At 55.5% G+C, this 230,686-nt stretch carries 208 protein-coding genes, 4 tRNA genes and 3 pseudogenes (1 of these 215 running past the window's edge); 163 read left to right on the plus strand and 52 right to left on the minus strand.

The features are described from left to right. Positions 1 to 136: 136 nt before the first annotated feature. The 11 genes from QQF73_RS06145 to QQF73_RS06195 all read left to right on the plus strand — a co-directional run bounded on the left by QQF73_RS06145 (position 137) and on the right by QQF73_RS06195 (position 8,835). Positions 137 to 949 carry an ABC transporter ATP-binding protein gene (locus QQF73_RS06145; protein WP_219866348.1) on the plus strand — a complete coding sequence of 271 codons (813 nt, stop codon included), beginning with the start codon at positions 137 to 139 and terminating at the stop codon, positions 947 to 949. After that, entirely contained in the window at positions 946 to 1,728 is a 783-nt protein-coding gene (mlaE, locus tag QQF73_RS06150) for a lipid asymmetry maintenance ABC transporter permease subunit MlaE (RefSeq protein ID WP_219866347.1), read from the plus strand. The genes QQF73_RS06145 and mlaE overlap by 4 nt, the downstream gene beginning before the upstream one ends. Positions 1,729 to 1,763: 35 nt before the next feature. After that, entirely contained in the window at positions 1,764 to 2,213 is a 450-nt protein-coding gene (gene mlaD / locus QQF73_RS06155) for an outer membrane lipid asymmetry maintenance protein MlaD (protein ID WP_285367623.1), read from the plus strand. Between the two features lie 37 nt (positions 2,214 to 2,250). Beyond that, a complete protein-coding gene (locus QQF73_RS06160; protein ID WP_285367624.1) occupies positions 2,251 to 2,904 on the plus strand; it encodes an MlaC/ttg2D family ABC transporter substrate-binding protein in 654 nt (217 codons plus the stop codon). Next, positions 2,901 to 3,221: an STAS domain-containing protein gene (locus QQF73_RS06165; protein ID WP_219866344.1), complete on the plus strand. Its 321-nt coding sequence runs from the start codon at positions 2,901 to 2,903 to the stop codon at positions 3,219 to 3,221. The genes QQF73_RS06160 and QQF73_RS06165 overlap by 4 nt, the downstream gene beginning before the upstream one ends. 113 nt (positions 3,222 to 3,334) lie before the next feature. Further along, positions 3,335 to 3,577 carry a BolA family protein gene (locus tag QQF73_RS06170; RefSeq protein ID WP_218634992.1) on the plus strand — a complete coding sequence of 81 codons (243 nt, stop codon included), beginning with the start codon at positions 3,335 to 3,337 and terminating at the stop codon, positions 3,575 to 3,577. A 28-nt stretch (positions 3,578 to 3,605) separates the two neighbouring features. Beyond that, the gene (gene murA / locus QQF73_RS06175; protein ID WP_219866343.1) at positions 3,606 to 4,868 is read left to right on the plus strand and encodes a UDP-N-acetylglucosamine 1-carboxyvinyltransferase; all 1,263 of its coding nucleotides are present in this window, start codon (positions 3,606 to 3,608) and stop codon (positions 4,866 to 4,868) included. Between the two features lie 29 nt (positions 4,869 to 4,897). After that, positions 4,898 to 5,539, plus strand: coding sequence for an ATP phosphoribosyltransferase (hisG, locus tag QQF73_RS06180; protein ID WP_219866342.1), 642 nt, complete (start codon positions 4,898 to 4,900; stop codon positions 5,537 to 5,539). An 89-nt stretch (positions 5,540 to 5,628) separates the two neighbouring features. Then, a complete protein-coding gene (hisD, locus tag QQF73_RS06185; protein WP_219866341.1) occupies positions 5,629 to 6,936 on the plus strand; it encodes a histidinol dehydrogenase in 1,308 nt (435 codons plus the stop codon). A 35-nt stretch (positions 6,937 to 6,971) separates the two neighbouring features. After that, positions 6,972 to 8,024, plus strand: a complete 1,053-nt coding sequence (hisC, locus tag QQF73_RS06190; protein ID WP_219866340.1) for a histidinol-phosphate transaminase — start codon at positions 6,972 to 6,974, stop codon at positions 8,022 to 8,024. A gap of 67 nt (positions 8,025 to 8,091) precedes the next feature. Beyond that, positions 8,092 to 8,835, plus strand: coding sequence for a Nif3-like dinuclear metal center hexameric protein (locus QQF73_RS06195; RefSeq protein ID WP_219866339.1), 744 nt, complete (start codon positions 8,092 to 8,094; stop codon positions 8,833 to 8,835). Between the two features lie 4 nt (positions 8,836 to 8,839). Here the strand turns inward: QQF73_RS06195 and QQF73_RS06200 are convergent, their stop codons facing one another. Further along, positions 8,840 to 9,271 (minus strand): Z-ring associated ZapG family protein, encoded by a 432-nt coding sequence (locus tag QQF73_RS06200; RefSeq protein WP_219866338.1) that lies wholly within the window; start codon positions 9,269 to 9,271, stop codon positions 8,840 to 8,842. A gap of 231 nt (positions 9,272 to 9,502) precedes the next feature. Between QQF73_RS06200 and zapE the strand changes: the two genes are divergently transcribed. The 6 genes and pseudogenes from zapE (at position 9,503) to QQF73_RS19275 (ending at position 18,498) form a co-directional block, all read left to right on the plus strand. Beyond that, the gene (zapE, locus tag QQF73_RS06205) at positions 9,503 to 10,600 is read left to right on the plus strand and encodes a cell division protein ZapE (RefSeq protein WP_228743413.1); all 1,098 of its coding nucleotides are present in this window, start codon (positions 9,503 to 9,505) and stop codon (positions 10,598 to 10,600) included. Positions 10,601 to 10,687: 87 nt separating this feature from the next. After that, a complete protein-coding gene (locus QQF73_RS06210) occupies positions 10,688 to 11,872 on the plus strand; it encodes a thiolase family protein (protein WP_219866336.1) in 1,185 nt (394 codons plus the stop codon). Between the two features lie 368 nt (positions 11,873 to 12,240). Beyond that, the gene (locus tag QQF73_RS06215; protein WP_219866335.1) at positions 12,241 to 14,139 is read left to right on the plus strand and encodes a DUF1302 domain-containing protein; all 1,899 of its coding nucleotides are present in this window, start codon (positions 12,241 to 12,243) and stop codon (positions 14,137 to 14,139) included. Between the two features lie 34 nt (positions 14,140 to 14,173). Then, positions 14,174 to 15,535, plus strand: coding sequence for a DUF1329 domain-containing protein (locus tag QQF73_RS06220; protein WP_219866334.1), 1,362 nt, complete (start codon positions 14,174 to 14,176; stop codon positions 15,533 to 15,535). Positions 15,536 to 17,181: 1,646 nt separating this feature from the next. Continuing rightward, positions 17,182 to 18,168 (plus strand): annotated as a pseudogene (locus QQF73_RS19270) (tetratricopeptide repeat protein); the annotation flags it as partial. Positions 18,169 to 18,270: 102 nt separating this feature from the next. Next, on the plus strand, positions 18,271 to 18,498 hold the full coding sequence (locus QQF73_RS19275; protein WP_416383204.1) for a response regulator transcription factor: 228 nt from the start codon (positions 18,271 to 18,273) through the stop codon (positions 18,496 to 18,498). On the opposite strand, the gene QQF73_RS06230 is transcribed toward QQF73_RS19275, so the two are convergent. From QQF73_RS06230 to pilB, 12 genes are all read right to left on the minus strand, one after another. Continuing rightward, the gene (locus QQF73_RS06230; protein ID WP_219866332.1) at positions 18,495 to 19,388 is read right to left on the minus strand and encodes a 1-acylglycerol-3-phosphate O-acyltransferase, YihG family; all 894 of its coding nucleotides are present in this window, start codon (positions 19,386 to 19,388) and stop codon (positions 18,495 to 18,497) included. The genes QQF73_RS19275 and QQF73_RS06230 overlap by 4 nt on opposite strands. 42 nt (positions 19,389 to 19,430) lie before the next feature. After that, positions 19,431 to 20,357, minus strand: a complete 927-nt coding sequence (locus QQF73_RS06235; protein ID WP_219866331.1) for a glucosaminidase domain-containing protein — start codon at positions 20,355 to 20,357, stop codon at positions 19,431 to 19,433. A 92-nt stretch (positions 20,358 to 20,449) separates the two neighbouring features. Continuing rightward, complete coding sequence (locus tag QQF73_RS06240) at positions 20,450 to 22,624, minus strand: hypothetical protein (RefSeq protein ID WP_285367629.1); 2,175 nt, start codon at positions 22,622 to 22,624, stop codon at positions 20,450 to 20,452. A gap of 132 nt (positions 22,625 to 22,756) precedes the next feature. Next, positions 22,757 to 23,317 carry a YfaZ family outer membrane protein gene (locus tag QQF73_RS06245; protein WP_219866329.1) on the minus strand — a complete coding sequence of 187 codons (561 nt, stop codon included), beginning with the start codon at positions 23,315 to 23,317 and terminating at the stop codon, positions 22,757 to 22,759. A gap of 110 nt (positions 23,318 to 23,427) precedes the next feature. Then, positions 23,428 to 23,616: a DNA gyrase inhibitor YacG gene (yacG, locus tag QQF73_RS06250; protein WP_219866328.1), complete on the minus strand. Its 189-nt coding sequence runs from the start codon at positions 23,614 to 23,616 to the stop codon at positions 23,428 to 23,430. 47 nt (positions 23,617 to 23,663) lie between these two features. Then, positions 23,664 to 25,988: a response regulator gene (locus QQF73_RS06255; RefSeq protein WP_228743315.1), complete on the minus strand. Its 2,325-nt coding sequence runs from the start codon at positions 25,986 to 25,988 to the stop codon at positions 23,664 to 23,666. Between the two features lie 70 nt (positions 25,989 to 26,058). Then, on the minus strand, positions 26,059 to 26,802 hold the full coding sequence (gene tsaA / locus QQF73_RS06260) for a tRNA (N6-threonylcarbamoyladenosine(37)-N6)-methyltransferase TrmO (RefSeq protein WP_219866326.1): 744 nt from the start codon (positions 26,800 to 26,802) through the stop codon (positions 26,059 to 26,061). Positions 26,803 to 26,804: 2 nt separating this feature from the next. Next, entirely contained in the window at positions 26,805 to 27,902 is a 1,098-nt protein-coding gene (locus tag QQF73_RS06265) for a hypothetical protein (protein WP_285367631.1), read from the minus strand. Then, positions 27,895 to 28,494, minus strand: a complete 600-nt coding sequence (gene coaE / locus QQF73_RS06270; RefSeq protein WP_219866324.1) for a dephospho-CoA kinase — start codon at positions 28,492 to 28,494, stop codon at positions 27,895 to 27,897. The genes QQF73_RS06265 and coaE overlap by 8 nt, the downstream gene beginning before the upstream one ends. A 3-nt stretch (positions 28,495 to 28,497) precedes the next feature. Next, positions 28,498 to 29,373, minus strand: coding sequence for a prepilin peptidase (locus QQF73_RS06275; RefSeq protein WP_285367632.1), 876 nt, complete (start codon positions 29,371 to 29,373; stop codon positions 28,498 to 28,500). A 123-nt stretch (positions 29,374 to 29,496) separates the two neighbouring features. Then, the gene (locus QQF73_RS06280) at positions 29,497 to 30,717 is read right to left on the minus strand and encodes a type II secretion system F family protein (RefSeq protein ID WP_219866322.1); all 1,221 of its coding nucleotides are present in this window, start codon (positions 30,715 to 30,717) and stop codon (positions 29,497 to 29,499) included. A 2-nt stretch (positions 30,718 to 30,719) separates the two neighbouring features. Then, entirely contained in the window at positions 30,720 to 32,438 is a 1,719-nt protein-coding gene (gene pilB / locus QQF73_RS06285) for a type IV-A pilus assembly ATPase PilB (RefSeq protein WP_219866321.1), read from the minus strand. A gap of 425 nt (positions 32,439 to 32,863) precedes the next feature. On the opposite strand from pilB, the gene QQF73_RS06290 reads away from it, so the two are divergent. The 5 genes from QQF73_RS06290 to QQF73_RS06310 all read left to right on the plus strand — a co-directional run bounded on the left by QQF73_RS06290 (position 32,864) and on the right by QQF73_RS06310 (position 38,173). Then, positions 32,864 to 33,322: a pilin gene (locus QQF73_RS06290; protein WP_285367633.1), complete on the plus strand. Its 459-nt coding sequence runs from the start codon at positions 32,864 to 32,866 to the stop codon at positions 33,320 to 33,322. Between the two features lie 67 nt (positions 33,323 to 33,389). Continuing rightward, the gene (locus tag QQF73_RS06295; RefSeq protein ID WP_285367634.1) at positions 33,390 to 35,294 is read left to right on the plus strand and encodes a hypothetical protein; all 1,905 of its coding nucleotides are present in this window, start codon (positions 33,390 to 33,392) and stop codon (positions 35,292 to 35,294) included. Next, positions 35,291 to 36,196 carry a glycosyltransferase family 2 protein gene (locus QQF73_RS06300; RefSeq protein ID WP_219866319.1) on the plus strand — a complete coding sequence of 302 codons (906 nt, stop codon included), beginning with the start codon at positions 35,291 to 35,293 and terminating at the stop codon, positions 36,194 to 36,196. The genes QQF73_RS06295 and QQF73_RS06300 overlap by 4 nt, the downstream gene beginning before the upstream one ends. Beyond that, positions 36,193 to 37,227 carry a DUF354 domain-containing protein gene (locus tag QQF73_RS06305; protein ID WP_219866318.1) on the plus strand — a complete coding sequence of 345 codons (1,035 nt, stop codon included), beginning with the start codon at positions 36,193 to 36,195 and terminating at the stop codon, positions 37,225 to 37,227. The genes QQF73_RS06300 and QQF73_RS06305 overlap by 4 nt, the downstream gene beginning before the upstream one ends. Before the next feature lie 40 nt (positions 37,228 to 37,267). Next, positions 37,268 to 38,173 carry a glycosyltransferase family 2 protein gene (locus QQF73_RS06310; RefSeq protein WP_219866317.1) on the plus strand — a complete coding sequence of 302 codons (906 nt, stop codon included), beginning with the start codon at positions 37,268 to 37,270 and terminating at the stop codon, positions 38,171 to 38,173. Between the two features lie 85 nt (positions 38,174 to 38,258). Here the strand turns inward: QQF73_RS06310 and QQF73_RS19280 are convergent, their stop codons facing one another. Then, a complete protein-coding gene (locus QQF73_RS19280; protein WP_219866316.1) occupies positions 38,259 to 39,065 on the minus strand; it encodes a sulfotransferase domain-containing protein in 807 nt (268 codons plus the stop codon). A 15-nt stretch (positions 39,066 to 39,080) separates the two neighbouring features. Then, positions 39,081 to 40,201, minus strand: a pseudogene (locus QQF73_RS06320) (MBL fold metallo-hydrolase). A gap of 237 nt (positions 40,202 to 40,438) precedes the next feature. Here QQF73_RS06320 and cysQ (QQF73_RS06325) point away from each other — a divergent pair. The 23 genes and pseudogenes from cysQ (QQF73_RS06325) (at position 40,439) to QQF73_RS06435 (ending at position 65,912) form a co-directional block, all read left to right on the plus strand. Then, positions 40,439 to 41,206: pseudogene (gene cysQ, locus QQF73_RS06325) on the plus strand (3'(2'),5'-bisphosphate nucleotidase CysQ). Positions 41,207 to 41,424: 218 nt separating this feature from the next. Further along, positions 41,425 to 41,535: a hypothetical protein gene (locus QQF73_RS19235; protein ID WP_345782947.1), complete on the plus strand. Its 111-nt coding sequence runs from the start codon at positions 41,425 to 41,427 to the stop codon at positions 41,533 to 41,535. A 225-nt stretch (positions 41,536 to 41,760) separates the two neighbouring features. After that, positions 41,761 to 42,861: a DegT/DnrJ/EryC1/StrS family aminotransferase gene (locus QQF73_RS06335; protein ID WP_219866314.1), complete on the plus strand. Its 1,101-nt coding sequence runs from the start codon at positions 41,761 to 41,763 to the stop codon at positions 42,859 to 42,861. Beyond that, positions 42,858 to 43,547 carry a WbqC family protein gene (locus QQF73_RS06340; RefSeq protein WP_219866313.1) on the plus strand — a complete coding sequence of 230 codons (690 nt, stop codon included), beginning with the start codon at positions 42,858 to 42,860 and terminating at the stop codon, positions 43,545 to 43,547. Before QQF73_RS06335 ends, QQF73_RS06340 begins: the two co-directional genes overlap by 4 nt. Before the next feature lie 2 nt (positions 43,548 to 43,549). Next, positions 43,550 to 44,566: a sulfotransferase gene (locus QQF73_RS06345; protein ID WP_219866312.1), complete on the plus strand. Its 1,017-nt coding sequence runs from the start codon at positions 43,550 to 43,552 to the stop codon at positions 44,564 to 44,566. Between the two features lie 35 nt (positions 44,567 to 44,601). Further along, positions 44,602 to 45,261, plus strand: coding sequence for a sulfotransferase (locus QQF73_RS06350; RefSeq protein ID WP_285367637.1), 660 nt, complete (start codon positions 44,602 to 44,604; stop codon positions 45,259 to 45,261). Between the two features lie 25 nt (positions 45,262 to 45,286). Further along, a complete protein-coding gene (locus QQF73_RS06355) occupies positions 45,287 to 46,738 on the plus strand; it encodes a lipopolysaccharide biosynthesis protein (RefSeq protein WP_285367639.1) in 1,452 nt (483 codons plus the stop codon). 15 nt (positions 46,739 to 46,753) lie between these two features. Further along, positions 46,754 to 47,674, plus strand: coding sequence for a hypothetical protein (locus tag QQF73_RS06360; RefSeq protein ID WP_219866309.1), 921 nt, complete (start codon positions 46,754 to 46,756; stop codon positions 47,672 to 47,674). Positions 47,675 to 47,706: 32 nt separating this feature from the next. After that, positions 47,707 to 48,678 (plus strand): glycosyltransferase family 2 protein, encoded by a 972-nt coding sequence (locus tag QQF73_RS06365; RefSeq protein ID WP_219866308.1) that lies wholly within the window; start codon positions 47,707 to 47,709, stop codon positions 48,676 to 48,678. Positions 48,679 to 49,505: 827 nt separating this feature from the next. Continuing rightward, positions 49,506 to 50,060, plus strand: a complete 555-nt coding sequence (locus QQF73_RS06370; protein ID WP_285367643.1) for a sugar transferase — start codon at positions 49,506 to 49,508, stop codon at positions 50,058 to 50,060. Then, the gene (locus QQF73_RS06375; RefSeq protein ID WP_219866306.1) at positions 50,057 to 52,027 is read left to right on the plus strand and encodes a polysaccharide biosynthesis protein; all 1,971 of its coding nucleotides are present in this window, start codon (positions 50,057 to 50,059) and stop codon (positions 52,025 to 52,027) included. Before QQF73_RS06370 ends, QQF73_RS06375 begins: the two co-directional genes overlap by 4 nt. A gap of 96 nt (positions 52,028 to 52,123) precedes the next feature. Continuing rightward, positions 52,124 to 53,086 (plus strand): DHH family phosphoesterase, encoded by a 963-nt coding sequence (locus tag QQF73_RS06380; RefSeq protein WP_219866305.1) that lies wholly within the window; start codon positions 52,124 to 52,126, stop codon positions 53,084 to 53,086. Positions 53,087 to 53,134: 48 nt separating this feature from the next. Further along, the gene (cysD, locus tag QQF73_RS06385; protein ID WP_219866304.1) at positions 53,135 to 54,049 is read left to right on the plus strand and encodes a sulfate adenylyltransferase subunit CysD; all 915 of its coding nucleotides are present in this window, start codon (positions 53,135 to 53,137) and stop codon (positions 54,047 to 54,049) included. Between the two features lie 9 nt (positions 54,050 to 54,058). Further along, positions 54,059 to 55,471, plus strand: a complete 1,413-nt coding sequence (cysN, locus tag QQF73_RS06390; RefSeq protein ID WP_219866303.1) for a sulfate adenylyltransferase subunit CysN — start codon at positions 54,059 to 54,061, stop codon at positions 55,469 to 55,471. Next, positions 55,468 to 56,517, plus strand: coding sequence for a dTDP-glucose 4,6-dehydratase (gene rfbB / locus QQF73_RS06395; RefSeq protein ID WP_285368283.1), 1,050 nt, complete (start codon positions 55,468 to 55,470; stop codon positions 56,515 to 56,517). The genes cysN and rfbB overlap by 4 nt, the downstream gene beginning before the upstream one ends. Then, positions 56,518 to 57,390 carry a glucose-1-phosphate thymidylyltransferase RfbA gene (gene rfbA / locus QQF73_RS06400; RefSeq protein ID WP_219866302.1) on the plus strand — a complete coding sequence of 291 codons (873 nt, stop codon included), beginning with the start codon at positions 56,518 to 56,520 and terminating at the stop codon, positions 57,388 to 57,390. 23 nt (positions 57,391 to 57,413) lie between these two features. Further along, positions 57,414 to 58,376 carry a UDP-glucose 4-epimerase family protein gene (locus QQF73_RS06405; protein WP_285367649.1) on the plus strand — a complete coding sequence of 321 codons (963 nt, stop codon included), beginning with the start codon at positions 57,414 to 57,416 and terminating at the stop codon, positions 58,374 to 58,376. After that, positions 58,373 to 59,227 carry a glycosyltransferase gene (locus tag QQF73_RS06410; protein ID WP_219866300.1) on the plus strand — a complete coding sequence of 285 codons (855 nt, stop codon included), beginning with the start codon at positions 58,373 to 58,375 and terminating at the stop codon, positions 59,225 to 59,227. The genes QQF73_RS06405 and QQF73_RS06410 overlap by 4 nt, the downstream gene beginning before the upstream one ends. A 117-nt stretch (positions 59,228 to 59,344) precedes the next feature. Next, complete coding sequence (rfbD, locus tag QQF73_RS06415; RefSeq protein WP_219868038.1) at positions 59,345 to 60,244, plus strand: dTDP-4-dehydrorhamnose reductase; 900 nt, start codon at positions 59,345 to 59,347, stop codon at positions 60,242 to 60,244. 45 nt (positions 60,245 to 60,289) lie between these two features. Further along, entirely contained in the window at positions 60,290 to 60,850 is a 561-nt protein-coding gene (gene rfbC / locus QQF73_RS06420; protein ID WP_219866299.1) for a dTDP-4-dehydrorhamnose 3,5-epimerase, read from the plus strand. Then, entirely contained in the window at positions 60,843 to 64,217 is a 3,375-nt protein-coding gene (locus QQF73_RS06425) for a glycosyltransferase (RefSeq protein ID WP_219866298.1), read from the plus strand. The genes rfbC and QQF73_RS06425 overlap by 8 nt, the downstream gene beginning before the upstream one ends. Before the next feature lie 23 nt (positions 64,218 to 64,240). Next, positions 64,241 to 64,993 carry a sulfotransferase family 2 domain-containing protein gene (locus tag QQF73_RS06430; RefSeq protein WP_219866297.1) on the plus strand — a complete coding sequence of 251 codons (753 nt, stop codon included), beginning with the start codon at positions 64,241 to 64,243 and terminating at the stop codon, positions 64,991 to 64,993. Positions 64,994 to 65,030: 37 nt separating this feature from the next. Then, the gene (locus tag QQF73_RS06435) at positions 65,031 to 65,912 is read left to right on the plus strand and encodes a WcbI family polysaccharide biosynthesis putative acetyltransferase (RefSeq protein WP_285367653.1); all 882 of its coding nucleotides are present in this window, start codon (positions 65,031 to 65,033) and stop codon (positions 65,910 to 65,912) included. A gap of 16 nt (positions 65,913 to 65,928) precedes the next feature. Here the strand turns inward: QQF73_RS06435 and QQF73_RS06440 are convergent, their stop codons facing one another. The 5 genes from QQF73_RS06440 to QQF73_RS06460 all read right to left on the minus strand — a co-directional run bounded on the left by QQF73_RS06440 (position 65,929) and on the right by QQF73_RS06460 (position 71,906). Next, entirely contained in the window at positions 65,929 to 66,837 is a 909-nt protein-coding gene (locus QQF73_RS06440; protein ID WP_285367655.1) for a hypothetical protein, read from the minus strand. A gap of 2 nt (positions 66,838 to 66,839) precedes the next feature. Beyond that, positions 66,840 to 67,295 carry an FAD synthase family protein gene (locus QQF73_RS06445; RefSeq protein WP_219866294.1) on the minus strand — a complete coding sequence of 152 codons (456 nt, stop codon included), beginning with the start codon at positions 67,293 to 67,295 and terminating at the stop codon, positions 66,840 to 66,842. A 14-nt stretch (positions 67,296 to 67,309) separates the two neighbouring features. Then, the gene (locus tag QQF73_RS06450; RefSeq protein ID WP_285367657.1) at positions 67,310 to 68,713 is read right to left on the minus strand and encodes a LicD family protein; all 1,404 of its coding nucleotides are present in this window, start codon (positions 68,711 to 68,713) and stop codon (positions 67,310 to 67,312) included. Positions 68,714 to 68,825: 112 nt separating this feature from the next. Further along, a complete protein-coding gene (locus QQF73_RS06455; protein ID WP_285367658.1) occupies positions 68,826 to 70,385 on the minus strand; it encodes a hypothetical protein in 1,560 nt (519 codons plus the stop codon). Between the two features lie 780 nt (positions 70,386 to 71,165). Then, the gene (locus QQF73_RS06460; RefSeq protein WP_219866291.1) at positions 71,166 to 71,906 is read right to left on the minus strand and encodes a sulfotransferase family protein; all 741 of its coding nucleotides are present in this window, start codon (positions 71,904 to 71,906) and stop codon (positions 71,166 to 71,168) included. Positions 71,907 to 71,999: 93 nt separating this feature from the next. Between QQF73_RS06460 and cysC the strand changes: the two genes are divergently transcribed. The 9 genes from cysC to tviB (QQF73_RS06505) all read left to right on the plus strand — a co-directional run bounded on the left by cysC (position 72,000) and on the right by tviB (QQF73_RS06505) (position 81,388). Beyond that, entirely contained in the window at positions 72,000 to 72,608 is a 609-nt protein-coding gene (gene cysC, locus QQF73_RS06465; protein WP_219866290.1) for an adenylyl-sulfate kinase, read from the plus strand. A gap of 10 nt (positions 72,609 to 72,618) precedes the next feature. Beyond that, positions 72,619 to 74,388 carry an SLC13 family permease gene (locus QQF73_RS06470; RefSeq protein WP_285367659.1) on the plus strand — a complete coding sequence of 590 codons (1,770 nt, stop codon included), beginning with the start codon at positions 72,619 to 72,621 and terminating at the stop codon, positions 74,386 to 74,388. 133 nt (positions 74,389 to 74,521) lie between these two features. Then, positions 74,522 to 75,520, plus strand: coding sequence for a UDP-N-acetylglucosamine 4,6-dehydratase (inverting) (gene pseB, locus QQF73_RS06475; protein ID WP_219866288.1), 999 nt, complete (start codon positions 74,522 to 74,524; stop codon positions 75,518 to 75,520). Between the two features lie 3 nt (positions 75,521 to 75,523). Beyond that, positions 75,524 to 76,684, plus strand: a complete 1,161-nt coding sequence (gene pseC / locus QQF73_RS06480; RefSeq protein WP_285367660.1) for a UDP-4-amino-4,6-dideoxy-N-acetyl-beta-L-altrosamine transaminase — start codon at positions 75,524 to 75,526, stop codon at positions 76,682 to 76,684. Further along, the gene (pseF, locus tag QQF73_RS06485) at positions 76,681 to 77,382 is read left to right on the plus strand and encodes a pseudaminic acid cytidylyltransferase (RefSeq protein WP_285367661.1); all 702 of its coding nucleotides are present in this window, start codon (positions 76,681 to 76,683) and stop codon (positions 77,380 to 77,382) included. The genes pseC and pseF overlap by 4 nt, the downstream gene beginning before the upstream one ends. Continuing rightward, a complete protein-coding gene (gene pseG, locus QQF73_RS06490) occupies positions 77,375 to 78,472 on the plus strand; it encodes a UDP-2,4-diacetamido-2,4,6-trideoxy-beta-L-altropyranose hydrolase (RefSeq protein WP_285367662.1) in 1,098 nt (365 codons plus the stop codon). The genes pseF and pseG overlap by 8 nt, the downstream gene beginning before the upstream one ends. Next, positions 78,472 to 78,981, plus strand: a complete 510-nt coding sequence (gene pseH, locus QQF73_RS06495) for a UDP-4-amino-4,6-dideoxy-N-acetyl-beta-L-altrosamine N-acetyltransferase (RefSeq protein ID WP_345782948.1) — start codon at positions 78,472 to 78,474, stop codon at positions 78,979 to 78,981. Before pseG ends, pseH begins: the two co-directional genes overlap by 1 nt. A gap of 15 nt (positions 78,982 to 78,996) precedes the next feature. Continuing rightward, entirely contained in the window at positions 78,997 to 80,049 is a 1,053-nt protein-coding gene (gene pseI, locus QQF73_RS06500) for a pseudaminic acid synthase (protein WP_285367663.1), read from the plus strand. Positions 80,050 to 80,125: 76 nt separating this feature from the next. Then, entirely contained in the window at positions 80,126 to 81,388 is a 1,263-nt protein-coding gene (tviB, locus tag QQF73_RS06505) for a Vi polysaccharide biosynthesis UDP-N-acetylglucosamine C-6 dehydrogenase TviB (protein WP_219868036.1), read from the plus strand. A gap of 67 nt (positions 81,389 to 81,455) precedes the next feature. Here tviB (QQF73_RS06505) and QQF73_RS06510 read toward each other — a convergent pair whose 3' ends face one another. Further along, positions 81,456 to 82,817 carry an MBL fold metallo-hydrolase gene (locus tag QQF73_RS06510; RefSeq protein ID WP_285367664.1) on the minus strand — a complete coding sequence of 454 codons (1,362 nt, stop codon included), beginning with the start codon at positions 82,815 to 82,817 and terminating at the stop codon, positions 81,456 to 81,458. Positions 82,818 to 82,907: 90 nt separating this feature from the next. On the opposite strand from QQF73_RS06510, the gene cysQ (QQF73_RS06515) reads away from it, so the two are divergent. The 22 genes from cysQ (QQF73_RS06515) (at position 82,908) to QQF73_RS06620 (ending at position 108,186) form a co-directional block, all read left to right on the plus strand. Further along, complete coding sequence (gene cysQ / locus QQF73_RS06515; RefSeq protein ID WP_285367665.1) at positions 82,908 to 83,666, plus strand: 3'(2'),5'-bisphosphate nucleotidase CysQ; 759 nt, start codon at positions 82,908 to 82,910, stop codon at positions 83,664 to 83,666. A 5-nt stretch (positions 83,667 to 83,671) separates the two neighbouring features. Continuing rightward, positions 83,672 to 84,151 carry a transcription/translation regulatory transformer protein RfaH gene (gene rfaH / locus QQF73_RS06520; RefSeq protein ID WP_285368285.1) on the plus strand — a complete coding sequence of 160 codons (480 nt, stop codon included), beginning with the start codon at positions 83,672 to 83,674 and terminating at the stop codon, positions 84,149 to 84,151. Positions 84,152 to 84,389: 238 nt separating this feature from the next. Beyond that, positions 84,390 to 86,447, plus strand: a complete 2,058-nt coding sequence (locus QQF73_RS06525; protein ID WP_285367666.1) for a YjbH domain-containing protein — start codon at positions 84,390 to 84,392, stop codon at positions 86,445 to 86,447. A gap of 176 nt (positions 86,448 to 86,623) precedes the next feature. Continuing rightward, complete coding sequence (locus QQF73_RS06530) at positions 86,624 to 87,574, plus strand: hypothetical protein (protein ID WP_285367667.1); 951 nt, start codon at positions 86,624 to 86,626, stop codon at positions 87,572 to 87,574. A 92-nt stretch (positions 87,575 to 87,666) separates the two neighbouring features. After that, complete coding sequence (locus QQF73_RS06535) at positions 87,667 to 88,773, plus strand: polysaccharide export protein (protein WP_285367668.1); 1,107 nt, start codon at positions 87,667 to 87,669, stop codon at positions 88,771 to 88,773. Between the two features lie 4 nt (positions 88,774 to 88,777). Next, complete coding sequence (locus tag QQF73_RS06540; RefSeq protein WP_285367670.1) at positions 88,778 to 89,221, plus strand: low molecular weight protein-tyrosine-phosphatase; 444 nt, start codon at positions 88,778 to 88,780, stop codon at positions 89,219 to 89,221. A gap of 5 nt (positions 89,222 to 89,226) precedes the next feature. After that, positions 89,227 to 91,440 carry a polysaccharide biosynthesis tyrosine autokinase gene (locus QQF73_RS06545; RefSeq protein ID WP_285367672.1) on the plus strand — a complete coding sequence of 738 codons (2,214 nt, stop codon included), beginning with the start codon at positions 89,227 to 89,229 and terminating at the stop codon, positions 91,438 to 91,440. Between the two features lie 296 nt (positions 91,441 to 91,736). Further along, positions 91,737 to 92,321 (plus strand): acyltransferase, encoded by a 585-nt coding sequence (locus tag QQF73_RS06550; RefSeq protein ID WP_285367673.1) that lies wholly within the window; start codon positions 91,737 to 91,739, stop codon positions 92,319 to 92,321. Further along, positions 92,321 to 93,745 carry a lipopolysaccharide biosynthesis protein gene (locus QQF73_RS06555; protein WP_285367674.1) on the plus strand — a complete coding sequence of 475 codons (1,425 nt, stop codon included), beginning with the start codon at positions 92,321 to 92,323 and terminating at the stop codon, positions 93,743 to 93,745. The genes QQF73_RS06550 and QQF73_RS06555 overlap by 1 nt, the downstream gene beginning before the upstream one ends. Then, positions 93,735 to 94,838, plus strand: a complete 1,104-nt coding sequence (locus QQF73_RS06560) for a glycosyltransferase family 4 protein (RefSeq protein ID WP_285367675.1) — start codon at positions 93,735 to 93,737, stop codon at positions 94,836 to 94,838. Before QQF73_RS06555 ends, QQF73_RS06560 begins: the two co-directional genes overlap by 11 nt. Before the next feature lie 120 nt (positions 94,839 to 94,958). Next, the gene (locus QQF73_RS06565) at positions 94,959 to 95,789 is read left to right on the plus strand and encodes a hypothetical protein (RefSeq protein WP_285367676.1); all 831 of its coding nucleotides are present in this window, start codon (positions 94,959 to 94,961) and stop codon (positions 95,787 to 95,789) included. Between the two features lie 59 nt (positions 95,790 to 95,848). Further along, positions 95,849 to 96,520, plus strand: coding sequence for a sulfotransferase family protein (locus tag QQF73_RS06570; RefSeq protein ID WP_285367677.1), 672 nt, complete (start codon positions 95,849 to 95,851; stop codon positions 96,518 to 96,520). A 143-nt stretch (positions 96,521 to 96,663) separates the two neighbouring features. Beyond that, on the plus strand, positions 96,664 to 97,611 hold the full coding sequence (locus QQF73_RS06575; RefSeq protein WP_285367678.1) for a glycosyltransferase: 948 nt from the start codon (positions 96,664 to 96,666) through the stop codon (positions 97,609 to 97,611). Next, on the plus strand, positions 97,601 to 99,019 hold the full coding sequence (locus QQF73_RS06580) for a hypothetical protein (protein WP_285367679.1): 1,419 nt from the start codon (positions 97,601 to 97,603) through the stop codon (positions 99,017 to 99,019). Before QQF73_RS06575 ends, QQF73_RS06580 begins: the two co-directional genes overlap by 11 nt. Positions 99,020 to 99,531: 512 nt before the next feature. Then, positions 99,532 to 100,488, plus strand: coding sequence for a sulfotransferase (locus tag QQF73_RS06585; RefSeq protein ID WP_285367681.1), 957 nt, complete (start codon positions 99,532 to 99,534; stop codon positions 100,486 to 100,488). Between the two features lie 35 nt (positions 100,489 to 100,523). Continuing rightward, on the plus strand, positions 100,524 to 101,603 hold the full coding sequence (locus QQF73_RS06590) for a glycosyltransferase family 4 protein (RefSeq protein WP_285367682.1): 1,080 nt from the start codon (positions 100,524 to 100,526) through the stop codon (positions 101,601 to 101,603). Positions 101,604 to 101,606: 3 nt separating this feature from the next. Beyond that, on the plus strand, positions 101,607 to 102,794 hold the full coding sequence (locus QQF73_RS06595; RefSeq protein WP_285367683.1) for a hypothetical protein: 1,188 nt from the start codon (positions 101,607 to 101,609) through the stop codon (positions 102,792 to 102,794). After that, entirely contained in the window at positions 102,784 to 103,482 is a 699-nt protein-coding gene (locus tag QQF73_RS06600; RefSeq protein ID WP_285367684.1) for a WecB/TagA/CpsF family glycosyltransferase, read from the plus strand. The genes QQF73_RS06595 and QQF73_RS06600 overlap by 11 nt, the downstream gene beginning before the upstream one ends. A gap of 126 nt (positions 103,483 to 103,608) precedes the next feature. Beyond that, complete coding sequence (gene wecB, locus QQF73_RS06605; RefSeq protein ID WP_285367685.1) at positions 103,609 to 104,697, plus strand: non-hydrolyzing UDP-N-acetylglucosamine 2-epimerase; 1,089 nt, start codon at positions 103,609 to 103,611, stop codon at positions 104,695 to 104,697. A gap of 255 nt (positions 104,698 to 104,952) precedes the next feature. Next, the gene (gene tviB / locus QQF73_RS06610; RefSeq protein WP_285367686.1) at positions 104,953 to 106,215 is read left to right on the plus strand and encodes a Vi polysaccharide biosynthesis UDP-N-acetylglucosamine C-6 dehydrogenase TviB; all 1,263 of its coding nucleotides are present in this window, start codon (positions 104,953 to 104,955) and stop codon (positions 106,213 to 106,215) included. Positions 106,216 to 106,436: 221 nt separating this feature from the next. Further along, a complete protein-coding gene (gene wecA, locus QQF73_RS06615) occupies positions 106,437 to 107,504 on the plus strand; it encodes a UDP-N-acetylglucosamine--undecaprenyl-phosphate N-acetylglucosaminephosphotransferase (protein WP_285367688.1) in 1,068 nt (355 codons plus the stop codon). 307 nt (positions 107,505 to 107,811) lie between these two features. After that, positions 107,812 to 108,186, plus strand: coding sequence for a histone-like nucleoid-structuring protein, MvaT/MvaU family (locus QQF73_RS06620; RefSeq protein ID WP_285367689.1), 375 nt, complete (start codon positions 107,812 to 107,814; stop codon positions 108,184 to 108,186). Positions 108,187 to 108,245: 59 nt separating this feature from the next. On the opposite strand, the gene QQF73_RS06625 is transcribed toward QQF73_RS06620, so the two are convergent. Continuing rightward, positions 108,246 to 109,205 (minus strand): sensor domain-containing diguanylate cyclase, encoded by a 960-nt coding sequence (locus tag QQF73_RS06625; RefSeq protein WP_285367690.1) that lies wholly within the window; start codon positions 109,203 to 109,205, stop codon positions 108,246 to 108,248. A gap of 3 nt (positions 109,206 to 109,208) precedes the next feature. Next, positions 109,209 to 110,246 (minus strand): response regulator, encoded by a 1,038-nt coding sequence (locus QQF73_RS06630; protein WP_285367691.1) that lies wholly within the window; start codon positions 110,244 to 110,246, stop codon positions 109,209 to 109,211. A 317-nt stretch (positions 110,247 to 110,563) separates the two neighbouring features. Here QQF73_RS06630 and QQF73_RS06635 point away from each other — a divergent pair, with 317 nt between their 5' ends. After that, positions 110,564 to 111,442, plus strand: a complete 879-nt coding sequence (locus tag QQF73_RS06635; RefSeq protein ID WP_285367692.1) for a hypothetical protein — start codon at positions 110,564 to 110,566, stop codon at positions 111,440 to 111,442. Between the two features lie 47 nt (positions 111,443 to 111,489). Continuing rightward, positions 111,490 to 112,935 carry an exodeoxyribonuclease I gene (gene sbcB / locus QQF73_RS06640; RefSeq protein WP_285367693.1) on the plus strand — a complete coding sequence of 482 codons (1,446 nt, stop codon included), beginning with the start codon at positions 111,490 to 111,492 and terminating at the stop codon, positions 112,933 to 112,935. 3 nt (positions 112,936 to 112,938) lie between these two features. Here the strand turns inward: sbcB and QQF73_RS06645 are convergent, their stop codons facing one another. Beyond that, the gene (locus QQF73_RS06645; protein ID WP_285367694.1) at positions 112,939 to 114,939 is read right to left on the minus strand and encodes a tetratricopeptide repeat protein; all 2,001 of its coding nucleotides are present in this window, start codon (positions 114,937 to 114,939) and stop codon (positions 112,939 to 112,941) included. 30 nt (positions 114,940 to 114,969) lie between these two features. After that, positions 114,970 to 116,136, minus strand: coding sequence for a flagellin (locus tag QQF73_RS06650; protein ID WP_285367695.1), 1,167 nt, complete (start codon positions 116,134 to 116,136; stop codon positions 114,970 to 114,972). Between the two features lie 140 nt (positions 116,137 to 116,276). Here QQF73_RS06650 and QQF73_RS06655 point away from each other — a divergent pair, with 140 nt between their 5' ends. The 6 genes from QQF73_RS06655 (at position 116,277) to QQF73_RS06680 (ending at position 121,273) form a co-directional block, all read left to right on the plus strand. Continuing rightward, complete coding sequence (locus QQF73_RS06655; protein WP_285367696.1) at positions 116,277 to 116,498, plus strand: hypothetical protein; 222 nt, start codon at positions 116,277 to 116,279, stop codon at positions 116,496 to 116,498. A 30-nt stretch (positions 116,499 to 116,528) separates the two neighbouring features. After that, on the plus strand, positions 116,529 to 117,350 hold the full coding sequence (locus QQF73_RS06660) for a flagellin domain-containing protein (protein WP_285367698.1): 822 nt from the start codon (positions 116,529 to 116,531) through the stop codon (positions 117,348 to 117,350). A 76-nt stretch (positions 117,351 to 117,426) separates the two neighbouring features. Continuing rightward, positions 117,427 to 117,864, plus strand: a complete 438-nt coding sequence (locus tag QQF73_RS06665) for a flagellar protein FlaG (protein ID WP_285367699.1) — start codon at positions 117,427 to 117,429, stop codon at positions 117,862 to 117,864. Between the two features lie 195 nt (positions 117,865 to 118,059). Continuing rightward, on the plus strand, positions 118,060 to 119,469 hold the full coding sequence (gene fliD / locus QQF73_RS06670) for a flagellar filament capping protein FliD (protein WP_285367700.1): 1,410 nt from the start codon (positions 118,060 to 118,062) through the stop codon (positions 119,467 to 119,469). 30 nt (positions 119,470 to 119,499) lie between these two features. Then, positions 119,500 to 119,898 carry a flagellar export chaperone FliS gene (gene fliS / locus QQF73_RS06675; RefSeq protein ID WP_219866255.1) on the plus strand — a complete coding sequence of 133 codons (399 nt, stop codon included), beginning with the start codon at positions 119,500 to 119,502 and terminating at the stop codon, positions 119,896 to 119,898. A gap of 163 nt (positions 119,899 to 120,061) precedes the next feature. Continuing rightward, positions 120,062 to 121,273 (plus strand): argininosuccinate synthase, encoded by a 1,212-nt coding sequence (locus tag QQF73_RS06680; protein WP_219866254.1) that lies wholly within the window; start codon positions 120,062 to 120,064, stop codon positions 121,271 to 121,273. A 2-nt stretch (positions 121,274 to 121,275) separates the two neighbouring features. On the opposite strand, the gene QQF73_RS06685 is transcribed toward QQF73_RS06680, so the two are convergent. Together QQF73_RS06685 and QQF73_RS06690 are read right to left on the minus strand one after the other, a co-directional pair. Next, positions 121,276 to 122,295 carry an AraC family transcriptional regulator gene (locus tag QQF73_RS06685; RefSeq protein ID WP_285367701.1) on the minus strand — a complete coding sequence of 340 codons (1,020 nt, stop codon included), beginning with the start codon at positions 122,293 to 122,295 and terminating at the stop codon, positions 121,276 to 121,278. A gap of 298 nt (positions 122,296 to 122,593) precedes the next feature. Continuing rightward, a complete protein-coding gene (locus tag QQF73_RS06690; protein ID WP_285367702.1) occupies positions 122,594 to 123,565 on the minus strand; it encodes a response regulator in 972 nt (323 codons plus the stop codon). A gap of 151 nt (positions 123,566 to 123,716) precedes the next feature. Between QQF73_RS06690 and QQF73_RS06695 the strand changes: the two genes are divergently transcribed. Genes QQF73_RS06695 through QQF73_RS06705 form a run of 3 tightly spaced genes read left to right on the plus strand, consistent with a single transcriptional unit; the run spans position 123,717 to position 125,939 of the window. Further along, positions 123,717 to 124,199 carry a YajQ family cyclic di-GMP-binding protein gene (locus QQF73_RS06695; RefSeq protein WP_219866251.1) on the plus strand — a complete coding sequence of 161 codons (483 nt, stop codon included), beginning with the start codon at positions 123,717 to 123,719 and terminating at the stop codon, positions 124,197 to 124,199. A 9-nt stretch (positions 124,200 to 124,208) separates the two neighbouring features. Then, positions 124,209 to 125,627 (plus strand): AmpG family muropeptide MFS transporter, encoded by a 1,419-nt coding sequence (locus tag QQF73_RS06700; protein WP_416383194.1) that lies wholly within the window; start codon positions 124,209 to 124,211, stop codon positions 125,625 to 125,627. Between the two features lie 3 nt (positions 125,628 to 125,630). Further along, a complete protein-coding gene (locus QQF73_RS06705) occupies positions 125,631 to 125,939 on the plus strand; it encodes an MGMT family protein (RefSeq protein ID WP_285367703.1) in 309 nt (102 codons plus the stop codon). Between the two features lie 151 nt (positions 125,940 to 126,090). On the opposite strand, the gene QQF73_RS06710 is transcribed toward QQF73_RS06705, so the two are convergent. Continuing rightward, a complete protein-coding gene (locus QQF73_RS06710; RefSeq protein WP_219866249.1) occupies positions 126,091 to 126,852 on the minus strand; it encodes an SDR family oxidoreductase in 762 nt (253 codons plus the stop codon). A gap of 165 nt (positions 126,853 to 127,017) precedes the next feature. Between QQF73_RS06710 and QQF73_RS06715 the strand changes: the two genes are divergently transcribed. From QQF73_RS06715 to gspD, 6 genes are all read left to right on the plus strand, one after another. Beyond that, positions 127,018 to 127,560, plus strand: coding sequence for an FxsA family protein (locus QQF73_RS06715; RefSeq protein ID WP_219866248.1), 543 nt, complete (start codon positions 127,018 to 127,020; stop codon positions 127,558 to 127,560). 199 nt (positions 127,561 to 127,759) lie between these two features. After that, complete coding sequence (gene groES / locus QQF73_RS06720) at positions 127,760 to 128,047, plus strand: co-chaperone GroES (RefSeq protein WP_041341247.1); 288 nt, start codon at positions 127,760 to 127,762, stop codon at positions 128,045 to 128,047. 78 nt (positions 128,048 to 128,125) lie between these two features. Next, on the plus strand, positions 128,126 to 129,778 hold the full coding sequence (gene groL / locus QQF73_RS06725) for a chaperonin GroEL (protein ID WP_219866247.1): 1,653 nt from the start codon (positions 128,126 to 128,128) through the stop codon (positions 129,776 to 129,778). 166 nt (positions 129,779 to 129,944) lie between these two features. Next, complete coding sequence (gene gspN / locus QQF73_RS06730) at positions 129,945 to 130,736, plus strand: type II secretion system protein N (protein ID WP_285367705.1); 792 nt, start codon at positions 129,945 to 129,947, stop codon at positions 130,734 to 130,736. 1 nt (position 130,737) lies between these two features. Then, the gene (locus tag QQF73_RS06735) at positions 130,738 to 131,592 is read left to right on the plus strand and encodes a type II secretion system protein N (protein WP_285367706.1); all 855 of its coding nucleotides are present in this window, start codon (positions 130,738 to 130,740) and stop codon (positions 131,590 to 131,592) included. A gap of 32 nt (positions 131,593 to 131,624) precedes the next feature. Continuing rightward, the gene (gspD, locus tag QQF73_RS06740) at positions 131,625 to 133,589 is read left to right on the plus strand and encodes a type II secretion system secretin GspD (protein WP_219866244.1); all 1,965 of its coding nucleotides are present in this window, start codon (positions 131,625 to 131,627) and stop codon (positions 133,587 to 133,589) included. Here gspD and QQF73_RS06745 read toward each other — a convergent pair. The 6 genes from QQF73_RS06745 to purE form a co-directional block, all read right to left on the minus strand. Continuing rightward, the gene (locus tag QQF73_RS06745) at positions 133,579 to 135,573 is read right to left on the minus strand and encodes a M48 family metallopeptidase (RefSeq protein WP_285367707.1); all 1,995 of its coding nucleotides are present in this window, start codon (positions 135,571 to 135,573) and stop codon (positions 133,579 to 133,581) included. The two genes, gspD and QQF73_RS06745, sit on opposite strands and share 11 nt — an antisense overlap. 11 nt (positions 135,574 to 135,584) lie before the next feature. Then, entirely contained in the window at positions 135,585 to 136,172 is a 588-nt protein-coding gene (locus QQF73_RS06750) for a LemA family protein (RefSeq protein ID WP_218634918.1), read from the minus strand. A gap of 24 nt (positions 136,173 to 136,196) precedes the next feature. Beyond that, positions 136,197 to 138,257 (minus strand): putative bifunctional diguanylate cyclase/phosphodiesterase, encoded by a 2,061-nt coding sequence (locus tag QQF73_RS06755; protein ID WP_219866242.1) that lies wholly within the window; start codon positions 138,255 to 138,257, stop codon positions 136,197 to 136,199. Between the two features lie 269 nt (positions 138,258 to 138,526). After that, positions 138,527 to 139,105: a superoxide dismutase [Fe] gene (gene sodB, locus QQF73_RS06760; protein WP_219866241.1), complete on the minus strand. Its 579-nt coding sequence runs from the start codon at positions 139,103 to 139,105 to the stop codon at positions 138,527 to 138,529. 72 nt (positions 139,106 to 139,177) lie between these two features. Continuing rightward, positions 139,178 to 140,296, minus strand: a complete 1,119-nt coding sequence (locus QQF73_RS06765) for a 5-(carboxyamino)imidazole ribonucleotide synthase (protein WP_219866240.1) — start codon at positions 140,294 to 140,296, stop codon at positions 139,178 to 139,180. Between the two features lie 61 nt (positions 140,297 to 140,357). After that, on the minus strand, positions 140,358 to 140,849 hold the full coding sequence (gene purE, locus QQF73_RS06770) for a 5-(carboxyamino)imidazole ribonucleotide mutase (protein ID WP_285367708.1): 492 nt from the start codon (positions 140,847 to 140,849) through the stop codon (positions 140,358 to 140,360). A gap of 184 nt (positions 140,850 to 141,033) precedes the next feature. Between purE and QQF73_RS06775 the strand changes: the two genes are divergently transcribed. The 6 genes from QQF73_RS06775 (at position 141,034) to QQF73_RS06800 (ending at position 143,895) form a co-directional block, all read left to right on the plus strand. Next, the gene (locus tag QQF73_RS06775) at positions 141,034 to 141,999 is read left to right on the plus strand and encodes a hypothetical protein (protein ID WP_285367709.1); all 966 of its coding nucleotides are present in this window, start codon (positions 141,034 to 141,036) and stop codon (positions 141,997 to 141,999) included. 136 nt (positions 142,000 to 142,135) lie between these two features. Then, positions 142,136 to 143,029, plus strand: coding sequence for a DUF2846 domain-containing protein (locus QQF73_RS06780; RefSeq protein ID WP_219866237.1), 894 nt, complete (start codon positions 142,136 to 142,138; stop codon positions 143,027 to 143,029). Positions 143,030 to 143,132: 103 nt separating this feature from the next. Continuing rightward, a complete protein-coding gene (locus QQF73_RS06785; protein ID WP_219866236.1) occupies positions 143,133 to 143,387 on the plus strand; it encodes a hypothetical protein in 255 nt (84 codons plus the stop codon). A 200-nt stretch (positions 143,388 to 143,587) separates the two neighbouring features. Beyond that, positions 143,588 to 143,663, plus strand: a tRNA-Val gene (locus tag QQF73_RS06790). A 69-nt stretch (positions 143,664 to 143,732) separates the two neighbouring features. Continuing rightward, positions 143,733 to 143,809 (plus strand) — tRNA-Asp (locus QQF73_RS06795). Positions 143,810 to 143,819: 10 nt separating this feature from the next. After that, positions 143,820 to 143,895: transfer RNA gene (locus QQF73_RS06800), tRNA-Val, on the plus strand. 44 nt (positions 143,896 to 143,939) lie between these two features. On the opposite strand, the gene QQF73_RS06805 is transcribed toward QQF73_RS06800, so the two are convergent. Continuing rightward, positions 143,940 to 145,346, minus strand: coding sequence for a 3-oxoacyl-ACP reductase (locus QQF73_RS06805; RefSeq protein ID WP_219866235.1), 1,407 nt, complete (start codon positions 145,344 to 145,346; stop codon positions 143,940 to 143,942). 179 nt (positions 145,347 to 145,525) lie between these two features. Here QQF73_RS06805 and QQF73_RS06810 point away from each other — a divergent pair, with 179 nt between their 5' ends. From QQF73_RS06810 to QQF73_RS06875, 14 genes are all read left to right on the plus strand, one after another. After that, a complete protein-coding gene (locus QQF73_RS06810) occupies positions 145,526 to 146,866 on the plus strand; it encodes an acetyl-CoA C-acetyltransferase (RefSeq protein WP_285367713.1) in 1,341 nt (446 codons plus the stop codon). A 101-nt stretch (positions 146,867 to 146,967) separates the two neighbouring features. Beyond that, positions 146,968 to 147,044, plus strand: a tRNA-Met gene (locus QQF73_RS06815). A 524-nt stretch (positions 147,045 to 147,568) separates the two neighbouring features. Further along, positions 147,569 to 148,879: a nucleotide sugar dehydrogenase gene (locus QQF73_RS06820; protein WP_219866233.1), complete on the plus strand. Its 1,311-nt coding sequence runs from the start codon at positions 147,569 to 147,571 to the stop codon at positions 148,877 to 148,879. 70 nt (positions 148,880 to 148,949) lie between these two features. After that, positions 148,950 to 150,434 carry a glycosyltransferase family 2 protein gene (locus QQF73_RS06825; RefSeq protein ID WP_219866232.1) on the plus strand — a complete coding sequence of 495 codons (1,485 nt, stop codon included), beginning with the start codon at positions 148,950 to 148,952 and terminating at the stop codon, positions 150,432 to 150,434. A 58-nt stretch (positions 150,435 to 150,492) separates the two neighbouring features. After that, on the plus strand, positions 150,493 to 151,665 hold the full coding sequence (locus QQF73_RS06830; protein WP_219866231.1) for a PilZ domain-containing protein: 1,173 nt from the start codon (positions 150,493 to 150,495) through the stop codon (positions 151,663 to 151,665). Positions 151,666 to 151,675: 10 nt separating this feature from the next. Then, entirely contained in the window at positions 151,676 to 153,055 is a 1,380-nt protein-coding gene (locus QQF73_RS06835) for a tetratricopeptide repeat protein (RefSeq protein WP_219866230.1), read from the plus strand. A 105-nt stretch (positions 153,056 to 153,160) separates the two neighbouring features. Next, entirely contained in the window at positions 153,161 to 154,549 is a 1,389-nt protein-coding gene (locus QQF73_RS06840) for an alginate export family protein (protein WP_285367718.1), read from the plus strand. A gap of 9 nt (positions 154,550 to 154,558) precedes the next feature. Further along, positions 154,559 to 156,115, plus strand: a complete 1,557-nt coding sequence (locus QQF73_RS06845) for a NosD domain-containing protein (RefSeq protein WP_285367720.1) — start codon at positions 154,559 to 154,561, stop codon at positions 156,113 to 156,115. Between the two features lie 8 nt (positions 156,116 to 156,123). Then, positions 156,124 to 157,542 (plus strand): MBOAT family O-acyltransferase, encoded by a 1,419-nt coding sequence (locus QQF73_RS06850; RefSeq protein WP_285367722.1) that lies wholly within the window; start codon positions 156,124 to 156,126, stop codon positions 157,540 to 157,542. 12 nt (positions 157,543 to 157,554) lie between these two features. Then, entirely contained in the window at positions 157,555 to 158,694 is a 1,140-nt protein-coding gene (locus QQF73_RS06855; RefSeq protein WP_285367724.1) for an alginate O-acetyltransferase, read from the plus strand. Beyond that, positions 158,694 to 159,356 (plus strand): alginate O-acetyltransferase AlgF, encoded by a 663-nt coding sequence (locus tag QQF73_RS06860; protein ID WP_219866225.1) that lies wholly within the window; start codon positions 158,694 to 158,696, stop codon positions 159,354 to 159,356. Before QQF73_RS06855 ends, QQF73_RS06860 begins: the two co-directional genes overlap by 1 nt. 52 nt (positions 159,357 to 159,408) lie before the next feature. After that, complete coding sequence (locus QQF73_RS06865) at positions 159,409 to 160,857, plus strand: alginate O-acetyltransferase AlgX-related protein (protein WP_219866224.1); 1,449 nt, start codon at positions 159,409 to 159,411, stop codon at positions 160,855 to 160,857. A 4-nt stretch (positions 160,858 to 160,861) separates the two neighbouring features. Next, positions 160,862 to 162,052: an alginate lyase family protein gene (locus tag QQF73_RS06870; RefSeq protein WP_219866223.1), complete on the plus strand. Its 1,191-nt coding sequence runs from the start codon at positions 160,862 to 160,864 to the stop codon at positions 162,050 to 162,052. A 41-nt stretch (positions 162,053 to 162,093) separates the two neighbouring features. Next, complete coding sequence (locus tag QQF73_RS06875) at positions 162,094 to 163,536, plus strand: mannose-1-phosphate guanylyltransferase/mannose-6-phosphate isomerase (protein ID WP_219866222.1); 1,443 nt, start codon at positions 162,094 to 162,096, stop codon at positions 163,534 to 163,536. Between the two features lie 77 nt (positions 163,537 to 163,613). Here the strand turns inward: QQF73_RS06875 and QQF73_RS06880 are convergent, their stop codons facing one another. Further along, entirely contained in the window at positions 163,614 to 165,089 is a 1,476-nt protein-coding gene (locus tag QQF73_RS06880; RefSeq protein ID WP_219866221.1) for an amidase, read from the minus strand. A 47-nt stretch (positions 165,090 to 165,136) separates the two neighbouring features. After that, positions 165,137 to 166,144: a hypothetical protein gene (locus QQF73_RS06885; protein ID WP_219866220.1), complete on the minus strand. Its 1,008-nt coding sequence runs from the start codon at positions 166,142 to 166,144 to the stop codon at positions 165,137 to 165,139. A 160-nt stretch (positions 166,145 to 166,304) separates the two neighbouring features. Here QQF73_RS06885 and QQF73_RS06890 point away from each other — a divergent pair, with 160 nt between their 5' ends. Both QQF73_RS06890 and QQF73_RS06895 read left to right on the plus strand, forming a co-directional pair. Next, the gene (locus QQF73_RS06890) at positions 166,305 to 168,059 is read left to right on the plus strand and encodes an autotransporter assembly complex protein TamA (protein ID WP_219866219.1); all 1,755 of its coding nucleotides are present in this window, start codon (positions 166,305 to 166,307) and stop codon (positions 168,057 to 168,059) included. Further along, positions 168,056 to 171,814 (plus strand): translocation/assembly module TamB domain-containing protein, encoded by a 3,759-nt coding sequence (locus tag QQF73_RS06895; RefSeq protein ID WP_285367729.1) that lies wholly within the window; start codon positions 168,056 to 168,058, stop codon positions 171,812 to 171,814. The genes QQF73_RS06890 and QQF73_RS06895 overlap by 4 nt, the downstream gene beginning before the upstream one ends. 2 nt (positions 171,815 to 171,816) lie before the next feature. Here the strand turns inward: QQF73_RS06895 and QQF73_RS06900 are convergent, their stop codons facing one another. From QQF73_RS06900 to QQF73_RS06910, 3 genes are read right to left on the minus strand one after another with little or no spacing between them, the layout of a single operon-like run. After that, positions 171,817 to 172,500 (minus strand): SIMPL domain-containing protein, encoded by a 684-nt coding sequence (locus tag QQF73_RS06900; protein ID WP_219866218.1) that lies wholly within the window; start codon positions 172,498 to 172,500, stop codon positions 171,817 to 171,819. A gap of 3 nt (positions 172,501 to 172,503) precedes the next feature. Continuing rightward, positions 172,504 to 173,262, minus strand: coding sequence for a gamma-glutamyl-gamma-aminobutyrate hydrolase family protein (locus QQF73_RS06905; RefSeq protein ID WP_219866217.1), 759 nt, complete (start codon positions 173,260 to 173,262; stop codon positions 172,504 to 172,506). Then, a complete protein-coding gene (locus tag QQF73_RS06910; RefSeq protein ID WP_285367732.1) occupies positions 173,255 to 174,256 on the minus strand; it encodes an amidoligase family protein in 1,002 nt (333 codons plus the stop codon). The genes QQF73_RS06905 and QQF73_RS06910 overlap by 8 nt, the downstream gene beginning before the upstream one ends. Positions 174,257 to 174,453: 197 nt before the next feature. Between QQF73_RS06910 and lexA the strand changes: the two genes are divergently transcribed. Together lexA and QQF73_RS06920 are read left to right on the plus strand one after the other, a co-directional pair. Further along, entirely contained in the window at positions 174,454 to 175,065 is a 612-nt protein-coding gene (lexA, locus tag QQF73_RS06915) for a transcriptional repressor LexA (RefSeq protein ID WP_219866215.1), read from the plus strand. 40 nt (positions 175,066 to 175,105) lie between these two features. Continuing rightward, positions 175,106 to 175,597, plus strand: coding sequence for a cell division inhibitor SulA (locus QQF73_RS06920; protein WP_219866214.1), 492 nt, complete (start codon positions 175,106 to 175,108; stop codon positions 175,595 to 175,597). A gap of 71 nt (positions 175,598 to 175,668) precedes the next feature. Here the strand turns inward: QQF73_RS06920 and QQF73_RS06925 are convergent, their stop codons facing one another. Further along, positions 175,669 to 175,929, minus strand: coding sequence for a hypothetical protein (locus QQF73_RS06925; protein ID WP_219866213.1), 261 nt, complete (start codon positions 175,927 to 175,929; stop codon positions 175,669 to 175,671). A 48-nt stretch (positions 175,930 to 175,977) separates the two neighbouring features. Next, entirely contained in the window at positions 175,978 to 176,490 is a 513-nt protein-coding gene (locus tag QQF73_RS06930) for a DUF6586 family protein (protein WP_219866212.1), read from the minus strand. 258 nt (positions 176,491 to 176,748) lie between these two features. Here QQF73_RS06930 and QQF73_RS06935 point away from each other — a divergent pair, with 258 nt between their 5' ends. The 23 genes from QQF73_RS06935 (at position 176,749) to flhB (ending at position 198,681) form a co-directional block, all read left to right on the plus strand. Continuing rightward, a complete protein-coding gene (locus QQF73_RS06935) occupies positions 176,749 to 178,107 on the plus strand; it encodes a DUF1329 domain-containing protein (RefSeq protein ID WP_219866211.1) in 1,359 nt (452 codons plus the stop codon). Between the two features lie 79 nt (positions 178,108 to 178,186). Beyond that, positions 178,187 to 178,516, plus strand: a complete 330-nt coding sequence (locus QQF73_RS06940) for an SOS cell division inhibitor (RefSeq protein WP_219866210.1) — start codon at positions 178,187 to 178,189, stop codon at positions 178,514 to 178,516. Positions 178,517 to 178,585: 69 nt separating this feature from the next. Next, on the plus strand, positions 178,586 to 180,037 hold the full coding sequence (locus tag QQF73_RS06945) for a sigma-54 dependent transcriptional regulator (RefSeq protein WP_219866209.1): 1,452 nt from the start codon (positions 178,586 to 178,588) through the stop codon (positions 180,035 to 180,037). 224 nt (positions 180,038 to 180,261) lie between these two features. Next, a complete protein-coding gene (locus QQF73_RS06950) occupies positions 180,262 to 181,500 on the plus strand; it encodes a sensor histidine kinase (RefSeq protein ID WP_219866208.1) in 1,239 nt (412 codons plus the stop codon). Between the two features lie 12 nt (positions 181,501 to 181,512). Further along, complete coding sequence (locus QQF73_RS06955; RefSeq protein ID WP_219866207.1) at positions 181,513 to 182,970, plus strand: sigma-54-dependent transcriptional regulator; 1,458 nt, start codon at positions 181,513 to 181,515, stop codon at positions 182,968 to 182,970. A 240-nt stretch (positions 182,971 to 183,210) separates the two neighbouring features. Then, entirely contained in the window at positions 183,211 to 183,588 is a 378-nt protein-coding gene (fliE, locus tag QQF73_RS06960) for a flagellar hook-basal body complex protein FliE (protein ID WP_219866206.1), read from the plus strand. A 15-nt stretch (positions 183,589 to 183,603) separates the two neighbouring features. Beyond that, positions 183,604 to 185,310, plus strand: coding sequence for a flagellar basal-body MS-ring/collar protein FliF (fliF, locus tag QQF73_RS06965; RefSeq protein WP_219866205.1), 1,707 nt, complete (start codon positions 183,604 to 183,606; stop codon positions 185,308 to 185,310). Further along, a complete protein-coding gene (fliG, locus tag QQF73_RS06970; protein ID WP_219866204.1) occupies positions 185,303 to 186,346 on the plus strand; it encodes a flagellar motor switch protein FliG in 1,044 nt (347 codons plus the stop codon). The genes fliF and fliG overlap by 8 nt, the downstream gene beginning before the upstream one ends. Next, positions 186,346 to 187,248 carry a flagellar assembly protein FliH gene (locus QQF73_RS06975; RefSeq protein WP_219866203.1) on the plus strand — a complete coding sequence of 301 codons (903 nt, stop codon included), beginning with the start codon at positions 186,346 to 186,348 and terminating at the stop codon, positions 187,246 to 187,248. The genes fliG and QQF73_RS06975 overlap by 1 nt, the downstream gene beginning before the upstream one ends. Then, a complete protein-coding gene (gene fliI, locus QQF73_RS06980) occupies positions 187,229 to 188,626 on the plus strand; it encodes a flagellar protein export ATPase FliI (protein ID WP_219866202.1) in 1,398 nt (465 codons plus the stop codon). The genes QQF73_RS06975 and fliI overlap by 20 nt, the downstream gene beginning before the upstream one ends. Further along, complete coding sequence (gene fliJ, locus QQF73_RS06985; RefSeq protein WP_285367738.1) at positions 188,626 to 189,069, plus strand: flagellar export protein FliJ; 444 nt, start codon at positions 188,626 to 188,628, stop codon at positions 189,067 to 189,069. The genes fliI and fliJ overlap by 1 nt, the downstream gene beginning before the upstream one ends. Positions 189,070 to 189,191: 122 nt before the next feature. Further along, positions 189,192 to 189,497 (plus strand): STAS domain-containing protein, encoded by a 306-nt coding sequence (locus tag QQF73_RS06990; protein WP_219866200.1) that lies wholly within the window; start codon positions 189,192 to 189,194, stop codon positions 189,495 to 189,497. Positions 189,498 to 189,524: 27 nt separating this feature from the next. After that, a complete protein-coding gene (locus tag QQF73_RS06995) occupies positions 189,525 to 191,288 on the plus strand; it encodes a PP2C family protein-serine/threonine phosphatase (protein WP_219866199.1) in 1,764 nt (587 codons plus the stop codon). Between the two features lie 27 nt (positions 191,289 to 191,315). After that, positions 191,316 to 191,663, plus strand: coding sequence for an Hpt domain-containing protein (locus QQF73_RS07000; RefSeq protein WP_219866198.1), 348 nt, complete (start codon positions 191,316 to 191,318; stop codon positions 191,661 to 191,663). Between the two features lie 114 nt (positions 191,664 to 191,777). Further along, positions 191,778 to 192,974, plus strand: a complete 1,197-nt coding sequence (locus QQF73_RS07005; RefSeq protein ID WP_285367739.1) for a flagellar hook-length control protein FliK — start codon at positions 191,778 to 191,780, stop codon at positions 192,972 to 192,974. A gap of 203 nt (positions 192,975 to 193,177) precedes the next feature. Then, on the plus strand, positions 193,178 to 193,690 hold the full coding sequence (locus tag QQF73_RS07010; RefSeq protein WP_219866196.1) for a flagellar basal body-associated FliL family protein: 513 nt from the start codon (positions 193,178 to 193,180) through the stop codon (positions 193,688 to 193,690). Positions 193,691 to 193,728: 38 nt separating this feature from the next. Then, positions 193,729 to 194,727 carry a flagellar motor switch protein FliM gene (gene fliM, locus QQF73_RS07015; RefSeq protein ID WP_219866195.1) on the plus strand — a complete coding sequence of 333 codons (999 nt, stop codon included), beginning with the start codon at positions 193,729 to 193,731 and terminating at the stop codon, positions 194,725 to 194,727. Further along, positions 194,720 to 195,214 carry a flagellar motor switch protein FliN gene (gene fliN, locus QQF73_RS07020; RefSeq protein ID WP_219866194.1) on the plus strand — a complete coding sequence of 165 codons (495 nt, stop codon included), beginning with the start codon at positions 194,720 to 194,722 and terminating at the stop codon, positions 195,212 to 195,214. The genes fliM and fliN overlap by 8 nt, the downstream gene beginning before the upstream one ends. Position 195,215: 1 nt before the next feature. Then, positions 195,216 to 195,662, plus strand: a complete 447-nt coding sequence (fliO, locus tag QQF73_RS07025) for a flagellar biosynthetic protein FliO (RefSeq protein WP_219866193.1) — start codon at positions 195,216 to 195,218, stop codon at positions 195,660 to 195,662. 4 nt (positions 195,663 to 195,666) lie between these two features. Further along, the gene (fliP, locus tag QQF73_RS07030; RefSeq protein ID WP_219866192.1) at positions 195,667 to 196,452 is read left to right on the plus strand and encodes a flagellar type III secretion system pore protein FliP; all 786 of its coding nucleotides are present in this window, start codon (positions 195,667 to 195,669) and stop codon (positions 196,450 to 196,452) included. Positions 196,453 to 196,460: 8 nt separating this feature from the next. After that, positions 196,461 to 196,730 carry a flagellar biosynthesis protein FliQ gene (fliQ, locus tag QQF73_RS07035; protein WP_219866191.1) on the plus strand — a complete coding sequence of 90 codons (270 nt, stop codon included), beginning with the start codon at positions 196,461 to 196,463 and terminating at the stop codon, positions 196,728 to 196,730. A gap of 3 nt (positions 196,731 to 196,733) precedes the next feature. Continuing rightward, positions 196,734 to 197,519 (plus strand): flagellar biosynthetic protein FliR, encoded by a 786-nt coding sequence (fliR, locus tag QQF73_RS07040; RefSeq protein ID WP_219866190.1) that lies wholly within the window; start codon positions 196,734 to 196,736, stop codon positions 197,517 to 197,519. A 25-nt stretch (positions 197,520 to 197,544) separates the two neighbouring features. After that, on the plus strand, positions 197,545 to 198,681 hold the full coding sequence (gene flhB, locus QQF73_RS07045; RefSeq protein WP_219866189.1) for a flagellar biosynthesis protein FlhB: 1,137 nt from the start codon (positions 197,545 to 197,547) through the stop codon (positions 198,679 to 198,681). Positions 198,682 to 198,738: 57 nt separating this feature from the next. Here the strand turns inward: flhB and QQF73_RS07050 are convergent, their stop codons facing one another. Genes QQF73_RS07050 through upp form a run of 3 tightly spaced genes read right to left on the minus strand, consistent with a single transcriptional unit; the run spans position 198,739 to position 201,471 of the window. After that, a complete protein-coding gene (locus QQF73_RS07050) occupies positions 198,739 to 199,593 on the minus strand; it encodes a class I SAM-dependent methyltransferase (protein ID WP_219866188.1) in 855 nt (284 codons plus the stop codon). After that, a complete protein-coding gene (locus tag QQF73_RS07055; RefSeq protein WP_219866187.1) occupies positions 199,574 to 200,830 on the minus strand; it encodes a uracil-xanthine permease family protein in 1,257 nt (418 codons plus the stop codon). The genes QQF73_RS07050 and QQF73_RS07055 overlap by 20 nt, the downstream gene beginning before the upstream one ends. Positions 200,831 to 200,832: 2 nt before the next feature. Then, positions 200,833 to 201,471 carry a uracil phosphoribosyltransferase gene (gene upp, locus QQF73_RS07060; RefSeq protein WP_219866186.1) on the minus strand — a complete coding sequence of 213 codons (639 nt, stop codon included), beginning with the start codon at positions 201,469 to 201,471 and terminating at the stop codon, positions 200,833 to 200,835. Between the two features lie 226 nt (positions 201,472 to 201,697). Between upp and flhA the strand changes: the two genes are divergently transcribed. From flhA to QQF73_RS07130, 14 genes are all read left to right on the plus strand, one after another. Continuing rightward, the gene (gene flhA, locus QQF73_RS07065; RefSeq protein WP_219866185.1) at positions 201,698 to 203,878 is read left to right on the plus strand and encodes a flagellar biosynthesis protein FlhA; all 2,181 of its coding nucleotides are present in this window, start codon (positions 201,698 to 201,700) and stop codon (positions 203,876 to 203,878) included. 61 nt (positions 203,879 to 203,939) lie between these two features. Next, entirely contained in the window at positions 203,940 to 205,232 is a 1,293-nt protein-coding gene (gene flhF / locus QQF73_RS07070) for a flagellar biosynthesis GTPase FlhF (RefSeq protein ID WP_219866184.1), read from the plus strand. A gap of 106 nt (positions 205,233 to 205,338) precedes the next feature. Next, on the plus strand, positions 205,339 to 206,151 hold the full coding sequence (locus QQF73_RS07075; protein ID WP_219866183.1) for a MinD/ParA family protein: 813 nt from the start codon (positions 205,339 to 205,341) through the stop codon (positions 206,149 to 206,151). A 30-nt stretch (positions 206,152 to 206,181) separates the two neighbouring features. Continuing rightward, positions 206,182 to 206,925 (plus strand): RNA polymerase sigma factor FliA, encoded by a 744-nt coding sequence (locus QQF73_RS07080; protein ID WP_219866182.1) that lies wholly within the window; start codon positions 206,182 to 206,184, stop codon positions 206,923 to 206,925. A 162-nt stretch (positions 206,926 to 207,087) separates the two neighbouring features. After that, positions 207,088 to 207,471, plus strand: coding sequence for a chemotaxis response regulator CheY (gene cheY / locus QQF73_RS07085; protein WP_219866181.1), 384 nt, complete (start codon positions 207,088 to 207,090; stop codon positions 207,469 to 207,471). 20 nt (positions 207,472 to 207,491) lie between these two features. Beyond that, positions 207,492 to 208,277, plus strand: a complete 786-nt coding sequence (locus QQF73_RS07090; RefSeq protein WP_219866180.1) for a protein phosphatase CheZ — start codon at positions 207,492 to 207,494, stop codon at positions 208,275 to 208,277. A gap of 17 nt (positions 208,278 to 208,294) precedes the next feature. Continuing rightward, on the plus strand, positions 208,295 to 210,337 hold the full coding sequence (locus tag QQF73_RS07095; RefSeq protein ID WP_285367740.1) for a chemotaxis protein CheA: 2,043 nt from the start codon (positions 208,295 to 208,297) through the stop codon (positions 210,335 to 210,337). Positions 210,338 to 210,383: 46 nt separating this feature from the next. Next, positions 210,384 to 211,538: a protein-glutamate methylesterase/protein-glutamine glutaminase gene (locus QQF73_RS07100; RefSeq protein WP_285367741.1), complete on the plus strand. Its 1,155-nt coding sequence runs from the start codon at positions 210,384 to 210,386 to the stop codon at positions 211,536 to 211,538. Continuing rightward, positions 211,538 to 212,278, plus strand: a complete 741-nt coding sequence (locus QQF73_RS07105; protein WP_219866177.1) for a flagellar motor protein — start codon at positions 211,538 to 211,540, stop codon at positions 212,276 to 212,278. Before QQF73_RS07100 ends, QQF73_RS07105 begins: the two co-directional genes overlap by 1 nt. 18 nt (positions 212,279 to 212,296) lie before the next feature. Continuing rightward, positions 212,297 to 213,079: a flagellar motor protein MotD gene (gene motD / locus QQF73_RS07110; protein ID WP_285367742.1), complete on the plus strand. Its 783-nt coding sequence runs from the start codon at positions 212,297 to 212,299 to the stop codon at positions 213,077 to 213,079. A gap of 206 nt (positions 213,080 to 213,285) precedes the next feature. Continuing rightward, positions 213,286 to 214,083 (plus strand): ParA family protein, encoded by a 798-nt coding sequence (locus tag QQF73_RS07115; protein ID WP_219866175.1) that lies wholly within the window; start codon positions 213,286 to 213,288, stop codon positions 214,081 to 214,083. Beyond that, positions 214,076 to 214,867, plus strand: a complete 792-nt coding sequence (locus QQF73_RS07120; protein ID WP_285367743.1) for a chemotaxis protein CheW — start codon at positions 214,076 to 214,078, stop codon at positions 214,865 to 214,867. The genes QQF73_RS07115 and QQF73_RS07120 overlap by 8 nt, the downstream gene beginning before the upstream one ends. A gap of 133 nt (positions 214,868 to 215,000) precedes the next feature. After that, a complete protein-coding gene (locus QQF73_RS07125) occupies positions 215,001 to 215,489 on the plus strand; it encodes a chemotaxis protein CheW (protein ID WP_219866173.1) in 489 nt (162 codons plus the stop codon). A gap of 69 nt (positions 215,490 to 215,558) precedes the next feature. After that, entirely contained in the window at positions 215,559 to 215,951 is a 393-nt protein-coding gene (locus QQF73_RS07130) for a DUF2802 domain-containing protein (protein ID WP_219866172.1), read from the plus strand. 27 nt (positions 215,952 to 215,978) lie between these two features. Here QQF73_RS07130 and QQF73_RS07135 read toward each other — a convergent pair whose 3' ends face one another. Together QQF73_RS07135 and fliK are read right to left on the minus strand one after the other, a co-directional pair. After that, positions 215,979 to 216,287: an EscU/YscU/HrcU family type III secretion system export apparatus switch protein gene (locus QQF73_RS07135; RefSeq protein ID WP_219866171.1), complete on the minus strand. Its 309-nt coding sequence runs from the start codon at positions 216,285 to 216,287 to the stop codon at positions 215,979 to 215,981. Then, positions 216,284 to 217,639, minus strand: a complete 1,356-nt coding sequence (gene fliK / locus QQF73_RS07140; protein ID WP_219866170.1) for a flagellar hook-length control protein FliK — start codon at positions 217,637 to 217,639, stop codon at positions 216,284 to 216,286. The genes QQF73_RS07135 and fliK overlap by 4 nt, the downstream gene beginning before the upstream one ends. Before the next feature lie 160 nt (positions 217,640 to 217,799). On the opposite strand from fliK, the gene ccmA reads away from it, so the two are divergent. The 9 genes from ccmA to ccmI are packed head-to-tail and all read left to right on the plus strand — an operon-like array spanning position 217,800 to position 225,016. After that, the gene (gene ccmA, locus QQF73_RS07145; protein ID WP_219866169.1) at positions 217,800 to 218,438 is read left to right on the plus strand and encodes a cytochrome c biogenesis heme-transporting ATPase CcmA; all 639 of its coding nucleotides are present in this window, start codon (positions 217,800 to 217,802) and stop codon (positions 218,436 to 218,438) included. Continuing rightward, a complete protein-coding gene (gene ccmB / locus QQF73_RS07150) occupies positions 218,428 to 219,153 on the plus strand; it encodes a heme exporter protein CcmB (protein ID WP_219866168.1) in 726 nt (241 codons plus the stop codon). Before ccmA ends, ccmB begins: the two co-directional genes overlap by 11 nt. A gap of 33 nt (positions 219,154 to 219,186) precedes the next feature. Next, on the plus strand, positions 219,187 to 219,930 hold the full coding sequence (ccmC, locus tag QQF73_RS07155) for a heme ABC transporter permease CcmC (RefSeq protein ID WP_219866167.1): 744 nt from the start codon (positions 219,187 to 219,189) through the stop codon (positions 219,928 to 219,930). Between the two features lie 3 nt (positions 219,931 to 219,933). Beyond that, positions 219,934 to 220,170: a heme exporter protein CcmD gene (gene ccmD / locus QQF73_RS07160; protein ID WP_219866166.1), complete on the plus strand. Its 237-nt coding sequence runs from the start codon at positions 219,934 to 219,936 to the stop codon at positions 220,168 to 220,170. Between the two features lie 14 nt (positions 220,171 to 220,184). Then, a complete protein-coding gene (ccmE, locus tag QQF73_RS07165; protein ID WP_219866165.1) occupies positions 220,185 to 220,655 on the plus strand; it encodes a cytochrome c maturation protein CcmE in 471 nt (156 codons plus the stop codon). Between the two features lie 39 nt (positions 220,656 to 220,694). Next, entirely contained in the window at positions 220,695 to 222,698 is a 2,004-nt protein-coding gene (locus QQF73_RS07170) for a heme lyase CcmF/NrfE family subunit (RefSeq protein WP_285367744.1), read from the plus strand. Next, positions 222,695 to 223,231 (plus strand): DsbE family thiol:disulfide interchange protein, encoded by a 537-nt coding sequence (locus tag QQF73_RS07175; RefSeq protein WP_285367746.1) that lies wholly within the window; start codon positions 222,695 to 222,697, stop codon positions 223,229 to 223,231. The genes QQF73_RS07170 and QQF73_RS07175 overlap by 4 nt, the downstream gene beginning before the upstream one ends. Continuing rightward, positions 223,231 to 223,710: a cytochrome c-type biogenesis protein gene (locus QQF73_RS07180; protein ID WP_285367747.1), complete on the plus strand. Its 480-nt coding sequence runs from the start codon at positions 223,231 to 223,233 to the stop codon at positions 223,708 to 223,710. Before QQF73_RS07175 ends, QQF73_RS07180 begins: the two co-directional genes overlap by 1 nt. 49 nt (positions 223,711 to 223,759) lie before the next feature. Then, on the plus strand, positions 223,760 to 225,016 hold the full coding sequence (gene ccmI, locus QQF73_RS07185) for a c-type cytochrome biogenesis protein CcmI (protein WP_219866161.1): 1,257 nt from the start codon (positions 223,760 to 223,762) through the stop codon (positions 225,014 to 225,016). Between the two features lie 31 nt (positions 225,017 to 225,047). Here the strand turns inward: ccmI and QQF73_RS07190 are convergent, their stop codons facing one another. The 5 genes in view from QQF73_RS07190 to QQF73_RS07210 are tightly spaced (each overlapping or abutting the next) and all read right to left on the minus strand, a layout consistent with a single transcriptional unit that may run on beyond the window. Next, the gene (locus QQF73_RS07190; protein ID WP_285367748.1) at positions 225,048 to 226,778 is read right to left on the minus strand and encodes a BatD family protein; all 1,731 of its coding nucleotides are present in this window, start codon (positions 226,776 to 226,778) and stop codon (positions 225,048 to 225,050) included. Continuing rightward, positions 226,772 to 228,559: a VWA domain-containing protein gene (locus QQF73_RS07195; RefSeq protein WP_219866159.1), complete on the minus strand. Its 1,788-nt coding sequence runs from the start codon at positions 228,557 to 228,559 to the stop codon at positions 226,772 to 226,774. The genes QQF73_RS07190 and QQF73_RS07195 overlap by 7 nt, the downstream gene beginning before the upstream one ends. Continuing rightward, on the minus strand, positions 228,552 to 229,577 hold the full coding sequence (locus tag QQF73_RS07200; protein ID WP_285367749.1) for a VWA domain-containing protein: 1,026 nt from the start codon (positions 229,575 to 229,577) through the stop codon (positions 228,552 to 228,554). Before QQF73_RS07200 ends, QQF73_RS07195 begins: the two co-directional genes overlap by 8 nt. Next, positions 229,571 to 230,041, minus strand: a complete 471-nt coding sequence (locus tag QQF73_RS07205; RefSeq protein ID WP_285367750.1) for a DUF4381 domain-containing protein — start codon at positions 230,039 to 230,041, stop codon at positions 229,571 to 229,573. The genes QQF73_RS07200 and QQF73_RS07205 overlap by 7 nt, the downstream gene beginning before the upstream one ends. Beyond that, positions 230,038 to 230,686 carry the 3' portion of a DUF58 domain-containing protein gene (locus QQF73_RS07210; protein WP_285367751.1) on the minus strand. 296 nt of this gene lie beyond the right edge of the window, so 649 of the gene's 945 nt are visible here — the last part of the coding sequence; the start codon falls outside the window, past its right edge; it ends in the stop codon at positions 230,038 to 230,040. The genes QQF73_RS07205 and QQF73_RS07210 overlap by 4 nt, the downstream gene beginning before the upstream one ends.

Here is a 230,686-nt window from a genome sequence, read left to right on the forward strand (position 1 = left end):
ATTTTCGATTGCAGGCGCCGTGCGGTTACAGAAAGTTCAGGCAAACTGACCAATCCTTTCAATAGATTTTGCGTTTCATGGATTGAGCTTGGGGGCTCCTTGGAATAATGTACCCGCTCCTCGAAAGGGAAGGATTATGGGTTCACCCGCATACATTTCACTAAAGGACGTTGTTTTCTCCCGTTCCGGCCGCCGAATTTTTGATGGCGTCAGTCTGGATGTCCCCCGTGGCAAGATAACCGCGATCATGGGGCCCAGTGGAACCGGCAAGACCACGCTCCTGCGTCTGATCGGAGGCCAGCTTCGGCCGGACTCCGGCAGCGTTGTGCTGGATGGTCATGAAGTCCCGAGGCTGAAGCGCGCAGACCTCTATGCGATGCGTGAGAAGATCGGCATGCTTTTCCAGAGTGGTGCGCTTTTTACCGATCTGAGCGTGTTCGAAAACGTGGCGTTTCCGCTCCGGGTTCACAGTTCGCTGCCGGAGGACATGATTCACGACATTGTCCTGATGAAGCTGGAGGCGGTTGGCTTGCGGGGTGCGCGTCACCTGATGCCCTCCGAACTGTCCGGTGGTATGACCCGGCGAGTGGCGCTGGCGCGCAGCATCGCGCTGGACCCTGAGCTGATTATGTACGATGAGCCCTTTGCCGGACAGGACCCTATCGCCATGGGCGTGCTGGTGAAACTGATTCGCGATCTGAACAGCTCTATGGGGCTGACCAGCGTACTGGTCTCCCACGACGTGCCGGAGTCCCTCAGTATCTGCCATTTTGCCTGCATCATCGCGGACGGCAAAGTGATTGGGCAGGGCACACCGGAGGAGCTTCGGGCACACCCGTCTGAACAGGTTCAGCAATTCCTGAAAGGGCAGCCGGATGGCCCGGTACCGTTTCACTACCCGGCAGCTGAGGCCTCGCGGGACTATGGTCTGAGCGGAGGTGCGTCTTGATCGATCGGGTTGTGGCACTGGGTCACCTGGGGCTGACGGTCGTCTCATCTTTTGGTCGTTCCGGACGCTTTCTGGCGGGGGTGTTGCTGGGCGTTCCGCGGCCGGCGACCGGGTTTCCGCTGCTGATCAAGCAACTGTACGGGGTCGGCGTGTTGTCGCTGGCCATCGTCATCGTGTCGGGCCTGTTTATCGGGATGGTGCTGGGGCTGCAAGGCTATACCATTCTGAGTGACTATGGGTCCGAGGCCGCCATTGGCCAGATGATCGCGCTGACTCTTGTTCGCGAGTTGGGTCCGGTGGTTACGGCACTGCTTTTCGCCGGTCGGGCCGGCTCTGCCCTGACCGCTGAAATTGGTCTGATGAAGGCTACGGAACAACTCTCCAGCATGGAAATGATGGGTGTTGACCCCCTGCGCCGGGTTATCGCCCCGCGCCTGTGGGCGGGTTTTATCGCGATGCCCGTGCTGGCAATTATATTTTCAGCAGTCGGCATCTGGGGCGGCATGCTGGTGGGCGTTGACTGGCTCGGCGTTTTCGAGGGCTCCTTCTGGGGTAACATGCAGTCGTCGGTGGATTTTGCCGAAGATGTGATGAACGGCGTGATCAAAAGCGTGGTATTCGGGTTTGTGTGCTCGTGGATTGCCGTCTATCAGGGGTATGACTGCGTGCCGACCTCGGCGGGTATCAGTGCCGCCACCACCAAAACTGTCGTGTATTCTTCCCTGGCGGTGCTCGGTCTGGATTTTGTGCTGACCGCCATCATGTTTGGCGACTTCTGACATAACGATTAATGGATAGGTACCGGGAGCCGGTAATGACACAGCGAACAACAGAAATCATCGTCGGATTGTTCATGATCGCCGGCCTGGCAGCACTCCTGTTTCTGGCCTTGCAGGTCAGTGGCCTGTCACCCAAATCGGCGGAAGATACCTATCGCGTCTACGCCAACTTCAACGATACCGGGGGGCTCACGCCGCGTGGCCGTGTCTCCATGGCTGGGGTGACGGTCGGCACCATCGAGTCGATCAGTCTGGACAAGGAAACGTTCCAGGCCAGGGTGACCATGGCCATTCATTCAGACATCGACAACATTCCTGCGGACAGTTCCGCAGTAATACGTACATCCGGGCTGCTTGGCGAACAGTACATTGATATATCCGTTGGTGGCGACATGGAGTCGCTGGCCGAGGGGGACACATTTTATTCCACGCAGTCAGCCATGAACCTCGAACGGTTGATTGGGAATTTTGCATCCGGCCGTTAATCTGGCTGGGAGGGACTGATTTTTTAAGGAGATTCTGATGCTTGCAGTAAAACAACGCCTTTTCCTGATCCTTGCGCTGTCTGCCTTTCTGGTGGGTGCGGCCAAGGCGGGGGCTTCTGAAGACTTGCGGCAGTATGTGGACGAGAATACCCAGCGCCTGGTCGAAAAGCTCAACAAGGAACGTGGTCTGTACGAGGCTGACCCCGAGGCTTTCTACGCCAGCATGGATGAATCTCTGGACGGTTTTGTCGACTTCCGCCGAATTGCGGCGCGCGTGATGGGTCGGTACGCCCGACAGACCACGCCCGAGCAGCGCGACGAGTTTGTCGTTAAGTTCAAGCGCAGCCTGTTCGACAGCTATGCCCAGGCCCTGGTGGATGCCGAAGACTTCAGCATCCAGGTGAAGGAAGCCGTCATCAATCCGCAGGACGATGGCCGGGCGTCGGTGCAGATGGAAGTCATCAGCGCCTCTGGTAACCGGTATCCCGTGACCTACTCCATGTACAAGGCCAAAGATGGCAACTGGATGATGGAGAACGTCATCGTCGAAGGCGTGAACATCGGTCTGGCCTTCCGCGACCGCTTTGCGCAGGAGATGGAAGCGAACCGCGGTCAGGTTCAGGCGGTGATTGACGGTTGGGGCGATGCGGTGGAATCCCTGAAGCTTGAGAAAGAAGTCGATAATTCATGACCGCTCCGGCGCCCCGGGTCGAGATGATCGACAGTGTGCTCACCGTCAGTGGAGAGGTGGATGGAGATTCCGTTGTTGCTCTGCGCAAGCAGGGCGAGACGCTGCTCAATACGGTGAACGTGGACCTGGTCGTTGACCTCGGGACTCTCAAGACCGCCAGCAGTGTGGTGTTGTCCCTGTTGCTTTGCTGGCAACGCCTGGCGAACCGGCGAGGCGTTTCCCTGTCTTATCGAGGGGTGAGTGAACGCCTGGCGTCACTTGCTGCCCTCAGCAATCTCGATGACCAGCTGTCCGGCTTCAGTTCCGGTTCGGCCTGACTTTCCCCGAAATGAAACGTTCCGGGTCTTAGGTTACCGGACGGTAAAGCTGACCCGAAGTCCGGAATTGGTTACAATCTCGCCCCTGATTTCAAAACACCCGAGGATTTTTTATGGACGCCACCGAAGTCACGGCGCTGGTCGAAGAAGCACTGCCCGGCTGCGAAGTTCAGGTACAGGTTGATGGGACCCATTACCTGGTTGTCGTGGTGGGTGACGTTTTCGAGGGACTGTCGACCATCAAGCGGCAGCAGCTGATCAACAAGGCGCTGTTCCAGCAAGTCATGGATGGAACGATCCACGCACTGCATCCGAAAGCTTTCACGCCGGCTGAATGGGCTGAGCGCCAGGGCTGATTTGCCCAAACAAGACAGGATATTTATTGTGGACAAACTTTTGATCGGGGGGCGAAGGCCTCTGGATGGCGAAATCCGGATTTCCGGTGCCAAGAACGCAGCACTGCCGATTCTGGCTGCCACGCTGCTGGCCGATGAACCGGTAACCGTTGGTAACCTGCCGCATCTTCACGACGTCACCACCATGATCGAGCTGCTCGGTCGCATGGGGGTGGAACTGATGATTGATGAAAAAATGAGCGTGGAGATCCACGCCAATACCATCAAGCACTTCCACGCTCCCTATGAGCTGGTGAAGACCATGCGTGCATCCATCCTGGTGCTCGGTCCCTTGGTGGCACATTTTGGTGAGGCTGAGGTCTCCCTGCCCGGTGGCTGTGCCATCGGCAGTCGCCCGGTAAACCTTCATATTCATGGCCTGGAAATGATGGGCGCGGATATCAAGGTGGAAAATGGTTACATCAAGGCCAAGACCAATGGGCGTCTCAAAGGTGCCCATATTTTCCTGGATACGGTCACCGTAACCGGCACCGAAAACCTGATGATGGCAGCCGCCCTCGCCGAGGGTAAAACCATTCTGGAAAACGCTGCGCGTGAGCCGGAAGTTGTGGACCTGGCGGAATGTCTGATCGCCATGGGCGCTGACATCAAAGGGCATGGCACAGCAACCATTGAAATCAACGGTGTCGAGCGCCTGCACGGGTGTCATTACAATGTCCTGCCGGACCGCGTGGAGACCGGAACCTACCTGGTTGCCGCTGCCGCAACGGGTGGCCGGGTCAAGCTCAAGGATACCCGCGAGGACCTGCTTGAGGCGGTTCTGCTCAAGCTGACGGAGGCGGGCGCCCACATCACCACCGGACCGGACTGGATTGAGCTGGATATGAAGGGCAAGCGGCCGAAGGCGGTCAGCCTTCGCACGGCGCCTTATCCTGCGTTCCCGACGGACATGCAGGCGCAGTTTGCGGCTATGAACGCCGTTGCCGAGGGCACCGGTACGATCGTCGAAACGGTGTTTGAAAACCGCTTCATGCACTTGCAGGAACTGATCCGCATGGGCGCGGATATTACTCTCGAAGGCAATGCTGCGATCATCAAGGGTGTTGACCATCTGGCGGGAGCGCCGGTTATGGCGACCGATCTCCGGGCATCGGCGAGTCTGGTGATCGCCGGTCTGGTTGCTGATGGTGACACCATTGTTGACCGGATCTATCACATTGATCGCGGTTACGAGTGTATTGAAGAAAAATTGCAGCTGCTCGGCGCCAGCATCCGCCGCTTGCCGGCGTGACAGAGACAAAAGGGAAACCGGAAGTACGCATGACAGATTCCATCACCATCGCATTGTCGAAGGGGCGAATCCTCGAGGAGACCCTGCCGTTGCTGGCGGAGGCCGGTATCGAGTTGGTCGACGACATCAAGAAATCCCGCAAGCTGGTGTTCCCCACCACGGATCCCAACGTGCGGGTGCTGATCATCCGCGCCACCGACGTGCCGACCTACGTTCAGTACGGCGGTGCGGATCTTGGTGTCACCGGCAAGGATGTGCTGATGGAACATGGGGGGGAAGGTCTTTATGAGCCGCTTGATCTGAACATCTCCCGCTGCCGTCTGATGACAGCCGGGCCCAAGGACCAGGCGCCCCCTGCCGGTCGCATCAAGGTGGCGACCAAGTTCGTTAACCTCGCGCGTCGTTATTACTCGGCGCAGGGGCGTCAGGCAGACATCATCAAGTTGTATGGAGCCATGGAGTTGGCGCCAATTCTTGGCCTGGCGGATGAAATTGTCGATATTGTGGATACCGGGAATACCCTCAAGGCCAATGGCCTGGAGGCGCGGGAACTGATCGAACACATCAGCAGCCGCCTAGTGGTGAACCGTGCGTCCATGAAGATGAAACACGAGAAGATAAACCCCATAATCGAAAAGATGTCTGCTGCGGTGGATAGGCGGCGTACTTAGGGGTAAGAAGCGCCTTGTCCGACCACTTCTCCTGACCCATTCCGGAAATCAACCTGAGCAAGTCATAAATTCCTTGAAGGATTTGATACATGACCGATATCAACATCACACGATTGAATGCCTCCCAAAGTGACTTCGACAGTGCACTGGCCAAGCTGTTGGCCTGGGATGACAGCGTTGATCATCAGGTGAATGAATCGGTTCGTCACATCCTGCATGAAGTGAAAACCCGCGGAGACGCTGCGGTTCTGGAATTTACCGAGAAGTTCGATCGTCTCAAGGTTCGTGGTGTTGCCGAACTGGAAATGGATCAGGGGCGCCTGCAAAAGGCGCTTGACGCGATCCCTCAGGATCAACGTATCGCACTGGAGAAGGCCGCCGACCGTATACGCGACTATCACGAGCGCCAGAATCAGCAGTCGTGGCAGTACGAGGATGAAGATGGCACCGTGCTTGGCCAGAAGGTGACGCCGCTGGACCGGGCGGGACTGTATGTGCCAGGTGGCAAGGCAGCCTATCCTTCATCGGTGCTGATGAATGCGATTCCCGCCAAGGTTGCCGGTGTCAGCGAGGTGGTCATGGTGGTTCCTACGCCTGATGGGGTGGTGAACGACATGGTCCTGGCCGCTGCTGCGATTGCGGGTGTAGACCGGGTGTTTACTGTGGGTGGCGCCCAGGCTGTAGGCGCACTGGCCTACGGCACGGAAACCATCCCTGCGGTCGACAAGATCGTGGGTCCGGGCAACATTTTTGTTGCCACGGCGAAACGTGAAGTCTTCGGTACCGTCGGTATCGATATGATTGCCGGCCCGTCTGAAATCCTGGTGATCTGCGATGGCCAGACTGACCCGGACTGGATCGCCATGGATCTGTTCTCCCAGGCGGAGCACGACGAGCAGGCCCAGTCGATCCTGATCAGTCCGGATGCGGCATTTCTCGATGCAGTCGAGGCCAGCGTCAACAAGTTGCTGCCTACCATGGAGCGTTCCGAAATTATCGCGGAGTCCATGGGCAGTCGGGCGGCTCTGATTGAAGTCGCTGATCTGAGTGAAGCGGCGGCGGTCTCGAATCGCATTGCGCCGGAGCACCTGGAGCTCTCGGTTGAGAACCCGGAAGCGCTGGTGGAAGAAATCCGCCACGCTGGAGCCATCTTCATGGGTCGATTCACGGCGGAAGCGCTGGGCGACTATTGTGCGGGGCCGAACCACGTTCTCCCGACCAGTGGTACGGCGCGGTTTTCCTCGCCCCTGGGGGTCTACGATTTCCAGAAGCGATCGTCGATCATCGGTTTCAGTGCGGCCGGTGCCGACCGCATGGGTCGGGTGGCCTCTGTTCTGGCCAGGGGTGAGGGACTCACCGCCCATGCCCGATCGGCCGAGTACCGTATCGAAGACTGAGCGCTCGCCATTTTTCTCCCCGGAGCCTGAATCCCATGAGCAAGTTTTGGAGCCCTAAGGTCAATGACCTGGTCCCGTATGTGCCAGGTGAACAGCCTAAAATGGCTAACCTGGTCAAACTGAATACCAATGAAAATCCGTTTGGCCCGTCACCCCGGGTGATTGAGGCCATTCAGGCGGAACTGAACGACAACCTCCGTCTCTACCCGGACCCGGAAGGCGATAGCCTTCGCCAAACCATCGCCGGCTACCATAAGGTCAAGCCGGAGCAGGTTTTCCTGGGCAACGGTTCAGACGAAGTCCTGGCGCACATTTTCTATGGTCTTTTCCAGCACGGCGAACCCGTCCTGTTTCCAGATGTGACGTACAGCTTCTATCCGGTTTACTGCGGCCTGTACAACATTGAAGGCAAGAAAATTCCGCTGACGGATACGTTCGAAATCAATCCCGATGATTTCAGGCAACCCAACGGCGGCGTGATTTTTCCGAATCCCAACGCCCCCACCGGGCGTTACCTGGAGCTCGCCAAGGTAGAGGAAATCCTGAAAGCAAATCCCGACCGGGTGGTGGTGGTTGACGAAGCCTACATCGATTTTGGCGGCGAGAGTGCCATTACCCTGGTGGATGCCTATCCCAACCTTCTGGTTTCACAGACGCTGTCCAAGGCCCGGTCTTTGGCTGGGCTGCGCGTTGGCTTCGCGGTCGGTCATCCGGACCTGATTGAAGCCCTCAACCGGGTCAAGAACAGCTTCAACAGTTACCCACTGGATCGGCTGGCTCTGGCCGGCGCGAAGGCGGCCTACGAGGATGAAGCCTGGTTCCGGAAATGCTGCGACGGAGTCATTGCCGAGCGTGAACGCTTGAGCGCTGCCCTGGAAAAGCTGGATTTCGAAGTGCTACCGTCCAGGGCGAATTTTGTGTTCGCCCGCCACAAGTCGCAAGCGGGTGAGTTGCTTGCCCAGGGTTTGAGAGAGCAGGGCATCATCGTTCGTCACTTCAGTAAGCCAAGAATCAGCGATTTCCTGCGAATCACAATTGGTACGCCGGAGCAGAATGATGCTCTGATCAAGGGGCTTCAGTCTCTGTAGCCTCCGGTCCGGGCGAGCCTGCAGAGCCAGGACGATCTTCCAGGAATAGTCAGACAGGAGACGAGCTATGGCCAACCGTAATGAAATCCTTCGCAAAATTGACGAGTGGCTCCAGCCGGACAACTTCCAGGATTATTGCCCCAACGGTCTCCAAGTTGAAGGCAAAGAGGAGGTTCGAGCCCTTGTCAGTGGCGTAACCGCGTCTCGGGCACTGATCGATGCGGCCATCGAAGCGGGCGCCGACATGATTCTTGTCCATCACGGTTACTTCTGGAAGGGCGAGGATCAGCGTATTCGGGGGATGAAGCGTGACCGCCTGAAGCAATTACTGGATCACGACATCAATCTGGTCGCTCACCACCTCCCGCTGGACGATCACCCGGTTTACGGCAACAATCGCCAGTTGGCGGATGTCCTGGGTATAGAAAATCCAAGGCCACTTGGTGGGCTGGTCTGGGAGGGCGAACTCACAGAAGCCATGAGTCCGGACCGCTTTGGTCAGTACATTGAACAGAAGCTGGGTCGGTCGCCGCTGCGGGTAGGTGAAGGCAGGTCTGAGATTAAACGGATTGGCTGGTGCACGGGCGCTGCCCAAGGGTTCATTGGAACGGCACTGGAGGCTGGATTGGACGCCTACATCAGTGGCGAAATTTCAGAGCCTACCACTCACACGGCACGCGAGTGCGGCATCCATTACTATGCGGCGGGTCATCACGCCACTGAGCGTTACGGCGTACAGGCGCTTGGCCAGGCTTTGGCGCAGGAATTCGGGCTGACGCACCAATTTATCGATTGCGACAACCCGGTCTGACTGATCAGGCCTTCTCTTTTTTCGGGAGGCCGAAACCTTCCGCCAATGTGCCTGAGGCACCCGGGTCGGTTTTTGGCGCGTAGTCGCGTGGCGGTTCGACGCCGTCATCGCTGACTTCCTCCAGACGTTTCCTGGAGGTTTCCTGGGCCAGCTCTTCCATCCATTCCTCGTCGTTGCACAGCCGGTTTGCGCCGCGGGCCATGTGCTGGTTGACGTCGCGGTAGGCGTCATTGAAACGACGCAGCAGGTGGGCCGACTCCATAAAGTGTTCGTTCACCTGGGCCTGGTAGCGGGTATATTCGCTTCTCAGTTCTTCAATCTGCTGTTCCGCCCGACGCTGTCTAAGCGTGGTTCCTTGCCCGGAGCGGCCAACAACTACCCCGATGACGATGCCCACAATCAACGCGGCAATCGCTGCCAGAATCAGGTTTGTCATATGCTGTGTCGTCCTTTTACCTGGAAATTAGCCTCGCACCACTTCCGAGTATAACGCCGGAAGAGCAATCAGCCCATGATTGTATCCTGCGCCAATCGTCGTATTGCTTCAGAAATGCCCGGCGTGGCGAAAAATCGCGAAATGCGCGACAATACGGCGCCCAAAATTTTACGACCAACCTCCGGGAATTCCTCAATGACAGAAGTTATGTCCTCAGACGTCAGTGCAAACTTGACCCCTTGGGAGCGTTACCAGAAGGATCTTGAGCGTCCGGAATTTCAGAAAGACCCGGCACAGGAAGACGCTGTCAGGCGACTCCAGTCACTGTACGACAAACTCGTTGAGGCGGAAAGTGACCGTAACGGTGCGATGGCCAAGTTGCGCCGAAAACTGAAGAAAGGCAAGGAAGATCCTGTTAAGGGGCTGTACTTCTGGGGCGGGGTTGGCCGTGGCAAAACCTATTTGATGGATACGTTCTACGAGTCACTGCCGTTCGATCGCAAGATGCGGGTGCATTTCCATCGGTTCATGCAGCGGGTTCACAATGAACTCAAGTCCCTTAAGGGTGAGAAGAATCCACTGGACCTGGTGTCCAGGAAGTTTGCGGATGAAGCCCGGGTTATCTGTTTCGACGAGTTCTTTGTGTCGGATATTGGCGATGCCATGATTCTCGCGACGCTGATGGACGGTTTGTTCAGCCGGGGGGTGACGCTTGTATGTACCTCCAACATCGTCCCGGATGGCCTTTATAAGGATGGGCTGCAAAGGGCGCGGTTTTTGCCCGCGATCGCACTGGTCAAGAAGCATACCGACGTTGTGAACGTCGATGGCGGTGTTGATTACCGCCTGAGAACGCTGGAGCAGGCAGAGCTGTTCCACTCCCCGCTTGACGAGGATGCGGATGTCAGTTTGCGGACCAGTTTTGATGCTCTTGCCGTGGAAGCAGGCAAGCACAGCAAGAGCATGGAAATAAACGGCCGCAAGATACCCGCTCGAGCGCACGCCGACGACGTGGTCTGGTTTGATTTCAAGGATGTCTGCGATGGCCCCCGCAGTCAGAATGATTACATCGAGCTGGCCCGACAGTTCCACGCAATCATCATCAGCAATGTGCCGATACTTGGCCGCGAGAAGGATGATCAGGCGCGAAGGTTTATTAACATGGTGGACGAATTCTACGATCGCAACGTCAAGGTGATCATCTCCGCCGCTGCCCCGATTACCGAGCTGTATTCCGGGGGGCGTCTGGAGTTCGAGTTCGAACGCACTGAATCCCGGTTGTTGGAGATGCAGTCGCGGGAGTACCTTGAGGCGCCTCACAAACCCTGACAAACATCATAAGAATTCAGCACCACTGAATCGTAAGCGAGGACGCAGTTTTAATCGTCCCAATGAAAACGACAGAGAGATCCATGTATGAGCAACGATAATGTAGTGATTGTCAGCGGCGTCCGCACCCCGATGGGCGGCTTCCAGGGCAGCCTCTCGGCGGTCAGTGCGCCCGAGCTTGGTGCGATTACCATCGCAGAGGCGGTCAAGCGCGCCGGACTTCAGCCTGCCGACGTGCAGGAAGTGATCATGGGCAACGTTCTGCCTGCGGGTCTGAAGCAGGGGCCAGCCCGTCAGGCCATGCGTAAGGCCGGGCTTCCGGACAATACCGGTGCCACAACCATCAACAAGCTGTGCGGTTCCGGCATGAAAGCGGCCATGTTTGCCCATGACCTGATCAAGGCGGGCAGCAATGACATCATGGTCGCCGGCGGCATGGAGAGCATGTCCAATGCCCCCTACATCTTGCCCAATGCCCGCAAGGGATATCGTATGGGCCCTGGCGATACGGCTCAGGATCACATGTTTCTGGACGGTCTGGAAGACGCCGAAACCGGCCGTCTGATGGGTGCCTTCGCCCAGGAGATGGCAGATAAGAAGGGCTATACCCGTGAAGAGATGGACGACTATGCCATCAATTCCCTCAAGCGGGCCCAGCGGGCGATCGAAGAAGGTCTTCTGAAGGCTGAAATCACCCCGGTTACGGTCAAGTCACGCAAGGGCGACACCGTGGTTGAGGATGATGAACAGCCCTTCAATGCCAATATTGAAAAGATTCCCACGCTGCGTCCGGCGTTCAGCAAGGATGGCACCGTAACGGCGGCCAACGCGTCCTCAATTTCCGACGGCGCATCTGCGCTCGTGCTCATGCGGGAATCTGAGGCGGAGAAGCGTGGCCTCAAGCCGTTGGCACGAATCGTGGGCCACAGTACGCAGTCCCAGCATCCGTCCGAGTTTACCTGCGCTCCGGTCGGTGCCATCGAGACGTTGCTGGGGAAAACCGGCTGGTCAAAAGAAGATGTTGACCTGTTCGAGATCAACGAAGCCTTTGCGATGGTCGCAATGATGCCGATTCGCGAGCTCGGGCTCGATCCGGAGAAGGTCAACGTCCACGGTGGCGCCTGTGCCCAGGGGCACCCGGTAGGCTCCACGGGATCCCGGTTGCTGGTCACACTGATGTACGCGTTGCAGCATTATGGCAAGAAGAAGGGCGTCGCGGCGCTGTGTATCGGCGGTGGTGAGGCAACCGCCATGGCGATTGAGTTGCTGTAACTCACTGACTGAACGGCCCGGGCCAAGGATGGACTGGGCTGTCTCTACCCCTTCCGACGTTCCACCCTCCTTCAATATCCTCCCGTTGAATCGCGGTGCATTGGCCACTGCAATGATCCGGCCTTGAACAGGAAAATCCCATCAAACCAAAGTGGTTGCATCCAGAATAGTTGTCTATAGTGAAGCGGTGCGAGGAAACCCGCTGGTTAATGGGGTGTTAGGGCAAAATCATACTTTTGACTGATCAAAGCGCTCGACAGCGTTAGCTATAGTGCCAACATCACGAGCACTGTGCATGAAGCCTCCAATACATCGTGAACACCAATAATCAGAGCAGCGACTCAGAACAACAATGGAGTAGCCTTCCAATGACAAGAAAAACTCAGCAATGGCAGCGTTGGACCAAATTACCGCTGGCCGTGGCAGTAGCCGCCGGAATGTCTGGCCAGGCCGCCGCTTACTCATTCTACATGGGGGATGTCGAAGCCCAGTTCAACACCACGCTGTCTGCGGGTGCTGGTTGGCGACTGGAGGACCAGGACAAGCGCCTGATCGCCCAGGGTAACCTCGGGCCAGAGTACGCTCCAGGCGGAGCACTGGAGAACATTGGCGCCTCTACCAACAACTACGACGACGGTAACCTGAACTTCGAGAAAGGGAAAACCTACTCGAAGATCGCCAAGGGCAACAGTGAACTGTTCCTGAACTACAACGTCGACAGTGATGTGCTTACTCGCGTTGGTGGTCTGCTTCGTGGCCGCTACTGGTACGACTTTGAGCTGAAAGATGAGAACCGTGCCGTTGACTTCGTGGGTCAGCAGCGTGAACTGAACCGGAAAGCCAAAGACAACGCCTCCGGTGGCGAGCTGCTGGACGCCTACGTCTTCACAGACTGGTATTTCGGAAACGTGCCAGTCAGCCTTCGTTATGGCCGCCAGGTGCTGAGCTGGGGCGAGAGCACATTCATCCAGGGTGGCATCAACGTCATCAACCCGGTTGACGTGCCGGCCTTCCGGGCTCCCGGTGCCGAGCTGAAAGACGCACTGCTGCCGGTGGAGATGTTCTATGCGTCCGCGGGTGTAACCGAGAACATCACGCTGGAAACCTTCGTGCAGGCAGACTGGGAGCCGGTAAAGGCGGATGACTGCGGTACGTTCTTCTCAACCAACGACTTCGCCTCGGATGGCTGTGGCCCGGTTCTTCTGGCCGGTCAGTTGCCGGACTCCCAGGCGTTAGCCCAGGGCTTCATTGCTCCACGTCTTGGGGACCAGGAAGCGGATTCCAAAGACCAGTTCGGTGTGGCCATGCGCTGGTACGTTCCGGCCCTGAACGATTCCGAGCTTGGTTTCTATTACATCAAGTACAACAGCCGTCTGCCGTACGTCAGTGGTCTGGTCAACAACCCGTCCAGCCCGAGTGCGACCCAGGCGAGCGATCCCTCGCTGCCGTCCTCAACCTTCCCGAGCTACTTCATTGAGTACCCGGAGAATATCAACCTGTACGGCGTCAGCATCAACACAACCGTGAGTGGCTGGTCATTGGGTGCGGAATACAGCTTCCGTGACAACGTGCCGCTGCAGTGGAACGCGTTCGAGCTGATCTACGGCGGTCTCCAGCAGCGCGGCCCCAACGGCGAAGTTCTGAGCAAGCTGGAAGCCCAGCGTCTTGAAGAGAGCGGTGGCGCCAACCTCGCGGGCAAGGCGGTTGCGGGTTATGACCGCTTTAACGTGTCTCAGGCACAGTTTACCCTGATCAAGTTTTTCGACCAGGTTATGGGGGCCAGCCGACTGTCCTTCATCACCGAGTTCGGCGCAACCTACATCCATGACCTGCCGGAATACGACGAAGCTCGTTACGGCCGCTCGGGCACCTACGGCATCGGAACCCTGCCGGTTGTTGGCGAAAACTTCACTGGCGATTTCTGTCAGGCGGGTGCCAATATCAACACCAACTACTGCAACAACGAAGGGTTCACTACAGACTTCTCCTGGGGTTACCGTGCACGCTTCGTTTGGGATTACCCCAACGTGTTCGCGGGTGTAAACCTGCGCCCACAGCTGGCCTGGTCTCATGACGTGCAGGGTTACAGCCCGCAGCCAGGCGGTGCGTTCAACGAGGGCAGCAAGGCAGTTGGCCTCTCTGTGGAAGCGATTTATCAGAATAAAATCACCGGTAATATCGGTTACACGAACTTTTTCGGCGGAAAGCCGTATAACGAGTTAACTGACCGTGATTTCGCAACCGTGAGTGTTTCCTACTCATTCTGATACCGGAACGAATTCGTTTGACGAGGGACTATAAATGAAACTAAACAAGAAACTACTGGCCACGGGTGTATTGGCTGCAAGCGTGTTTGCAGGCCAGGCCTATGGTGCGGTTTCTGCTGAGGAAGCGGCCAAGCTGGGCAATTCTCTGACTCCGATCGGAGCCGAGAAAGCCGGGAACGGCGGCGCGATCCCAGCCTGGGACGGTGGTCTGAGTACGCCGCCTGCGGCCTACAAGGGCGATGGTCGCTACGTGGATCCGTTTGCGGACGAGGAGCCGAAGTTCGTAATCGACCAGAGCAACGTCGATGAGTACGCGGACAACCTGTCGGCGGGCCAGATTGCAATGATCAAGCGTTACGATGATTACTTCATGCCGGTCTACGAGACCCATCGTACTGCGGGTTATCCGAAGGAAGTCAACGACAAGACCATCGAGAATGCGACTCAAGTCGAGTTGATCAAGAACGGCAACGGCCTCGGCAACTACACCGAAGCCACTCCGTTTCCGATTCCACAAAATGGTCTCGAAGTGATCTGGAACCATATCACGCGCTACCGCGGCGGTTCCGTTGCGCGGAATGTGGGTCAGGTGACTCCCACGGAGGGCGGCGACTTCTCTGTGGTCAAATTCCAGGACGAGTTTACCTGGCGTACCGCGCTCGAAGATTTCGAGCCGGGACAGGACCCGAACGTGCTGTTCTACTTCAAACAGGCAATCACGGGGCCGGCACGTCTGGCCGGTAACGTCCTGCTGGTTCACGAAACCATTGACCAGGTGGCCGAGCCACGTCGCGCCTGGGTCTACAACGCTGGTCAGCGTCGTGTCCGCCGGGCACCGCAGGTTGCTTACGACGGACCGGGTACCGCTGCCGATGGTATGCGTACATCCGATAACTTCGACATGTACAACGGTGCACCCGATCGATACAACTGGGAACTGGTTGGAAAGAAGGAGATGTACATCCCCTACAACTCCTATCAGCTGGTTGATCCGAGCCTCAGCTATGACCAGATCATCAATGCCGGTCATATCAATCAGGACCTGACCCGTTACGAGCTGCACCGTGTGTGGCACGTGCGCGCGACCTTGAAAGAAGGCGAGCGCCACATCTATGCCCGGCGTGATTTCTTCATTGACGAAGACTCCTGGCAGGCCTCTGTGATTGATCATTACGACGGACGTGGTGAGCTCTGGCGTGTGGCCGAAGCACATGCGATGCAGTTCTACGATCAGGACGTGCCGTGGTACGCCATCGAGGTACTGTACGATCTTCTGTCCGGCCGTTATCTGGCGCTGGGCTTGACCAACGAGGAAGAGAATCCGTACGAGTTTGGTGCTGAGCGCCGGTCTCGGGATTACACTCCGGCGGCCCTTCGTCGCGCTGGTACTCGATAAGCGTCAAAAGTGTGTTTAAACGGCGGGCCTTTGGCCCGCCGTTTTCGTTTGTGATCGGGAAAAGCAGACGAACGCCGGTTAATGTTAAAAAATCGCCACCTCCTAAAATCCTTTTACGTCAAAATTTTGCAGCCCGCCCCTTAATTGGTTTAACCTTCGTCTCATACTAAAGGCGTACCCGGAGCCGGACGCCACTCAAAAGTCAGTGCAGGAAACCATTTGTCGGTTTCTGGAGTTTGAAACTTCCGGCCGATGTCAAAACGGGGCAATGCGTGAAACCATTCAGTGATGGCTGTGCAGCCAACGATGAGTTCCAGTTAGCCAACAGTGGTCTGCAGCGGGGAGAGCTGGTCAGGGACCTGCTCAGGCAACGGTTGCAGGTGCCGGTGCTTCCTGAGGGGGCACTGAGTCGGCCGGCACTGAATCAGAGTATTGCCGATGCCTTGATTCCCCGGGGTGCGCTGTTCGTTGAGGCGCCTTGCGGTTTTGGAAAGTCCCACGCTGTGACCGCCGGTCTTTTTGCTGCCGGACTCGAGCCTGACAGCCTTCGCTGGGTCGCATTGAACGGACAGGACAATTCGCCGGCCCGGTTTCTTACCCTTATTTCCATTGCACTTGATCTGCCGGAGGCCTCCAAGAGCGGTCTTCAGGGTGGCGCTACCTATTCAGATGCCCTGGCGATGATGCTGGTTGCCCTTGACCGCCAGCAAGCTTGGCCGTGCCGGGCTCTTATCCTGGACAACGTCCAGAATATCGGCAATCCGGCCGTGGTGGCCCTGCTTCAGCAATTGGTTACCGACCTCCCTTCATACCTGTCGATCATCCTTATTTCCCGGCGGGCGCTGCCATTTGAAACACACGGCCTTGAGCTTGAGAATCGGCTGGTTCGCCTTGGTAGTGACGCACTGGAATTCAGTCGATCGGAAACCTTCGAATTCTTTGGTTCGCTGCTTGGCTCCAATCAGCTCTCCAGCATCGCCATTGATAATCTCTACGACATGACCGAAGGCTGGCCGACCCCGCTTGCGCTTTATCGGCGTGAAATTGCCCGCAACCCGGACTTGAAGCCGGTTCAGGAAACCAACAGCATCGAGCGGTTCCTGAAGGAGTCAGTGCTGGGCAACCTGACGTCGGCCCAGCGTCGGTCCCTGAGAGCCATGGCGGAACTCGAATTGTGTTCCGATGAGCTCTTCCTGGCACTCGCTCCCGATATGCCCGAGGTGGGTTTTGTGCCCTCGCAGGCAATGGACAGTGGCCTGCCGCTGAGGGGCATGCCCGGTCGGGGTCGCTGGTTCCGCTTCAATCCATTGTTGCAGGAATGGCTCAAAACTCCGGTTATGGCGGGTTACGCGGACCGCATGGGCCACGCGAGCCGGTGGTTCGGTGAGCGTGGCCAGTTTCCGGAAGCGCTGAAATATGCGTTGCTGAGCGGCGATGCCGAGGCCGTGATTCGCATCGCGTCTGAGGGGTCGGAGGCGTTGTTGCTGGGGCAGGATACTGCCTCTTTGCTCAGGTTGCGCAAGAGCCTGCCTGGGCAGCTTCTGGAACGGAGTCCACGGCTCCGGATCGTGTACAGCTGGGTTCATGCCATCGGCGGACAGTTTCATCAGGCGAGAGCGCTCATTGAAGGACTGGGAGAAGCCGGGATGGAAGAGCACGCTGCCCGTATCTGTGCGCTGAAAGCGTTCATCCTGAGAGGTGAGGGTAGTGTGGGGCCAGCCCTCAAAATGGCCAATCAGGCGTTGGCCGAGGGTGATCTGTCGACCCAGGGGCAACTGGTAACCCAGATGGTTCGATCCAGCGCCCTGTGTGCATCCGGACAGTTTCAGGAAGCGCGAGATGCCAATCGAGCCGCAGCTCGCCTTGCGCGAGAAGCGGGTGATTCGGGCTCAGAAGCGCTGGCGGTATACGCGCACGCGCGGATAGAGCTTGGGAAAGGCTCCTTGAAATATGCTGAACAATTGCTGCGTACCGGTCTGGATACGGCTATGCACGAGTTGGCCAGGCCCGCCCGCATCGGTGAAACCCGGCTACAGTTGAACCTTGTGCTGGTGCTCTGGCATCAGGGACGGTACAAGGAAGCAGACCGCTTGCTGGTCACCTGTGGCCGCCATGCCGAGCAGACGCGGGACCTGGGGCTGCTTATGGCCATGGCCATTCGCGTACTGATGTGTCGTGCCGAGGGGCGGCTTGAAGACGCTTTTGTCTGGATCGGTCGGGCTGAACGCACCATGCATGCCTGGCAGGTTGATGAGTCTTTGTTCGTTCCCGTTCTGGAGGCGCTCAAGGCCAGTTGCTGGTTGGCCCTGAATCAGGTTGACAGTGCCGCCCAGGCAGTCGCCAAGCTGGAACCCTACCGTAAGGCGGGGTGCGTGCCGGAACTGTTCCCCATGATGCCAGGCCTGTTGGATTGCATGCTGGTCAGGTTAGATCTGGCCCGAGGAGATTCTATGCGGGCCCGTGAAACCATTCAGGGTATTCGCGAGCGCTATAAAGATGCGATTCCCTGGGGTGTCGAGCTGCACATCCGTCTGCTGGAAGCTGTGCTTGTGCAAGATGAAAAAGGCACAACCGTGGCCCAGAAGATCCTTGCCTCAGTGGTCGCTGAGGCATCAAGGGAGCACTTTATCAGTCCGTTTGCGGAACTTCGGAATGAACTTCAGGATCTCGTTCAGAAAGGCTTTGCGCAACTACCCAATGGGCCTTTCAAAGAGGCTTTGGGCCGCCTTTACCAGGTGAAAACAGAAGCGGAGACGGTTGATGCATTGGCGGAACCGATCAGTGATCGCGAACAGAGTGTTCTGGAGTTGATCGCCAAGGGACTTTCAAACCAGGAAATTGCCGACAAGCTGCACATTTCGCTCCACACGGTTAAAACCCACGCAAGGCGAATCAATGCCAAACTGGAAGTGAGATCCCGCACCCAGGCCATCGTCCGTGCCCGGGAACTGGGCTTGCTCTAGGCGCTTTGCAGTGCCTGGATTCGCCTATCCTTTTCGGCCCAGACCTCACTGACCCAGCGCTGGAATTCCACGCGCGTATCCCGGTCGTTCTCGTAGTCCATCCCCAGAAAGCGGTCGGGTATGTCCCGTGTGCGCACGTCAATGATGATGCGTTGGATCCGGCCGCACAGATAGTCCCAGAACCCTGCCTTGCCGTCCGGATAGACAATGGTGACGTCGAGCATGGTATGGATCATTTCACCCATGGCCTGGAGGACGAACGCGGTTCCACCGGCCCTTGGCTTAAGGAGATGTTGGTAGGGTGAATTCTGGCTTTTGTGTTTGGCGCGGGTAAACCGGGTACCTTCCATAAAATTGAAGACGGTGACCGGAGTGAAGCGGAACTTCTCGCACGCGGCCTGGGTTGCCGCCACATCTTTGCCCTTCAGTTCCGGGCGTCGGGCTATCTGTTCTTTTGTGTGTCGATGCATGAACGGAAAGTCCAGTGCCCACCAGGCAACGCCCAGAAACGGCACCCAGATCAGTTCCTTCTTGAGAAAGAATTTCAGCAGCGGGATCCGGCTGTTCAGGACGTACTGAATGGCAGGGATGTCGGCCCAGGTCTGGTGGTTGCAGGTAACGAAATACCAGTGAGACTGGTCGAGCCTGTCGATACCGCGGATATCCCACTCCACCTTATGGAGCAGGTCCATCAGGACATTGTTAAAGCCAATCCAGACCCAGGCAATTCTGTTCAATACAACAGTACAGGCTTTCCGTGAGGCGGTAATTGGCACAACCAGCTTGCCCATGGCAAACACCAACAAAACGGGAAACAGGATGAGAGTGTTGGACAGTATGAGCAGGACCGCCAGGATTCCCTTTAGCGGTGCAGGCAAGAAGTTGAGCATGCTGGAATGTCGTCTCTGGAAGTTTAACAGTCTGTCTTGAAATCAGCCTTCAGCAGGGCCGGGGTTTGGGGCTTTCTGGCCGGGGAGCAGAACGGTCTCGGGGCTGGCCGAGGCGAGCTCCTGGAGGCGGTCGGGAGTAAGATCGCTGATCACATCCCTGAAATCGTTGTCGTAGAAGGACAGATTATTGTAGTGAATCATGGAGCGGATTTCTTTGACATAGTCCTCGCCGCGTTCCGAATAGCCCAGAAGGCCTTGAGCCATCTCAACACCGGAGAGTGGATCGTCGTCACGGCGGTCTTTGAGGCGAATGTCCCGTAGCGCCTGATAGGTGGGGTGACGATTCAGGTTCTGGATATACGCGCGAACGGAACGGTAAGGTGATGAAAATTTCGCGACTTCGTGGCTGGCGCCCTCGACTCGACCGCGAGGAACAAGGCCGCAGCCCTTGGAAAAGCACCATTGACCAAACAGATTGTAGCCCTTGGTCGCAAATCGTGAGGTTCCCCACGCGGATTCATTGGCCGCCTGGGCCAGAATCAGTGAGGGTGGAATCACATCGAGACGTTTCCGGAGTAGCGAAAACTGTTCATCGCTTCCCGGTTCGGCTTCTACTCGCAAGCGATCGGCCTGCGCAGCCAACCATTGTTGTTCGTCTTCTGACAGCGTGGACTTTCCGGCCAGACTGTCCAGGTAGTCTCTTTCAATAAGAATCCGGGAATTGGCCAACACGATACGCGGATAGAGAAATGAGAAGAACGCTGCTTTCTTTTCGGTCGTATCCCGAAAGCTGGCAAAATCCGGCAATCCGTCGTGGGCCCAGCTGGGCAGGGACGGCAGGGATGCGAGCGGTAGTTCTGAGCCGGACCGGTAGCCTTCCATGCCCGACTGGGGCACATAAAAACCGCCTCCAATCGCAAAGGCGATCAGTGGAACAAACAGCATCAGGGCCCGTTTACCTGCAGACATAAAACCTCACGTCAGAATCGATATGGTAACGATTATAACAGTTTATACGGACGAGTCTGCGTGCTGGCTCATTGCTGCTTTCGGCGCGCTCCTCAGGGAATCCGGGTCGCCATCAACAGTCCGATTTGCTCTTCTCCGGAGACCGTGTCTCTGAGGCGCAGATAGAACTGGTCCTGATCAGAGGTGAAAAAGCCTTCGAGGACCATGCTGGCGCCGGTAAATGTCACGCGCCCATTGCCCGCTGAAGAATCGTAGGCAAGGGAAATCGTATCACCTTCGTTCAGCTGCGGAGACGTTACAGTTTCGTCGCCTACCGTGTGAACGACGTCCAGGGTGCGTGGGTCCAGAGTTGCCAGAACTGTCGAGCCGATGGTCAGTACGGCATTGTCAAAATGCGCCAGCTGATTGGAATCGGAGGTCATGCCGAGACGAATGCCCTGAAGGCGATACCTGCCACTGGTGGGGGCTGATGCTGAGGTCTGGGCTGCGGCGATGAGGATGCCATCTCCGAAGGAACTGTCGTCCAGATTAAATGCGAGGAGACTGCCATCGGGGGTGCTGGCGCCCACGCCCAGATCCGGCTGCTCGAAATCACCGGAAGCGGTTGAAACATCCAGGTTCAGGCGCCCGATGTTGGCATCGGCGTCGCTGAGTCGTGATGTCCTGTTGCTCAGCGTCCAGGATTCAATCCGGATGCCGGTATTGTCCGTGCTGACCGCTCCGCTCGCGTCACGGGCCACTGTGGTAAGTAACTGGTTCTGGGTGATGGTGTTGCCGCTGATCCGCCAGTCGCCGAGGCCGGTTTCGAAGGTGACCGGTGTGGCGCCATCGCTGAACTGTGTGGCCAGGTACAGCACGTTGTAGTCGCGGCCGTCGAGAATGTTGAGGCTGAAGCCGCGCTGACGGAGAAGGTCGAGCTCCAATACAGACAGATAGTGATTCTCCAAGGTTTCCTTGCGCTTGAGCTCCTCGCCGGAGGTCTCCAGCTCTATGGCCTTGCCCGCGCTGAAGTAGCCGCTAACTACCCGGTCCGGCCCGGTAGTGTCAGACACAGGCTCACTCGTGTAGGCGTCAAGGTAATAAGGGTTTCGGGTCCAGCCAATGATGCGTGAGCTGCCGCGACCGGTGATGCTCTGATACAGGGCGCGGCCTGCCAGTAAACGGGTATCGGCGACCAGCGTAGCGGCGCCCGGTGACGAAGCGTGGGTGTTCAGGTCCCATTGCTCGGAGCCCCGGAGAAAGAAATCGTTGCCCGCTTGATGGATCAGTGCTTCCCGGGCATAGGGGATGTCGCTGGCAAGTGACGTCACGCGGATGTTGAAGGCATCGAAGCTGGTCAGGGTCAGTGCCGGATAGACGTACCCCACGCCGTACTGGTCTTCCAGCCGCTCCTCCTGAGCGGTCCGGGCACCCCATTGTCCGGAGTTGACCAGGGAGCTCTCAAGGAAGGTTTGGCCCAGCTCCACTCCGAAAAACACCGAATTGTAGTCCGCAGAGCTGGCAGTGATTCGACCGGAGGAGGTTTCGTCCAGCAGGGCGTAGTCCGCCATGGCAGAAACGTATCGGGCGAAGTCGCCGCGACCGGAAAGCAGGTCCAGCGCCGACGTCAGGTTCGCGGTTGACGGAATGTCGATTTCGAAATCGTGGACCTGATCCGCAAGTGTGGACCAGACATATTTGTTGAGACAGAGCTCGCCGCCGACATCATCCACGCAATCGAGAATGCTCTGGAACTGACCCGGGGTGTAAGTGGTCAGGGTGTTGCGTACGAGATATTCGGAGAACGGGTTGATCTTCACGTCGCGGTCGGCGTCGGCCGCCAGGGCGCGCAGCCGGACATTGCCGTAACTGGCATCAATGAGCACATCCGGACCCAGGGGCAAGCCTTCGTCAAACGCGATTATGGTGAAGCCATTGTCGTCGGTCCGCGTGGATACCGGTACCGAGCCCAGGTTTTGCAACGCCGTATTGGTGGTGTAGACACTGATCCGGTCCGGCTGCACGATTCTCAGGTTCCGGCGGGTCAGTTCGGCATCCGGAGCCACGCCACCGGGCACCTCCATGGTAATCCGGACTTCATTCGCTTCGAGCCCCGCAGTTTTGCTGGAGTCGCCGGTACTGCCAGGACTGAAGTCGTCCACCGGGTTCTTGCCGTTGGCGAAGTCGTTGGGATCATTCTGCGCGCCGGTAATGGCGTCGTCGCCTCCGCCGCACCCGCTGAGAAGCAAAAAAACGGTCGGAAGAATCAATCCAGAGGTCAATCGCATGCCAGGCTATCCGTGCAGGGAATTCAGACGAACAGTCTAACAGCGCGGAACTGGGGAAAGCGTGAGGAAAGGCACGAAAAAAGGTGCCCGAGGGGGCACCTTTGATTGTCTGTTCTGGCTATGGCTGAAAGATCAGAAGTAGATCTTCATGCCTGCCATGACGCCATCATCGAGATCCACGTCGCCGCGGAACGGACGATCCAGTTCGGTATTCAGATAACGGTAACCGGCAAAGACTTCGGCGTTGCGGATCACGCGGTAGCTGCCCCGCAGTTCCAGGCTGGTCAGGTCGTCGGAATCACCGAATGACAGGATGCTGGGTGCATAATGGAGGCCACCGGTGAAAGAGAGTCCCGGAACCCGCGGGATGTTCAGGGTGGCGTAGCCGCCCAGTGCGATGGCACCGCCGTCAACCGCGCCCGCGTCCCAGGCGAAACCACGCATGCCCAGGCCGGCTGTAGTAGGCAGGTTTCCGATTGCAGTGCGGCCCTGAGCGTGGAAATCAAGGTTCAGGATGTCGAGACCGCCTTCACGATAGGTGTAGCCGGCGCCCATCTGGAGATCGTCGTTGTTGCCCAGAAAGTTCACCTGGCCCTTTACGGAATCATCGGTGAGGCTGAGGTCCACATCGCCAGCGAAGGCTGGAGCGGCAGCCAGTGACAGAACCATCACGGAAATACGGGACACTTTCATGCATGCACCTTTCGTAAGTAATTAAAATATTTGGCGTATGTTAACGGGCATGCTCTGGGGGCTCAACTTAAAAGGCGGTAAGCCCGCATTAATCTGCGCTGAGATCCGGTTCAGTGGTGGGTATCGTCACCGCCCTGATCCAGGTCGTCAGGCGACACATTTTCGGCGGGCACCCGGTATTCCTCGTTGGCCCAGGCACCGAGATCAATGAGTTTGCAGCGCTCAGAACAGAACGGGCGGTATGGGTTGGCATCCGTCCATTCCACGGATTTTTTGCAGGTGGGGCATTCGACGTTCATGGTTGCCTTTCAGAATAATAAAACGGATCCAGGTATCCGCGGGCCCTTCAGGAAGTCGCGGACGCTTTACAGTATTGTTCCAGTACTGCCCGGAGCATTTCAATATTGACAGGCTTGGCAACGAATGAATCCATGCCGGCACGCCGGCATTTTTCCTCATCTTCCTCCATGGCGCTGGCCGTCAGGGCGACCACAGGCACCCTTGGCCGACTGTTCGTGTTCTCCCAATCCCGCAGGCGACGGGTGGCTTCAAAACCATCCACCCTTGGCATGATGCAATCCATGAAGATCAGGTCAAACGGATGCCACTGCCAGAGGCTGGCTGCGGCTTCTCCGTCATTGGCGGTCATCACATCACAACCGAGCTTTTCGAGCAGGCGGCGGGTGAGCGTGCGATTGACGGGGTTGTCTTCGACCAGCAGCACTTTCATCCGACCGCAGGGCAGTTCCCGTCGACGGGACGAATCGCTGACGGCCTGGAGTGAGAAGCGAGTCAGGAAACGTCTTTTATGGTTGGCCGCGTCCGCGAACAGCTGATTCAGAATCGGAGTCAGGCAAGACTCCCGCAATGACTTGCTGAGGAAGGCGTCAGCCCCCGCCTGGCGGAAATGCTCGGCGTCTCCCCGCTGGGGGTTGGAGGACAGGATCAACAACCGCATGTCACTCCACAAAGGGTTTCCGCGAATCTGGCGGCAGAGCAGATCGCTGTCCATGTCGGGGACAAAACCATCCAGCACAATGCTGTCAAATGGCTGCTGGCTGTCAAACGCCTGGCGAAGTGAGGTCAGCGCTTCACCGGCGGACTTCACCGCTTCAATGTGGACCTCATGGCGCGAAAGCATTTCGAGGGTAATTTTGCGGGACAATTCGTAGGAGTCTACCACGAGAATTCGCCGGTTCTTGACCATGCGGGTATCGGGGCGCACCCGGGTCGAGCTTTCCGGGGCAACGGGGAGTGTGATTTCGATCCAGAACGTTGAGCCTTCTCCCGGTCGACTCTCGAGGTCCAGCGAGCCATCCATCAGGTTGACCAACTGCCGGCAAATGGTGAGTCCCAGGCCTGCTCCCGGGAGCTGACGCTGGAAGCGTTGACCGAGTTGCACGTAGGGCTCATAGACCAGCGGGATGTCTTCCGGATTGATGCCCACGCCGGTGTCCTCGACCGCCAGTCGCAGGCGAGCCTGGTCATCGCGTCGGCCCAGTACTTCGATGCTGATCAGGACATGGCCGGAATCGGTGAACTTGATGGCGTTGGACGTCAGGTTCAGCAGGATCTGGCGTATACGTACCGGATCGCCTTTCAGTGCCCACGGCAGGTTTTCATCAATGCGAAGCTCCAGCGCCAGACCCTTTTCTCGTGCCCGGGAACCGAGCATATGAACCAGGTCGTTCAGGGTTTCACGGAGATCGAACGGGATCTCATCCAGCACCAGTTTTCCGGCCTCCATGCTGGAGATGTCGAGCAGATCGTTGATGATGGCAGACAGTCCTTCGGAGGCGCTCAGCAGGGTGTGGACGTATTCCCGCTGGTCCTGATCCAGCGGTGTATCGGTCAGCAGATTGGCATAGCCCAGTACTGACTGGAGGGGAATCCGGAGTTCGTGGCTGACATTGGCAAGGAACTGGTTCTTGGCGTGGTTCGCCCTGACTGCCTCATCCCGTTCGCCCTGGGACTGAATCGTGGTTTGGCGCAGTGACCGCGTGTCCTCGAGTATCTGGAGGCGCATCTTGTTGAGTGCCTGCTCCAGTTCGGTCAATTCATCGGGCGTTTTAGGGGCAGCGCGTTTCAGTTTTAGCGGATCGACCAGCGCATCAAGGTTAAGCCTTGCAGCATAGTCGGCCATGGCCTCCAGGTGCCGCGACAAGGTCATGCGTACGATGACAAGCAGACCAAGTGTTCCCAGCATCACCACGATGGATTGGAACAACAGGTTGAGTAGTGCCCGGTCTCTCAGATCATCGTATATGCGTTCAACGGAGGAGGTAAGGGTGAGGCTACCGACTTCCTCCGGGCTGCGAAAGCTCGACCGGTCGAAGACGAGCGGAAACGTCTGGGTGATAACGCGACCCTCCGGGAGGGTACCCGTGGTGAACTCATCGCCGGTTGAGGTAACGACGCGCGCGTGCTGGATTGCCGTCACGGCTTTCATGTCGTCCAGGCTGTTGGCCACCTCGCTGTAGTTCATCAGCCAGATGTTATTGCTCATACTGCCGGAAATGAGTTCAGCGGCCTTGGCCTGCGTGGCTTGCAGGTCTTCCTTGCGGCGCTCGAACTCGCCGATCATCTGTACGCCGGTGGCCACCAGAGAAAAGATCAGGCTGAACAGCAGTACATACGCCAACAGTCGGGCTGCCAGCGGCCGAATTCCCATGCGCTTTAAAAACCGGTTTGGAGGCAATGCACGAGTTCCCTGTGTCGACTACTAAATCACCAATCGGAGTTTAACAGACAGTTAGTACTTCGACACGTTCCTCTGAATCAAGGTTTACGAAACGGAACCGTACGTTCAGATCGTACAGGTGCGCGCCATAGATCCGGTCTTCCTCTCGCCCCCGACGAAAGGACGGCCGCGGGTCGTAGCTGACGACATCCTCAATCAGCAGTCGCAGGTCGGGATAATCCTCCGGGCTGAGTGCTTCAAGCTGCCTCTCGGCTTCCGGCAGGAAGGTCACCGCTAACCGCTCGGTCGGTGGCGCATCGGCCCAACCCAGGGATGCATCCGGTATCGAGTCCGCAAACGGCAAATAGGGTTTAATGTCGAGAATGGGCGTGCCTTCGATCAGGTCGTGGTCGCTGATGCGCAGCACCAGTCTGCCTTCCTTGCGAACTAATCCCTGATTCCTGACCACCGAAAGCCCAAGGCTGTTGGGTCGGAACGGGGAACGGCTGGCGAAAACGCCAATTTTCTTGTTGCCACCAAGGCGGGGTGGGCGCACGACCGGTCGCCATTCGGCACGAACCGCCTCATGAAACTGAAAGGTCAGCCACAGGTGGCTGGCGGATTCCAAGCCCCGGAACGCATCCTCCCGGTCGTAGGGTGCCTCGATAACGAGTTCGGCGTGGGCGTAACGCGTCAGGCCCGGCTGGCGGGGCACACCGAATTTGTCCTGAAAACAGGATCGAGTGAACGCAATCGGGGATAGCGTCAGTGCTTCCTGGGCTGGTCGGGAAGGGTGTCGGGGCATAGTCAATCTAGATAAGGTCGCTGAAGGCTACCGGAAAAGAACAATTCTACCCGGAAAACAACGGAAGGCCGATCCTTGAAGCTCTCTTCCCTTGGGAATTCGAGTGCGGGAATAACCTCTGCGTAAACCCAGTCGCTGTGCAGACGGTACCGCCAGGTCACGTCCGCGAAATAGGTGGTAGTTCGCCACGACGGCTTGCTCTCGCCCAATATCCCAAGGCGTGGGGTAAGTGTCGAGCGGTTGTTCAGTCGCTTGTCGACGCTGAAAATCTGGGCTGCGACAAACTCTTTTTCATCGTGGATCCATTCCAGTTCCGAGGACGATATGAAATACCAGCCCTGGCCGACCTGTCTACCGGCTGTCAGCCAGGTTCGCTCACCCCAGCCATCGTTGTGGTAGAAGTAAAATCGTTGTTGCGCTCTTAGAAGCCAGTCTTCATCCAGACGCCAGTCCTTCTGTGCCGTGGCTCGCCAGAAAGCATCTGGAGGGAGCCGAAGCCGCACACCTACGTCGTTCGACAGGTTGATGGCATCGCCAATTTCGGTCAGGTAGCGCAGTGCACCGGTCGCTTCGGTGTCGGAGCGTTCGTCCTGGGTCAGCTGCCGGTCACGCTGCCGCTCCTCCAGGGGGATGAGCTCTTCACTTTCACTCTCGATCACGAGGCGGAGCTTGCGCCGAGTGGTGGGAATGTCCAGTCGAAACCGGGCCTCAGGTTCGAACTGAAAGGGGGCGCCGGATTCGGATTCGGTCGCGAAGCCGATTCGAAGGTAACTGGCGTTGTTCGGTAATCCGTACTCGCTGCCCGAGAGCGTGCGGTCCGCCCACTGTCCGAGCCTTTCCACCTTGGGATTCTGGGTTCGTCCCTGAAGCAATACCCAGTTGCTGAAATTCACCCAGTAGGAATCGCGTGGCTCGGCCCAATACTCCTCTGGAGAAAAGTCGAAGAAGGACGAGGGCAGGGCCTCGGGTGATAAAATATCGGGCACGGATCGTTCCTGCACCTCGAACACCGGTTCGGCTGCCTGGGCGTGGGTCAGTGTGAGGCAAAGGGATGCGGCCGCAAGGCCAACCAGCCGCGCGAGAAAAGATCGGTCAGACAAGATCCACCAAAATCCTTTTGTGCAAGTCACGGACCTGACGCTCCACGTCATCGATCGGGCGGTTGTTATCAATTATAGCGTCGGCCTTCGCGAGGCGCTGTTCCCTCGGCATCTGTGCAGCAATAATTCGTTCAACCTGCTCCCGGGAATTCGTGTCGCGGGACATGGTGCGTTCGATTTGCACGTCGACAGGCACATCGATCACGACGGCACGATCAACCAGCTGGTGCTGATCGGTTTCGAACAGCAGCGGAGAGACCAGGAGAGCGTAGGGCTGCGTGTAATTATCCGGCTTCAACTGCCGAATCAGTTCCTCGCGGATGATCGGATGCAGCAGGGCCTCAAGCCATGCTCGTTCCTCGGGGGCGTCAAAGACAATCGTCCGAAGACGTGCTCGGTCCAATGCGCCGTCCCTGGTCAGAATCTCAGGACCAAAATGCTCGGCAATCGCCTTGAGCGCGGGCGTGCCTGGTTCCACGACTTCGCGGGCAACATCGTCCGCATCGACCCAGTGTATGCCAAGGTCGCCAAACATCCTGACCACGGTTGATTTGCCGGAACCAATACCGCCGGTGAGACCCACAATTGCCATCAATCAGACTCCCAGAAAGCCAAACCAGAAACGCTGGATATCAGCGCCAAACCACAGGCAAAGCAGGCCAGCTGTGGCCAGGTAAGGTCCAAACGGAATGGGGACTTCCCGCCCGTGCTTCTTGAAGACCATCAGACTGATACCAACTACGGCACCAACGACGGACGAGAGAAGAATGACCGCCGGCAGCAGTTGCCAGCCAAGCCAGGCCCCGAGCGCCGCCAACAGTTTGAAGTCTCCATGGCCCATACCTTCTTTGCCCGTAACCAGCTTGAATAGCCAGTAAACCGACCAAAGAGACAGGTAGCCCGCCACCGCGCCCCAGAACGCGCTGGTAAAGTCCGTCAGCACGCCAAAGTAGTTGAGCACAAGCCCCAGCCACATCAGCGGAAGGGTAATGTTGTCCGGTAGGAGTTGCGTGTCAAAATCGATAACCGTAAGCGCGACAAGCGACCAAGTGAGCAACAACGCCCAGAGCCCGGCTTCCGATGAGCCCACAAACGCGATGGTTCCCACTGAGAGGAGGGCGGTTACCGCTTCAATGATCGGATAGCGTGGAGAAATGCCCGTTTTGCAGGACGAGCATTTGCCGCCCAGAAACAGATAGCTGACAACGGGGATGTTTTCCCAGGCCCGAATACTGTGACCGCAGGAAGGGCAGGTAGATGCCGGCTTCGAGAGGGTAATGGCGGCTTCCTGCTTTCGCTGTTGCTCGGGTACTTCAAGGAATTCCTCGCACTGGCAGCGCCAGTCCTGGTGCATCATCTTCGGGAGGCGCAGGATGACGACGTTCAGGAAGCTGCCGATGCACAGGGAAACCAGAAGGACAGAGAGATGGAGTAGCCAGGGGGTATGGAGGTAGATGTCGAGGAACTGCATTGGACGCCTTGGGTGCGGAATGAACAAGGGGTCAGATGAACACTTTCATCTGACCCCGGCTTGAGGTCTAGAGCGGTGATCGGCGGGCAGAAAAAGATCTCTTCTGTCCTTCATCCTAGCTGTCTAGCCAACAACCTGACCCATCTGGAAAATTGGAAGGTACATGGCAATGATCAAGCCACCGACCAGTACACCCAGAACCCCCATGATCATTGGTTCCATCAGCGCTGTCAGGTTATCAACCATGTCATCCACGACACTCTCGTAATGCTCTGCAACTTTGGCAAGCATCTCGTCCAGATTACCTGATTCTTCGCCGATCGCGGTTAACTGAACAGCCATTACTGGGAACAAGTCCTGTTCCTTCATAGACGCTTGGAGTTGAGTACCGCTGGATACATCATTTTTGATGTTCATGATGGCATCACGATAGACCGCATTGCCTGTCGCGCCGGCAACCGAATCCAACGCATCAACTAGGGGTACACCTGAGGCAAAGGTGGTCGAGAGTACCCGTCCAAATTTTGCTACAGCCGATTTGTCTAGTATTTCGCCCATAATTGGAAGTTTAAGAACATATTTGTCCATAAGGTCCGAAAATTTCTTGGAGCGTCTGTTTGCCTCCTTGAAGAGAAAAAGGGAGCCAACAATGCCCAAAAGAACAGCGAACCACCATTTCTGAAGCCATTCAGAGAGGTTCACCACAAACTGGGTGAATACGGGCAGTTCAGCACCAAATCCCTGGAACAGGCTCTCGAATTGAGGCACTACTTTAACAAGTAGAATCGCCGTCACTATTATTGCCACCACGATAACCGCAATCGGATAGGTCATCGCTTTCTTGACTTTTTTCTTCAGTATTTCGGTCTTTTCAAGATAGGTCGCAATGCGGTCTAGCATTTGTTCTAGCGCACCCGCCTTCTCACCGGAATCCACCAAATTGCAATAAAGATCGTCAAAATATCGCGGATGCTTTTTAAGGGCGCCGGCAAAACTTGTCCCTGACGAAATTTCGTTGCGAATCGTCATGACCAGTTCCTGAAGCCCCTTGTTTTCCAGTCCGTCTGCAACAATGTCGAAACTCTGTACCAGAGGAACCCCCGCTTTCATCATCGTGGCAAGCTGGCGCGTTAGCATCGCGATGTCAAACGGGGTTATCTTTTTGCTGCCACCCAGAAGCGGCTTGGGTTTTTTCTTGACCTTATCCGGAATGATTCCCTGTTTCCGGAGTTGGGCTTTGACAAGTGCCAGACTCTGGCCTGTCAGCTCACCTTTGGACTTGTTTCCCTTACGATCTTTCCCTTCCCAAATAAACGATTCGAGCTTTTGCGCTTTTTCTGCCATGCTTAATCCTTCGTCACGCGGTTGGCTTCCTCAAGGCTCGTCACTCCCTGAATCACCTTCAATAAGGCTGATTGCCGCAAATTACGGAAACCTTCCGCCTGAGCCTGTTTTGCAATTTTGATGGAACTGGCCTCTTCCATAATCATGTTCGCCAGCTCGTCAGTTACCTTGACCACCTCGTAAATACCAACGCGGCCTTTGTATCCTCCATTGCATTTATCACAGCCCTTTGGGCGGTACAACGTGAAGCCTGTATCAATTTGTTCCTGTGTGAACCCTTCCTTCAAAAGGACGTCCTTCGGTACATCAGCAGACTGTTTGCAGCTGTTGCACAAACGGCGACCGAGCCGCTGGGCGATGATGAGGCTCACCGAAGTGGCAATGTTAAAGGAGGCCACGCCCATGTTCATCATCCGCGTAAGAGTTTCAGCGGCACTGTTAGTGTGCAGGGTGGATAAAACGAGGTGGCCGGTTTGAGCAGCCTTGATGGCGATGTTCGCGGTTTCGAGGTCTCGGATCTCGCCTACCATGATGACATCGGGATCCTGGCGCAGGAATGCCCTGAGTGCTTCGGCAAATCCAAGGCCCACCTTGGTGTTGACGTTGACCTGGTTAATGCCTTCAAGATTGATTTCAGCCGGATCCTCGGCGGTGGAGATGTTGCGCTCGCTGGTATTGAGAATGTTCAGACCGGTATAGAGGGATACCGTTTTGCCCGAGCCGGTCGGGCCCGTGACCAGAATCATACCCTGTGGCTGCTCCAGAGCTTCAAGGTACATCTGCTTCTGGTCTTCCTCATACCCAAGGACGTCGATGCCCAACTTGGCCTGGCTCGGATCCAGGATCCGTAAAACAATCTTTTCTCCCCAAAGCGTTGGAAGCGTGTTTACGCGAAAGTCGATAGCTTTGGTCTTGGATAGCTTCATTTTTATCCTGCCATCCTGAGGAACGCGCCGCTCGGATATGTCCAGTTGGGACATTATCTTTACCCGGGCAGAAATTTTTGGAGCCAGCTTGATTGATGGGCGGGACACTTCCTTCAATATTCCGTCCGTACGGTACCGGACTCTGTAGGTTTTCTCGTAGGGCTCGAAGTGTACGTCAGATGCTCCCCCCCTGATGGCATCAAGGAGCATCTTGTTGACGTATTTTACAATTGGGGCGTCATCGACTTCGGTCGCACTTACGGAACCACTGTCGTCATCCTGATCGCCGCCCTCAGTTTCCACGCTCTCAAGGTCGGCGTCATCAAGCTCTCCCATCGAGGTATCCTGAGATTCCAGATACTTCTCTATGGCCACTCGGAGCTTCGCATCGTCCACGAGTATGGCGTCGGTGCTCAAGCCTGTATTGAACTTGATTTCATCCAGCGCCTGAATGTTGGTCGGGTCGGAAACTGCGATAAACAGGCGATTGCCACGCTTGAATATCGGTAAGACATTGTGTTTTCGGATCAGTTTCTCGTCTACCCCCTTTTCGGGCATCATCTCAGGCTGGAATGACTCCAGATCGAGAACTGACATGCCAAATTCCATTGCTGCGGAAAAAGCAAGCTTCGAACTAGGTGCCAGTTCATTCTGGGTAAGGTAGGTGATCAGGGGAATTCGATTCTGTGAGGCCTGCAGGAAAGCATCCTTTGCCGTCGCCTCATCTAGAAGCCCGTCTTCAAAAAACCGCCGGGCCAGGCCGGTCAGCGTTACGTTTCGATTGCTGCTCGCCATAAGTGCTCTGAAAAGATTGTTATAAGTCGCTGAATCGTAAATTAGCAAAAAAGAGTTTAGATGTCTGGCATGGGTTTGGGAAGCACTCTCGATCACAAACTGGTCGATCTGGTGATGTTGAGTGGTTTAGCAGGCGCCAGATGAAATCTTTCATCTGGCCCCATCTTTTTTAAAGTACCACCCTAAGAAATCTTGGTGACAAAAAACGTCACCTCCTGACGTCAAAGGTCTCTTGTTGCGTCGAAATTTGCTTTGTGATGCGCCTCACATAATCCTGTAAGCCGCTGATACGTGGTTGTTTTTTACGTTTTACTGCAATTGGCACGCTAACTGCTTCATGTCAGTTACGCTCACCGCGGTATCGGGGCAAAGCTCCACCGTCCCGGAGCTGTAACTAAAAACGAACAAACCTAGAGGTTTTCGCTATGCAAGCAATCAAAATGAACCAGGGTCAAAAAGGTTTCACCTTGATCGAACTGATGATCGTTGTTGCGATCATCGGTATCCTCGCAGCTGTTGCGATTCCGGCTTACCAGGATTACGTTGCACGCTCTCAGGTAACTGAGGCCGTTAACCTGACTGCCGGTTTGAAGTCTCCGTCTGCTGAGTATTTCCAGAACAAGGCGACTGTCCCTACACTGGCCGAGCTTGGAGCTACCACTGCTGGCAAATACGTAGCTAGCATGGCGATCGCCCAGGACAGCACTAACGCCTGGACTATCTCTGCAACTATGGATACCACCGGTGTTAACAACAACATCGCTGGCGAAACCTTTGCTATCTCAACCGCTGACGGTGGTTCCACCTGGGATTGCGGTACTATTGGCGCAGCTGCTGCGACCACTACCCTCGCAGCGAACTACCTGCCGACTTCCTGTAAGTAAACCTTCAGAACGAGGCAGGCCCATCGCGACCTCTGGTCGCGATGGGCCTTTTCTTATGTATAAGAGAATGAATCGAATTGCAGTTCCTGCAGCTCTGTTTTTTTTGATCGGGGCTTTGCTTTCTATAAATTTCCCGGGGGCTAGTGGGGCCTGGATACTCGATGATGTTGGCAATCTAGCCGGGCTGGCTGATTTATCTGCGGGTACCCTGGAGAGTTACTACACGTTTCTTGCCGGGGGTGTCGGAAGTTTGGGCCGACCGATCTCACTACTGACTTTCGCTTTTCAGCACGAAAGTTGGCCTGATCCGTACAGCTTTAAAGTCGTAAATTACGTAATACATACAGTCAACTTCCTGCTGGTTTTCACCCTCCTTGTTAACCTGGCCCGTGCAACGAAGCGTGACGGGGCGCCGAAGAATAGATGGACGATACTGCTCTTTCTGGTCATTGCTTTTGCGTGGGCAGCATCTCCGATTCACCAGACTACGATCCAGTATGTCATTCAGCGGATGGCAATGCTGGCTGCTTTCTGGATGTTGATTGGTATCAATATCTGGATCTACCTGCTTTATGTCTCCCGGTTAAAAACCGCAGAGTTCAGGCTGGTTTTGGCTTCGGCCCTCGTGTTGTTGTGTACCGTTCTTGCGGTGCTTTCAAAAGAGAACGGAATTCTGCTTCCTCTGCTGTGCGTTATAGTGTTTCTTGTAAGGCCTCCCGAGCAGTGCCTCAGCAGACCAGTGCGACTTCTGGCTATCCATGCTGTTCTCAGTCCACTTTATCTTCTGCTTGTTGTTCTTACTGTTGAATACCAGAAATATTTCATCGATGCCTACGCGATGCGGGATTTCTCGATAGCGGAAAGGGTTCTTACCCAATTCAGAATCCTGCCCCTGTATGCCGTAAAAACTCTATACCCAATCGGCCAGGACTTTTACCTGCTTTGGGATAATTTCCCAGTCTCAAAAAACCTGATGAATCCTGTTACCACTTTGCTTGGGCTCGCTCTGGTACTTGCGGGTGGGATTGTCGCAGTGGTTTCAAGGAAGCGGAATCCCCTTGTCGCGATCGGCATTCTCTTCTTTCTGGCTGCGCACGTTCTCGAGTCTTCTGTGCTGGCATTAGAGTTGTACTTTGAGCACAGGAACTATCTTCCCTCTGTAGGCTTATTCATTGCGTTGGCTGGTTTGGCGGAAAAGCTACCCCAAAAGGTTCTGCCAGTGATCGTTGGGGCTTTCGCTGTTTTATCGCTAATATTTTCACTGGTCACCTATCAGGAAGCCCGTATCTGGGGAGAGCCCCTGAAGCAGGCGATTCGCTGGTACCAGACGAATCCCACTTCGCCGCGAACTCATAGCCATATGGCCTCAATGCTGTCCGCTCATCAGCTATATGATGAAGCCGGTGATTTTTACGCCAAGACCATAGATGATTTTCCCGAAAGTATCACCATGCCGTTGTCGTGGCTGGAGCTTAACTGCGTTAGTGCGAATGCGGCCAGCGTGCCAGAGGAGTTACTGTATCACCGGGCCCGGGTTGCGGATTACAACAAGAATGCTGTAAATACACTCTCCTCGATTATGGAAAAGTTTGAGAGCGGGAAGTGTTCGCGGGATACGGCGCGCAAGCTGCTGAATGTCTCGTTAGTATTGCTCGAAAATGAACGCTTTGGCCGTGGCAAGGCATTTGTAGATCTGAACGTCGTAATTGCAAAGATCTACTTTTATGCAGGCGACCTTGGTAAAGCAAAACAGCATTTGTCTGACGCACTTAAGCGCAATAAAAGGCCCGACGTGATCTTTGCGGCGACACAGGTAGCCATAGCTCGGAATGAGGTAGCAAACGCCCAAGACCTATACGAAACACTGGAGTCTCGTTGTGGAGAGTCTTTGGAACCTCAATGCGTGAGCCTGAAGCCCGGAATGGAGCGGCTTGAACGCAAGCTAAACGAAATGGGAGATACGACCCAATGACGGATTCCTTAAGCATCATAATTCCGGCGAAGAATGAGCGAACGAGTTTGCCGGGTGTGCTTGATGAAATCTTTTCCTGTTGCTCCCCTCTGGAAGTGATTGTCGTTGACGATGGGTCAACCGATGGAACTGCTGCTGCGGCCTCCCGGGAGGGGGTTAAGGTGCTCAGGCATCCCTACTCGAAAGGAAACGGTGCTGCAATCAAGTCGGGAGCGCGTGCTGCCAGAGGTGACATACTGCTATTCATGGACGCTGATGGGCAGCATGATCCCCAGGATATCCCCCGTCTGCTGGCAAAATTACAGGAGGGGTATGACCTGGTCGTGGGTGCTCGCGGAAAAGGATCTCAGGCGAGCATCGGCCGAGGGCTTGCTAACAAGTTATACAACGGCCTTGCAACCTATATGACCGGGCATAAAGTCGAGGATCTGACGTCTGGTTTCCGAGTCGCCCGGGCGAAAAGGTTCCGGGAATTTCTGTCACTTCTACCGAATGGTTTCTCCTATCCGACCACCAGTACCATGGCATTTTTCAGGGCCGGTTATTCAGTGGCCTACGAAAACATCCATGCCGGGCGCCGCGAAGGAAAGAGTCACATCAGTCCGTTGAAAGATGGCATCCGGTTTCTGCTGATCATCTTCAAGATAGGTACATTGTATTCGCCTTTAAAACTTTTCTTCCCCCTGAGTGTCCTGCCTCTTCTTTTGGGGATTGGTTACTACGCCTTCACATACTTGAGTATGGGGCGATTTACCAACATGAGCGCGCTCCTTTTCACGACAGCACTGTTGATATTTCTGATGGGCCTCGTTTCCGAGCAGATTACCCAGCTGATGTACAAGGAGGTGGGCTTTGAGGAAAAGGATGCTGATTCAGGCCAGGGATCCGGACGGCAGAAATGAGTCGAATCCTGATCGATATCTGCCACCCTGCCCACGTACATTTTTTCAAGAATGTCATCGGGGTTCTGAATAATCGCGGCCATGAGATTCTCGTCACCAGCCGGGAGAAAGAGGTTACGGTCAGACTATTGGAGGATCTGGATGTAGATCATTGCATGCTATCCAGCGCGAGCAAAGGCGGGGTAGTCGGCATGCTGAAGGAACTGATTAGCCGGAACTTCGGGCTCTACAAGGTGGCTCGTCGATTCAAGCCTGATGTAATGGCTGCGATTGGGGGGATTTTCGTGGCCCAGGTGGGGCGACTGAGTAGTATCCCCTCCGTCGTCTTCTATGATACCGAGAACGCAACTCTCCAAAACGCATTAACATATCCCTTCGCGTCGAGAGTCAGCGTTCCAAGGGCCTATGAGAGTTGGTTGCCCAAGCGAAGTGAGAGGTATGATGGTTACCACGAACTGGCGTATCTTCACCCGGAATTCTTCAAGCCCGATTACGTGGAGGCGGTGGCCAACGGTCTGTCGCCTTCGGGGGATACTTTTCTCATACGCGTGGTTTCCTGGAATGCCAATCACGATCTTAACGAACAGGGCTGGTCGGTTCAGCTCCTTCGAACCGTGGTGTCTTTCCTGAGCAGGCTGGGGAAGGTAATCGTGTCCTCAGAAGGGGGTTTACCCGACGATTTGGCGCCCTATGGTTATGCCGGGAATCCTTCCTCAATGCACCATGTCATGGCCTTTTGTCGCTTGTTCGTTGGAGAGAGTGCGACCATGGCGTCGGAATCGGTTGTTCTTGGTGTACCTGCGATCTACGCAGCACATACCGGGCGAGGGTACTGTAACGAGCAAGAAGTTCGTTACGGTATGCTTCGTAATATCAACGAGTTAAACGAAACGTCGCTGGTCGGGTGTATCAGAGAGTTCCTGTTGATTACACCTGATGAGATTTTAAAGCGGCATGAGGAGCTGTTGGGCGATACCATTGATGTCGTCGAGTACGCGGCCAACCTAGTTGAAAGAATGGCAAAACAATAATGGTATGTCCTCGACCGTATAAAATATCGGGTAAGAACAGTTGAACAAGCTACCTTTTGTAAGCGTTATCGTCCCCTATTTTAACGCCGGGGTTCAGATAAAGAGTTTATTACAGGCGCTATTGCGTCAGTCTTACCCTCATGAGTTGTTTGAAGTTATCCTGGTGAATAACGGCTCGACCGATGAGACCCAATGTCTCGTCGAATCATTTTTGAGCTCAGGGATCGGTAGTAATTTCCGTTTAGTTGATGAGAATGAAATCATTGGTTCCTATGCTGCGAGGAATAAAGGTATTCCCCTGGCGCATGGCGAACTTCTCGCATTTACAGATTCGGATTGCACTCCCGAGCCAGATTGGATAGAGCAAGGCGTCGCAGCAGTTTGTAGCAATGAGCAATCAATCATTGGTGGAAGAGTAGAGCTTCAGCCATTTGATCAGGCCAACCCTACTCCTGCAGAGTTGTTCGACCTTGCATATGGGTTTCAACAGCAGACGAATATTGAGAAAAAGGGATTTTCTGTTACCGCCAATCTGTTTGTTAAGAGAGAAGTGTTTCAGGTTGTAGGTGTATTCAACGCAAAGCTTAAGTCAAAAGGGGATTACGAGTGGTGCAATAGAGCGGCATCGCAGGGGTTTTTAATTACGTATCAACCATCCTGCGTGGTTAATCATCCCGCCCGTCGAAAAATTGCAGAGCTTGTCGCTAAAACCCGTCGCATAGCGGGCGGCCAGTATGACATAGGTGCACGGCCATCCGGTTCGGTTGTGGACGTACCCTCATTGCCGGTGCGTCTTGCTCAACAAGTCAAGTTCGTTTTCCTGAACAAGAAGATAGGCGGTATCAGGAAAAAGTGTTTTGTTGTCGGAATTGGCTTGGTCTTGGTTTTGGTTAAATACGTTGAAAAGGGTCGTTTGATACTAGGGGCGGAGAGTCGGCGATCATAGATAGGACAGGTCGGTGCGGCCTGAGATCGAAATTGATCCGTGAAATACTGGGCTAAACGTGGAACGTTTATCTGTTTAGCCACTTTCATACTGACCAACTTGAGAACGATAACCCGGAAAAGCGTCGAAGTTTTTCGATGTCCGGAGCTAAGGCTTCAGTGAGCACTGCCCTATCTGCCGGGGATAGACTTGGCCGTTCGAAGGATCTCCTGAACGGTGCTGTGATAAGGCGTATTCCAGCTAAAGTATATGGATTTTGAGTTCTATGGCTAAGTGTTTGTTCTAATCTAGATCTTCGCTTTTTTTTGCTGGATGCGTGAAAGGTTTTTGCGTACACACTTTTGTTGTATTCTGGATTTAGGTCTAAAAAACGAAAAACCTCATCCATGACGCTCGAGGTCTTGGACTTTAATCGCTCTGATTCAATAAGAAGTATTTGGTCGCCTGAGTAATACTCTAAAAATGCCTCAATCTGATAATAGTACTTGCTGGTTAAAATATAATTGCTTTGAGGATCGTTTATAGCCTCGGACAAAGATCTTGACTCTCTTCCATGAGCAACGTTGTGAACATAGTGTGATACTGCTCTATCGATGGGGTCACGAAGAATGCATATTAATTTAATATTAGGTAAGAGAGAATGCATTCTTTGGGGAACGCCGGGAAAGAGATGCCGCTTTGTATAATTAGGGGAGGCTTCGAAAGCCAAAAGTTGACCTGCTCTGAATAGAGATTTATACCAGTCAGTGCCTTTATTAAAGTCCTCTGTGCTCCTGAAAAAGTTAGTTTCTTTAACTGAAGAGGGGGTCACGCCAGAATGAGAGGCAATATAGTGGTATAGGCTTGACGTGCCGCCTTTCATTGTTCCTATGATGATAAAGTTCGGTAACATTTCTATCGCTTTTCGTTAGGAATTTTCAGTCCCGGCACGGGGCGGCAGGTCAAACAACCGGATGAAAAAGTCGTGCTTTGCTAAAATACGGATGCATGAATGGCTGTTCTGCTCCCAGATGTCAACTTCCTCAAATAACTCGGGCACTTCAGCATCCCACCCAAACTTCTCGCCATTTACCAATGCATTCCCCCGGGTTCCAGGTGCCTGGAAACCAGTAAAGACAATGCTGTTACGATGGTTGGGTAACAGGGTCTTGAGGTGGTGGAGTACCCGTCCACCGTTCGCACGAATTCGGTCTTATCATCAATCAACTTACACTGGTTCACGCTGAGCTTGTGTTCCTTGTGATGCTTACAGAAGATCTCTGTGGCTTTGATCGCCATAGGGCTGTTGAGGTAGACGGGCAGTTGCGGAATTCGTTCCTCACTCATCAGCTTTTGCACGACGTACAGCAACATCTGTGCACGACCTACGGCAAATGCCGGAACCAAAACAATGCCTCCGCGACAGGAAGTACGGGTAATGATTTCTTCCAGTTCGCTCTCCGGATCGACCTCAGCGTGAGCACGGTCGCCATAGGTCGATTCGCAGACCAGAACATCGGCCCTTTTGAGCCGCTCGGGCGGGCGCATGATCAGGTCGTGTTGGCGCCCCACATCACCGCTGAATACAACTGTCCGGCCGGTAACGTTATGATGAACGTGAACACAGGAAGAGTCCAGAATATGGCCAGCTGGCGTAAAGGGAACTTCAAAGCCTTTCACCGGTTCAAATGACTCGTGATAGTGCAGGGATTCAAAGTGCTTTAGAGCTTCCCTGGCATCCTTTTCGGTAAATAAAGGCTCCGGTCGTTCGTGCTTTGAGTACTTCTTGCGGTAGGCGTATTTGGCATCCTCTTCCTGCAGAAAGCCTGCATCGGGAAGCAGCACGTTGCAGAGTTCATGGGTCGCCTTGGTGTAATAGATCTTTCCTTTGAAGCCAATTCTGACCAGAGCCGGAAGATAGCCGGAGTGATCGATGTGCGCGTGGGTCAGCACCACAGCTTTGCTCGTGCCCGGATCCACCGGAAACTGCGCCCAGTTGCGCCGGCGCAGGGTTTTGACGCCCTGATACATCCCGCAATCCACCACCATACGATTTTTTTCTTCCGAGAGCAGTTAGCAGGAGCCGGTGACGGTTCCTGTGCCGCCGAGGAAGCGAAGTTTCATTTGGTTGGCGTCCTTGTGTCTGGGGTGAGACCGGCGTCAGATGAAGGCCTTCTTCTGAACCCTGCTTGAACAATGATACTATGGCGTAAAAACAGGGTCAGATGAAAGCTTTCATCCGACCCTAGGTTCACTGACCCCGAGCCCGAGTTCACGTTCAGCCCTATGCACCACAGCTCCATACTCCCGGATGTCCTCAGAACCGCCGACGAGGCCAGCGAAAAAGTTCTCCACATCTACGAATCCGACTTCAAGGTTCGCTATAAGGCAGATAGCTCGCCTATCACTGCTGCTGATGAGGCAGCCCATCAGACCATCTGTCGGGGCCTGCGCAACATCAGCCGGGACATCCCGATTCTTTCGGAGGAGGGCAAAGCGGTCCCGTGGGAGGAGAGAAAGCACTGGCGTCGTTTCTGGCTTATCGATCCGGTCGACGGAACCAAGGATTTCACTCAGCGTAATGGTGAATTCACCGTGAACATCGCAATGATTGAAGATGGCCTGCCGGTGATGGGTGTCGTCACCGCTCCGGCTCTCAAAGAATCATATTGGGGCATCGTAGGCGAGGGCGCCCACAAGCGAGACGGCATCGGAAAGGTTCATCGCATCCGCGTAGCTAAGCCAAGAGAAACCAAGAGGGTTGTGGCAAGCAAGAACCATTTGAACGACGAGACCTGAGCGTTCATTGAATAACTCGGCGATTTCGAACTCGTCCAGGCCGGCAGTTCACTCAAGTTCTGCCGAATTGCCGAAGGCCATGCTGACATATACCCCCGCCTTGGGCCGACCAGTGAGTGGGATACGACAGCGGGCCATGCAATATTGGCAGCTGCCGGCGGGCAGGTGCAGACATTGGAGGGGGAGCCGTTGCGGTATGGGAAAGAGGATATTCTGAATCCCTGGTTTGTGGCTGCGGGGAGTTGGTATTTTTAACGCGAACAACTCAGGGGGGCGGAGGAATTTGTTTATCTGGCCCCGATTTAAAGTCCAGAACGGTGTCAGAAGAAAGCTTTCCTCTGACACCTGAGTTACCCCCCCCAACCAAACAGACTTGCCAAGACGTGGTACGCCATTCAACCAAACTCGTCCGAGGAGACCGTGCCCATCAGCTCCAGAACCAGGACATTCCCTGTTTCTTCCCAAAGATCGAAGTGGAAAAGATCAAGGCGGGCAAACGCACCAAAAAGCGAGAGTCTTTGTTCTCCAGCTACCTGTTCGTAAACTTGGAGCAACCTGTCCTCGAATTTTCCAGAGGCTCATGATCTTCACACAATCACACATACTTTCGATCTGCGAATGGGATAAGATCTCGGACAGGATCGATACTAACCGCCGAGCAGATTGCCCGCACGAGTGCAATGTCAAGGTCGCTGAAGTGCTTCAGCGCTTAGTAGGAGTTTTGGCGGGACGTTCTTCAGTTAGGTACGAGCTAAATCAGCGCACAAATCCCGAAACGGCAAAAGTCCGAACGAAGAGAGTGTTACAAAATGATACCTGTCACCAAGCCATATCTTCCCGATAGGAAGAAGTTCGAAAAATACATCGACGGTATCTATCAGCGTCATTGGCTTACCAATAAAGGTCGGTTGGTTCAGGATCTTACCCAGAGGCTTGAGGAATACCTTGGAGTAGAGAATTTGTTGCTGGTTGCAAATGGCACTCTGGCTCTCCAGATTGCCTACCGCGTGTTAGGCATCAGTGGCGCTCATCCAATGGGAAGTTCGGAAGCTATTACCACGCCCTTTACTTTTATCGCAACAGCAAGCTCGCTCAAATGGGATGGCGTAGAACCAGTTTTCGTGGATATCGACCCAGATACATGGTGTCTGGACCCGGCAAACATTGTGTCGGCAATTACTCCCAAAACAAAAGCAATTATCCCTGTCCACGTTTTTGGAAACGCCTGTGACGTAGAGGCCATCGATTCACTTGCCCGAGAATACAATCTTAAAGTCATTTACGACGGTTCCCATGCGTTTGATACTAAATACAAAGGCGAAAGCCTTCTCAGGCATGGTGATGCTGCCACGCTTAGTTTCCACGCTACGAAACTGTTCCATACCGGGGAAGGTGGAGCAATTGTTTTTAAGCACAAGGAAGATCTGGAGCGCGCGAAGAAAATGATCAATTTTGGCATAACGGGGCCGGAAAGAATTGAAGATTTGGGAATCAACGCCAAGATGAGTGAGCTGCAGGCAGCGATGGGCCTGTGCGTATTGGATGAAATGGAAGAGAATCTTGCCGCTAGAAGCGGGGTATGGCTGCGATATAAAAAGCATCTTGCCAGTCGTGTTCAGCTCCAGAGGCAAAGTCCGCATCTTTCCTACAATTACTCCTATTTTCCAGCGTTATTTGAGACAGAGGACCAGGCTCAATCCATAGCTGCTAGGCTTGAGGCCGATTCAGTTCTGGTGCGGAGGTATTTCTACCCTTCTCTGGAGTCAGTGAATTGCTTGGGGGAGCATTCTCCGCAAGCGATCTCCAGCGATGTTGCAAAGCGTATTTTATGCCTTCCGATCTTTGACCAGCTTGGGAAGGAGGAGCAAATGAGCATCATCAATATCATAAATATGGAGCTGAACTCATGAGTTTGGCGGTGATGCAGCCTTATCTTTTTCCGTATATCGGTTATTTTCAACTGATTTATTCGGCAAGGATTTTTCTAATATATGATGATGTTTCATTTATAAAACAGGGATATATAAATAGGAACTCAATACTGTCAGATGGTTTTCCTGTGCGCTTTACGATACCAGTACCCGGTTCCTCATCAAACAAGAGAATCGTTGACCTGAGCTTTTCTTCAAATGTTGGAAAGGCTCTGAAAACAATAAATCAGGCCTATTCCAGAGCGCCATACTATGAGGATGTTTTTCCAATAGTTCGTCGAGTTCTGGAGTTTAAGGAAAGATCGATTCCCAGCGTATGCCTTGAGGCATTCAATTTGATTTTTTCTTACCTGGGGATAAGCAAGCAATTTTTCAGAACTAGCGAATTAGAGTATCAACGGGATCTGCCACCAGAAGATCGAATTATTGATTTATGTAGAAAATTTGATGAAAAGACCTATGTTAATCCCGTTGGCGGGCGACATTTATATTCGAAAGAGCATTTCTATAATAGTGGTGTGGAACTATTTTTTCTTCAATCAAATTCGGTAAGATACCGGCAGAAAAAAGGGGGCTTTGTTCCAAACCTTTCAATTATTGACTGCTTAATGAACTGTTCTCCAGCAGAGGTCACCACTCTTCTGAACCAATATGAGTTGGTGTAGTAATGGTAGACGAAAAGAGAGCCGCGGAATTTTCTCGGAATGATGGGCTTGAACAGCTTCTGATTGAGCTGGCAGAGCGCCTGACTCCGGCTAATTACCAGCTGACTAGTGAGTTGTGTACCGAGAATTTACCAAAGATTTTTATAGTCGGGCCCTTGCGTTCCGGAACGACACTATTTATGCAGTGGCTGGCGGCGACCGGGTTGGTGGCGTACCCCACCAACCTGTTGTCCAGGTTTTATGGAGCGCCCTTAGTCGGTGCCAAGATACAGCAGTTACTCACGGATCCAAGGTACAACTTCAGAAATGAAATTCTTGATTTTAAATCGGAAATAAACTTTCGTTCGGACAACGGAAAAACTAAAGGTGCCTTGGCACCTAATGAGTTCTGGTATTTTTGGCGTCGATTTTTACCTTTTAATGAACTCGATTACATGCCCTCTCCACAATTGCAGAAGGAAGCCAACCTGACTGAGCTTCGTGACGAATTAAATGCTTTAGCGAACGTGTTTGAGAAGCCATTCGCCATGAAAGCCATGATCATGAATCAGAATATTCCCGATTTGGCTGAGCAGTTTGAAAAGACGCTGTTCATTTGGATAAGGAGAGATCCTGTTTTCAACATCCAGTCAGCTTTAGAGGCTCGTAAGCGCCAATACGGTGACATCAACACCTGGTATTCATTCAAGATCAAGGAATATCCTGAGCTGAGAAAACTGGATCCATTGGAGTCCGTTGCAAGGCAGGTCCTGTCAATCAATCGCTCAGTGGAGCAGGGAATACGGGATTTGCCTGCTCACAAGAAGTTGATCGTGCAGTATGAAGACTTTTGCCAGCGTCCCCAGAACTATTTCGATCAAATCATCGCGCGGCTTGTCAGGCAAACCGATATCAACGAGTCCGAGTTCCCCGCATATTCAGAGGTAGAGAGCTTCTCCAATAGTAATGTATGGCGTCTGAGGGACTACAGTGAGGCCGACGCCAAACGAGTTTATGAAGAAATATCAGGTGGTGCGTGATCATGGGGGTTTCGAGGCTGGTGAAGGCTAATGGTATGAAGTGGATAACCTCTTTCCGAAACCGCTATAGGGCAGCGGGAAAAGTGAAGTACTTCTGTATCGGAAGAAACAAAACTGGCACAACCTCGTTGAAGCGCGCTTTCGAAGACCTTGGTTTTCCGGTAGGTGATCAAAGAACTGCGGAAATACTCACGGGTAAGTACTACTTTGAGGGTGACTTTCAGCCGATTATTGGCTTCTGTAGAAGCGCTCAGGTTTTTCAGGATGTTCCATTCAGCTATCCCGAAACTTACAAGCACCTTGATGAAGCTTTTCCAGGGAGTAAGTTCATACTCACCGTACGGGATACGCCTGATCAGTGGTACCAATCCCTCACCCGTTTTCACTCCAAGATGTTCGGAAAGGATGGGAACCTTCCCACTACAGCGGAATTGAAGCTAGCACCCTATGTCTGGCCGGGATTCATGTACAACGTGGTTCGCATTCACGGTACACCTGAGGATGATCCATACAACAAGGGTATTATGGTCCAGCACTATAAAAAATATAATGATGATGTCCTGAAGTATTTCAAGGGGCGCCCTGAGGACTTGCTGGTAATTAATCTTGCAGAGCCAAGGTCTTATGACAAGTTTGTGGAGTTTCTTGGGGTGGACTCCCCCTATCACGATTTCCCTTGGGAAAATCAGACCTGAGAGATAGCCTTAATCAGTGAAAGCAATGAACAGAAAAATTGGTGTCGGTGTTCTCTGGAACCTTGCTAGCGCCTTCATGACGCGGGGAGCCAGCACCATCTTCACGCTTCTTCTGGCACGTTTGTTGGCGCCCGAAGCATTTGGTCTGGTTGCCATGGCAACGGTCGTCTTTGAGTTGGCGAACGTCTTTGTAAGCTCGGGGCTTGGACAAGCGTTGATACGCAGTAAAGAGGTGTCCAGGGCAGATCTCAACACCGTTTTTTACACCAACCTGCTGCTCAGTGGCATTGCATACTCTGTGTTATTTGGGTTGTCACCATTTGTTGCCAGTTTTTACGGCCAACCCGAGCTGACCACTCTGGTGCGAGTTATGGGGCTGGTCGTGTTCCTGAATGCCGCCAAGGTAGTGCAAACGGCGGTGTTGAGCCGTGAGATGGATTTCAAGACTCAGATGAAGGCAAACACATTGGGGGTGCTTGTATCTGGTAGTTTGGCTCTTACCTTGGCGTGGTTGGGCTGGGGGGTGTGGAGCCTTGTCGCACAAATGCTCAGCGCAGCTGTGATGTCCGCGCTCATCCTCTGGTGGATCAGCGAGTGGCATCCCAGCCTTCAGTTTAGTTGCGAGTCTTTTGTCAGGTTATTTCGTTTCGGCCGAAACCTGCTCGCTGAGGGAATGCTGTCAGTCCTTTATCAAAACTCTTATATGTTAGTCATTGGGCGTTTGTTTGGCGCTGAAACAGCAGGCTTGTACTTCTTTGCCAGAAAAGTGAGTAATTTGGTCTCCCAGCAGTTGACTCGTGCGGTGCAACAAGCCACATACCCGGCGCTGGCGAGGCTGCAGGATGATAATTTTGTATTGAGAAATAAGTATCGTCAGATCCTACAGTTGATGATGTTCCTGATTGCGCCCACGATGGCTTTGTTGGCAGGCCTGGCTTCGCCGTTGTTTAGGTTGTTGTTTAACGAACAGTGGCAGCCTGCGATACCGTATCTGCAGTTATTATGTCTGGTCGGTATGCTGTATCCCCTGCACGCACTTAATATGAACCTTCTCAACGTCAAAGGGCGTTCGGATCTGGTGCTCAAGGTTGGCCTCGTAAAGAAAGCCCTTAACCTAACACTCTTGTTCGTGGCGATTCCTTACGGGGTGATTGGAATTGTCGTAAGCCAAGTGGTTGGGGCGGCTCTTTCACTGGTTCCAAACACTTATTTTTCATCGAAATTTCTGGGCTATGGCCTGAGGGAGCAGCTTCTTGATGCATTTAAACCGATCCTGGCAGCAGTGGGGGCTGGTCTTTCAGCTTTCTGGCTTGCGGAACTTTTCAGCGGGTCGGCTTTCACGTCATTTGTTTCAGGAGGCTTGGGCGGCGCGTTGGCGTTCCTGGTCTTGGCCCTGTTTTTCCGAGTGGATGCGATAAGACTGTTGCTAGACAAGGTTGGCTTTTTTCAACCTCTTCGAAGGTTTTTTGAATCCTAATGGCGTGAGATTGGTTTGAATAAGGGTTTCGTCAATAAGTTTGTTATTTACTCTCCATTATATAGAGAAAATAGTGGAGGAATAATCGTACTCCACAAATTAGCCAGCATCCTGAATTCGATGGGCTATGAAGCAAAGATTTGGCCAAAACCCAAGCCTTCACCAAGGGAATTGAATGGATGGCGTGGGTGGTTGAAACTGGCCCGTTGGCTTAAGATTCGCCTGCTTTCTATTCTGAGGCGCAAAGATCTTCGGTCGCCGTATAATCTTAAATTTGCCAGAACAAAAGACCTCAAGGGCTCAGTTGTCGTTTATCCTGAGATTGTGGAAGGAAACCCTTTGGGCTCCGAAAAGGTCGTCAGATGGCTCTTGAATAAACCAGGAGCTATATCCGGGAAAGCAGAGTTTGGCGAAGAAGACTTATTTTTCTATTATAACGAGCATTTTAATGATTTTTCTTTAAATCCCAATAGAGATCGACGTTTAAATGTCGTCGAGTTGATGGGGCATGTCTACAAAACAACGAATCATGGGGGCAGGCAGGGGCAATGCTTCATGGTTCGCAAGGGGCGTGATAGAGAGCATACATATCATGATCCCGACGCAGTTCAGGTAGACGGTTTCTCACACGAGGAACTTGCCAAGGCGTTCAATGATCACAAGTATTTCATTTCCTATGATCTTTACACTATGTATTCCAGATTTGCCGCCATGTGTGGCTGTATTCCTGTCGTCGTCCCTCAGCAAGGCCTGCGGAAAGAGGTTTGGCGACCTGAAGTGCATAATCGATATGGAATAGCATACGGATGGGATGATATCGCGTGGGCATTGGAGACGAGAGTGGAACTTGTGAAATTCCTGTGTGAGTCGGAGCGCAGTAGCGTCGAGTCGGTGAGGGGATTCATAAGAATTCTGGAGCATCATTTCGATGATTGATGATAACTGGATGTGGGGCTTAGAGCTTTATAATGAAAATTTCAATCGCGATGGCGACCTACAATGGTGAGGAGTATCTGGAGGCGCAACTAAAGAGCTTTTTAGGTCAGACGCGCCAACCGGATGAATTGGTCGTCACAGACGATTGCTCGCCCGATAAAACGGAATCTATTATCCGTGAATTCGCCAAAACCGCCCCCTTCAAAGTCGTCTTTTCTCGGAACGAAAAAAATCTCGGCTATGGCGGCAATTTCAATGCCGCACTAACGAAAACAACAGGCGATCTGGTGTTCCTGAGTGACCAGGACGATGTGTGGTTTCCAGAGAAAATTGAGCACATGGCAGGGATTGCAGAGCGTTATCCGGAAGCACTGGTGGTAATGAACGATGCAGTGCTGACAGATGCTGAGCTCCATGAAGTCGGGCTCACCAAAATTGGGCAGATTCGGTCAGCGGGGTATCCTATGAGTAGCTTTGTGATGGGATGTTGCTGTGCAATGCGCCGGGAGTTGTTGGATCTTTGTTTGCCGATACCTCCGGGGTTCAAATCACACGATGGCTGGCTGGTCAGGTTTGCGGATGGCTTGGGGGCGAGGAAAGTTGAGGATAAGGCTCTCCAGTACTACCGCCGGCATGAGTCGAATGAATCTCAGTTCCTGGCGAATAGTACGAAGAGGATTTCCCGTTCACAAGCTTTTTTCCATGCAGTCAGCAAGGCTCTCCGCAAAGATGCGTGTGAGCGGGCGCAAGATGAAGTTGACCAATTAACTTTGTTTGTTCTCGGGACCCAGCGAGCCCAAGAGAGTGCTTCTGATAAGCGTCGACGACAACTCCAACAACTCCACAGGATCACCGAATCCAGAATCGAAGTGCTGAAGCAGCGGAGTAGAATCCGGGCAAAATGGTTTTTGCCCCGGGCGATCGCCGCGACAGGGCTTTTTGTTCGAGGCGGATACAGGAATTCGAATGGCCTAAAAGCGATGTTACGGGATCTTGCCGGCTAACATGGGGCTGTAAGCCTTTATTTCGCACATTTCCTGATGTTCTCATTTTTTAACAAAGCTTTACGTCTGCAACTGCCCGAATCACCGATTACCGTTAATAGTAACTTGCCTGCAATCCCACGACGCGTAGAATTGCGTCACAATTCGGAAACGCATTCAAATAATCAAAATAACTGACAGGGACTAGGTCGAGGTGTTTCTTTGCTTCATCCTCCGTTTTGTCCGAACAAATTTGACGAATCTTCTGATCGCAAAAACCTTGGGACGTGGTCGGTGGGGCAATAGCGTCCCTGAAGCCGCTTTTTGTCTTTGGTCTTGTCCTGGTCAGCATTAAAAGTTTTCGGCGTCTATGGGTGGATCCTGTCTTGAGCTTCTTCGCTGGTAATCATCGGCGCGGAGGATAATCCTTGGAATTTGGCCCGCAAGTTCCGTCTTGGCACCCAACTGGGGGGAGATGGCGTTTAGGTCGGTAATTGCACTTTGGGTCATAGCATTGCCGCAGATGATATGTTGGCGATTATGGAGCACCGAGCTTTTAAGGGACAGCCGTTGATGAAGCGGGGTCGGGAGAATTTGCATCAGATTTTCATTCGGTGGGCTTCTCGGATCGAGAGGCGCTGATTATGATTACCGGAATTGCGCTGGTTTCCCCTGCCTTTGGGCTAATGCTGAGTGCTTCCGGGTTGCGGAGTGGTTTAGGTTGACCTCGCTCATCGGGGTGTTCGCCTTGTATGACTGGAGGGCGGTCACACAAGGCGGTTGTTGGTTGAATTGCGGGAGCTGTCGGGTAGCCGCAGCGTTTGAAAAGGTAGAGGTTTGATGACGGCGTGATGCGCTTTTTTGATGTGCTGTTTTCGTTGGTTGGCCTTTTTGCTGGCTTTCCCGTTTTTTTGTGCCTGCTGGTTGCCGGGTATTTTGATACGGGAGCGCCGCTGTTTCGCCAGGAGCGCGTCGGTCGGGGTGGTCAGCCCTTTACGCTGGTGAAGTTCCGAACCATGACGGTAGGTACTGCGTCTGTGGCCACCCACCTGGCGCATGCTTCATCGGTTACTCGTTTTGGTCGTTTCCTTCGCAAGACCAAGCTGGATGAGCTTCCCCAGCTGTGGAATGTGCTCGTTGGCGACATGAGTATTGTTGGTCCTCGGCCTTGTTTGCCTGTTCAGGCGGAGTTAGTTAGTCTGCGAAAGAAGCTTGGTGTCCTTGATGTTCGCCCTGGTATTACGGGCTTGGCGCAACTCCGAGGCATTGACATGTCGACGCCAGAGGAGCTGGCCAAAACAGACGCTTTAATGTTAGAGCAGTTGTCCCTCTTCCATTACTTTGTTTATATTTTCCAGACTGCAGCTGGCAAGGGATCTGGTGATAGGGTGAAAAACGGATGAAATCACTATTAATCAGTCTCAGAGAATGGCTTTTCGAGTTGCCGCGGCCCCAGAAACGGTTTATCTCAGTCGCAGCAGACCTCTGCTTTATCTGCCTCGCTTTGTGGGTCTCCTTTGCCCTTCGATTCGAACAGTCTGATTGGTTGCCGTCGCAACGACAGTGGCTAGCGTTCGGAACTACTGCACTCGCCACCATCATTGTGTTCGTGCGGATAGGTCTGTATCGGGCCGTCATTCGTTACATCAGTGAAAAAGTCCTCATGGTGATGGTAACCGGTGTCGTCGCTTCGGCAATTGCACTGGTCCTGGCCGGCTATCTGTTCCAGGCCATGGTTCCAAGGTCTGTTCCGGTGATCTACGCATCACTCCTCTTCGTGATGGTCGCAGGAACCCGGTTTTCGATCCGGGATCTGATCAATCGGCCGCGGGAAAAAGCTAAGGGGCGGGTTCTCATTGTCGGCACGGGGCCCAAAGCCATTCAGCTGCACTATGCCTTGATGCAAGGAACCGAGTACCGGCCAATGGGCTTTGTTTCCCTCGACTGCAGGAAGCATAAGTCACTCATTGCCGGATTACAGGTCTACTCGGTCGAGCATCTCAAACGAGCGGCTCGGGAACAGGGCGTTCAGAGGGTATTTCTCGCGTTGGAGGACGAGGGAACGATCAGTCGACGGGATTTGATTGGGAAGTTGGAAGAACTTGTGATTCCCGTTCAAACCGTGCCGGCAATGTCAGAGTTGATGGCCGGGCAAGCACGGATAAACGATATCCGTGATTTGGACATAGCAGACCTGCTTGGTCGTGATCCGGTCCTGCCCAATAAGGCAGTGGTGGCTGAAAGTTTGACTGGCAAAGTGGTTATGGTCACTGGAGCTGGTGGCTCAATCGGTTCAGAGCTCGGTAGGCAAATTATACGCAACGGACCTGCCGCCATCGTACTGCTTGAACAATCTGAATTTGCTCTTTACAGCATTGAACGCGAACTTCGATCCATAAGCGACATTGAAGGGGTGACCATCGAAATTCACCCACTACTTGGGAGCGTGGTGCACCGCAAGCGAAACGAGGTCATTATGCGTTCATTTGGCGTCGATATTGTGTATCACGCTGCAGCTTATAAGCATGTGCCTCTGGTAGAGAGCAATATCATTGAAGGGATTCAGAACAATGTGATGGGTACGTGGCACTGCGCCGAAGGTGCAATTGCAGCAGGGGTAGAACGCTTTGTGCTTATCTCCACGGACAAGGCAGTGCGGCCCACCAACGTCATGGGTGGCTCCAAGAGGCTCGCGGAACTGGTTTTGCAGGGGTTGGCCCTGCGCCAGAAATCGACCCGTTTTTCAATCGTTCGGTTTGGCAATGTTCTCGGATCGTCCGGATCCGTAGTTCCTCTGTTTCGTGATCAGATTCGCGATGGAGGACCTGTTACCGTGACCCACCCGGAGATCATTCGTTACTTCATGACCATCCCTGAAGCCAGCCAGTTGGTCCTTCAGGCCGGCGCAATGGGCGAGGGAGGTGAGGTGTTCGTGCTGGATATGGGAGAGCCGGTCAAGATTGCCGATCTGGCGCGTAAGATGATTCGACTCATGGGCTTGACGGAAAAAACCGAAGACAATCCACACGGTGACGTTGCCATCACGTTCACGGGGTTGAGGCCTGGTGAGAAACTTTTTGAAGAGCTGTTGATCGGGGATGAGCAATTAAAGACGGCTCACCCAAGGATCATGATGGCCCGAGAAGAGTCGCTTTCTTGGTCTGGGGTAGAGAAGTTGCTGACGCGGCTTGAGAAATCCTGCAAACGATTTGACTGTGAAGCCGTGGTGGATCTCATTCGAGAAGCACCTACCGGCTATTCCGCAGCGCAAACCCCAAAGGACACACTCTGGCAGCGCGGGCAAGTCCCCCTGGAGGTTGTTTCCTTGGCAGACTCTGACAGCAGTAAGGTGCACAGGCTGCCTTTGTAGCATATCCGCCTCCTCGTCCTGGGAAGCAACGCGCACCTCATTCCAGCTTTAGGCTATGTTATTCTCCCCTGATTTTTCTTCGGAGCTATAAGACCAATGCGGATTTATGATGTATTCAATGGTGATGCTGACGGCATTTGCGCGCTCATTCAGCTTCGTCTGGCAGAGCCTTTAGAAAGCACTCTGATCACGGGGGTAAAGCGGGATATCGCTTTGGTGCAACATGTCCCGGTATCTGAACCGTCTCAGGTGAATGTCCTTGACCTTAGCCTTGAAAAGAATCGGTCTGCAGTTGACGCATTATTGGCCGCTGGTGCTCAGGTGTTCTATGTGGACCATCACTTTCCGGGAGAGGAGCTCCCCGAACATGAGAGCTTTCAGGCGTTAATTGATACCCAGCCGACAACCTGCACCAGCTTGCTGGTTGATGAATATTTAGGGGGGCGTTTCCGGAACTGGGCAATTGCCGCAGCATTTGGCGATAATTTGAACGCCGTTGGTGAAAAGTTGGCGTCAAAGTCAGGCCTCTCTGAAAAACAAATCAACAACCTGAGAATTCTCGGAGTGTGCATAAACTACAACGGTTATGGCGCGTCCGCAGATGATCTTCATGTCCATCCAGCCGATTTGTACCGTGAGCTTGTCCGGTTTGCCGACCCTCTGGAGCTGATTGGCGGTCAATCAAAGACATGGGAAAAACTCAGGACCGGATACGAAGAGGATATGTCACAAGGGCTTGCTGCCCCTGTCCTCAAAGAGACAGAGACATCCCTTGTGGTTAAGTTGCCGGATGAAGCCTGGGCACGTCGTGTTAGTGGCGTACTCGGCAATGAGCTTGCGAATCAAAATCCCGAAAAGGCATGTGCAATTGTCACGGAGAGGGAAGGCGATACCTACCTTGTCAGCATCCGGGCACCGTTGAACAACCGCGCTGGCGCAGATGAGGTGGCGAGAAAGTTTCCTACGGGCGGAGGCAGGAAAGCTGCGGCTGGCATCAATGCCTTGCCGGCGAGCCAATTAGACGATTTTCTTGATACAATGGCGCACTTTTGGCGCTGATCCTAACCAATAGTTATCGAGTCCCTACCAAGACCAACGGAACGACCAATGACGCTCACTCCCCCCAAAAAGACCCACCTCAAGCAACTTGAGGCTGAGTCGATTCATATCATCCGGGAAGTTGCCGCTGAGTTCGATAATCCGGTAATGCTCTACTCCATCGGAAAAGATTCGGCCGTAATGCTTCACCTTGCGATGAAGGCTTTTGCCCCCGGGAAGCCACCGTTTCCCCTTATGCATGTGGATACCACGTGGAAATTCCGCGAGATGATCGAGTTTCGGGACAAGATAACTGAAAAGCTTGGCTTAAAATTGATCGTTCATACCAATCAGGAGGGTGTAGAACAGGGAGTGGGACCTTTCACTCATGGCAGCGCCAAACACACCGATGTAATGAAAACCCAGGCTCTAAAACAGGCGCTCGACAAATACGGTTTTGATGCGGCCTTTGGTGGGGCAAGGCGAGATGAAGAGAAATCCCGGGCTAAAGAGCGCGTTTACTCCTTTCGAGACAAGTTTCATCGCTGGGATCCAAAAAACCAGCGTCCGGAGCTCTGGAACCTATACAACGGCAAGGTTAATAAAGGCGAAAGCATTCGGGTTTTCCCGCTCTCTAATTGGACGGAGCTGGACATCTGGCAGTACATCTATCTGGAAAATATTGACATCGTTCCCCTGTACTATGCCGCCGAGCGCCCGGTTGTGGAACGGGATGGGACTCTGATTATGGTGGATGATGATCGTATGCCATTGGAGCCCGGAGAAAGTCCTGAAATGAAAATGGTGCGTTTCCGAACGTTGGGCTGTTATCCGTTGACCGGGGCGGTAGAGTCTGAGGCGGCAACCTTGCCTGACATCATCCAGGAGATGCTCCTGACCAAGACTTCCGAACGACAGGGCCGTGTGATTGACCACGATTCGGCCGCCTCGATGGAACAGAAAAAGCGCGAAGGGTATTTCTAAGGAGCCGTTATGTCTCATGCATCTGAACTGATCGAGTCCGATATCCTCGCCTATCTGGACCAACACGAGAATAAAGATCTGCTGCGCTTCCTGACTTGCGGGAGTGTCGACGACGGCAAATCGACCTTGATTGGGCGCCTGCTGTTCGATTCCAAGCTGATTTTTGAAGACCATCTGGCTGCGCTGCACAAGGACAGCGAACGTATGGGGAATGCTGGGGAGGCATTGGACCTGGCGTTACTGGTGGATGGTCTGGCCTCTGAGCGAGAGCAGGGCATAACCATCGATGTAGCCTACCGTTATTTTTCCACGGACAAGCGCAAATTCATAATTGCAGATTGTCCAGGCCACGAGCAGTACACCCGGAACATGGCAACGGGTGCGTCCACCTGTGAGCTGGCGGTGGTGATGATTGATGCTCGCAAAGGCGTGTTAACCCAATCCCGGCGGCACAGTTTCATCGTCAGTCTACTCGGCCTCAAGCACGTGGTTGTAGCGATCAACAAGATGGACCTCGTGGATTACTCCGAAGAGGTGTTCAACAACATTCGCGCCGAATACCAGAAACTGGCTGAGCAACTGGGGCTTAAGGATGTCTATTACGTGCCCATCTCGGCCCTCAATGGCGACAACGTGGTGAACCGCAGCGAGAACATGCCCTGGTACCACGGTGAAACGCTGATGAACATCCTGGAGCAGGTCGAGGTTCGGGAAGATCAGAACGTGACCGACCTGCGTTTCCCGGTGCAGTATGTGAACCGCCCGAACCTGGATTTCCGGGGATACTGTGGCACCGTGGCCAGCGGTGTGGTGCACAAGGGCGAGGACGTGGCGGTGCTGCCGTCCGGCGTGACCTCGCGGGTTAAGGGTATCCACACCTACGAGGGCGAGATCGAGCGTGCCTGGCCGGGTGATGCGGTAACCATAACACTCGAAGATGAAGTGGATATTTCCCGAGGTGATCTGTTGGTGCATGCGAATGCGATCCCACCGCTTGGGAACAGATTTGCAGCACATATCGTTTGGATGAACGAGAAAGCCCTGGCTCCGGGACGGGAGTACGGCATCAAAATTGGTACCAAGGTGACAAACTGCTACGTCAATGAGGTTTTGGAAGAGGTGGACGTGAACACCCTTCAGCGACACCCAGGGGCTGCGGAGGGATTATCCTTGAACAGCATTGGACTTTGTGACGTTGAGCTTGCGGAGTCTGTGGTTGTAGAGGATTACCAGACCCACCATGGGACGGGAAACTTCATTCTCATTGACCGGATGACCAATGTGACTGTGGCTGCGGGTATGGTGGACCATTCACTCGATCAATCAGGTGAAGGGGAGGCGCGGATATACAGTCAAGCCGAGCGAAACCTGAACAGATTTATTCGAGAGAATTACCCGGAGTGGGGGTGCAAACCAGTATGAAGTTATTGATAACCGGAGGGGCTGGATTTATCGGTTCTGCCGTCGTTCGTCATATTATCACCCACACGTCAGACGAAGTCGTTAATGTGGACAAACTCACCTACGCCGGCAACCTGGAGAGCCTTGAAAAGGTCTCCGGTAGTGATCGCTACGCCTTTGAGAAAGCGGATATCTGTGACAGAGCAGAAATGGACCGGGTGTTTCGTGAGCACCGTCCCGATGCGGTAATGCACCTGGCTGCGGAAAGTCATGTGGATCGTTCCATTGACGGCCCGGCCGCCTTTATAGAAACCAATATTGTTGGTACCTATACTCTGCTGGAGGCGGCGCGCCGCTACTGGAATGACCTGGAAGGCAACCGCAAGGCAGATTTCCGTTTCCATCATATTTCCACTGATGAGGTATACGGAGATCTGGAGCAGCCAGAAGACCTGTTTACTGAAGATACATCATACGCTCCAAGTTCTCCCTACTCGGCAAGCAAGGCCAGCTCCGATCATCTGGTTCGCGCCTGGTACCGAACCTACGGACTGCCAGTGTTGGTGACCAATTGCTCCAATAACTACGGCCCCTACCACTTTCCTGAGAAGCTGATTCCATTAGTGATTCTCAATGCACTTGATGGTAAACCGCTGCCTGTTTACGGCAGGGGGGATCAGGTGCGCGATTGGCTGTTTGTTGAGGATCATGCTCGCGCTCTATACCAAGTGGTAAGAGAAGGCAGCGTAGGGGAAACCTACAACATCGGCGGGCACAATGAGAAGCAGAATATCGAGGTGGTTCATACCATTTGCGATCTTCTACAGGAATTGGCGCCGGCAGACTTCAGTTATCGGGAACTCATAACGCATGTTGCTGATCGTCCGGGCCATGACCTCCGCTACGCCATCGACGCCGGCAAGATCCAACGGGAATTGGGCTGGGAACCGCAGGAAACATTTGAGTCTGGTATCCGCAAGACCGTTCGGTGGTACCTCGACAACCTGCCTTGGTGCAAGAGGGTCCAGGACGGCAGTTATCAACGCGAAAGACTGGGAGTCGCTTGAGTGAAAGGTATCATCCTGGCCGGAGGTTCCGGCACACGCCTGTATCCGATCACCCGTGGTATCTCAAAGCAGCTGCTGCCGGTTTACGATAAACCGATGATCTATTATCCGTTGTCAGTTCTGATGCTGGCGGGAATCCGGGACATTTTGGTCATAACGACCCCGGAAGATCAGGAGGGCTTCCAGCGGCTGCTTAGCGATGGCAGTCAGTTTGGAATCCGCATTTCCTATGCCGCACAACCAAGCCCCGATGGTCTTGCTCAGGCCTTCATTATTGGTGAGGACTTCATCGGGAACGATAGTGTCTGTCTGGTTCTCGGGGATAACATCTACTATGGGCAGGGGTTCAGTCAGCTGCTGCAGTCGGCTGCATCCCGCGAAAAGGGCGCCACGGTTTTTGGCTACAGGGTTAAAGATCCGGAGCGGTTTGGTGTGGTGGAGTTCGATGAGAATCAGCGTGCTGTTTCCATTGAAGAAAAACCCACTGAACCGAAATCCAATTACGCAGTGACCGGCCTCTATTTCTACGACAATGATGTTGTGGATATTGCAAAGTCTGTGCGTCCTTCTCATCGCGGAGAGCTTGAGATAACTTCAGTCAATCAGGCCTATCTTGATCGAGGCGATCTCAACGTCGAGCTGTTGGGGCGGGGTTATGCCTGGCTGGATACTGGCACCTACGATTCACTACATGAGGCCGCCGGATTTATCGAAACCCTCGAGAAACGGCAGGGGCTCAAAGTGGCCTGCCTTGAAGAGGTCGCGTTCCGCATGGGCTACATTGGCAAGACGCAGCTGCTGGATCAAGCGGAACTCCTAAGAAAAAACAGCTACGGTGAGTACCTTCGTCAGCTTGCAGAGCGTGGCCTCTGAACATGAAGCCCTCTGGAGCGTAAGTGTCTGATCCGAGCATATTGATAACCGGCGGCTCTGGGTTTATCGGCAGAGCGTTGGCACGACGTCTGGTCGACTCGGGTAGGTATCGGGTCCGAGCGTCTTGCCGGTCCGGCCGTCCGGCCCCCGTTTCGCACGAGATTGTTGAATCGCCAGATCTTTCGCAGGAGGCCAATTGGCGTAGAGCTCTGGATGGCGTGGACGCCGTCATTCACACTGCCGGCCGTGCACACGAAGTACGCAGTTCTACGACCAACCAACTGGCTGAGTATCGCCAGGTAAACGCTCTGGGAACATTGGCCCTCGCTCGGCAGGCTGCGGAATCCGGCGTTCGGCGATTCGTCTTTCTCAGTACGGTTAAGGTCAATGGAGAATTTTCGATTCCAGGACAGCCGTTTAAGCCTTCTGATACCCCCGCGCCCACCGACCCTTATGGAATTTCCAAGTTCGAGGCCGAGGAGGGGCTTCGTGACCTCGCTTCTCGAACGGATATGGAGGTCGTCATTATTCGTCCGGTACTCGTTTACGGGCCGGGTGTGCAGGCTAACTTCCGATCCATGATGCTCTGGTTGAAGCGCGGCTTTCCGTTGCCCTTGGGAGGCATTCGGAACAAGAGAAGCATATTGTTCGTCGACAACCTGGTAGACCTGGTTACTGTTTGTCTGGATCATCCCGACGCGGCCGGGCGTATTTTTCTCGTTAGTGATGGCGAAGATCTTTCCACGCCCCAAATGTTGCGCAAGCTCGGAAGTGCCCTTGGCAAGCCTGCCCGCCTGATACCGGTGCCTGAGGGGGTTTTGATGCAGACCATGGCGCTTTTGGGGCGAGGAGCCATGGCCAACAGGCTTTGCAGTTCTTTGCAGGTTGATATCTCAGATACCGCCAAGGTGCTCGGATGGCGGCCACCGGTAAATCTTGACGACGCATTACAAACGACCTCGTCCGATTTTCTGGCGCATTTATGAACCTGTTTGTTTCTGTAGTCATTCACGAATGGGACGTTGGAACGCTTGAGCCTGCTTTGAGAGCACTTTCCGATGGCCTTGATGCAGCAGCCGAGGTAGGCGAGCTTGAGTCTGCCGAGTTGTGGCTTTCCTATAACGGACCAGCAGCGCTTGACGTCGCCGCAGCGGAATACTTGCTACAGGCCGTTTCTACCTGGCCCACACACCTGCTCTCGAACCAGCCCAACTACGGCTACGGTGGCACCAATAACAAGGTGCTAAGGGATCATATCTTTGCTGAACGGCGGGACGCATGCGCCGAGAGCGCAATACTTGTCCTGAACCCGGATGTTGTCGTAGAGCGGTTGGCGATTACGGAAGCCCTTCGCCGGTTAAAGCAGGATCCCCTTTGTGGGTTAGTTTGCCCTCGAATTCTTGACTGGACGGGCCATTCGGATACGTTTGGCCACAAACGGTACCCCTCGCTTTCAGTTCTTGCCGCGCGCTTGGTATCTCCTCTGATGAAACTGCCTGCTGTGCACTCGCTGAACCTGCGCTACGAATACCGCGATTTGCCTCTGGATCAACTGCAGGATGACATCGCCCTCTGCAGTGGCTGTTTTATGATGGCCCGTTTCCAATACTGGTTCAATCTGGATGGGTTTGAGGATGAGTTCTTCATGTATTTTGAAGACTTTGATCTGGCGGCGAGAGGAAGAGAACAGGGGTGGCATAACGTTTATGACCCTGCTGTCCGTATCCGACACGCTGGGGGCGGAGCGGGGCGGAAGAGTTGGCAGCACCGTCTCTGGTTTATTCGGTCTGCCATGAAGTTTTTCCATCGCCATGGCTGGAGAATTTGGCGGGTTTAGCCGTTTTTAACCTTTGTCGCCGGTTTGTGACATAGCTCCGATGTTCTGGGATAATCCCGCCGTTCAAATGCAGCTAAGCATACAGTTTGTTTCGATTTCATGAAGGGAGGAGCCCGTCTGATGATCCTGGTTACCGGTAGCGATGGGCAGGTTGGTTATGAATTGCTCAGAGCCTTGGCGCCTTATGGACGGGTGACGGGGCTTACCAGAGCCGATGGTGACCTTTCGAATGCCGCAACTGTTGGGGCGTTATTGGACAAGTACCAGCCGCGCTGCATTGTGAATGCGGCCGCTTATACGGCAGTCGATCAGGCCGAGTCTGATCCGACAGCGGCAGAGGCGCTTAATTCGCGGTTGCCGAGCCAGTTGGCGGCCTGGGCCAAGGCCAATGATGCCTCCCTGATTCATTACTCCACCGATTACGTTTATGACGGTAGTGGTTCTCGTCCCTGGAAAGAGGATGATCCGGTTGGGCCGCTGTCGGTTTATGGCAAGACCAAGCTGGCCGGAGATCAGGCAATAATTGACGCAGACATCGGCGCTGTAATCTTCAGAACATCCTGGGTTTACGGCGCTCGTGGCCGGAATTTCATGCTTACCATGCTCAAGCTTGCTCAGGAACGCGATGAACTGAACGTTGTCGCCGATCAATGGGGTACACCGACTCCGGCTTGGCTGATTGCGCAGGTGACCAGCGTGGCCGTGCGTGAAAACCTGCGGGAAAAAGGTTCATTCAAGGGCCTCTATCACCTGACTTGTAGAGGCGATACCAACTGGTGTGATTTTGCACGAACAATCATGACCGATGCTCGAGCTTTGGGGGTGGCGCTTAAGATTTCGCTCGAACGCGTCAAGCCGATTCCGACCATGGAATATCCGGCACCGGCGCCGCGTCCTTTGAATTCTCGCCTCGATGTGGCCCGTCTTGAACAGGCGCTTGGACTGGAGTTGCCGCACTGGGAAGAGGCGTTGCAGCTCACCGTTCGGGACTGGACTGAGTATGGTCGTCGCTCCTAGATAAGAGTGCCGCGTTATAAATTACAAAAGGTTGCAAGGCAAATCATGAAAGTTACAAAGACATCCCTCGATGGGGTACTGATCCTGGAGCCACCCGTGTTTGGCGACGAGCGCGGCTGGTTTACCGAAAGTTTCAATCATCAGAAATTTGCCGATGCGGTTGGTCGGGAAGTTGTGTTCGTTCAGGATAATCACTCCTGTTCGGCTCGGGGTGTACTGCGTGGCATTCACTTCCAGACTGGAGAAGCTGCGCAGGGCAAACTGGTGCGTGTGACCGCCGGCGAGATCTATGACATCGCCGTTGACCTGCGCAAGAGCTCGCCGACATTCGGGCAGTGGACCGGCGTGGTTTTGAGCGCTGGGAACAAGAAGCAGCTATGGGTACCAGCCGGCTTTGGCCATGCTTTCCTGGTGACCAGCGAAGCGGCGGAAGTTCAGTATAAGGTAGATGCTTATTGGTCCCCGGATCATGAGAGGAGCTTGCGGTGGGACGATGCTGAGGTTGGGGTTATCTGGCCCGAAGCCGGGGAGTTTCAGTTGTCTGGTAAGGATGCTGAGGCGCCGACATTGGATGATTTGAAGCAGGCTGGGGATCTCTTTGACTGATCAATCACAACATCCCGTTAGGAAAAAATGCGTTATTGTGGTTCTGGGCATGCATCGCAGCGGAACCAGCGCGATAACACGTGGTTTGCAGGCGCTCGGTGCTGATCTGGGCCCCGAACTCATGGCGGGTATCAAAGGGGATAATGAAAAAGGGTTCTGGGAAGATCTTGGTTGCTATCGGATCAATGAACGGATTCTTGAGAGGCTGGATTCTGCCTGGGATGCCTTAGGTGAGGTGCCGGAACACGCTTTGACCGGGGAAGAGCTTGCTAAAGAGTACGACGATGCTGTTGCCCTACTAAGAGATCGACTGGCAAATACCGATGTTTTTGCCTTCAAGGATCCAAGAACCGTCAATCTCTTGCCCTTCTGGCAGAAAGTTTTTGCCGAGCTTGATCTGGATGACAGATATCTCATTACACTGCGAAATCCTCGCAGTGTGGCCGATTCTCTTGCCAGACGGAATGAATTCGCACGTGAGAAATCCTTTTGCCTCTGGATGAAGCATTCCTGCAATGCGCTTCTCTATGGCACTGCTCGGCCATTCGTTGTGGTGGATTATGACCGATTTATGGAGAGCCCGGCTCGCGAGCTTAGTAGGATGGCAGAGCCGTTGGGCCTTGCGGCACCAGATCTTGAGAGTGCAGAGTACCAGGAGTACGTCAGTGAGTTTCTTTCGACGGATTTGCGTCATAGCAAATACGCTGAGGCCCTAGGAGACGGGGATGTAGTCCCGCCATTTGTTGCAGATCTTTATGGGGTGCTGCTGGATGTGGCGTCAGGCTGTACCAAAAGTAAAACCGGCAAGACTCTTAATGAACGATGTCAGCAGCTGCGTGAGAGATTTACACAGTATGCTCCGGTGATGGGCTACGTCGATCGGCTGGAAAGGGCGGAAATAGCCGGGCTTCGTGAGTCGGACCGGTTACGACGCGAGCTCAATACCGAGATTCAGGCAAAAGCACAGCTCGAAGCTAAGACCAGCGAACTTCGCAAAGAGGTTGAAGAATTAGATGTTCGCCGGAAGCACCTCTATTCCAGACTCTATTTTTTCGACCGTTCCGGGCTAGGACGGATATTTGCTTTGGTGGAATGGGTGTACCGTTTGTTGCGACTTCGACCCAGCTCGAAAAGTTTCTATGGCCAGATTATAGAAGACAGCCGGGAGTTCATTGCCAGCGACGTAACTTCCGCGTTGGAATTCGCGGATGTTGAACCAGGACGGCTAAGGATGATCGCCCGGATCCTCCGTTACTTCATTCGGCACCCTTATTCCAGCCTTCGGCTGGTGAGCGTCTATCGGATCAAGAAGCTGTTGCAAACGGTATTTCTGGCCGATTCGTCCACGGCTCGCGCCTGGGTAAGCGCACGTTTCCCGGCTGGTTATTCGGCAAGCCGGAAGCCCGAAATCTTTCCGCCGGAAACTATGCCTGAACAGATGGAGCTCACCTTCCCGCAAATCGGTAATCCTGAAGTCTCAATCGTTATTCCCGTCTACAACCAGTACCAAACGACGCTGTCATGTTTGAAGGCGGTACTCGAACATACGGGCGAAGTGAATTACGAGGTGATTGTTGCCGATGACTGCTCAACGGATATCACAAGTTCCATTGAGAATCGCATTCACAACATCCGGGTGGTGCGAGGCGAGGAAAACTTCGGTTTTCTCGGCAACTGTAATAACGCGGTAGCCCATGCCCGTGGCAAGTATATGGTGCTATTGAACAACGATACCAATGTGCAGAAAGGCTGGCTGAGTGCACTGGTGAGTACCATGAAGGCTGACTCCAAAGCCGGGATTGTTGGCCCCAAATTGTTGTTTGAGAATGGGGTGCTGCAGGAAGCCGGTGGCATTGTGTGGAACGATGCATCCGGCTGGAACTATGGCAGGGGCCAGTCCCCGGATCAGCCCGAGTTCAATTATGTGCGGGAAACGGACTATATATCCGGGGCCTGCATCCTGTTTGAAAAGCAGGTCTGGGATGAGCTTGGTGGCTTCGATGAACGGTTCAAACCTGCCTATTACGAAGACACGGATCTGGCCTTTCAAATGCGCGCCCGTGGCCTCAAGGTACTCTTCCAGCCAGAGTCTGAGGTGGTTCACTTTGAGGGCGTGAGTAATGGCACCGACGTTGGCAGTGGCATCAAGAAGCACCAGGCCATCAACCAAGAGGTGTTCCGGGAGAAGTGGCAGGATGTGCTTGAGAAAGAGCATTTTCCCAACGCCCAGAACGTCTTCCAGGCCAGGGAACGCTCGGCCGCCAAGCGTACCGTGGTGTTTGTTGATCATTACGTCCCCTTCTATGACAAGGATGCCGGCTCACGGTCAACATATCTGTATGTTAAGTCCATGGTCGACGCGGGGCTGAACGTCAAGTTCGTGCCTGCCAATTTCTTCCCCCATCAGCCCTATACCCGGAGCCTTCAACAACTTGGGGTCGAGGTTTTGTTAGGGGAGAAGTATGCACGCAGTTGGAAAACCTGGTTTAGTGACAATGCCCAATACATCGACGTGATATACCTGCACAGGCCGCATATCACAGAAGATTTTGTCGATCACATGACCACACTGAAGCCGAAACCGAAGCTGATCTACTTCGGTCACGATTTGCATTACCTCCGCACAGCTCGCGAGGCTGAGCTGAAAGGTGATAAGGCCGTCATTTCGGACGCGGAGGACTGGAAGAAGCGCGAGCTGGCGATCTTTAAGAAGGTCGATAAGGTTTATTATCCGTCTGAAGTTGAGGTGGCTGAGGTCAAACGGGTGTCCCCGGCGACTGACGTATCCGCAATCCCGCTTTACTTGCTTAATACTCCTGATCTCAGCAGATACCATCACCAGGACCGCCACGGATTGCTGTTTGTAGGCGGATTCGGCCACCCTCCCAACAGCGATGGGGTGCACTGGTTTTTGAGCGAAGTAATGCCGTCTCTGGTAAAGGAGATTCCGGATATTTGCTTGCATGTGGTTGGATCCTCGGTACCTGATAGCATCAAGGACCTCGCAAATGACCATGTGAAAATTTACGGTTTTCTGTCGGATGAGGACCTGACCGAACTGTATCAGCAGGTCCGGGTTTGCGTGGTGCCTTTGCGGTTTGGTGCCGGTGTTAAAGGAAAAATCCTGGAAGCATTGCAGGCGGGAGTGCCCATATCCACCACAAGTATTGGCGCTGAAGGCCTGCCTGACGCTGCTGAAGTTATGGCGATTGCGGATGAGCCACGAGAAATGACTCGCCAGCTACTTACGCTCTATAACGAGCCTGAGGAATGTGCAAGGTTCCTGAGCAAATATCAGGAGTATATTGAACAGAACTTCGGTCAGGCAAAAGTCCAGGAAGTCATCACTGCCGATTTCCTTAATTGATTCAAACTGAGAACAGATAGTTTATGCGTTACGTAATTACTCACGGTCATATCTTCAAGAATGCCGGAACCACTTTTGACTATGCTCTTGAGAAAGCATTCGGCAAGGACTTTTGCGACCATCGGGATGATAAGGACATGCGTCAGGGTGGGGCGGAATACCTGAAGCAGTTTATTCTGGATAACCCCAATCTCAAGGCGATATCCAGTCATCATTTGTGTAATCCGTTGCCTGAATCGGATGAATTTAAGTGTATTCCGGTTTATTTTGTTCGCAACCCTATCGACAGGGTGCTCTCTGTTTACAATTTTGAGCGGAAGCAGAAACGAGGCTCGAAAGGGGCGGAGATGGCCTCCAAGCTGTCTCTGGAGGACTATGTTCGGTGGCGCATGACGCCCGAGGCACCCAAGGTAATTTTTGATTATCAAACGGCGTATATCGGACGAACTCGGAACCTGCACGCACATGAGGCTGTGAACATGCGAATTTTCCAGCGTGCTCTCGATATCGTGGTCAACGAGAAGGCTCTGATTGGAACGGTTGAACGTTTTGACGAAAGTTTCAGTTATATCTCGCAAAGCCTATCAAAATATTTCCCGGGGGTTGAATTTACCTTTCAAAAGAAAAACGTAACTAACCAGGCACCTACTGAAGAAAAGCTCCGGCAGGCGCTAGACCAACTTCGACCGGTATTAGCAGAAGTTGTGTCAGGTAATGCTTATGATATGGCCCTGTATGAAGTGGTGAATGAAAAGCTTAATTCCTTGACAATCTGACATTTGATAGAAAATTTAGCAATATCTCGAGATATTTATGAAGGAAAAGATAAAAATTGTGGTTGTAGGGAACTGCCAAGCAAGACCTCTTGCGAAAATTCTTGAATCCCTGAATCCAAGAATAGATGTCACAACGACTGCAATTGTTCATTTGCTAAAAAACGAAAATTTCGAAGAGTATCAGCCAGCCTTTGACGAAGCTGACCTGATTGTTTCTCAGTTGGTTTTCGACTCATATCCGTGTGAATTCGTGCGTACGAGTGTCCTGAAAGAGCGTTATGGTAAAAAAGTTCTTTCCATCGTAAACTTGTATTTCACTGGTTATACGCCCGACTGGTTTTATATCCGAATACCAGGTAAAGGGCCATTAAAAGGCCCTATGGGGGATTATCACAATCGTACTATTTTTGATGCGTGGCAATCTGGTAAATCGATATCGGAAGCGAGCTCAAGGATTTTGAGTGAAGAGTACAATCAAAAATATGTTTCCGAACCGAGTCACTCTCTAGATTTACTTCGTGAACGTGAGGAAATAGTGGACGTTAAAATTACCGACGTTATTGATAAGTACCAAACGAAGAAGCGTTTGTTCTTTACATTTAACCACCCTTCAATGTTTCTTATAAGGCGTTACGCCAAAAGAATATTAGCTGCCGCCAATATTAGTGAGAAATGGAAATTATTTCCGGCGAGGGATCGTGAAGCACTAGACCAATTTGTACCACTGGCGAATCCCGCTACAGGACTGCCCGACGGAGACTTTACAACCTTTAAGGGAGTGGAATATTTCTTTAAAGATGATTTCGTGGCTATTAGAAATAAAAGAAAAGAATACAATGCCTCCGAGCTGGTATCCTGCTTTTACGACATATACGAAACACTCGATTCCACGCTCAACCTAAGTGGTAAAGGTAATTAGGCTTGCTAAGTTCGCTTCAAACCCTATGAATTTTTTTGGAAATAGAAGATGCGTCCAGTTTGTCAGAAGCTGTGTCGTCGATAGTGAATAAGTTGTCGACCTCTTCGAAAGTCCAACCCAACTCCTTCATTAGTTTTTTCTTATAGGATCTTTCGAATTTTGGAATGAAGCTTGTGTCTTCGATGAAACTTTCGTTTAATTTTTCAATAGATTTACCAAAGACAGTCTCCACTCTTCGCGTAGCCTCGGAAAAATCCGTATTGATATCTTTTGAGTTTACCAGTCGGAAAATTTCAGCTTCGGCGGGACCGATTCCCTTATTATAACGTTCTCTGAGAGTTCCGTTCAGCTTTATTCCTATCCTGTTCACGAAGTCAACAGTTACGTCGTTAAGCGAGTCAACGTTTAAAAAGCTAACATTGTTTTTCAAAACTGAGTTTAGGCTAGAAGCTACTCTATAGTAGTTGAACAAGCCCATTTTGTAGGCGTCATAGAATGATCTAAAATCTTTTTCATTTCCGCGCCGTAGGCAAAACTCTCGATAATAACTTCGAATAAATTTATAATAATTTTTTAAATAAATAACTCCCGCCACTTTAATGTCGTTGGACCGTAAAGCTGCGACAAGGAAATCAAGTTTAGGTTTTGTTGTTGGGCGGGACCAAGCTTCCTCAGAAAGGACATATGTAGTGAATTCAGTATTACGAATATACTGAGCCAGAGAAAGACAATTTTTCTGCCATTGCTCTCCGTATACTAACTTATGATGTCTGATTCCCACGTCTGGTTCTGTCAGAAGCAAGCCTTCAAGTGGGAATTCGATACTCTTTGAATGAAGTTGTTGCCTATTATTGTATAGCCAATTCTGGATGCTGCTTGTTCCAGTTTTGTAAGAGCCTAGGTGAATGACAACCGTCTTTTTCATTTTTAGAGCTTCCTGACCACTTTGTCCAGCCTTTGAACTAGATTTAAAGCTTCTTTAAGCCTCTCTTGATTCGTAATCCCAATCAGTTGCTTGATATCGGTAGAGGATATGTCTGGGGTCCTCGGCAGATAGATGACTTGAACAACCTCGGAAAGGTCGTCGAAATAACCTGCCCAGTCGTCTCCCATGGCAAAAATATCTGCGCCCTCTCTCAAGATATCCTCACGTTTTTGCTCCCAAGTGTTCTCAGGAAAGACCTTGTCTACATATCGGCATGCCTCAAGAATCTCTTTACGCTGCTCATAAGGGTACACCGTGCGCTTGTCTTTGATTCTGTTAAATGAATCTGTTGAACAACCAACAATCAGCCTGTCGCCCAGATCGCGTAAGCGGTTCAAAAGCTTAACGTGCCCTGAATGGAAAAGGTCAAATGTGCCATACGTGATAACTGTTTTCATTTCTTAAGCTCGTTTCACTCGTTTTGCCTAAAGAAGATATCGGGCGTTTTCCAAGTCTTCCCATACCGGTATTCTAGAAAAGCTTCGATATCGTTCGGTACGTTAAGTGATCTGTCTTGGTAGGTCCATCGGAGAATCGGAAGAATCGCGTCTTTAGGCACGGCCTCGTATTTGACGTTCTGCATAGGCAAGTCGACGTTTTGACCGTCGTTGTAGCCGAGAAAAAGATCGACATGGACTGCATGGTCCTTATCGAAAATCTGGAGGAACGGGTAATAATTTTGCTCATTTACCCCTGCGATTTTCACGCGAAAACCTTTTTCTTGGATGGCCCTGACCAAGGTCTTCAAATGAGTTTCCAGGAGATGGTCTTTGTTTTGACAGATCTTATTTTTAAAAATAAATAAAAGATCAATGTCGTCATCGTGCTCAATGAAATCGCCATCTCTGTAGAGTCCAAGGAGTGTACCATAGCAAACAATTGTTTCTCCAAGTCCTGTTTGAGCAGTACTAGATACGAGTCTTTCAATGGTATCGAGTAATAATCGTTTGGGCCACGATCTCAATGATCGGGAGACCATGTGAGGTCCGATAACTAGAGGGTAACCGAAATGGATGTTACCAAATTTTTTCAGCTTGGTTTTTGCAATATTCCGATCACTTTCGCTGCTAGCTTGAATTACTTTAAAGGCAGCCCGGCTTGCCTCTTTGGAGCGAGGGTCTATCGCGGCTATATAGAGGTTAAGTATCGCGAAGTTCAGAGTGTTATGTTCTGATGAAAAATAACAGAAAGCAGATAGCTCCCTAAATAAATAAAGTAAGAGGGTGATATTGAATTCTGTTTTGAATGACAACTTATCAACGACATAGGTAATGTACTCATTAATTTCCCTGGCTGAGGGGTTGCAGAAGAATTCTTCACCAAAATCACCTAAGAAAAGCTTTTTCTGTTCGTTGGTGACTTCTAAGGATTCGCCGAGTGCGACATCTCGTATGTTTTTAAGCAAATGATTGCGGGCTTTATCTTTAATCTCGGTATCCGAAAAATCCAACGAAAAGCGCGTTTCATCTGTTTTACTAGAGAACTCGATCGCAAGATTTTGTGCTCTTTCCCAGAGTCCATCGCGGCGATTTTCAACTTTAATTCCATCGATTTTTATTGAGGTTCGAAAGCTGATTTTCAGGCGAGGGTTAGTCTCAAATTTTGTGGAGAAAAATGCAGTTCTTTTATCAAGCCAGGCATCAATGCCAAAGTTCGTTCGGTCTTGATTCGTGGAGCTCAAGAAAGCCTCTTTAATCGGTAAATCAGATACATTTACCCATTCTCCCCCCGTCTTTACTGAAATCTTGGACAGGTGAAGGTAGTTTGGCTTTGTGAGTGAAATAGCTAATTCATCGAAATTAGCATTAAGGGGCAATTCTAATCGAAAGATTCCATAGCCAAATGGCGGGTCGGCCGGCCTATGTTTCCGTGTGGAACAATTGAGAAGCCTTATGCGGTGTAGTGCCTTAAGAATTATATTCATCAATCTAGTGCGCGTAAGTGTGTTTGGAACGGATCGTTTCGTTATCCAGGCATTCGAGAATGGAGGGTATTAAATTCAAAGCGCTTCTGTATTGTTGCTGAGCGAAGTGCTTCTCCAATTGAGACACTAAGGATATTAACAATAATAGATTGTCCTCTGATGGCTTTTCACCCAACGAAGAGGCAGGCTGATTCAATTCTTCTCCAGTCTCGCCCGATTCGGCAAGGGAGAGTCCGGTCCCATAAGGTTCAATACTCCAGTCAGCCCAGTGAAAGCTGAGGATATCTCCGTCATTTGAGCAGATTAATTGTTCCTTTTTCGGCTCGCTAACAATTGACATTCTTTGTTGCGATATTAAATTTTTCAGTTTTGTTAATTGCGACGACAGTAGCTTAACTTTTAATTTCTCATGGTCTTCTGCGACCAATTCTAGTCGATCGAAAAGTTCTGAGTTCAGGCGTAAAGGAAGTAGCGGAAGTGATTTCCTGTAGCGACGCTCCAAAGTCAGAGGCGGCTTGACAGTAGCGAGCTTCTTTTTGAATTGTGCCTGCCAGTAACGAGGGTTAGTTTGCGAACCTTGATCTGTGTCCGTGATATCAAACACATGGCAATGAAATCCTCTTACCATAGTAGCGGCCAACAGTGGGACTGAGGGCAATTCACATGGCTTGTCTACTAGTAGTGTCGCCTCGTGCAGAGCTTTTCTGGCCAGTTTTTTGTTGAAGATTTTGATCAGAAATGCTTTACGGGAATCTTTAAGGTTCACTTTCATGCAGATGATATTTTTTAAACCGGACTGTATCCATTTGTAAGACCCTATCTGCACTTTGTCAGATCCGGATGAAAGGGATATAACTTCAGGTAACCAAATCGCTGAATTTTCAGGTTTTAGCAATCCCCAGAAAGGTGTTTCGTTTACATTGGGCGGAGGCGCAATCGGTTCGTGTTCAAGAAAAATTGAACTGATTTTATGCTTCTGATCATAGAGTTGGTCGATAAAGCGGAATGAGTTGATCAACTTAGCAAAGGACTGGCGAGTGATGATTAAAGAAAGCAGCGCGAACAATAGATTTGGGGGGCTAAAAAAAAGGTAATCTGAGACGATAAATGCAAACGAAATCAGAAATCCTAACCCTGGAAGTTTGTTAAGAGCATTGAGCTTTGAACGCTTTTTTTCAATGTCGTCCGCTCTTTTAAATTGGGCAGAAATAAAAAAGGCTGTGATGCCCATAGAAACGGAGAGGTTCACGAATGCGAGCTCTGGATAGATGTAAAAAACTGCCATCAAAGCAAGGGTGAAAAAACTGAGTTGCGATGCTATCTCGAGTGATTTTTGGTACGCAGTCTCCGCAATTCCGTTTTGATTCTCGAATAGGGGAACTTTGTCGATACTCGAGAGAATTTTGAGCGTAGCAGCCTTGAGCGCCGATCTGGATGTTTTTTGAGCGACGATATTCACGCCGTAAAAAGATACAGCGAGTAGGCTCAGCGCCATAATGAGATTTTGTTTATTGAATTGCGAAAAGTAGTCGGGTAAAAATCCGGGAAGACCAGCAGTGCCCATGAGCATAACGATCTTTAGGGGCAACAAAAAGGACGCAAGCAACGTGAATTGTGTCACGAGATTTAACAGGTACACGGACGTCGTAAGGATTGGCGTTTTCGCCAAGAATCTGCCGCCCAGTCGTGCGAGCCATAACTGATCTGTAGTGTTGGCAGGGGTCATGGTTAGGACTGAGAACCGTTGGTCGCCAGGAGGGGGTGAGGGAGATGTTTTCTCATAGGTTTCTGGTAGTTGAATAATTGACATTGAGCTGAAGAAAAACAAGAAATCGATAAGCTTCCGATTGATTTCCTGGAGAATGCGCTTTGCAATATTTACGGCGACGGTCCCGTAGATGCTAATCTAAAGCGTTTTACACGGCGACTGAGTCTATCACTGTTGTGGACTTTGACGAAGAGGTCTTTCGCTCAGGTTGCGGACTTTCCGTCGTTCGGCTTGGCAGTTTCACTATCTAACAGGCTCTGGAAGCGTCTGTGGGTAAGTGTCAGATACGTCGAGGGTTTGAAGGTCCAGCTTAGCGTCCTCAAACTTTTGGATTTGGTCATTCTTGGTATCTTCAGGCCGAGAACACGCATTTTGAGTTGTAGCACGGTGATGCAAGAGATGCACGTCAACGCAGCGTGAACGGGTAATGGGCCTCGCAAAAAAGCGGGCCGAGCTAATGTGCCTGATGAAATAATGACTCTCTCGCTTTTAGCTAATGTAGCCAAGCGTTCGCTTTAGTTACGATGCAGTGCCCGGGGCTCAGGGAGGGGCTTGGGTGGAAAAAATCTGTCAGGGTCAGATTGCTCTCCAATTTGTGCAGTCCCAATCTAGCAAACGTTCAATCTCAGCGATTTCATTTTGAAAAATGCTGAAAAGCAGTTCTCTCTCTTCTTGAGACATTACGCTCTGATAGTCGATTCTATGAACTTCTTTTGGGTGGACGGTTGGAAGAGGGGCCAAGCCTAAGAAATCCGTTACTTTTCTGAGTGTGTGATTCGGACTGGTTTTAAGTTCCTCGTGGCGGAGGATCAACGTGTTTTCCTTTGAGAAGTAATGCCATAGTCGTTTTAACTGATAAGAATAGAAGCCTCTGTCAGTATATGAGTAAACGCGATGCTGGTTTGGCAAGACCTCTCTGGAGCGCTCATTCTCGTGGATAATTGCGGACTTGAAAGAAACACACTCTTTACCGCGTGCTGTTTCCATATTCCAATGTGAGTATGCTCTATCTATTGGATTCCGCAGGGTCAGTATGATCTTCATATCCGGGTTGTACTCCCAGATCCTTCTTGGTGCCGGCTCCCAATACATGTATATGGGCGTGGATTCTCCAATGGTGGTGTGATCTTTCGTGGGGCTGAAAGCTGCATGGTAGGTTTTATAGTTTGCTGCGCCGTTAGCGAAAGCGGCCTCATTGTCGAAAAAATGTACCTCTTTTCGGTTTGCCATGCAGATTTGCGGATGCTCCCTTAGATAGGCATCAAGAGCAGACGTTCCGCCTTTCTGTGTACCGGCCACGAGGAAATTAACTAACATGCAAACAACTCTCCCGTACTCTGAGCATTTGGGGATTCTTTTCTGATATATTGCTGCCCGAACTAATCTTATGCATTTTCAAGGGACTTCGTTTTGAGCAACAACATCGTCTGGCACAACCACAAAGTAACCCGCGCCGAGCGATCAGACCCCAAAAATCAACGGCCATGCCTTCTTTGGTTCACAGGGCTGAGCGGTTCGGGGAAGTCTACCATCGCCAATGCACTTGATGTAGCGCTCTATCGGCGGGGGTATCATACCTTCCTGCTGGATGGTGACAATGTTCGTCATGGCCTGAATCGGGATCTGGGGTTCTCCGATGCGGATCGCGTCGAGAATATTCGTCGGATCGGTGAGGTGAGCAAGCTATTTGCCGATGCGGGCCTGATTGTTTTGAGTGCGTTTATTTCTCCGTTCACAAGCGATCGGCGATTGGTCAGAAATCTTTTTCCGGCCGGTGAGTTCGTTGAGGTATTCATGGATACCCCGATCGAGACCTGCGAAGAGCGGGACCCGAAAGGGCTTTACCGGAAAGCGCGCGCAGGGGAGATTCGGCACTTCACGGGGATCGACTCGCCCTACGAGGCCCCCCAAAGCCCTGAGGTTGTCCTCGATACCTCGTCACAAAGCGTGGATGAGTGCGTGGAACAACTTATCCAGTACCTTCAGGATCGAAATCTGATTCTCGAACGTCCAAGGTAAGGAGCTCCAGGTGGAGTGGGATGCTATTTTCACCCTCGGCACTTTGGGGGCAGTGCTTTGCACCCTGGTATTTACGCGTGTATCTGCGGATTTGACCTTGATGGCCGCACTCGCCGTGCTGGTGATCTCCGGGGTTCTGTCGCCCGGCTCGGCACTGTCGGGCTTTGGAAACCCGGGCGTCATTACCATTGCCACGTTGTACATCGTTGCTGCCGGTCTGAAAGAAACCGGTGCCGTACAATGGATTGCTCGCAAATTATTGGGTCACCCGGCCTCCGTGAGAGGCGCTCAGTTACGCATGGTAGCGCCCACCGGAGTGCTGAGTGCGTTCATGAACAACACCGCTGTCGTAGCGATGTTTATCCCAGCCATTCAGGACTGGGCCCGACGGTTACAGATTCCTGCCTCGAAGCTTCTCCTTCCTTTAAGTTATGCGGCAATCCTTGGCGGTACCTGCACATTGATTGGCACCAGTACCAACTTGGTAGTGGATGGCATGCTGCAGAGCCGTCTCGGTATCAGTCTTGGATTGTTTGAACTGGCATGGGTCGGCGTGCCTTTATTGTTGGCCGGTGGCCTTTTCCTCGTGCTGTTTGGGGCCAGGTTACTGCCAGATAGAGGCGGGCTCAAAGAAGAGTTGGAAGCAGTCCGCGAGTATGGCGTTGAAGTTGAGGTAGTAAGCCCTGGTCCGCTTGTTGGTAAAACCATTGCTGAGGCGGGCCTGAGGGCTCTCACCTACGGCTATCTGACCGAAATCGACAGGAAGGGGCGGTTAATCACTGCCGTGGAACCGGACCGTACTTTGCAGCCAGGCGACAAACTCTACTTTGTGGGTGCTCCGGAGTGCGCCAGTGAGCTCCGCCGCATTCATGGTTTGCGGCCGGCCAATGCCAGTGTCCATAAGCTGGATATTGCTAATCACCAGCGCTGTCTGGTGGAAGTGGTATTGGGGCCAGAGTTCCCGGCACTTGGGAAGACGGTGCGGGATAGTCGTTTCCGTTCCCGTTTCAGTGCCGTGATTCTTTCGGTGTCCCGTGAGGGCCGACGGGTGGCTGGCAAGCTTGGTGATATCCAGTTCAAGATGGGCGATACGCTCCTGCTGGAGGCAAGTCATGAGTTTGCGGAACAGTACAGGTTCCGTCGGGATTTTTTGCTGGTCAGTGCGCTGAATGACTCCACGCCTCCCGATTTTCACAAGGCACCATTGGCGCTTTGCATACTGCTGGGTATGGTGCTGGTTAGTGCCAGCGGATTGCTGAGCATTATGGAAGCCGCTTTCATTGCCGCCGGCGCGATGATTGTTTTCCGGTGTATCACTGCCAGTCGTGCCAGGCGAAGTGTTGATTTGCCAGTGCTTGTTGTGATCGGAGCGTCGTTTGCGCTAGGTAATGCCATGTCAGAAACCGGCGCCGCATCAGTAATAGCGGGTGCGCTTCTGGGTGATGGCGACGGTTACTCTCCCTGGATGGCGCTGGTCGTCGTGTACGTATTGACTGCGGTGTTTACCGAGGTAATCACCAACAATGCTGCTGCAGTCTTGATGTTCCCGATTGCGCTGGCCTTGTCCGAGCATCTGGGGGTGAGCTTTCTGCCCTTCGCGGTGGCAGTCATGTTTGCTGCCTCTGCAAGTTTTATTACACCGCTTGGCTATCAGACAAACTTGATGGTCTATGGCCCAGGGCGCTACCGCTTCTCGGATTACATGCGAGTCGGTTTACCGCTTAGTCTTCTCGTCGGCCTGATCGCCGTATTCCTTATTCCGGTTTTCTGGCCACTTTGAATTTTTCCGGTTCTTGAGCGAGCGGGGCGGCTCGGGAAGATCTCGCCCCTTTTTTCTTTTATCATCGGCCAGAGGTAATGCTTCTACGCGGGTGCCTGATCCAAAACAACTGAACTGAGGCGATTCATTATCCATGTTTAACAACAGCTCTATCCTTGTCACTGGCGGCACTGGCTCGTTCGGCCACACCTTTGTGCCCATGCTCCTTGAGAAATTCAATCCGAGGCGCGTTATCATTTTCTCCAGGGACGAGATGAAGCAGTGGGAGATGGCAAAGAAATTCACCGGCGATCATCGCGTTCGTTTTTTTATTGGCGACGTTCGCGACAAGGACCGGCTATACCGCGCTCTCGATGGCGTTGATTATGTGGTGCACGCCGCCGCGACAAAGATTGTCCCGACGGCAGAATACAACCCGTTCGAGTGCATCAAGACCAACATCAATGGTGCGATGAACCTCATTGATGCCTGTATCGATAAGGGCGTTAAGCGTGTTGTGGCACTCTCCACCGACAAGGCAAGCAGCCCCATCAATCTATACGGTGCGACCAAACTCGCCTCGGATAAGCTGTTTGTTTCCGGTAATTCTTACGCGGGCAGCCATGAGACCCGCTTTTCCGTGGTGCGGTACGGGAATGTGATGGGCTCCCGGGGTTCGGTCATTCCTTTCTTCATGTCGCTCAGGGATAAAGGTGTTCTGCCTGTTACCGATGAGCGAATGACGCGCTTCATGATTTCGCTCGAAGACGGCGTTGAGCTGGTCTGGCATGCGTTTGAGGACATGGAAGGCGGCGAGATCTACGTGAAGAAAATCCCCTCCATGAAAGTAACGGACCTGGCCCGGGTGGTCGCACCCGATGCGGAGCAGGAGATTGTTGGCATCCGCCCCGGCGAAAAACTCCACGAACAGATGATTGGTGCCGAAGACGCCTACTATACCTACGAGTATCCTGAACATTTCAAGATCTTACCGGCGATCCACGATTGGAGTTCGGATGCGAACCGGATCAAGGACGGCAAAAGAGTCCCGGAAGGGTTTATCTACTCCAGTGACAATAATTCTGAGTGGATGTCCGAAGGGGAGTTGCAGGCCTGGATCGATTCGAACCGAGAAAAGATCGGGAGCCTGTGATCCATGATTCCCTACGGTCGGCAGGAGATTACCCAGCATGATGTCGATGCCGTTGTTGAGGTGTTGCAATCTGACTTCCTGACTCAGGGGCCGAAAGTCCCGGCCTTTGAGAAGAAAGTAGCGGAACACGTCGGCGCCCGCTTCGGTGTGGCGGTGAACAGCGCTACGTCCGCACTGCATATCGCGTGTGCTGCGCTGGGGTTGTCGGAAGGGGACTGGCTTTGGACGTCGCCCGTGACGTTTGTGGCATCCGCCAATTGCGGTCTTTACTGCGGAGCCAGGGTGGATTTTGTCGATATTGACCCCGCAACATACAACCTCTGCCCCCAGGCACTGGAGAAAAAGCTCAAGCGCGCGGAGGCGGAAGGTAAATTACCGAAGATAGTTGTAGCAGTTCATCTCTGTGGACAGCCGTGTGACATGGCGGCGATCAAGACCCTGGCCGATCGCTACGGTTTTAGAGTGATTGAAGACGCGTCCCACGCCATTGGCGGGAAATATAGGGGCGAGTTCGTCGGGAACGGTCGCTACAGCGATATCACAGTTTTCAGCTTCCATCCGGTCAAGATAGTGACAACCGCAGAAGGCGGCATGGCCGTGACCAACGACCCGGAGCTTGCCGCTGATATGGAGTTGTTGCGAAGCCATGGGATCACCCGGGATCCGAGCCGAATGACGCACGAACCGGATGGGCCGTGGTACTACCAGCAGGTCGATCTGGGGTTCAATTACCGGATGACCGAGCTCCAGGCAGCGCTTGGAGTGAGCCAGATGGATCGGCTCGACAGTTTTGTTGCGCAACGTCACGAGTTGGCAAAACGCTATGACAACCTTCTTGCCGATCTTCCGCTGACGGTACCTTTTCAGCATCCAGACAGCTATTCGGGGCTCCACCTGTACGTTGTGCGCCTGCATCTCACTGGCGCCGGTCCTTCTCATCGGCAAGTCTTTGAATCCATGAGAGAGCAGGGGATCGGTGTCAATTTGCACTACATTCCAGTGCATACGCAGCCCTATTATGCAGCCATGGGATTTTCGCCGGAGGACTTTCCAGAAGCCATGCGTTACTACCGGGAAGCAATCAGTCTTCCCATGTTCCACGGCCTGACGTTTGAACAGCAGGACACCGTGGTTGCTGCATTAACGAAGGCGATCACTGCATGAAGGTCGCGATAATACCAGCGCGCGGAGGTAGTAAGCGCATACCTCGAAAGAACATCCGCCAGTTTTGCGGAAAGCCCATGATTGCCTGGTCCATTGACGCCGCAAGGCGAAGTGGTTGTTTCGATCGGATCATCGTTTCAACAGACGATGATGAAATCGCAGACGTCGCACGAGAGTATGGTGCGGAAGTTCCGTTTCAGAGGCCGGAGCGACTGTCTGACGATCATGCCGGCACGATTCCCGTGATTCGACACGCAGTTTCCTGGTTGCTGGACAGCGGTTTTCCCGTGGATTATGCATGCTGCATCTATGCCACCGCGCCGTTCCTGGCGTCGGAAGACCTTCAGCAGGGTGAACGGAGATTGCGTGAATCCCGGTGCAGCTTTGCCTTTTCGGTGACAAGTTATGCCTTCCCCATCCAGCGGGCGTTGCGATTGAAGCAAGGCGGCCGGGTGGAAATGTTCTACCCCGAGCAGTTTGCAACGCGCTCCCAGGATCTGGAGGAGGCGTGGCACGATGCCGGTCAATTCTACTGGGGAACGGCGGATGCGTGGATTGAGGAACGCGTTATCTTCAGTCCGGACTCCGTAGCCGTGCCGGTTCCTCGATATCGGGTTCAGGATGTGGATACCCCGGAGGATTGGGCGTCCGCGGAGTATATGTTTGAAGCGTTGAAAGCCCGAAATAACCATGGTTGATAACTTGCGGGTCGTTTTCAGAGTCGATGCTTCCCTGGAAATCGGTTCCGGCCATGTGATGAGGTGTCTGACGTTGGCCGCTGCCCTTGCCGAGAAGGGCGCTCGATGTACCTTTGTGATGCGCGAGTTGCCCGGCAGTCTGGCAGTCATGGTGGGTGGCAGAGGTCACGAGGTAAGGATGCTGCCGGAACGCGAAGCCCCGAATAGCGAATCGCTTCCCGGCCATGCAGGCTGGCTTCGGACGGACTGGGAAACCGATGCTGCCGACACCATCGCCGAAATCCGGGATGCTCGGCCCGACTGGTTGGTCGTCGACCACTACGCCCTTGATGCCAGGTGGGAGCAGGCTCTCGCCGACAGTGCAGAGTCGTTGTTGGTGATTGATGATCTCGCCGATCGACCCCACGTGTGCGATGTTTTACTGGATCAGAATCTCGGGCGAAGTCAGAGCGATTACGACGGTTTGCTGCCCACGGACGCGGGGCAACTGATAGGGCCCAGATACGCCTTGTTGCGACCTGAATTTGCCCAGAAGCGCGCCCGCAGTCTTGCGCGACGGCGGTCCGGGGACGTTAAAACTATCCTGGTGAGCATGGGCGGCGTAGATAGCGAGAATGTAACCGGCGATGTACTGCGGGCACTGGATTCAGTTGAGGAGCTGGCATCCTGTCACGTTACCGTGGTGATGGGTGGCGGCTCTCCCCATGCTGAGGAAATTTCGGGGCTGGTTCAGAGGATGCATCTGCGCGCCCGAGTAATGGTGAATGTGGGCGATATGGCATCACTGATGTCTGACGCGGATCTGGCCATTGGCGCCGCGGGGGGGACCGCCTGGGAGCGATGCTGCCTTGGTTTGCCGTCCCTGTTGATTGTGATGGCGGCCAACCAGAAACCCGGAACTGACGCGCTGGATAGAGCGGGAGCAGCCCTTGCTATTGGGGACCGGCGGCATATATCGAAAACCTTGGCCGGCGCAGTAGGGTCGTTGCTTGATCCGGTTGAGTTACGGGCCATGAGCGATCGAGCCGCCTCTCTGTGTGACGGTGAGGGCGTCAGGCGGGTTGTTGCGCAAATGCTTGGAGAGTCCTAGTGAAGACAGGTGAATTGAGGCCGATGGTTTCCGGGGATCTCGATCGCGTTCTTGCCTGGCGTAATCATCCGGATGTGCGAAGGTATATGTACAGCAGTCATGAGATTGCCCCGGACGAGCACAAGCGCTGGTTTGAGGGCGTTCAGAAGGAGCAAGGAGTCTCACTGCTGATATACGAGCTCGACGGCATTCCGTGTGGCTTCGTCAATATTTCCGAAACGCGATGGCCGGCAATCGCCGACTGGGGCTTTTATCTGGCACCGGATGTAAGGAGTGGGACAGGGCGCGGACTGGGTCAGGCTGCGCTTGGGCATGCTTTCGGAACCATGAAGTTACACAAGCTCTGTGGCCAGGCCATTGGATTTAACGAGCGCTCGATCAGGTTCCACCGCGCGCTGGGGTTTACACTTGAAGGCACGCTCCGGGACCAGTTCTTCGACGGTGAGCAATACCATGACATTGTCTGTTTCGGGATTCTTGCTTCAGAATGGCAGAATTCGAATTCGTAACCATTAGGCATATTTATGACTGAGGCGATGATTACTATCGATGGGCGGGAGATCTCCCGAAATCAGCCCCCGTATATTATTGCGGAACTGTCGGCCAATCATAACGGCAAGCTTGAAACGGCAATGAGGATCATCGAGGAAGCGGTTAAAGCGGGAGCGGACGCCGTTAAGCTGCAAACCTATCGCCCGGACACGATTACACTCGATTCCCAGGCAGAGGGGTTCTGTATCAAAGGTGGCTTGTGGGATGGCCGCACGCTTTATGAATTGTATGAAGAAGCGCATATGCCGTGGGAATGGCACAAGCCACTTTTTGATCACGCCCGTAAGCTGGGTATTACTATTTTCAGCTCACCGTTTGATACCACTGCGGTCGATTTACTCGAAGAGCTCGGTGCCCCGGCCTATAAGATTGCTTCATTCGAGGCGGTAGATTTGCCCCTTATTGAATACGTTGCCCGCACCGGGAAGCCGATGATTATTTCCACCGGGATGGCCGACGAGGAGGAGATTCGGGAAGCGGTCGATGCCGCCCGAAATGCTGGCTGCACCCAACTCGCTATCCTTCACTGTGTGAGTGGTTACCCGGCTCCGGCTGAGGACTATAATTTGCGTACCATTGTCGATATGCAGGATCGTTTTGGGTTGGTTACTGGGTTGTCCGACCACACCCTGGATAACACCACAGCTATTGCCAGTGTCGTCCTCGGCGCATCGATTGTAGAAAAGCATTTTACGCTCGACCGGCAGGGAGGGGGCCCGGACGACAGCTTTTCATTGGAGCCTGAAGATCTCGCCGCGTTATGCCGGGATAGTAAAACCGCGTGGAAAGCGTTGGGCCAGATAGATTACGGAAGGAAGTCCAGTGAACAGGGTAACGCCCAGTTCCGCCGTTCGCTGTATTTTGTTCAGGATATCAAGGCGGGCCAGGTGATCCAGGAGAGTGACATTCGTAGTGTCCGCCCTGGGTATGGTTTAGCCCCCAAGTATCTAAAAGAGGTTGTCGGTAAGGTAGCAACACGAGATATTGAACGAAACTCACCAGTCGCGGAAACGGATTACCAGTAGGAATTGTAATGGCTCCGGTTCTTAGGGTAAGGACGGAAAGCATTGTTCAGGTGTAATCATGGCAAAGGGACTTAAAATGAAGAATATTGCTGTTATTGGTCTGGGTTATGTCGGCCTGCCGCTTGCCGCAGCATTTGGGGAGCAGCGCCCGGTTAAAGGGTTCGACATTAACCGCAAGCGGATTGCTGAGCTCAAGGATGGGGTGGATTTAACTCGCGAAGTTTCACCGGAAGAGCTGCGAGGCGCCTCCAAACTCTCCTTCACCGACTCTCTTGAAGAAATTCGTGAATGCGAGATTTTTATCGTTACAGTTCCTACCCCGATTGATGAATACAAATCCCCGGACTTGAATCCGTTGATTCAGGCAAGTGAGAGCGTCGGCAAAGTTCTCAAGAAAGGCGACATCGTTATTTATGAATCCACGGTATTTCCGGGGGCAACCGAGGAAGTATGTGTCCCGATTCTGGAGCGTGAATCCGGACTGATCTTCAATCAGGATTTCTTTGCCGGTTACAGTCCCGAACGTATCAATCCGGGTGATCGGGAACATCGTGTCACAACCATCAAGAAGGTGACGTCCGGCTCCACTCCAGAAATCGCCGAGGAAGTGGATGCACTCTATGCCGGCATTATCACCGCCGGCACCCACAAAGCCAGTTCCATCAAAGTTGCCGAAGCCGCCAAGGTAATTGAAAACACCCAGCGTGATCTGAACATAGCGCTTATGAACGAACTATCGATGATCTTCTCTCGGTTGAAAATCGACACGCACGAGGTGCTTGCCGCTGCGGGAACCAAATGGAATTTTCTGCCTTTCAAGCCGGGGCTTGTCGGCGGGCATTGTATCGGTGTAGATCCCTATTACCTGACCCATAAAGCCCAGGCGATCGGATATCACCCGGAGATAATCCTGGCAGGCCGTCGGGTGAACGATAATATGGGGCCTTACGCTGCCGCCGAGTTAGTTAAGGCAATGATCAAGAAGGGGCACACGGTTGCCAATTCTCGTGTGCTGATCATAGGGTTTGCATTTAAAGAAAACTGTCCTGACTTGCGCAACACCCGGGTTATTGACGTAGTGAAGGAGTTGCAGGATTTCGGTTGTTCTGTGGACATAATGGATTGCTGGGCAGACGCCGGCGAAGCTTTCAACGAATACGGGGTTTCGCTTGTGGATTCTCCGCCCTTCGGCGGTTACGACGCACTGTTACTGGCCGTTCCTCATCGAGAGTATGCTGACAAAACCTCAAGTGACTTGCGTGCTTATTTAAAGAAAACGGGCGTTCTTTTCGATTTGAAGGGCGTGCTACCACTTGGGGAGGCAGATCTGAGACTCTGACCTTGCCAGGACAAGTCCCAGGTGAAGCCAGGAACCCGGGACTTGTCGAAAGCAGTGCCAAGCTTAGCTAAAGTTCAACCTCCTCAAACAATTCCGGCACTTCAACATCCCACCCAAACCGCTCACAAATCCGTTTCCGCATCACATCACTCGCCAACATCTCCCCATGCGTTACAAAAACCTTCTCGGGCTTTAATTCCCCCTGGCCCAGCCATTCCAGTATTTCTTCATAATCCCCATGGGCCGAAAGCGAATCCAGGTTGAAGACATCCGCTCTAACCGGCCAATACTCCCCATGAATCTTCACCGACTCCGCGCCGTTCACCAATGCGTCCCCGCGCGTACCCGGTGCCTGGAACCCTGCGAACACAATGCTGTTACGCTCGTTAGGCAATAGCGTCTTCAGGTGGTGCAGCACCCGGCCGCCACTGGCCATGCCGCTGGCGGAAATAATCACGCAGGGGTAGCGCACGGCATCCAGTGCAATGGATTCCTCGACCGTCCGAACAAACTTGGTGCTGTTATCAATCAGTTCGCACTGCGCCGTGCTGAGCTTGTGCTCTTTGTTGTGTTTGCAGAAAATCTCGGTGGCCTTGATTGCCATCGGGCTATTTAGGAAAACCGGCAACTTTGGAATCTGGCCTTCACCCATAATCTTGTGAATCACGTAGAGCAACATCTGCGCCCGGCCAACCGCAAATGCCGGTATCAGCACGATGCCACCCCGGCCCGCGGTTCGGGTGATAATCTCTGCCAATTCTTTCTCGGGATCGGTCTCTGCGTGCCGACGGTCGCCATAGGTCGACTCGCAGATCAGTACGTCTGCCTCTTTCAGAGGTTCCGGAGCTCGCATGATGACGTCGTTCTGACGGCCTACATCGCCGCTGAATACCACAATGCGATCACTCTCCTTGTGATGCACATGCACACAGGATGAGCCCAGAATATGCCCCGCCGGGGTAAAGGTCACTTCCATACCCTTCACTGGCTCAAATGGTTCGTGGTAATGCAGGGATTCGAAATGTTTAAGCGCCTCCCACGCATCCTTTTCCGTAAAGAGAGGCTCTGGTTTCTCGTGTTTCGAAAACTTTTTCCGATAGGCATACTTGGCGTCCTCTTCCTGGAGAAAGCCAGCATCAGGCAGTAACACCTTGCACAAGTCGTGGGTTGCCTTGGTGCAGTAAATTTTTCCTTTAAATCCGTTCTTGACCAGCGCTGGCAGGTAGCCTGAGTGATCGATGTGCGCGTGGGTGAGTACCACGGCATTAATTGTTGAAGGCTTTACCGGAAACTCAGCCCAGTTACGCCGCCGGAGGGTCTTAACGCCCTGGTACATGCCGCAGTCCACGAGTAGGCGGTGTTTCTCGTCGGAAAGCAGGTAGCGGGAGCCGGTGACGGTTCCCGTGGCGCCAAGGAAGCGAAGTTTCATGGTGGCATCCTTCTGTTTCAGCATTGAGGGAATGTTACTATCGCTCAGAATAGTTCATATCATTTTGATCTGAAGCAGGAAGCGAAAAGCATGCATTACAGCTCGATCCTTGAGGATGTTATACAAGTGGCCGACAAGGCCAGTGAGCGTGTTCTTCACATCTACCAGTCGGATTTCAAGGTGAACTATAAGAGGGATGACTCGCCCATCACCGCGGCCGACATCGCCAGCCATGATGAGATTGTAAAAGGCCTGCGTGGAATCAGCCGGGACATCCCCATCCTCTCGGAAGAGGGCGTCGACATTCCGTGGGAAGAACGCAAGCATTGGCGTCGGTTCTGGTTGATTGATCCGGTTGATGGCACCAAGGAATTCACTCAGCGCACGGGCGAGTTCACGGTAAACATTGCGTTGATTGAGGATGGGGAGCCAGTGCTTGGGGTTGTGACCGTCCCGGCGCTTAAGCAAGCCTATTGGGGCGTGAAAGGGCAGGGCGCCCACCGCCGGGATCGGACGGGCCGTATCCAAGAGATTCGCGTGGTGAAACCCAAGTCGGCCAGGCGTGTCGTTGCCAGCAAAAATCACCTGAATTCAGAAACTCGCTCGTTCATTGACCGCCTGGGTGACCATGAGCTCGTGCAGGCTGGCAGTTCCCTGAAGTTCTGTCTTATCGCGGAAGGTCGTGCTGACCTTTACCCCCGGCTGGGCCCGACCAGCGAGTGGGATACCGCAGCGGCTCATGCAGTGCTGACCGCTGCTGGCGGCAAGATCCACACGCTGGATGGCAAGCCGCTTCACTATGGCAAAGAGAATCTACTGAATCCCCATTTCGTTGCAGAGGGTGGCTGATGCATATGAGTTGGTACGCGCTTCAGCACAAACCAGCCCAGGGTGACCGAGCCCTGACGCACCTGGAGAACCAGGGCATTACCTGCTTTTACCCTAAGGTCAGTGTCGAAAAGATTCGGGCAGGTAAACGCGCGAAGAGCCGTGAGCCGCTGTTCCCGGGTTATCTGTTTGTCTCGCTTGAGCAGACGGATCCCATGTGGGCTAAGCTTCGGTCAACCCGTGGCGTTATCCGGGTAGTAGGCTTCGGCAACAGGCCGGCCGCCATTGAGGATGAGGTCCTCGAGCACATCAAAACCGGTCTGGATACCGTTGAGGAAAAAGGAGGGATTCGCCCAGGAGAGCCCGTAGAACTGCAGGACGGGCCCTTTGAGGGGCTGAATGCAATTTTCCAGGCCTACGACGGCGAAGAACGGGCCATTGTTCTTATCAGCTTCATGCAACAACGGCAGCGCATCAAGGTTCCGGTCTCTGCCTTAAAGCGCTAAACCGTTAGCTTTGCGATCTTGTTAGTTGTAATCCTGAGCCTTTTACAAATGTTTACGTTCCTAACTATCTGAAACTGCGTCGGGCCGCTATTTGGCTCTTGTGTGGTCCAAGGGAAGCCGTAGAATCCCTCCCTGTCTAGAACAGCATATTCAGGGATCGACTGGAACCAGCAAGGAGGGTGGTGCTGCCCTCCCGTGCCCCTCCGGTTATCCGTCTGTAAAAGCCACAATGAATTATATGACCTCAAAACACTGGACCCTGGTCGGTGGGGCGGTAGCGTGCCTGAAGGCCTTTTTCATCGCCGGTTTGCTCGGCGGCGTCACCCTCATCAGCTGCCGGGTATCGGCGGGCGAGCTGGCCTTTCCGGGATACAGCGGCTACCTGAACATTCCCTCCGCCACCGTGCTTGATCACGGCGGGGCGGCGGTGCAGTACTCCGACCAGGCGTGGGAAACACGAAATTCTGGCCAGCAAAATTCTTACGGTTACTACAACAACGTCGCCGGTCTTTTTGGGATTTTCCCTAATGTCGAAGTAGGCGGGCGGCTTACGTGGGATAAAACGCAGTGTAATGGATATACGGAGAAGAACTGTGGCATCCGCGATCTCTCCGCCAATGTGAAAATCCAGGCACCGTTTATCCCGGAAGAGTGGTTCACGCTGGCGGCTGGTGTTCAGGATCTCGGGGGCGAAACCGACGACTTTGAGGCCGTGTACGTGGTGGCCGGTCGGCAGTTTGGCCCAGTCGAAATCTCTGCGGGTTACGGGGACCCGACGATCGAGAACCGTTATCTGGATGGGCCCTTTGGTGGTGTTTCCTACCGCCCGGCGCCCTGGCTAAACCTAATGGCTGAGTACGACAGCCAGGACGTTCGCCTGGGGCTGGGAGCCAGCACACCAGAAGGCCTGCTGCCGCTGGGCATGCAGGTGAATGGCAACGTGTTGGCTTACGATGAAGGCAACACGGAGAATGACCGCACTTTCTTTTCGGTCGGCCTGTCCATCCCCTTCGGCAATCAGCCTTCAAAGAAGAGGCTTGAGTTGCCCAACAAAACAACTCGCACAAACGCCAGCCCCGTATCAGTGAGCGCCGCCCCAGGTACCAGCCAAGGTGACGATCGGAGTCAGCCCTCGTTAACTAGCGGCAAGTCAAATGAAGGCAAAACCACAGCGCGCCGTATCGGTCAGCAGCTTGTTGAAGAAGGCTATGACCGGGTCAGGGTGGCCAGTGAAGGGGATGTCCTCCACCTTCAGTGGGAAAACAACCTCTACACCCGCGACGAACGGGACTCCATCCTGGATGTGGCTAAGAAGGTTCAGGCGGCCGACGAGCACCACCGTATCGCGACGCTCACGCTCCTCAACCAGAATATTCCGGTCAGCGAGCGAACCATTGAGCTGAAGCAGGCCACTACCGAGCAACCCTACGCGATTGCCGCCAGGTTTGCGCCAGGTAGCCTGCTCAATGCTCAAGAGCCGGAGTGGGACTTCCAGGGCAGCTATGGCCCAACCTGGAAACCACGCATCACGTTAAGCCCAACCATCAGTTCGGGCGTGGCCACCGAATACGGGGTGTGGGATGCTTCTGTCGGCATCAGTGCCGAGATGTCGGTTTCCCTGTGGACCGGTGCCCTGGCCTCCGCCACCTACAATGCCGAGGTCTACGCCACCGAGGATTTCGAAAAGGGCGGGGTGTTCTACGACGACCGACAGCGCACGGACCTGACCGAAGTGGAGGTTCAGCAGACCTTCAAGCTGCATTCCCAGCTCTATACAAGCCTCCACGCCGGCCGCTACGTCTCGGACTGGAATGGGTTGCTGAATGAAACACTGTTGCTCAGCTCCAACGGCCGTCACAGCCTGGCCTATCTGGGCGGTGCCTTCGAGCATGCAGAGTTTGATCAGGCTGAACGCAACCAGATACTGGCCCGGTACAGCTACTACCACCCCGGGTTGAATACCCAGTTTGATGTGTATGGCGGGCAATTCTTCGAGGAAGATACCGGCGTTCGCATTGACAGCCGCTTCTGGTTCGGCGATTACGCCCTGACGCTGTCCTATAAGAACACCGACGCCGAGTTCGTGAGCCTTGGCTGGGTGATCCCCCTGACGCCAGAGAAAACGGGCCAATTCAAGTACGCCCAGATCCGCGGCGATGCCGACTGGAATTACAACGTGCAAACCCGAATTAATGAAGACGCCAATTTCATCTCGTTTGGTGGCGCCCGAGTCATTCGCTCATCTAACCCGATTCGATCTGTTTATCTGAATCGGGGGCGTCTCCCCAATCGGTGATGTTGGCGTAAATCACAAGGTTCTGAATTTAAACAGAGAACATTGCGTTTTAATCCTTGTTCTCTATAGTGAGGCTACGTAGCTTCCTATTAGCCAGCACCGACGAATAATCAAGAAGCAATAACCAAAACCAAGAAAACGTGCAAAAGCTCACTCAGCAGATGTAGAGGCTAGTTATGACTCAGTTGAAAAATGGAAATTTCCAGCGCAACCTCTTTGCTTCAGCCATCCTGGCACCCATGATGATTTTGGCAGGTTGCTCAGGTAGCGATTACCCGACGCAGGAATCGCCAGCCGGCACCGGCGCTGTGAGCGGTTTTGCCTACGATGGTTACTTAAGGGGTGCCAAGGTATGTGTGGACGAAAACCTGAACAAGCAGTGCGACGATGGCGAGCCCAGTTCCGAGACTGTTAATGGTGGCCAGTTCAGCATCAAAGGCCTGACCGACGCCCAGCTGCTCACACCGATGGTTGTGGAAGCGGATGCCAACACCATTGATGAAGATTCCGGGCAACTGGTCGATGTGAATCTGAAACTGCTTGCCCCTGCAGGCACAAAAGCGATCAGTGGCTTTAGTACTATCGTTCAGATGGAAACCGAAAATGCTCTGGCGGCGGGCTCAGTGGCTCCTATTAGTGAAATAATCGCCGAACAGGAAGCTCAATTGCGCGCTGCAATGGGACTCGCGGACAACATCGACCTGATGTCCTACGATCCGGTGGCGCTGAAAAATGATGGTGCCGTCAACGACAGCGCTCGCCGCGCCGCGGCTACAGCACACCTGGTTAATCAGGTAATATCCCAGAACATTGCTACCCTTCTCCCGCAGGCTGAAGCAAATGCAAATGGCGAAAACGCTGCCGCTTTTGGTGCTTTGGTCAACAATATCGATGCGGTGGCAATCAATGCGGCGGTTCAAAACGATGTCTCCGGCCTCGCGTTGCCTGAGCTGGTAAACGCTGACCGCAGCTACGTACCTGAAGCGATCGCGGTCGAGGTGAAAGTTCCTACCACTCAAGAAATTGGTGCACAGGCCCTTCAGGATGAGATCGCAAATGCCGCAATCCAGTTGTCTATCGAGAATGAAGAAACTCCGACAGGCGGAACCGGCGGCACTGGCTCCTAACCGCTAACCCCGCGTAAGAAAAAGGGGCTGGCTTATCCAGCCCCTTTTGTATTCCTCAGAACCTGCAGTAAACCACGGAAACCCAAGATCGGATGAAAGCCTTACTATCCCTGTTCGCTATCCTCTCCCTTGCCGGCTGTTCAGTCATTCCCGGTGCCCATATACCCTATGATCAGGAAGAGGGCGACAGTGTTGACCTGGAAAAGATGGTCGATATCTATGCGATCACGCCGAAGTTGCTCCAGGAAAGGATGGTACAACCGGATCGGAATCCGGTGCTGAACGAACAGCTTGAGGCCGAAATCAAGGATTACGACTACGTCGTGAACCGTGGCGATATCCTGAGCATCACCGTTTGGGACCACCCCGAACTAACCATTCCGGCCGGTTCCGACCGTAGCCCTTCCGAGGCAGGGAACTGGGTGCACAGCGATGGCACCATTTTTTATCCGTACGTGGGTGAAGTTGAAGTCGCCGGGCTCAAGGTGACGGAAATTCGGGATATCCTCCGTAAAAGGCTCGCCAAATATATTGAATCACCCCAGGTAGACGTAACCGTGGCATCGTTCCGTTCCAAGCGCGTCTATCTGACGGGCGAGGTAAAGCAGCCCGGCACCCAGCCGATCACCAATGTGCCCCTGACCTTGCTGCAAGCCGTCAGCAACGCCGGTGGCCTGACTGAGGTCGCAGACTGGACGGACGTTACGCTGACCCGGAACGCAGAAACAACCCGTTATTCATTGCGGGATCTTTACCGCCAGGGCGACACTCGCGAAAACGTGCTTCTCCGCCCAAATGACATCATTCACGTATCCCGCAATGACGCCGCGAAAATCTTCGTGCTGGGAGAGGTTATCAAGCCCATGAGCCTGAACGTTGGGCGTTCAGATATCACTCTTGCCGAGGCACTGACCGAGTCCGGCGGTTTTGACCAAAGTATCGCAAATGCCAATGGCGTTTTTGTTATCCGCAAAGCACCTGAAGAGACTGGCAAGATCGCCGAGGTGTTCCAGCTCTACGCCCGAAACGCCACGGCACTGATTTTGGCGGACCAGTTTCAGCTGCAACCGCGGGATATTGTCTACGTGACAGCGGCACCAATCGCTCGCTGGAACCGCCTGATTACGCAGATCCTGCCGACCGCACAGGCCGTCTACCTCTTCTCCCGCACCGATGGGGAAATTTCAACCAACTACTAACGCCATGTTTAACAACATTCTCATAGTCTGTGTTGGAAATATCTGCCGCAGCCCGATGGCCGAGTATCTGCTGAGGGCCAAGCTGGCCCATCGGCCGGCTAAATCGGTTTCCTCCGCGGGTATTGGAGCGTTGGTTGGCAAGCCGGCGGACGAAACGGCTCTGGCAATCCTCAAGGGGCAGGGTATAGATGCTACCGGCCATCGGGCCCGACAGGTAACGGCGGAAATGCTTACCCAGTCAGAGCTGATCCTGGCGATGGAAGAGGGCCACCTCAACAAGCTACACGAACTGGCGCCACAGATTCGGGGCCGGGCCTTTTTGCTGGGCAAGTGGCAGGATGACCAACCTGTGCCAGATCCCTACCGCCAGCAACGTCCGGCCTTTGAACACGCTTATAAACTGATTGATAACGCCACCAATAGCTGGCTCAAATACCTGGATAAATAACCGCAATGACCGACAGTATGATTAGCTCCGCAAGACCGTCAGACATGCATGGGACCTGGGATGATGATGAAATTGATCTTCTGGCACTATTCGGAACCCTACGGGACGGCCGGTGGCTGATCATTGTAGTGACTCTAGTGTTCACGGCGGTTGGCGTCGCGTACGCGCTGATCCAGCCCCCGATCTATCAGGCGAATGCCCTGATCCAGGTGGAGGACAAGCAGGGCGGCCTTCCCGGCATGGAAAACCTGTCGGGCCTGCTGGAATCCCCCTCCAACGCGGAAACTGAAATCCAGCTAATCAAAAGCCGGCGAGTACTGGGCAAGGTAGTGGATAACCTCAATCTGGACATTGTAGTTACGCCAAACTACTTCCCTGTAGTCGGTGAGGCCCTTGCGCGGCGATTTAACGGCGGGCCCGGCGAGGTGGCAAAACCGCTATGGGGCGCCCAGTACGCCTGGGGCGGCGAGAAGCTGAAAATCACTCGAATGGAAGTTCCGGGACAAACTGGGAATTTTATTCTGAGAGCGACTGACCATGGCTGGGAGTTGCTGGACGAAGAGCGTCAGGTAATTTTGACCGGTAACACCAATGAACTGGCCAGCGAGGGTCGGTATTCCATGATGGTGACGGAGCTCGTTGCCCGGCCTGGCACCCTTTTCAACGTTGCCAAGCGTTCTGATTATACGGCCGCCATCGGATTACAAAGCGATATAGGTGCCAGCGAAAAAGGCAAAGGGTCCGGCATTATTGCCTTGACGTACGAGCATCAGAATCCTGCTATGGCAGAGAGCATCCTGGATGAGGTAGGCGAGAACTACGTTCGCCAGAACGTCCAGCGAAGCAGCGCGGAAGCCGCACAATCGCTGGAGTTTTTACGTAGCCAGTTGCCGCAAGTAAGAAGGGACCTTGAGGCTGCTGAGAAGCGCCTGAACGAGTATCAGGTAACAGCGGAAACCATTGATATTACCGCCGAAGGCAGCTCGCTACTTGAGCAGATCGTAGAGCTTGAAACCCGGATTTCCGAGTTAGAGATCCAGCGTGCAGAGATCGAGCAGCGCTTCCAGCCCACGCACCCGCGCTATAAGGCCTGGGCCTCCCAGATGGCCGAACTTAAACAGCGCCGTGCCGAACTGGATCGCAGAATCGGCACCCTGCCCGAGACCCAGCAAGAGCTGGTGAGGCTACGCCGGGACGTAGAAGTGGGTAACGAGATCTACCTGCAAATGCTCTCCAATATCCAACAACTGGACATAGCCCGAGCAGGTACCGTAGGTAATGTGCGGGTAGTGGACGAGGCGGCAGTGAATACTGCCGCGCCGGTAAAACCTAAACGTTCCTTGATCGCTATGGTTGCGTTGTTGTTGGGCGGCATGGTCGGTGTCGGCATTGTACTGCTCAGGTCCGCTCTGAACAGGGGTGTGGAAAATCCGGAAGACATCGAAAAAATAGGTTTACCGGTCTATGCGAGCGTTCCCCTCTCGAAAACTCAGTCTGAGCTCATGAAACCGAAAAGCAGAGCTCAGCTTCGAGGCAAAGAGCGAACTTCCGGCTTGCTCGCCGTGGTCAATCCGGCGGATCTTGCAATCGAGTCTCTGCGAAGCCTACGAACCAGTCTCCACTTCGGGATGATCGACGCCAAAAACAACATTCTGATGATATCTGGCCCCAGCCCAGGGGTAGGTAAAAGTTTTATCTCCGTCAATCTTGCCGCTGTCATGGCTATGGCCAACCAGAAAGTGTTGCTTATTGATGGCGATTTGCGAAGAGGCTTTTCCCATGATGTGTTAAGAATTCGGAACGAAAAAGGCCTTTCGGACCTTCTTGCCGGTAAGGCAAGTACGGAAGAAGTGGTTCTGCCTTCAGGCATGGACGGCCTGGATTTCGTTTGCCGGGGAACGGCCCCTCCCAACCCGTCTGAATTACTGATGAGCAAGCGTTTCGATGAATTTTTGTCTGGAACTGCTCCGAAGTATGACTTGGTAATTATAGACACCCCACCCATCCTGGCTGTCACCGATCCGGCGATCGTAGGCAAACACGCAGGCACCACTATGCTGGTAACACGCTTCGGTGGGTCCCCTTTAAAAGAAGTGGAGCTCACTAAGCGCCGCTTTGAACAGAATGGCATAGAAGTAAAAGGCGTTATATTCAACGCCATAGTAAAGAAAGCCTCCAATTATGGCTACTACGACTATGCCTATAAAACTGCCGAATGAATACCCAGGCAAGCAGATTGCAAAGCACCCCAAGAAGTGATCGAAGTCAAGCCGGATTAGTGACAGAAATAAGCCTAACAAACAGTATCAGGCCATTTAAAAATTTTCCGAAGATTTGGGTGTAGCCGTGAAGCCAAGGAAAAACTAAATAGAATGATTTCCGTCCGCGGGATGTGCCTCATTCAAAGGCCGATATTAGTAGAGCAGAAAATTTACTGCGCTAGGACTCCAGTCTTCAAATGGAGCCGGTATTGATGAAGTCCTGTTTTGGTGTAAGGAACTCCTGAATTTAAATTATGATTATGATTAAAGTAGAAAATAAAATAAAACAATTCGTTTCGACAATTTTCAGCTATTTTCGTTCTTTATATCTTTTTGGTGACGCGAAAAAAGTCACCTTTGGAAGGTTTGTCAGTCTGAGTGGTCCAGTTAGAATTGGAAATAATGTTGTTATACAAAATAATTCCAAGATTCGAGGGAATAAGGTACAGATAGGTGACGGAGTTTATATTCATGAAAATGTTTTTATAAGGGGAAGAGATGCCGTCATTATTGGCGAGGGATCAACAATTAATAGAAACACCTGTATTCTAGACAAAGTTGTAATTGGAAAATATTGTTCTATAGCGCCGAATTGCGTAATTGTTGGCTCTAACCATAATTTTTCAGATAAGTCTGCTTTGATTAAACGGCAGGGCTCATCATCGAAAGGTATCGTAATAGAGGATGATGTCTGGATTGCGGCAAATGTAACTGTATTGGACGGTGTGAGAGTGGGCCGAGGTGCGGTTATTGCGGCCGGAGCAGTAGTTAACTCTTCTGTGGAACCATTCAAAGTAGTTGGGGGAATTCCGGCAAAAGTTATTGGTGAAAGAAAATAATGGCAGCAAGGCATTATAGTTGGACAGCTTTCAATACATTTGGTGGCGTAGTAATAAGCTTTGTCGGTAACGTTTTTATAGCCAGGCAGTTGACACCCGAAGATTATGGGCTCATGGCTATGTTGGCAATTTTCATCGCGATAGCTATGAATTTTACAGAATCTGGTTTTTCTGATTATTTAATAAGCACTCCTGAAGTAGATAAGAAAGATTACTCCACAGTATTTTTTCATAATATTTTTGTTGGACTACTGTTTTACGGATTGTTAGTTCTCTTCTCTGAGGAAATAGCGAGTTTTTATCAGCATAAAGAGTTGGTAGGTATTGTTCAAGTTGCTGGTTTGGGAATTGTTTTAAAATCAGCATCGCTCGCCGAGATGGCCAAGATGCGGAAGCATTTGGAGTTTAAAAAAATAGCTTTGGTGACCCTGACAGCCAACCTACTATCCATCGCTGCAGCTTATGTCTTGGCTCTTGAGGGCTACGGTTATTGGGCGTTGGTTTTTCAAATTGTTTTTCAGGCAGGGTTTATTCTTGTTTTAGTAATCGTTATTAATCGTTGGTTGCCAGATTTTTCGTTTTCGCTGACGCGTTATAAAAAAATGCGAGGTTTTGGGAATAATATGCTGGCCTCTTATCTATCTAACCAATTGGCTGATAACTTATATACAGTCGTGATTGGCAAATTATATTCGGCCATAAGTTTAGGGTTCTACGCTCAGGCCCAAAAAATCAGTATGGTAGCTTTTAGAGGGTTAAACAGTATTGTTTTAACGACTTCATATTCACTTGTAGCTAAAGAGCGTGATCCGTTAAAACGAAAAGAGATGTACCAAAGGGTTCTGAGTCAATTTTTATTTGTCCACTTTTGCTTCAGTTTTTTTGTGATTGGCTCCGCCTCGTCACTAATAATTCTCGTTTATGGAGAAAAATGGTCTGGAAGCATACTCTTCTTACAGTTAATGATATTAGCTCTTCTTTTCCAGCCCCTAGTAACGGTTAATGCTAATATCGCTAAGGTAGAGAATAAAACAAATGTATACCGCAACTTAGCATTTTTTCGAAATGGCATAATTTTTTTTGCGCTGTTAATTACGTATAGGTTTTCTATCGAAATTATGCTTTTAGGGCAAATAGCGGCGAAGTATATTTCAGCTATTGTGGATGTTTTTGTTTGTGGTCGATATGCAAGGTTTTATACCAATGAGCAGCTGAAGGTTGTAATAAATAATTTAATTGCACCAATATCTGCCTTTTCTTTAGCGGCATGGAGCGTGACAGCGTTAAATGAGAATTGGTTGCAGCTTATTAGCTTTTCTGGAGTTTATTTGTTGGTTTTTCTCTTGGTGGCTATCTTTCTGAGAAATAGCACGCTATATTTTTATCTAAATAAACTAAGAAGGCGTTTTGGGAATGGGTTGTAAAAAAGTTGTCATTCTGCATTTGGCCCACTGGCATCAATTGCAGGGCGGCGCAGAACTACAGCTAAAATATTTTTCTGAATTTTTAATAAGCCGTGGCTATCACGTTCATTTTATTTACTTAGATAGGACCGAAAAAACAGTTCACGGCGGCAACCTAACTCTCCATCCCATAAAGTTTTTCCATTGTTCCGGACGATTTGGCAAATATTGGTTCCTTTATAAATGGAAGCTTTCAAAAATCCTCGATGACATTGATCCAGATTTCCTAATCTCAAGGACCCGATCCTCTTGGTCAGGCATTGCCGCTAGATATGCCTCTAAAAACCAAAAACGACATATTCATTACGTTGCTTCAGACAACGACGTTGTTTTTAAAAAGCCAGGATGTTATCGAGTTTTTGACTCAATCGAGTCCGTTTTTTATAAAAGAACATTTGAGGGAGCGTCAAAAGTTATTTGCCAAAACCATTTTCAAAAGGAAGCCCTGAGTAAAAGGTTTAAAATTGATCCGACAATACAAACACAAGCTGCACCCTTTCCCGAAAGCTCCGTTCAGGAGAAAAGCAGCGACGTTATCCGCGTGGTATGGATTGCCAATATGAAGCAGCTAAAAAGACCTGAACTGTTTCTTAGTTTAGCTAAGCGGTTTGAAGGCAGAGAAAATCTTCACTTCACCATGGTGGGTGGCGATCAAGAAGGGAAATATCAACGAGAATTGAATGGTCGAAAGACGCAGAAAAACTTCACATATATCGGCAAAGCGGATAATCAAGAAGTTAATAGATTGTTGGCACAATCCCATATTCTTGTAAATACGAGTGACTATGAGGGCTTTTCAAATACATTCGTCCAAGCATGGATGCGAGGTGTGTATGTTGTATCTTTAAACAGTGATCCAAGTGGTCTCATGAAGAGAAACAGGTTGGGCGAGAAAACCAGGACTTTTGACCGACTGTGCGAGGTGATTGAAGATCTATCATCAAAACCCGCAGCGCTAGCAGATCGGTCTTATGATATTGCTAAATATGCTTTAGAGAACCATTCAGTTGAGGCCGTTTACTCAAGATCTTTTCAAGAAATCGTAGATGGATAAACAGAGCTTCCATTTAATGCTTGGATCCTGTCGACCACAAATTCCGTAATCCATATGTATGCTTCAAAAAAAGATAAGACTCTAATTAACATTCTTGGGGCGGGACGCTCTGGCACGACAATGCTTGATCTAATGCTTGGCAATGATGACCGGTCATTTTCTCTGGGCGAGGTTCACGCCTGGTTTAGGCCGTTCCGTGCTCACCACAAGTATATCGACTGTAACTGCGGCGACAAAGACTGCTCGTACTGGCTGCCGATTCTATCGGTCCCAGAAAAGGAATTTCATGCGAGGGCATTTGATCAGCTTGGAGTTGATTTCTTAGTAGATTCCTCGAAAAGCCTACCTTGGGTAATAGATAATAATGGGTGGGCGGCTAAAAGAGGAATAGAAACAGTTAATATTGTTATGCATAAGCCTCTGATAAACTATATTTATTCTATATGGAAGCGAGGCGACAGTATTGACACAGCATTATATCGTTACAAAGCTTACTACTGGAGACTGGTAAACTCTAGCATTTCAGCAGTTTCAGTTTCATTTTCTGATCTCGTAAGCGACCCTGACCAATCTTTAAGACAAATCTGTAAAATTACGGGGCAGGCCTATACTCCGGACAGAAAAAAGTTCTGGGCGCGTGAGCATCATCATATATTTGGCTCGGGTGGGATAAGGGGTCAGGCAAAAGTTGGTTCGTCAACAATTCAAGAACGAGATGACCTCCCTGAAGATTTTCTGGCTTTGATACCATTGATTAATGAAAAGATTGCTGGCGACAAGAAGATCCAAAAGATAAAACAATACTTTGCATCAAATAATTTCAAGACGTACACCCCATCATTCGGTATTTTGAAATCTCCTAGGCGAAAACTTAAACCAGCTTGGTATTACTTTTCTAAAGCAAAGGCTCTATGGCGAAGGTTCTTCCCAGAAGTATATGAGCCCAAGTAATTGGGTTTTGTAAATTTGGCATTTGGGATTTTTCTGAACGCGACTGATGGAGAAATAATGTGATATCTCACGATTATAAAATGATATTTATTCACGTTCCGAAGAGTGCGGGGACCAGCATTGAAAATGCGTTTGGTCATGATCTTGGTGCTCAGGGAAGGGGCAGCCAGGACCATAGAGCTATTCGAGAAATAGAGCCAGTTCAAATTTCGAATTATCTTCGGATCAATTCAGATAATGCAAATTTTTTCTATCGGAGAATCAAAAAACTTAAAACTAACAATCCTAATAACAAGATTGGTATTACTAGAAAGCAGTATCAGGAGTATTTTAAGTTCACGATAGTAAGAAATCCTTTCTCCAGAACCCATTCTTGGTATCGAGGAATTATGCGGGATCCCATCAATCTTCGCGCTTATGGCCTGCCATCACCTATACCATTTGAAGAATTTCTTGATAGATTTCTTCACAAACGTAGGCTGATGAAGCCAGCAGTTTGGTTTCTTAAATCGTTCAATGGAGGTATTGAGCTGGATTTCGTGGGGAAATTTGAGAATCTGACTCACGATTTTGGTCTGGTGTGTGATCAGCTGGGGGTACAAGTCAGCCTTCCACATAAGCTTGATGGTGGGGGCACTGATTGGCGCTCAGAGTATAACGACCGCACAAGGTCGATGGTCGAGAAGTTTTACCATGAGGATATTAGTACGTTTGGGTATAAGTTCGAATGACGCGGAATTTGCACGCAGTTGGGCCCAGTTCCAGTCTGGTAATCGTCGGCGCGAAACAGTTTGGTTATCATACTGATACGTACAAGCTCGCTCGTTACCTTGTTGAAAGCTTCGATATATCTTACGTATGCATAGATAGTGGCATGAGTCATATAGAAGCCGAGGGCATCAATGTACGCTACGTCAGCAGTAAACTTGGAAAAATCGAAAGGTTTTATCGTTTGATATCGTTGTCTTTAAGTGTTATTCGAAAGAACCCATCGGCACATATATTTATCGTATACTTCCCGTTTTGTTCTTTAGTATCGCTTTTTTGCAGAAGAAGCATAATTCTCGATTTTAGAACAGCGTCGGTGTCTCCTAATAAGCTGGCTCGTGGCTTGAGAGATCTGTTTTCAACATTTGAAAGTCTATTCTTCCAAAGAGTTAGTGTTATATCGGAGGGGCTTGCGCGGATGCTCCGCATAAAAAAAAGGAAAGTGTTTATCCTTCCTTTGGGAGCGGATGTGATTTCCTCTCAGTGTAAAAAGTTTGACTATCCTAGGCTTTTCTACATCGGGACATTTGGAAATCGCAATCTTCATCATGTTATTAAAGGGCTATCTCTCGCGATTGATAAGCGGCCCGAATTAGCCTCGTGTATCAGTTTTGATATTGTGGGCTTCGGATATGGGGGTGAGGAGTCAAGTTTGAAAGAACTGGCCGGGAAGCTTGGGCTGAATAAGATTGTTAGGTTCCATGGGCGATTATTTCATAATGAGGCAAAGGGGTTTTTTGATAAATCAAACATTGGTATTTCCTATGTGCCAATAACCTCCTACTACGATCATCAGCCGCCTACGAAAACATATGAGTATATTCTCTCCGGCATACCAGTAATCGCTACAGCAACAAGCGAGAACTCCCGTTTGGTAAGCTCTGTAAACGGTGTGCTTTGTCAGGACACTCCTGAATCCTTCGCTAACGCGCTGCTCGAGTGTGTGGACAGGTTTCCTGACTATGACTCAGAAGTTATCCGATCAACACTGGCGGATGCTACATGGGAGAACATCGCAGCCAAATTCAAGAGACAGCTTGTTAATGGAAGGTAATTTCACGCTCGATTCGTCGATGCTCCTAGCCGGACTGGCGATACTTCCTGTATTCGCTTGGTTCGCATTGCGACGAATGACACTGAAGCTTTTTCTCTTTGGCAGCCTTTTGCTGCTTGTTTTCTCCCGCGGCACACTAGAACTTCTCGGTATCAGCACGCTATTGACCAGAGTTGGCGCAGAGGCGCTAGTGCTGGCGTGCTTTATTCTTGTGATCTTGATGTCTGGCTCGCCGAGAAAGCGCCTGCCTGGCCTATACAGCATGTCTGCGTTTGTATGTGTGGCGCTGCTGACACTTCTTTTTAACGAAATTAAACCAACGATGGTACTCCTCTTCTTTAGGGATTACTTGTTTACCATCATGTTTTTCTATGCAGCAATCAACGCTTCCTTCAATGATCATGAGGTGCGCGTTATCGGAAAGGTTTTGGTCTTTCTTTTTCTATCGCAAATCGCCGCGAATATAATAAAAGTTTTTGTGCTGGGTGACATTGTAGAGCCATATATCGGCACCATGGCTAATCTGGGGGGTAGCCTCACTATTATATTTGCCATGGTCGGCTCGGTGGTAAGCATCGCGTTATATCTAAACACAAGAAAATATCGATATGTTATTGTGCTAATTGGCTTCATCGCATTCTCAATTATCGGCGGAAAAAGAGCTGCACTCGTATACATCCCGTTAATATATCTTGTATTGCTTGCTAGATATCAACTTCAGAGCGGAGTCAAACTGGGAGCATTGTTCAAGCAGGGAGCACTGTTTGTTCTGGTGACACTTGTTTTTGTCTATATTTCTCTGCGTTTAATGCCTAGCCTGAATCCGGAGAGAGAGGTTTGGGGGACTTTTGACATTGAGTACGCAATGGATTACGGCACGCGGTACGTTACTACCGGCTCAGGCGCTATTGCAACGATTGGGCGGGCCGAAGCTCCGGCTTACTTGTTTTCCAGAGTAGCTTCGGACTCATATCTTCATCTTTTTATTGGTTATGGGGCGGGTCATTTAATTAAATCAAGATTTAATCCCCTGTTGGTTAGAACAGGTGATCAATCTGAGCTTAGTAAGGAGCTATACGGCGTAGGCTATGGAGCCAGAACAGCATTCCTTCAACTGTTTCTTCAGGTGGGTATTGTGGGCGTATTTTTTTACCTCGCTCTGTGGGTTCGCATATTCAAGGTGGAGTTTCGCTTTCAACGAAGAAGACTTAGCCGGGCGGAGGCGAACCTCGGCTCGCTGGTGATTTTGGGGGTATCTGTGGTATTTCTCATCGACTTTTTTACCTACTCTGTCGTTTTTGTCCAGCTCGGTCCGGTCTCTTTAGCTACAGCAATGATTGTTTCTCTCTCCCGACATAAGGCACTTATTGATAGACGTGGTGTATTGCCGGCAGCAAGACTCCAATAGCAGTACGTTTTACAAGTTGGAAGTTTGAAAGGGGTTCGGAGCGATTTAATATCTTTAATTTATAGCGTTTATGCAATTGGTTCTTTCACCGCAAGATCCCCTTTTTTCCTTGTGTTAGTATTTTTAATACGACTTTTTTATAGATGTGCAGTTTTTCGGAGACGTTCTAAGGCGCTGGCACAAAATTTTGTTAAGGCGGTATCATGGTCGTCATACCCAGGCGAGCAAAGATAGGGAAGAATTGTACAGTTGGGGTGTTAGTAACAATTGATGGAAGATCTGGTCACTACGAAGTGCCAATAATAGATGGCAATTGTACGAATCATAACGGTGGTTTGATAAGCGACCCTATAAAATAGGAAACGATGTTGTTTTCGGTAAAAACGCAGTAGTGATGGAAAGTGGGCCGGCCAATGTATGTTGTCGGTGTTCCTAAATAGGTCTCAAACGTGTTTTTGATTTGGATTAATGACAGGTTTTGATCTTGGGTAGTTTTTGAGGTTATAGGATAAATGTCTGTTCGGGACGAAAAAAGTGTTCCTGATTTTCTGGGTATTGGTGCGCCGAGGTCCGGTTCTACTTGGTTGAATAATATGCTTTCACGCCATCCGGAAATTTATGTGCCACCCATTAAAGAAGTGCATTATTTTGATAGCGTAGATACTGAGATCACAGAGAATTTCAGGATTCATACGCTTTTAGGACGAATAAAAAGAGTTTTCATAAGCAGGGTTAAGCATTATGCCGGTTTTATTCTTTCCCCATTTTTTAATAAATTTCTAGAAAAAGCGAAGCCAGATATCAACTGGGACCTTCATTTTTTTAGCCCGGGGGGTGATATCAACTGGTATAGGAACCTATTTAGACATGCAGCGTCGAGAAAACGGCTAGTGGGAGAAATCACCCCTGCTTATATTATGTTAAGCGAGAATGTTATAGAGACGGTTTATGACCAGACAGGGGTGAAAAAGATTATCGTTTTTCTTCGGAATCCGATAAGTGCAACTTGGTCTTGTATTGAGAAACAGGTTCGTGACAACGGAGGGAGCTCTCGCAAGAATGCGTTATTTGATGATGAATCGGTAATGAGGAAGATAAGAAGTCCCCGGCTTTTCGCCAGATATAGCTATGCAAGGAATCTTTCTAATTGGATGAAATATTACGATAGAAGCCAGATCTTTATTGGGTTCTACGAAGAACTTGCAAACGATCCGACGGAACTTCTCTCCCGTGTTTTCCAATTTTTGGATGTTGATGATATCAGTTCGCAACTTATTGGCCGTACTGATGTGCCCAAGGTTAATGCGGCACGTGGCATGCTTGGTGAGATTCCCAGAAATGCGAGAGTGGTTCTCGCGGAAATGCACGCGGACCAAGTTGAGAAGTTGGCGGGTATGATTCAAGGTCATGCAGTTTTATGGCATGAAGAGATTGAGGAAATTCTTAACGACCCTAGCGTTGCTCCGTAGCGTGCAACTATCTGTTATGCATAGGTGAGTTCTTTTTGGCACGTTGGAATATTGGTTATGACAGCATGAGCAGTAAGGTTTTGATTAATTTGCCGTCATTGGCTCTTCCGGGCGGGGTTTCCAATCATTATCGTGGACTTCAACCCTATTGGAGGCAAGAGGTTTTTTATAATTTTACCGGGGGGCGCCATGGTCTCCCAGGCCCTATCGTTCTCATTTTTGACTACATTAAGTTTTTATTTTTGTGCATTACACGTCGCTATAAAACTGTCGTTCTTAATCCATCATTAGGACGCACCGCAATCCTTCGTGATGCTATGTTTCTTCGGTTGGCTAAATTCTTTCGATTGAAAGTTATCGTTTTCTTTCATGGTTGGGACCCGGCGATGGAGAAAATAATTAATTCTAATCCGGATTTTTTTAGGCGTAAGTTTGGTCGGGCGAATTCCTTTATCGTTCTTGCAAGTGAATTTTCAGATAAATTGAATTCTTGGGGATTGGAGAGGCCAGTTTATTTGTCCACTACAAAAGTTTATGACCGTCTTGTAGAGGGTTTTGATATAGAGAGGAAGGTGTATGGGAAAACTATTCTGTTTCTCGCTCGTTTGGAGCCCAATAAAGGTATCTTATTGGCATTGGATGCTTTCTCGAAGGTTTTAGTCACCATTCCTGATGCGCGTTTTGTGGTCGCGGGTTCTGGCAGCGCAAGAGAATCTGCGATTGAGTTTGTGAGGTCTCGGTCCATTCCGAATGTCGAGTTTCTCGGCAATGTTTCCGGCGGTACTTTGGTCAAAACGTTCAGAACATCGGATATATATCTTCTTCCAACGATGCATGGAGAAGGCATGCCAACTTCTGTGCTTGAGGCGATGGCTTTCGGGCTTCCTGTTGTCACTCGCCCAGTTGGCGGACTAAAGGATTTTTTTCAAGACGAAAAGATGGGTTTTTCATCCGACAGTCTGGAGTCGCAATTTTATGCCGACGCTCTGATTAAGTTGCTTTCGGCTCCAGAAAAGATGAAGAAGATTGGCCGTTTCAATCACGACTATGCCAAAGAGCATTTTCTAGCGTCGAAGGTTGCACGCCAGCTTGAAGAGATCATGGAGAGAGATTGAGGTATGGATATTAGCGCTAGTTTTTCAAGCCTTCGCGCTTATTGCGAAGCTGAGCATTACAAAGGATGGGACCCATACGACGGCCTTAACTCTGCTATTTTTCAGGCGACCCCCTTGAAATACTGGGGTCTCGCTCGCTTGGTGCTGATCCAGCTTTGTAAACGTTCGCCTATTAATCTGCGGCCTTTACTGCTGGTGCCGAAGCAGCACAACGCCAAGGGCGTTGGCCTTTTCTTGAATGGTTATTGCAACTTGTACAGGTTGGCTTCGAAGGGCGACAAGCGTTTCGGTTCTAAAGATGAGTTGCTGGCCAAAATCACAGAAGTAGCCGATCTTTTACTCGGGCTGGAAAGCAAGGGTTTTTCAGGGGTTTGTTGGGGCTATAACTTTGACTGGCAAGCACGTCGATTGTTTCTGTTCCCTGCTTATACGCCAACGGTCGTTGCTACAACGTTTTGCGCGAGTGCGCTGTTCGAGGCATATGAAGTTACGGGAAATAAGCTTTATCTGGACACAGCACTGTCTTCGGCAAACTTTGTTTTGAAGGATCTACACCGTTCAGAGCATGAGGGAGGGTTCATGCTCTCCTATAGCCCTCTGCCAGGGAACGATACGGTTTACAACGCCTCTTTGCTTGGCGCAAAGCTGCTCAGTTATTGCTTTCACTACACTGGCGATGAGGACTATAAAATAGCTGCCCATCAGATTGTCAATGCGGCCTGTGAAGGACAATCGGAGGATGGTTCCTGGGTATATGGCCTGCTGCCAGTGCAGTCCTGGATAGACAGTTTTCATACTGGCTACAACCTGGATGCGATATCTCACTATACTCGGCTGTGTGAAGACGATTCCTTTCAAAATAATCTGGATAAGGGCTTACGGTTCTACCTTGAGCACTTTTTTCTGGAAGATGGAACGCCAAAATACTATCACAGCAGAACCTACCCGATAGACATACATTGCCCCGGTCAGTTGTGGGTGACACTTAGCGAGATGGGGCAGTGGGAGGCTAATTCAGAGATATGTGAGAAGGTGGCCAACTGGACAATCAGCAATATGCAGTCCCCGAGGGGCTATTTCTATTACCAACTCAAGAAAGGAGTCAGCTCGAAGATACCTTATATGAGGTGGAGTAATGCCTTTATGTTCAACGCCCTAAGCTATTATTTATTGGAAACCCATGCGCAGTGAATCTTTGAATGGGGTGAAAGTTTTTGCCCCTGTCTCCCGCAACGACCTGATCGATTTCGCTTTCGCCAATCACAGCCTACTTGTGGCTGTGAATGCCGAGAAAATCCTGCATGCCACCGAGCAAACTCGAAGCATCATAAACCGTAATGTCGGCTACCCGGACGGGATCGGTGCCATTATGGGCCTCAAGAAAAAGGGCTTGGAGGATTTGGTCAAGATCCCGGGCTGCGAGCTGTGGCTGGATATTATTCGAGGTCACTATCGAGATAAAACGTTCTATCTCGTTGGCGCAAGTGATGAAGTAATCGCGCAAACTGTAAAAAAATTGCAGTTGGAATTCCCCGGTATTCGGATTGTTGGTTATCGCAATGGTTATCTGGTTGATGATTTAGATAGGCAGGCGCTAATTGATGACATTGCGTCTAAAAAGCCCAATGTAGTTTTTGTGGCTATGGGGTCTCCCAGGCAGGAACTTCTTATGGAGGAGATGCAGAATCGGCACGCGGCGGTTTATCAGGGGCTGGGTGGAAGTTTTGATGTGTATACGGGTCAGGTTCAACGGGCGCCTGCCTGGTGGGTAAGGCATCACCTGGAATGGCTATATCGATTGATAAAAGAACCTGTGCGTATAAAGCGTCAGATACACTTGGTGAGGTTCCTGTTTTTGTTACAGTTTAATCGTTTTTGATCCGCTTAATGCTCGCCTTTTTCCATCACATAGCCACGCTGGTTAGTTATTGATATCAGGGCTCGGGTGATGCTTTGCAGCTGACCGAGCCGGAATCATTCTATTGTACTAGGGGAGAATAAAATCATGGCCCATATCACCCTGATAGCCGGCGCGCGACCCAACTTTATAAAGGTTGCAGCCATCATTCATGCGATTAATGCAGCCGAAACCCAGGGCCGTGTGATTGATTACTGCTTAGTGCACACCGGTCAGCATTACGATGAGAAAATGTCCGGAGCTTTTTTTAAGGAATTAAATATTCCCGAGCCTGATGCGAACCTAGGCGCGGGGGGCGGTACTCATGCTGAGCAAACAGCGGCCATTATGGTTGGTTTTGAGCGACACCTGCTCGCTAACCCCACAGATTTGGTGTTGGTGGTTGGCGATGTTACGAGCACCATGGCTTGTGCAATTGTCGCTCAGAAGCTTCATACGAAAGTCGCTCATGTGGAGGCGGGTATTCGTAGTAATGACTGGAGTATGCCTGAAGAGATCAATCGCTTGGTGACCGATGCGATTACTAATGAATTTTTTACCACGTCAGTAGTTGCAAATGAAACTTTGCGGAATGGTGGCGTAAGCGATGATCGTATTCATTTTGTAGGCAACGTAATGATAGATACGTTGCGAGCTAATGAGCACCGTTTAGAACAGCCTGAGGTATGGCGCGAGCTGAATCTTGAACCTCGTCAGTATCTTGTGATGACCCTGCATCGCCCGGCAAATGTTGACCAAGAGCACAAACTGAAAGCGTTGATCGGAGAAATTATTGCTTACAGTGGTGAGCTACCATTGATTTTCCCGGTTCACCCACGAACGGCAAAGATATTAACAAATCTCGGGATCAACCATTCGCGTTTATATTTGATCGAGCCTTTGGGCTACCTGCAGTTCAACTACTTAGTCAAGCACGCAAAAGCGGTATTAACGGATTCTGGTGGTATTACTGAAGAAACCACCGTAATGGGGGTGCCCTGCATGACCCTGCGCGACAATACTGAGCGCCCTGAAACCGTAACTTGCGGCACCAACGAGTTGTTAGGCACGGATCCGCGAGCAATTAAACCAGCAATGAGCAAGCTGTTTTCCGGAAATTGGAAAGAGGGTCGTGTTCCAGAGAAATGGGATGGCCGCGCTGCCCAGCGTATTGTCGATGTAATCCTGTCTTTGTAATTCTGCGCACTGTTTTTCCGAATGCACTGCTCCCCTGAGCGAGGCTCTTGACTCCAGTGGCTTTGTGTATGCCAGCGAGCCGGTGTGCTGGAATTCCCGAGTGGTTGAACTTCGGCATTCACAGGCGAACATCAGCAAAGAAGCCAGAGTATGCGCCGGAGTATCTCTTTGGGGATGGGATTGCTAAGGCGACGTCTTGGTATCTTGGCCACTGAATCCTCGAGAGAACACGACAAACTTTTTTAGAAGGACTCTATGAAGAAAATTGCAGTAGTGGGCCTAGGCTATGTCGGGCTCCCGTTGGCCGTGGCGTTTGGCGAGAAGCGCTCCGTTGTGGGTTTCGATGTTAATAATAAACGCATCGCCGAACTGAAAGACGGCGTGGACTTTACCCGTGAGGTATCTTCCGAGGAGTTGGGGGCGGCGACGCAGCTGTCGTTCTCGTGTTCTCTGGAGGACATCGCCGACTGTTCGATATTTATCGTGACCGTGCCCACACCAATTGACGAATTCAAGAAGCCCGATCTGACACCGCTGGTTATGGCAAGTGAGAGTCTAGGCAAGGTTCTCAAACGCGGGGACATCGTCATCTACGAATCCACCGTTTACCCTGGCGCCACCGAGGAAGTCTGTGTGCCGGTGCTTGAGCGGGTGTCTGGCCTTACGTTCAACTCTGATTTCTTCGCAGGCTATAGTCCGGAGCGGATTAACCCCGGGGACAAGGAGCATCGGGTAACCACCATCATAAAGGTTACCTCTGGCTCCACGCCGGCCGTTGCGCAAGAGGTAGACGCCCTGTATGCGGGTATCATTACTGCGGGTACCCACAAGGCCAGTTCCATCAAGGTGGCGGAAGCGGCCAAGGTGATCGAGAACACCCAGCGCGATCTCAATATTGCCCTGATGAATGAGCTGGCGAAAATTTTCGCCAGGTTGGGTATTGATACCCACGAGGTGCTGGCTGCCGCCGGTACCAAGTGGAACTTCCTGCCGTTTAAGCCCGGCTTGGTGGGCGGGCACTGTATCGGTGTGGATCCCTATTACCTGACCCACAAGGCCCAGGCCATTGGCTACCATCCCGAAATCATACTCGCCGGCCGCCGGGTCAATGACGGGATGGGGCCTTACGTGGCAGCTGAGTTGGTCAAAGCCATGATCAAGGCTGGCCACACGGTCGCCAACGCCCGGGTGCTGATAATGGGCTTCACCTTCAAGGAAAACTGCCCGGACCTGCGCAACACTCGTGTGATTGATGTGGTCGAGGAGCTGCGGGAGTTTGGTTGCGAAGTGGATGTAACGGACTGCTGGGCGGATAACGCCGAGGCAGAGCATGAGTACGGCATCACCCTCGTGGAGGCGCCGCCACAGAGGACTTACGATGCGGTGATCCTCGCGGTTCCGCACGAGGCATATGTAGCAATGGGTACCGCCGGCCACAGGAGTTACCTGACGGGCACCGGTATTCTTTATGATCTCAAGGGCATACTGCCGCTGGGTGATGCAGAGTTGCGGCTTTAATCCAAGCCCTTAGATCTAACATTCCTTTGACAGGGCAGGGCTCCCTCCACCTCAGAGGCCCTGCCTGTCAAACATTGTTAAACAGCATCTGCTTTACTTAATCTTTTGAATAGCACCTGTATATTAAGGTAACTATCTGAAACGCTGTCGTCCTTGTGGTTCTGACTAGACTTCCGGCTTTTTCAGTTTCATTTTCATTCTCCCTCCCAAAAGGTATGCCCATGGAAGCGGCGAGTTTTACCGGTCTTCTCTCTGGTTTTATTGCCTTTGTGTTCCTGTTTGTCCTGAAACCGCTCGCGGTCCGCATCGATTTGCTGGATCGCCCGGATCACCGAAAACGTCACAGTGGCGCTGTGCCATTGGTTGGCGGCCTGAGCGCCTTTTTCGGGCTCTGCATTGCCTGGCTGCTGGCAATGCCTTTGTCTGATGGCTATGGCCTCTTCCTGGTGTGTGCTTCTTTACTGGTCCTGATGGGGGCGGTGGACGATGCCTGTCACTTGCCTCCGAGTTTCCGCTTAGGTACGCAGGTAGTGCTGGGGGCAGCGTTGACCTTCGGGTCTGGAATTTCGCTCGATTCATTTGGCAATCTGTTTGGCTTTGGTGGCATTGAGCTTGGTGCACTTGGGCCTTTTGTCACTATAGCGGCAATCATTGGGGCCACGAATGCGTTTAATATGGTCGACGGGATCGATGGCCTTTCGGGTAGCTTGTCGCTCATTGCTCTGCTTTCGCTGTGCTTTCTATTCTCAGGTTCTGGCAACTTCCCTTTGGAACTGGTATTCACCCTCACACTCGCGGTTGCGCTCCTCCCTTATCTTATGGCGAATCTTCTGATACCTCCCTTTAAACGGAAAATCTTTATGGGGGATGCAGGGGCTATGTTTATCGGCTTTGCAGTGGTCTGGTTGTTGGTCCATGGTACCCACATCGAAGGAAGGGCGTTTCGGCCGGTTACCGCGTTGTGGCTGATCGCGATTCCGTTAATGGACATGGTTGCGATTATGGTTCGGCGGGCCCGAAAAGGGCAGTCTGTTATGAAGCCCGATCGTAACCATTTGCACCACATCTTCATGCGTGCCGGATTCTCGGGTCGTGAAGCGTTGCTTCTGATCACGGTGATTGCACTTTTATTTGCTGCAATCGGGCTTTTGGGCGAAATCCTTCTGATTCCTGAATGGATAATGTTTGCGGCCTTTATCGGATTTTTCGCGCTTTATGACTGGGCATTGAGCCATATCTGGCGTTTGTTGGTGTTGTACCGACGGTTGTTCGGAGCATCTCACCGTTGAGGTGTGAGAAAATCTCCAGAGGTTATAAGCTTATTTGAATTTGTGTTTTCGCAAGCCGGCCTAATCGCCGGCTTTTCTGTTTTTACTGCGTGGTTAATTGCCGAGTTCTCTGGCAACTCTTATCATTGCGATGTCGAGCCAGGAAATAAATGCATCATTAGCTATATTTTGTATTAAAGATATTTTATTTCGACCAATGCTTTTGGTGCATGAAATGAAAGTTCGTTGTCAATTGAAGATGTTTGAATTATTCTAGTGCTCGGATTCCAAAGATTTTTGAACCTCTTATGAATAAGGTTTTATTTCCATGGCAAAGATTAACGATTACTACCAGAAAAAACAGCTTATGGAAAAGCTTGCCGCAGAGCTGGAAAAGCTTGAAGAAGATCAGGCTCTGAAAGGTGAACTGGAGTTTGAAAACAAAGTTCGTGATTTGATGAAGGAATATGACAAATCACCGAAAGACGTTCTGCAGATCTTGTCGGCGATTGATCCTTCGGTTGCAGGTGCAAAGGCAAAGGCTGAGTCCACAGGCGGCACCCGCGCGAAGCGTCCTATGAAGACTTATAAAAACCCGCACACCGGTGAGATTGTTAAGACCCGGGGCGGCAATCACAAGACTCTGAACGAGTGGCGTGAAAAGTACGGTAAGGAAGCAGTACAAAGCTGGCAGCAAAACTAATTTTAGCTAGCTTATTTAGCATTCAGACGAGCCCGGTTAATCCGGGCTTTTCTTTGATTCTACCTCCCAAAAATCTTCACCCGATTTCTTCCGCCTGCTTTCGCTGCGTAAAGGGCCTCGTCGGCTTGTTGCATCCATTGCATGTAGTTTTCGGGTTTATCACTTAATTCAGCGATACCCATGCTAATCGTGTATTGAATAGACGCGACGCTGGTTTCTACAACACTTTTCTCCATAGCTTCCCGTATTCGCTCGCAAATAACCTGTGCACCCTCAGCATCGGTTTCAGGGAGGATGATTCCGAACTCTTCGCCGCCGTATCGGCCGGAGGTATCCGATTGGCGCAGATTGTTTTTGGTTAAATCCGCTGCATGTTTAATTACTTCATCGCCCGCCAGGTGGCCATAGCTGTCATTTACCTTTTTGAAGTGATCAATATCGAACATGACCAATGATGTGGCATGACCATAACGCCGATAGCGCTCATACTCTGCATCCACCAGATTTTCCCAGGTACCCCGGTTGAGCAGGCCGGTCAGCCGATCTGTCGTGCTGAGTTTGGCGAGTTGGGCGTTGGCACGCTCCAGGGCACGTTTGCTGCTGGCGATATTGGTGACGTCGTACACCATCAGGCATACCTTCTCCACTTCACCAGACGGCCCGGACAGGGGGCTGATGGTGAGGTTCTGGAACATGTATTCCTCAGTGCCTGTGATGGGCCGGGTATTGCGGAATTTGAACAGGTAAGGGCGCTGCTCCCACGAGGTAAATGCCCGGGTGTTCAGCAGTGCCACCGCATCCACCTTCCGGGACAGCCAGGCCTTAGGAATGTCGGGAAAAACATCGAACAGCACTTTTTCACGGATTCTGCTGGCGGTAATGCCGCTGTGGTTTTCCATGAAACCGTTCCAGACCTGAACCCGGAAATCCAGATCCAGAACCACAAGCCCGACTTCGACGGACTCGAGCATATCCACTAGCCAGTGAAACGAATCGGCTTCGACTTGCTTAAAGGCCATATGTCAGTCCACCAGATATTCAAGACGTTGTTCGAGGAAGGGAACGGAATCCTCGGTGAGGAGGATGAGGACATCGCACTGTATATCGCGATCTTCCAGAACGTAACTGACTTCAATGCACAACAATCGCTCCTCCCGGGAACTGTGATGTTCCAGAAGTTCCGTGATCTGGCGGTGCTGTCCGAGGACGGTAGGGTGTCCGAGCCCGAGATTCAGATCCAGTTGGTCACCGATCCCCTTGAGGAAGGCGCCGAACAGAATGCTGGACATGTCCATCAGCACCTCCACGTTGACGGCATCGCCCTCAAGGTCTTCGTAATGCAGCATCTCCGCCATCTCTGTAAAGCTGGCATCCGCAAACAGCAGTAAGGCCTCACCGGCGATCCCTGCTCCTGTAAAACCCTGGCAGACAGCGGAATAGGTGTGGTCGTTCTGGGCAGCGGAAATGGCCATGTGCAATTCAGAGTTGGCGATGAACGCCACCCTGGGAATGGATTGCTTCACGAAAACCCGGAGCAGACGTGCGAGCAGATCTGAAGATCGGCCCATGGCCACGTTGGAAACCTCCTGGAGGTAATCGTTCAGGGAAACCGAGAGTGCGGGGTCTCCAGCAGAGGTGCTGGCGTCGGCTGTTAGCGCGCTGTCATTGAGCGCAGTGGCTTCAACCTCGCCCGGGTTGTAGAAGCCATAGTCCTTGAGCAGAGTCAGCACGAGGCCCGGCTCGGTAGGCTTTCGGATGAAATCGATGGCGCCGAGTTTTCGGACGCGTTCCCGGGCCTCGGGCTGAATATCTCCCGATACAACAATCGTGAGCACGGGGAGATCTTCTTTTCGGATGACCTCCAGAACCTGGTAGCCATCCATCTCTGGCATGTTGAGGTCGAGAAACATCAGGTCGGCGTGGTGGCCCCGCAACCTCTCCAGCGCTTCCTTCCCGTCCTTCGCGAATGTGACATCTGCGTTCAGCGCACGGGGCAGGGCCCTGGCCATTTGTTTCCTGGCCAATGCGGAATCGTCGCAGATTAAGATCTGGGTGGTCATGTGGTTCGCCAGAGACAAAAGGAATATCCGTCGGAGTATAACAGGACGCTGTTTTATGTATGCAAAGACTACGGTTTGGTGTTTTTTTGTGAAGCCGTTCATGCTTGAAGTTCGGTGACGGATTCCGTCGGTGTTGATTGTGACAGGGCTCACTCTATTGGCCGATCCGCCTCAGCTATAGTGCTTTTGCGGCAAATGGATAGAAGAACATGAAGTTCTCAGGACAGCCGCCTGTCAGCCTGACAATCAAAAAAACAGGGCGGCAGCAGGGTCGGGCGTCGAAACTGACTCAAAAACACTAATCAGAGACACAAGCTATGAAACACCAGGCGTATGGATGCGCTGCCCTTGCCATGCTCTGTTTGGGTATGACGCCCGTTGCCCAGGCTGAGCTTAAGCCCATTTCTGATGAGACCATGGGCGAGGTGACCGGGCAGGCTTTTATGCAGGTCGAAAACATTTCGGTTCCGACCGACTCGGAGCATCAGTTCACCCGGATGACCTTGGGTATTGATGTTGAGACCCGGGTTAACATAGACGATGCGAAAGTGGGTCAGATTGACGGCGGTGTGGATTTTGCCGCCTCGCACGTTGCCCTCGGACACATTGCCCGCCAGGATGGTGAACAATACAACGGCAAAGTCTACAGTGCAGGTGAAACTGTCCCGTTTGAAGCGGTGCAGCCCTATATTGAGCTGGCCGAAGACGCGGACGGTCTTGCCGGTTTCCGCATGGGCTTTCAGCAGGCCCGGGGTTCCGTTTCATCCCTCTCATCAAGCTTCAGTGGCGACATCGGCCTGAAAATAACCGACAGCGCAGGTACCGTTCACGACGCAGCCCTGTTTGACGACACCGGCCTGGCGACCAATTATCGGGCTACGCAGATTGGCATCGCTGACAGTGCGGACCCTACGATGTGCAGCGAGTGCGCCTCCATCAGCAAAGTCCAGTCGCTGTTTGTGGGGACCGAAAATACCGACGGTACCACTGGCTTTACCGATGATTTCTTCATCGGCTTCCAGCGTGAAAACGTTGAATGGCAGAGTCCCGATGGTGCCAATGTAATCAACGCCGGCAAGGGGGTGTTCATCAACCTGCCGACCAGCATGACGGTTGATATGAGCCAGCTCTCTGGATCGTCTGGCCTGCCGCGCCTGCAGACGCACCAGACGGATATGGGGACGCAGTTGTTTTAAATGTTAAACTCCTGTCCCATTGAAACCCGACAGGCAGGAGTTTTCCCTTGATTCGCTCGTTTTACTGGCACGACTACGAAACTTTCGGCGTAGACCCGGTCCACGACCGCCCTTCCCAGTTTGCCGGCGTAAGAACGGACGAAAATCTCAACATCATCGAAGATCCGCTGGTGATTTACTGCAAGCCGGCGGACGATTACCTGCCGTCCCCGGAAGCTTGCCTGATCACCGGTATCACGCCCCAGAAAGCCCTCGAAGATGGGTTCCCCGAGGCGGAATTCATCGCCCAGATCAACGAGGCATTCAGTCAGCCCGGAACCTGTGTGGTGGGCTACAACAGCCTGCGGTTTGATGACGAGGTTACCCGCCACACTCTATATCGCAATTTGAGGGATCCCTACGCTCGGGAATGGCAGAACGGCAACTCCCGCTGGGACATCATCGACATGGTCCGGCTTACCTACGCGCTTCGCCCCGAAGGTATCAACTGGCCACGGAAAGAGGATGGGAGCCCGAGTTTTCGCCTGGAAGAGCTGACAGTGGCCAATGGCATTAGCCATGAGAGTGCACACGATGCCATGTCCGATGTTCAGGCGACGATCGCGGTTGCCCGGCTGATCAAGGAAAAACAGCCCAAACTCTTCGACTTCGTGTTGCAGAACAAGGACAAACATTCCGCCAGGGCAATGCTGGATACCGGCTCCATGAAGCCGGTATTCCATATCTCGGCCAAGTATCCGGCGGCCCGCGGCTGCTGCGCGATGGTGGCGCCTGTGGCTGAACATCCGACCAACAAGAACCTGGTGATTGTTTACGATCTACGGGAAGACCCTACTGACTTGATTGCGGCCACACCCGAGCAGATTCGTGAGCGGGTATTTACTTCCCAGGCCGAACTCGGAGAGGGCGTCAGCCGCTTCCCGCTCAAGGGCGTGCAGCTCAATAAGTGCCCGGTATTGGCGCCCGCCAACATGTTAACCACCCTGTCAGCAGAGCGGTTGGCGGAACTGGAGCTCGATGGCGAGGCGTTGCGTGCCAATCTCGCGGTCTTGCGTAAGGCTCCAGACCTGGCGGGCAGAATTGCACAGGCATTTGACCAGCCCCACGAGGGGGATCTCACGGATCCGGACGAGCAGCTCTATGCAGGCGGCTTCATCAGCAAGACGGACCGCGAGAAACTGAACTGGCTGTTGCAGCAACCTGTGGAAAGTCTGGGTGAGCAGGAAATCGAATTTGAGGATGATCGGTTACGGGAACTGGTGTTCCGCTACCGCGCCCGTAACTATCCGGGCTCCCTTTTGGGGGAGGAGATGGAGCGCTGGGAGGAATTCCGCTCCCAGCGATTAATGCATCCGAAAAAAGGCTGGCGCTCACTGGAAGCCTACGCTGGTGAGTTGCAGAGGCTGGCCGCCGATCCAGCACTGACGCCGGAGAAGCGGCACATTCTTGAAGATCTGCACCTGTACGGGGAATCCTTGATTCCCTACGTGTGAAGGCTAGCGGCGCTTGCAGAAATAGACGCTCAGGCCCTGGCCAACCAGGCTCTGGACTTCACTCCCAAGGGCTTCGGCCTGGATCTGTTGTTGTACCGGTTGGGTGGCCAGGCTGTGGCCATCCGCATCCCGTGCCTTGACCAGTTTCCATTCCACCTCGTTGCTCACCATGCCCATCAGCTGTTTAAGCTGGGACGTGTCCTGTGGGCAAAACCAGCGATCGCGGCAGCCGCCAAGATTGAAGAAGTCCTCATCGTTCGCCAGTTCCTGCCAGTGGGTATCCTGATGGTTGGCGAGTACCAACTGGCGTAATTGCCGGATGGTTGCGCGGTTGGGTTTAAGGTTGTGCTCCGCTATCAGCGAGCGAATGTGCTGATCGCCGGGGGTCTGTTCAGCCACCGCGGTATGCATGTGCACGACCGCACCCGACAACGTGGCATCGTTCACCAATGCCGCGAGCGAAAGGTCCGTCATGGCCGAGGAGGGTAGCCGTCCAATTTCGATCCAGTGAACCCGATGGCCATCGGCCACGAACCGCTGGGTGATGGACCAGGGCCAGAAGACGATATTCTCCACGTTCAGTTCGCCGGCCATGCGTGTGCCTTTCGCAATGTTGGCCAGTGACTCGTCCACAGCAATGACTTCCACATCGCTCAGGTATCGCGCCAGTTCCATCGCGCGTTGGCCTGACTGGGCGCCGCAGACCATGATGCGGAGGGTATCCGGAAGATGGTCGGTAGGCAGTTTCAATTCCGTTGTCATCAGACTCTTCAGGCTGCCCTCAGCGCCGAAGGCGAGTTGTGACCAGGCCGGCCAGGCCTGCGGCGTGTCCGTTTTCTCCAGGCCAAGCTCGTCGGCTTTCTCGTCGAAGTTCTGTTTGATGGCCTCTTCACTGGCGCGCTGATAATAGCTGGCGGCCAGGACCGGCTGCAGCCCCAGTGGCCAATCGGTCAGGTTCCACTGGCCAAGCTGAACGGCGAAGCTCTGATGGAACAGGGCTCCATACATAGCGCTCAGGATTAGCGAGCCAATCATGCCATCCTGGGATTCCCCCATGACGAGCTGAGCCTGGATGCTGTCGTTGATTGCCGCCACCAGGCGCTCTTCGTCTTCTTCGGCAGCCAGCGCATATCCGGAGCGATCGACATACTGGCCAATAGCGAGGGCCAGCTGCTGCAGTTCGTCGCGCAATTCCACCGTCTGTGCCACTTCCGCAACGATCGCCCGACGCAAAAGCGTAACCAGGTTTTCGATTGCTGCACTGGGCATCAGGGTTTTCTGCAGGGCCAGAATCAGAAGTTCATCTTCGCTGGCCGCATCGAGAATGATTTCCGCACTGGCGTTGCCTAGATCGTATTGCTGGTGAATGATCGCACCGACAAATCGCCCAAGCTCCTGGTGGGGCAGGCCCTCGTGACGAAGCAGGGCGATGGCATCCTGGGCGAGATCCCCGTCCGCCCTTTCCACATTGAGGTGGAGTGCGCAGTTGAGCATGCCGCTGTAGACAGAGTCCCACTCGGCACCCGCCTCACGGAGTTTGCGGTAATGCAGGTAGGCAACGTCGAACTGGCCCTGCAGGCGCTTTGCATGGGCGACGCCGCAAAAGGCCGCTGCGGATTGGCGATCGTACTCCAGGGCTTGCAGGAAATACTGCTCGGCCAGGGCCGGGCGTTCACTTTTCAGTGCCCAGTAGCCCAGGTTGGCGTACTGTTGCGGTTGTTCAGGGTCGGCATTGAGGCTGGCGTTGAAGAGCAGTTGCGCCTTTTCCAGTTGACCATCGTCCAGTTCCACGCGTCCGAGCAAGCCCAACGCTCCAGCGCCCTCGGGCTCAACTGCCAGTGCCTGTTCCAAAAAGCTCCGACATTCCTGGCGCGCATTCAGCCGTTGAGCGTGGCTTGACGCGCTGCTGTTGGAATCGGCATAGGCCATGTTGGCCTGCAGGAGCAGGCGGGCAGCTTCCGCATCCCGGGCCTGGAGTTCGTTACTGTGATGCTGTGCTTGCATGGGAACACCTCAATCCTTCAAGTCGGAATCTTAACCCTGGAGCAGCTGCAGCACCTGCTGGGGACGAGCATTTGCCTGGGCAAGAACCGAGAGACCTGCCTGCTGCAATACCTGGGTGCGGGCAAGCTCAGCCGACTCGGCGGCGAAGTCTGCATCCCGGATCCGGCTGTTTGAAGCTGCGAGGTTTTCCGATGTGGTGCTCAGGTTCGCGATGGTGGACTCGAACCGGTTCTGAACCGCACCCAGCTCCGCGCGAATACCGTTGATGGTATCGATGGCATAGTCGACGGAGATCATGGCCAGGTCAGCGCCATCCTGGGTGGAAATGTCGGTATCGTTGGCCGAAACGGTATTGGCTGCCGCTGTTGCCGCAACGGTCTGAGTGCCGCCGCCGGCGGGTGTGATGTCAACGGAAAAGTCTTCGCCGAACTGGGATGAGAAAATCAGCTCATCGTTGCTCCGGTTCATGTTGACTGCGACACCGGTTGTCGGTGATTGAGCGTTGATCTGACCCAGGACATCCTGCAGGGAGCCGGCGCCGGTCACGGTAACTGGAGTCACAATGCCGTCAATGCCGGTGATGTTAAAAGTGATATCGACGGTGCGTCCCTCGTTGAAGATGGTTTCAAGCGTGTCTGTACCGTCTGTCAGGGTTGTCAGTAGATCTGTGCTCTGGTTGATGGTCGAACCGAGCTGAGAGCCACGGGCATCAAACCCTAAAACGCTGATGGTCTCACCCGCGTTGGCACCAACCTGGAAGGTCTGGGTAAGCAGGCTGCCATCCAGGATCTTCAGGCCGTTGAAGGAGGTCTGGCCTGCGATCCGGTTGATCTCCTGAATCCGCTCCTGTACTTCGGCGTTCAGCGCCTGACGGTCTGACGGGCTGTTGGAGGCGTTGGCGGATTGAACGGCCAGTTCGCGAATCCGCTGCAGGTTCGCGGTAATTTCGTCCAGAGCACCCTCGGTGGTTTGGGCCAGTGAGATGCCGTCGTTGGCATTTCTCTGGGCCATATTCAGACCGGTGATCTGGGACTGAAAGCGTTCAGAGATGGCCAGGCCGGCCGCGTCGTCTTTAGCAGAGTTGATGCGAAGCCCCGAGGAGAGACGCTGCAAGGCGACGTTGGCGTCGCTCTGAGTTGCGTTCAGATTCCGCTGGGCATTGAGTGACGCAATATTGGTGTTGATGATCTGTGGCATTTTATTTCTCCCTGCTCTGAGGTGCCGGTAACCCCGTGCCCGATCATTCTGGGACGCATTGCCGGCTGTATTCATGGATTTGCCGTTTGGGAGAGGAATAGCGAAAGGTGTGCCACTTTGTTAGGAGGGCCTGTAAGGCATTGAAAATAAATATTAAAAAATTCCTGGGCTGGTTTTCGGTTATTTTCTGGAGCTTGTGGTGCGGGACGGGTGAGGAAAGCGATTGCCGCTTTCCTGGTCTTTTTACAATCCTTAACAAAAAAAACCGTTATTTATCTAAAGGAAGTTGGGGCAGCGCCGTTAAGCGGAATAACAGGGCGGCGCTTCAGACCGAAAAAATAGGCGCCACACCTTTTCCATGAAATGACGACATAAGTCGAAGGAGAAGCAATATGGCTCTCGGTATCAATACTAACGTTGCCTCATTGAATGCACAGAACCAGTTGGGTAAATCACAAAGCTTGTCTGATCAGGCGCTTGAGCGTTTGTCTTCCGGTTTGCGGATTAACTCTGCCAAGGATGATGCTGCTGGTCTTTCAATCTCTACCCGTTTCGACGCACAGATTCGTGGCCTGACCGTTGCTCAGCGGAATGCCAACGACGGCATCTCCATGATGCAGACGGCGGAAGGTGGTCTGGATGAGACAATCAACAACCTGCAACGTATGCGCGAGCTGGCCGTTCAGTCTGCCAACGGTTCTAATAATGCCGCTGACCGAACTGCCCTGAACAATGAATTTACCGCACGTATTGCTGAAATCGACCGTATTGCCAACCAGACTACGTTCAATGGCACAAACGTGCTTAATGCTGCGTCCACGGTCTCCATTCAGGTGGGTGCAAATGCCGGTGAGACCATTGATGTAGCCTTCGCTGACATGCAGGCAGCAGCTCTGGGTGTGGGCGCGTCGACAATTGATGGCGCCGACGCAACGAACGCTAACGCAGCGATCACTGCCATTGATTCGGCTCTTGATGCCGTGAACTCTCAGCGCAGTCTCTTTGGTGCGTCGCAGAACCGTTTTGAGAGCACAATTGCGAACCTGGGAACGTCTATTGAAAACCTGAGTGCCTCCAACAGCCGTATCGTTGATGCTGATTTCGCCGCTGAATCTGCGAAGCTGGCCAAGGCGAACGTGTTGCAGCAGGCCGGTATCTCGGTACTTGCACAGGCGAACGCTCGTCCTAACCAGGTACTGTCCCTCCTGCAGTAATCAGGGGCAGCCGGAGCCGGCCGGTCCTTCTTCGGGAAGGGCCGGTTAACTCCATAGAAGGACGGCGAGGTGGGTCATGAGTCACGTAAACCTGAACAGCCCGGATTTGAAGCTGGTTCGCGCCAGTGAACAAGCTCCGGCTCGGGCGTCCGTGTCACCTCGGGCAGATGGCAGCAATGTCTCCGCTCAAGAAGCCTTGTTTATGGAAAAGACGACCGCAGGTGTTGCGCCATCCCCCTCATCTCAGGTTGCCCGAGCTCAGGTTGAAGAGAGTCGTCGGGTGATTGCCGGTGAAGACGTGGGGCGTGCGGTTTCGCAGCTGAATGACTTTGTCCAGAACGTTCAGAGAGATCTGCAATTCGAAGTGGACCAGGAGCTTGGTAAAACGATCGTGAGGGTCGTGGACCAGGAGACCCAGAAAGTTATTCGGCAGATTCCGGATGAGGTTGCATTGAGGTTGGCAGAAAACTTGCAGCAGGATGAGCCGCTAACGTTGTTTGACTTGAAAGTCTGAGCCGCGGGCCCTTCACTGAACGCTGTGGAACTGCGTTAGCGCCGCCACCCATATGGGCTGGCGGCGTTTTCGTCTGTGCAGAGCCCGCAGTCGGGTTACAAAATATTACTGAAAGGTTTTGGGAATTAGGCAAAGTTTTGCCGTCCCATGCCGTTACACGTTAAAAGAACAGGCAAGCCTTGTAGGAGGCTCGATATGGCAGGAATTTCATCGCTAGGTGCTGGCTCGGGAATCTTCAGTGCCGATCTGGTTGATAAACTGGTCAACGCAGAGCGCCAGCCCACTGAACTCCGCCTGAATCGAAGAGAAAATGAGGCCGAAAGCAAAATCTCTGCTTTTGGCGCCCTGAGAAGTGCTTTGGAGGCGTTGAAGACGCCGCTGGAAACCCTCGCATCTTCTGAGGGGCTGAAAGCTTTGACGGCAACCTCGACTAATGAATCGGTGGCGGCCGTCAATGTTGATCCAGCGACAGCGAGCCGTGGCTCATACAGTATCAATGTCACGCAGCTTGCCCAGGCGCAGTCGCTGGCCTCAGCAACTTTTGCCGACACTGACACGACAACCGTTGGTACAGGTACTCTGACGTTCACGGTAAATGGAGTGAGTACCGACGTAACGGTTGATGGTAGTAATAATACGCTCCAGGGACTTGCCGACTCCATCAACGACTCGGGTGCCGGCTTATCGGCGGGCATTGTTGACACCGGTAGCGGATTTCGTCTGGTCCTGTCTTCCGACGAGAGTGGGCTTCAAAATGCCATTCAGGTTTCGGTGGCCGATAGTGACGGTAACAGCACCGATGCGTCCGGGCTTTCACAGTTTGCGTTCGATGGGACCGCGTCGAATTTGACCGAGACGGTGGCAGCGCAAGACGCGTTGCTTGAAGTCAATGGTATTGCAGTGAGTCGATCCTCCAACAACGTAGAAAACGTAGTTGAGGGTATTACATTCGATATCAGGTCCCTCGGGGCCTCCACGATCAAGGTCGAGCGAGATCCTGATGAAGTGGCGGGCCGGGTTCAGGAATTCATCGATAAATACAATGCGCTGAAAGACGTTATTAACAAAGCTTCCGGATACAGTGCCGGCAGCGGTAGCAGTGGCATATTGTCGGGTGATTCCACCATTCGGAATATTGAGCGTGATCTGCGGTCTGCGTTTACTGCTATTCCCGCTGGTATGGAAAACAGTTCTGTCAGGACCCTCGCCGATCTTGGCATCAAGACGGATCCAAGCACCGGCAGGCTGGAGTTCGACGATTCTGTATTCAAGGAAAAACTTGAATCCGACCCTCAGGCAGTTACCGCTTTATTGTCAGAGCAAAATGGCACCAATGGAATTGCCGGACAGATCGAAGCAAGTATCGAAAATTATCTGGCCAGCGATGGTGCGATTTCCAGTCGAACAGAGGGGCTCAATAGAACCCTGGATGATATTCAGGAACAGAGAGATCGACTTGACCTCCGGATGCAGACTTATCGCGAGCGGTTGGTTGCACAGTTTTCAGCAGCCGACTCTTTGATCTCTCAATTGAACAGCACGGGCAATTACGTCAGCCAGCAGTTGGCAGCAATTGCACCTCAGCAATCCAGCGGCAAGCAATAGTAAACAGCGCTGAACTCTAAGAGGTTACCTATGAACGGCCTTCAGCAATACCAGCGAATCAACACCCAGACCAGCATTACCGATGCCGATCCGCACAAACTCATCCAGCTCCTGTACCAGGGGGCCCTCGAGCGCATCAATATGGCCAAGGCGAAGATTCAGGCCCGGGACTACGAGGCCAAGGGCAAGCTGATCCTGAAGGCGATGGACATCGTTGGAGCGCTCCGCGGATTTCTGGATAAGGAGCAGGGCGGCGAACTGTCCGAGCGCCTTGACGCACTCTACGAGTACATGGAGCGCGCACTCTGGGAAGCGAACGCCCGTAACGACATCAACCGTCTGGATGAGGTGGCGCAATTGCTGCGCTCTGTAAAGGAAGGCTGGGACGGCATTCGTGAAGAGGTTGTTGCTCAGCAGCAGGCGGGCTGACCCGAACAGAGTAGCGCTACTGTAATGACCCGAACGGGCCGTCTATGGTCCGATCGGGTTCTGGTATTGTCATGCCTTGGCCCAATAGCCATTCCCCCCGCTCTCCCGTACAATATGCGCCTTATTTTCGATACATCCATTCTGTTCAGTCTGGAGCAAGGGCATGTCTGATATTAAAAAGGTGGTGCTGGCCTATTCCGGTGGCCTGGATACTTCCGTGATCGTGCGGTGGTTGCAGGATACCTACAACTGTGAGGTGGTGACCTTCACCGCTGATATCGGCCAGGGCGAGGAAGTGGAACCGGCGCGGGCGAAAGCCGAGGCGCTGGGGGTAAAGGAAATCTACATCGAGGACCTGCGCGAGGAGTTTGTGCGCGATTACGTGTTCCCGATGTTCCGCGCGAACACCATCTACGAGGGTGAGTACCTGCTGGGTACCTCCATTGCCCGCCCGCTGATCTCCCGCCGACTGATCGAGATCGCCAACGAGACCGGCGCCGATGCCATCTCCCATGGCGCGACCGGCAAGGGCAACGACCAGGTTCGTTTCGAGCTGGGTGCCTATGCGCTCAAGCCGGGTGTAAAGGTAATTGCGCCCTGGCGCGAGTGGGATCTGAACTCCCGCGAGAAGCTGCTGGCGTACTGCGACGAGCGCAACATTCCGGTGGAGAAGAAGAAGGGCAAGAGCCCTTATTCCATGGATGCGAACCTGCTGCACATTTCCTACGAAGGCATCAACCTGGAAGATCCCTGGGCGGAAGCCGAGGAAGACATGTGGCGCTGGAGCGTTTCCCCGGAAGCGGCCCCGGACAAGCCGACCTACGTCGAGCTGACCTACAGGAAGGGTGATATCGTCGCCGTTGATGGCCAGGAGATGAAGCCGCACGTGGTGCTGGAGACCCTGAATAAGCTGGCCGGCGATAACGGCATTGGCCGTCTGGATATCGTCGAGAACCGTTATGTTGGTATGAAGTCCCGCGGATGTTACGAGACCCCGGGCGGCACCATCATGCTGCGGGCTCATCGTGCCATCGAGTCCATCACCCTGGACCGAGAAGTGGCGCACCTGAAAGACAGCATCATGCCGCGCTACGCCGAGGTTATCTACAACGGTTACTGGTGGTCCCCGGAGCGTGAAGCGCTGCAGGCGCTGATCGACCAGACCCAGGAGTACGTGAACGGTACCGTTCGCCTGAAGCTCTACAAGGGCAATGTCGATGTGGCCGGCCGTAAGTCTGACGACTCCCTGTTCGACGAGAAGATCGCAACCTTCGAGGAGGATCAGGGCGCCTACGACCAGAAGGATGCGGAAGGCTTCATCAAGCTGAACGCCCTGCGCCTGCGCATTGCTGCTGGCAAGGGCCGCGCGCTCTGATATCAGTCTCTGGACGCCCGGAACTCTCCGGGCGTCTTGCCTTTTACTGCCTTGAATTTGCGGTGGAACGACGTGGTTTCACTGTACCCCAGCCGTAATGCAATGTCCGGAATTGCCAACTCGCTGTTGAGCAGATAATCCTCCGCCATTTTCAGTCGAACCTCATCCAGCAGTTTCTGATACGACACCCCATCCTGGCTCAGTTTGCGCTGCAGGGTGCGACTGGTCATCCGCAGATCTTCCGCCACCATGTCCTGCCGCGTGATCCCATGCATGAGTTGCTGCTGGATGCTGTGCTTTACCCGGGAAATCAGATCGCTGTCGGTATCCAGGGCGGCAAGCTGTGTAAGCGCGTGGGCCTCGAGGGTTTTCCGCAGCAGCGGGTCCGGTTGTCGCAGGCGCGTTTCCAGCAGATCTTTTTTCAGTGTAACGCTGTCTTCGTCGGCACCGAACAGGACAGGGCAACGCCAGCGTTCCTGGTAGGCCTGCTCCAGCGCCTGGCCCGGGGATGGCCGCCGCAGGCAGACACGGGAGGGTGAGGCGGTGCGGTTGTCGGCCAGCCACCGGGCGTAATTCACCCAGGACGAAAATACGTTGTCGACCAGGTGAGGGCGTACGACGGGATCGGTGAAGTGGCAGGTCCAGGTGAGGGTGATTTCATCGCCATTGATGGCAAGGCTGGTGGTGCCCATGTCACCAACGAGTTTTTCAAACGGGGCGATCCGGGCCACTGCTTCCCCCAGCGTGGCGCAACTCATGGTGATATAACCGAGAACGCTGTAGGAGCCGGGTTGTACGAAATCGCCGGTTTCCAGCCCGAGAACCGGGTTGCCGGTCTGTTCGCACAGGAGATGAATGAACTTCTGGAGTTGCTCGCCCGGGATGCGGCCGTCGTCCGTCGCCAGGATTTCCGGGTTCAGTCCAGCCAGTTTGAACAGGGCATCGGTGTCTTCGCCGGCGGATTCGGCGGCGCGAACGTATTGCCGCAAGGCGGCGACAGAGGCGGTTCCAAGGGATGTCATGGCTACAGCACGGGTTATTTGAATCGTTATGTGCCGAGTATACCGGAATTTGGAAACACAAAATAAAAAGGCCAGCTAGATCAGCTGGCCCAAAATAAGGAAAGAACGAAAGTGCCTGAAAAATTCGTTAATCCGGTGGATCGTTTCCCCATTTGGCGGCGGAGGTACTACTCGGCTCCTCCGCCATGGGGGATACTGCTTAAATCCACAATTGCAGAATAGGGCTTTCGCTCGGCTGTGTCTGTTTGTGATGTGTGTCGCACTGTTACAGATTGTTCGAAAAGTGGTCAGCCGGGTATCACACCCCCTCGGTGACCTCCGGAGCGGTTTCGGTGAATCGCCGGGTTTCATAGGCGTCCACCAGCCCCTCTACAGCGGTGCGTTCCACCTCCTGCACCGAGGGTGTGCCCTGCTGGGCATCGGCCCGGCAAAGCACCATGCCCGCTTCCACGGAGATATAGCCTGCGGTGGTTTTAAGTGCCTTGTGATTGATGCCGTCGAATACCCGTCGGAACGCGGTGGTTGTGCAGTGGTCGCTGTTGGGAAAGTAGGCAATGATGGCGAACTGGTTGTCACCCACCCGGCACAGCACGTCAATCGGTCGAATCAGTGTGCTGAGGCGCCGGGCGATGCCAACGGCCAACTCGCTCATCACCGTCGGTGGATGCTTGCGTTTGAGTTCTTGCCAGTTGCGGATGCCGCAGAGGACGTAGGCGCATGAGCCACCCCGGGATTCGGCATGGCGCAGCATTTTGGCGAGACGCTCTCGGCCATACTTGTTGTTGCAGAGACCGGTTTCCAGGTCGATGATGTTGGTCGCCTCGAGTTCCCGATTGTTCTCAATCAGCAGAGAGTTCGCCCTCAGCAGGGTGTTCTGGCGATCAGCCATACGATCCGCGGCAAAGATTCGGGGGATCAGCTGTTTGGTCATGTCGGATTTGTAGATAAAGTCATCCACGCCTCGATCAAACGCTTCCGATAGTGCCTCTACGCTTTCCCGGGCGGTGAGCAGAATCACATAGGTGTAATGGTTGTTCTGTTCGTCCTGTTGCCGAACACTGTCGGTCAACTCGAGCCCATCCATCTCCGGCATCAGCCAGTCGGCAATCAGCACGCTGACCGGGCGTTGTTCGATCAGCTCAAGCGCGGCGGGGGAGTTGTTGACGATTCGTACGTCGCGGTAACCGGCATTGCGCAGGGTGCGGCCAACCACCATGCTGCTGAATTTGGCGTCATCTACTACGAGGATGGGTAGGTCCAGGTTTGGCATTGTTATCTACTTCTCACCAGTCCATTGTCGAATGCGGCGCCCTTTGCCGGATGCGGTCCGGCGTGGGTCTTGCTATGCTTTGGCACCTTGAACATCCGGGAATTAATGTAGGCCACAGTATACCCCCGGTGGCTACTGGAGAATAACGACCATGCCTTCTTTTGACATAGTTTCTGAAATTGATATGCACGAAGTCACCAACGCGGTGGACCAGGCCAAGAAAGACCTGGCCACCCGCTGGGATTTCAAGAACGTGGAAGCGAATATCGAGCGTGATGACAAGGGCATTACCATCAGTGCGGAGCAGGAATTTCAGCTGGAGCAGCTGCTGGACATGTTGCGAATGGCCTTTGCCAAACGCAAAATCGACGTCCGCGCCCTGTCCGAAGACGGTGAAAGCAAGTCCGGCAAGCTGGTAAAGCAGCACCTGCTCCTGAAGCAGGGTATTGAAACGGACATGGCGAAGAAGATCGTGAAGATGATCAAGGACGCCAAACTGAAAGTTCAGGCCAGCATTCAGGGTGACAAGGTTCGGGTAACCGGCAAGAAGCGGGACGATCTGCAAGCTGCCATGGCGATGCTGCGCGAAGCGGATCTGGAGATCCCGCTGCAGTTCAACAATTTTCGCGACTGATCCGGAGGCTTGACCATTCTTTCCAGCGACCGCCGCGCCCTGATCCGGGACACGCTCTACACATACACTCGCTGGCAGGTCATTGCCCTCCTGTTTCTGGGGTTTTCGGCGGGGCTGCCTTTCTTACTGGTTTTCTCCACGCTGAACGCCCGGCTGGCGGACGTGGGAGTGGAAACTGCCACCATCGGCTTCTTCAGCTGGCTGGGCATAACTTACTCCATCAAAGTTTTCTGGGCGCCCGTGGTGGATCGGTTACGGTTGCCGCTGCTGGACCGGTTGCTGGGGAAGCGCCGTAGCTGGATCATTCTGGCCCAGTCCGGGATCGCAACCGGCCTCTATCTGATGGCCAATGTCGATGCCACGACGGCACCGGAAATGATGGCCCTGTGCGGTCTTCTGGTTGCGTTCTCGTCGGCAACACAGGATGTCGCCATCGATGCCTATCGCATTGAAATCGCGGAGGAGCGATTGCAGGCGGCGCTGGCAGCCACCTACATCTTCGGCTACCGGCTAGCGCTGCTGGTTGCCGGTGCCGGCGCGCTGTATCTCGCGGAGTTCTGGTCCTGGCAGGTGTCCTACCAGGTGATGGCCTGCCTCGTCGGCGTCGGAGCCCTGACGGTACTGATCGTCCGCGAGCCGTCGGTTAACCACTTCGCCGCCGCCCAGGACATCGCCCACAAAATCGAACAGGAAGCGGCCAAACGTGGCCACCTCAATCCGCGCCTCGCACGACTCGTCGGCTGGTTCTATGCCGCCGTCGCCGGCCCGTTCCTGGATTTCTTCAATCGCTACAAAGAGCTGGCGGTGCTCATACTGGTGATGGTCGCGGTTTACCGGATTTCCGACATTGCCATGGGGGTAATGGCCAACCCCTTCTATCTGGACTTCATGGGCTTCAGCAAGACCCAGGTAGCAGATGTCACCAAGATCTTCGGTTTTTTCATGACCATTGCCGGTTCGCTGGCCGGCGGGGTCATGGTGGTGCGGTACGGCGTTCGCAGGATTCTGTTGCTGGGGGCGGTGATGACTGCAGCAACCAACCTGCTGTTCGTCCTCCTTGCCCAGTACCCGCCGAACGTGATTACGCTGGCGGCCGTGGTCAGTGCCGACAACCTGAGCGGTGGCATCGCCAACGTCGCGCTCATCGCCTGGTTGTCCAGCATGACCAGTGCCTCCTTCACGGCAACCCAGTACGCCCTGTTCAGCTCCCTGATGACCCTGCCGGGTAAGTTTCTTGGCGGCTTCTCAGGCATCGTCGTGGCTGACTTCGGCTACGCCCAGTTCTTCTTCGTTGCCGGTGTCATGGGCGTGCCGGCCATCCTGCTGGCGATGTTCATGATCCGACAGGGCGAGAGACTGGACGCGCTGGCACCACGAAAGGCCGAGCAGATTGACCCAGACTCAGAACCGGCTCTGAAGGAGTCCTGAGTGATGGAACCAACCAAGGATCAGAAAATCTGGCAGGTCGTTCTGAGCATTCCTGAAGGGAAGGTCGCCAGCTATGGACAGGTGGCGGGCATGGCCGGTCTCGGACGGCAGGCCCGGTATATCGGCCGCGCGCTGGGTAAACTCCCGGAGGGACATTCAGTTCCCTGGTACCGAGTAATCCGCAGCAATGGCCAGATCGCCTTCCCGGAAGGCTCGCCAACGTTCGTCTTGCAAAAAGAGCTGCTGGAACGAGATGGAGTAGAAGTAAAAAACGGGAAGATCAACCTGCGCGAATACCAATGGCAACCCTAGTCCTTCTTCGTTGTCAGTAAGCTTATTCCATAGGTCTGCCGGTCACGGGGTGGGGTACCTTTTCTGCCGGAACAAAGATGTCTGCGCGCAGCGAGTTCGTGTCCCAGAAGAAAAGGTACCCCACCCCGGGGCCAGCCCTCAAACTCGAAGGCTACAGCCTCAAAGCCCCATCCACCTCAATCATGCGTCCGGAAAGGTAGTCGTTCTCAAAAATAAACGCCGCCGCTGAAGCAATCTCCTCAGGCTTACCCATGCGCTTCAGCGGAATGCCCGCGGTCATCTTCTCCAGCGCTTCCGGTTTCATGGAGGCGGTCATCTCGGTTTCGATAAAGCCCGGAGCAATGCCCATGCAGCGAATACCATAACGCGCCAGCTCCTTCGCCCAAACCGGTACCAGGGCAGACACACCCGCCTTGGCGGCAGAGTAGTTGCTCTGTCCCATATTCCCCGCGCGGGAAATCGAGGCAATGTTGATGATCACGCCCTGGTCGCCGTTCTTGATCATCTGGGTAGCCGCTTCCCGACCACACAGGAAAACACCGGTCAGGTTGACGTCAATAACCGACTGCCATTGGGACAGTTCCATGCGCTTCTCAACCTGGCCATCCTTAACCTTGACCATCAGGCCGTCCCGCAGGATGCCGGCGTTATTAATCAGACCGTTGAGCTGGCCAAAGTCGCTCGCAATGGCCGCGAAGGTTTGCTCGACCTCTTCTTCCTTGGCCACGTTGCAGACGTAGCTCTTTGCCTCCACACCTGCGGCTTTGCAGGCGGCAACGGCTTCGTCGAGCTTTTCGGGCATCAGATCGATGAGTGCCAGTTTGGCGCCCCGGGCGGCAAAGTATTCGGCCATGGCGCGGCCCAGGCCCTGGCCACCGCCAGTGATTGCGATTACGGAATCTTGAAGTTTCATGTTTTGCCCTAACTACTGTTATCAGGTGGTTTAGGTTTAACGTGTGTCCCGAACCCGCCGGCCGGCGTTGTCGTATTGAGCCATTTGTGTGGCTTCTTGTCCAAAACAGAGGGGCTGGGAGTATACCAGACCTTCTTAAATTCCTATTCAGACCGTGAGGGCCTGATGTCTGTGTTTCTGTTTCTCTTCATTATCATGCCGATTGCCGAGATGGCGGTGCTCATAAAGGTGGGCGGTATTATCGGTGTGTTGAATACCGTTGGCCTTGTGCTGTTAACGGCGGTCATCGGTGCCTGGCTTCTACGCCAGCAGGGGCTGGCCACCCTGCTCAAAGCGAACCAGCGTCTCAACAGTGGGGAATTGCCTGCCAAGGAGGTGGCCGAGGGGCTGATCCTGGCGGTCGGGGGAGCCCTGTTGCTGACCCCGGGCTTTATTACAGACACCATCGGGTTTCTCTGCCTCCTACCCGGCACCCGCCACTGGCTCGCGGCACAGGCCCTGAAGCGGATGGTGGTTTCCGGCCAGAGCCGGGGCTTTTATTTCCGCTCTGGAGGCGGCCAGGGACCCTTTGATCAGCCCCCATTTGGTAACCGTGAGAATCCCTTCGGCAGACAGCGACCATTCGATCGTGACAGCAATGGCGACATCATTGAGGGTGAGTACCAGGACGAGACCGAATCCGATCGCGATCGCATCGAAAAAAAGTGAAAAAAAGTTGTATCCGGGGTGTTGAAAACCCCTACGCCAACCCCACATAGGTTGCACAAGTTCGCTGCAGGCTGATAACGGCTGGAAAACAGCAGGTTAGGCAGCCGGGCAATTTGGCCGGATGACGCTTTGCAAGTCCGACCTTTTTAAACAGCAAATGTCATTGCCACATTAATCTGACTACTGGAGAAACCGAGCAATGAAAATTCGTCCGCTACACGATCGTGTTGTCGTGCGCCGTAAGGAAGAAGAAGAGAAAACTGCGGGTGGCATCGTGCTGCCGGGTAATGCCAAGGAGAAGCCTTCTCAGGGTGAAGTCGTTGCCGTAGGCAACGGTCGCATTCTGGACAATGGCGAAACCCGCGCGCTGGCGGTCAAGGTGGGTGACACCGTGGTCTTTGGCCAGTACGCCGGAAACACCGTAAAAGTCGACGGTGAAGAGCTGCTCATCATGAGCGAGAACGACATTTACGGCGTGCTTGAGTGATCGCTCCGGCGACCGGCACGAACCCTCATTAATCCGATTGATTCAACAATTTCGGTTTAACGAACAGGAATAGAAGACATGGCAGCAAAAGACGTTAAATTCGGTGATAACGCGCGAAAGCGCATGGTCGCAGGCGTCAACGTTCTGGCAGACGCGGTTAAAGTGACCCTGGGTCCCAAGGGCCGCAACGTGGTCCTGGAAAAGTCCTTCGGCGCGCCGACCATCACCAAAGATGGTGTTTCCGTTGCGAAGGAAATCGAACTGCATGACAAGTTCGAGAACATGGGCGCCCAGATGGTGAAAGAGGTCGCCTCCCAGACCAACGACACCGCGGGTGACGGCACCACCACCGCGACTGTTCTGGCTCAGTCCATTGTTAACGAAGGCGTGAAGGCAGTAACTGCCGGCATGAACCCGATGGACCTTAAGCGCGGTATCGATAAGGCTACCATCGAAGCGGTGAAAGCGATTCGTGACATGGCCAAGCCGTGTGACGACAGCCGTAACATTGCCCAGGTAGGCACCATCTCCGCCAACGGCGACGAGACCATTGGCAAGCTGATTGCCGACGCCATGGAGCGTGTGGGCAAAGAAGGCGTCATTACTGTTGAGGAAGGCCGCGGCCTGGAAGATGAGCTGGACGTGGTCGAAGGTATGCAGTTCGACCGTGGCTTCCTGTCTCCGTACTTCATCAACAACCAGGACAACATGTCCGCCGAGCTGGACGATCCGTACATCCTGCTGGTCGACAAGAAGATCTCCAACATCCGCGAACTGCTGCCGGTGCTGGAATCTGTCGCCAAGGCTGGCAAGCCGCTGATGATCATCGCCGAAGACATTGAAGGCGAAGCGCTGGCGACTCTGGTTGTCAACAACATGCGCGGCATCGTGAAGGTTGCTGCGGTTAAGGCTCCTGGCTTCGGTGATCGTCGGAAAGAGATGCTGCAGGATATTGCCATCCTCTCAGGTGGTACTGTGATCTCCGAAGAAGTGGGTCTGACACTCGAGAACACCACTCTGGACGACCTGGGCACTGCCAAGCGTGTCAACATCACCAAGGAAAACACCACCATCATTGGCGGTGTGGGTGCGCAGGCCGATATCGAGGCCCGTGTTGAGCAGATCCGCAAGCAGATCGAAGACAGCTCCTCTGACTACGACAAAGAGAAGCTGCAAGAGCGTGTGGCCAAGCTGGCTGGCGGTGTTGCCGTCATCAAGGTGGGCGCTGGCTCCGAAGTGGAAATGAAAGAGAAGAAAGCTCGCGTTGAAGACGCACTGCATTCCACCCGTGCTGCGGTTGAGGAAGGTATTGTTGCCGGTGGTGGCGTTACCCTGATCCGTGCCATTGCGGCTCTGGACAAGGTCGATGCGATCAACGAAGAGCAGAAGGCCGGTGTCAACATCCTGCGCCGTGCCATGGAAGCTCCGCTGCGTCAAATCGTGTATAACGCCGGCGGTGAGTCTTCCGTGGTCGTTGCCAAGGTGCGCGAGGGCGAAGGTTCCTACGGCTACAACGCCTCTACCGAAGCGTACGGCGACATGCTGGAAATGGGTATCCTGGATCCTGCCAAGGTTACTCGCTCCGCGCTGCAGGCGGCTGCGTCTGTTGCATCCTTGATCATCACCACTGAGGCGATGGTTGCGGATGAGCCTCAGGACGAGTCTGCCGGCGGTGGTATGCCGGACATGGGCGGCATGGGCGGTATGGGAGGCATGGGCGGCATGATGTAATGCCGGCCTGATCCCGGTCGCGTCTTGGAACCTCAAGGCGCCGCCCGATCGACCTCAAAAACCCCGCGTCGGTTCGCACTGACGCGGGGTTTTTGTTTTTTTCTCATGAACTTGCCTCGGGCCTTTGTTAGACTCGGCTACCGACCAATTGTCTTTGTGTGGCCCGATGAGTGACACCGAACCCAAATCCTTTCTCCGCCCCGGCAAGGTGATTCTCCTTGTCCTGTTGGGGCTGGTCGTCTATGCGGGGACACTGGTGGTTTGGATACCCGCAGGATGGGTCTGGCACCAGGCTTCAGCCCATGTTCCCCTGCCTGAACAGGTACAGGTCCGGCAGGTTTCCGGCCAGGTCTGGAACGGTGCCGCGGGATTGGTGGTGGCAGGTTATCCGGTACGTGTTGACTGGCATCTCGGCTGGCCGTCCCTGACCGACCTGTCGTTACCGGTCGACATTTCTGTTGCTTCGTCACAATCTTCGGTTGAGGGCGATGTTACGATTGGCTGGCCGGAGCGTGCCGAGCTCAATGCCCGTGGCCAGGTCGTGGTCAGCGAGTTTGAGGACCTGATTCGCCGGAGTGGTGGCGCCATGATCGAGGGCAACGTCACCGTTGATCGGTTGAACCTGGTGTGGGCGGATGGCCGAATTGCCCGTGTCGACGGGTTTGCTCGTTGGGCTGGAGGGCAGGTCACGTGGCCCATGGGTAACCAGACAGGCCAGGCACGATTCCCGCCCATGCAGGCCAACCTCGACACCACTCAAGGTGGAATCGCCTTGACCGTGGCAGAGCAGGACGGCACCGGCCCGGCAGCGGAGGCCAGCATCCTCTGGAATGGCATGATGGAAGTCCAGGTCTACAAACGTATGGTGGATCTGGCCGGTCAACCCTGGTCGGAATCGGCCAGCCCGGACGATGTGGTTTTCCGGGTCAAGCAACCATTGCTGCCGGGAGCGCGTTGATATGGCATTGATGGGTGTTCAGGTTCAGAGCCGTATTTCCCGGGTTCTTGCGAATCTGCTGTTGCTGGCGCTCGCCGTTTACATCGGGATCGCCTTGGCCAAGGTTACCTGGCTTTTTGCCTGGGATGACAAGCCCGTGCCCGTGGCTCCGGTTTCAGAAAGCGGAAGCATGGGTGGCTCCGGCCAGGGTCTATCGTACCCCATGGCAAGTTTTGATTTTTTTGGTCGGCCGGCAGAGCAGCGTGGCGTTGCAGAGGTCGTCAAACGATCGGCCCCGGAAACAGGCCTGCGGCTGCGTCTTGAAGGGGTTCTCGTAGGACAGCGTCCGGAAGACTCCGGTGCTATAGTTGCAGGAAGCAACGGAGAAACCGCGTATTACCGGGTAGGGGACATGCTGCCCGGCAACGCAGAGTTGGCCGAAGTTGAACCCAGCCGCATTCTGATTCGTCGGGGCGGTCGGTACGAATCGCTGACGTTTGAAGAGCCGGATTCGGAAGCCCTGGTTGCGGAAGCGCCGGAAGAGCCTGCAGAATCCTCCCCGGAAGCTTTCCTGGAAAATGCCCGGGCCGAGCTGGACAGTCAGGGGGTCGCGGCGCTTAACGCCTACGGGCTGAGCCCGGCGGATCAGAGCGGAACGTCTGGCTACGTGTATGACGGATCCAACGCCATGCTCAATGCGGTCAATCTTCAGGCCGGCGACGTGATCACCGCCATCAACGGGCAGCGGCTGGGGGACATAGAACAGGACAAATCCCTGCTTGAGAGCTGGCGAGGACAGTCTCAGGTGGACATAGAAATCGAACGTGACGGATCCATCCTCACCATTAGTTATGCCATACCCGAGCAGTGGCGCTGATCGGGTTCATCGATACAGGACGAAATCGCCGCATGTATAACCACAAGACAAATCTGTTGCGGGCTGTAGCCTTGCTTATCCTTCTGCCAATGATGTCCCTGGCCTACGGGCAGGAGGAAACCTGGCGGCTCAACCTGAAAGACGCCGATATCAGGGCGTTTGTGACTCAGGTTGCGGATATCACCGGATACAGTTTTGTCGTGGACCCTCGGGTCAAGGGCAAGGTCACAGTGCTTTCCAGCGCACCGATGAACAAGGACGAAATTTACGACCTTTTTCTGGCGGTATTGAACGTCCATGGATTTACCGCCATCCCCGGCGAAGAAGTCATCAAGGTGGTTCAGCAGGTTGATGCCAAGCAGTCGGCCGAGTCGATGTCCCGGTTTGAGGCCATTCCCTCCGAGCAGCTGATCACCCGGGTGATCCAGATCGACAACGCCAACGCTCTGGAGCTGGTCCCGATTCTGCGCCCGCTGGTGGCAAAATATGGCCACCTTGCTGGTGTGGCTGCCGCCAATGCGCTGATCGTCAGCGATCATTCCGCCAATATTCAACGTATCGAACAGATAGTTCGCGAGCTCGACAGCCCCTCCAAATATGAGGTGGAAGTGATTCAGCTCGATGAGGCCTGGGTCGGGGATATGGTGACCCTGTTACAGGAGCTCGCACCCGATGAACTCGGCAAGAGCGGAGGCGAGAATGTTGCACGCAAGTACAGCGTTACCGCCGACGAGCGCAGCAACCGCCTGATCCTCCGGGGCGATCAGACCTTTCGCGACAAGATGCGCAGTCTGATCCGGCAACTGGATCAGCCGTCAGCCACCGGTGGAACCACCAAAGTCCTTCGCCTGAAGCACGCCGACGCCAAGAACCTGTCCGAGATACTCAAAGGCGTGATGGGTGAGCTGGTCAAAGAGGAGTCTGCCGGCTCGAACGGGTCGTCCAGCAGCAAGCCCAGCGCCAATTTTGCGGTCTTTGCCGATGAAGGTCTGAATGCCCTCGTAGTCCGTGGCGAGCCATCACTGATGCAGGAGGCCGAACAGATCGTTGCGCACCTGGATGTCCGGCGTGCCCAGGTCCTGATTGAAGCCGCCATTGTGGAAATCAGTGACGAAGTGGGTGAGGACCTGGGCGTTCAGTTTGCCGTGGGTGACCGGTCAGGAAATTCCACGCCGATCGCCGGCACCAATTTCAGCAACGTTGGCCGCAGCCTGAGTGAAGTGATCAACGCCATTGTGACCGATACGCCGATCGGGCCGGCTGCGGGCGGCATCACCATCGGTGCTGGTCAGGATGACTCGGACGGCATCACCTGGGGCATTCTCCTCCAGGCCCTGTCCACCTCTGCCGCGGCAAACCTGTTGTCCACGCCCAGCATCATTACCCTCGATAACCAGGAGTCGGAAATCATCGTTGGTCAGAATGTGCCCTTCCGTACCGGGCAGTCCACGGTCACCGGCGATGGCACCACCAACCCCTTTACCACCATTGAGCGCCGGGACATCGGTCTGACTCTGAAAGTAACGCCGACCATCAGTGCCGACGGCCTGGTGCGGCTGGTGGTGGAGCAGACCACCGAGAACGTGGCCGACAGCATCGAGAACGCATCTGACATCGTGACCAACAAACGGGAAATCAAGACCACTGTTCTGGCCGATGACGGGGAAACCATTGTGCTCGGCGGCCTGATCCGCGATGACTATCAGATCAACAAGAGCAAGGTACCGCTCTTGGGCGACATTCCCTTCCTTGGCCGGTTGTTCTCCTCGGAATCCGAACGTCGTGTGAAGCGGAACCTGTTGGTGTTCCTGCGCCCTACCATCATGCTGGGTAAAACCGAAGCCGTTGCGGCAACGGACGATAAGTTCCAGGAGCTCTGGGATGTGAATCTGAATATCAGGGAAAAACTGGACCTGCCGCAGGTCGACGCCAACCCGGATATCGACGTGCTGTTCGATGGCCGGACCCGGGAGAGGCTGCGCGACACTAGCAAGTGAGCGGCGGCATCGGGCAGTCCAGCTGATCCGCCACCAGCCTCATCAACTCATATTCCCTGACGTCAACTTTGCCGTCGAGGGTGATGCAGTACCCGCACGCATCGATGATTGCAGGCTTCAACAGCGGTGACAGTCCATTTAATGCTGTCAGCGCTTCCCGCAGCTGCCGCATGGTGACCTTCTCGAGAACTGGCTGATTGCCTTCGCCAACGGTCGTGAAGCCGGCCATCGCTTCCCGGTAGAGCCGCTCGGCATCAGAGTTGTCAGCGGTTCCAGCGCGTGCCAGCAAACTCAGCAACTTCTGGATGGCGGGCATAACCGGCCGGTATTTGCGGTACCGGACCGGCATTTCCCGGCTGGCACCGCCCCCCAAGTGCCTGGAGAGGAAGCTGGTCAGGGCCAGCTCGAACAGGGTGACCCGATTATCCGCCGCAACCAGTTTCTGGATGTTAGTGATCAATCCCTCCCGCTCCTCCGGATCCAGCTTGCGCAGGGCCGGCATTGCCAGCTCCAGGGCAGGAAACCGGACTTCATCCCCCAGCGTCTTCAACGTCGGAAGGAGCTTGTCCAGAAGGTCTCGTTCGACGCCGAGTAGGGGGTGCGCGGGGATCAATGCCAACCGCTCCCGCTGGAGCTCCCGGGAGAGTCCATCAATCACCAGGGCATAGCAGAGCTGGATGGCCCCCGCTCGCGTGTACAGCAGGTTGCGGAACGTCGCTGGCAGACGCGCCAGAAACCGGGTCGCAAAATCTTCACCCTGACCCGTCACTGTGCCGACACGTTCGGATAGCCTGTTGCCCAACGTGGACTCAGGGTCCGCCGTCGAGGCCAGCGGCGAGGTGCTGGACCGTTTTAACGGTTCCCATGTCCCGGCAGTGTCGCTGGCAAACCCGGATGCCTGTGCAGGCTGCCGAGCCCCGGTGGCGGACCGGAGGTCGGCACCGGTTTCCGTGTCACGGAAACGGCTTCGGAGCCGCGCCAGCATTCCGGGCTGAATGCAATTGATGCGTTCTTCGATTGGAGGATGGGAGGCAAGCAGGGCAGTAAACTTCATCCGCGCGCTTTCGCCGAAGCACATGTGGTTCATGTCACTGGCGTGGCTGGTGGTGTCCAGATACCCGCCCTTGAGTCCGATTTTGAACAGGGCTCCGGCGATACCCTCGGGGTTGCGGGTAAACTGTACCGATGAGGCGTCGGCCAGCATTTCCCGTTGGCGGGAGACAGCGGCCTGAATCAGCCGCCCGAAAAACACTCCAACGTAGCCAATAACCAGCAGGGCAATGCCAATCAGGCCCATTGCCGCCTGCCCGCGGCTGTCGCTGGAGGACCTGGAGGCGCGGTGGCTGCTGTAAAACGAGATGCGCATCAGGAAACTGCCAATCTGCCCAATCATCAGGATGCCGGCCAGGATTGCGATCAGGCGCACGTTCAGTCGCATGTCACCATTCAGGATGTGGCTGAACTCATGCCCGACCACGCCCTGAAGCTCGTCACGGCTGAGTTGGGTGAGGGCTCCGTGGGTCACCACCATCACGGCTTCACCGGGCGTGTAGCCCGCGACAAAGGCATTGATGCCGGTTTCCTGATCCATCACGTAGAGTTCGGGGACCGGAACCCCGCTGGCAATTGCCATTTCCTCGACAATGTTTCGAAGCTTGCGTTCGTCACCATCACGGGTGTCGGGGTCGATTGGCCGGGCACCCACCATCTTCGCGACGCGGGTGCCGCCGCCGGCCAGGTCGATCCACCGGACCAGGGAACTGGCACCAATGAGGGTCACAACCGTGGCTGAGGTCAGGAGGCCGTGACTGGAAAGCAGCCAGTCCTGGAAAACCAGCCCTGAGGTTTCACTCCGGGTAACGAAATACCCGACCAGGCTGACGGCCAGTGTGATCAATACGACCGCCGTCAGAAACAGGAACACAAGAAGACTGGTGTTGCGCCGGGCACTGGCCTGGCGCTCGAAAAAACCGTGATGGGCCATAGGTCAGAGCATCAGAAAGCGACTTTTGGGGCCTGTCGGGCCTCCGGTGACTCGAGCTCAAGTTGCGAGGTTTCCTTGAAGGCGAACATCCCGGCGATGAAGTTATTGGGGAACTGCTCGCGGAAGATGTTGTAGCTCATAACACCATCGTTGTAGGCCTGGCGGGCAAAGGCGACTCGGTTTTCGGTGCTGGACAGTTCCTCCATCAATTGCTGGATGGTTTCGTTGGCTTTCAGGTCCGGATAGTTCTCTGCCACCGCATAGAAGTTGGCGAGGGCCTTGGTCAGCAGATTTTCAGCGCTGCCCAGGCGTTGGATCTTTGTGCCGTCACCGGGGTCGCGGGCTGCATCCTTTTGGGCGCTGACGGCGTTGTTTCGAGCTTCCATCACCTGGGTGAGAGTCGACTTTTCATGGTCCAGGTAGGCTTTGGCAGCCTCTACAAGGTTAGGGATCAGGTCGTGGCGGCGCTGCAGCTGGACATCGATCTGAGCGAAGCCATTCTTGAACTGGTTTCTCAGCGATACAAGGCGGTTATAGATAAAAACCAGATAGATCACTGCGACGGCGATAACAATCAAACCGATAACGGTAGTTCCCATGGCTACTCCTTGGGGGATTAAGGTTTAGGCGTTATTCTCTGCGAACTGTTCGTGAAATCCCTTAACAAAGGTCTCAAATTCGCGTGGTTGAAGTGGTTTGCTGAAATAATATCCTTGGGCCAGTTGACAACCCCGCTGGCTCAGGTAGTACTCCTGTTCTGCAGTTTCCACACCTTCTGCGACAACGGAAAGGTTCAGGCTCTTTCCGAGGTCGATAATGGTGTTGGCAATTCTGGTATCTTCTTCGTTCACCAATAGATCGCGGATGAACTGTTTGTCGATCTTGAGGTGCTGGACCGGCATCTGCTTCAGGTAGGTGAGGGACGAGTAACCGGTGCCAAAATCGTCCACCGCGATGCTGATCCCCGCCTTGCTCAGGCGATGCAGCTTTTCCACGGCATCCGAAAGGTTGGTCATGAAGCTGGTCTCGGTGACCTCCAGCTCCAGCCGTCCGGCCGGGATATTGTGACGCTGAAGGGTTTCCAGAATATCGTTGACGATGTTGTCCTGACGCAGTTGCACCGCTGACAGGTTAACCGCGATACGCAGTGGCGTGCTTTCGGCCGCCCAGCGGGCTGCCTGCCAGCAAGCCTGTTCGAGTACCCATTGCCCTATCTCGACGATGGTTCCATTGGACTCCGCGACCGGAATGAAATCGTCCGGGGGTACCAGCCCTCGTACCGGGTGGTCCCAACGAAGCAGGGCCTCTGCACCAATAACCCGTTTGCTCTCAAGATTGATCTGGGGCTGATAGACAAGGTGGAGTTGATGGCTGGCAAGAGCCTGGGAGAGGTCTTTCTCAAGTTGCTTCCGGTCCCGGATTTCCTGATCAATGCTGGCAACATAGAATTGGAAGTGATCGTTCCCGTTCTGTTTCGCCAGTGTCATGGTCTGCTCTGCGCTTTGCAGTAACCGGTCCGCCTTGTCGGTGTCTGAGGGGAACAATGCCACACCCAGCGTTGCAGTGGTCGCAACATTCTGTTCTTCGACCAGCATCGGTTCCCCGATACACGCGAGAATTCGTTCGGCCGTGTCTGCCGCCTGGAACCCGTCCCGCAGGCCTTTTTCCACAATAACGAACTGGTCACTGCCAAGCCGGGCGATGGTGAAGCGGGTGCTTCCGAGCTTGGCGACAAGTCTGTCTGCGATGATCTGCAATATGATGTCGCCGGTGCGGAAGCCGCACTGTTCGTTAACGGATTTGAAGTCGTCTATGCCGCAGACCATCAGGGATAGAACGCTATTGCGCTTCCTGGCTTCCTGTATGTCCCGTTCCAGCAGCTCCATAAAGGTGTCGCGGCTCGGAAGGCCCGTGAGTTGATCGTAGCGTGAAAGTCGGCTGACCCTGTCCTCCGCCTCACGATGGCGTGTCTGACTGTCACCAATGGCCACCAACAGATTGTTGGTGGCGTTGACCCAGAGCCCCAGTTCGTCACGCTGGTGTCCCGCCGGAATGGTCACTAGGCGATCATCCGGGTGTTCCGGGTCTACCTGCTTGACCGAGCGGACAATGCGCAGGAGGGGGCGGGTCAGAAGCAGGTGGAACACGAAGTAGAGGACCATTCCGAGAATCAGCGCCGTTGCCACGCCGGAGGCAAAAGTAACAGTCGCCCGATTAAGCCAGGTTTTCGCTGCGGGAGCCGTGTCGTAATGGACCTCAAGGTACCCGTACACAGTATTCGGATCGCCATCGCGAACGAGGGGAGTGCGATACAGTCTTTCGGGTTCAAAAATCGGGTCAGTGACGGGGCGGAAGGTTGTTTGTTGCAGTGGTCGGTTCCGGTTGCCCAGGGCCTCACCGTCAGGATGGGCGATTCGGGCCATGCGCACGGCCTCCCGGGCAAAAAGGCCATCAACCACTTGCTGCGCCAGTTCCGAATCGATGCTGAAGACAGCCTGTGTTGCCGCGTCCCTGACCATGGAAATGGTCTGGTCCGCCTGACTGTCGAGGTCCATGGAGACACGCCTAGCGTCCAGGATAACCTGTACGGTACTGACTAGGACGCCACTCAGGAGGGCTATGGCAAAAATCCACCAAAAAATACGATAGCCCAGGCGATGTTCAACCTCGAAGGAGTTTTTCATTCAGGCCTGTTTGTCATCCGTTTCTTCGGGAGGTCATGGTCGCATAATTTCCAAGACTTCGGGAGCTACGCGCCCGGCTGGCTTGTAAGTATGGTCCAGAGTCGGCGTAACCTCGTTGAGTATCGGCGATTTTTTCAGAGAATGCAGGGTGGGCGTGTATCAATTTGTTAGGTTTTCGTTCCCCTGGATACACAAACGCCCGCTACGGCGCGGGCGTTTGTGTTGCAGCGGTCTTCAGCTGCGGTCTGTCAGTCATTCTGCATGTCTGATCAGGCCAGGTTTTCGTTTACGAAATCCCAGTTGACCAGATTCCAGAAGGCTTCCAGATAGTTCGGGCGGGAGTTGCGATAGTCGATGTAGTAGGCGTGCTCCCACACGTCGACGGTCAGTACGGGCTTGTCTGCACCGGTCAGCGGGGTTTCCGCGTTGCTGGTGTTAACAATGGCCACGCTGCCGTCGGCCTTCTTGACGAGCCAGGTCCAGCCAGAACCGAAGTTGTTGGCGGCCTTGTCGTTGAACTCTTTCTTGAAGTCTTCGAACGAACCAAACGCTTTCTCGATAGCGTCCTTGGCAGCGCCAGTCGGTGCACCACCGCCATTCGGGCTCAGGCAGTTCCAGTAGAAGGTGTGGTTCCAGACCTGTGCGGCGTTGTTGAACAGCGGGCCGCTGGCACTCTTGATAATGTCTTCAAGAGATTTGTTGGCATTGTCCGTACCTTCGACCAGGCCGTTGAGCTTGGTCACATAGGTGTTGTGGTGTTTGCCATAATGGTACTCAAGGGTTTCCTGGGAGATGTGCGGTTCCAGGGCGTTCTTTTCATAGGGTAGTGCGGGAAGTTCAAATGCCATGAGGTCGTTCTCCCTGTCTCTCTGTTTTATGTGGATGTACAGTGGGCCAATATAAGGGCGATTTGAGCTATATCAACCCCTTGGTGTTAAAGAACTTTTAAACTCCGGGCTGCCCGGAAGGAACTGTGCGCAGTTACGGACGCGCCAGACCAGTTCCTCATAGCTGTCTGCCAGAATGTTTACGTGGCCAAGCTTTCGGCCCGGACGCTCCCCCTTATTATAGAGGTGTAAATGCGCGTACGGCAGTTCAAGTATGCGGTTCAGCTCACCGTGCTCACCAATGATGTTGATCATGCAGCTGAGGCCCCGCGGTTCCGTGTTACCGAGAGGGTGTCCGCTTATAGCCCGGATGTGATTCTCGAACTGGCTTGTCATCGCGCCTTCGATGGTCCAGTGACCGGAGTTGTGGACCCGCGGCGCCATTTCGTTGGCAATCAGCCCGTTTTCCGTTTCGAACAGCTCGAGAGTCAGTACGCCAACGTAGTTCAATTCGTTCAGTAAGGCACGAATATGCCGCTCGGCATCTTCCTGGATCGACCTGTCCAGATCAGGCGCAGGTGCGATGGAATATCGAAGAATACCCTCGTGATGGGTGTTTTCCGTCATCGGATAGAAGGCCACGTCCCCATCCTCTGCACGCACTGCGATCATGGACACTTCGCGGGTGAAGTCGACAAATTTCTCGACAATCAGCCGTGGGTGTCCGATAGAGGCCCAGGCGTCGGCTGCATCCTCGGGACTGCGGAGTACCGCCTGGCCCTTGCCGTCATACCCTTCCGTGTTGGACTTCGCCACAACCGGGCAGCCAAGCTCTTCGGCTGCAGCCCGAAGAGATTCAGCGCTGTCGGCGATTCGCCACGCCGGGGTGGGGATGCCCAGTTGACCGAACAGCGTCTTTTCCAGTTCCCGGTTCTGGCAGACCTGAAGGGCGCGTGGGCAGGGGTGAACCGGTTTAACTTCGGCCAGCTTCTCGGCTACACTCACCGGCAGGTGCTCGAATTCGTAGGTGACACGGTCTACCCGTGACAGGAAGTCGTCCTGATATTGCCCTTCGCGATCAATAATGACTTCCCCGAGTCCGGCGCTTGGGCTGCCTGACATGTCATAGAAAACAAAGGTCTTGGCCAGCGGGTAACCGGCGAGGGCGAGCATGCGTCCAAGTTGGCCTGCACCTAAGACACCAATTCTCATCTTCATTCTCCTGCCATCGTGCGGCAAATTAAGCGTTCAGTTCGAGCGACGTCGCAATGTTTTACTGTTGCCTCGGATCCGGGGTGTCCAGAACCGTTTGCGTCTGGGAGGCCCTGAATGCGTCAACGGCCTTGCGAACGTCGTCGTTGGCGGTGCCCACAATCTGGGCGGCGAGCAGGCCGGCATTGGTTGCCCCCGCTTTGCCAATGGCCAGGGTGCCTACCGCAATGCCGCCCGGCATCTGGACAATGGATAGCAGCGAGTCGAGACCGTTGAGTGCCTTGGACTGGACAGGAACCCCCAGAACCGGCAGGGAGGTTTGTGAGGCGACCATGCCCGGAAGGTGTGCGGCACCGCCGGCACCGGCAATAATCACTTTCAGGCCCCGGTCCGAGGCAGTCTTGGCATAATCGAACAGCAGGTCGGGCGTGCGGTGAGCCGAGACCACTTTGGTTTCGTAGGCGACGCCAAGCTTCTCAAGCATCTGCGCGGCGTGTTCCATAGTGGGCCAGTCCGATTTGGAGCCCATGATGAGTCCTACAAGCGGCTGCATAAGCAACGGTCCTGTGATAATTGGAAAGCCGGCCATTGTATGTTTTGGCTACTTACCATGCAACAAAGCCTGACCGCTCCGCGAATTGTCCCGCGCGGGAAAATCAGGGCTCCATTTCACCAAGTTTATAAGTGCATGTATTATCGGGTCTTGAGGTAAGGCCCGTCCATATTCAGGAGTTGTAATGGAACCAATCCGCCCAGATGACGATGAACTCAGATCCGAGACCCCGATTATCCGCGCCGAGCGCGGGGATTCGGAGCAGGCAAAAACAGAAGGCTCCTCCCGGGGTGGTGGAAGGAAGCCGTCCAGGGATGATGGTTCCGGAAAGGGAGGGGGAAAGGGCGCCGGCCGTGGCGGAAAGTCGCTTTTGTGGCTCGTTTTAATTGCGGTTGCCGGGGCCGCACTCGGCGGCTGGTATTCGCAGAATAAAAGGATCGAGGCTCTGGAAGGGCAGTTGGAGGAGGCGGATTATTGGGCCCGGCAAAGCAAGCTGGCGCTGGCTCGATTCGAAGGGGAGCTGTCGGAAACCGGAGAAAGTCTGCAGGAACGTGGCGCCTCGCTTTCGGAGCAGATTGCGGCCCATGACAAAGCTCTGAAATCTGCCAACAGCGAAATCGGGAAGCTGTGGGTCGTGGCAAATGAGCGGAACAAGGCGCGATTGAATGAGCATCAGGAACGGTTGTCCGCCATCGAACAGGGCCTCGCAGAAAACGCGGAGGCGCTGGCAGCGCTGGAAACCTCGGTCGATCAGGTGAACCGTTCATTGTCCGCCGACATTGCCGCGCTGAAAGAACAGACCCAAACGTCCATCGTTGCACTTCAGGAATCCACGCGGCAGGCCACGGATCAGTTGACCAGCCTCAGTCAGCAGATGGCTGATGTGGATCAGGTGATTGACAATCGCATCCGTCGTTTCGAGCAGGAACAGAAGTTGGGCATCAGCGGCATGGAAGGCCGTATCACCGCCCTTGAAAAGACGTCGGATGGCTTTGCTGGCGAGAGCAGTGTCAGGTCGCTGCAGAACGAGGTGGCAAGTCTCAAGCGCACGGTTCAGGCAATAGACTCTTCCAGGGCCCAAATGACGTCGCGCCTGGTTCGTCTGTCTGAAGAAGTGAACATGCTGCGATCTCAGGTGTCCCGCAACTGAGGCTTGGGAACGGGGTCCCCCGGCGCTTGGGTCGTTTGTAACGGATTGTATTCATCCCTTTGCGGTAGCTCTCATTTCTGACCGCGAGCAGTTGTTATCATCAGGCTACTCGCGGAAAGATGAAGAGTGAACAACAATGAAAACCCAAACGCCCCCAGCCGTTTCGGCTGGTATCTCGTTGCCTGCGCTGGCCGCCAGGGTCCTGCTTGCGTCAGTGCTGCTGCTCAGCTCCGGTTGTACGATCTATCAGTCCATCGGCAAGAGCGTGGGCGCGTTCCTGCACCCGGTCTCTGGTCCCGATTTCGTACACATCCCTGACGATGAATGGGACCGGGAGAACGCTCTGCTCTACTTCTATCGCACCCACTCCCAATGGGCGGCCGATGAAATCGAATCCCCCAGCGTCTACATCGACGACAAGCACTATTTCAATATTCGCAACGACAGCTATACCTGGCTTGAAGTCAGCCCGGGCGAGCGGCACATTGCCATGCGGCGCCCGCTGCTGGGACTGGAAGGCCTGAACTCGTTCAGCCTGAGTCTGATTGCCGACGCTGCCCTGAGGGTTGAGCCAGGGAAGATCTACTACTTGCGTTACAACGAACTGACGGAGCCCGAACAGGCCCATCCGGATCTGGATCCAGAGCATCCGCTGGCCCAGGGCGACTTGCAGCTGGTTACACGGCGGTATGCCATGCAGGCGGGTGAGATTGTCAGCACACGCTTCCTCAACAGCGATCTCCTCGCCCCAAACCATGCGGCGACCTCGATCGTTGAGACCAACGAGGACATGGACTACGAGCGCAAGATGGTGATGCTGGAAGAGGAGCGGGAACTGGAAATTGAACGCCTGAAAGAAGAGGGCAAATACGAATCAGCGTCCTGGTTCTGGCCTTTCGGTGGTGGCCCCACGGTTCCCCTGGAATCCGAGGAAAAGATGGAGCAGCTCGAACGGGAGTACGCGCAGCTCGAGCTCGAGCGGGAGCGCCGGGAAGAAGCGGAATCGGGTGGAGGCTGGTGGATCTTTTGACGGATTGGCCCAAGCGACAGGGAATGTGATCGATTTCACAATTGTCGAGTCGGGTTACGGTTACTACACTGACATCGGTTGAAACATTCAGGAAGTCAAAACCATGTCCTTTAAGGATTCGTTACAGGGCCGGCTTGAGAAGCTTGCCGACGAGGTAGTGCCTCAGTTGCAGGGCGCCTGGAAAGATGTCCGGAAACGGCTGGATGAGCTGAATTGCTCGCTGGCCAATCGTGCGGTTCCGGAGCATCGGCGCTCCAAAGTCAGCGAGCTGTCGTTGCGCCAGAAAGCCGAGCAGGCGGGGCAGGGGCGATCGAATTTAAAGGTTGTCAAAAGCTCTCGGAAGACGGTTGTCAAATAATACTGATTGCTTAAAAAATGCCCGATTCTTAAGGGGTTGGAAGTTTTTTAGGGTTTTTCCCGGAAAACATTTGACACCGTCAGTGAAATGCTTAAAATGCGCGTCTCACTTGGTCGAGACAGCAAGTCTGCTTCGGCAATCAGCGCCTGGCGTTGCAAGTGAGGCCTTTGAAAGGTTTCCAAGATGGAAAGCCCGAAAGTGGGTGGTTAGCTCAGCTGGGAGAGCATCGCCCTTACAAGGCGAGGGTCACTGGTTCGATCCCAGTACCACCCACCACTTTCAAAGTGCATCACCGGATCACCCCATCCGGTTTTAGGTTCGGACCCTCAGGGTCAGAATTGATGCGGAGCGGTAGTTCAGTTGGTTAGAATACCGGCCTGTCACGCCGGGGGTCGCGGGTTCGAGTCCCGTCCGCTCCGCCATTTTATTCCCGGGTGGTTAGCTCAGCTGGGAGAGCATCGCCCTTACAAGGCGAGGGTCGCAGGTTCGATCCCTGCACCACCCACCAGAATTCCTGAAAAGGCAGGCCCTCGGGCCTGCCTTTTTTATTGCCTACTTGCCAATCAGCGACTGGCCGCAAACCCTCACCACGTTGCCATTGACACCATTGGATGCCGGATTGCAGTACCAGGCAATGGCTTCGGCAACATCGACAGGCAGGCCGCCCTGGGACAGGCTGTTCATTCGTCGGCCAGCTTCTCGGATGGTCATCGGCATTGATGCGGTCATCTGGGTTTCGATGAACCCCGGAGCAATGGCGTTGATGGTGATGCCATTCTTCAACTGTTTCGCCATCGCTTCCACGTAACCAATGACGCCGCTCTTGGCTGTTGAGTAGTTGGTCTGCCCGAAGTTTCCGGCAATCCCGCTGATGGAAGAAATGCACACAATACGTCCGTTTTCGCGCAGCAATTCCCGGTGAGCCAGTTCTTCGTCAATGAACTCTTCAGCACTCAGATTGACGGCAATGGTCATGTCCCAGAAATGCTCGGGCATATTGCCGAGGGTCTTGTCGCGGGTGATGCCGGCGTTGTGGATGACCAGATCGACACCCTCGAAGTGTTCCTGGATGAAATCCGCAATCAGCTTGGGCGCAGCCTTGTCAGTGATGTCGCAGGCCAGGGCCTTGCCGTTGATGGCATCGGTCACCTTCTGCAGTTCGGCCATCGCAGGAGGGATATCCAGTCCAACCACGGTGGCGCCGTCCCGGGCCAGAGTCTGGGCAATGGCGGCGCCGATTCCGCGTGAAGCGCCGGTTACCAGCGCGACCTTGCCGGTCAGGGGGTTAACCGGACTGGTGGCCGGCGCGGCTGTGCTCTTACCGACGCGGACAACCTGGCCCGAAACATAGGCAGAACGGACGGACAGGAAAAAGCGAACGGTAGAGTCCAGCTGTTTCTCTGCTCCGGGCGCTATCCGGACGAGGTTAGCGGTTGAGCCTTTCTTTCCGATCTCCTTGCCGACGCTTCGCACGAATCCTTCCAGGGCTTGCTGGGCGGCGGCCTGGGGTGCTTTCCGGCAAGTGCTCGGGTTCTGGCCAATCACCAGGACCCGAGCATTGCCAGTGAGTTTCTTGATGGTCGGATGGAAGAAGTCGTACACCGCTCTCAGTTCGTCGGGATTCTTGAGGCCGGTGGCGTCGAAGATCAGGGCGGAAAAGGTCTGCTCGACGCTCTGGGACAGGTCCAGCGCTTTGGCCTTGTTGCCCGCCTTTGCCGAGTCTGTGAGCGAATCCACGCCGGCGGCATGATGCAGGTTAGCCGCACTGGCGCCCAGAATGCTGCCCAGTGTTGAAACGACTTTACCGCCGGTGCCGGCACCGATGAGCACGTCACCCTCGATAAACGGCTGGTCCGGGCGCTGCAGACGTTTAAGCGGAACCGGGGAGGGCAGGCCCAGCGATTGGGCAGCGGTCTTGCCCACCGGCGTATTGACGAATTTAAGGTAGAGGTCAGACATAGGTTCTTCCTTGTGGTTGCTATGGGGCATCTTGGATGCGAATCGACCTACAGGGTAAAGAATCGGCCAGTTTTTGTATTGACTCAACGCATGGGGCTCATTGTCAGGCATGCCAATGAGCGACTAGTCTTTCGGGTTAGACTGCTTTCAGGTTAAACACTTCCAGCAAGGACATCATCATGGCACAGGCATCGAAAACCACTCAAAAGAAAGCGCCCGCACCGGCAAAAAAGTCCGCGTCCTCCAGCAATGGCGTCCGTCGTGTTGCCATTATTGGTGGTAACCGGATTCCGTTCGCCAAATCGAATACCGCCTACAGCAAGATCAGCAACCAGGAATTGCTGACCTCCGCGCTGCGGGGCCTGGTTGATCGCTACAGCCTTCAGGGGCAGCGTCTCGGTGAAGTGGCTGCCGGTGCGGTGATCAAGCATTCCCGCGACTTCAATCTGACCCGGGAATCGGTGCTCAGTTGCGGCCTAGCCGCTGAGACGCCGGCCTACGACATTCAGCAGGCCTGTGGTACGGGGCTCGAGGCGGCCATTCTGGTAGCTAACAAGATCGCTCTGGGGCAGATCGAATGCGGTATTGCCGGCGGTGCGGACACCACGTCCGATGCCCCGATTGGCGTGGGCGAGGGGCTGCGGGAGATCCTTCTGGATCTCAACCGGGCGAAGACGGCAAAAGAGCGGCTGAAGATACTTGCTCGCTTCCGTCCGGGGCACCTGGTTCCTGAGTTTCCGGAGAACGGGGAGCCTCGTACCGGTATGTCCATGGGGGACCATGCCCAGGTGACAGCTCGGGAGTGGGGAATTGCCCGTGAAGATCAGGACCAGTTGGCGATGGAGAGCCATCATAAGCTGGCAAAGGCCTATGAAGAGGGCTTCTTCGTAGATCTGATGACACCCCTGGCCGGTCTGGAGCGGGATAACATACTGCGCCCGGATACTTCGCTGGAGAAACTGGCCACCCTGAAACCCTGTTTCGACCGCGACAACGGCACCATGACCGCGGCCAACAGCACCGCCCTGACCGACGGGGCGTCCTGTGTGCTGCTAGCCAGTGAGGAATGGGCCAAAGCGAACAACTACGAGGTCAAAGCCTGGTTGACCTTCTCTGAGGTCGCAGCGGTGGATTTTGTGGAGAAGAAAGAAGGCTTGCTCATGGCGCCGGCATACGCGGTACCGAGAATGCTGGATAAAGCCGGGTTGAGCCTTCAGGATTTTGACTTTTACGAGATTCACGAGGCCTTTGCCTCGCAGGTGCTGTCCACGCTCAAGGCATGGGAAGATCCGGAGTTCTGTAAGGACCGCCTGGGTCTTGATAAGCCTCTGGGGAGCATTGATCGCTCCAAGCTCAACGTCAAGGGCAGCAGTCTCGCAGCAGGACATCCGTTTGCCGCTACCGGTGGGCGCATCGTCGCCACCCTCGCGAAGTTGCTCGAAGAGAAGGGCACTGGGCGCGGCCTGATTTCCATTTGTGCGGCCGGTGGTCAGGGGGTTACTGCCATCCTGGAGCGCTGAGTTCCGGAAAATTCCAATTTAGCTTTGACAGGCTAGGCTTCAGCCCTTATTATGCGCGCCACGTTGATCGGGGGATTCCCCGAGAAAACAACCAGTTTTGATGCGGGGTGGAGCAGTCTGGTAGCTCGTCGGGCTCATAACCCGAAGGTCGTTGGTTCGAATCCAGCCCCCGCTACCATATATGAGAAAGGCAGATCGGTAGTTTACCGGTCTGCCTTTTTCGTTTATGGACGCGCGCCCCTTTCCGAGGAATACCGGGGCAACTTTATTTTTTCTGACCCGTCCAGTTTTTTCTTTCCTGAAAATTTTCTGACTCTTTGATTCCGTTTGAAATGGAAAGGGCTTCTATAAAGGAGCAAAAACTGCGCAAATCGCATTTTTGTGAAAGAAACGTAATATTCTTGCTGAATAAATCGGATTCTGGGCAGGTGATGTGCCCACAAATTTCGAAAACATAGAGTGTTACAAAATGTAAGTTTATTAATATTTAATCTTTCACCACATTTCAAAAATGTGAACCCCGTCAAAAAAGCCCCCGTAAAATTGTGATAGTCCGACGGCGCTGTCGTTTGATCCGCGCATCGAGTCCATGTGACCGTGCATAAGTGCGTGCCGAACAGGTAGTTGGCTGATCCAGACTCTTTTGGGAGGAGTGATACCTCCCGTTAACGACGTTTATGGTCAGAGCATCGGGGGATTCGAATGAAAATTAGCATCTTTGGGATGGGGTACGTCGGCGTCGTGTGCACGGCGTGTTTGGCAAAACGAGGCCACAACGTAACAGGGGTAGATGTTTCACCATCAAAGCTAGGTCTGATAAACGACGGCATTTCTCCGATTGTGGAGCCAGGACTGGAGAGCTTGCTGCAGTCCGGCAGGGCAGAAGGTTATATCGAAGTGACCTTGAACGGCTACAAAGCGGTTCATGATACAGAGCTTTCCATGATCTGTGTGGGCACGCCGAGCAAACCCAACGGAGGCCTCGAGTTACAGTTCGTGGAGCGGGTCTGCCAGGAGATTGGTCGAGCGCTCAAAGACAAAGATAGCTGGCATCTGGTTGTGGTACGCAGCACCGTGCTGCCAGGCACGGTGAGCGAATTGATCATTCCGATTCTCGAAGAGCATTCTGGCAAAAAGGCTGGTTGGGAGTTCGGTCTGTGCATGAATCCGGAGTTCCTGAGAGAAAGCACAGCGATTCACGATTTTGATCATCCGCCAATGACGGTGATTGGTGAACTTGATACGCAGTCTGGCGACCTGTTAGCTCGTCTTTACGAAGATCTCGACGCACCCATTGTCCGCAAAACGATCGAAACTGCAGAGATGATCAAATACACCTGCAACGTCTGGCATGCCACCAAGGTGACGTTCGCCAACGAGATTGGAAACATTGCCAAAACCCTGGGCGTGGATGGCCGGGATGTTATGGACGTGGTGTGCAAGGACAGCAAGCTGAACATATCCCGATACTACATGCGTCCGGGATTCGCCTTCGGCGGCTCCTGTCTCCCCAAGGACGTGCGAGCACTGGCCTACCGGGCCAATCAGCTGGATGTAAGGCATCCGTTGCTGAGTTCGATCATGGACAGCAACAACGAGCAGGTCCGGCGCGCTTTCAATATTGTTACCGGATGTGGCTCTCGCAAGATCGGGATGCTTGGTCTGAGCTTCAAGGCAAATACCGATGATCTGAGAGAGAGCCCACTGGTGGAGTTGTCCGAGCTGTTAATTGGCAAAGGCTATCAGCTCCAGATATTTGATCGAAATGTCGATCAGGCCCGCACTTTTGGCGCCAATCAGGAATACATCAACGGCAAGATACCGCACCTCGCCGAGCTGTTGGCGAAGGAGCTGCGCGACGTGATTGAGTGGGCAGATGTGATCGTGCTGGGCAACAACGATCAGTCCTTTGAAGCAATCGCGGCAGAGGTTCCGGAAGGGAAGCAGGTCGTTGATCTGGTTGGTTTCATGAAAACCCGGTCAAACGGTACTTCCGTAGGGATCTGCTGGTAAACAACCTGACACCGCCAACGGTCGGGCGTAAGGCTCGCGTGACCGTTGGCGGCTTCCGGAGAAACGGGCCATGATCCGGTTCGAAAACAACGGGCTGACGCGGGTTGGGGGCTGGTGCTTCTATCTGGCCCTGCTCGGTTTAATGGCGTTGGCTCTGCCGCGGGAATTCTTCATACCTGGTGGCGCACACTTCATCCTGTTGATCGGCAGCATTGGTCTATGGCGATACTCTGTGGGACTGATGCACTTTGCCCGCGGAATGTACTTTCTACACGTTTCCTTTCCCCTCGCCCGTCGGCAGGCCCGGCTGCTTGGCGACGCCGCCACGCCGTCCCATGTTTATCTGATGGTAACCAGCTTTCGTATCGATAGCCGAACTACCGCCCAGGTATACGATTCCATCATTTGCGAAGCCATGCGGAGTGAATGGCCGACCACAGTGGTTGCGTCGGTCGTCGAGTTATCGGACGAAATGCTCATGCGTTCCCTCTGGCGCAAACGGAAGCCGTCTCAGCGCGTAAGCCTGAAGGTAGTGCGTATTCCCGGTACCGGTAAGCGAGATGGCCTCGCGTACGGCTTTCGAGCTATCTCCCGGGATCTGCCCGATGATAACGCCATTGTTGCCGTGATTGACGGGGACACGGTGCTTAACCCGGGGGTTGTTGCCAGGACCGCACCTTATTTCAAACTGATGCCGACTGTGGGCGCACTGACGACCAACGAATTTTGCGAGGTTCAGGGCAGTTACCTGATGTCCGAGTGGCACAAGCTCCGCTTCGCCCAGAGGCATGTCGCCATGTGCTCGATGGCGTTATCACGCCGGGTTCTGACACTGACCGGCAGGATGTCCGTGTTTCGTGCCAGCGTTGTCACACAGCCGGAATTTATTGCGGACGTTGAATACGACAACCTCCGGCACTGGCGACTAGGGCAGTTCCGGTTTTTGACGGGCGACGATAAGTCCAGCTGGTTCAGTGTCATGCGTCTTGGCTACGACACCTTCTATGTTCCTGACGCCTCCATCAATACCGTTGAGCATCCGCCAGATCCCAGGTTTTTGCGCTCGGCCCGCCAGCTGATGTTCCGCTGGTACGGCAACAACCTGCGACAGAATTCCCGGGCCACCAAACTGGGTCCAAGCCGGCTTGGATGGTTCACCTGCTACGTCTTGTGGGATCAGAGAATCTCCATGTGGACGACGATTCTGGGACCCACCGCTGCGATTATCGCTGCCATCAAATATTCCGGCGTAGTACTGATCATGTATCTGCTCTGGATTGGTCTGACCCGCCTGGCTTTGACGCTGTTGCTGACGGCCAGCGGCCACCGGATTGGTCCGGCGTTTCCGATCATTCTGTATTTCAACCAGATTTTCGGGTCGCTGGTAAAGATTTACGTGTTCTTCCGGCTCGACCGGCAGTCTTGGACACGTCAGAAAACCAAATTCAATGCCGACACCGCCTCGTTTCAGCAGCGCTTCAATCGCTGGTCGTCGCGGGTCATGACTTTTGCTGCCGGTAGCATTTTTCTGGTGGTGGCGGTCGCAATCGTTTGACGTAAGCCGACGCGACTAACGGATTAGGGTAGATACACAACATACGGGGACAGCCAAGATGACTACTACCGCGGTTCAGCCGCAACTCGTCCACGAATCCGAGGCTCAGCGGCAATATGCGAGGGTGAAGATCCCGGCGACGCTGGTCGTGGATATCGACGGTCAGTCCCGCACCCTTCCAATTCACGACCTTTCAGCCGGCGGCTTCAGCCTGAAACAGCCGAATGATCAGCTCACTCGAAACCAGGTCTATAGCGGCCGGCTGGTGTTTCAAATTGATGGGCTGGACCTTGGTATGGAAGTCCGGTTTGTGCCCAAAAACCAGGATTCCGACGCGGGGCGCTATGGTTATGAGTTTCAGGAGCTGGGGGCGAGCGAAGTCTCCACCTTGCGGTATGTCATTACCTCGTTTCTAAGTGGTGAGGTGGTGTCGGCCGGCGACGTGCTCAATACACTGTCACGGGAAAACTTCACCCGAACCCGCAAAAACAAGGGGGGAGAGGATTTGGGGGGCTTTGCCCGCGCCAGGGCCCTGATCGGCAGCCTGTTATTCATGTTGGTAGGCCTGGGGGCGGCAAGCTTCGTTCTCTGGCAATTGTGGCAGATGTACTTTGTTACCCGGGCAGAGTCTGCCATGGTCGGCGCGGAACAGGTGTCCATCACCGTGCCCAAGGACGCTCGGGTGACCACGTTAGTGAAAACAGGGCAGCAGGTCGAGGCGGGTGCGGTGATCGCCACCTTCGATGCGCCCATGCTGTCGTACGTCGCTGACCTCCTGGGAGAAGGCGACTACACCGTTGAACAGATTGAGGAGCTGTTAGGCCAGAGCGTGCGCGGTACATTGACCAGCCCCTGTGATTGCACCGTGGCTAATCTCAGACCGGCAAAGGATCACTATATGGCCAAAGGGGATCAACTGGCATTGTTGGCCCCTGCAAACGCCAGTGTCCACGTAATTGCCCGCTTCAAGTTTGAGGACGGAGAGCATCTTGAAGAAGGGCAGACGGTGACATTGAAATTGCCCGGTGGCGAAGCCCAGGCCGGGACCATCAGTGCGCTGTACGTGGATGCCCGACAGCCCAATCAGCCGGGCACGGCGATCAACACCCTGATTGAGGCCAACCAGCCACTGCCAATATCCGCCATTGGTCGCCCCATCCGTGTGACTGTTGAGCCGTTTCAGAACTCGGTTCTAAATGCCGTCCTGGCCGGGCCGGCGGGTAATCCCTGAGGGGCGCGTGATGAAATTGCGGGAGGTGGGGATGGTCGCAGTGCTGCTCGGTGCCCTCACCGGCTGCAGCAGCCTGCGAGATCTGCCTGATCTGGATCGGGCGGAGCAGGACTTGGCTCAGGGCAGGACCGACCGGGCCCAGTCGCAGCTTGAGGCTCTGGCGGGCTTTGGCATTGCCGATGCCCAGGTGGATCTTGGGGATTTCTACCGTGACTCTGACAGCGCTTCCGCACTGGAAGCAGCTTTGACCTGGTACCACCACGCTGCTGAGCAGGGCAGCGAGCGGGCCTGGCTGCGCCTTGGCAAGCTGTATGCGCGGGAAGGCACCACCGCTGAGCAGCGGGCTGTTGCTGAAAGCTACCTGCGGCAGTCGCTCGCAGCTGGTGACGACAGCGCCTTGATCGCCCTGATCAACCTGTATCTGGAATACCCTGCCGAATTTACACATCGGAATGTTCTGGCGTTGATTGAACAAGGCGAGTCTGAGGGTAATCCGTCGGCGAGCTATGCGCGGGTCCTTTACTACCAGCTCACGGGCGAGTTTGATGCGCGCATGGCAGAGATTGAGTCTCTGTGCGCACCGGCAGTGCTGGCGGAGCCGGCATGTATGTCGGTGCTGGCACGCATTTATATGCAGGAGGGGCGTGAAGCAGATCTGGATGGTCTGATTCGGCAGGCCCGCAGTGCCTGGGAAACCGGCGAAATAGACGATACCGATCTGTATCAGTTTGCAGGGTTCCTCGCCAGTGATGAGGCCCCGAACCCCAAAGTGGGCGAGAGTTACCGGCTTTATCAATTGTTGATTCCGGGTCACGTGCCCGCCCTGACCGAATCATCGCGGCTGGCTCTGGATAACCCTTATCTTGCCGATTCTGAGGTGATTCTGGGAGCGCTGGAACAGGCGAGAACGGCGGGCGACCTTCGGGCCTCTCTGACACTGGCCCGAATTTACGAACTTGGACGAATTGCACCGGCGGATCCACAGAAGGCCCTTGCCTACGCAGAGGAGGCCAGGCCCCGCTATCCGGCAGCGGATTACACCATTGGACGCATCTACAAGCGTGGCTATCTGGGCAAGCCCGACCCCGGAAAAGCACTCGATTACCTGCTTTCGGCTGCCCGCCGTGGCTATCCAAAGGCGGACTTTCTGCTCGCCCGACTGTTCTGGGAAGGCAAGGGGGTCGCCATCAATCCGGTTTACGCCTGGTCGTTCGCCACTCTGGCTCTGGAAGGCGAGGTGGCCCAGGCGCACGAGCTACTGGATGAAATGGCTCAGACCACGCCCTTGAGTGTGCGGCAGGAGGCGGAGCGACTGAGCCAACGGGAGCTGATCTCTCGCCAGCAGCAGCCTCTGGATTTGCTTCAGCAATCGATAGCTGGAGGAGGCTAGGGGATGCTCTTAAAGCGCCACCAAAAGCTAATAATGGCTGTGTCCCTGGCTGGGGGATTTGGCCTGACCGCGTGGCCTGCCGGAGTTTACGGGCAAGACGAAACGGTGTCTGTCGATAAAGGCGAAAACTCCGCAAGCAACGAGGAGGCACCTCCACAGCAAGCGGAGGCATACGAAGGGCCCACGTTGTTGGTGCAGTCCACCCGCGCCCAGATAAGCCTGATCAGTGAGGGCGATCGTCGCCTTGGACTGGCGCCCGGCGGGGAGACCGATTCCAACGATCTGGCGGTTGACATCAAACCGGAGTGGTACTGGCAACTTGCGCCAAAGTGGCGAGCCAAACTTGTGTTGCAGGGCTTTGCGGCCACCGGGGTGGTGGATGTGACCGAGGAAACCGGTGGCTCTCCGACCGATGGTTTTCTGGCTCTGCGAGAGGCGTGGGTGGATTATCGCGGCCTGAGCGACTACCCGGGCGAATCACTGCGCTTTGGCCGTGAGCGGCTTGAGGAAGCCACTGGGTTGTGGTGGGACGACGACATTATGCTCGCCCGCTGGATTTTCAATACCACACTTCTGCAGTCCACAGCTGGCATTGCCCAGAAGTTTTCTGAAATGCGCACCGATCAGCCACGGGTGCTTGAACCGGAACGGGACATCGCCCGGTTTTTTGCCGCCAGCCGCTGGCAATGGCGCAGCGGGCATTATGCCGGCTTGCTGCTGACTCACGCCGAGGGTTACGGCGATCAAGCCGTTGACTACGCAACTCGAGGCAAAGTGGCGAGCGAGCGTGATCCCTCCCTGACCTGGATTGGTCTTTCGGCTGACAACGGCTATTTCGACTGGCGTGCCAATGAAAGCTGGCAGTACTCGGCAACTCTGGCGGCAGTCACCGGCTCCGAGCAGAGCAGCATCAGCTCGTCCGATTCGACCGGCGGATTCACTCGCCGCGAACAAGATGTAGATGGCTGGGCGGTAGACCTGGGCCTCAGAGTCCAACTGGCTGAATCGCCCCGCTGGTTGGTGGGTGGTCACTGGGCCATGGCGTCAGGCGGTGGCGATGCCGGTAGCAGTAATGGCTTTCGCCAGACGGGTATTGAGAGCAACCGCTCACGTTTTACCGGAAGTCGATCGCTGGTCCAGCGCTTTGGTGAGGCCTTTCAGCCGGAGTGGCGCAATCTTGAATCGGCCACAGTGTATACCTCGGTGAATAGCGCCAACCACTGGGACGCGAGCCTGATTTACCAGCGCTTCTGGGCGAACGATGTAAACGGCGTTATCGAGTCCGATCTCATCGAACCGGCCCGGCCGCTTCAGTCGGATGATCTCGGGCAGGCGCTGGATCTGGTGGTGGGCTATTTCGGGGATCGTAGCCCGGTCTGGCACGCAATGGATGTGCGGCTTCGGGCCGGGGTGTTTTTCCCTGGCGATGCGTACGGTAGCGGTGCCGACAGTGCCCGCCATCGCGTTCTTCTCGATTTTCTCAAACGATTTTAGGAGAGCGTGATGAACTTCCAGCACCTCCTCGCTCCCGTGTTTTTGATGGCAAGCGCCTGGCTACACGCCGCGTCCGGTGCATCGGACGGGTCGGGAACTCCGCCCCCGGCGGTAGCACCGGAAGACGAAAGCTATGTCTTTGAAGTGCAGTCTGGCGATCTCCTGAATCGTGAAAGGCCGACCTTGCCCGACCTTTCAAGGTTCAGCGCCCAGCAAATTGAGGCGCATCTCCGGCAGCGTCCCGACGCACCGGGTATCGTGCGGATTGAGCGGATGGTAGGCATTCCGGCACTGGATGATTTTCTGGAAGGGGAACAGGCGCGGGAATGGGTTATCCGGCAGTTCTCATTCCCCAAGGCCATCGTTATCAAGGCAGGACGCGCCACCCTCGAAGACGTGTATCGGCAAATCAACAATGGGCGCGTCATGGAGCGCCTCGCGGAAGGGGTGTACCTGGCCCGTTTACCCATTGCCATCATGCAGGGTGCTACCCTGGTGATCCGGGGGGAAACCTTGAGGCTGTCAGAAGAGCGCGGCGCCTTCCTGGCCAGTGATGGCGGGTTCTTCTTGATCAATGGTCGGCTTGAGGGCTGGCGGGAAGCGGCGAATGGCCCCGCCACGTACCAGGCCAGTGAGGCGTTCCGGCCGTTCTACACCGGCTGGGGCGGCAGCGAAACCTTTGTTCATGGCAGTGAGCTGGCGCATCTGGGCTACAACATGACCAAATCCTACGGCTTTTCCGTTGCCCAGTATTCGGAGGATGACAACGCCATACTCCAGCGCAGCGCTCCCACCGGCTGGCTGATCGAATCGGGTTTCACCGATCTGTACTTCGGTTTCTACAGCTCCCAGGCCGAGGACGTTGCGATCATCAATAATCTGTACCGAAACAGCATTGCCAATGGCATCGACCCCCACGACCATTCCCAGCGCCTGATCATCGCCGGCAATGAGGTTCGCGGCACCCGTGAAAACCACGGCATCTTTATTTCCGGCCAGGTGAATGGCAGCTGGATTTTCGGCAACCGCAGCCACCATAACGGGCGCTCCGGTATCGTGCTGGCCCGACAGAGCAGTGGCAATGTGGTAGCTGACAATGTGGTCTCTGACAACCAGGGCGATGGCATTGGCCTGTACGAGTCTCCGGACAATCTGCTCTGGGGCAATCGCCTGATCAAGAACCAGAGCAATGGTATCCGGGTGCGCAACAGCACCGATGTGTTGTTGTACCGGAACGTGGCCCTGCTGAACGGTACCTACGGCATCTTCGGGCAGCTGAAGGACCTTTCCGATACCGATCGTGATTTTGCCGAAGACGCTTACCGCTTCGCCGTTTCCATGACAGTAGTGGGGGGCAAGCTGGCGGCTAATGCCAGCGGGCCCCTGGCCTCGGACAATCCGCAGTATTTGTCATTGTTCGATGTTGAGATGCGCTTCCCGGGAACGGAAGGGGGTATTCAGTTCGATGGTGCACTGGGGATTCACCAGAGTGCCATTCTGGATGCGCTCATCAACCAGCAGCAGGCCGTGACGTTGCGTCCAGCGCCTCGCGTGTCGTTGAACTAGGGGGAGGCATGGTTTTCTCATCCAACATCTTCCTGTTCCTGTTTTTGCCGGCCTTTCTGGGGTTGTATTACCTCACGCCGTTCCGGTACCGGTCCCTGGTCATTCTGATCGGCAGCTACGCGTTTTACGCCTGGTGGCGGGTGGACTTCCTGCTGCTGTTCGTGGGCGTGACGCTCTGGAACTACGTGATCGGCAACCAGATCTACCGGTCCGGGTTGGGCACCAAGGCGGCCAAACGTTGGGTGGCGTTGGGCATCACCGGCGATCTGGCCACACTGGGCTACTTCAAGTACGCCAATTTCGGGGTGGATAGCCTCAATCAGTTGCTGGTGGGCCTCGGCAGCCAGCCTCTGGAACTGGCGAACATCATCCTGCCCATCGGTATTTCGTTCTACATCTTCCAGGCCATTTCCTACGTGATCGATGTGTACCGGGGGGATACCGAACCCACAAGGCGGTTCATCGATTTTGCCGCCTTCATTGCCCTGTTTCCGCAACTGATTGCCGGCCCCGTGCTGCGCTATAAGGACCTGGCCGGGCAGTTCGCCCACCGTACCCACACGCTGGACAAGTTTGCCGAGGGCGCGAGCCGATTCATGCTGGGATTCGTCAAGAAAGTGTTCATTGCCGATTCTATCGCGCCCCTGGCGGACAATGCCTTCGCCCTGGAGAACCCGACCACGGCGGATGCGTGGCTAGGTGCCCTGGCTTACACCGCCCAACTGTACTTTGACTTCTCCGGTTACTCGGACATGGCCATTGGCCTGGGGCTCATGATGGGCTTCCGGTTCACCGAGAACTTCAACCAGCCCTATGTCAGCCAGAGCATCACCGAGTTCTGGCGTCGCTGGCACATCAGCCTGTCGAGCTGGTTGCGGGACTATCTCTACATTCCGCTGGGGGGCAACCGCCATGGCACGCTGATGAACTACCGAAATCTGCTGCTGACTATGCTGTTGGGCGGACTATGGCACGGCGCGAACTGGACCTTCCTGCTCTGGGGCGCCTGGCACGGTGGTTTGCTGGCCATTGAACGGATGCTGGGGGTATCGAGTGCACCCACGGGGTTCCGTATCAGCCGGTGGGCGATGACCTTCCTGTTTGTGATCCTTGGCTGGGTCACCTTCCGCGCCACCACGGTTTCCGATGCCTTTGCTTTCTACGGGGCCATGTTCGCCTTCGACGGTGTGGGTTTCAGTTACGACTACTTGCAGGGCATCAGCCGCCTGAATCTGGCCATTCTGGTACTGGCCTTTGCCATTGTAGCGATCATGGGCGTGCGTGATAGGAGGCAGGTCGGCGCGCCGAGGGCTCGTCCGATCCAGTGGCAGGGGGTCAGCATGCTGTTGTTGTTGCCAATTTTTAGCCTGGCGGTGCTCAAGTTGTCTGCGGGCAGCTTCTCACCCTTTCTCTACTTTCAGTTCTGAGGAGGCCGCGACATGTCCAAGGCAGCAAAGCACCTCACTGTGACAGCCTTCATTGTCATTGTCCTTGTGCCTGGGTTGATGGCGTTGGCGCCCCTCAAGAACTATGAGGCTCCTGAACAGGTTGACCCCATCGCCGGGGACTTGGCCCGAGATCTGGAAGCCCACTATGACCAGTCATTTCCCGTACGGGAATTTGGCACCAACCTTTGGGCGGCTATCCGCTACAACCTGTTTGGCGAGGCGCGCAAAGGTGCGGTGGTGGGCCGTGAGGGCTGGCTGTTTACGGCCGAGGAGTTTTACCCGCCCCCCAACCAGAGCGGCGAGGTTGAAGCCAACCTGCAGCGGATTGCCCATCTGGTGGCTTACCTGGAGCAGCAGGGCATTCCGGTCGTGCTGATGGTGGTGCCCGCCAAAGCCCGGGTATACGAGGACAAGCTGGCCAATGGGAAACCGGCACCGCAGATGCAGAGTCTTTACCCACGCATTCTGCAGCATGTCGAGGGCGAGCAAGTGCTGGTGCCGGATGTTCTGGAAGGTTTGCAGGCGGAAAAGTCGGCCGAAGCCCCTCTGTTCCTGAAAACCGACACCCACTGGACCCCTCGGGGTGCCGATGTGTTTGCGCGCCAGATGGCGGAGCAGATCACGAAGACCTTCCCGTCGCAGGATTGGCACCAGGCCGAATATATCACTCGAGAGCGGGAGCCTCAGAGCCATCGCGGCGACCTGCTCAACTTCATTCCCGTGACCCCCTATCTGACGGCCCTGGGGCCGGAGCCCGACTGGATGACGCCCCATCTAACAGAACCTGCCGAGGCCACCACCGGCGGACTTTTTGGCGGCAAGACGCCACGAGTGACGCTCGTAGGAACCAGTTACAGCGCCAACCCGCTGTGGAACTTTGATGGGGCATTACGCCAGCACCTGGGGGCGGACCTGATCAATGTGGCCGACGAAGGGCACGGGCCCTTCGAGCCGATGGTGGCGTATTTGCGGTCGCAGGATTTTCGCGAGTATCCGCCGGAACTCGTGCTCTGGGAGTTTCCCGAGCGCTACCTCGTCCAGCCTGTCGACAGCGAATCGGTACTGGGCTGGTTTGAACAAACCGAAGAGCAGATGGCGAACATTTCCAACCGCCGGGGAGGAGTAAAGTGATGAGTGTGAATGAACATCGCAGTCTTGTCGTGCGTATCTGGGCCGCAGCCCTGATCTACCTGTTGTGCGCCATTCCGGCACAGGCCGAAGATGCCCTTTACGCGGCGGATGCCCCGGACGGTGTGGCATTTATCCGGGTACTGAACGCTGGCAGTAGCGGCGAACTTGAATCGGCCTCGGCCGGCGGCAAGCGCTGGGACGAAATTGCGCCGCTGGAGGTCAGCCCCTACCTCTATCTTCCTCCGGGCAGTCATTCCATCAGCGCTGGCGGTGCTTCGGCCACCGTTGATCTGCAGAAAGACCAGTTCTACACCGCGGTGGTGTTGCCCGATGGCCGGCTGGAAGTGCTCAAAGATCGGGCCTTTGAGAATCCCCGCAAGGCGCTGGTGAGCTTTTACAACCTGACTGACTCCGGTGGCGTTTCCCTGAAAACCGCCGACGGCAAAGTGGCCGTGATCGAAAACCTGGGTTCGCTGGAAGTGGCGGATCGGGAAATCAATGCCGTCAAGCTTGCCTTTGGGGCCTTTGAGGGCAGCCAGGTGTTTGGAACATCAGACCCCATGAGCCTGCAGCGCGGAAGAGTGTACAGCTTCTTTGCCGTTGAAGTGGCCGGGCGCCCCCGGTTTTTTGCGTCGGAGAACCGTGTGGACGCTTCGCTGTGAATCGATTGGCACAGGAAGGGGCGAACGTCGGGCGAACAACAGAGACAATGGGATGAAGACGCGAAACAGAGACGATGAATACAGCGGAATCGCTCGCGTTGTTTGTGCGCTGTTGGTTGCGTTTGCGACATCGGCGGGGCCGGCGACAGCAGGCGAGGTTACTGGCGCGCCGGAGTATGAAATTGAGCCCTGCTGCGATCTGTGTACACGGGCGTCGGACCCGGCCAGTTACGATACCGGTTTCCTTGAGCTGTTCAGGTTGCTGGTGGAGGGGGAAGGCGGCTGGCTGTTCCGCTCGGAGCAGGAACTGCGGGAGGACTTCGGGCCAACACAGGAAGGGCTCTCGCAACTTCGTCGATTCGCCCGCCACCTGAAGGAGGAGAAGGGCACCGAACTGGTTCTGGTTTTCCACCCCACCAAAGGCCTGGTGCATCCGGACAAACTGCCCTTTGACGCGCCGGTTACCTTCGCCTGGCCCCGAGCGCGTGACAATTACCGCGAAGCTCTGGGCCGGTTGCGGGATACCGGGATGATTGTGCCGGATTTGACGCCGTTGCTGGCGGAGCCGCCAAAAGACGACGCCTATTACTTCGAGCGGGACCACCACTGGTCCCCCTATGGCGCGCGCCGGGCGGCCCGTTTGGTTGCCCAGCGTATTCGCCAGTTGCCGGTCTACAGCGAGCTTGAGAAAAAGACCTTCGAAACCCGGCGCGTGGGTTTGCTGCGCCGGCGCGGCACCCTGCAGGTGGCCGCCGAGCGCCTTTGTGGTTTTTCCTACCCGAACCAGTACGTGAACGAGTTTCGTACCGAACTCGCCAGTTCTGGTGAAGATGGCCTTGGTGATGCCTTGTTCGGTGAGGCGAGCCTGCCAAGCGTGACCCTGGTGGGCACGAGCTTCAGCAAAGGCACATTGAACTTCAACTTTGCCGGTGCCTTGCAGGAATTTCTGGGCGTTGAAGTACTCAACCTGGCCCTGACCGGCGGCAGTTATGACGGTGCCATCCTCGATTACCTGAAGTCCGACAGCTTTCACGAGGCAGCGCCGGAAATCCTGATCTGGGAGGTGCCGTCGTACCATCAGATGAATAATCAGGATTTCTACCGTCAGCTGATGCCGCTGGTCACGAATGCCTGTGAACCCCAGCCCCCCATACTGCAATCGACCGCCACCCTGAAAGCCGGAGTCAATGAGGTGATCTTCAACGGTGGCGGCCGGTTTCTGGTATTGCCCAGCCCTAATTACGTCATCGATCTCCAGTTCAGCGACTCTAGCATCAGGCGTCTTGAGGCAACGACCTGGTTTGTCGCCGACCGCAGCGACCGGATCAAAATGGAATACAGCGACCGTACCTCCGATTCCGGCCGCTTTGTATTCGAGTTGCCCAAAGGCGAGAGCTGGGAGAAGGAGAACTTCATGTCTCTGGAGCTGGAAATGCTGCCCGAGCAGATCAGCGAAGGTCTGACCGTGACAGCAAAACTGTGCAAACGAGAGGACCTATAACGCCATGCGCCACTCTACGACATTCAGCAAACCAGTCAAACGGCCACTGGTGGTTTCGGCCGTTGCCTTCAGCCTGAGCCTGGGTGTGGTTGAGGCTGCCGAGTGCCCAGCTGAGGGGTTACGCGCGCCACCCGGATACTACCTGATGGCCGACGAAAACCCGCTTCAGGAGTACGTTTGTCCGACTGTTGAACCCCACACCGGGTCGATGAACTTTACCAGTAAGTACGAGGGCAGCGACGCCTCCCGGGACGAGCTCAATACCGAAGCGGAGGCGGAATACAGAGCCGCCGTGGAAAATATCCGGACCCTGGAGAAGGCCGTGATTGCCGCCGCTAACGACTACCAGATTGATGGTGACGGTGCACTGGCGCGGGAATGTGTGTTGCAGCTACTGGATAGCTGGGGCTCCAGTGATGCCATGGTGACGGACGACATCAATGGCACCGGGCAGGCGGTTCGAAAGTGGGCGCTTGCGGCCATCGCCAACGGCTATTTGCGAGTCACCCTGCCCAAGCCCGAGGCAATCACTGACCCCGATCGCCAGCAACGTATCAAGGGTTGGTTCGCTCGCCTTTCGCAGGGCGTACAGGCGTACTACAGCGACCGGCCGCTGGAAAAAGTCAATAACCACGACTACTGGGCGGCCTGGGCGGTCGCAGCGACCGCCGTGGTATCGAATGATTGTGCCAGGTGGAACTGGTCGATGGCCAAGTTTGATGAGGCCATGGGGCAGATCAGCGGGGAGGGGTATTTGCCAAACGAACTGAGCCGGGAAACCCGGGCACTGGAGTACCTCAATTACGCCATGCAGCCGCTCGCTACCCTGGCCACCTGGGCGCAGGTCAATCAGCAGCCCCTCTATGACACCTATCACCCTGAATTTCAGAAGCTGGCTGGAAATGTCGTGGACGGTCTGAACGACCCTTCGATCATCGCAAGCCTTACCGGGTTCGAGCAGGTGACGGATGGCTTGTACACCTCCTGGTCGCTGGCCTGGCTGGACCCCTGGCAAGCCGGTGAGGAGCTTTTGCCCGGTATGCAGACATTAATGGACATGTACCGGCCTCTGAAATCGACCCGCTTGGGCGGCGATCTAACCTGGTTGTATGCCGTCCAGTTAGTAGAGGAGAAACCGCAACCGCCCGGAAAGGTTCGGGTCAATGAGAAAGAAAAACCGGGCGGGAAGAAGTAGCGGTTTCACCAAACCCGAGTCAAAACCACAGGAGCAAAATTATGATTCCAGTCATCTTGTCAGGTGGTACCGGAACACGGCTCTGGCCGTTGTCTCGACAAGCCTATCCCAAGCAGTTCCTGTCTTTGATTGGCGAAGGCAGTATGTTCCAGCAAACACTTCAACGTCTCCCCTGGAGGGACGTCCACTCACCAGTGATTGTTGCCAACTGTGACCATCGTTTTCTGGTCCAGGACCAACTGTCGGAACTGCAAATAAGCCCACAAACCATTTTGCTGGAACCTTTTGGGCGTAATACTGCGCCTGCGGTTGCGCTGGCGGCGCTGGTCGTTGCCAGGGACGATCCGGAAGCGATTATGCTGGTTTTGCCAGCCGATCATCTCATCGATGATGGTCCGGGTTTTCAGGTGGCGCTTGAGCACGCGCGCGGCGCCGCCGAACGGGGGCAGCTGGTGCTGTTTGGCATTACGCCTACTCGACCGGAAACCGGTTACGGCTATGTGGCGGTGGAACCCTCCTCGGATGGCATCATGCCGGTGCAGAGATTCGTAGAGAAACCGGACGCCGCGACTGCCCAGGACATGCTGGAAATCGGGGGATATTACTGGAACAGCGGTATGTTTATGTTTCGCGCTTCCAGTTATCTCGAGGAGCTCAAGAGCCATCGGGCCGATATCTACGAGGCCTGCGTGGCGGCGGCGGCCAATCTCCGGGATGATTTGGGATTTGTGCGGGTACCGGAAGAGATCTTCAAGGATTGTCCGGATGAATCGGTGGATTATGCCGTCATGGAACATACGAAAAACGCCGTTCTTGTTCCGCTGGATCTGGGCTGGAGTGATGTTGGTTCATGGTCTGCGTTGTGGGACGTCCAGGGCAAGGACGAGCGCCAGAACGTTGTCGTCGGTGATACCTGTCTGGAAGATACTCATGGCTGTCTGATCCACGCCCGGGACAAACTGGTTGCCATGCTGGGGGTTCAGGATCTGGTGGTTGTGGACACCAAAGACGCGCTCATGGTGGCCCAACGTGACCGGGTCCAGGATGTAAAGAAACTGGTAAACCAACTCAAGGTCGCCAAACGTTCGGAAACTGAAAACCACCGGGAAGTCTTCAGGCCATGGGGGAGTTACGACAGTATCGATAACGGCAATCGCTTCCAGGTGAAGCACATCACCGTCAAACCGGGAGAGCGGCTCTCATTGCAACGTCACCACCACCGGGCCGAGCACTGGATTGTGGTGAGGGGCACGGCACAGGTGACCCGCAATGAGGAGACGTTCTTGCTGTCGGAAAACCAATCCACCTACATTCCGATAGGTGCAACCCATCGCCTGACCAATCCCGGAAAGATTCCTCTTGAGCTGATCGAGGTGCAATCCGGGGCCTATCTGGGAGAGGATGATATTGAGCGGTTTGACGATATCTATGGCCGAACGGAGAAGGCAGAGCCTGAGATAGCTCCAGCGAATGTCGAAGGTTAACGCCGATTCGTTACCCTTGGCCTTTTCTTAGATAATGCAGAAGCCGGTTTATACGCCGGCTTCTGCATTATCTGAAATCAAAAACCCTTTGGCGGGCGAAATCCTGCCAGGCCGGCCTCTTCAAGTAACTGTCCGAAACGTATAGTGGTCAGATCCTTGCCCGGGGCGCCAATCACCTGAATATTGAACGGTAAACCTGCCTTCGTCCGGCCGATCGGCACGGAAGTGGCGGGCAGGCCCAGCACTGTCGCCAGGGCAATCCAGCAGAACTGGTCCATGTAGGCTCGGGGCTGGCCGGCGACCATGATACGGCGCTTGAATACCGGCTGACTGTGATCGTGTTTTATTGCGGCGGTAGGGGTGACCGGTGTGAGCAGAACGTCAAACTCCTCGAACAGTGTTTCAATCTCGCTCCGCATTTTCTCACGCCGCTCGTTCCAGCTCGCCCACTGATGGGCCGCCTGATTCACACCGCGCGCATATTCGCCGATAAACGGCGTCACCGGGCCGAAAAACTTCAGCCATGTATCGAGGCGGGCAATCCACTTCATTTGCCGGCGTTGATGAGGTTTGATAGAGCTGCCTATCAAACTGCCCAGAAGATTGAAGTAAACCGGCAGAATATGCTCGAGGTTAAGCAGACCATGCTTTGGTTCAGCAACCAGCGCACCCTGCGCTTCCAGCTCGCTGGCCAGGTGTCGATACCCCCGGGAGAGCTCTTCCTCGATCGGGCAGAGCGGATCGTCCAGCCAGAGTCCTACCCGGGCTTGTTCAAGGTTCTCCAGGCTGGATGGTTCCATGCTCAGAGACCAGCTCCGGGCTTCCGCCGGACTTGGGCCGGCAATCACCTTGAGCAGCAGCTCCAAGTCTCTGCTGGAGCGGGCCATGGGGCCACCCTCCGCCAGATCGGGTTGGGACTGGGTGCCCGGCGGCCCGGGGATATGTCCTCTCATAGAGACCAGCGCACGGGTCGGTTTGTGGCCGAACACACCGCAGAAGTGCCCCGGCGTGCGAATGGAACCGGCCAGGTCGCTGCCCACTTCCAGCGGTGTCATGCCACTGGCCAGGGCTGCCGCAGCGCCACCGGAGGAACCACCGGGGGTATGGTCGCGATTGTAGGGATTGTTGGTTACGCCAAAAAGCTTGTTGTAGCTCTGCAGGTCGGTGGCATAGATCGGGACATTGGTCTTACCAATAATGATGGCGCCAGCGTCTTCCAGGCGCCGGGCGACGTCGGCATGATAATCCGGCAGGTGTTTGTGCAGTGCCGGCGCACCAGCCGTGGTGGTCATGCCGGCCACCTCCCAGGTATCTTTGAGCGTCAGGGGCAGACCGTGCAGAGAGCCAGTGGCCTCGCCGGCCGCCAAGCTTCGATCAGCAGCCCGAGCCTGCTCAAGGGCTCTGCTTTCGTCCAGCGTCACCGCGGCATTGATGTTGCTGTTGTATTGTCGGATTCTCTCCAGAAAACATCGGACAAGACTTTCGCTGGTGATCCTGCCTGCCTTCAATTCCGCTAGTAATGCGTATGCCGGCTGGTAATGCATTGAATCCATAAAGTATCGCCTTGGTGTTTTTGAGCAACGGCCTGAAGCGTTTGATGTCAGGGCAGGTTTTCTCGCCAGTACTTAACGCGGACCTGTTGCTTGACGGCGTCAATGATCTCGATGATGAGGTTAATCAGCGCCTCGTTCTCGGTTTCATCCGCCTTCATCTGTTCCGGGCTTGGCAGAAACACGTTCACGATGTCTTCAATGAAGGCGTGATTGGAGGCTGAGGCCAGATCCTCGAGTATTTGATGGATAACGTTGGCAACGATATCGCCGACCGCCTCTTCCAGGGTTTCCTGAATGGTGGGGCCGACAACCGGCAGGTACTTCAATCGGGACAGCTCAAGGTTCTGTTTGAGGGCGTTATCAACCCGGTCCTCAAGATAACTGCGCAAGGCTCCCCGGTTGGGTACGTAACCCTCCTGGGCGGCTTCGGCGATGCGGTCTGAAATCCAGTCGGACAGCATGGCCCGGCGCGGGTAGAGAATGTCCTGCTGGATTCTGTCGAACAGCGGGGAGCCGCGACGAACTTCCTGTTGGACGCCGCTCAGCACTTTCAGCACGATGCGGTCCGACAGCTCCTCCATGAAGGCCTCATAGTAGAAATTAACAAACCGGTACAGCTTGGTGCTGGTAACGTCAATGATCTGGTACTGGTGCAGGCGATAGATGATCGAGATGATCCGCAGCACCCGCAGGAAGCGGAGGCTGCCCACGGGGATACAGCCAACGAGGTCGTACCAGTGGATGAATGGATAAAAGTACCAGCGGTCATAGATCTTGGCCTTGACCGCGTATCCCCAGCGCAGGAAAAACTCGCCGAGAAAGATCGAGACGAAAATCATGTCGTAAAAGATAAAGTGGGTGTGAAGGGGGTGGTACAGGCTCTGCAGGCCCGGGGTGTATTCCCGCATGAGATCCTGGACGGCCTCGAAGTTGTAAATGGAGTCCCAGATGATGAAGGCCAGGTTAATGATCAGCAGGCCAAGCATCAGGAAGTCGATGATGAACCAGATGAGCTGATGGCTGGACTTTAGCTTCTCTCGATTGATGTGGAGCATTCAGGACTTCCGGTTGTCTGTCAGGACGTTATAAGCTCCTGACAGATTAGCTTATTTTGTTACTGACGACGACACGCCATGGTTTACTTGACCGCCTGCAGTTAAACTCCCACGCTGGAATGGACGGTTCGCTCATGACTCTCAACCCTGAAATAGCCGGATGCTATCTAGAAACCACGCTGTAACAACAGGCCGGCTCCGGCTCCTTGCATCATTGATCCTTTGGGCGCCGCTGGCGGTTTTTGCCCAACAGGTCGAGGTGAAGGTCGAGGGGGATTATCCGAAGCTCAAGGAGAACGCTGAGGCCTTTATCGGCGAAGTGGAGGGGCGCAGCGCCAGCAACCTGCGTCGTTACGCCTCAACGGCCGTCAGTCAGGCGGGCCAGGCTTTGCGTGCCCTGGGTTACTACAGCCCGCGGATAGACTGGCGGGTCGATCAGGGTGATGCCGAGGAGATCGCCCGTCTCATTCTGGAAATTGTACCCGGAGAGCCGGTCAAGGTTGTGTCGCGGACCGTGGAAATCCGGGGACCTGCCGCTTCCGATGCCGAATTCACGGCTGAGCTGCCCAAACGGCCGGCTGAGGGCGATGTCCTGAATCACGGAGAATATTCGAGCCTTCGGGACACGATTCAGACCCGGGCCCGCCAGCGCGGCTATTTTGACGGAACCTTTGCCGAGAAAAGCCTCAGGGTGAACCCCGAGACCAGGATCGCCGAGATCACCCTGATCTTCGAGAGTGGGGAACGCTATCGCCTTGGCGAAGTCTCTTTTGAAGAGGGTCACTGGTTTGAAACCGGTCTGCTTGAGGACTTTGTCACCTTTGAGCCCGGTACTCCCTATCATGCTGATGAAATCGCCAAGTTGAACCGGGATCTGGCCAGCAGTGGTTATTTCTCCGGGATCGACATAGATGCTGTGCCGTCCCGGGCAGTTGATGGTGTTATCCCCGTCAGTGTTGCCCTGACCCGGCGGGACTCTCGTTCGGTTTCGGCCGGCGTGGGCTTTTCCACCGATGTCGGTCCCCGGTTGCGAGGCAACTGGCGTGAACACTGGATCAATCCCATGGGGCACCGTCGTGGGGCAGAGACCGAGCTGTCCGGTCCTCGCCAGAATGTCAGTGCCTGGTACGAACTGCCGCTCGATCCCCCGATGACGGATCTGATTCGTCTGACCGCAGGCTACCAGCGCGAAGACATCGAGAATGTCGAGTCTGAGTTGCTGACGTTCGGCCAGCAGTGGCAGCACGAGCTGGATAGCGGCTGGCTTCAGGTACTTTCCCTGCGTTGGGAGGGGGAGCGCTACAATATCGGTGATGACGAAACCGGCACCAGTAGCCTGCTCCTGCCGGGGGCAGGCTATTCCAAGCTCTATGCGGATTCGGCCCTGGATCCGTCGAAGGGGTACCGGTTGCAGTTCGACGTCACCGGAGCGCACCGGGCGGTGTTGTCGACGGTGGATATCGTGCACGTTAATGCGCTCGCCAAAGGATTGTATACCCTGTTTGATAATCACCGTTTTCTGGGTCGGGTACAGATGGGTGCTGTCGCCACCAACAGCTTTGAAGATGTGCCGCCGTCTCTCCGTTTCTTCGCCGGTGGTGATCAGAGCGTCCGGGGCTACGGCTATGAAACCCTGTCTCCGGAAAACGACAACGGGGTCCCGGTTGGCGGACGGTTCCTGCTGGTGGGCAGTGGCGAGTATCAGTACCAGTTCGCCGACCGCTGGAGAGTGGCGATGTTCGTGGATCATGGTAATGCGATCAATGATCCGTTTGACCCACTCGCTACCGGCGCGGGCATCGGTCTTCGCTGGATCAGCCCGGTCGGGCCCTTGCGCCTGGATGTTGCCAAGGGCCTCGACCGTGAGTTTGGGGGCGGGTGGCGCATTCACTTTTCCATGGGGCCTGAATTGTGACCAATCAGACCGACCACGACCAGGAGCAGCAGGGGGCACAGGTTTCCAGGCGCCGACCCGCCTGGTTCTGGTTGTTGCTCGTGCTTGGCATCCTGATTCTGTTGCCGCTGGTTCTTGTCGTCGTGATCCTGCTGGCCCTGAGATCGGAGACGGGCACAGCCTGGGTTGTTGACCAGATTCCGGGCCTGGACGTGAGCGAAGGCCGGGGATCGCTGATGGGCAAATGGCAGGCTGCGACAGTCGACTGGCAGGGCTACGGTGTCGATGTATCGGTCGAGGCGGCGGTGATCGATTGGTCGCCATCGTGTTTGCTCAGTAAGCAGGTCTGTCTCGATGTCCTGAAAGCCAGGAAAATTGAGGTGAGTGTTCAGCCGGCTTCCAGTGAGGATGGAGGTGCGCGGGCAATCGATTTGCCGGATGTGGACTTGCCAGTAGGACTCCGTATCGGCGAGGTTGACCTCGGGGCGTTCAGCTTCAATGAGACCCGGATCTGGGATCGGGTCGAACTGTCAGCCGGTGGTTCGGGGGCGGATTGGCAAATTGAGCGGGCTACGTACCAACTGGACGACTATTCGGTGGCCATATCCGGCCGGGTGGAGACCCGACGGGACTGGCCGGTGGTTCTGAATGTCGAAGCCTCATTGCCCCCCCCGTCCGGCGAGCGCTGGTCCTTTGACGTGAATTTGTCCGGCAGTGTCCGGGATCTCCGGCTGTCGGGACACAGCCGGGGATATCTCGAGGCACGCCTGAATGGTCAGGTGTCGCCACTGGACCGGGCCTTGCCGGCAAGACTCCGGGTCACCTCGGAGCAATTCCTGGCGCTTGAAACCCTGCCGGAGACGCTGGAACTTCAGAACTGGTTTGTCGAGGCCGATGGAAGTCTCGAGTCGGGGTTCCGGACCCGTGCCCAGGCGACTTTGCCAGGTACCGAAGGGCCTATTGATCTGGCCCTGGATGGCCTGGTGGATACGGGGGCGGCAAATGACCTGGAACTGATCCTGTCTTCATCGGGCTCCGGTACGCCGGGAAAGGCCCGGGTTGCCGGCGAGGTTTCCTGGCAGGGAGGGCTGGAAGCGAACGCGCAGCTGTCCCTCGATCGCTTCCCCTGGTACTCGCTGCTCCCTGATATGGCCGAGCCTGGGGTTCAACTGAATCGACTCGACGGTTCGGTAACCTGGTCGGATAACCGTTATCACGCGAACCTGAAGGCGGATGTTGAGGGGCCCCAGGGAGAGGCGACGCTGTCCTCGGTGGTGGACGGCGATGCCAGCGAGACCAGACTGACAGACCTGAAGGTGGTGACCGGCGCTGGGTCCCTGTCCGGCAACGGGGCGGTGAATTTTTCCGGGCCCCTGTCCTGGCAAGCCGCCCTGCAACTCGACGGATTCAATCCGGGCTATTGGGTGCCGTCGCTTGAAGCCAGTCTCAGTGGCGCCATTGAAACCTCCGGCACACTGCGTGACGATCAGATTCCCGCCCTTCAGGCTCGTTGGGATCTGGGCGGGCAGTGGCAGTCCCAACCTGCGAAGGCACGAGGGTCCCTCGACACGTCAACCGGCAACTGGGAAGTATCCGGACTCGAGATGACGGTCGGGGAGAACCGCCTCGAAGGATCAGGAACCTGGGGTGAGGAGCTCGCGGGAGAGCTTCGCCTGCAGTTGCCAGCGCCAGGCCAATTGTTGGCGGATCTGACAGGGCAGGTGGACGCCGAATTGACGTTAGGCGGAACCCCGGAAAGACCCTCGGGAGAGCTCACTCTCGGTGCCAGGGAGCTGGGCTGGCAGGATAGTCTGGCGGTTGCCAGCCTCGATGTGGACGCGGTTATGGAGCCGGGGTTCAACCTGAAGAGTCGTATCGGGGCAAAAGACGTTGATGTGGCGGGCCAGCAGTTGGAGGCTCTGACTCTCAACGCGTCCGGGACCAGGGAGGACCACCGGCTCGAGGTTTCGGCCCGGCATGCCGAAGCCGACGTGCGTCTGTTGTTTGCCGGAGCTTTTGCCCCGTCGTCCTGGAGCGAATGGACGGGCTCTCTCGCACAAGGGCTAATTGAAGTGCCGGAGCAGAATCAGAGCTGGGAACTGGAGTCGCCAGCTTCACTGGCCTATCGGGCGGATGGTGAACTCACGTTTGGTGCCCACTGCTGGCGCTGGCGGCAGAGTACCGTCTGTGCCGAGGACCAGACTTTGCTGCCGACCCCAAGCCTTGCGTACCGAATTGACAGCTTCCCGACAACGGCGCTGGACCCGTTGATGCCGGAGACGCTTCGCTGGCGAGGGAACCTCAATGGCGAGATTGATGTAACCATGACGGACAACGGACCAAGCGGGCAGATACGGGTCGATGCCGGTAGCGGAAGCTTTCAGGTCCTGGTGGATGAGGACTGGGAGTCGCTCGCTTACGACCGTTTCGTCACACAGTTGAACCTGAAACCGGAGGTCGCCGAGCTCGATCTGCAGCTTGCAGGCCCGGATTTGGGTGAGTTTTCCGTCGATGTAGCCGTTGATCCGCGTTCGCCCGAACGCCAGTTGGAAGGGCAGTTCCGGCTGGATAATCTCGATATTGCCCTGGCCGGCATTTTTGCAGGCCTTCAGGAGGTTTCAGGTGAGATCAATGGGCAGGGAACGCTGTCCGGACCGCTCATGAAACCCGCCGTTAACGGCGAGCTGGCGCTGACGAACGGACGAGTGGTTGACCCGAAACTGCCAATTCCGCTGGAAGAAATTGTTGTCAGTCTGGGGCTCAACGGCTACTCCGCAAAGATTAGCGGCAGGATCAATAGCAATGCCCGTAGCCAAACCACTCTGAGTGGCAGGTTGAACTGGGAGAACGCCCCGGCGGGCCAGTTGAAAATCAGGGGTGAGCGCGTCCCGTTCAGTCTTGAGCCCTACGCCCGGGTGGAGCTGGCGCCGGACCTTGCCATTGCGTTCCGGGAGGGCGAACTGAGTGTTACCGGACAGCTTGCGGTGCCGCGGGGCGAAATCGAAATCAAGGGCCTCCCGGCGCAGGCGGTTTCTGTGTCCGAAGATGAGGTGATTGTCGGGGTTGAGCAGGAAAAACCCGCGATCCGCACCCTGAATATGGATGTAACCGTTATCGTTGGCGAGGATCAGGTGACCTTTGCAGCCTTCGGTGTTACCGGGGATCTGGAAGGTACACTTCGCATCGGTAATGACCTGGATACTCGCGGCACTCTGCAACTGGTGAATGGCCGATACGAAAAGTTTGGTCAAGAGCTGGAGTTGCGAACAGCAAGGATCTTATTCGTGGGCAACCTGACGCAGCCCTATCTGGATATCGAGGCCATTCGGACCGTGGATACTGTAGTGGCCGGTATTCGTTTGAGTGGGCCTGTGCAATCGCCGTCCACGGAAGTGTTTTCCAACCCTGACATGCCGCAGACCGATGCTCTGTCCTATTTGATTCTCGGAAGACCGCCCCAGGGCCGTGGTGATGAGGGGCAAATGAGCGGGGCTGCATTATCGCTGGGATTGACCCAGGCCAACAAGTTTACTGGAAAGCTGGGTGAGGAGTTCGGCATTCAGCAGTTCATGCTGGAGTCGGAGGGCAGCGGAGAGCAGACGTCCGTCGTGGCCAGTGGTTACCTGACGGACGAACTCAGTGTGCGTTACGGCGTTGGTATCTTCGAGCCCATCACGACGGTGGCGCTGCGTTATGATCTGGGGCGGTATTTCTATCTGGAAGCGGCCAGTGGACTGGCCGCGTCGCTGGACATCTTCTACACCCGGGATTTCTGACCTCAATCCAGTTCAAAGGTCGCATTAACGGTCGCGTGAACCTCCCGCACCCCAACGCTGGACACCGTATCCGCAGATCCCTTTGCCTCCGCCATCATCATCGGAACTGGCCGGAAGTCGCCATTGATGCTGATGGTCACGACATCACCACAGGATTGCTGGAGTTGCTGGGCCACAAACTCGCAGCGAGACTGGGCATTCGCAATAGCCTTGGACAGCGCCTCCTGCTCCAGTCCTGCTTCATCAGAGTGAAAGAACTGACTTGGGCCGAGGTTGTAGTTCAGTCCGATGGACTGGGCCTGTTCAAGCAGCGGATTCAGCAGGGAAAGGTCATCAATGTGAAACGTCACCGTTTGTGAAGCCACCGCCCGTTTCTGCGGCTCTTCCCCGCGTTCGCTTCCGGGCAGGGTTCGGTTGTAAAGGTTCACGGTAGCATCCGTGTAGTCCTGGAGCCGGTCCTGATACTGGCTGATTGCTTCGCGCCACTCGCTCATCATCGCCGCTACCTGCTCCGTTGCCTGCTGCGGCATTTCATGCTCGGCACTGGCGGTGAACTGCAGCCTGGCGCTGTCTGGCTGATAGCGTACACTCCCTTCGCCACTCAGGGTTACTTCGCCAGCGATCGACAACGTCGGAACCAGCAGCAGTGATAAGCCAAGGCCCGATACGCGCTTCCATCTGTTCATGGGTCATTCCTCCATTGAATCCGAGTTGGGGTAGGGCCTTCCGGAATCCGGCTCCAGGCGGCCCAGTTTGAAGTCCAGCGCTGCCTGGACGAGTTGCCCAAAAATACGTCGATGTCCTCCATGGTATAGCAGATATTCCGGATGCCACTGCACACCCATCAACCATTGGTCGTGGGTATTCTCGATCGCCTGAACAAACAGGTCATTATCGACGGCAACCACCTTGAGGTTCCGTCCCAGCCGTTTGATTGCCTGGCTATGGATCCGATTGGCACCAATCATGGACGACTGCATGATCTGTCCAAGCCGGCTCGTCTTCACCACTCTGACCGTTTGCATGGGTAACAACAGCGGGCGATGGCGGGTATGGACGCGAAATGGCGTCACATTCTGGCACAGGGATCCGCCATGGAACACATTGATGAACTGGGCCCCGCGGCAGATTCCGAGCACAGGAATTCCAATCCGTTCCGCTTCCTCAAGGAGTCGCTGGTCAGTGGCATCCCGCTTGCGGTCATAGTTCGCCGTGACCTGCGGTTCCTGGTTATAGCGCTCCGGATGGACGTGGGTTCCCCCGGACAGCACAAGGCCGTCGAGCAACGAGACGTCGGTCTGGGACCCGGGGCGAATATAATGGGTTCGGGCGCCATGCATCCTTATGCCCAGGCTGATGAGGCGGTGTGCTGTACCCTTTCTTGCCGGGCCGCTGATGCCTATGGTCAGTCCCGGGAGCTCTTCTTCGGTTCCCTGTCGTTCAGACATAACCCCTGCTTTGTAGCCAATCGGAGGTTGTATCGAGCCAGCTGTGGGTCAAGTTGCGCAGGCTGATCTTGTTGCCTTCCCGGAAAAGAGCCCGGAGCTCTGCCAATTGGCTCGCGTTGGATGCAATCTGTTCCAGAATGATCCAGTCGTTCCAGACACTGGAAAAGTGCCACGAGGGATTATCAATGTCACAGTCTGGCAACCGGTAATGCAGGGTGGGGCGACTCTTGATCCTGGGATCGTCCACATACCGTCCCAGGAGCGCGGAGTCGAGGTGGGCAAACAGAGGAAGCAGATCCAGCGCCCGGTTACGGGTCGGATTGTACTCCAGATAATCCCGCATGAGCTGTTCCTGATCGGGAGCATAGTCGTCCCTCATCAGTATCTCAGTATACCGGCTGCTCCACGGCTCAATGTACGTCGTGAATTTCCGACTGATGTCCAGCTGATGCCGGGATTTCAGCCATTCGTACAGGGCAGCGAAAGCCTGGAGATAGCGAACCAGGCTATCCGGGGTCAAGTCCGGGAGTTCCGGATTCAACTGGAGGCCGAAGGCATAGTAGATGGCTTCCCGACTTCCCAGCGCACCTTCCTTACGCAGCATCTCAGTCAGCGCCTCTATCCGGGGGACGTCGGAGAACGGTATGGGGGGGCTGATGATTTCAAGGGGGACAATGCGCTCGGCCGCCGCATCGATTACCTCCATAGCCTGGCCTCCCAGCTCCCGAATGGAGTCGGGCAGGCGATCATCGGCCAGATCGAGATCTTTGATCGGATCCGAATCGAGTTCAATGGTAAAAGTGCCGAGATCGGTTTCCAGCTTGGTTACATAGCGGGACCGGAGGTCGGGCTCCGCCTCCAGAAAGCGTGCCATGAGGTTAACGAGTGTCTCGTAACCCAGTCCGGAAAGTTCAATTTCGATACCAACGCGGCGTTCTTTGCCCTCATCGGTCTTGAGAATGTCCGGCATTTTGCAGCCAGGCGATTGGCTCATAGCTCTCCCTAAGCACGCGAATTTCATGTCCGATTACCATACCACACTCATTGTGGCTGGCATGGTTATGCCGTTGGCAGAAAAAACACCGAGGGGTTTACACTGGATAAAACACTGTATATAGTCAGTTTACTGTATATAAAAACAGGGCTGGTCAAGAGAGATTTCAAGGCCGGTCCCCGTGATGGAGTAGCTCAATGAAGCTGACAGCAAGGCAATCTCAGGTACTGGATATAATCCGGCGTTATCTGGATGAAACAGGTTATCCGCCCACCCGTGCGGAAATTGCCGCTGAGTTGGGTTTCCGCTCCGCCAATGCGGCGGAAGAGCATTTGCGTGCGCTGGCCCGTAAAGGGGCCATAGAAATGGTGCCCGGTGCCAGTCGGGGTATTCGCCTTCCGGAGGCGGAGGAAGACCTCGGATTGCCCGTTATTGGCCAGGTCGCTGCAGGTAGTCCGATCCTTGCGCAGGAACATATCGAAGATCATGTCACCCTCCAGCCCAACTTTTTCTCGCCGTCAGCAGACTACCTTCTGCGGGTGCGCGGAATGAGTATGAAAGATATCGGCATCCTGGATGGAGATCTGTTGGCTGTTCACCGTACCCAGGATGTCCATAACGGTCAGGTGGTCGTGGCGCGGGTTGGCGAGGAAGAAGTAACCGTCAAGCGTTTCCGAAAGGAAGGGTCAAAGGTTTATCTGATCGCGGAGAATGAGGAATTCGAGCCAATTGAGGTGGACCTTACGGAACAGCAGCTGTTCATCGAAGGTTTGGGAGTTGGTGTGATCCGTCGGTCTGATCTTCACTGATCGGTTGAGTTGCCACAGACAGCATAAGAGCAGGTGAATCATGGAACAGTTAAGCTTCAATCAGAATCTGGCTTATCAGCAAGGTGCGATGTCCTACGCGGTACCGCCATCTGCGGCTCCAGAGAGGCGTTCTGTGATTCGTGCTCGTCGCAGGTCTGAATCTGGCGATGCGGCGGTTAGCGGCAACGTGACGGAAATCATCTTGCCGGAAGGGCAGGTAGAGAACTTTCAGTTGCTGTTACCAATGCTGACACAATTGAATCAGGAAAAGCGCTGGCTTGCCTGGATCGACCCGCCTCAGGCTCTGGTCAGTAAGTGGCAGAAGATGCATGGCATAGTGACTGGCGAGCTGTTGGTTCTTCGGTCGACTGGCGATTATTCCGCACAGGAGCTGGCCGAGCGGGCCCTGAATGCAGGTACCTGCCACGCGGTCGTGATGTGGACGCGGAAGTTGGGCCATTCGGCGTTTGAGGCCCTTCAGCGAGCCTCTGCCAATGGTAATAGCCATGGTGTCGTGTTGCGCCAGCGCTGAGCATCGGCCACGTCACCCTTCCTCGTGACACGGCTCAAGCCATCGGTAACCTTGCGGCCAGTGCTCACTGATCAGTGGAGGGTATAGGACGGCTGGGAGTCGGCGGCGTCCAGCTCGTCGTCTTCCCAATCGATGTCGTGCGCGACATTTCCAACCGCCTCAATGCCAGCCGCTATCATGGCTTTGGCTACGTTCATGTCCCGGTCTTCCATCATTTCCCGGGCTTCTTCAGAGAACGAAATTTTCACGAGTGGTGCGCTATCGTCGTCGATACGACGAAGTGCATAGTCGCCGTTGCTCAGTTGTACGATTTCAAAAAACGATGGTGACATTCGGTAAACCTTTCTATTAGAGAAGACCTGGAGTGGTTCGGCGCTCACTTACCACTCGCTGTGTTGCTCTTCCAGGTCATCGGCAAAATTTTTCATTGCGCCCAACGTTCGGCGCAGCGCTTGAGCTGAACGGTCAGGTCCAGTGTCGGCAGAAACCGCAATAATATTTTCCTCACTCACCGATTTCCGGTTGACCGGGGGCCGGCTCTGGGACATTTCCAACTGGTCCAGATGGTTCCACCAGCTGTCTGGCCTTTGCTCCAGATCCCGCAAGCGAGCAATGTCGCTAGGGCCCTCTCCGATCAGCGACGCGAGCTCATCCAGCGTTGAAGGCTCCCCATTCCGTTTCTGGTAGAAGCGGGCAATCATTGCCAGCAGCAGCCGCCGTGACCTGAGTAAAAGCTCAATGGCTCCCTGAATGGCTGCCTCGCGCCCCAAAGCCAGTTCTGCCTCATTGGCAGGCTGATCTCTTGGGGGCATTGAACCGTTGTCCAGCTGACTCAGAAGCGTTCGTGCAAGGAACAGTTTCTGTGAAACCAGTGAATGCCATTGCGAGGCCATGGGATACCTGCGATCACGGAGCGGTTGTTTCAACCCGGAAAGTTAATTGACCATCGTAACATTTTCGGCCACAAATTTCTTCCCCGGTTTGGTGTCCTTTCCGCTTCACAAGAAAATACAAACATTCACTTGAAACGCCCGTTTGAATTTGGCAAAAAGGCGCCCGGTTGTGCGTTCGGTGCAAAGCACAGCCGTCTGCTGGAGTGCCCGTGAACGGCAGCAATCCAGCCAAACTGCATTTTTTTGGAGGTGTAAGGGATGCGGACTCATGTTGTCGCAGGATTTGCAGCGGTTTTGTTCGGAATTTCCGGGCACGCCCTGTCCAAGGTAACTTCGACCGAAGCTGAGCGGCTCGACAAGGAGCTGACGCCGGTGGGGGCAGAACGGGGAGGCAACACCTCCGGAAGCATTCCCGAATGGATCGGCGGGCTGAAGACGCCTCCAAAATCCTGGCGCAAAGGTCAGATCGAGACGAACCCGTTCCCGGATGACGAGGCACTGTTCGTAATCACGAGCCAGAACTACCACCTATATCGGGACAAACTGTCTGATGGACATGTCCGGATGCTGGAGCAGCATGGGCCGGAGTTTTTTATGCCGGTTTACCAGACCCGGCGCACAGCGGCGTTCCCGGAGCACGTTTACGCCAAGTCCCGGGAAAACGCGACACGGGCTGAGCTCCTGGATAACGGGAACGGCGTCCGTAACACAATCATGACCAGCCCGTTTCCGATTCCCAAGAATGGGCTCGAGGTGATCTGGAATCACATTCTGCGTTATCGGGGCACCGAAGTGGCGTTCCGGAGCGCCTCGGCAACTCCCCAGACCAACGGCTCCTATAATCCGGTGGTTAACGATTACGAGTATTTCTTTGCCTACAGTAAGAAGGGCGCGGAACTGTCGGAGATCGACAACAAGATCTTTTACCTGAAGACCGATACCATCTCTCCGTCGGCGCTCGCAGGCACCATCACGCTGGTGCACGAGACGCTCGATCAGATCCGCTCCCCGCGGCTCGCGTGGCGATACGATGCGGGTTCCCGCCGGCTTCGTCGGTCGCCCAATCTTGCCTATGAGACGGACCTACCCAACTCGTCTTCCCTGCGTTCGGTTGATCAGAAGGATATGTATAACGGGGCGCCTAACCAGTATGACTGGACCCTCAAAGGTAAGCGGGAACTGTATGTGCCCTATAACGCGTACCTGCTGCATGACGAGGAGGTCAGACCTGACAATGTCATTCGGCCGAATCATATCAATCAGACGCTGACCCGCTACGAGTTGCACAGGGTCTGGGTGGTCGAAGCAAAGCGTCGCACGGGCATTGGTCACATCTACGATCGGCGGGTGTTTTATGTCGATGAGGACAGTTGGCAGATTCTGGCGTCCGAAGAGTACGACGAGGCCGGTAACCTGTGGCGGGTGTCCGAAGCCCATAACATCAGCTATTACAGTGAGCCGGTATTCTGGACTACCATGGAGATGACCTACGATCTCAAGGCCAATCGTTATTATATCGATGGGCTTAGCGACGGTTTCCCGGCATATGACTTCAAACCGGCATTCCGGGGTAGTGATTTCACTGCGTCGGCCGCGAGACGCGCCGCACGCCGCTGATCGAGTGTCGGGGGCGGTTCAGAGGCCGCCCCTGACCGGGCCGGGCGGACCTCACAGACACCTGACAGGAGCACGAAGCATGGCCGATCCCCAGTCACATCTGGACGACGTTGATCAATTGATGGTGGAAATGGGGCGTGCCATGATCAACCAGGACTGGGATGAACTTGCTCGGCTCAATGGTCAGGTCAGGCCAATGATTGAGCCCCTGATGGCTGCCCTGGAATCGGGTGCGCTGGACGCTGAGCCGGTTCGCACCCGGCTTCAAGAGCTTCAGCAGCTGGTTGATACGGCCAACCAGAGTGCGACGAGAGCCCGGCAGGAGGCGCAGGAAGCGCTCAAAGGTGTTAACGAAAATAGACAGGCCGCAAAAGCCTACCAAAGCGTTTCCTCAAATCGTTCCAAATAGCGTCATAAAATTGACTCTGACGTCCTTACAGTCTTAAATACGTCACAAATCCATCAAGAGATTTTGTGAATGTCCAAAAATAACAAGGTGCTGGTGCTGAGCGATGACGAATCAAGACGCCGGGACATGGTCACGATTCTTGAATTCATCGGCGAGGAGGAGGTCGTTGCCGGTGATGAAGCCCTCGCGCTCCTGAAGTCCGGCGATGTCGACCGCCTTGCCGAGGTTTCGGTCGTCGTCGTCAATGGTGAGGACCAGGGCGTGGCTGGTACTGTCACGACGGCTTGCTCGACCGTTCACGGTGTTCCGTTGCTGGTGGTGGGAGATCCTTCACTCAAGGGAGTCTCGGAAGAGCATGCGGCCCGTGTGATCGCGCGGATGGAATGGCCCCTGAACTACACCAAGTTTGTCGACTCCCTTTACCGGGCGCAGGTCTTTCGGGACCAGTACGGTCGATCCCGTGAGCGGGGACAGCAGCGTGGTCTCCAATTGTTCCGCAGTCTGGTAGGGACCTCCCGCAAGGTGCTCCATGTGCGTCAGCTGATGGAACAGGTTGCGGATAAGGACGTCAGTGTCCTGATCACTGGGGAGTCCGGGACGGGTAAGGAGGTCGTTGCCCGCAATCTGCATTACCACTCTGCCCGGCGTGACAAGCCCTTTGTTCCGGTCAATTGCGGGGCGATTCCGGGCGAGCTGCTTGAGAGTGAACTCTTCGGTCACGAGAAGGGGGCCTTTACGGGAGCAATCACCGCGCGCGTTGGCCGGTTTGAAATGGCCGAGGGTGGTACCCTGTTTCTGGACGAGATCGGCGATATGCCCCTTAGCATGCAGGTGAAGATCCTTCGCGTTCTGCAGGAGCGAACCTTTGAGCGTGTCGGCAGTAACCGCACGCAGTCCGCTGATGTCCGGATCATTGCTGCTACTCACAAGAACCTTGAGGACATGATCGAAACCGGCGATTTCCGGGAAGACCTCTACTACCGGCTGAACGTGTTCCCCATCGAAATGCCGGCCTTGCGGGATCGGGTGGAAGACATTCCCCTGCTGATCAACGAATTGATCTCCCGAATGGAGAAAGAGAAGCGGGGCTCCCTGAGAATGAATTCGGCGGCGATCATGAGCTTGTGTCGTCACAACTGGCCAGGCAATGTTCGGGAGCTGGCAAACCTGGTAGAGCGACTTGCGATCATGCACCCCTATGGTGTGATTGGGGTTCAGGAACTGCCGAAAAAGTTTCGTTACGTTGATGATTACGATGAGAATCGCCCGGTCGAAGACGGGGGTATGCCATCCGGCGTGCCTGGCCTGATTGGGCTGGACGCACCGGCGCTGTTGCCGGTTAACGGCATTGATCTCAAGGACTACCTCTCCAATCTTGAGAAGCAGCTGATTCAGCAGGCGCTCGATGAAGCCGGCGGCGTGGTTGCGCGGGCTGCCGAGAAGCTTCGGATACGGCGAACTACCCTGGTTGAGAAGGTCCGTAAGTATGGTCTCAGGGAGGAGGAGCCTGAAGAGTCCTGATTCCAACCCCGGATCATCCCGTAAATAACGGCGTCAAAGGTTTGTAACCTGCGACGCCGTTCTCATTTCTGGCCGACGTAAAACCGTCATTGGCTTTCTGTCTGATTTTCCTTCCCTCTGATATTTAAAGAAAAAATTGAGTTGGCACGGTGCTGGCTAAGAACCCTGTAAACGAATAATCCGAATGGGGCGGCCTGTTGGTTGGGCCGGTCAGGGGGGAAGTGATGAGTCAGGCACATTCTGTTGTTCCATCCGACGCACGAGAAGCCCAGGCTAATGCGGCGGCGGACGCTAATGACAAGGTTACGGCGCTGTTTCCACAACAGGACGACGAGGCTGTCGATTCCGCGTTGGAGTTGTTCAACCGGATGTCACGGCAGATTACTGACTCCTATCGGACCCTCGAATCCCGGGTCAACCAGTTGTCCGGCGAGCTGACCCAGGAAACCATGCAGCGGCAACAGGAGCTGGAAGCGAAGGAGGAACTGGCTGACCAACTGTCGACCCTGCTCAAGGCGCTTCCGGCAGGGGTTGTGGTCCTCGATAGCCAAGGCGTCGTCACCCAGACCAACCCGGCCGCCATCGCCTTGCTGGGGGAGCCTCTGGACGGCGAACGCTGGATTGATGTCATTCAGCGTTGCTTTGCGCCCCGCCGTGACGACGGTCATGAAGTCTCACTCAAGGATGGACGTCGGGTCAGCATTGAAATTCGGACCATGGAAAACCAGCCAGGACAGCTCATTCTGCTGACGGACCTGACGGAAACCCGTCAGTTGCAATCCCAGCTTGCCCACGCCCAGCGTCTTTCGGCCATGGGCAAGATGGTGGCTTCCCTGGCACACCAGATCCGTACGCCACTCTCGGCCGCAATTCTGTACGGCGGCCATTTGAGCCAGGACGACCTGGATGAGGAAATGCGCCAGCGGTGCGCATCCCGTTTGATGTCACGCCTGACCCACCTGGAGCAGCAGGTTCGCGACATGTTGATTTTCGCCCGGGGCGAAACCCGGCTCGCGGAAGAGCTGTCTGCGGCGACACTGGTCTCGGCTCTCGAATCGGCCCTCGAAGGCCTGAAGCTGGCACCCGGAACCGACGTCTCGGTCATCGACGACGTGCCAGCCGCGTGTCGGTTGATGTGCAATCGGGATGCGTTGGTAGGCGCCTGCACCAATCTTGTTAATAACAGCCTTGAGGCCGGCGCCACCGCGGTTGCGGTCCAGGTGATTGCGGAACGCAGCGATTTGGTGGTCCGTGTGGTCGATAACGGTCCGGGCTTCGAACGTTCCGAGGCCAATCGGCTGTTGGAAGCCTTCTACACCACGAAGTCCCACGGTACCGGCCTCGGTCTGGCGGTGGTCCAGGCCGTGGTGAAGGCTCATCAGGGGCAGTTTCGCCTTGAATCGCCGGAGCAGGGTGGCGCTGTCGCTACCCTCCGTTTACCGCAACTGAACAATAACCACTGATCGGAGGCAAGCATGGCCAAGGCCCAGATTCTGATTGTTGAAGATGACCATGACCTGCGCGAGGCATTGGTGACAACGCTGGAACTTGCCCGCTTCCGGGTTCGGGAAGCTTCCAATGCCCGCGAGGCATTGGCTCGCCTGGCTGAGGCGCCGGTCGATATGGTGGTCAGCGACGTCAATATGCCGGGCCTGTCCGGCCACGAGTTACTCTCCGAGGTTCAGCGTCTGTACCCGGGGCTGCCCATGATGCTGATTACGGCCTATGGCCAGATTGATCATGCGGTATCGGCCATGCAGGCAGGCGCCATCGATTATCTGGTCAAGCCGTTCGAGCCTCAGGTTCTGGTTGAGGCCGTCAGTAAAGTGGTTGGCGGTTCCCGTCAGAAATCCGCAGACGCCCCCGTGGCGGAGGATCCGATCAGCAAGCGCATGTTCCAGTTGGCCACCAAGGTGGCCGGTAGCGATTCTACGGTAATGATCTCCGGAGAGAGCGGAACCGGTAAGGAAGTGCTCGCCCGTTACATCCATCAGCAGTCCCCCCGGGCGGATCAGCCGTTCGTCGCCATCAATTGCGCGGCGATTCCGGAGAATATGTTGGAGGCAATCCTTTTCGGCCATGAAAAGGGCGCGTTTACCGGAGCGGTAGCGTCGTCCCCGGGCAAATTCGAGCAGGCTAATGGCGGAACCATCCTGTTGGATGAAATCTCTGAGATGGATCTGGGTCTGCAGTCGAAATTACTGCGGGTGCTGCAAGAGCGGGAGGTGGACCGTGTCGGTGGTCGAAAGACCATTGATCTGGATGTGCGCGTGGTGGCTACCACGAACCGTGACCTGGGAGATTACGTTCGCGAAGGCAAGTTCCGGGAAGACCTGTACTACCGGTTAACGGTATTCCCCATGCACTGGCAGCCTCTCCGAGAGAGACCACTGGATATCATGCCGTTGGCCTCGTCGCTTCTGAAAAAGCATTGCCGAAAGATGAAACTGGCCGGGATTACCTTTGCCGCCGATGCGAAAAACGCGTTGATGGGCCATCGCTGGCCGGGCAACGTGCGCGAACTCGACAATGCGATCCAGAGGGCGCTGGTCTTGCACCAGGGCAACGTCATTCACGCCGGCGACCTGTGCCTGGAACTTGGCATAACGGGCAGACCGGATACCTCGCCTGCGCAGATGCAGTCGCCGTCTTTTGCTGGGCCAGCCGCGAGCGCGTTTGAGCCGGGCTCCGGTGAATGGGCGGGTGATGAGCAGTCGCAGCCGGATTCGGATGAATCTTTTGCGGCCGGATCCCTGGGGGATGATCTGAGGCAACAGGAGTTCCGTATTATTATCCAGACGCTCAAGCAGGAGCGCGGGCGTCGAAATCGCGCAGCCGAGCAGCTTGGCATCAGTCCACGGACCCTCCGTTACAAACTGGCTCAGATGCGCGACGCCGGTATCGATCTCGATTCCGAATTGGCCATGGCCTGACCTCGGGCAAAGACTCCTTCATTGGGCACTCATTCGAGTGCCTTTTTTTATGCCCCTCCGGATCCTTGTCCGTTCCTGTCAAAAGACCGTCACGGCTTGGGTTTAGGCATCCTGAAAGTCAATTAAGTCATTGAAAAATAACAATAAAAGTTACTTGGCCTAGTCATTGCTAAACGATCTGTAATGAGAATTCCATGAGTAAGTCTGCCGCCCCCAGCGCGGCGGAATCGGGAGAGAGTTATGGTCCAGCGTGCCGACATCAACAGTGTTCTGTCCGACATCCGCTCACTACGTTCACAGATGATGCAGAATCAGCAGATTCAGCAGGATCAGTCGGTGCGGGGTCGAATTGACGGTCCTCGTCAGGTTCAGGAAACCCGCGAAACGCAGGAAGTTCCAAGCTTCAGCGACATGCTGGGCAAAGCGGTGAACAACGTGAACGAACTTCAGCAGAATACCAGCGAACTGCGCACCGCGTACGAGATGGGTGACCCCAACGTGGACATCACCAGGGTAATGATCGCGGCCCAGAAGTCCTCTGTCTCCTTTGAAGCGCTGACCCAGGTACGTAACCGGGTGGTTCGTGCCTACGAAGACATCATGAACATGCCGATCTGATAACGGAGCAGAGAAATGGCCAGCGTTCCTGCAGAAACCTCTTCATCGAATGTTCCCGCGGCCCAGGCATCGGATGTGTCTGAGGGCGGCAACGATATGTTTTTGGGGTTCAACCGTCTGAATCTGCTGCGGCAGATCGGTCTGATGGTTGGACTGGCTGCCAGCGTGGCGCTGGGTGTCGCCGTCGTCCTGTGGGCACAGGAGCCCAATTATCAGCCTGTTGTCGGGAATTTGTCGTCGTACAATCCGCAGGACGTCACCGCGATTCTCGAAAGCAATGGTATCGACTACAAGATGGATCCGCGGAGTGGTGCGCTCCTGGTGCCGTCTGACCAGGTCTACAACGCCCGCCTGAAGCTCGCTGCCGAAGGTGTCACCGACGAGAAGACCATGGGCTTTGAACTGCTCGACCAGGATCGCGGTCTGGGCACCTCGCAGTTCATGGAAACCATCAGTTATCGCCGTGGCCTCGAGGGTGAACTTGCCCGTACCATTGGCGCCATGCGTGGGGTGCGCAGCGCCCGTGTCCACCTGGCCATCCCCGAGCGCTCGGTGTTTGTTCGCGATGCCCGCGAGCCATCTGCGTCCGTGTTCCTCGAGGTCTTTGCTGGCCGTCGTCCGGAGCAGGAGCAGATCAGTGCGGTGGTGAACCTGGTGGCCGGCAGCATTCCCATGATGAAAAAAGAAAGCGTCACCGTGGTGGATCAGAACGGCAGCCTGCTTACCGGTATGGAAGGTCAGGGCGAGACCGATCGAATGCAGGACCAGTATGAGTACACCTCGAAGGTTGAGGAACGGCTGACCCGGCGGGTGACGTCGCTCATAGCGCCCATCGTCGGGGAGGGGCGTTACCGTGCTGAGGTGTCAGCAGATCTGGATTTTTCATCGGTGGAACAGGCAGAGGAGCTGTTCAATCCGGAGCAGCAGGCGGTGCGCAGTGAGCGGGAAATGAGCGAACAGCGGGTGCCCGGTGGCGGCGCCCTTGGCATCCCGGGTGCCCTGTCCAATCAGCCGCCGGCGGATGCGACGGTTCCCGAGCAGGCTAACGACGATACCGGTGAAGAGCAGCGGGCCAGTCAGCCGGTAGATGTGCGCCGTGAGTCCACCCGTAATTACGAGATGGATCGAACGGTCAGCTACGTGCGCCAGGAGTTGGGCCGCATCAAGCGGGTGACCGTCGCACTGGCCGTGGACGACATGAAAGTGGTGAACCCGCAGACCGGTGAAGTGAGCTACCAGCCGTGGCCCGAACAGGAACTGCAGCGTCTGAGTATGCTGGTGCGTGATGCGGTGGGGTATTCGGCCGCTCGCGGCGACAGTGTTACGGTGATGAACACGGCGTTCGCGCCGGAAGAGGCGATTGAGTTCGAAGCGCCGGGCTTCTGGGAGCAGCCCTGGTTCTGGGACCTGATGAAGCAGGTGTTGGCGGGGCTGGTCATTCTGGTTCTGGTGCTCGGCCTGTTGCGTCCTGCCCTGAAGAGTCTGTCCGGTGGTGGCCAGCGCGAGAGGGGCGGGGCTCAGGGTGATCATGGGTACGGTGAGCTGGACGGCATCGACGGGGGAGCAGAGCTGCGCGAGGCAATGTCGGCCCAGGATGATCTGCTTTTGCCGGGTGCGACGGGCAGCTATGATAGGCAACTCAACGCTTTGAAAGGCCTGATTGCAGAGGACCCGGCCCGGGTGGCCCAGGTCATGCGCCAGTGGGTGAACGTCGATGACTGATCAAGACAACCAGCAGGGCGTGGCCGCGCCCCAGAAACCGCAGCGCAAGATCCCGAGGGTAGAACAGGCCGCGATTCTGTTGATGTCCCTGGGTGAGGCGGATGCAGCCGAGGTTCTGAAGCACATGGGTCCCAAGGAGGTCCAGCGCGTCGGTGTGGCGATGGCCCAGATGAAAGACGTCAGCAAAGACGACGTCACCTTCGTGCTGAATCAGTTTGTAGATGCGGTTGGCGGACAGACCGGCCTTGGTGTCGGCAACGACGATTACATTCGAGCCATGCTTACCCAGGCCCTCGGCGACGACAAGGCCGCGAGCCTGATTGACCGTATCCTGATCGGCGGCAATACCACGGGCCTCGACACGCTCAAGTGGATGGAGCCCCGTGCCGTCGGTGACATTATCCGTTACGAGCACCCGCAGATTCAGGCCATTGTAATCTCGTATCTCGACCCGGATCAGGCTGCCGAGATTCTGGCGACACTGGACGACAAGGTCCGGCTGGACGTGATGATGCGCGTGGCCTCCCTGGAGAGCATTCAGCCCCAGGCGCTGCAGGAGCTGAACGATATCCTCGAGAAGCAGTTCTCTGGTGGTTCCGCCGCCCAGACCAGCCGGATCGGCGGTATCAAGCGGGCCGCGGACATCATGAACTTCATGGACCGCAGCATCGAAGGCAATCTGATGGATTCCATCAAGGAGATGGATCCGGACCTGGCGTCGACCATTGAAGACCTGATGTTTGTCTTTGACAACCTGAAGGACATTGACGATCGCGGCATCCAGGCACTGCTTCGCGAAGTCTCGTCCGAAGTTCTGGTCGTGGCGCTCAAGGGTGCCGATGACGCAGTTCAGGAGAAGATCTTCAAGAACATGTCCAAGCGTGCGGCCGAGCTGTTGCAGGATGACCTCGAAGCGAAGGGCCCGGTCAAGGTCAGCGAAGTCGAAGCGGCCCAGAAGGATATTATTACGGTGGCCCGACGCATGGCCGAAGCGGGTGAAATCTCACTCGGTGGTGCTGGCGAAGAAATGATGTGATGAAAGACTCCTCCAAGGACCTCAACCGGATTCCCAAGGAACAACTCACAGCCTATGAGCGCTGGGAGTTGCCGCTGCTGGACGGCCATGGCAATGAAGTGGCCCGGGAAGAAGAGCGCAACGTCAAACCGCTGACGGCCGCCGATATCAGTGAAATTCGCAAGGCGGCTAGGGAAGACGGCTATAACGAGGGCCGGGAGGAAGGCTATCAGGCCGGCCTGGCCGAAGGCCGCGAGCAGGGCCATGACGAAGGGATGAAATCCGGCCTGGCCGAAGGTCGTGAGCAGGGCGAAAAGCAGGCTTACGAGGACACCCGGAAGGAAGTGGACGCCAGGCTCGACCGCCTGGAACACCTGATGGGTGAATTGCTGTTGCCGATCCGTCGTCACGAGGACGAGATCGAAAGTGCGCTGGTGAACCTCACCACGGTTCTGGCCCGAGCGGTCGTGTTCCGGGAGCTGACCATCGATTCCTCGCAAATTCAAAGCGTGGTCCGCAGGGCCCTGGATGCCCTGCCTTCGACCGCGGAAAACCTCCGGATCCAAATCCATCCCGACGACAGTGAACTTGTACGGGAGGTGATGGTGCGTCTGGAAACCCAGGCATCGGTTGTTGAAGACGACGGCATCCTGCCCGGGGGCTGCCGGGTGGAGACGCGTCACAGCCTGGTGGATTTTACCGTCGAGAAACGTTTCCAGCGCGCAGTACAGACTATGCTCGACCAGCAGGCTGGCGAAGGCGAGAGCGGGGAAGTCGAGGAACTGGATGCGCTGATGGGCGACCTGACCGATTTCCAGCGTGATGTGCTGAGCTCGACCGACGCCGGGGAAGAGGGTGACGCCGGGCGTCCGGGCGAGCGTGATGATGATACAGGTGAGGGCGATGACCTCTCGTCTGGCTGATCGTCTAAATCGTTTCCAGGATTTCGTCGGGGGTGATCCCGAACCCGAATTGTCCGGGCGTCTGACCCGCATGGTCGGATTGACACTGGAGTGCGTTGGCTGCCCCATGGTGGTTGGTGACCGCTGTGTTATCCAGGGTCAGGGAACCGGCACTGTGGAAGCCGAAGTGGTCGGTTTTGAGGATGACAGGGTTTACCTGATGCCGCTCACGGCCATCGAAGGCCTCAAGCCCGGGGCCCGGGTGGTGCCGGTTTCGGCAGCCAGCCGCGTGCCGGTGGGGCCACAGATGCTCGGTCGCGTGGTGGACGGCAGCGGTGAGCCGCTTGACGGCAAGGGCCCCTTGCAGGCCGAAGCCCGGGTGGCTTTGTCCGGAGATATTATCAACCCCCTGAATCGGGCTCCGGTCAGGGACTCCATGGATGTGGGGATTCGCGCGATCAACGCGCTTCTGACGGTGGGGCAGGGCCAGCGACTGGGCCTGTTCGCCGGCAGCGGTGTAGGCAAGAGTATGCTGATGGGCATGATGACCCGCTTTACCGACGCCGATATCACCGTGGTGGGCCTTATTGGCGAGCGTGGACGGGAGGTTAAGGAATTCATCGAGGATATTCTGGGGGAAGAGGGCCTGTCCCGGTCGGTGGTGGTTGCCTCCCCGGCTGACGATTCCCCCCTGATGCGCCTGCGTGCGGCGATGCTGACCACCCGTATTGCGGAGTATTACCGGGATCAGGGCAAGCGGGTGCTGCTGCTGATGGATTCGCTGACCCGCTACGCCCAGGCCCAGCGGGAAATTGCGCTGGCGGTGGGGGAACCGCCAGCCACCAAGGGCTATCCGCCTTCTGTTTTTGCGAAATTACCGCAACTGGTTGAACGTACTGGCAATGGCCGGCCCGGTGGCGGTTCCATCACCGCTTTCTATACGGTCCTGACGGAAGGCGATGATCAGCAGGATCCCATTGCCGATGCGGCGAGGGCCATTCTGGATGGCCACATCGTGCTGTCTCGGCGTCTGGCCGAGGAAGGTCATTACCCCGCCATTGATGTTGAAGCCTCGATCAGCCGGGTCATGCCCCAGGTGACCGACGTCGAACACTTCTCGCGGGCCCAGCGTTTCAAGCAGGTCTACTCTCGCTACCAGCAGGCCCGGGATCTGATCAGCGTGGGCGCTTATGTCAAAGGGTCTGACCCGGAAACCGATTTTGCCATCGCTCATATTGGCAGGATGGGCCAGTTCCTGCAGCAGGGACTGAACGAGAGTGCCCCGTTGCAGGAAAGCATTGAGCAGTTGCTGGCGGTCGTGCCGGAGCGTCGCTCCCCCGAACGCGTGAAGTCTGCCGCCCCCAACAGCCAGTCAGGCGCGGGTAGGGGGAATGCCTGATGCTGCGTTCCCGACGTCTGGAAGTGGTGCTGTCCCTGGAGGAGCGCAAGGAGCAGCAGGCCCTGGAACGGATGGGAGAGGCCCGCAGTGTCGTGGAGCAGCAACGGGAACAGGTCGACAACCTGAACCGGTATCAGCAGGAATACCGCGACCAGATTCGACACAGCCAGCAGGGCGTGGTGCCCGTCAGCCGCTTGCAGGCCTGGCAGGCATTCATCGCCCAACTGGATCAGGTGATCCTTCAGCAGCAGAGGCAACTGGACCAGGCTGAGCAGGTGTTTGAGGCGCGAAGGCTGGACTGGCAACAGGCCTGGGAACGCCGCCGGGGGATGGAAAAATATATCGAAACCTGTCGTCGCCAGGAACAGCGGGATCAGGACCTGCGTGAGCAGAAGTTGTCGGATGAGGCAGCCAGCCGCGCCTTCGCCCGTCGCCAGCGATAAATTTGCGTTGCATCAACTCGCCGCAGGTGCATTTTAGACGCGTTGGGCTATTCTTACCCGAAGATGATCCACGTAAAAAACCGGCGGCCAATGCTGCCAGTGACACCTTCGGAGGTTTCGGAATGCCGATTCAGACACGTCGCGGAGAGGATGGCCAGACTCTGATCATCAGTATTGAGGGACGTTTTGATTTCAGTACCCACCAGGCCTTCCGCGATGCCTACGAGCATGGCGACGAAAAAGTCCGTAACTACGTCGTAGATCTGTCTGAAACAACCTATCTGGATAGTTCGGCACTGGGGATGTTGCTGTTGCTCAGGGATTATGCTGGCGGCGATGGTGCCCGGATTGCCATAGAAAACTGCAACAACGACGTTCGCCGCATCCTTTCCATTTCCAATTTCGAGCAGCTGTTCGCCATCAGGTGATTCACTCAAACCGTTCGGGGCCTCATAGTGGACGAGTCTGTTGCCGAATCAAGGCCGCTCAAGATTCTTATCGCCGATGACAGCGACACCGATCGCCTTATTCTCAAAACACTCGTCAAGCGGCTTGGCCACAGTGTTTTCGACGTCAGCAACGGTGCGGAGGCGGTAAGGCTGTTCCGGGAATCCGATCCGGACATCGTACTGCTCGATGCGCTCATGCCCGTAATGGATGGCATGGAGGCCGCACGCCAGATCAAGCAACTGGCAGGGGAGCGGATGGTGCCCCTGATTTTTCTGACCTCGCTCTCCGAGGCGGGCGCGCTGGCGCGCTGTCTGGAGGCGGGTGGCGATGATTTTTTGAGTAAGCCCTACAACCGAACCATCATCGAAGCAAAAATTAACGCCTTCAATCGGATGCGGCTCATGCACCAAACCCTGTCGGATCAGCGGGATCTGATCAGGGAGCGCAATCAACAACTGCTGGAAGAACAGAAGGTCGCCAAACGGGTTTTTGACAACGTAGCCCATACCGGCTGCCTCGACGCCTTCAACATCCGCTATCACGCCTCGCCACTGACCATCTTCAACGGTGACGTTCTGTTCGCGGCGCCGCGCCCGGCGGGGGGCATGCTGATCTTCATCGGCGATTTCACAGGCCATGGGTTACCGGCGGCCATTGGCGCCATGCCGATGGCCGAGATTTTCTACGGCATGGCGTGCAAGGGCTTCAAGAGCGCCGATGTGCTCCGGGAGATCAACCAGAAGCTCAAGCAGATTCTCCCTACTGGCATGTTCTGTTGCGCCGGCATGATTGAGGCGGATTTCAAGCTCGACCAGCTCCGGTTCTGGAATGGTGGCCTGCCGGACGGCTGGCTGATCCGGGAAACGGGGGAGCCTCAGGTCTTGCCGTCCCGGCATCTACCTCTGGGAATACTGGCCCCGGATCAGTTTGATGCGGAAATGGAAACACTGGCCACCAGGCCTGGTGACCGGCTGCTGATGATGACCGACGGATTTCTGGAGTCGCGCAACGCGCAGGGGGAACTCTTCGGGGAAGCCGGAATCTGCCGGGTATTGGAGGCGCAGGGAGCTGACCAACACCCCTTTGACGCACTCATGGGCGCTGTACATCGGTTCAGGGGCGGCGACGGAGAGGGCGATGATCTCACCCTATGCTGCCTTGAAATGGTGGACGAGGCCGGCATTTCAGCGATTCCGGACCGCAATCCGCCGTCGGCCCGACCGGGCCCCACCGAGTGGCATTGCACCTATGAAATCCGAGAACGAACGCTGGGGGATTTCAGTCCCTTGCCGCTGTTGCTCCACATCTGTATGGAAGTGCCGGGGCTTCGGCGCAAGAGCGGCGAAATCTACACCTTGCTCGCGGAACTGTACAATAATGCCCTGGAGCACGGCGTACTGGCCTTGCCATCAGAGTGGAAACACTCCCCCGAGGGGTTCGGACGCTACTATGAGGAGCGTCGGCGCAGACTGACGCGGACTGAGGGGCATTACATCCGCTTCGGTCTTCATCATTCCATGAAACCCTCGGGAGGCCGACTGCGTGTCATCTGTGAGGACAGCGGCCCGGGTTTTGCCTTCAGGGACCACCCGATGCTGCGCGAAGACGCGAGTTCGGGTTCAGCTGCCAGGTATGCCGGGCGCGGGCTGTTGCTATTGAAACGCTTGTCAGAATCCGTCACCTTCCACCAACGGGGTAATCATGTCGAAATCGTTTACGACTGGGATTTTTCCGGAGCCTCGTCGGATCAGACGTCAACAAACCGGTGATAGCCGGTTCAAAGACAGGGGGTTGGTATGAGTGCAACACCACACCTTGACGAAGAAGCACTGGCTGAGCTTCAGGAGGTCATGGATGAAGAGTTTGAAGTGCTGATACACACATTTCTCAGCGATTCCCGCGAACGAATTGCCGGACTGAAACGAGCGGTCGATGTTCAGGACGCCGAAGCGCTCGCCCATATGGCTCACAGCTTCAAGGGCAGCTGCATCAACATCGGGGCACCACAGCTTGGCGAGCTTTGCCGGGTAGCGGAAACGGCGGGCAAGGAGCAACGCCTGGAGGACGCGCCCGCTACGGTGGATGCCATCGAATCGGAGTTTCAGGCCATCACTGGCATGCTTGAGAATCTGCTGGCTCGCTGATTCACTAAAGCTGTCTGGCACCGCTTTTGCAGAAATAACGGGAAACCGCCCGTCAACCGGCCTCAGGCCGGCAAGGATCGGGTGTCCACGAGACAAAAGCGGCAAGAGGTTGCCATGCCCCAGATGGTTCTTCCCCAGACTCCCGCCCCCGGGATGCAAAAAGACGCCAACGCCACCAGGCCCGGTTCCGGACGAGAACCCAATGGCGAGAGTCGGTACGAATCAGTGTCGCGGGCTGAACAGGAGCGGTTGGATCGGCAGAAGACCGAACGCCGGGACGAAGCCCGGGCCGGTGACAAACCTGCTGCCGGCGCACCCGGCAAAGCTGGAAAAGACCGGCAATCCACCGCGTCTTCTGAGCAAGCCCCTCATTCGAAGCCCGAGGCTCCCACCCGAACGGAGAAGGCCGTTGCCGGCAAGGCGGAGACGTCTGAGTCGGCCGAGGCTGTCTCTGACATGGACGTGACCTCCACACCACTGACTTTTTCTGAATTGCAGGCATTGCTGATTCCTGCTGCCGGTCAGGCCGAAATGGCAGCTCCTGGTCTTTCCTCCAACACCAATGGGGTGCCTCAGGCGCTGAATCCCCTGATGCCTGCCGGCGGCCCCCTTAATGGTGTTATAGCGGGTAAGGCTGGCCAGGCCGGGCCAGCCGGGCCGGCGGCTCCAGGCATTACCGCAGGGCTGCAATTGTCCGAGGCATTAGCGGCGACGCTGGGCTCTGAGAGTGGCCGACCGGCTGACCCGACCAGCCTCGTCGCCTCCGGCCGATTCCACTCCGCTCTGGAAGTCGCCGGTCAGCAGGCGGCGAATGCCGGTGCTGCCAAATTGACGGCAGAAACAGCGGTGCCGCTGAAAAGCTACGCCACTTCCATTGATACCCCCGTGGGCCATGCCGAATGGGGGGACAAACTGGTGGGCAAGCTCAGCTGGCTGACGGCAAGAAATATGTCAGTGGCCGAGATCCACCTGACTCCGCCGGATATGGGTCCGATGGAAGTCAAAGTACGGGTCCAGAACGAACAGGCCAACATTACGGTTCACACGACCAATCCGGTTGTGCGCGAACAGTTGGAACAGCAGTCGCACCGGCTTCGGGACATGCTCGGGGACCAGGGCCTGAACCTCGCGCGGTTTGAGGTCTCGGATTCTCCCCAGCAGCGAGGAGGCGAACAGGGGGCTGGTGAGGATCAGGGCGGTAAACCGGGAAACCATGTCAGTAATCAGGCGGTGTCGGAGGTTGATGAAGCCGATGTCCAGGCTGGTAGCCTTGATCTCAGTTGGAAGGGTGAGGTCGACATTTTCGCCTGAGAGTTCAGCCCGGGTAATGCTTCATTGGTAAACCGCTATCAGTCCGAGAATTTCCCTCCAAACTGTTTTGCCCATCCTCCCGTGCGACGCTAAACTGCGGTTCTGAACGGGAAGGGTGGGGCTTCTGGCCCACCCTTTGCATCCAACCAATGAAAGTCACGGAAAAACGCTCCGACTGACGGATTTCTGGCAAAGCGGATACTATGGCTGAAAATACTACGCCCGACGTGGCTCCCACCAAGAAAGGCAGGCTGAAGCTCATCATCATGCTGGTGGTGGTCGTCATTCTGGCGATCGTCCTCTCCGTTGTGGGTACGCTCTGGTTCCTTGGAGGCAGTTTGCCTGGCATGGAGGCAGACGGGGGCGAGGGTGCCAATGAGATGGCAGAAGAAAGCTTTGAACCCAGCACTTATTTGGAGCTGGACAAAGCGTTGGTCACGACGGTGCAGGCGGAAGGGCGCCAGCGGTATGCCCAGGTTTACCTGGCGATGGAGGCAACGGATCCCCAGGCACTCGCCGCGGCCCGGTTGCATCTCCCGCTGATCCGCAGCCAACTCGTCATGGCGCTGGGGAATAGCGAGTTTGATCGGTTGCAGACGCCGGAAGGAAGGCGAGGACTGGCCGACAAGATGTTGACGACCGTCAACGAGGTACTGGACCAGGAAGGCGAGCCCGTCATCAAGCGGGTGCTGTTCAGAAATTTTGTAGTGCAATAGGACCCGTCGCGGGCAAGGCATTTCAGGGCAGGACTACTATGCAGGACTTGTTGTCACAGGACGAAATCGATGCCCTCCTTCATGGGGTGGACGATGGCGATATCGATACCTATGAAGAGACGGACGACACCGGCGTAAAGTCCTATGACCTCGCCAGCCAGGATCGCATTGTCCGTGGTCGGATGCCGACTCTGGAGATGATCAACGAGCGCTTTGCCCGTTACACCCGGATCAGTCTGTTCAACCTGATGCGTCGCAACGCCGATGTCTCCGCCGGTGGCGTGCAGATCATGAAGTTCGGGGAGTACATCCACACCCTGTACGTACCCACCAGTCTCAATCTGTGTAAGGTCCGCCCTCTGCGCGGCACCTCCCTGTTCGTTCTCGACGCCAAACTGGTGTTCAAGCTGGTCGACAACTTTTTCGGCGGCGAAGGGCGTCACGCCAAGATTGAGGGCCGGGAATTCACGCCGACCGAAACCCGTATCGTGCAGATGGTTCTGAACCAGGTCTTCCACGACATGAAAGAGGCCTGGCATGCCGTCCTGAAGGTGGAATTCGATTACCTCAGCTCGGAAGTGAACCCGGCCATGGCCAACATCGTCAGTCCGAGCGAAGTCGTGGTGGTGAGCACCTTCCACATCGAGCTTGATGGCGGTGGCGGTGAACTGCACTTTGCCTTGCCGTACTCCATGATCGAGCCCATCCGGGATGTCCTCGACGCCGGTGTCCAGAGTGACATCGACGACGTCGACGAGCGCTGGGTGAACGCCCTGCAGGAGGACATCAAGGACGTCGACGTGCCGGTGAACACCACGGTCTGTCGGCGCCGGATCTCCTTGCGGGACATCGCCAAGATGAAAGCCGGCGACATTATTCCGGTAGAAATCCCCGAGTATCTGACAGTGACCGCAAACGGCATTCCGATCTACAAGGCCACCATGGGCACCCGGGACGGGAAACTGGCACTGCGAATTCATGAAAGGGCATCGCTGCCCAAGGTCAAGAAACAACTGAAGGTGGGACGCAATGGCTGACGACAAGAAAGACGAGCAGCAGCTCAGCGAAGACGAGAAGCTGGCGGCCGAATGGGAAGCGGCCATGGAAGAGTCGGGCGATGGCGACGACAGCGGTTCCGCCGAGGATGAGTGGGCGGCTGCCATGGCAGAGGCAGGCCAGACGGGGCGGGACGACGACGTTCAGACTGCGCCCATGGAGGAGTTTGATCACGTACGTCAGCCTACACAGGGCTCCGGGCCCGCGCCGGATATGGACGTGATTCTGGATATTCCGGTGACGATTTCGATGGAAGTGGGGAACACCCAGATCCCGATCCGTAACCTGCTGCAACTGAACCAGGGTTCGGTCATCGAGCTCGACCGGCTGGCCGGGGAGCCACTGGATGTCCTGGTCAACGGCACCCTGATCGCCCACGGTGAGGTCGTCATGGTGAACGAAAAGTTCGGTATTCGTCTGACCGACGTGATCAGCCCGGGCGAACGCATCAAACGGTTGCAGAAATAACATGTGGTCAAAGCTGGTTGGGCTGTCGGTGCTTTTTCTTGCCAGCCCGGTGTTCGCGGAAGAGACCGTCAAGGCCGAGCAATCAGCACCGGTTCGGGCCCCGGATACCATGGGCACGCTGGTTAGCCTCGGTGTCGGACTGCTGGCCGTGATCGCGATTATCTATGGCTGTGCCTGGATCATTCGCCGGATGAACGGCATGACCGGGATGAACAATAACGCCATCAAGGTGGTCTCGGTAATGGCGCTGGGTGCCCGGGAGCGTCTTGCGTTGATCGAAGTTGGCGGCCAACAGATACTGCTGGGAATCACGCCCTCGGCGATACGGACGCTGCATGTGTTCGATGAGCCGGTAGTCGATGCCAGTAATCCGCCTTCTGGTGACTTTGCCAGACGGCTTCAGAGCATGATTGGCAAATCCTGGACTTCGCCCACAAGGAACGACTGAGCCCATGATTGCCCTCATTTCCACCCGGTTCTTTCCGATTCTGCTCCTGTTGCTCGGCATGCTCTGGGCGCCTTTGTCCCTGGCGCAGGACGCTGGCGGCGCCAGCGGCATTCCCGGTATTCCTGCGTTCACCGTTGAGCCCGGTGAAGGGGAGGGTGTTCAGGAATACTCGGTAACCCTGCAGATCCTGGCGCTGATGACGGCGCTGACGTTCCTGCCGGCGATGCTGATGATGATGACGTCATTCACCCGTATCATCGTGGTGTTTGCCATTCTCCGGCAGGCACTTGGATTGCAGGCCACGCCGTCAAACCAGATCCTTCTGGGACTGGCGCTGTTCCTCAGCATTTTCATCATGAAGCCGGTCCTTGAGGAGGCCAATCGGGTGGGCCTGCAGCCGTACCTTCAGGAGGAAGTAACGTCCCTTGAAGCCGTCGAACTGGCCAGCCAGCCGTTCAAGAAGTTCATGCTGGAACAGACCCGGGAAAGCGACCTGGGCCTGTTCATGCGGATGGCGGATGAGCAATACCAGACGCCGGATGACGTGTCTTTTTGGGTATTGATGCCAGCGTTCGTCACGAGTGAGTTAAAGACCGCCTTCCAGATCGGGTTTATCCTGTTTATCCCGTTCCTGATCATCGACATGGTGGTGGCGAGCGTCCTCATGGCGATGGGTATGATGATGCTGTCTCCGATTATCATCTCGTTGCCGTTCAAGATCATGCTGTTTGTCCTTGTGGACGGTTGGGCCCTGATTATGGGGACACTGGCGGCCAGTTACGGAATATAGGGGGCGTTATGACTCCGGAAACCGTCATCGATATTCTGCGCGAGGCACTCTGGATGATCGTGCTGCTGTCGTCGGTGATCATCGGGCCGGGGCTGGTTATCGGCCTGGTGGTCAGCACCTTTCAGGCCGCAACCCAGATCAACGAACAGACCCTCAGTTTTCTGCCGCGCTTGCTGGTGACCCTGATTGTCATCATCGTCATGGGGCCGTGGATGCTGACCAAACTGCTGGATCACGCCAACCGGCTGATTTCCAGTATTCCCTACCTGATCGGCTGACGGATGATACCAGCGGAGTTCAGTGCAGATCTGCTGGGGCAGTGGGTAGGCCAGCACCTGTGGCCCCTGTTCCGGATTGCCAGTTTCCTGATGGTGATCCCCGTCTTCGGGACCCAGCTGGTCCCCGCCCGTGTTCGCCTCGGGCTGGCGCTGCTGATGACCATTCTGATCGTTCCGATGATCCCGCCGGTGCCGCAGGTGGAAGCGTTGAGTGCCGATGCGGTCGTCATTACCCTGCAGCAGATCCTGATCGGCGTGGGGCTCGGTTTTGCCCTCACCGCCTTGTGGCAACTTTTCGTCGTCGCCGGTCAGATGATCGCTATGCAGATGGGTCTCGGCTTTGCGTCCATGGTAGATCCGGCCAATGGCGTCAACGTGCCGGTGCTGTCCCAGATCTACACCATCACGATTACCCTGCTGTTCCTGGCCATGAACGGCCATCTTGCCGCGTTTGAGGTCTTTATCGAAAGCTTCCGTACCCTGCCCATTGGCCTGGAGGGTTTGGGGCAGGGCGGTATCTGGGACCTGGCGCACCGCATCAGCTGGATGTTTGCCTCTGCCATGCTGCTGGCGTTGCCGGCGGTGACGGCCGTGCTGATTGTTACTATCTCCTTTGGTGTGACGACCCGCGCTGCGCCTCAAATGAATATCTTCGCACTGGGTTTCCCGATTGGCCTGATTTTTGGATTGTTTGCCATATGGGTCCTGCACGCCAACTTTCTGCCGCACTTTGATCAGTACACGCGGGAGACGTTCGATTTCATGAGACAGCTGCAGGGCCAGCCCTAGGCACTAACACCAAAGACGCTGAGCCATGGCCGAAGAGAACGACAACAGCCAGGAAAAAACGGAAGAGGCCACGCCCCGAAGGCTTGAGAAAGCCAAAGAGGAAGGTCAGACGGCCCGCTCCCGGGAACTGGCGACCATGGCGGTGCTGATGGCGGGCGCCGGCGGTCTGCTGATGTTTGGCACCAGTCTCGGTGCTGCGCTCGAAGGGATCATGCGCGACAGTTTCGTGCTCGAACGCTCCGCGATCTTTGACACCCGCCACATGAGTATCCAGCTCATCGCTTCCGCCAAGGAAGCGGCATGGGCACTGTCTCCCATTCTGGTCGTGTTGTTGATAGCCGCTATCTTTGGCTCCATCGGCATTGGCGGCCTGCTGTTCAGTGGCAAAGCCATCACGCCGAAGCTGAACCGAATGGACCCCATCAAGGGCCTCGGCCGGATGTTCTCCGCGCGCTCGCTGGTGGAGCTGGTCAAGGCCATTGCCAAGGTCAGTCTGGTGATGGCCCTTGCGGTCCTGATCCTCGATCTGAGAACCGAAGATCTTCTGAGCATTGCAGAAGAGCCTGCCGTTCCAGCCATGGAACACGTGTTGTGGACGCTGGGCTGGAGCTTTTTCCTGCTTTCCTGCGCAACCATCATCGTTGCCCTGGTCGATGTGCCTTTCCAGATCTACGACCATCAGAAGAAGCTTCGAATGACTAAGCAGGAGGTCAAGGACGAGTTCAAGGACACCGAGGGTAAGCCGGAAGTCAAAGGCAGGATTCGCCAGCTGCAGCGCGAAATGGCCCAGCGTCGCATGATGCAGGATGTGCCTACCGCGGACGTGGTCATCACCAACCCGACCCACTATGCCGTGGCGTTGAAATACGATCAGGGCGCCATGGCAGCGCCGGTCGTGGTGGCCAAGGGTGCGGACGAAGTTGCTTTCAAGATCATGGAAATCGCCCGGGAGCACAAAGTGGAAGTCCTCCGCACGCCACCGTTGGCCCGGGCGGTCTACCACAACACCGATATTGGTGAAGAGATCCCCGACGGCCTCTACATGGCCATCGCGCAGGTGCTGGCCTACGTGTTCCAGCTCCGCCAGTTCCGCAAGGGGCGTGGTCCAAAGCCCGGCATGCCTGACCTTCCGATTCCTTCTGACTTGAAGCGCGATATCTAGATTGGTTTCGTTCCCTGGCCTGTGAGTTTCGGGCGAGGGCCGTGCCAGTCAGCGAGTTCAGGAGCGAGCTTCGATAACCCGAACCATCGGCTCCCCGCGGCTTTCCGGAATCGGTAGTGTCCCGTACCACGCCCGCGGATCATGAACCCTCGTGGAGCGGAATCCGCAGGCAAGGAAGTGCTGTCGTGCTTCGTCGTCATTCCGGAAATGGAATGACACTTGGCTCCGTGTGGCGGCGCCGAGAACGGACCCGAGTGCTCGCAGGGTGCCGTCCAGAAGAGGCTGTTTCGGGCGGTAGTAACTCTCGGAAAGATAGAGCGAACCGGGGCGCTTTGCCATCGCCGCGGCCAGGCGCCGCCAGAAGTCGCTGATAACTGCCAGGGAGAAATAGCTGGTCAGCCCTTCGGTGACAATAATCACGGGTCTGGTGTTGTCGAAGACGCGATCGATGACCTGTTCAAGGCAGTACTCGCCACGCTCGGCCAGAATGTCGATCGGGGTAACCTGGTGGTGGTCCCCCAGTCGGCCTGTGGCGAGCAGGCGCAGCGCTTTACGCCCGGCCATGTCCGGCAGGTCCGCTTCGACCATGTGAAGCCGCGGGTGCCGCTGTCGCAGCCGGATGCCCCTGGGAGACATGCCGCAGGCGATTTCCAGGACCTGGTCGATACCCTGGTGATTTATGGCCTCGTCGATCAGATGATCAATGATCAGATGGCGCTGGAGCAGGAAGGTCCGGATGTTGCCGCCGATGGCGGCCTTGCTGGCCGCTTCGAACGGCGTCATCAGGTGATAGAGCCAGCGGCCCTGTTGGGTGGCGAGGGCGTCGTCAGAAAGGCCATACCGGTGCCAGACGGCACCGGTATAGAGGGCGGTGAAGCTGATCCCCGAGCTGTCAGTCGGTTTGGTGCTCATAAATTGCCTTGCCCCATGCCTCGCGACTGCCTGGCAGGATCAGGTTCAGGATAATGGCGGCCACCGCACACAGGGCGATGCCTTCGAGGTGTCCCAGAACCATGCCACCGATACCGAAGACCAGGGTGACGCCCACAATCACCAGGTTGCGCGACTGGGAAAGGTCGACCTGATGACGAATCAGGGTGTTGAGGCCGACCACGGCAATAGAGCCGAACAGCAGGCACAGGATGCCACCCATGACCGGAACCGGAATGGTCTGCAGCGCCGCGCCAAACTTGCCGACGAACGCCAGCACAATGGCGATGACGGCAGCCCACCACATGACCCGGGGATTGAAGTTCTTGGTTAGCATGACCGCACCGGTGACTTCCGAATAAGTGGTATTGGGTGGGCCACCGAGCAGAGCCGCCGAGCTGGTTGCCAGGCCGTCGCCCAAGAGGGTGCGATGCAGGCCCGGTTTTTCGAGGTAGTTCTTGCGGGTGACGTTACCGATGGCCAGGACGTCGCCAATGTGCTCGATGGCCGGAGCGATGGCGACCGGAATCATGAACAGGACGGCGCCCCAGCTGAACTCGGGTGCGACGAATTTCGGCATGGCGAACCACGCCGCTTCCTGAACGGGGGTGGTGTCGACGATACCGGCAAAGGCCGACAGCACGTACCCGGTGATGACCCCGAACATAATCGGAATCAGGCGAAAAATGCCGTGCGACCAAACCGACATGACGATGGTCACCGCCAGTGAGATCATGGCAATCCAGATGGCCGTGTCGTAGGGAATGAGCTGGGTCGCTCCGTCACCGGTGCGGCCCGAGGCCATGTGCACGGCGACCGGGGCCAGGCCCAGGCCGATCGTCATGATTACCGGGCCAATCACCACGGGCGGCAGCAGGGCGCGGACAAAACCCGTGCCGCGAAGGCGAACCAGGCCGCTGAGCAGGATGTAGAGAATACCGGCCGCCATCAGGCCGCCCATAGTTTCCTCCATGCCGAATTTGCCCTTGGAGGCGATGACCGGGGCGATGAAGGCGAAGGATGAGGCCAGGAAAATCGGGATCTGGCCCCCGGTGACGATGTGAAAAATGATGGTGCCGAGGCCTGCGGTGAACAGGGCGACATTGGGGTCCAGCCCGGTGATCAGGGGCATGAGGACCAGGGCGCCAAAGGCGACCAGCAGCATTTGCGAACCGGCGATGGCCTGTTTCCAGATCGGGTCGTTGGTATGATCCTGCATGCTTATACGTCCTTCTGCTTGGTACCAAAGATCTTGTCACCGGCATCGCCGAGGCCCGGCAGGATATACCCTTTCTCGTTCAGACGGTCGTCAACCGAGGCGGTATAGATCGAAACGTCCGGGTGCTTTTCCAACACTTTCTTGACGCCTTCGGGAGCCGCAACCAGCACGAGGGCCCGAATTTCGGTGCTGCCCGCTTTCTTGAGCAGGTCGATGGTGGAAATCATCGAGCCGCCGGTCGCCAGCATCGGGTCCACGATCAGCGCCATTCGCTGATCCAGTTCGCCGACCAGCTTTTCCAGGTAGGTGCTGGCCTCCAGGGTTTCTTCGTTGCGGATCTGGCCGACCACACTCACCCGGGCGACCGGGATCAGGCTCAGGACGCCGTCCAACATGCCCAGCCCGGCTCGCAGGATGGGAACGATGGTGATTTTCTTGCCGTGGATCTGCTCAACGTTGACCGGGCCCGCCCAGCCTTCAATCGTCTTTTCCTGAAGATTAAAATCCTTGGTGGCTTCGTAAGTCAGCAGGGCGCCAACCTCCTGTGCCAGTTCACGAAAATTCTTGGTGCTGATGTCCGCCCGGCGCATAAGGCCGAGTTTGTGTCGGATCAGTGGGTGTTTAACCTCGTGGATTGGCATGGGTCACCTGTGTGTCTGGTTGGTCTGTCGTGGTTTTTCAGCGCGTTCAAATGGCGCAAGGATACCGTATCTGAGGAGGAACGTCAGGCGACACCGGGAGAAAGCCCGGGGAATTCGGGTAAGGAGTGGTACGGATCTTGCGATGCCACCTCCAGAAGGCGCCAGGGCGTCAGACTTTCGACCCTGAAACCCTCTTCAGGTAAAGCCAAGCGGAGAAGAGTCCTGCATGGACAGAGCATTAGTCCTTAACAACGTCAAATCCCTGACGCGGGGAAATCTGGGCATTCCCATTATGCTGATGGGGCTTCTGGGCATGATGATCCTGCCGATGCCCGCGTTCCTGCTGGACGTTTTCTTCACTTTCAACATTACCCTGTCCATCGTCATCCTGCTGGTGTGTGTTTACGCCATGCGCCCTATGGAATTTGCCTCCTTCCCCACGGTGCTGCTAGTGGCGACGCTTCTGCGACTGGCCCTTAACGTGGCTTCCACCCGCATCGTACTGCTGGAAGGTCATGAGGGTGGAGACGCTGCAGGTAAGGTGATCGAGTCTTTTGGTGCCGTGCTGATTGGTGGCAACTACGCCGTGGGGCTTGTGGTCTTCGCCATCCTGATGATCATCAACTTCCTGGTGGTTACCAAGGGCGCCGGCCGGGTCTCCGAAGTCAGCGCCCGCTTTACCCTCGACGCCATGCCGGGCAAGCAGATGGCCATCGACGCCGACCTGAACGCCGGTTTGATCAACCAGGACGAAGCCAAGCATCGCCGGTCGGAGATTGCCCAGGAAGCCGACTTTTACGGCTCGATGGATGGCGCCTCGAAGTTCGTCAAAGGCGATGCGGTTGCCGGCCTTCTGATTCTTGCAATCAACATCATCGGTGGCGTGGCCATTGGCATGTTGCAGCACGATTTGACCTTCGGGCTGGCCATGCAGCGTTATGCACTGCTGACCATCGGTGACGGGCTGGTGGCCCAGATACCCTCACTGCTGCTGTCCACATCCGCCGCCATCATGGTTACCCGGGTGACCTCCAGCCAGGACATGGGCGGCCAGATCCTGAGCCAGATGTTCAGTGCGCCCAAGGCCTTGGCCATCGCGGCCGCCATCCTCCTGATTCTGGGTCTGATCCCGGGGATGCCGCACGTTGCTTTCCTCGGGCTCGGCAGCCTCGCAGCGGCCGCGGCCTGGTATATCTGGAAGCAGGATCGCCAGACCGTTGAGGAAGACGGGGTCTTCCCGGGTCGTGGCGGCGCCGTGGGCGTGCCGCGCTCGACGGGGCAGGATCTGCCGCCCGGCGGAGACAGTGGTGGTGATGCCGGCCGTCAATTACCCGCGCCCGGGGAGAGCAAAGAGTTGGGCTGGGACGACGTCGCTACGGTCGATATTGTCGGACTGGAAGTGGGGTACCGGCTGATTCCCCTCGTGGACAAATCCCAGGGTGGTCAGCTGCTGAGCCGGATCAAGGGCGTGCGTAAAAAGCTGTCGCAGGATCTGGGCTTTCTGATGCCGTCGGTACACATTCGCGACAACCTGGACCTGATGCCCAACGTTTACCGCATCACGCTGATGGGCGTGACCATCGCTGAGGCTGAGATCCATCCGGAGCGGGAACTGGCCATCGATCCCGGCCAGGTGTTCGGGAAGGTCGAGGGAATCCAGGGCAAGGATCCGGCTTTCGGGCTGGATGCCATCTGGATCGAGCCTGACAAAAAGGACCAGGCCCAGACTCTGGGCTACACCGTGGTTGATGCCAGTACCGTGGTTGCGACCCATCTGAACCAGGTGTTGCAGAAGCATGCCCATGAGCTGCTGGGGCACGAGGAAGTGCAGAAGTGGCTGGATCAGTTGGAGAAAGTGTCGCCGAAGCTGGCCGAGGAGCTGGTGCCGACGACGGTGTCCATCAGCCTGTTGCTCAAGGTGCTGCAGAACCTGTTGAAGGAAGAGGTCCCCATTCGGGATATGCGCTCGATTGCCGAGGCCATCGTCAACGTTCATCCCAAGAGTCAGGATCCGAAACTGCTGACTACGGTGGCGCGCCAGTCCCTGCGACGGATGATCGTTCAGAGTATCTGTGGCAACGAATCGGAGATTCCGGTCATCACCCTCGATCCGGATCTGGAACAGTTATTGCTAAAGTCTGTTCAACAGAGTCAACAATCCGGCGGTCAGGACGACATCGGTCTGGTTCTGGAGCCGAACATGGTGGAGAAGCTGCAGCGTTCCCTGCAGGACAGTGTTCAGCGCCAGGAAATGCTGGGCAAGCCGGCAATTCTGCTGGTTTCCGGACCGTTGCGACCGGTACTGGCGAGGTTTGCGAGCTACGGGGTAGAGCGCCTGCACGTGCTCTCCTACCAGGAAATACCGGATAACAAACAGATCACTATCGTGGCGTCCGTCGGTCAGTAATGACACGGACCACAACGCGGCCAGCGCCCGCAAAGGGGTTGCCGGTGGAGGATGAGTCAGTATGAAAGTAAAACGGTTTTTCGCTCAGAGCATGGCAGAGGCGCTGAAGCAGGTCAGTGAGCAGATGGGGCCGGATGCCGTGATTCTTTCCAATCGTCGTGTTGACGGTGGCGTCGAAATCGTGACGGCACTGGACTACGACGAGAACATGGCGCGCCAGCGACTGGGTGACAAGGCCGAGTCTGCCATCAACGGGTCGCGGCTGGCGGAAATGCAGGCCGACCAGCATCGCCGGCTCGAGGACGAGCTGAACCGTTCCCGTGATCGAATCCGTGAAGTGCGGGAAAAGCGGGCAAAAGCGGGTGCAACCTATTCCGGCGCCACGTTTGCGGATCTGAACGAGGCAGCCTCGTCCGGCTTTGACGAGTCGGTGGCAGCGTCTGCGCCGAATGCTCGGGGGTATTCCGATGAGCTGGCCCAGATGCGGGCTGAAATCAGCTCACTCAAGGATATGATGAGCGGCCGTTCCGCCGAGCCGGCAAAGCCAGTCAGCAATGCGCTCCAGCAGCGGCTGGCCGAGCGACTGCAGGAGTTTGGTCTGAGCAGTGACCTGGCGGGTTCGCTGTCCCGCCGTCACAAGGGCGGCCGGCTTGAAGATGGCTGGAAGCAATCCCTGAAAATGCTGGCAACCGGCGTCCGCACCTCGCGCCAGGAATGGCCGGACGAGGGAGGGGTCTACGCGTTGGTTGGTCCGACAGGTTCCGGTAAGACCACCACCATCGGCAAGCTGGCGGCGCGTTATGTGTTGCGACACGGAGCGGACTCCCTGGCCCTGGTGACGACTGACCGCTACCGGGTGGCCGCTCACGAGCAGCTGTTCGTGTTTGGTCGGATCCTGAACGTTCCGGTGCGGGTGGTGGATGAAAGCCATTCGTTGGACGATATTCTGGACGAGCTGTCCGGTCGGCATCTGGTGTTGATCGATACCGCCGGCCTGACCAGCTCGGACAAAGGCTACCAGGAGCAGTTGGCCGAGCTGGCGCGCAGCCACCACAACATTCGTACTCATCTGGTGGTGTCTGCCACCAGCCAGCCGCGTATCATGAAATCCGTGTGGCATTGCTATAAGATGGCAAATCTTGCGGGCTGCGTAATGACAAAGATTGACGAAGCCCTGACACTGGGGGAATCTCTTGGGTTCGTGATGGAAACCGGATTGCCGGTGGCCTATTACACGGACGGGCAGAAAATTCCCGAGGACCTGCACCACGCGGAAGCCATTCCCCTGGTGCGGCTGGCGGTGGAACGGCTGAAACGCCTGCAGCAACAGCAGTCGGTTGCTGAAGGGGCCTGAGCGCGAACGCACCTTTACCGGATGACAGAGTATCCGGCGCGCAGAGCTGGCGCCGTTCAATGACAAGACGAGCCCTCAGTACAACTGGCGAGAGACAAGAATCAACATGAGCAAAGCACATCCGGTACAGGTGATTGCGGTTTCCGGCGGCAAGGGTGGGGTCGGCAAGAGTAACGTGTCGGTTAACCTTGGAATTGCCCTGGCGCAGAAAGGTCGCCGGGTGGTGATTCTGGATGCCGATCTCGGCCTGGCCAACATCGATGTCCTGCTCGGAATAACGGCCAGCCGGAATATTGCCGATGTGCTTTCCGGCGAGTGCGAACTCAAGGACATACTGGTCAGCGGGCCAGGTGGAGTCAAGATTGTTCCGGCCTCATCGGGCACCCAGCGCATGACCCACCTCAGCCCGATGGAACACGCTGGACTGATCAACGCCTTCAGTGAGCTGGGTGACCAGATTGACGTACTGATCGTCGATACCGCAGCGGGTATTTCCGAATCCGTTGTCAGTTTCCTCCGGGCATCGCAGGAGCTCCTTTTTGTCGTCTGCGACGAACCTACCTCCATCACCGATGCCTACGCCCTGATCAAGCTGATGAATCGGGAGTACGGCACAAACCGTTTTCGTATCCTGGCGAACCAGGTGCGAAATGAGCAGGAAGGCCGCCACCTGTTTGAGAAACTGAGCCGGGTGACCGAGCGCTTCCTTGATGTCGCATTGCAATATGTGGGTATGGTGCCCTACGACGAAGCCGTCAAAAAAGCGGTGCAGCGGCAGCGGGCGGTGCTGGACGCCTATCCCCGCGCCAAGGCGTCCCTGGCGATCAAGGCCTTGGCCGATAAAGTGGACAACTGGCCGTTACCGTCCTCGCCACGAGGCCATCTGGAGTTCTTTGTAGAGCGGCTCGTCCAAGTCTGAATCTGATCCAGTCAAAACAACACCGGATACATGACATTGGCGAAACATCTGGGAATCTATCAGCAGTCTGATGCGAAAAGCCCTTCGCGGCTCATTGAAGAGCATGCACCGCTGGTCAAGAAAATAGCCCTTCATCTCATGGCCAGGCTGCCTGCTTCGGTGCAGTTGGAAGACCTGATGCAGGCCGGCATGATCGGACTGCTCGAATCCGCACAACGCTACAGCTCGACCAAGGGCGCCACCTTCGAAACCTATGCTGGTATTCGGATCAGGGGCGCCATGGTGGATGAGATCCGCAAAGGCGACTGGGTGCCCCGTTCCGTCCACCGAAATGCCCGCCGGATATCCCAGGCCATCAAGGCCGTTGAAGACCGTCTCGGTCGCGAAGCCCAGGACCTCGAAGTCGCGCAGGAACTGGGCATGGAGTTATCCGAATACCATGCCTCACTTTCCGACGCGAACAGCGGACGACTTTTTAGTCTGGATGAGCTCAATGAATCCGGGGAGCTGCCGATAGAAGAGGCAGAGACCAGTGATAATCCGCTGGACGGTCTGGCATCCGACGCCTTCCGGCGCAATCTGGCTGAAGCCATTGAAGACTTGCCCGAACGCGAAAAGCTGGTGTTGAGCCTGTATTACCAGGAAGAGCTGAACCTCAAGGAAATCGGTGCTGTTCTGGGAGTGAGTGAGAGCCGTGTCAGTCAGATTCACAGCCAGGCCGCACTCAGATTGCGTGGGCGCCTTGCAGACTGGCGTCGCGACGCAGACGACTGAATGAGTGCTCCCTGTGTCCGGTTCATAGAGCTCTGTAGCTTTTGGTAACCGGCGCTTTACACGGACACCAAAGATCAGACAATAAGTGCTTCAAACAGCGGCCTGCTAGATTTCGAACTCGAAGGTCAAACGAATTCCGGGTGTTACCAACTGGAGGTCCCATTGGACAAGAACATGAAAATCCTGATTGTGGATGACTTTTCCACAATGCGACGGATCATCAAGAACCTGCTGCGAGATTTGGGCTTCAGCAATACCGATGAAGCCGATGACGGCAACACCGCGCTGCCGATGCTGAAGAGTGGCAAGTACGATTTTCTGGTAACGGATTGGAACATGCCGGGGATGTCCGGGTTCGATCTGCTTAAAGCCGTGCGCGCCGATGAAAATCTGAAGACGTTACCGGTGCTGATGGTAACGGCGGAAGCCAAGCGGGACCAGATCGTGGCTGCCGCCCAGGCCGGCGTGAATGGCTATGTGGTCAAGCCGTTCACGGCAGCGGTCCTCAAGGAAAAGATTGAGAAAATCTTCGAACGCATTCAGTAACCTGAGGTCGCATGGCTCTCATGAGCAATAGCAACAAGAACCATCGGAGCCTCGATCCGGAGGTGACAGAGCAGTTGCAGCGCCAGAGTGCGGAGCTGGCCGAAAGCGTGAAGGCCGGAGATTTTGCCCAGGCGATGACCGTGATCAATGAGCTCAGCGAGGTCAGGGATCAAAGTCTCTACCGTGAAGTTGGTCGGTTGACCCGCAGTCTCCACGAAGCCATCCGGAATTTCCAGGTGGATCCACGCAGCGCGGAACAGCAGGAAGCGCTGTCGAAGATGACCGACGCCTCGGACCGGCTCGAGTATGTGGTTCGAATGACCAGCCAGGCGGCCAACCGCACCATGGATCTGGTTGAAGAGACCATGCCGGTGGCCCACACCGTTCGCGATGAGGCTTCGGCGCTCCGGGATGAGTGGCAGCGTTTGCGCCGGCGCGAAATGCAGCCCTCAGAGTTTCGGGAGCTTTACGGGCGCATCGACCGTTTTTTTGCCGGCCTGACGACGGACGCCGACACCATATACAACAACCTCTCGGAAATTTTGCTGGCCCAGGATTTTCAGGACCTCACGGGACAGGTGATCCAGAAGGTCACGACCCTGGTGAAGGAAGTAGAGGAACAGATGCTCAGCCTCGTGGTAATGGCGAGCCATGTGGACCAGATCACCGGCACCGTGCACCAGATTGACGAGACTCAGGTTTCGGCGGAACAGGGCGTAGGACCGCAGATCAAGGCTGATGAGCGTGAAGATGTAGTTTCGGGACAGGACGACGTCGATGATCTGCTGTCCAGTCTCGGATTCTGAATTAATGAGGACTACGCATGGCGTTTGATGCTGATGACGAGATTTTGCAGGACTTCCTCGTGGAGGCCGGTGAAATTCTCGAGAAGCTGTCGGAGCAACTGGTCGATCTTGAGCGACACCCGGACGACAGTGATCTGTTGAATGCCATTTTCCGCGGCTTTCATACGGTAAAGGGTGGCGCAGGCTTCCTCCAGCTCGATGCCCTGGTGAATTGCTGCCACTCTGCCGAGAATGTGTTCGATATCCTGCGTAATCACAAGCGTAAGGTAGATTCAGACCTGATGGACGTGGTGCTTGAGACCCTCGATCACGTCAACGCCATGTTCGAGCAGGTCAGGAATCATGAGGAGCTGACACCCGCTCCGGATGCGCTGATTGCCGCCCTGGATGCTTTTGCACAACCGGAGGGCGACGCCGGACAACAACCCGCGGACCTTCGTCAGGACAGTCCGGATGACTGCGGTGATATCACCGACGATGAATTTGAACAGTTGCTGGATGCGCTTCACGACGGCGGCGACGCGGCCCAGGGTCAGCCCGCCGGTTCCGGTGAGTCTGCCAAGGCGTCGGCGGGCGGGGCCGGTGATGATGACATCACCGATGACGAATTCGAGGCCCTGCTGGACCAGCTGCATGGCAAAGGTCAGTTTGCCGGCGCTCCGGCGGCGGGTGAGCCAGCCGCCGATGCCAGCCCGGACGAGCAGGCGTCTTCGGGCAAAGGCGATGATCTGATCACCGACGATGAGTTCGAAAAGCTCCTGGACGAACTGCACGGTAAGGGCGGCGGGCCCACGGCAACTGACTCGGGCAAGGTGCCCGGATCTGGGCCTTCGTCCGGTGCAGCGCCGAAAGCGCCTGCGGCCAAGGCCGCTGCACCGGCCCGGGAGACGGCGCCGGCTGCCGAGACCACGGTACGGGTCGATACCAAGCGCCTTGACGACATCATGAACATGGTCGGCGAACTGGTGCTGGTGCGAAACCGCCTGCAACGCCTGGGTGCGGCGAGTGAAGACGAGCACATGCACAAAGCGGTGTCCAACCTTGATGTGGTGACTACCGATCTGCAGGCCGCCGTCATGCAGACACGGATGCAGCCTATCAAGAAAGTATTTGGCCGGTTCCCCCGCGTGGTCCGCGACCTGGCCCGAAGCCTGAAGAAAGAAGTGAACCTCGTGATGCACGGGGAAGAGACCGATCTGGACAAGAATCTGGTGGAGGCGCTTTCGGATCCCCTGGTTCACCTGGTGAGGAACTCTGTCGATCATGGTATCGAAGCGCCGGATGTTCGTGAGAAAGCAGGCAAGCCGCGGCAGGGTACCGTTACCCTGTCAGCCGAGCAGGAAGGGGATCACATTCTTCTGTCCATCGATGACGATGGTGCGGGCATGGACCCGGAAGTGCTGCGCCGTAAGGCCGTTGAGAAGGGCATCTACGAACAGGATGTGGCCGACCGGCTGACCGAAAGCGAGTGTTTCAACCTGATCTTCTCCGCCGGCTTTTCCACCAAGGAGCAGATCTCGGACGTGTCCGGTCGCGGCGTCGGCATGGACGTGGTCAAGACCAAGATCGGCCAGCTCAATGGCCAGATCAACATTGTGTCGGAGTTGGGCAAGGGCTCCCGGATCATCATCAAGGTTCCGCTCACCCTGGCGATCATGCCAACGCTGATGATCATGCTCGGAGACCAGTCGTTTGCCCTGCCGCTCGTCAACGTGGTGGAGATTTTCCACCTGGATCTGACCAAGACCAATATTGTCGATGGGCGCGAATGTATCGTTGTGCGGGACAAGGTGTTCCCGCTGTTCCACATCAAGCGGTGGCTGGTGAAAAACGCCGCCCGTGAGGACGAGCCGGACAATGCCCACGTCGTGATCGTGGCCATGGGCACCAAGCAGGTGGGTTTTGTGGTCGATCAACTGGTGGGACAGGAAGAGGTCGTTATCAAGCCTCTGGGCCGGGCGCTCCAGGGTACCCCGGGCATGGCCGGGGCCACCATTACGGGCGACGGGCGGATTGCCCTGATTATTGATGTTCCCAGCCTGCTGCAACATTACAGCTGACGCTGTCAGGGTGGGGCGAGAGATTGGACTTCGTTAGGAGAAATGGATGACAGTTTCTGTCCTGGTCGTGGATGATTCAGGGTTCTTTCGAAAACGGCTGACGGAAATTTTGACTGGCTCGGGCCAGATCCGGGTGGTGGGAGCCGCCACCAACGGCCGTGAGGGTGTGGAACTGGCCGAGAAGCTGCGGCCGGATGTCATCACCATGGATTACGAGATGCCGGTAATGGATGGCATTTCGGCGGTTCGGGAAATCATGAAGAATCACCCCGTGCCGGTGCTGATGTTCTCCTCCCTTACCTACGAGGGCGCCCGGGTTACTCTGGATGCCCTGGAGGCGGGGGCAGTGGACTTCCTGCCCAAGAACTTCGAGGAAATCGCGAGGGACAGCAGCCAGCTGCAAAAAATCCTCATTGATCGCATTCTGGATGTGGCTCAAAGCCGGCCCGGAGCGCGGCCGAAACCCGCTCCTGGCAAAGCGCCGTCCGTTCCGAGCGGGCACGAGACGGCACCCTTGCGCCCGCGCCCATCCTCGGCCGCCACTGCGCGCCCGGCTAACGTTCCCAGACCCGCGCAGCCGGCTGCCAACCCCGAGGGGCCCAGACGTCCGGCCCGACGCGGTTCCGCCAAGCACTACAGTGTGGTTGGTATCGGCACCTCCACCGGCGGGCCAGTGGCCCTGCAGCGAGTGCTGACATCGTTGCCGTCGTCGTTTCCCGCGCCGATTGTGCTGGTCCAGCACATGCCCGCCAGTTTCACGCCGGCTTTTGCCGAGCGCCTCGATAAACTGTGCAGGATCCAGGTGCGCCAGGCGGAAGACGGGGACGTGCTCAGGCCCGGCTTGGCCCTCCTGGCTCCGGGCGGTAAACAGATGATGATCGAAAATCGCGGCGGTCAGGCCAGGGTTCGAATCCTGCCCGGCGATGAACGCCTCAACTACAAGCCCTGCGTCGACGTCACCTTCGGGTCCCTGGCCCGCAGCTTTCCCGGTAAAACCCTTGGCGTGATCCTCACGGGCATGGGCTCGGATGGCAAGGACGGCTGCCGGATGATGAAGCAGACCGGGTCTGACATCTGGTCCCAGGACGAGAAAACCTCGGTCATCTATGGCATGCCGATGGCCGTGGCCAGGGCCGGTCTCAGTGACGAAGTTCTGGCGCTCGAGGAAATCGGACCGCGACTGATTGAGGGCGTTTCCTGATGGATATCCTGAGCCTGCTGGGAGTTGTACTCGCTTTTGCCGCCATCCTTGGTGGCAACCTGCTGGAGGGTGGAGCCCTGGGCTCCCTGTTTAACGGTCCGGCAGCGTTGATTGTGGTTGGCGGTACGTTTGCCGCGACGATTCTGCAGACGTCCTGGCCGGTGCTGAAGCGGGCATTCGGACAGGCCCGCTGGGTATTCGTGCCGCCCTTCATCAGTATGGAGGATGGCATCGGCAAGGTCATTGACTGGAGTGTGAAAGCCCGCAAGCAAGGCCTGCTTGGTCTTGAGGGGCTGGCCGAGCGCGAACCCGAACAGTTTGCCCAGAAGGGCCTCCAGTTGCTGGTTGACGGCGCCGAGACCGAGACCATCCGCAGCATCATGGAAGTCGATCTGGAGTCCCGGGAGCAACGGGATCTGGAATCGGCGCGGGTTTTCGAGGCCATGGGCGGGTACTCACCCACCATCGGCATCATCGGCGCGGTGATGGGGCTGATCCAGGTCATGACCAATCTGGAAGATCCCCAGTCGCTGGGCAGCGGGATTGCCACTGCCTTCGTTGCGACCATATACGGCGTCGCCCTGGCAAACCTGCTGTTTTTTCCCGTGGCGAACAAGTTGAGGGGCATCATCCGCGACCGCACCCGGTACCAGGACATGATGATCGACGGCATCATTGCGATCGCGGATGGTGAAAACCCGAAATCCATTGAAATGCGACTGCGGGGCTTCCTGCAGTAACGATGATCAGGCCAACTTATGCGGCGGCGTAGGCAGTCCCAAGAAGATCTCCACAACAAGGAGCGCTGGCTGATTTCCTACGCGGATTTCATCACCCTGCTGTTCGCTTTTTTTGTCGTCATGTACTCCGTTTCCTCCGTTAACGAGGGCAAGTACAAGGTTCTATCCGAAACCCTGACTGGCGTATTCAATGCGCCGCAACGATCGGTTGAGCCGATCGAGGTGGGCGAGCAGCCGAAGCATTCTCTCGATACGCCCTCCGAGGCCGTGATTCCGCCTGCGGTCACCGAGGCTGCCCGCAATTCCGAGAGCGACGCCCAGGCCCGAGCCGAAGCCCTGCAGACCATGGCCGACCAGCTGGCCCTGGAGTTCGACGAACTGATCGAACAGGGTGTGGTGACGATGGAAACCAGCGACCACTGGCTGGAACTCAGTCTGCCGAACAGTCTTTTATTCGGAAGCGGAGATGCCGAACCCCATTACGACGCCTTTGACGTCGTGCAGAAGGTGGCCCGGGTTCTGCGCAATCGTGATAACGCGGTCAAGGTGGAAGGCTTTACCGACAACCAGCCCATCAATACCCCACGATTCCCCTCCAACTGGGAGCTCTCAGCCGCCCGGGCCGCCGCGGTGGTGAGAATGTTGACCATGGAGGGCATCGAACCGGAACGCCTGGCGGCGGTTGGCTACGGCCGGTTCCAGCCGGTCGCCCGCAATGATACCGATGAAGGCCGACGGCGAAATCGAAGGGTTGTTCTCCTCATTTCCCGTGATGCAAGTGTCCGTGGTGCTATGCGTTGAGCCGCGCGGTACGCGGCACATGCGGATAGCTGCCTTGGCACGGTTCCTGTATTGATCCGGGGCAATTCTTCAAGGCCGGCAAGCGTTTGCCGTTTGATCTCATTTTGCAGGCTTGCGAGGGTCAAGTTGCGGATGAACCGGCCGATAAACCGGAATGCAGTGAGTGTGAGTCGGGCTGCAATGACGTTTTCTCTGGAGAAACAAGCGTGCGAATCTGGGCTGTAGCCAATCAGAAGGGCGGTGTGGGTAAAACCACATCCGTGGTTGCGTTGGGTGGTTTGCTGGCCGAACGCGGCGAGCGTGTGCTTGTGGTGGATCTGGATCCCCACGGCTCACTCACGAGCTGGTTCGGATACGATCCGGATACCATTGCCCATAGTGTCTTCGACCTGTTCCAGCATCAGGGCAAGGTGCCCGAGGGGCTTCCGGCCCAGCTTATCACCGAGACGAGCTGTAGCGGGTTGTCGCTGCTTCCGGCCAGTACCGCTTTGGCGACGTTGGAGCGCCGGATGGTGGGGGTTGAGGGCATGGGCCTGATTGTCTCGCGGGCCCTTGCGCAGTTATGGGACGATTTCGATTACGTGCTCCTGGACAATACGCCGTCGCTCGGGGTGTTGATGGTGAACGCTTTGGCGGCGGCCCAGCATCTGGTGATTCCGGTCCAGACCGAGTTCCTGGCGATCAAGGGGCTTGAGCGGATGCTGCATACCCTGAAAATGATCATGCGATCCCAGAAAAACGAGTTGCCCTACACCATAGTGCCGACCCTCTATGATCGCCGGACCCAGGCGTCAGTAAAGAGCCTCAACCTGTTACGCAAGACCTACGCTGACAGCCTCTGGCGGTTTGCCGTGCCCGTGGATACCAAGTTCCGGGATGCCAGCCAGTCTGGCGTTGTTCCGTCTGCGCTCGACGCGGCAACCCACGGAGTTCGAGCCTATGCCCACCTGTTGGAGGATTTGCTTGCCCGAACGGGTTCCGTGAAGGAGCGTCAGCATGCCTGACGAAAATTTGACGAGGCTGTCTGATCCGGCCAACGCCATTGCCAGTTACCTGGATGACCTGCTGCATACCGCGACGGATACTGCGCTGCGCGAGGAGTCGGCCGTTGAAGCTCCGCCGCGGGAGGCCGGGGCCAAAGCGCCGGTGAAAACCGTTCCGCAGACACAACCTGAAACCCGTAAAGCCAGTCCGAAGGTGATGGAAAAGCCGGTCCTGGCACCGAGCGTTGTCGAGTCGCCTGCTCCAGAACCGCCGGAACCCGAGGTTGTTGCCAGTCCGGAAGCCGATCTGCAGCCGGCCGTATCTGAACCGCCATCCCGGCCGGACTGGTCCGGTGCGCCGTTTGAGTGTCTGATCTTTACTGTGGCCGGCCTGCAGTTGGCGGTGCCCCTGATTCTGCTGGGTGCCATCCACCGTATCGAGGAAGGCATCCGGCCGATTCCGGGAAGCCCCCGCTGGTACATGGGCATTCGACCCGATCGCGACCAGAACCTGAGGGTGGTGGATACGGCTGAATGGATCATGGCGGGTCGGGTGCCGGACAATGCCCGTGACAACTACCGGTTTGTCATCCGTCTGGACAACAGCGACTGGGGTCTGACCTGCGACGACGTGGCGCAGTCCTTCACGCTGAAGCCGGATGAGGTGCGCTGGCGTACCTCTCGCAGTAAGCGACCCTGGCTGGCCGGAACGGTCATTGACCATATGTGCGCCCTGATCGATGTGCGCACCATGGCCGACCTTCTCGTCAGGGCCGAGCGTGAACACCATCTCGACCTGAGTTGAGAAAAAACCGGTTACCGATTGAAACTGTGCCGCGCTGGCACGGTTTGTGCCCATAAATATAGTATTGGGCACTGATGATGATTTTTTGACGATCAGGTTGCCCGTCGGGCAGCCACACAGGAGACACAGTGCTATGGCATCCCCGAGCGGACAACACAATCAGGTCCAGGACGATCAGGTACTGCAGTACGTGACCTTCCGTCTGGATGACGAGACCTACGGCCTGAATGTCATGCAGATCCAGGAAGTGCTGAGGTACACGGAGATAGCCCCGGTCCCGGGTGCCCCCGATTATGTCCTCGGGATCATCAATCTGCGGGGCAACGTCGTCACGGTCATCGATACCCGGCGCCGGTTTGGACTGGCGGACGCGGAAGTGAACGATGCGACCCGAATTGTGGTGATGGAATCGGACAATCAGGTCATGGGTATTCTGGTGGATTCCGTGGCCGAAGTGGTCTACCTGAAGTCCAGCGAAATTGAGACTGCACCGAACGTGGGTAATGAGGAAAGTGCCAAGTTTATCCAGGGCGTGTGCAACAAGGATGGTGAGCTGATCATCCTGGTTGAATTCGACAAAATGTTGTCAGAGAACGAATGGGCTGAAATCGCCGCACTGTAACCGGGAACTCCTCGCCTGGCAGTGCCTCGGATGGACGCCTTTCGTCATAAATCACGGGAGACGTCCGTCATGTTTGCAGAAATTCCGTCCTATCTTCCCTGGGGGCTGACTGTTGCGGCCTTGTCACTGGTTCTGGTTCAGGGCGTTGTTCACGGACGCCAGATCCGGCAGCTGAAATCCTCGCTCAAGGACCGCTGCGATATCCTTGGCCGGGAACTGCACGCGACCACCAGCGGCAGCGTCGGCGTTGGCCAGCGGCTGGTCGCCTGCGAACGACAGCTTCACGAACTGAGAACCACACTGGACGAGATGCGCCAGAACGACCCGCTGCGAATCTCCTACGACGAGGCCTCCCGCTTAGTGGACCTGGGTGCCGATATCGACGACCTCATGAATACCTGCGGTATCTCCCGCCCCGAAGCCGAACTGGTATCCGCCTTGAAACGGCGACAGGCGGCGTAACCCCACCTTAGAATCTTCGGAGCGCGCTCAGTCGCTTTCCCGGTTTGCGGGTCGGGCATCGTCGGGTGTCCGGCCCCGGATGTGGAAGGCGAATGCCAGTATCTCGGCGATCACCCGGTACAGGCTCTCCGGAATTTCTTCATTGAGCGAGAGTCGGGCCAGGATGCTGGCCAATTCGGCGTTCTCATAAAGCGGAACATTGTGCTCCCGGGCTATCCGGACAATTTCCTCCGCCAGTTCATGGGTACCGGTCGCGGCAATGATCGGTGCCTGTTCGCCATCGTACTTCAGTGCGACCGCAGCGTTGGCGCCGTGTTCATTGGTTCGGTCGGTCATGCTCTTGTGTCCACCAGTCTGTGTTCAAGGCGTGTGGCCGAAGCCTGCGGGGTGCCTCTTCGACACTCCAGATCGGTCACGTCCAGCCCCAGGTCAGTCAGGCTCTGCCTGAGCAAGGGTAATTCCTCGTTAACCTGTCGCAGAGTGCTCTGCTTCTCGGCCCAGACCCGGGCGCTGACCGATTGCTGGCGCAGTGCCACGTCAAAGTGCAGGGGGCCGGCTTCATCCAGGTCCATGGCCAGCGAGAGTCGCCATTCGCTGACGGAGGCCTTGTGCTGTTGCTCCTGGGTTCCGCGGTCCTCGGGATACTGTTCGAGGCGCAACTGCGCAACCCGCGGTTCGTTCTGGGGGGTGACCCATGGCAGCTCCAGCAGCAGGGTAGACAGGGGCGCCGGTGCGTCACCGCCGGTCCTCGCCGTCAGAACCTGGCTGTGGAGCTGATTCACGGTAATCCGGTTCAGCATGCCCGCCAGTAGTCGGAGCATCTGGCCGACGGTGGTAGCTTCGCCGTTGGCGGATTGAGCCGGTGCCCGGGGGCTGGCCTGGGGAAAGTTCAGGGGGGCCTGAACGAGTTCCGGGCTGGCCAGTGGCGTCAGCCGGTTAAAGTGCTCCGGACCGTTTCCCTGCTGGGTCAGGAGGGCTGTAATGACTCGCCCGACTGCCAGTTTCAGATCCGGCAATGTGGCCGATGGGGTTTGAACCAGCCTCGATTCGGCAAACAGGCCGCTTTCGGCGATCCATTGTTTGATCTGTTGCAGTGGTTGCTCCTGACGTCCGCTGCCGGGCATGAGACTGGCGCTTGCGGGCAGGCGGGCGAGCACCTGCTGGATGCTCTGGCGGGCCGCCTCAGGCAAGGGTTGGGACGGTCTGGCAGAGGGCAACTGGCCGGGACTCGGGTCTGGTTTCAACCCCTGGCTCAGGCTGGCCAGCAATTTCGTGAGTCCGCCCTCCAGATTCTGCTGCCAGGGCATGTGCTGAACCAGGGCCCGGGCGATTCCGGTTTCCTGTGCCGGTGCCAATTTTCCCATCAACTGGAGTTCATTGCCGGCCCGCATGACCTTGACCCAGTCACCGGTTTCCAGTCTGGTGTTGCCAATGGCGGCTTCGACCAGCAGTGATTTGCCGCGGACGTCCAGCAACACCTCGGAAGTCGCCTGGCCCTGACGATTGATGATTTCGGCGACCCGTGCCAGTGTGGCTTGCCGGTTGGCCAGCTGCAGCGCATCAAGCTGTTGTCGCGCAGAGGGCTGCGGGTTGTCCGCGCCTGCCGCATTCACCGTTGCCGCGCGGGCCGGTGAGATCGGGGTTTGCCCGGCGGGTTGGGGCGGTTGTTGGCCAGTCGGTAGTTTCATCGCGATCGATTTGATGTTGGAAAAGAGTAATCCGCAAGCGCTTTCGTTATAATACGCCGCGCTGGCGAGTCTTACCGTGAATAATGTCTGCACCCGCCGCGTCAGTCTTGAATGCACCCGATGCCGTATGAGCGTGCATCGTCCTGGTTACGGGGCCCTGATGTCTGAGCCGTTACTACAGGCTGCCAATCTGCAGTGTGAACGAGGTGAGCGGATACTGTTCCGTGACCTTTCGTTTTCCATACTGCCCGGTACGGTGACCCGTGTCGAGGGTGCCAATGGCACCGGTAAAACCACGCTGCTCCGGATCCTGGCGGGGCTCAACGATGCCTGGTCGGGTGAGCTGCTCTGGCGCGGGCAGTCTCGGGTAATCCACCGGGAAGAGTTTCTCCGCAACATGCTCTACCTGGGCCACCGGCCCGGAATAAAAGCATTGCTGACACCAATGGAAAACCTCCGGGCGCTGACGGCATCCCGCCGACCGGTGGCCGATACAGTGTTGCACCAGGCGCTGGCCGGGACCGGACTGGATGGTTTTCAGGAGGTTCCCTGCCGGAAGCTGTCAGCGGGGCAGCAGCGCCGGGTGGCGCTCGCTCGTCTGTTGATTGCCGACGAGCCACTCTGGCTGCTGGATGAGGTCTTCACGGCAATTGATGCAGACGGCGTCCGCGCCATCGAAACCCTGCTGCAGCATCGCGCGGAAGAGGGCGGGGCGGTGGTTGTAACCACCCATCACGATCTGCAGTTGCCGGGTATGCAACGCATTGTCCTGGGCGGGGAGTCAGACGATGAATGCTGAGACCCGTCCCCTGATCAAACCTCTGAGTTCCGGGGTTGGCAACATGGCATCCATGAAGGCCGTGTTCAGCCGGGATATGAAAGTGGCCTTTCGGCAGCGTCAGGACCTGCTCAACCCGCTGCTCTTCTTCGTCATGGTGGTGACACTCTTCCCCCTTGGTGTTAGCCCGGAAGTGTCATTTCTCCGGGAAGCGGGTGCGGGTATCCTGTGGGTGGCGGCGCTGTTGTCAGTGTTATTGTCGCTGGATCATCTGTTCCGCCACGATTTTGATGATGGCACCCTGGAGCAACTGGTGCTTCAGCCGCAACCGCTGTTTTTGCTGGTTCTGGCGAAAACGCTGGCGCATTGGACGCTGACCGGGTTGCCGCTGGTGCTCCTGGCTCCGGTTCTTGGGGTAATGGTGCATCTGGAAGGGAACTCCATTGCAGTTTTGTGTCTAACGCTGCTGATTGGTACGCCGGTGCTGAGTCTGATCGGGTCCATTGGTGCAGCCTTGACCCTCGGTTTGCGTTCGGCGGGTGTGCTCTTGTCCCTGCTGATCATTCCGCTGTACATTCCTGTCCTGATTTTCGGCACAGGTACGGTCGCTGCGGCTACCGAAGGCGCGCCGGTGGCCGCTTACCTGGCGCTGCTGGGGGCTTTCCTGGTCCTGGCGATCACGCTGGCGCCGTTTGCGGCCTCGGCGGCGTTGAGAATAAGCCTGTCAAACAGCTAGGAAGATGTTGATGATTTTTAGGGTATCCAACTGATGTGGCAGATTTTTCATAAACTGGGGTCACCCAAATGGTTTTTCGGGATTGCGACCCGGTTAATGCCCTGGCTGCTGGCAGGTGGGGTACTGCTGATGATGGCGGGCATCGTCTGGGGGCTGGGGTTTGCGCCCAAAGATTATCTTCAGGGCAACAGTTATCGCATTATCTTTATCCATGTACCAACAGCATTCCTTGCTCAATCCGTGTACATCATGATGGCTGTGGCCGCCGTCGTCACCCTGGTTTGGCGAATGAAGCTGGCCGACGTCTTTGTCAAAGCCGTGGCACCTGTTGGCCTGGTTCTGACCTTTCTGGCGCTCTTCACCGGTGCGGTCTGGGGCAAACCAACCTGGGGAACCTGGTGGATCTGGGATGCCCGGCTCACGTCCATGCTGATTCTGTTGTTCCTTTACGGTGGAGTGATTGCCCTCGACCGGGCCATAAACGATGAGAAATCGGCGGCCCGGGCGGTGGCGGTTCTGGTCTTGGTTGGGGTGGTGAATATCCCTATCATCAAGTATTCGGTGGAGTGGTGGAATACTCTGCACCAGCCGGCGACCTTCAAGCTGACCGAAAAACCAACCATGCCGGCCGAAATGTGGGTGCCACTGTTATTGTCCGTGCTGGGTCTGTATCTGGTGTTTGGCTGGCTCGCCTGCCTGCGCATGCAAACCGAGATTCTGGTCCGCGAACAACGCACGCGTTGGGTAAGAGAGCATGTTATGGCTGGGAGGACCTGATTTATGGCGTTCGAATCACTCGCGGCCTTCCTGTCGATGGACGGGCATGGTCCTTACGTATGGACCTGTTACGGTGCTTTTTTCGTGCTGATGGCGGTAATGATGGTCTGGTCGGTTCGCCGTCGCCGGGCGGTCATCGAATCGTGCCGTCGGCGCTATGAATCCCTCGAGAGCAGGGATGTTGGTGCCACAACCCGGGCAGCGGCCACGTTCACTCGAGTTAATGTTTCCCAAGACTGAAGGGCAGATACTGAATGCACCCGATCCGTAAGAAGCGGCTGACCATTGTTTTATTCCTCGTCGCAGGAATTGCCATCGCGGTAGGTCTGACCACCTACGCGCTTCGTCAGAACATCAACCTGTTCTATGATCCGACCCAGATCTCGGCAGGTGAGGCACCGGTGGACGTGCGGATTCGCGCCGGTGGCATGGTTGAGGAAGGGTCTGTGATTCGCGACCCGAACAGCCTGAAGGTCGAGTTCCGGGTAACCGATTTCAACGCGTCAGTGCCGGTGGAATACGTTGGTATCCTGCCGGATCTGTTCGCCGAGGGTCAGGGTGTTGTTGCCATGGGCCAGTTGAACGGTCAAGGTCGCTTTGTTGCGGACCAGGTGCTGGCGAAACACGACGAGAACTATATGCCACCGGAAGTGGCCGACGCGTTGGCGAAATCGGCGAAGAACGGGCAGCAGCCAAGCAAGGCTGGCGACGCACCCGCTTACTGATCACCACTTAACGAACAGCCAGTTGGCTGGAGGGCTTTGATGTATCCGGAACTCGGACAGCTCGCACTGATTCTCGCGCTGTTGCTGGCAGTGCTCCTTTCCGTCGTGCCTCTGGTAGGTTCTATAGCCGGGCGGGATAACCTGCAGGCATTTGCCCGCCCCCTGGCAACCGGACTGTTTGTATTCATCGCACTGGCGTTCGCGGTGCTGACCCACGCCTTCCTGACGGATGATTTTTCTGTTGCCTATGTGGCCAACAACAGCAACAGCCTGCTGCCCTGGTACTTCAAGTTCAGTGCGGTCTGGGGTGGTCATGAAGGGTCATTGCTGTTGTGGATACTGATGCTGGCGGGTTGGACGATGGCCGTGGCCGTCTTCAGCCGGCGCTTGCCGACTGTGATGATCTCCCAGGTTCTGTCGGTTCTGGGGATGGTCGCTGTCGGCTTCCTCCTGTTCATTATTATTACGTCCAATCCGTTTGATCGCCTGTTGCCGAACATACCGGCTGACGGAGCGGATCTGAACCCGCTGTTGCAGGACTTTGGCCTGATTGTTCATCCGCCGATGCTGTACATGGGCTATGTCGGTTTTTCCGTGGCGTTTGCCTTTGCGATTGCCGCGCTGATGAACGGTCGGCTGGATGCGGCCTGGGCCCGGTGGTCGCGGCCCTGGACGACGGTGGCCTGGGCATTTCTGTCGGTCGGTATTGCCCTCGGCAGTTGGTGGGCCTACTACGAGCTCGGTTGGGGCGGCTGGTGGTTCTGGGATCCGGTTGAGAATGCCTCGCTCCTGCCCTGGCTCTCTGGGACCGCACTGATGCATTCCCTGGCGGTGACCGAAAAACGCGGTGTGTTCAAAAGCTGGACGGTACTGCTCGCGATCGTTACCTTTGCGCTGAGTCTGCTGGGGACCTTCCTGGTGCGCTCGGGGGTCCTGACGTCGGTGCACGCCTTCGCGTCGGACCCGGAGCGGGGGGTGTTCCTGCTAGCCTTGCTGGCGGTCACCGTTATCGCCAGCCTGACGCTCTATGCCTTCCGCGCGCCCGTAGTCCATGTCCGGTCGCGTTACGGTACCCTCTCACGGGAGATATTCCTGCTGCTCAACAATGTGCTGCTGGTCTCGGCCACCCTGCTGGTGGCCGTGGGTACTCTGTATCCGCTGGTATTGGATTATCTGGATATGGGCAGATTGTCCATTGGCGAACCCTTCTTCAACCTCACCTTCAGCCCGCTGGCAGTAGCCACCGGACTGCTGCTCGGCACCGGTATCTTCTCGCGTTGGAAAAAGACCGACGGTGGCTGGCTCGGGCGCAAACTGCTGTGGCCCCTGGCCATCAGCCTGGTAGCAAGCACAGCCGTTCTGATCGGTTACGGGGGATTCAAACCCTGGGCCTTTGCCGGGATCTTTTCCGCCATGTGGGTGGCGGTAGCCACATTCTGGGATCTTCTGGACAAATCCTCGTCCCGCAAGGGCCGGCTCCACGGCCTTAAGCGCCAGTCCCGAAGCTACTACGGCATGGTCCTCGGCCACCTCGGCCTGGCCATTACCATGGCCGGTGCCACGGTGGTGTCCAATTACGGAATCGAGCGAGATGTCCGGATGGTGCCGGGAGATGTCGCCACGGTTGGAGATTATCAATTTGTCTTTCGCGAGATAGGCGAGCGCCAGGGACCTAACTTTACCGCCCAATATGGCAGCTTTGACGTGATCCTGGACGGCGAGCAGGTCGCTGACCTGCATCCGGAGAAACGCCAGTATTCGGTGGGTATGAGCGTCATGACCGAGGCGGACATCGATGCCGGACTGTTCCGGGACATTTTCGTTGCCATTGGAGAGCGCATCTCAGACCAGGCCTGGGCAATCCGCCTCCAGTACAAGCCGCTGGTCCGTTGGCTGTGGTTGGGTGCAGTGTTCATGGCGGCGGGAGGCTTCCTTGCCATTTCTGACCGCCGTTACCGTATTCGTGAGCGGGCCGGGGCACGTGAGAGCGCCAGGGAAGACACCGCTCGTCAGTCTGATGATCCTGCTGGAGCTTTGTCATGAAGCGGTTTTTTCTGTTCCTTCCCCTGTTGATTGCGGTGGTCCTGGGGGTTGTCCTGTTCGCCGGTATCGGGAAGGATCCCACCAAACTGGAGTCCGCCCTGGTGGGTAAGCCGGTGCCTGCTTTCAGCCTGAAGGACCTCAATAACCCGGAGGCGGAGCTGGACGAGAGCCTGCTTCGTGGTGAAGTGCAGCTGTTGAACGTCTGGGGGACATGGTGCCCGGCCTGCCGTGACGAACACGATGACCTCATGTGGCTGGCCCAGGATAAGGGCATCTCGATTGTCGGGCTGAATTATAAGGACAATCGGGCAGACGCACTGGTCTGGCTGGAGCGTCTCGGGAATCCCTACCGCAAGACAATCTACGACCCCAAGGGAACACTGGGCTTTGATCTGGGTGTCTATGGGGCGCCGGAAACCTTTGTGATCGATGCGTCAGGCGTGGTTCGTTACCGCCACGTTGGCGTGGTGAACAAGCAGGTATGGCAAGAAACCTTGCTGCCCGCGATCAACGACGCCCGGGGGAACGGTTGATGAGGCATCTTCTGTTCGTCATGCTGCTGGCTGGGTTGTCTGGGGTGGCGACCGCAGAGGTGGCAGATGTCTATGATTTCCGAACCGTGGAGCAGGAGCAGCGGTTTCAGAATCTGATTGAGGAGTTGCGCTGTCCCAAGTGCCAGAACCAGAACATTGCCGATTCGAATGCTCCGATCTCCAAGGATATGCGAGCGGAGGTGTATCGGATGATGAGTGAGGGCGCGACCGACCGGGAGATTATTGATGCCCTGGTTGCCCGGTTCGGCGAGTTCATTCTCTACAAACCGGAAGTCGAAAAACGCACCATCCTGCTTTGGGCGACGCCCGCTATCGCAGTCCTCGGCGGGCTGCTGATGGTTACCATTGTGGTGATTCGTTCCCGGCGCGGTAACGCTGAGCAGACCGCTCTGACCCCGGAAGAGAAAGCCCGGGTGGAAAAGATTCTTGCAGAGGGTGACCGGGACACAAAGGCCTGACTCAACCCTTCTCTGCTTTACCCATGACTGAACCTGTGACGATAACTCCATGACCGAAACCTTCTGGATTGCCGCAACGGTATTAATCATTCTTGCCCTTGCCTTTGTCTTATACCCGGTACTGTTCCACAGCTCCGGAGCAAGAGAGCGTGCGGACCTCAGAAATCAGAACCTGTTGGCCTACCGCAGCCGGATGAAAGAGCTGGAGGCGGAGTATGAGGCCGGCATCCTCGAAGAGGAAAACTACCGCCTGCTGAAGGAAGAATTGGCGGGCGCCATGCTCGACGATGTCCCGGACACTGCGCAGCCAAGCCGCCTGGTAAGCGGCCGGAAAAGTGCAATGGCCGTTGGCCTTGTGGCTATTCTTGTGCTGCCTGCCGCTACCTTTCTGCTCTACCAGGAATGGGGAGCCATGGACCGGGTGGAACAGTTCATCACCATGCAGGAGATGGGCGATACCGATGCTGCGCGCCAGACCCGGATGAACGAACTGGCCGGGCAACTGAGGGAGAAGCTTGAGGCCAGCCCCGAAAACTCCGATGGTTGGGCCATGCTCGGGCAAAGCTACATGCGGCTTGAACGCTACGAGGATGCCGCGTGGGCGTTCCGGCGACTGGCGGACAGCGTCGAGGAAGACGGTGCGCGCGCCGTGGCCCTGGGGCTTGCGGCGCAAGCGCTTTTTTACCGTAGCCAGGGAGCTATGACTGAGGAAGTGACTGCCGCCATTGAGGCGGCCAGGGCGCTGAACCCTGACGAGGTGAATGCCCTGGGACTCCTGGGCATCCATGCGTTCAGTCAGCAGGACTACCGCGAAGCGATCCGTTACTGGGAGCGCATCGGTACCGTCGCCCCGGACCATCCGCAACTGGCCTCCATTCAGGGGGGCATTCGGGAGGCTTACAACCGGTTGGGCGAGGAGCCGCCAGCCATGAACCAGATGGCGGCTGACGGTCCCGCGGTGACCGTTCGGGTCGCGCTCGCCGACGCTTTCCGCGATCAGGTGCCCGCTGACACCACGTTGTTCGTCTTTGCCCGTCGGGTCGACGGTGCCGGTGGACCTCCACTGGCGATCACGCGGCTGACCGCCGGGGCGCTACCTGCGGAAGTGCGCCTGGATGACAGCAAGTCGATGTCACCTGAGGCGAAGATTTCCGGCGCCGACGAAGTCATGGTAACGGCCCGGTTAAGCCGCTCGGGCAACGCCATTGCCCAGGCGGGCGACTGGCAAGGCAGCCTCGAAGCTCCCGTTGCCGTGGGGTCGGATGCGCCGGTGGAGCTGGTTATCGACAAGCAGCTTACTGAGTAAGCCGCTAGACGAGGCGGTCTCTATCAAGGTTTCAGGCAGACAGGTTGCCGGGATAGAGCGGCGGCAGCCCAGATTCCGGAGAGTCCTGCTCGTTTCCCTCTCGGCGTAGTCGCTGCAGAGCCTGAGCCAGCGCAACGCCGTCCCAGTCAGGGGGTGTTTGCGCTGCGGGCGAGAACAGGTGCGCCTGCAGCCGGCGAATCTCGGTTTCCAGGTTCTGATCGGCACACCAGTCGCATACTTCGCTTGCCGTATGGAACTGGTGTCCGGGAAAACGCTGGTTCATCCACTGCACCAGTAGGACAGGGGTGGACGATGACCCTGCGCGGGCAGACTGAATCAGGTGTTCAAACAGTGTCCCTTCCCGCGAATCGGGGCCACTCGAGTCTGTCCGGGGATGAGCATCTTGTTTCCTGGCGCGCCACCACAGCACCATTGTGATCACCCACAGAACTGCCAGTGCCAGGCTCAGCCATTGCCAAACGCCGACGCCGTTCCCGGTTTCGGCTGCCATGTCACTGCGGCTTTCAGTAGCCTCCGGTTCCACCTCATTGTTGGCGGGCGCTGTCGGCTGGGTAACCTTTGCCGGGGAGCCCGCAACCTGAAGGGTTTGTGCCGGTATAACGGCAACACGCTGGCTGTCCGTGCTGGTGTCCCACCAGGGTATGCGGATCTCTGGCAGGGTCAGCTGTCCGGACTGCACGGGCACCAGAGCACTGGTCTGGCTTAGCCTGGAGGTCAGGCCTTCAGGTGTTACTTCTGTTGATCGTTCCGGTTGCTCCGGATAGCTTCTGAGACCCTCGGGTGTTGCGTCGGGCAGCGGCGGCAGTGCCTCTGAGGGCAGTCCGACCGCCTTGAGGGTTATTTTCCGGGTAAGGTTTTCGCCGGTTTCCACCTGCATGGTGGGCGGCAAGCCGGCCTCGTCCAGGCTGAGGGAGTTCGCGGGCAGCCAGATGTCCCCGGTAAAGCCCGCGGGCACTTCCTTGACCGGCACTTCGTAGAGTTGTTCGCTATCTCGCAGGAAGATCAGTTTGCCGCTGGCATCGCGAGCCTGCCCTTCGAAACGGATCGGAGGCAGCGAGAGTTCGCCCGGCTGTTGTGGAAACAGGGCGTAGCGGCGCTCCACCACCCGATATCGGACGCCATCACGGTAGCGGGAAAACTCCCGTTGTTTGCCCAGGGGCTCGATGATGGCATTCGGGTGTTGGGGTTCCGATAACTCCCCGCGAATGAGGTTGCCGCTGAAGAACAGGCGGATGGTCAGCGTGAGTTGTTCCTGAACATAGACCTCAGCCTTGTCGGCGGACAACTCGATGAAGCTGTTCCTGCTGGCGGTCCCCTGATCCGGTGGATGGCCGCTGACTACCTCAATCTTTACCGGTTTGGAGGTCGAATCCCTGAAGCTGAGAGTTGGTATGGTCAGCGTTCCATTCCGCCTCGGTGCCAATTGGTAGGTCCAGGTGATTTCACCGATCATCTCGCTGTTTTCGGTGCGAATGCTGTAGCGCTGGTTCTTGCCAATGACCTCGAAGTCCGGCTCCACCTTTTCAATGTCCGGTGCGGGCAGCTCCGAGAGATCAAAATCGAACAGGTTGCTCAGGTTGATGTCGAGCTTCATCGAGCCGGTTATGGTCAGGGTCAGCACTTCGCCTTCGTACAACCGGGTCCGGTCCGGTTCCACCTTGAGTTCCTCGGCCCGAAGCGATGTCGTCAGAGTCACCAGCAATAACAACAGAATGGTGGGGAAGGTTAGCGGTTTCACCATGGTGTATCGCCCTCATCGGATGGTGTCTGACGTTCCTGGTACTGTTGCAGGAATTTGCGTTTCAGCAGGCCGCCGGGATTATCCGGAACCCGCCGCAGCCACTGCTCCTGGCCCTGGGATAGTGGCCGCTCCGAGATCTGTGCGGGCGCTTCGGCCTTACCCGCAGGTTGCTTGCCACCATTGGTTTGGTCCTGCTGCTCCTGCTTTTTCCGATCACCTTCGGATTCACCCGGAGATTCCTGCTGGTCGCGGTTTTCGTTTTCCGGTGACCCATTGGACGACTGCTGCGGCTGCTGGCCCGAGTTCTGGCTCTCGTTGGATTGCGATGGGTTTTGCTGCTGTTCCTGATTCTGGGACGACTGGTCCTGATTCTCGCTCTGACTGTCGCCGGACTCCTGCTGGTTCTCCTGTTCCTGCTGTTGCTGCTCGAGCAACTTCTTCACCAGTGTACGGTTATAGTCAGCATCCTCCAGGTCCGGGTTTTGGGCCAGCGCCTTATCATAGGCGGCAATGGCTTCCTCGAGTTTACCCGCCCGTGCCAGGGCGTTTCCCCGATTGTAGTCGGACCGTGCACCCTCAGCGGCGGAAAAGGCGTCAATGGCCTGATCGAATTGGCCGGATTTATAGAGCGCTGAACCGCGCCATTCCGGGTCCTCCAGCCGCTCGGCCGCGCTGTCGGGGTCCTCACGGATCATGTCCGGCGCTCGCTGATCTTCCCGCTGCCAGAGAGCGGCCCAGTCCTGGGCCTGAGCGGGTTGAGGGACGAGCGGCATGATGGTCAGGGCCACGATCGCGAATGCGCCTCTTCGCCATCCCAGTAACAGTAAGGGTAATGTCAGCCAGAGCAACCAGTAGCCGTCGTCCTGCCACCGGTTCACGGTAAGTCCGCTTTCACTTTCCTGCCAGTCGTCGTTATCCGTGGGTTCAAGTTCGAGCGCCTGGATGTCGGTTTCGTCGAGGGTCAGTGTCTGGCTCGCGCCGCCGTTTTCCGCGGCCAGATCGGCCATGGTATCGGGTGCGGCCCGAGCGATAACGATTTCCCCGTTGTCACGGATAAAGCCGCGCTTGGCAAGGGGGATAGGCCCACCTTCCTCGGTGCCAACCACCAGTGTGCTCAGGCTAAGATCAGTACCCGACAGGGTTTTGCTGATTGCAGAGTGGTAGCGTTCGGGCACTTCATCCGAGATCAGAAGAATCCGGCCCTTACCCGGTGCCCCCTGGGTGAGCAATGCCTTGGCCCGGGCGATTGCCAGATCGGCCCGGTTTCCCGGTGCCGGCATAATCACGGGATCGAGGACGTCGAGCATTCCTTCGATAGTCTTGCTGTCGTCCGTCAGGGGGGCAACCACGTGCGCATCCGCAGCAAAAACGATCAGGCCATTAAGGCTGCCCTGGCGCGCGTCCAGAATATCCCGGATCTTCCGTTTTGCGAGAGTCAGCCGATCGGGTTCCACGTCGGTGGCAAGCATGGACAGTGACAGGTCCAGGGCAATCACGAGACTGTCCCCCGGTTGTTTCAGCGGCGTGGGTGCTTCCCGCCAGGCCGGGCCGGCCAGGGCAACGGCAAGTACCGTTGTCGCAAAACAGACCGGCAATAGCGGCGACCGATGTCTGGCCCCCGCTGCACCCCCGTGACGGATCACCGGCGCGAGCAGTCTGTCAGATATTACCCGGGACCACCCGCTGTCTCCGGCCCCCAAATGCCTCAGGGTTATGTAGATCAGCGGCAGGCTCAGGATCAGCAACAGCCAGAACGGTCGAAGGAAGTGAAAATCAGTCACGGGCTTCCTCCCCCTCGGTCTGTTGGCGAGATATCACCAGGTGTCTGAAGGGTCTGAGCATGAGCAGCGCCAGCCAGAGCAGGGCCGCCATTCCGGCCGGCCAGGCAAATAACTCGGTCACTGGCCGATAGAATTTACCCTCCACTTCAATCGGTTCCAACTGATTGATGCTCTCGTAGATCATTTCCAGTTCAGGCAGGCTTCGGGCCCTGAAATAGCGGCCGCCAGTCTGTTCGGCCATGCGGGTGAGGAGTGCTTCGTCGAGGTCCCGAGAGGGATTGACCCGCCGCGACCCCAGAAACCCCCTCTGAACCATGGATTCTGCGCCAATGCCGATGGTGTAGAGTCGAACCCCGGCGGCTTCGGCAATCTCCGTGGCCTTGTCCGGCGTAATCTCACCTGCCGTGTTGGCGCCGTCCGTCAGCAGGATCACCACCCGTTGATCCTGAGGCCGATCGCGAAGTCGTTTGATGGCGAGGCCGACGGCGTCGCCGATAGCGGTAGCACGGCCCGCCATGCCCAGCCCGGATTCGCGCATCAGGGTACGAACGGTCTCCAGGTCGAAGGTCAGTGGCACCTGCACATAGGGTTGGGTGCCAAACAGGATCAACCCCAGCCGGTCACCTTTGCGTCGCGTGACAAAGTCGTCGAGTACGACCTTGACGGCCTGCAGCCGGTTGATGCTTCGCCCCTGAATGATCATGTCCTGTTCATCCATACTCGGGGAGATGTCCACCAACAGCATCAGATCCCGACCGGACACCGGAAGCTGGACGTGCTCGCCCACGTGCTGTGGCCGTGCTATGGCGACCACCAACAAGAGCCAGATGACGAACAGCAGGACCTTTTTCCAGATTGGCGTGGCACTGCCCCTTCGACTGACGCCGGGGAGTTCGGACAGCCAGTGGCCGACAGGTAGTACCGGCGCGTCCACCGATTGTCCGACCGGCCGCCGCCATTGCAGGAGCAAGGGCAGGCCTGCGAGTAACAACAGCCAGGGGTAGGCGAGGGTCAGCATTTCTGACCTCCCAGCCAGCGCCAGGCGAAGTCCATGGCCTGTCGGGGATCGGCGCTGGCCCTTGGCTGCCAGGCACTGTGGACGATGGCTTCGACCACCGGTCGCGAGGCCACCCGGTCGCCCGGTGCTTTCTCAAGCAGAAAGGCCACCCAGGCTTCACCGGACAGCGTTTCCGGGTGGAGGTCGGGGTAGCGCTGGCGGGCGGCGCGTTTTAGCAGGCTATTCAGTCGGGAAAACCAGTCCGGATCTCGTGCGGCCCCTCGCTCAAGGTTGGCAAGTTCCGCCTTCGCCAGCCGGAGCCAGCGATTCTTCTGCTGTCGCCGGCGGATCAGCCAGACAATGCCGGTAATCGCCAGAAGCAGGATCAGCGCCAGGATCCACCAACCGGGCGCCGGGGGCCAGAAACCTCCGGTCTGAGGCAGATGAATATCCCTGAGCTGGCTGAGCGGGTCCTGGGAATTCATCCGATCCGCCCTCCCGGCCCCAGCAGGCTCTTCAAAACCACTGCAGGGTCGTCGGCAGTGGACAGGGTAGCGGCCGCCACGCCGGAGGTTCGGAAGCACTCTTTCAGACGTGCCTCGTGGGCTTCCACCTTGCGATGCCATGCTTCCTGGAACTTCGTATTGGCAGCATCAAACCAGACCGGCCCGTCCGGGCCCGCGACCGCGAAACGGCCGCTGTTCGGCAGTTCGAGCTCCAGCGGATCGACCACCCGCAGTGCGCTCACCGAGTTGTGGTGGGCCAGAGCCCCGAGGAGGGCGCCGGTTTCGTCTGACACACCGAGAAAATCGCTGATCACAAATATGCGGCTGCCGGTATGGGCCACCCGACGGGCTTCGGCGAGAGCCTGATCCAGGCCATTCGACACGTCATTAGTCGAGCGGGCCTCCGGATCTCGACCCGGACACCGCTGTTGTTCGGCCAGCGTGTCCAGCAGGCGCAACACCGATTTCTTCCGGCGGGCAGGGCGCAGGACGCTGAGTTCCCGGTCGTTAAACACGATGCCTCCGACCTGGTCGCCGGCCCACAGCGCCAGCCAGGCAAGCAGGCTGGCAACCTGGGCGGCACGGACCTGCTTGAAGGCGCCGGTGCTGGCGAAGTACAGGGTC

This window comes from Marinobacter albus, assembly GCF_030238305.1.
Taxonomy (GTDB): Bacteria; Pseudomonadota; Gammaproteobacteria; order Pseudomonadales; family Oleiphilaceae; genus Marinobacter; species Marinobacter albus.

Excerpts from the sequence above, each read along its gene's own strand:
- QQF73_RS06145 (WP_219866348.1), top strand. The coding sequence starts at position 137 with ATGGGTTCACCCGCATACATTTCACTAAAGGACGTTGTTTTCTCCCGT.
- mlaD (WP_285367623.1), top strand. The coding sequence starts at position 1,764 with ATGACACAGCGAACAACAGAAATCATCGTCGGATTGTTCATGATCGCC.
- QQF73_RS06160 (WP_285367624.1), top strand. The coding sequence starts at position 2,251 with ATGCTTGCAGTAAAACAACGCCTTTTCCTGATCCTTGCGCTGTCTGCC.
- QQF73_RS06165 (WP_219866344.1), top strand. The coding sequence starts at position 2,901 with ATGACCGCTCCGGCGCCCCGGGTCGAGATGATCGACAGTGTGCTCACC.
- QQF73_RS06170 (WP_218634992.1), top strand. The coding sequence starts at position 3,335 with ATGGACGCCACCGAAGTCACGGCGCTGGTCGAAGAAGCACTGCCCGGC.
- hisG (WP_219866342.1), top strand. The coding sequence starts at position 4,898 with ATGACAGATTCCATCACCATCGCATTGTCGAAGGGGCGAATCCTCGAG.
- hisD (WP_219866341.1), top strand. The coding sequence starts at position 5,629 with ATGACCGATATCAACATCACACGATTGAATGCCTCCCAAAGTGACTTC.
- hisC (WP_219866340.1), top strand. The coding sequence starts at position 6,972 with ATGAGCAAGTTTTGGAGCCCTAAGGTCAATGACCTGGTCCCGTATGTG.
- QQF73_RS06195 (WP_219866339.1), top strand. The coding sequence starts at position 8,092 with ATGGCCAACCGTAATGAAATCCTTCGCAAAATTGACGAGTGGCTCCAG.
- QQF73_RS06200 (WP_219866338.1), bottom strand. The coding sequence starts at position 9,271 with ATGACAAACCTGATTCTGGCAGCGATTGCCGCGTTGATTGTGGGCATC.
- QQF73_RS06210 (WP_219866336.1), top strand. The coding sequence starts at position 10,688 with ATGAGCAACGATAATGTAGTGATTGTCAGCGGCGTCCGCACCCCGATG.
- QQF73_RS06215 (WP_219866335.1), top strand. The coding sequence starts at position 12,241 with ATGACAAGAAAAACTCAGCAATGGCAGCGTTGGACCAAATTACCGCTG.
- QQF73_RS06220 (WP_219866334.1), top strand. The coding sequence starts at position 14,174 with ATGAAACTAAACAAGAAACTACTGGCCACGGGTGTATTGGCTGCAAGC.
- QQF73_RS06230 (WP_219866332.1), bottom strand. The coding sequence starts at position 19,388 with ATGCTCAACTTCTTGCCTGCACCGCTAAAGGGAATCCTGGCGGTCCTG.
- QQF73_RS06235 (WP_219866331.1), bottom strand. The coding sequence starts at position 20,357 with ATGTCTGCAGGTAAACGGGCCCTGATGCTGTTTGTTCCACTGATCGCC.
- QQF73_RS06240 (WP_285367629.1), bottom strand. The coding sequence starts at position 22,624 with ATGCGATTGACCTCTGGATTGATTCTTCCGACCGTTTTTTTGCTTCTC.
- QQF73_RS06245 (WP_219866329.1), bottom strand. The coding sequence starts at position 23,317 with ATGAAAGTGTCCCGTATTTCCGTGATGGTTCTGTCACTGGCTGCCGCT.
- yacG (WP_219866328.1), bottom strand. The coding sequence starts at position 23,616 with ATGAACGTCGAATGCCCCACCTGCAAAAAATCCGTGGAATGGACGGAT.
- QQF73_RS06255 (WP_228743315.1), bottom strand. The coding sequence starts at position 25,988 with ATGGGAATTCGGCCGCTGGCAGCCCGACTGTTGGCGTATGTACTGCTG.
- tsaA (WP_219866326.1), bottom strand. The coding sequence starts at position 26,802 with ATGCCCCGACACCCTTCCCGACCAGCCCAGGAAGCACTGACGCTATCC.
- coaE (WP_219866324.1), bottom strand. The coding sequence starts at position 28,494 with ATGGCAATTGTGGGTCTCACCGGCGGTATTGGTTCCGGCAAATCAACC.
- QQF73_RS06275 (WP_285367632.1), bottom strand. The coding sequence starts at position 29,373 with ATGCAGTTCCTCGACATCTACCTCCATACCCCCTGGCTACTCCATCTC.
- QQF73_RS06280 (WP_219866322.1), bottom strand. The coding sequence starts at position 30,717 with ATGGCAGAAAAAGCGCAAAAGCTCGAATCGTTTATTTGGGAAGGGAAA.
- pilB (WP_219866321.1), bottom strand. The coding sequence starts at position 32,438 with ATGGCGAGCAGCAATCGAAACGTAACGCTGACCGGCCTGGCCCGGCGG.
- QQF73_RS06290 (WP_285367633.1), top strand. The coding sequence starts at position 32,864 with ATGCAAGCAATCAAAATGAACCAGGGTCAAAAAGGTTTCACCTTGATC.
- QQF73_RS06295 (WP_285367634.1), top strand. The coding sequence starts at position 33,390 with ATGAATCGAATTGCAGTTCCTGCAGCTCTGTTTTTTTTGATCGGGGCT.
- QQF73_RS06300 (WP_219866319.1), top strand. The coding sequence starts at position 35,291 with ATGACGGATTCCTTAAGCATCATAATTCCGGCGAAGAATGAGCGAACG.
- QQF73_RS06305 (WP_219866318.1), top strand. The coding sequence starts at position 36,193 with ATGAGTCGAATCCTGATCGATATCTGCCACCCTGCCCACGTACATTTT.
- QQF73_RS19280 (WP_219866316.1), bottom strand. The coding sequence starts at position 39,065 with ATGTTACCGAACTTTATCATCATAGGAACAATGAAAGGCGGCACGTCA.
- QQF73_RS06335 (WP_219866314.1), top strand. The coding sequence starts at position 41,761 with ATGATACCTGTCACCAAGCCATATCTTCCCGATAGGAAGAAGTTCGAA.
- QQF73_RS06340 (WP_219866313.1), top strand. The coding sequence starts at position 42,858 with ATGAGTTTGGCGGTGATGCAGCCTTATCTTTTTCCGTATATCGGTTAT.
- QQF73_RS06345 (WP_219866312.1), top strand. The coding sequence starts at position 43,550 with ATGGTAGACGAAAAGAGAGCCGCGGAATTTTCTCGGAATGATGGGCTT.
- QQF73_RS06350 (WP_285367637.1), top strand. The coding sequence starts at position 44,602 with ATGAAGTGGATAACCTCTTTCCGAAACCGCTATAGGGCAGCGGGAAAA.
- QQF73_RS06355 (WP_285367639.1), top strand. The coding sequence starts at position 45,287 with ATGAACAGAAAAATTGGTGTCGGTGTTCTCTGGAACCTTGCTAGCGCC.
- QQF73_RS06365 (WP_219866308.1), top strand. The coding sequence starts at position 47,707 with ATGAAAATTTCAATCGCGATGGCGACCTACAATGGTGAGGAGTATCTG.
- QQF73_RS06375 (WP_219866306.1), top strand. The coding sequence starts at position 50,057 with ATGAAATCACTATTAATCAGTCTCAGAGAATGGCTTTTCGAGTTGCCG.
- QQF73_RS06380 (WP_219866305.1), top strand. The coding sequence starts at position 52,124 with ATGCGGATTTATGATGTATTCAATGGTGATGCTGACGGCATTTGCGCG.
- cysD (WP_219866304.1), top strand. The coding sequence starts at position 53,135 with ATGACGCTCACTCCCCCCAAAAAGACCCACCTCAAGCAACTTGAGGCT.
- cysN (WP_219866303.1), top strand. The coding sequence starts at position 54,059 with ATGTCTCATGCATCTGAACTGATCGAGTCCGATATCCTCGCCTATCTG.
- rfbB (WP_285368283.1), top strand. The coding sequence starts at position 55,468 with ATGAAGTTATTGATAACCGGAGGGGCTGGATTTATCGGTTCTGCCGTC.
- QQF73_RS06410 (WP_219866300.1), top strand. The coding sequence starts at position 58,373 with ATGAACCTGTTTGTTTCTGTAGTCATTCACGAATGGGACGTTGGAACG.
- rfbC (WP_219866299.1), top strand. The coding sequence starts at position 60,290 with ATGAAAGTTACAAAGACATCCCTCGATGGGGTACTGATCCTGGAGCCA.
- QQF73_RS06430 (WP_219866297.1), top strand. The coding sequence starts at position 64,241 with ATGCGTTACGTAATTACTCACGGTCATATCTTCAAGAATGCCGGAACC.
- QQF73_RS06435 (WP_285367653.1), top strand. The coding sequence starts at position 65,031 with ATGAAGGAAAAGATAAAAATTGTGGTTGTAGGGAACTGCCAAGCAAGA.
- QQF73_RS06440 (WP_285367655.1), bottom strand. The coding sequence starts at position 66,837 with ATGAAAAAGACGGTTGTCATTCACCTAGGCTCTTACAAAACTGGAACA.
- QQF73_RS06445 (WP_219866294.1), bottom strand. The coding sequence starts at position 67,295 with ATGAAAACAGTTATCACGTATGGCACATTTGACCTTTTCCATTCAGGG.
- QQF73_RS06455 (WP_285367658.1), bottom strand. The coding sequence starts at position 70,385 with ATGGGCACTGCTGGTCTTCCCGGATTTTTACCCGACTACTTTTCGCAA.
- QQF73_RS06460 (WP_219866291.1), bottom strand. The coding sequence starts at position 71,906 with ATGTTAGTTAATTTCCTCGTGGCCGGTACACAGAAAGGCGGAACGTCT.
- pseB (WP_219866288.1), top strand. The coding sequence starts at position 74,522 with ATGTTTAACAACAGCTCTATCCTTGTCACTGGCGGCACTGGCTCGTTC.
- pseC (WP_285367660.1), top strand. The coding sequence starts at position 75,524 with ATGATTCCCTACGGTCGGCAGGAGATTACCCAGCATGATGTCGATGCC.
- pseF (WP_285367661.1), top strand. The coding sequence starts at position 76,681 with ATGAAGGTCGCGATAATACCAGCGCGCGGAGGTAGTAAGCGCATACCT.
- pseG (WP_285367662.1), top strand. The coding sequence starts at position 77,375 with ATGGTTGATAACTTGCGGGTCGTTTTCAGAGTCGATGCTTCCCTGGAA.
- pseI (WP_285367663.1), top strand. The coding sequence starts at position 78,997 with ATGACTGAGGCGATGATTACTATCGATGGGCGGGAGATCTCCCGAAAT.
- tviB (WP_219868036.1), top strand. The coding sequence starts at position 80,126 with ATGAAGAATATTGCTGTTATTGGTCTGGGTTATGTCGGCCTGCCGCTT.
- QQF73_RS06510 (WP_285367664.1), bottom strand. The coding sequence starts at position 82,817 with ATGAAACTTCGCTTCCTTGGCGCCACGGGAACCGTCACCGGCTCCCGC.
- cysQ (WP_285367665.1), top strand. The coding sequence starts at position 82,908 with ATGCATTACAGCTCGATCCTTGAGGATGTTATACAAGTGGCCGACAAG.
- rfaH (WP_285368285.1), top strand. The coding sequence starts at position 83,672 with ATGAGTTGGTACGCGCTTCAGCACAAACCAGCCCAGGGTGACCGAGCC.
- QQF73_RS06525 (WP_285367666.1), top strand. The coding sequence starts at position 84,390 with ATGACCTCAAAACACTGGACCCTGGTCGGTGGGGCGGTAGCGTGCCTG.
- QQF73_RS06530 (WP_285367667.1), top strand. The coding sequence starts at position 86,624 with ATGACTCAGTTGAAAAATGGAAATTTCCAGCGCAACCTCTTTGCTTCA.
- QQF73_RS06535 (WP_285367668.1), top strand. The coding sequence starts at position 87,667 with ATGAAAGCCTTACTATCCCTGTTCGCTATCCTCTCCCTTGCCGGCTGT.
- QQF73_RS06540 (WP_285367670.1), top strand. The coding sequence starts at position 88,778 with ATGTTTAACAACATTCTCATAGTCTGTGTTGGAAATATCTGCCGCAGC.
- QQF73_RS06545 (WP_285367672.1), top strand. The coding sequence starts at position 89,227 with ATGACCGACAGTATGATTAGCTCCGCAAGACCGTCAGACATGCATGGG.
- QQF73_RS06550 (WP_285367673.1), top strand. The coding sequence starts at position 91,737 with ATGATTATGATTAAAGTAGAAAATAAAATAAAACAATTCGTTTCGACA.
- QQF73_RS06555 (WP_285367674.1), top strand. The coding sequence starts at position 92,321 with ATGGCAGCAAGGCATTATAGTTGGACAGCTTTCAATACATTTGGTGGC.
- QQF73_RS06560 (WP_285367675.1), top strand. The coding sequence starts at position 93,735 with ATGGGTTGTAAAAAAGTTGTCATTCTGCATTTGGCCCACTGGCATCAA.
- QQF73_RS06565 (WP_285367676.1), top strand. The coding sequence starts at position 94,959 with ATGCTTGATCTAATGCTTGGCAATGATGACCGGTCATTTTCTCTGGGC.
- QQF73_RS06575 (WP_285367678.1), top strand. The coding sequence starts at position 96,664 with ATGAGTCATATAGAAGCCGAGGGCATCAATGTACGCTACGTCAGCAGT.
- QQF73_RS06580 (WP_285367679.1), top strand. The coding sequence starts at position 97,601 with ATGGAAGGTAATTTCACGCTCGATTCGTCGATGCTCCTAGCCGGACTG.
- QQF73_RS06585 (WP_285367681.1), top strand. The coding sequence starts at position 99,532 with ATGTCTGTTCGGGACGAAAAAAGTGTTCCTGATTTTCTGGGTATTGGT.
- QQF73_RS06595 (WP_285367683.1), top strand. The coding sequence starts at position 101,607 with ATGGATATTAGCGCTAGTTTTTCAAGCCTTCGCGCTTATTGCGAAGCT.
- QQF73_RS06600 (WP_285367684.1), top strand. The coding sequence starts at position 102,784 with ATGCGCAGTGAATCTTTGAATGGGGTGAAAGTTTTTGCCCCTGTCTCC.
- wecB (WP_285367685.1), top strand. The coding sequence starts at position 103,609 with ATGGCCCATATCACCCTGATAGCCGGCGCGCGACCCAACTTTATAAAG.
- tviB (WP_285367686.1), top strand. The coding sequence starts at position 104,953 with ATGAAGAAAATTGCAGTAGTGGGCCTAGGCTATGTCGGGCTCCCGTTG.
- wecA (WP_285367688.1), top strand. The coding sequence starts at position 106,437 with ATGGAAGCGGCGAGTTTTACCGGTCTTCTCTCTGGTTTTATTGCCTTT.
- QQF73_RS06620 (WP_285367689.1), top strand. The coding sequence starts at position 107,812 with ATGGCAAAGATTAACGATTACTACCAGAAAAAACAGCTTATGGAAAAG.
- QQF73_RS06625 (WP_285367690.1), bottom strand. The coding sequence starts at position 109,205 with ATGGCCTTTAAGCAAGTCGAAGCCGATTCGTTTCACTGGCTAGTGGAT.
- QQF73_RS06630 (WP_285367691.1), bottom strand. The coding sequence starts at position 110,246 with ATGACCACCCAGATCTTAATCTGCGACGATTCCGCATTGGCCAGGAAA.
- QQF73_RS06635 (WP_285367692.1), top strand. The coding sequence starts at position 110,564 with ATGAAACACCAGGCGTATGGATGCGCTGCCCTTGCCATGCTCTGTTTG.
- QQF73_RS06645 (WP_285367694.1), bottom strand. The coding sequence starts at position 114,939 with ATGCAAGCACAGCATCACAGTAACGAACTCCAGGCCCGGGATGCGGAA.
- QQF73_RS06650 (WP_285367695.1), bottom strand. The coding sequence starts at position 116,136 with ATGCCACAGATCATCAACACCAATATTGCGTCACTCAATGCCCAGCGG.
- QQF73_RS06660 (WP_285367698.1), top strand. The coding sequence starts at position 116,529 with ATGGCTCTCGGTATCAATACTAACGTTGCCTCATTGAATGCACAGAAC.
- QQF73_RS06665 (WP_285367699.1), top strand. The coding sequence starts at position 117,427 with ATGAGTCACGTAAACCTGAACAGCCCGGATTTGAAGCTGGTTCGCGCC.
- fliD (WP_285367700.1), top strand. The coding sequence starts at position 118,060 with ATGGCAGGAATTTCATCGCTAGGTGCTGGCTCGGGAATCTTCAGTGCC.
- fliS (WP_219866255.1), top strand. The coding sequence starts at position 119,500 with ATGAACGGCCTTCAGCAATACCAGCGAATCAACACCCAGACCAGCATT.
- QQF73_RS06680 (WP_219866254.1), top strand. The coding sequence starts at position 120,062 with ATGTCTGATATTAAAAAGGTGGTGCTGGCCTATTCCGGTGGCCTGGAT.
- QQF73_RS06685 (WP_285367701.1), bottom strand. The coding sequence starts at position 122,295 with ATGACATCCCTTGGAACCGCCTCTGTCGCCGCCTTGCGGCAATACGTT.
- QQF73_RS06690 (WP_285367702.1), bottom strand. The coding sequence starts at position 123,565 with ATGCCAAACCTGGACCTACCCATCCTCGTAGTAGATGACGCCAAATTC.
- QQF73_RS06695 (WP_219866251.1), top strand. The coding sequence starts at position 123,717 with ATGCCTTCTTTTGACATAGTTTCTGAAATTGATATGCACGAAGTCACC.
- QQF73_RS06705 (WP_285367703.1), top strand. The coding sequence starts at position 125,631 with ATGGAACCAACCAAGGATCAGAAAATCTGGCAGGTCGTTCTGAGCATT.
- QQF73_RS06710 (WP_219866249.1), bottom strand. The coding sequence starts at position 126,852 with ATGAAACTTCAAGATTCCGTAATCGCAATCACTGGCGGTGGCCAGGGC.
- QQF73_RS06715 (WP_219866248.1), top strand. The coding sequence starts at position 127,018 with ATGTCTGTGTTTCTGTTTCTCTTCATTATCATGCCGATTGCCGAGATG.
- groES (WP_041341247.1), top strand. The coding sequence starts at position 127,760 with ATGAAAATTCGTCCGCTACACGATCGTGTTGTCGTGCGCCGTAAGGAA.
- groL (WP_219866247.1), top strand. The coding sequence starts at position 128,126 with ATGGCAGCAAAAGACGTTAAATTCGGTGATAACGCGCGAAAGCGCATG.
- gspN (WP_285367705.1), top strand. The coding sequence starts at position 129,945 with ATGAGTGACACCGAACCCAAATCCTTTCTCCGCCCCGGCAAGGTGATT.
- QQF73_RS06735 (WP_285367706.1), top strand. The coding sequence starts at position 130,738 with ATGGCATTGATGGGTGTTCAGGTTCAGAGCCGTATTTCCCGGGTTCTT.
- gspD (WP_219866244.1), top strand. The coding sequence starts at position 131,625 with ATGTATAACCACAAGACAAATCTGTTGCGGGCTGTAGCCTTGCTTATC.
- QQF73_RS06745 (WP_285367707.1), bottom strand. The coding sequence starts at position 135,573 with ATGGCCCATCACGGTTTTTTCGAGCGCCAGGCCAGTGCCCGGCGCAAC.
- QQF73_RS06750 (WP_218634918.1), bottom strand. The coding sequence starts at position 136,172 with ATGGGAACTACCGTTATCGGTTTGATTGTTATCGCCGTCGCAGTGATC.
- QQF73_RS06755 (WP_219866242.1), bottom strand. The coding sequence starts at position 138,257 with ATGAAAAACTCCTTCGAGGTTGAACATCGCCTGGGCTATCGTATTTTT.
- sodB (WP_219866241.1), bottom strand. The coding sequence starts at position 139,105 with ATGGCATTTGAACTTCCCGCACTACCCTATGAAAAGAACGCCCTGGAA.
- QQF73_RS06765 (WP_219866240.1), bottom strand. The coding sequence starts at position 140,296 with ATGAGAATTGGTGTCTTAGGTGCAGGCCAACTTGGACGCATGCTCGCC.
- purE (WP_285367708.1), bottom strand. The coding sequence starts at position 140,849 with ATGCAGCCGCTTGTAGGACTCATCATGGGCTCCAAATCGGACTGGCCC.
- QQF73_RS06775 (WP_285367709.1), top strand. The coding sequence starts at position 141,034 with ATGGAACCAATCCGCCCAGATGACGATGAACTCAGATCCGAGACCCCG.
- QQF73_RS06780 (WP_219866237.1), top strand. The coding sequence starts at position 142,136 with ATGAAAACCCAAACGCCCCCAGCCGTTTCGGCTGGTATCTCGTTGCCT.
- QQF73_RS06785 (WP_219866236.1), top strand. The coding sequence starts at position 143,133 with ATGTCCTTTAAGGATTCGTTACAGGGCCGGCTTGAGAAGCTTGCCGAC.
- QQF73_RS06805 (WP_219866235.1), bottom strand. The coding sequence starts at position 145,346 with ATGTCTGACCTCTACCTTAAATTCGTCAATACGCCGGTGGGCAAGACC.
- QQF73_RS06810 (WP_285367713.1), top strand. The coding sequence starts at position 145,526 with ATGGCACAGGCATCGAAAACCACTCAAAAGAAAGCGCCCGCACCGGCA.
- QQF73_RS06820 (WP_219866233.1), top strand. The coding sequence starts at position 147,569 with ATGAAAATTAGCATCTTTGGGATGGGGTACGTCGGCGTCGTGTGCACG.
- QQF73_RS06825 (WP_219866232.1), top strand. The coding sequence starts at position 148,950 with ATGATCCGGTTCGAAAACAACGGGCTGACGCGGGTTGGGGGCTGGTGC.
- QQF73_RS06830 (WP_219866231.1), top strand. The coding sequence starts at position 150,493 with ATGACTACTACCGCGGTTCAGCCGCAACTCGTCCACGAATCCGAGGCT.
- QQF73_RS06835 (WP_219866230.1), top strand. The coding sequence starts at position 151,676 with ATGAAATTGCGGGAGGTGGGGATGGTCGCAGTGCTGCTCGGTGCCCTC.
- QQF73_RS06845 (WP_285367720.1), top strand. The coding sequence starts at position 154,559 with ATGAACTTCCAGCACCTCCTCGCTCCCGTGTTTTTGATGGCAAGCGCC.
- QQF73_RS06850 (WP_285367722.1), top strand. The coding sequence starts at position 156,124 with ATGGTTTTCTCATCCAACATCTTCCTGTTCCTGTTTTTGCCGGCCTTT.
- QQF73_RS06855 (WP_285367724.1), top strand. The coding sequence starts at position 157,555 with ATGTCCAAGGCAGCAAAGCACCTCACTGTGACAGCCTTCATTGTCATT.
- QQF73_RS06860 (WP_219866225.1), top strand. The coding sequence starts at position 158,694 with ATGAGTGTGAATGAACATCGCAGTCTTGTCGTGCGTATCTGGGCCGCA.
- QQF73_RS06865 (WP_219866224.1), top strand. The coding sequence starts at position 159,409 with ATGAAGACGCGAAACAGAGACGATGAATACAGCGGAATCGCTCGCGTT.
- QQF73_RS06870 (WP_219866223.1), top strand. The coding sequence starts at position 160,862 with ATGCGCCACTCTACGACATTCAGCAAACCAGTCAAACGGCCACTGGTG.
- QQF73_RS06875 (WP_219866222.1), top strand. The coding sequence starts at position 162,094 with ATGATTCCAGTCATCTTGTCAGGTGGTACCGGAACACGGCTCTGGCCG.
- QQF73_RS06880 (WP_219866221.1), bottom strand. The coding sequence starts at position 165,089 with ATGGATTCAATGCATTACCAGCCGGCATACGCATTACTAGCGGAATTG.
- QQF73_RS06885 (WP_219866220.1), bottom strand. The coding sequence starts at position 166,144 with ATGCTCCACATCAATCGAGAGAAGCTAAAGTCCAGCCATCAGCTCATC.
- QQF73_RS06890 (WP_219866219.1), top strand. The coding sequence starts at position 166,305 with ATGCTATCTAGAAACCACGCTGTAACAACAGGCCGGCTCCGGCTCCTT.
- QQF73_RS06900 (WP_219866218.1), bottom strand. The coding sequence starts at position 172,500 with ATGAACAGATGGAAGCGCGTATCGGGCCTTGGCTTATCACTGCTGCTG.
- QQF73_RS06905 (WP_219866217.1), bottom strand. The coding sequence starts at position 173,262 with ATGTCTGAACGACAGGGAACCGAAGAAGAGCTCCCGGGACTGACCATA.
- QQF73_RS06910 (WP_285367732.1), bottom strand. The coding sequence starts at position 174,256 with ATGAGCCAATCGCCTGGCTGCAAAATGCCGGACATTCTCAAGACCGAT.
- lexA (WP_219866215.1), top strand. The coding sequence starts at position 174,454 with ATGAAGCTGACAGCAAGGCAATCTCAGGTACTGGATATAATCCGGCGT.
- QQF73_RS06920 (WP_219866214.1), top strand. The coding sequence starts at position 175,106 with ATGGAACAGTTAAGCTTCAATCAGAATCTGGCTTATCAGCAAGGTGCG.
- QQF73_RS06925 (WP_219866213.1), bottom strand. The coding sequence starts at position 175,929 with ATGTCACCATCGTTTTTTGAAATCGTACAACTGAGCAACGGCGACTAT.
- QQF73_RS06930 (WP_219866212.1), bottom strand. The coding sequence starts at position 176,490 with ATGGCCTCGCAATGGCATTCACTGGTTTCACAGAAACTGTTCCTTGCA.
- QQF73_RS06935 (WP_219866211.1), top strand. The coding sequence starts at position 176,749 with ATGCGGACTCATGTTGTCGCAGGATTTGCAGCGGTTTTGTTCGGAATT.
- QQF73_RS06940 (WP_219866210.1), top strand. The coding sequence starts at position 178,187 with ATGGCCGATCCCCAGTCACATCTGGACGACGTTGATCAATTGATGGTG.
- QQF73_RS06945 (WP_219866209.1), top strand. The coding sequence starts at position 178,586 with ATGTCCAAAAATAACAAGGTGCTGGTGCTGAGCGATGACGAATCAAGA.
- QQF73_RS06950 (WP_219866208.1), top strand. The coding sequence starts at position 180,262 with ATGAGTCAGGCACATTCTGTTGTTCCATCCGACGCACGAGAAGCCCAG.
- QQF73_RS06955 (WP_219866207.1), top strand. The coding sequence starts at position 181,513 with ATGGCCAAGGCCCAGATTCTGATTGTTGAAGATGACCATGACCTGCGC.
- fliE (WP_219866206.1), top strand. The coding sequence starts at position 183,211 with ATGGTCCAGCGTGCCGACATCAACAGTGTTCTGTCCGACATCCGCTCA.
- fliF (WP_219866205.1), top strand. The coding sequence starts at position 183,604 with ATGGCCAGCGTTCCTGCAGAAACCTCTTCATCGAATGTTCCCGCGGCC.
- fliG (WP_219866204.1), top strand. The coding sequence starts at position 185,303 with ATGACTGATCAAGACAACCAGCAGGGCGTGGCCGCGCCCCAGAAACCG.
- QQF73_RS06975 (WP_219866203.1), top strand. The coding sequence starts at position 186,346 with ATGAAAGACTCCTCCAAGGACCTCAACCGGATTCCCAAGGAACAACTC.
- fliI (WP_219866202.1), top strand. The coding sequence starts at position 187,229 with ATGACCTCTCGTCTGGCTGATCGTCTAAATCGTTTCCAGGATTTCGTC.
- fliJ (WP_285367738.1), top strand. The coding sequence starts at position 188,626 with ATGCTGCGTTCCCGACGTCTGGAAGTGGTGCTGTCCCTGGAGGAGCGC.
- QQF73_RS06990 (WP_219866200.1), top strand. The coding sequence starts at position 189,192 with ATGCCGATTCAGACACGTCGCGGAGAGGATGGCCAGACTCTGATCATC.
- QQF73_RS07000 (WP_219866198.1), top strand. The coding sequence starts at position 191,316 with ATGAGTGCAACACCACACCTTGACGAAGAAGCACTGGCTGAGCTTCAG.
- QQF73_RS07005 (WP_285367739.1), top strand. The coding sequence starts at position 191,778 with ATGCCCCAGATGGTTCTTCCCCAGACTCCCGCCCCCGGGATGCAAAAA.
- QQF73_RS07010 (WP_219866196.1), top strand. The coding sequence starts at position 193,178 with ATGGCTGAAAATACTACGCCCGACGTGGCTCCCACCAAGAAAGGCAGG.
- fliM (WP_219866195.1), top strand. The coding sequence starts at position 193,729 with ATGCAGGACTTGTTGTCACAGGACGAAATCGATGCCCTCCTTCATGGG.
- fliN (WP_219866194.1), top strand. The coding sequence starts at position 194,720 with ATGGCTGACGACAAGAAAGACGAGCAGCAGCTCAGCGAAGACGAGAAG.
- fliO (WP_219866193.1), top strand. The coding sequence starts at position 195,216 with ATGTGGTCAAAGCTGGTTGGGCTGTCGGTGCTTTTTCTTGCCAGCCCG.
- fliP (WP_219866192.1), top strand. The coding sequence starts at position 195,667 with ATGATTGCCCTCATTTCCACCCGGTTCTTTCCGATTCTGCTCCTGTTG.
- fliQ (WP_219866191.1), top strand. The coding sequence starts at position 196,461 with ATGACTCCGGAAACCGTCATCGATATTCTGCGCGAGGCACTCTGGATG.
- fliR (WP_219866190.1), top strand. The coding sequence starts at position 196,734 with ATGATACCAGCGGAGTTCAGTGCAGATCTGCTGGGGCAGTGGGTAGGC.
- flhB (WP_219866189.1), top strand. The coding sequence starts at position 197,545 with ATGGCCGAAGAGAACGACAACAGCCAGGAAAAAACGGAAGAGGCCACG.
- QQF73_RS07050 (WP_219866188.1), bottom strand. The coding sequence starts at position 199,593 with ATGAGCACCAAACCGACTGACAGCTCGGGGATCAGCTTCACCGCCCTC.
- QQF73_RS07055 (WP_219866187.1), bottom strand. The coding sequence starts at position 200,830 with ATGCAGGATCATACCAACGACCCGATCTGGAAACAGGCCATCGCCGGT.
- upp (WP_219866186.1), bottom strand. The coding sequence starts at position 201,471 with ATGCCAATCCACGAGGTTAAACACCCACTGATCCGACACAAACTCGGC.
- flhA (WP_219866185.1), top strand. The coding sequence starts at position 201,698 with ATGGACAGAGCATTAGTCCTTAACAACGTCAAATCCCTGACGCGGGGA.
- flhF (WP_219866184.1), top strand. The coding sequence starts at position 203,940 with ATGAAAGTAAAACGGTTTTTCGCTCAGAGCATGGCAGAGGCGCTGAAG.
- QQF73_RS07075 (WP_219866183.1), top strand. The coding sequence starts at position 205,339 with ATGAGCAAAGCACATCCGGTACAGGTGATTGCGGTTTCCGGCGGCAAG.
- QQF73_RS07080 (WP_219866182.1), top strand. The coding sequence starts at position 206,182 with ATGACATTGGCGAAACATCTGGGAATCTATCAGCAGTCTGATGCGAAA.
- QQF73_RS07090 (WP_219866180.1), top strand. The coding sequence starts at position 207,492 with ATGAGCAATAGCAACAAGAACCATCGGAGCCTCGATCCGGAGGTGACA.
- QQF73_RS07095 (WP_285367740.1), top strand. The coding sequence starts at position 208,295 with ATGGCGTTTGATGCTGATGACGAGATTTTGCAGGACTTCCTCGTGGAG.
- QQF73_RS07100 (WP_285367741.1), top strand. The coding sequence starts at position 210,384 with ATGACAGTTTCTGTCCTGGTCGTGGATGATTCAGGGTTCTTTCGAAAA.
- QQF73_RS07105 (WP_219866177.1), top strand. The coding sequence starts at position 211,538 with ATGGATATCCTGAGCCTGCTGGGAGTTGTACTCGCTTTTGCCGCCATC.
- motD (WP_285367742.1), top strand. The coding sequence starts at position 212,297 with ATGCGGCGGCGTAGGCAGTCCCAAGAAGATCTCCACAACAAGGAGCGC.
- QQF73_RS07120 (WP_285367743.1), top strand. The coding sequence starts at position 214,076 with ATGCCTGACGAAAATTTGACGAGGCTGTCTGATCCGGCCAACGCCATT.
- QQF73_RS07125 (WP_219866173.1), top strand. The coding sequence starts at position 215,001 with ATGGCATCCCCGAGCGGACAACACAATCAGGTCCAGGACGATCAGGTA.
- QQF73_RS07130 (WP_219866172.1), top strand. The coding sequence starts at position 215,559 with ATGTTTGCAGAAATTCCGTCCTATCTTCCCTGGGGGCTGACTGTTGCG.
- QQF73_RS07135 (WP_219866171.1), bottom strand. The coding sequence starts at position 216,287 with ATGACCGACCGAACCAATGAACACGGCGCCAACGCTGCGGTCGCACTG.
- fliK (WP_219866170.1), bottom strand. The coding sequence starts at position 217,639 with ATGAAACTACCGACTGGCCAACAACCGCCCCAACCCGCCGGGCAAACC.
- ccmA (WP_219866169.1), top strand. The coding sequence starts at position 217,800 with ATGTCTGAGCCGTTACTACAGGCTGCCAATCTGCAGTGTGAACGAGGT.
- ccmB (WP_219866168.1), top strand. The coding sequence starts at position 218,428 with ATGAATGCTGAGACCCGTCCCCTGATCAAACCTCTGAGTTCCGGGGTT.
- ccmC (WP_219866167.1), top strand. The coding sequence starts at position 219,187 with ATGTGGCAGATTTTTCATAAACTGGGGTCACCCAAATGGTTTTTCGGG.
- ccmD (WP_219866166.1), top strand. The coding sequence starts at position 219,934 with ATGGCGTTCGAATCACTCGCGGCCTTCCTGTCGATGGACGGGCATGGT.
- ccmE (WP_219866165.1), top strand. The coding sequence starts at position 220,185 with ATGCACCCGATCCGTAAGAAGCGGCTGACCATTGTTTTATTCCTCGTC.
- QQF73_RS07170 (WP_285367744.1), top strand. The coding sequence starts at position 220,695 with ATGTATCCGGAACTCGGACAGCTCGCACTGATTCTCGCGCTGTTGCTG.
- QQF73_RS07175 (WP_285367746.1), top strand. The coding sequence starts at position 222,695 with ATGAAGCGGTTTTTTCTGTTCCTTCCCCTGTTGATTGCGGTGGTCCTG.
- QQF73_RS07180 (WP_285367747.1), top strand. The coding sequence starts at position 223,231 with ATGAGGCATCTTCTGTTCGTCATGCTGCTGGCTGGGTTGTCTGGGGTG.
- ccmI (WP_219866161.1), top strand. The coding sequence starts at position 223,760 with ATGACCGAAACCTTCTGGATTGCCGCAACGGTATTAATCATTCTTGCC.
- QQF73_RS07190 (WP_285367748.1), bottom strand. The coding sequence starts at position 226,778 with ATGGTGAAACCGCTAACCTTCCCCACCATTCTGTTGTTATTGCTGGTG.
- QQF73_RS07200 (WP_285367749.1), bottom strand. The coding sequence starts at position 229,577 with ATGCTGACCCTCGCCTACCCCTGGCTGTTGTTACTCGCAGGCCTGCCC.
- QQF73_RS07205 (WP_285367750.1), bottom strand. The coding sequence starts at position 230,041 with ATGAATTCCCAGGACCCGCTCAGCCAGCTCAGGGATATTCATCTGCCT.